This is a genomic window from Bradyrhizobium sp. 41S5 (assembly GCF_011516665.3).
Classification (GTDB): domain Bacteria; phylum Pseudomonadota; class Alphaproteobacteria; order Rhizobiales; family Xanthobacteraceae; genus Bradyrhizobium; species Bradyrhizobium quebecense.
Window position 1 is genome coordinate 1,487,481 of sequence record NZ_CP083721.1, and the last position, 224,712, is coordinate 1,712,192.

Here is a 224,712-nt window from a genome sequence, read left to right on the forward strand (position 1 = left end):
GCGTCGTCTTCGGACTTGTAGAATCCCTTGCCCCACCAGACGGTGATCGTCTTGCCCTGGGCCAGAGCGGGTGCAGTTGCGGCGAACAGGCCGACCGCAGCGACCGCAATTGATAGCGCACCGAAAACCTTGGATCTCACGTTCTTCTCCCCTCATGAGGCCGATTTTTTTAACCGGTTGGGGAAAACACTAGCGCATGCCCGTGACCCGATAAAGATGCCGCGTCGGCGACTTCTGTAGGGGGCTCGCGGGAGAGCGTGGATCAGTCCCGCTGCATTGATGCGGAAAGTGAATGGATCGATCAGTTCGACCTTGGTCAGTTCGATTTGGCATTCTCGGCCGCTGTCGCCGGTGCGTTGCCGGGTGCGCCGGCCGCGGCATCGGGCGCGGCCGCGGGCCGTGCGGCGCCGCCGGTGATGCGCTCGATCACCGAGCGCACCGCGTCGCGGGTCTTGCGATCCTTCACGGCGTCGAGCAGCGGGGCGGATGCGGGCGAGCGGCGGATCAGGCTTTCCGGATCGGGGAAGATCAACGGATCGTCCCACGGGCCTTGAATCACGAAGGGCAGATCGAACGCGGTGCCGCCGGCCGCCGCCGAGGTCAGGCTGGCGACGCCCTTGAGATCATACTCGCGCGACGGCACCGAGGCGGTGCCGGTCAGCGTGATCTTCGCCGCGGGGCTCTCGACATGGATGTCGTCGGCGGTCGCGACGCCGTCGGCGAATTTCACCGAGATGCTGAGATTGTCATAGGGCGTCGAGCCGGAGCGGAAATTGCCGCCGCCGGACAGCGGCCGCTTCTCCAGCCGCCGCAGCAATTGCTCGACATTGAAGCCGGCGATCGCGCCGTCATGCCCGATCAGCGTCGCGGTGCCGTCCAGCGACGACGCGAGCCCGAACGGGCTCGAGCCGGAGGCCGTCAGCGAGACGTTGAGGTTGCCGCGTCCCGACAGCTTGTTGATGCCGAACAGCTCGCTGGCACAGGCCTGCAAATCGACATCGGTGAACTGGAATTGCGCCCTGACGTCGGCAACCGCATCCGAGCGCGCGATCGCGAACGAGCCCTTGGCGATGCCGCCATACATTTGCGCCTCGCCGACACTGAGCGCGAGCGCGCCGCCGCGCAGATTGGCGCCGAACGCGGTGCGGCCGAGCTTGGACGGGCCGACCGTCACCTTGGCTGCCGACAGGCGCATGTCGAGATCGGTCGACGACAGCGAGGAGAGGTCGAACAGCTGCCTGTTCCAGTCGCGCTGGCCGCTGGCCAGCAGGCGGAACGTCGAGATGTAGGGCGTGAAATCGAGATTGCCGGCGGCAAGCGTCGCCTGCAGCGTCTGCCGGCCGTTATTGGCGTAGGTCATCACGCCCTCGGCGACATTGCCGTCGAGCTCGACATTGACATTGGTCAGCGCGACCGAGCCGCCGACCACATTGGCGCGAGCCTTCAGTGCGAAGCGGCCGAAGCCGCCACCGCCGCCGGGCGGCGCCTGGCCCATCCAGCGCAACGCGTTGCGCAGCGCCGGGCTGTCCATGGTGGCGGTGCCTTCCATCATCAGGCTGGTGCGGTTGGCGACGGTTCCGTCGAACGCAATCTTCAGCGGCGCGCTGGCAAGCCGCGCCTTGAGGCCGGAGCGGTCGCCCGACAGCAGCGCGACGAAATCGCTGGCGCTGATCGAGCCGTCGACGCGCTCGCCGCGCCAGTCGAACTGGCCGGTTGCGGCAAACGAACGCGAGATGGAGGGCCAGGCCAGCGAAAGGTCGATATCGCCGAGCTGTTCGGAGATGTGGTTGGTGCCGTCCTCGTAATTCAGCTCGCCGTCCTGGATCCGGATTTCCGAGAACGACACCTGGTTCTCGGCGCCGGGCGTCATCGTCTTGGCGATGGTCTCGACGAACGGGGTCCAGTTGCTCTCGCCGGCGCCGTCGCGAACCACATGGATATGCGGGCGGAGCATCATGACGTCGGCAATCTCGAACCGCCGCAGCAACAGCGGCAGCAGGCGCAGGTTCGCGGTCAGCACGTCGACCTGCAAGGCCGGATCGGTGGTATCGGCGCCCTTGAGCCCGACATTGTGAAAGGAGACATAGCTGCCGGGAAACACTGAAACGTCGATCGGCCCGTTGACGACGAGCTCGAGCCCGGTCACGGCGCGAATCTGCGCTTCCACCGCGCTCCGCAGCGCGTCCCGGTTCAGGAACCACGACGTTCCGACCAGCCCCACGAGCGCCAGGCCGAGGAGCGCCGCGATTGGCATCCCCAGGCGCTTAATTCCTTGGGCCATCGTCAATGACATATCCGGGTCGGGTTGAGTTTTGTCGGGTCGTCGTCGAACACTGCCGGCTGCGCAATGGAAGCCGGTGCCAACACACGCAACTTGAAGGGTTTTCTTGTCGCTTTCAAGGCCATGTTGACGTCGCAGGCCGCCGCCCGTCGCCGCACGGGGCCGTGATTGACGCATTGCGAAGATTTCGCCTAATAATCCGCTGGACAGAGCCGTTCCGCGCCCTCCATCAGGTATTCATTGCATGAACAAGGTTTATCCCGACGCCAAATCGGCCCTCGATGGTCTCCTCAAGGACGGCATGATGATCATGTCGGGCGGCTTCGGCCTCTGCGGCATCGCCGAGACCCTGTCGGATGCGATCCGCGATTCCGGCGTCAAGGGCCTGACGGTCGTCTCCAACAATGCCGGCGTCGACGGCATTGGCCTCAGCCGGCTGCTGGAGACGCGCCAGATCAAGAAGATGATCTCGTCCTATGTCGGTGAGAACAAGCTGTTTGCCCAGCAATATCTCGCCGGCGAGCTCGAGCTCGAGTTCAACCCCCAGGGCACGCTGGCCGAGCGCATCCGCGCCGGCGGCGCCGGGATCCCGGCCTTCTACACCAAGACCGGCGTCGGCACGCTGATCGCCGAAGGCAAGGAAGTGAAGGAATTCGACGGCGAGAAGTACATCATGGAACGCGGCCTGTTCGCCGACGTCGCCATCGTGCATGCCTGGAAGGGCGACACCGCCGGCAACCTCGTCTACCGCAAGACCGCGCGCAACTTTAACCCGATGATGGCTACCGCAGCGAAGGTCACCGTCGCCGAGGTCGAGCATCTGGTGCCGGCCGGCGAGATCGACCCGGACCACATCCACACCCCCGGCATCTTCGTCAAGCGCATCATCGAGGTCGGGGCGGCTAAGAAGCGGATTGAGTTCCGCAACACCCGCCCGCGGCCCGCCGCTTAACGCATGATCCGGAAAACCGGGCACCGGTTTTCCGGCAAGATGTTTTTCGACAAGATCCTGCGCAACTAAGACATAACTCTTCAGGAGAGCCTCATGGCCTGGACCCGCGAACAGATGGCCGCCCGCGCCGCCAAGGAGTTGCGCGACGGCTATTACGTCAATCTCGGCATCGGCATCCCGACGCTGGTCTCGAACTACATCCCCGAAGGCATCGACGTCAGCCTGCAGAGCGAGAACGGCATGCTCGGCATGGGCCCGTTTCCTTACGAGGACGAGGTCGACGCCGACCTCATCAATGCTGGCAAGCAGACCGTGAGCGAATTGCCGTCGACCAGCTATTTCTCGTCGGCCGATTCCTTCGGCATGGTGCGCGGCGGTCATATCGACCTGTCGATCCTCGGTGCCATGCAGGTGGCGCAGAATGGCGACCTCGCCAACTGGATGATCCCCGGCAAGATGGTGAAGGGCATGGGCGGCGCGATGGACCTCGTCGCCGGCGTCAAGCGCGTCGTGGTCGTGATGGAGCATTCCGCCAAGGACGGCGCGAAGCTGCTCAAGCAATGCAATCTGCCGCTGACCGGTGAGCGCGTGGTCGACATGGTCGTGACCGACCTTGCGGTGTTCACCATCGACAAGCACGGCAAGGACGGCATGGCGCTGATCGAGCTCGCCGATGGCGTCACGCTCGACGAGGTCAAGGCCAAGACCGAGGCGGAGTTCCGCGTCGCGCTGAAGAACACCTGAGATGGATCGTGCGGGACGATCCACGATCCGTCCCGCACGATCCGACGACGCCGGCTTTATCGCCCGCATCGTGCTGGCCGCGCAGCGCGGCCCGCAGCCACGCGGCTGGTTCGACATCGCGCTCGACCGGCCGGAGGCGGAATGCCTGGCGTTCATGGCGCGGCTCGCCGTGGCGCGAGTGCGCTCATGGTACCATGTCGCCCACTTCCTCATCGCTGAGGTCGACGGTGTGCCGGCTGCCGCGCTGTGCGCCATGCCGGCATCCGGAACGGTCGTCGCCGCACGCGCGGCGATCGAGGAGGTCGCTGCCGAGACCGGTGCGGATGCCGACGGCATCGTCGCGCGCGGCGGCTATGCCCGCAATTGCTGGGTCCAGGGCGGCGAGGGCGACTGGCTGATCGAGCACGTCGCAGCCGAAGCGTCGCATCGCGGCGGCGGCCTGGTGCAGGCCCTGATCGGCCGCGCGCTCGCCGACGGCAAGGCTGCCGGCTATTCGCGGGCATCGATCTCGTTCGTGATCGGCAACGACGCGGCCGAGCGCTGCTACACCATGGCCGGCTTTGCCTTCGCCGAAGAGAAGCGCGATGCGGCGTTCGAGGCGCTGACCGGCGCGCCGGGTTTTCGCAGGTTTGCGCGGGGGATGTGAGGCGGCGCCAGGAATGCCGCATCCACCGCCGTCGCGATCTGTGTGTCGCATCAGTCCGAACGCTTGTCGCAATAGTCCAAATGTTCGGACGCAGGTGACGTCAATCAAAGGCATTTTGGCGTCTCGTTGCGTACCCGCCGTCATTGTATCGCATCGGCAATCCGGCCAACAAAAAACAAAATCCGGATCGAAGGAGGGCGCGGCTGTGGCAAGGTGCGGATGATCTCACGATTTGCCGCGCCGTTGCAGCCGTCTTTGCCCTCCGATTGTCTCCATCATCGAGGATCGATCCTTGATTAAGGTTTTTCGCCGCTCGCCGCTGCGTCCCTAACGCACGCCTGCCGACAATTTGGGCAGACCGCCCGGCCAATCCTGTTCACCTTGGCCGCATCTCCGCCTAGTCTGACTGCAGACGGAGGCGAAACAGCATGCGAGCGATCCTTGATCACTGCACCGGCGGGAGCAGGCGCAGCCTGTCGGCCGGCACGGATTTCATCGAGGAGGGCGGCCAGACCGGTCATCTGTTCGTGCTGCTCGAGGGCAAGGTGGAAGTCGTGAAGGGCGACAGTCTGGTCGCGGTGATCGACGAGCCCGGCGCGGTGTTCGGCGAGATGAGTGTTCTGCTCGACAGGCCGCACAGCGCAAAGGTGCGCGCGGCGTCCGACTGCGTCCTGTACGAGTTCGACGATGCGGCGTCGTTCCTGCGGGAGCAGCCTGCGCTGGCGCTGCTGATCGCGCAGCTCCTGGCGCAACGGCTGCATGTCGCCACGAGCTACCTTGCCGATCTGATGCATCAATATGCCGATCACGGCACCCATCTGGCGATGGTCAGCGAGGTGCTGCAGAGCATGATCAACCTGCCGCCGATGCAGGTCGCGCCAGGCTCGGATCGGCAATCCGATCCAAGGATGTGAGCCAGTCGGGTGCCTCGCCGAGCGGCGTTGCCGGCCGATGCAAGGGGGCGTTGAGATCGACGATCTGCGCGTCGCCGGCGGCGAGCCAGAAAACCTTCTCCTGGGTGAGATCGAGCACGATGTAGACCGGCGGCCGGCCGGGCTGCAGGCCGGTATTGAACACCCAGGTCGTCCCGATCCGGTCGAACCACGAGCCGTTCGGGATGAACGGCGATTGATGCACATGGCCCGAGATCACCATCGCCGGGTGGCGGCGTTCGATCCAGCGCAGCAGCTCGACGTCGCCGAAGAAGCGCTTGCCGCCCCAGCTGATCGGGGAATCCGCCGGCGGGGCGTGATGCACCCAGACCCAGCGGCGGTGCGGCATGGCGACTGCCTCGCGCAGCTGGTCGTCGATCCGCGCCTTGACCATCGGGCCGTCCCACCACGGGCACACCGTGAACAGCGTGTCGCCGATGGTCAGATTGTCGCCGTCGCAGGCCACGCCGAATTCCCTGACGGCGGCGACCCATCGCGCGACCTTCTCGCCCTCTGCGTTGCGCTCGTCGAGGTCGTGATTGCCCGAGCAGAAGATCACGCGCGTGAGGCCGGCGAGGCGCGAGAGGTATTTCGTGACGACGACGATCTGGGCGCGGAAATCGACCGCCGAGCCGAGGTTGAGCGCATCGCCGGCGAAGATCACCAGATCGAATTGCGGCGCGGCCGCCAGCAGCCAGTCGAACTGCGGCAATGAATAATGCAGGTCGGCGACGACGAGACAGCGCATTGGTGAAAACCCGAATGCCCGGAAAACGGGCGGGACCGCACGGCAATGAATTCAAACAAGCTGAATTGCAGCAAGATTTATGCCGCGTCGCGCCGATCCGCCGCGACAGATTCCCGCACCGCGCCCGCTTACACCCTTGCTGCGGAGTGGGCGAATGTCACTTCGATCAGCGTGCCGGTGCGGCCGCCGGTGCGGATCTGGAATTTGGCGCGGTTGGCTTCGACCAGCGCTTTGGTTAGCGACAGACTGACGCCGCCGGAGCCGGCCTGATCGGATGGCGCAGGCGCCCGGAACGGTTCGAGCGCGGCGGCGACCTCGTTGTCGTTGAGGCTTTGGCCGGTGTCGCGCACGCGCAGCGTCACCTCGCCGAAATCCGACAGCGCGGTCGAGACGATCACCTGGCCGCCGGCATTGGCGAGATGGATCGAGTTGCCGATCAGGTTCAGCGTGATCTGGCGCAGCGCGCGGGCGTCGGCGACCACCGGCGGCAGCGTGTGCGCGAGCGAGGTGCGAATGATGATGCGCTCGCGATTGGCCTGCGGCTGCATCACGGCGACGCAGCTCTCCACCATCTCGTTGAGGTTCTGGCTGGTGAAGGCGAGGTCGAGCTTGCCGGTCTCGATCCGCGACAGATCGAGCAGATCGTTGACGATGGCGATCACCCGCTCGCCGGAGGCGCGGATGTCCTTCATGTATTCGACATAGCGCTCGTTGCCGAGCGCGCCGAAGCGTTCGCCGATCATCACCTCGGCGAAGCCGATGATGGCGTTGAGCGGCGTGCGCAGCTCGTGGCTAATCCGCGCCAGCATGTCGGATTTGCCGTTCGCCGCGCGTTCGGCGAGCCGCCGCGCCTCGCGCAGTTCGCCCTCGCTCTTTTTGGTCTGCGAGAGATCGCGGAACACGGCGAAGAAATTCGGCCCGTCGGCGCGGGTGCGGCCCATCGTCACCGACAGCGGGATGATGCCGCCCTGGCGCACGCGGCCGAGCGTCTCGCGGCCGTGGTCGAGCAGGCTGGCGACGCCGGCCGATTTCACGCTCGTGAGATAGTCGAAGATGCCGTGCTGGCTTTCCGGCGCGAACAGGTCGGCGAGATTATGCGTGACGAACTCGTCCCCGTCATAGCCGAACAGCGCCTCCGCGCTGCGGTTGCAGGAATGGATGTTGCCCTCGGCATCGAACATGATGATGCCTTCGGCCGCGGTATCGAGGATCGCGCCGAGCTCCTCGGCGTCGGCGTGGCCGGCCGGCGGCGGCAGTGGCGCAAGCACCGGCTCGGCGGCAGCCGCAGGCTCGGGCTCCGGATCGGACAGGGCGGCCGCGACCGCGGCATCTTCGTCCAGCGTGCGCGAGAAGATCAGCGCAAGCGCGGAATCGTCGTCCCAGGTGATGGTGTGCAGCCGTGCCTCCGCGGACACTGACTGCGCGCCGTCGTCCGCGTTCTGGTTTGCGGAGATCGTCACCGGCGTGCCGGTGCCGGAGGTGCTGCTCGCTTGCGAGACGCCGGGCTCGACATAGAGCGCATCGAGCCCGCCGGCGGCTTCCAGCGCGTGCAGGCTGTCATAGCCCATGCGGGTGAGGAAGGGGTGGTTGGCATAGAGCAGGCGGTCGAGCCGGTAGATCAGGATGCCCACCGGCAAGAGATCGAGCAGCGCGCGGTCGCGCCGGGACTCTCCGCGCGGTGCAGGTTCTGTCGCGGCGAGCCAACCGGCCTTTGCCGCGTCGGCCGGCGTCGCCGGTTGCGCGACCGTCTCTTGCGGCCGCGGCGTATCCGCCTCCTGCGGCGGTTCGCTGGCGGGCGGCTCTTCGGCAACCGCCTCCGTGGTGGCGCGCTCGTTCGTCGTCGCGGTGAGGCCGGCCTCGCTCTCGAGCCGCGCCGACAATTGGCGGGCGAGCTCGTTGAAGGCGTTGTTCTCGACCGGCGTCAGCGACGGCGGCCGCGTGTCGCCGGCAAGGCGGAACTGCACCACGTTCTGCGGCGGGTCGTGACGCACGTCGTGCGTTCCTCCGTTCGTTTCTCCGGTCGTTTCTTGGGGCGTTTCCACGGCGTGATCCGGATCGGCTTGGTGTGAAGTCTCTGCTGCTGTCGGCTCGGTCAATTCCTCAGGTGGTGCTGCGGTCGTGTCGGGCGGCGGCTCCGCGTGCGGCGGAGAAACATCATGCGGCGCGGCTGCCCCGGGCGGCGCGGCGGTGCGCGGCGCCGGCGCGGCATCGGCCGACAGCGATCGCGGCGCGATCGAGCGGCTGAAGAACTCATAGCGGCGCAATGCGGCGAGTCGCGCAAGCCCGTCGAGGTCGCGACACACACCAAAGCCGCGGTAGCCGGCGAAATTCCTGGAACGATCGAACACCGGCAGGCCGGACAGTTCGACCGGCAGCCGGCCGCCGCCGTCGACCGGCCAGTGCAGCGTGATGCCGCTCCAGGTGTCGCGGCTGGCGACCGCCTTGAGGACGCGGCCCTCGGGATCGAGGCCAAAGCTCTCGGCGATGTCGCTCCAGAGACGGCCGAAGCCTGCCGCGGTGTGCAGGCCGATCAGGCGGGTGAATTCGTCGGAGCCGAGCGAGAAGCGCGCCTCATGGTCCATCTGCCACATGAAGCGCAGCGGATGCCGCCGCACCGGCAACGGCTCGTCGAGCCAGGATGGCGGCGGCACCGGCGCCAGCGTCGCGGGCGCCGGCTCGGCGGCAGGCGGCGGAGGTGGCACATCCGCGATCGCATAAGGCGAGGGGACGGGCTCGGCCGGTGGCGCCGATGCTTCTGGAGTTAGCGCGTGTGCGGTCTCTTCGAGAGCGGGCGTAGGCTCAACTGCGGGCGCTTCGACCTGTGCCGCAGCGGGCACCTCGATCAGCGCTTCCGATAGCGGTTCCTCGACCGCGGCAGTTTCGTCAGGCGCGGTGTCGAGAGGCGTGGTCTCGACCGGTGCTTGCTCTGCATGCGTCGGCTCTGCCGATGCGAGCGGTGGAGCAGGGTGCGCGGGCCCTTCGATCTGCGCCACTGCGGGCACTTCGATGAGCGCTTCCGACAACGGCTCCTCGACGGCGGGAGTTTCGTCCGGTGTGGTGTCGAATGCCGTTGTCGCGACGGGCGCGGTCTCGACGTGCATCTCTTCCGACGCGGGAGATGGAGCCGCGCGCGCAGGCTCGGATTCAGTCACGCTGACGATCGGCTCGATTGCGACGCGCTCTTCCAACTGCGGATCCAGCGCATCGAACAGCGTGAAGCTGGCCGGCGCTTCGCCTGTGGGCGCGGGGGCTTCTTCATGCGCGGTTGGCTGTTCGACGGCGGCAGGCGCTGGTGGTGGCTCGACTGCTGCGGCCTCTTGCGGCGCTGCTGCGCGTCCCGGTGCTTCCGGCGCAGCCATCTCCGCCTGAACCGGCTCAGGCACGATCGGTGCCGCCGGTTTGGCGGCGAGATGCGCCGCCGGCTTGATCAGCGCGATCAGCGCGCGATCGGCGCCACGGCCGATCCGCTGCAGCACGACGCGGCCGATCGCAACGCTGGCCGCCGCGCGGCCCTGCGCCAGCGCTTCGTCGCGGGCGGCATCGAGGCCGGCTTCGGTGAGATCGTGCAGGCCGGTCAGCGAACGGGCCGCCTCGTTTGTTGCGACCAAAAGTCCGTCGCCGTTGAAGGCGGCCGCCGGACGCGCCAGCCCCTGCACCAGCCGCAGCAAACGCTCGGCGAGCGGCATGTTGCGGCCAGAGGCATCGAGCGCGCTCATCAGGATGCCGTGGCTACCGTCGGGCAGGTCGATCCGCCTGCAGCCGCAGGTCGCGAGCATGCCGGGCGCCGCGCCAAAGCCGCGCAGCCGCTCCAGCCGCACCGCGCCGCCTGCGTCGAGGCTGGGGCCGAGCCGCGCGATCTGGCGGCGATGCGGATCGGCCGGGCCGAAGGCGCGCTTCGCCAGCTCGGCGCCACTGGCGGCACCGAATACCTGCGCGCCGACCGGATTGGCCCACAGAATCCGTGCGCCGTCGGCCGACCACAGCCATGCCGGCAGGGCGCCCGACGCATGGTCCGCCAGCCTCACATCGCCGAGCGCCTGGATCTGGAATTCCGCGTCACTCATCACGCAAGATTTGACCGCATGGTTTGGCTTCTTCCTTAGCTTTGCCGGAGCGCCGGCGGCCGCAGGACGACAGCCTTAACAGAAGGTTAGTATCGCAACTGGGGGGCGGCAGGTCCATGTCCGCGGCCAGCGTGCCCCGGCTTAAGCCGGGATAACGTTAACTTGGCTGAACGATCCACAGCCGTTTGGCGTTGTCGGGCAGAGAGAGGCGGCTGCGACAGCGTGTTGCGGACCCAGGGCGGCAGCGCGTCACACCTGCGATCGCAATGCCACGATATGTTCTGCCGTCTATTCTACCTTGTATTCTGCCCTGGCCCGCACGGCCAACCGGCGGGCCGACCACCAAGCGAGGGAGAGCGACCATGAGCGACAACGGGCGTGACCAGTTCGAGATCCCCAAGCTCGAAATTCCCAAGGACATGCGGTCGATGGCGGAGGCGAGCTTCGATCAGGCGCGCAAGGCTTTCGAGCAGTTCGTGACCAACGCGCGGGACACCGCCGGCAAGATCGAGGAGCGCAACGTCACGATGCGCGCCGGCGCCAAGGAGCTTTCCGCCAAGGCGCTGTCCTACGCCGAGAAGAACGTGCAGTCGTCGCTGGATTATGCCCAGTCGCTGCTCAAGGCCAAGGACCTCACCGAGGTAATGCGGCTGCACAGCGAATATGTGCAGGGCCAGATGCGCTCGCTCGCCGAGCAGGCCAGCGAGATGGGCCAGGCGGTCAGCCGCGCCGCGATGGATGCGGTCAAGCCCAAGAGCCAAGGCTGATGAAGAGCTGACGGACTGTGGCAGGCCAAGCCTGGTCGGGCGCGGTAACCCTATATTCCACCGCACAAAAAATGTGGCGTTGCACGCGATCTCACGTTGCGTTGCACAAAATTGACATGATATGGGTGTTTATTAGGCGCGCCCGACGAAGGGCACTCCCGTGAATCAAGGCAGCGTGATCCATTTCAACGTTCCCGGCCTTTGTGTCTCCGGGACGTCCGCAATGGTCACATCTACTCACCCGTTGCGAAGGATTACACGTATGACCAACCCGTCCGATCCGTTTTCCGCCTCGATCATCCCGTTCGAGGTTCCCGAGCAGATGCGCGCGTTCGCCGAAAAGGGCGTGCTACAGGCGCGCGACAGCTACGCCAAGTTCAAGGACGCTGCCGAAACCCACAACTCGACGGTCGAGGCCGTCTTCACCTCGATGAACAAGGGCGCCACCGCGTATTCGGCCAAGCTGATCGAGTTCTTCAAGGCCAACACCACCACCTCGCTCGATTTCGCCCAGGAGCTGTTCAGCGTGAAGTCGCCGACCGAAGCGGTCGAGCTGTGGACCTCGCACGCCCGCAAGCAGTTCGAGACCTACACCGCACAGGCCAAGGAACTGGCCGAGCTCGGCCAGAAGGTCGCCAGCGAGACCGCCGAGCCGATCAAGGCCAGCGCCTCGAAGTTCTACCAGCAGCCGGCCGCCTGATCGCAGCCTGCATGAGATAGCGGAAGGCCCGGGCCGATGCGGTCCGGGCCTTTTTGCTGGACGGGGGCCGTGGATTGGCCCGAGATAAGGGCGGAAATCAGCGCGTTACGGCCTTGCCAAAGGCGGGCGTTGCACCTAGTTTCCGCCGAAATCGCCGCCCCCTTTTTGCGGGGCCGTGCGTCAGGATGCAGTTGTAGCTCAGTTGGTTAGAGCGCCTGTCTGTGGAACAGGAGGTCGGTGGTTCGAGCCCACCCAACTGTACCAACAGAATCAATAGCTTCTTTTAGTCTTGCTCGAAGCCATCGATCCGATAGCTACCAAATAGCTACCACGGCGACGCAGAAACCGTTCTTGTTCAAAACGCGGTCGTTCGCAATGACGGGTTCACAGGTTCGAGCAGTGTTTGCGAAACCACTGAACCTGACAAAGTGCGTCCCTGCGTGATTTGCGCCGGCATGATCCGACGGCCTAGTTTGTCTCGCTGATGAGCTTGATGCGGTGCAGGGCTGCGGCTTGTATCGATTCCGTTAGGTTTTTTGGGAAGCCTTTGGGCAAGGCTTTTGTCACTCTTTCAAAATTCGCCTCGAAAGTCGTGATCAACTCAGCAAAGATTGCTCGCACGACAGGGACGCCGACGCCCGACATTTCGGCTGTCTGGATGAAATGCCGCGGGAGGATCTCGTTCACAGTGTAGTGGCGGCTCTTGCCGACCGACATGGCGAGCTTGAATGCTTTGGGCTGAATTTGCTTTGCGTCCAGACTAGGTTGTGCGCTTAGCACATCGTACAGGGGCGTAAGACGGAAACGCCCCCCGGGGCTGAGGAAGACGCTGAAGTTCTTGGCATGGCCGTCCGTCGCACCAATCAGCCAAAACACGACACTTGCGCGCATGACGATCGAAGTATCTTGAGCGGGAGCATCGCTGCCCTTGAGCAACTCCAGAATTTCCTTGATGCCGGGACCGCCATCAGTCTGATACTTTCGCGTCGACGGGATCGATAGTGCTTGGCAGCAGTCCTCCTGGGGCAACCTTAGGAGACGCTTGTCGCGCGTCCAGCGCCGGTCAAATCGCTCAACGACAAGTGTCCGCCGTCCACCGAAGTCTGCGATCTCCGCATTGGCGGCAGGTACGCCAAGAGCCGCAATCAGCTTGAGGCAGAAATATTCGTTCTCGACACTGTTTGAGAGGTCGACCCCATTGGGCAGGCGTCCGATTTGTGGTTTCAGAATATGGGTCGTCGCCGTTGTGCCGGACGGCTTGTACCATTTGCCGTCTCGGCGTAGGAGAGCCGTCTTTTCCTGAGCGCCGGCAAGTGAGATACGAAAATCGTCGTCCTCTCCGAGGCCAAGTGGCGCAGCGGCGAGATTTTGGATGATGTCTGTAATCTGTTCGTCGCTGATCGGTTTCCCCTCGATCTTTCCTGCTGGTCCTGGATCGTCACCTTGCGGCAGGAATTGAAGTGCGCCGACGCAATCGTGGCCAACAGCTGAAAGCATGCTGTAGGCGTCTGTACCGTTGGCTCCCACGCGTTCGGCGACGCGCCTGCGTATCGGTTCACTGTCGGGCAGAAGGTTATCGAAGACATTGATTACCGGCGCGCCAATGTACCGCTCCTCCCGAAGTGGCAAGGAAAGCGAAATCGGGAACGTGGATTCCCAGGCAAGCCAGTCGGCATCGTAACGGAAATCGATCGCGCCGCTGGACTCGCGCTTAAGCACTCCCGCGTGACGGCCGTTTACGAACACATTCAGCGGCGCATTGGCTCGCGGGCGGCCCATCAGAAGATGTCCTCAATATCGGCCGCGTTTGCTTTGCTTCGTGGGCGAACAACGAGCTCGAGATCAAGCGCAGCCAAGGCCTCCATCACGGTGTGAAGCTGCATGGCCGGTGCGCCCCCCTCCAGCCGTGATACAGTTCCTTGCCGAAGGTGGATGTTCTTCCCGAGATCGGATTGCGTCAGGCCAGCTTTCTTGCGGGCCCGGCGCAGGATGGCGCCGAGCTGCTTTTCTGTTCGCGCGATTTGCTGGGTCATAGCCCACCTCCGAAACCAAGTATACGCGATCGCGTATAAAATATCAATAACCGCGATCGCGTATAAATTCTAAGTACACGCAATCGCGTATAAATCGATCGCATACGCGATCGCAGATAAACTCTTGGCCCGCTTAAAAACGCAAAAACAGCCCGACTGTTAAGGACCTCGAAAGGTCTCACCTCTCGTAGGCCAACTTCCGGTTGACTGCTAGCCGGGCAAAAGGAATGGTTGAAAGCGGCAGACCTGAACACAGGCGGCTGGGGAGTTGCGTTATGAGTATCAGTGACGGCGCTACCGCGCCGATAACGCCTGCTGCGTTCATAAGGAAATGGAAGAAGGCGTCTTTAACCGAACGACAAGCCGCCCACGAGCATTTCCTCGATCTTTGTGCGCTCTTCGGACATCCGACGCCAACCGAAGACGACCCTACCGGTGAGCGCTTCGCCTTCGAGAAAGGCGCTACAAAAGTTGGCGGAGGCCGCGGCTTTGCCGACGTGTGGAAGAGAGACCACTTCGCCTGGGAATACAAGCGCAAGAATGGAAACCTAGACGCGGCTCTTCTCCAACTCATTCGCTATGCACCCGCTCTTGAGAGCCCACCGCTACAGGTCGTGTGTGACGTCGACCGCTTTCGCATTCACACAGCTTGGACAAACACGGTCCCAACGACCTACGAAATCGAGCTCGAAGATCTGGCCGAGCCAGCCAAGCGCGAAATCCTCCGAAACGTCTTCCATGCGCCCGAGAAGTTGAAGCCGACAAAGACGCGCGCTGCTGTGACAGCGGAAGCGGCCGACAAATTCTCCACCATCGCCTCACGTTTGCGAGGCAAAGGCACAGCAGATGAGATCGCGCATTTCGTCAATCAACTCGTGTTTTGCTTTTTTGCCCAAAGCGTAAAACTTCTGCCCGATGGCCTATTTCCCAAGCTCCTACAGCGATCTACGCAAAATCCCGAGCGCGCGAAGAACTATCTCAACAAGCTCTTCGAGGCCATGGAGAGCGGCGGTGAGTTCGATCTCAATGACATTGCATGGTTCAACGGCGGTCTATTCGATGGCAGGCGCGCGCTACCGTTGGATGCCAGCGATATTGGACTTCTCGTAGCCGCGGGGAGTTTGGATTGGAGTCTGATTGATCCGACCATTTTCGGCACATTGTTCGAACGCTTTCTTGATCCTGATAAGAGAGCGCAGATCGGCGCTCACTACACAGATCAAGACAAGATCGCCAAGATCATTGATCCTGTCATTCTTCGCCCGCTACGCGCGGAGTGGGAGCTTGCCAAGCAAGAGATCACAGCGTTCCTGCGCGGCGAGCGCACTCCACCCATGCGCAAAAAGCCTCAGAGACGTATGACCAAGCAAGAGGCTGCCGAAGAGGCTCGGTCGCGATACCTCGAGCGCCTTCGAAACCTCCGCATCCTGGACCCGGCCTGCGGCTCTGGCAATTTTCTTTACCTTGCCCTCCAAGGCGTGAAAGACCTCGAGAACAAGGCCAACCTTGAGTGCGAGATACTAGGGCTCGAGCCGCGCTTGCCGGTTGTAGGGCCGGAGATCGTGCGCGGCATCGAAATCAACCCACTGGCCGCAGAGCTCGCCCGCACAACCATTTGGATCGGCGATATTCAGTGGCGTCTCAGAAACGGGATCCACGCCAAGCCTAAGCCGATCCTGCGAAAGCTTGACGCCATTGAAGGTCGAGACGCTCTGGTCGCGACGATTTCGACTCTCCTGAGTCACGGTAAGAGGGCAGGCGCCAAAGACCGGTCAGACGCGCAGTATGTGGAAGCGGATTGGCCTGAAGCTGAATTTATCGTCGGCAACCCGCCGTTCCTCGGCATACGGCTAATGCGACAGGCGCTCGGCGATGATACGGTGCAGCGCCTGTTTGAAGTTTATGATGGGCGCGTTTCGCGCGAGGCTGATCTCGTTTGCTATTGGTTTGAAAAAGCCCGCAAAGCTCTGATGTCCGGTCAAACTTCGCGGGTCGGTTTGGTCGCAACAAATTCGATACGCGGCGGAGCCAATCGTAAGGTTCTAGAGCAGATCGGGGCCGAGAGCCGCGTGTTCGAAGCATGGAGCGATGAACCATGGGTCGTTGATGGCGCTGCTGTCCGCGTGTCTCTTGTTTGCTTCGGGAAGGGCGACGACGCCTTGAAGCTTGACGGCGAACCAGTGGCCTCGATCAACCCGGACCTCAGCAGCACGATCGATCTCACCAAGGCGCGCCGTCTCGCCGACAACGTCGGCGTGGCGTTCATGGGAGATACTAAGGGAGGTGCTTTCGACATACCGGGAGAGCTTGCGCGCAAGTGGCTCAAGCTACCTCTTAATCCCAACGGCAGGCCAAATTCGGATGTGTTGCGACCATGGCGCAACGGAATGGACATGACGCGTCGCTCCCGCGACATGTGGATCATCGATTTCGGTTGGGAGATGTCGGAGCGCGAAGCCTCACTCTACGAAGCTCCATTTCAATATATCAAAGAGCATGTCCTTCCCGAAAGGTCCAAAAACAGACGCGACGCTTATCGCGAACGTTGGTGGCGTCATGTGGAGCCGCGCCCCGGTATGTGGAACGCGCTTAAGGGGAAAGATCGCGTCATCGTAACCCCCGAAGTTTCGCGGCATCGTGTTTTCACATGGTTATCGACCCAGGTCGTGCCTGATCACAAGCTGCAAGTTATCGCTCGTGATGATGATACAACTCTCGGCATTTTGCTTTCGAAATGGCATCTCATGTGGTCGCTTGGCGTTGGTTCGTGGCACGGCGTCGGCAATGATCCGCGATACACAATCAGCTCATCCTTTGAGACATTTCCGTTCCCTGGGGGGCTTACGCCGAACCTTCCTGCCGCGCGCCTCGGACGTGAAGCACGTGCAACAGCCATATCAAAGGCTGCGCGACGACTTGAGGAACTCCGCCAAGCCTGGCTAAACCCGGCCGGCCTGGTTCGAACTGAAGCCGAGGTGGTGCCGGGCTATCCGATGCGTGTTGTAGCTTCGGATGCGGCAGCAGAGAAATCGCTCCGCGAGAGGACATTGACCGAGCTTTACAATCAACGTCCGCATTGGTTGACCGAAGCCCACAGGGCTCTCGATAGCGCCGTCGCCTCGGCCTACGGTTGGCCATCGGACATATCAGACGACGACGCCTTGGCAAGCCTGCTGGCACTAAACCTTTCGCGGCGCGCGGTGGACCAGCTCTCGAAGAAGGGCCGAACTGTCAGCTCGGATGAAGATCGGCGCGCACCGCAATTCAAGCTGCCTATCTCCGGCGGCAAGCAGGTCAAGGCAGAAGCGACGAGAACCCAGACGCCTGCGAAAAATCGTTCGGCGACCACGAGCTTACGATCAAGGGGCCGCCGAAAATCCGCATAAACATGCGTAATACGGGCTCTAACCCTGCAATCGCCGTCTGATGATCAGGCCTCAACGACGTGAACATGGGAACGTTCAACCTTACCGAAAATCAGTGTGTCATTCGGCCTGCAATATTGACCCCCTAAGCCGGGGGATCGGCGTCCAAAATTGACCCCCTACAGATTGGTCTGTTGCGCTGCCTGCTTTGGAACGAAGCAGGTGGTGGGGGATGCTGATCGTGGAGACGATTGCCCGGATCCGCCGCGAGCACTTCATCAAGGGCAAGACGATCAAGGAGATCGCCCGTGACCTGAAGGTGTCGCGGAACACGGTTCGGAAGGTGCTGAGGTCGGGAGAGACCTCCTTCGAGTACGAACGGCAGGTGCAGCCGCGGCCAAAGCTGGGACGATGGGCAGTAGAGCTTGACGGATTGCTGGCGGCGAACGCGGCTAAATCGGCTCGTGAACAACTGACGTTGATCCGGATCTTCGAAGAGCTGCGCGGCCGCGGCTATGACGGCGGTTACGATTCGGTGCGGCGTTACGCCAGGCGGTGGAGCAAAGAACGCGGGCAATCGACCGCGGCCGCTTATGTCCCGCTGAGCTTTGCCCCAGGCGAAGCCTATCAGTTCGACTGGAGCCACGAGGTGGTCTTGCTGAGCGGCACCACGGTGATGGTGAAGGCTGCCCATGTCCGGCTCTGTCACAGCCGCATGCTGTTCGTGCGGGCCTATCCGCGGGAGACGCAGGAGATGGTGTTCGACGCCCACGACCGGGCGTTCGCCCTGTTCAAAGGTACCTGCACCCGCGGCATCTACGACAACATGAAGACCGCCGTAGAGACGATCTTCGTCGGTAAAGGGCGTCTCTACAATCGCCGCTTCCTGCAGATGTGCAGCCACTATCTCGTCGATCCGGTCGCCTGTACGCCAGCGTCGGGCTGGGAGAAGGGGCAGGTCGAGAACCAGGTCGGGCTGGTCCGGGAACGCTTCTTCACGCCGCGGCTGCGGTTCAAAAACCTCGACGAGTTAAACGCCTGGCTGCTCGACAAATGCATCGCCTACGCCAAGGCTCATCGCCATCCGGAGCTGGTCGATCAGACAATCTGGGCAGTGTTCGAAGCCGAACGCCCCAAACTCGTTCCCTATGCCGGCCGCTTCGACGGCTTCCATGCGGTGACGGCATCGGTCTCGAAGACCTGCCTGGTGCGCTTCGACAACAACAAGTACTCGGTCGCAGCCAGCGCAGTCGGACGACCGGTCGAGGTTCAAGCCTATGCCGATCGCATCGTGATCCGTCAGGATGGACGCATCGTTGCCGAGCACCCGCGATCCTTTGGCCGCGGCGATACCGTCTACGACCCCTGGCATTATGTGCCGGTGCTCGCCCGCAAACCCGGCGCCTTGCGCAACGGTGCTCCCTTCAAAGACTGGGTGCTGCCGGCCGCGATCGAGCGGATCCGGCGCAAGCTTGCCAGCACCGACGATGGCAATCGGCAGATGGTCGACATCCTCAACGCGGTGCTGACTGACGGTCTGCCCGCGGTGGAAGTGGCCTGTGCCGAAGCGCTCAGTCACAGCGTCCATTCCGCCGATGTCGTGCTCAATATCTTGGCCCGTCAACGTGAACCCGCCCCACCGGCCAACATCATGACGCCGGCCGCACTGACGCTCCGTCATGCACCGATCGCCGATTGTGCCCGCTACGACAACCTCCGGAGGACCATCTGATGGAACGAGCCCTAATCTTCGACCTCATGGGTGAACTCAAGCTCTACGGCATGAAGGCTGCCTTCGACGAGATCATGGCAACTGCCGTCAAGCGCCAGCACGAACCTCAGCGCATTGTCGGCGACCTGCTCAACGCCGAGATCAACGAGAAGCAAGCCAGGTCGATCAAATACCAGCTCACCATTGCCAAGCTGCCGCTTGCCAAGGACATCGCCGACTTCCAGTTCGACGGCACGCCGATCAATCAGACTCTCGTCAATGATCTCGCAGGCGGCGGCTTCATCGCCCAACAACGCAACGTCGTGCTGGTTGGCGGTACCGGCACAGGCAAAACCCACCTGGCCATTGCCATCGCCAGAAGCTGCATCCGATCCGGTGCCCGCGGCCGCTTCTTCAACGTAGTCGACCTCGTCAATCGCCTCGAGACCGAGACCCGCAACGGACGGCAAGGACGGCTCGCCGAGCATCTGACCCGGATGGACTTCATCGTGCTGGATGAACTCGGCTATTTGCCCTTCGCCCAGTCCGGTGGCCAGCTTCTCTTCCACCTCGTCAGCCGGCTCTATGAGCGCGCCTCCGTCATCGTGACCACCAATCTCGCCTTCGGCGAATGGCCAAGCGTGTTCGGCGACGCCAAAATGACCACGGCGCTGCTCGACCGATTGACCCATCACTGCGACATTGTCGAGACCGGCAACGATAGCTGGCGATTCAAGAGCAGAGACGACGATCACGCCACTCGCGCTCGTCTCGCCTCCGCTATCCCGGCCAGCTCCGACGAGACGAGCGCTACCAGCAAAGCTCGTCGCGCAAAGGGGTCAAAATTGGACGCCGATGAGGGGTCAAATTTGCAAGCCGATTGACACTACCGTGGGTGCAGCCTTGGGGCACCGCGGCGAAGGCCTCTTTGGCCATGCCGAAAAACGCCGCGACCGACCGCCAGTACAGCGGCATCAACGTTCTGATTCTCTGGGGGGCTGCCACCGAGCGCGCATTCACAGGTCAGAGCTGGCTTACGTTCCGTCAGGCGCTATCGCTCGGTGGTCACGTCCGCAAGGGCGAGCGCGGGACGACCGTCGTTTATGCCGATCGCTTTGTACCGGTCGATGAAAGGCGGCGCGCGAGCGAAACGGGCGACGAAGCGCAGGCCATCCCATTCCTCAAGCGCTTCACGGTCTTTAATACTGATCAATGCGACGACCTGCCTTCGGAGGTCACGACCACGGCGCCGCCTCCGCCGCTAGGCCTGATCGAGCCGCGGGTCGAAAAGCTCATCAAGGCGACCGGCATCAACTTCCGCATCGGCGGCAACCGCGCATTCTATGCGCTGGCAGATGACTATGTGCAGGTGCCTCCACCGCAAGCCTATTTTGAGCCGATCAACTGGCATCGAACCGCCTTGCATGAGCTGGCGCATGCCAGCGGACATCAGTCACGTCTCAACCGCGACTTGTCAGGCGGTTACGGTACCAAGAAGTATGCTTTTGAAGAGTTGATCGCGGAGATATCGGCTGCGTTCAGTTGCGCGTCGCTCGGTATCGTACCGACGGTGCGGCACGCCGACTATATCGGCTCCTGGCTCGAGGTACTGCGCGAGGACAATCGCGCGATCGTGCGAGCTGCCTCACAAGCCAGCAAGGTCGCAGATTATCTGCTTGGCTTTCTGCCGGACTCCGTTGTCGACGTGACGCCCGAGAGAGCGGAGCGGGAGGCAGCGTAAAGATCTCGCCGGTCGCTTCGGAAACGAGAGTGAGAGGTGAGATGCGGTTTTCGCGACGGGTTGGAGGCCGAGAGAGAGGCTCCCGGCCGCCCGTCGTGGAGATCAAACATGACGAAGGCTGTCCAAAAGATCACCCTGTCGCCCTCGCGGGACATCCCGTTCAACAAGCTGGCGCTCAGCCAATCCAACGTCCGGCGCGTGAAAGCGGGCGTCTCGATCGAGCAGCTCGCCGAAAGTATCGCCCAGCGTACGCTCCTGCAAAGTCTCAACGTGCGGGCGCTCGTGGACGCGGAAGGTAATGAGACCGGCATATTCGAGGTGCCGGCGGGCGGCCGGCGTTATCGCGCGCTGGAACTTCTCGTCAAGCAGAAGCGCATGGCGAAGACGCAGGCCGTTCCGTGCGTGGTGCGCGAGGGGGGCATCGCCGAAGACGATTCGCTTGCGGAGAATGACGAGCGGATGGGGCTTCATCCACTCGATCAGTTCCGGGCTTTCCAGAGCTTGAGTGGCGCCGGCATGTCCGAGGAGGATATCGCGGCTCGGCACTTCGTGGCACCGGCCGTCGTGAAGCAACGCCTCAGGCTGGCGTCCGTATCGCCAAAGCTGCACGATGTCTATGCCGAAGACGGCATGACGCTCGAGCAGCTCATGGCCTTCTCGGTCACCGCGGATCAGACTCGGCAGGAACAGGTCTGGGAGAATGTCAGCCGCTCGGGCTACGATGAGCCCTATCAGATCCGGCGGATGCTGACCGAAAATACCGTGCGGGCGTCAGATCGCCGCGTGCAGTTCATTGGGCTCGATGTTTACCAGCAGGAAGGTGGCGGCGTTCTCCGCGACCTGTTCGAGCACGATGATGGCGGCTGGCTTCAAGACGTCGCTCTGCTCGACCGTCTTGTCACGGAGAAGCTCAAAGCCGAGGCAGAAACAATTGGTGCGGAGGGATGGAAATGGATATCAGTCGCCATTGACTTCCCTTACGGTCACACGACTCGCCTGCGCGAGCTGGAAGGCCAACCTGTCGATCTCACCTCCGAGGAGCAGGCCACCATCGACGCTCTCAATGCCGAGCAGGGGAAGCTCGAAACCGAATATCAGGACGCGGATGAGCTGCCCGAAGTGGTCGACGAGCGTCTCGGCGAGATCGAAGCGGCGCTGCTGGCGCTCGAAGACCGGCCGAAAACTTACGATCCGGCCGAGATTGCCCGGGCCGGCGTCTTCGTCAGCATCGATTCCGAAGGACGGCTTTGCGTGGATCGAGGCTATGTCAGGCCGGAGGACGAGGCACCTGCGGCCGGCCTCGAGGTCGAGCGGGGCACAGATGCGTCGCCGACTGAAGGGCAGGAAGCTGGTGGCTCCGCACCGCGCCCAGCGATCTCGGTCGCCGGCGCAACGAACGAATCGGAGGAAGATGATGAAGACCCGGCAAGGCCCTTGCCGGATCGGCTCATCATCGAACTGACGGCGCACCGTACGCTGGCATTGCGGGATGCGTTGGCAGGAAATCCTGCGATCGCGTTCCAGTCGGTGCTGCACAACTTCGTGCTGACGGCCTTTTACCGGTTTGCTTCGTCCGGGAGCTGCCTCGAGATCGGGCTGCGCACGCCGACCTTTCCCGCTCAAGCTCCGGGGCTGAGGGAAAGCGTCTCGGCTAAGGCTGTCGAGGTGCGGCATGAGGCCTGGAAGGCACGGTTGCCGAAGAGCGAGCACGATCTCTGGGATGCGCTGACGGCTCTCGATGGTGATGCACAGGCATCGCTGTTCGCCCACTGTGCGTCCTTTGCGGTCAACGCCGTCTATGAGCCGGCCAATCGTTACAATCAGGGTCGCGGCTCAGCCCACGGCGTCCGCACGCGTCTTGACCAGGCCGACGTGCTTGCGCGCGCTGCCGGACTCGACATGGTGCAGGCTGGCTGGAGACCGACCGTCGACAACTATCTCGGCCGAGTCACCAAGCCTCGCATTCTCGATGCGGTGCGGGAAGCCAAGGGCGAGTCGTCGGCGCAACTGATCGACCATCTGAAGAAAGGTGACATGGCCAAGGAGGCCGAGCGACTCCTGGATGGCTCGGGCTGGTTGCCGGAGCCACTGCGTCTCGTCGACTCCAGCCCATCTTCGGTGGGGCCGGAAGGTGAAGCGGGCCCGTTGCCGGAATTCCTCGCCGGCGGGGAGGATCCGGACAACGCCGGCGACGATGATCCGCAACAGCTCGACGCTGCGGAGTAATATCGTCGGTGGGTGGCTTCGGCCGTCCCGCGGTTGTTTGGGGACCGGCGTGCGACGCCGGTCCCCATTTTTATTGAGAGCGAATGAGAGGGAGAGTCTGGCCGGGAAGGGTTTGAATCGCCGCGGTCTTGAGGAGAGCGCCGGGCGGTTCGACCCGTTCCTGCTCTCCGAAAGAAATCCCCATGACCGAATCTCTCGCCGGCGGCGCTGCCGCTGCGCCGCTCTCGATGCGTGCCGCTGCAACTATCACCTCCGCTACGGTCAGGGCTGCGCGACAGCTCTTGACCGATATCGAACGCGGCCGTCGCATCGATGCCGCGGTCCTGCGTGGCGCCATGGAGGCTGCCTTCGGCGCCTCGGACGCGGCCGGTGCCTGGAATTGGAAGACCGCCTATGACGCCTGCGAGGCGGCAACCGTTCTATTCCTTCGCAAGTTCGGTCCGGCCATGCGGACCAAGGTTGGTTCGTCGGCCGCGATGCTGCCGATGCTTGCGAAAATCGCGAGCTGTCTGCCGACCCATACGCGGCGTTCCGAGGACAGCCAGGCGCTTCAACAATTCTCGACGCCGATCCCGCTGGGACTGGCCGCATGTACCGCAGCCGCCGTTACACCGGCCGACCGCGTTTTGGAGCCGTCCGCCGGGACAGGCTTGCTCGCCATTTTCGCCGAGCTCGCCGGCGGCGCTCTGGTGCTGAACGAGTTAGCCGAGTCCCGCGCGGCCTTGCTCGATCAGCTATTCGCACACGTCAAGGTCACGCGGTTCGACGCCGCCCAGATCGATGATCATCTCGATGTAGGCGTCTTACCGAGCGTCGTCTTGATGAACCCGCCGTTCTCGGCGTTGGCGAACGTTGATCGACGGATGGCGGACGCGGCGCTCCGGCACATCGCTTCGGCCTTGGCGCGACTCTGCGACGGTGGGCGTCTGGTCGCCATCACCGGTGCAAGCTTTGGGCCGGACAATCCGGCATGGCGAGATGCCTTCGTTCGCCTTCAGGAACGCGGGCGAGTTGTTTTCTCTTCCGCGGTCGGTGGAGCTGTTTACGCGAAACACGGAACTCAAACCGACACAAGGCTGCTTGTGATCGACAAACAGCCCGCGGCGGACCCGAACGTCTTGCCGGCCTCGCTCGGCATCGCGGGCGATGTCGCGACCTTGCTTGACTGGGTAACTCAGCATGTGCCTCCGAGGTTGCCTGTTGTCGCCCCTGTCGTGATCGACGTCGGCAGACACCCCGTGAAGTCACGATCCCTCGGCGCTTCCGCGCCACGCCTATCCTTTACTTCGGGCGTCGCCGCGCCAGAAGGCGAAGAGCTCGCATACGAAATAGTCGAATGGTCGCCGCCGGAAGGTGCCCGGCTTACCGATGCGCTTTATGAGGAACACGGATTGCAGTCGATGCGCATTCCGGGCGCGCATGCGCATCCGACCAAGCTCGTGCAGTCGGCTGCAATGGCATCCGTCGCGCCGCCAAGACCTTCCTATCGGCCGCATCTGCCAGCCAGTCTCGTGGCAGATGGCATCCTGTCGGACGCCCAGCTCGAAAGCGTTATCTATGCCGGCGAAGCTCATTCTGAATTTCTCGCGGGCTCCTGGACAGTTGATGCGACCTTCGACGTCGTGGCGGCCGCTCGCGAGGACGCAGAGAACGCCATCCGGTTTCGCCGCGGCTGGTTCTTGGGCGATGGCACCGGTGCGGGTAAGGGGCGCCAGGTCGCCGGCATCCTGCTCGACAACTGGCTCAAGGGCCGCCGCCGTGCGGTCTGGATCAGCAAATCAGACAAGCTGATCGAGGATGCACAGCGCGACTGGTCGGCGCTCGGCATGGAACGGCTGCTTGTGACGCCGCTCTCGCGCTTCCGTCAGGGCACCCCGATCCGGCTTTCGGAGGGCGTCCTATTCGCCACCTACGCTACGCTACGGACCGATGAGCGCGCCGAAAAGCTTTCGCGCGTGCGGCAGATCGTCGATTGGTTGGGCTCCGACTTCGACGGAGTGATCGTCTTCGACGAGAGCCATGCCATGCAGAACGCGGTCGGGGCCAAGGGCGAGCGCGGCGACCAGGCGGCCTCTCAGCAGGGGCGTGCGGGCCTGAGACTCCAGCGCGCCCTACCAAATGCTCGCGTGGTTTACGTCTCCGCGACGGGTGCGACGACAGTGCACAATCTCGCCTATGCCCAACGCCTCGGTCTATGGGGCGGCGCCGACTTCCCGTTCGCTACCCGGGCCGAGTTTGTCGAGGCGATTGAGGAGGGTGGAGTCGCGGCCATGGAGGTGCTGGCGCGAGACCTCAAGGCGCTCGGTCTCTACGCCGCCCGCTCACTCTCCTACGAGGGCGTCGAGTATGAACTCATCGAACACCAACTCACGCCGGAGCAGGTTCGCATCTATGACGCCTATGCCGATGCGTTCAGCATCATCCATAACAACCTCGACGCCGCAATGCGGGCGGCCAACATCACCGGCGAAACCGGCACCCTAAACGGACAAGCAAAATCGGCGGCACGATCCGCGTTCGAAAGCGGCAAGCAGCGCTTCTTCGGGCACCTATTGAACTCGATGAAGACGCCGTCGCTGATCTGCTCGATCGAGCGCGATCTCGACGCTGGCCACGCCGCCGTCATCCAGATCGTTTCGACGGGCGAGGCGCTGATGGAACGCAGGCTCGCGGAGATCCCGACCGAGGAGTGGGGCGACGTCCGGGTCGACATCACTCCGCGCGAGTACGTGCTTGACTATCTCGCCCATTCCTTCCCGGTCCAGCTCTATGAACCCTTCACAGATTCAGAGGGCAACCTCTGCTCGCGGTCTGTTTATCGTGACGGCCAACCGGTCGAGAGCCGGGAGGCGGTTGCCCGCCGCGACCGTCTGATCGAGAAGCTTGCCTCGCTCACGCCAGTGCCTGGCGCGTTGGACCAGGTCGTGCAGCGCTTCGGCACCGACGTGGTCGCCGAAGTTACCGGCCGCTCGCGCCGCATCGTTCGCAAGGGCGACCGGCTGGTGGTCGAAAACCGAGCCGGTTCTGCCAACCTCGCCGAGACCTCTGCCTTCATGGACGACGTCAAGCGGATCCTCGTGTTCTCGGACGCGGGCGGCACCGGTAGGAGCTACCATGCCGAACTGTCGGCTCGGAATCGTCGTCTGCGGGTCCACTATCTGCTGGAGCCCGGCTGGAAGGCGGATGCCGCGATCCAGGGCCTCGGCCGCACCAACCGGACCAACCAGGCGCAACCGCCGCTGTTCCGTCCGATCGCGACCGACGTGAAGGCCGAGAAGCGCTTTCTCAGCACCATTGCCCGGCGGCTCGACACGTTAGGAGCCATCACGCGCGGCCAGCGCCAGACCGGAGGCCAGGGCCTGTTCCAGCCCGAGGACAATCTCGAGAGCCAGTATGGGCGTGACGCGTTGCGTCAACTCTACACGCTGCTTGCGCGCGGCAAGGTCAATGGCTGCTCGCTCGATAGGTTCGAGGATGCAACCGGCCTGAAGCTGACCGATACCAGCGGGCTCAGGGAGGACCTGCCGCCGATCACGACCTTCCTGAACCGGCTGCTGGCGCTCACGATCGAGCTTCAGAATATCCTGTTCACCGTCTTCGAGCAGCTATTGATTGCTCGGATCGAGGGCGCCGTCGCATCGGGCACCTACGACATTGGGCTGGAAACGCTTCGCGCCGAAAGCTTTATCGTCACGGACCGGAGGACGATTTATGCGCATCCGCGCACTGGCGCCGAGACCCGGCTTCTCACGATTGCCCAACGCCTGCGCAACCATCCTGTGGGGTTGGATGGCGCTCTAGCTCGTCTTTCCGATCGTCATGCCGTCCTGCTGATCAATGAGCGATCGGGACGATCCGCCATTCAGGTGCCGGCGGCGAGCTTTATGCTCGACGACGGCGAGATCGAACGACGCGTCCGCCTGATCCGGCCGATGGAGCAGCACAGCGTCTCGCTCAACATGATGGCGGAAAGCCATTGGATCGAAGCCGACCGCGAGCGTTTTGCCGCCGCCTGGCTGGCGGAACTCGCCGAGGTACCCGAGTTCACGGAGAGTACAATCCATGTTGTAGCGGGCCTGCTGTTGCCCATCTGGAAGCGGCTGCCGAACGAATCCACCCGTGTGTATCGGCTCCAGACAGACGCGGGCGAGCGGATCATCGGCCGCAAGGTCTCGGCTACCTGGGTCGCAAATGTCCTTGCGACGGACGCGCCGGGGCTGACCCCGGATGCCGCTTTTGTCGCGTTGATGGAGGGACGGACAGTCCTCGACCTTGCCGAGGATCTCCAGCTTCGCCGTGTTCGGGTGATGGGCGCATATCGCATCGAACTGTCTGGGTTCAACGACACGATGCGCGATCGACTCCGGGCTTATGGCCTCTTTGGGGAGATCATCTCTTATAGGCTGCGCATGTTCGTACCCACGGATGCGAGCGGCGTTGACATCCTGTCGAAGGTGCTCGACGGCTATCCGGTCGCGCGCATCAGTGAGCGGGAGGCCGCGTGATGTCTCACGATGCCTTCGAGCTGGCCCGCGGCCTCGCACGCGAGGCCGAGGCGGTGTGCCGGTACTATCTTTCTAATGGTAAAAGGGCGGGTCGATATTGGGTGGTCGGCGACGTCCACAACACGCCGGGCCGCTCGATGTTCGTGCGGCTCCAGGAATCGCGGAAGGGACCGGCCGGCAAGTGGACCGATGCCGCGACTGGAGAACATGGCGATCTCCTCGACATCATCCGCGAAAGCCTGGGTCTGCGCCACTTCCGTGAGGTGGCCAAGGAGGCGAGGCGCTTTCTCAAACTACCTCGTACCGAGCTGGAGTCCGCATCGAAACCCGAACGATTAGCAGTACCAACCGGATCGCAACAAGCTGCCCGTCGACTCCTTGCTGTATCTGGTCCGATCGAGGGGACCGTCGTTGAAGCGTATCTGCAGCGCCGGGGAATCGCCCGCATCCATCATGGTGGCAACCTACGATTCCACCCGCGCTGCTACTATCGGCCCGACGAGAGCCTGCCGACTGAATCCTGGCCGGCGATGATAGCCCCGGTCACCGACCTCGATGGACGGATCACCGGCGTGCACCGCACCTGGCTCGATCCGGACGGCTTTGATCGCGTACGGCTCGGCAAGGCTCCAATCGATACGCCACGACGGGCCATGGGCGACCTGCTCGGCAACGCCGTTCGGTTCGGCGTGGTGGACGACGTGCTCGCTGCCGGCGAGGGTATCGAAACCATGCTTTCGCTGCGCTGTGTGCTGCCGACAATGCCGATGGCGGCCGCACTTTCGGCCAATCATCTCTCGGCCATGTTGCTGCCGCCTGGCCTGCGCCGCCTCTACATCGCCCGCGATGCCGATGCTGCCGGGGATGCGGTTCAGGCCGTTCTGATTCAGCGTGCAACAGACGCTGGCATTGAAGCGATTCCGTTGTCGCCTCGGTTGGGCGACTTCAACGAGGATCTGCACATCTTCGGTTTCGACGCCCTCCGAGCAGCCTTGCGGCTTCAGCTCGTACCAGAGGACGTCGTTCGCTTTCTGCATTCGTCTATGGCGGTCGTAGAATAATTCCCGCTGTTCGATCGACGTTGATAGGTCGGTCATAGACGACCAATACCGGAAGAGGACGCGACCACGGCCTTCTAGGGGGCGATCGGACGGCAAGCGGCCCGGGCCTACAATGGCTGCGTCCGGCTATTTTCCGCCGCGCGCCAGCGATGAGAAGACACATCATACGTTCTGGCGAGCGCGCTTTGCATCGCGAAGCAAAATAGCCGCCCTTCGCCATCCTCCGCTGCCGCTTCGGCCCTTTCGGGTTCTGGCCCGTTCCGCCCGCCGTCTGAGTGATCGCCACGAAGGCCGCGATGGGCGCGGCCGATCCGGCAAAGGACCTCGTCCCATGACCGACCATGACGACATCGAACCGGCGCACGCCTCGTCTCCAACCGATCACGTCCTCAGCGAATTGCAGCTCTTCGGTTATCGTCCCTTCGACGACCAGCCCGATCCACGGCCGCTTCCTGAGGGCAAGATAATCACCGGCGCTGTCGCCGATATCTTCGACGCCCTCGTTGCGACTATGAGCGATACGCGGCTTGAGCCAGACCTCGACGAACTCCTTTGGTCAACCGTCAACCTGTTTCATCGCGCCGTCGACCGGATCGAACGCCAGCTCGACGACAACGAACAGGCACAACAGAAGAGCCAGCGTGAGCAGAACGGCTCCGAGGTGCGATCGGTGGAACTCGAGCGTCTGACGGCCGAGGGCATCACGCTCATCGAGCGCCGCAATTGCTTGGAACTCTTCCGCGACCAGGCGATCGAACGATTTGAGGTCCACACCGGCTTATCCTGGCGTCCTCGATCTGGATCACTGGTCAACCACCGCACGCTGATCGCAGCGATGATCGACTCCCGCGACTTTATCGCTGCCAAGCGTCGTTCCGAGACCGAAATCATGCTGCCGCCGGGACCGAAGATCGCACTCACCGGTGGGCTCGACTTCAATGACCACCACCTCATTTGGGATCGACTCGACAAGGTTCATGCCAAGCATTCCGACATGGTCCTGCTCCATGGCGGATCGCCCAAGGGCGCCGAATTGATCGCCTCCAAATGGGCGACCAGCCGCAAGGTGCCACAGATCGCGTTCAAGCCCGATTGGACAAAGCACGCCAAGGCGGCGCCCTTCAAGCGCAACGATGCGATGCTCGAACTCCTGCCGATTGGCGTCATGCACTTCCCGGGCACTGGAATTCAGGACAACCTTGCCGACAAGGCGAAGCGCCTCGGGATCCCCGTTTGGAAATTCGGCGGCGCGTGAGCGCCGTCTTGCTCAACTAAGACCGTCAAGATGGAGTTGCACGTCGCAACTCCGCCTCGTTTTGATAATACCTCCAAGGTTGCGCCGCGGTGGTGGTGGGAGGCGCGAGCGTTACATCTATGCGCACGGAGGAACCACCATGCTTGTCCTTGGGCTTCTCCTCAACACCGTCGGTATCAGTTTGTTCTGCTGGCTGATCTTTGCGCTGGCGGTCTATGCCCTGCCGTTTTTCGTCGCGGTGAATATGGGGATGATGGCGTTTCAGAGTGGTGCCGGCCTCTTTGGCGCGTTGCTTATCGTAACGGCCGGCGGTGCGCTGACGCTCGTCCTCGGCCAGGTCGCCTTTGCTGTTACTCGGTCCTCGGCCTTGCGCATTGCGATCGCGACAGCATTTGCTGTCCCCGCCGCCGTTGCCGGCTATCATGTCGTATTTGTCCTGTCCCATATCGGGGTGCCTTCGTTGGCTTGGCGTGAGATCTTCGCTTGTCTCGGCGCAGTTTGCATTGGCGTTACGTCATGGACGCGCTTGATGGTCTTGGCGAAGCCCCGCCCGTTCGAGCCGGGTGGGGTGGTGGAAAACCCGTCCTAACCGGTTCTTACGGCCGCATGGCCCGAGGAGATGACCGTTTTCCGCCTCATCGTCGAACGGGTGCGCGTAGATCGGCGCGTTGAACGAGGGGTCGTCGAGCTTGAGTGAAAGGTAATCGTGGCCCTCTTCGAAACTCCTCGATCAAGCTTGCTGGCATTCGGTCTGGCCCACGCGGCCGCGGCAGAGCGATGTTACCTTCGATCGGTTCTTGGGAGACGATGCCGCCCTTTGCAGGAGATTGTTTCTCTTTCCCCGCTGAATCGTTCCGACCTCTTGTTCATCAAAACCGAGATTGCCACGCTTCTCCAGAGATTGTGGTTCAGCACGCGGACCCACGTGGCCTCGTTGATGGCTTGATGTGGCCGAAGACCGGCTTCGCATCGATCGTCTGAGCCGCAACGCCGTTGATGCGACTTTCTTCCCCTGGGCTTCGCCCATTCCTCGCGAGACAAGAAAGTCGCCACAACGACGTCCTCCGCTGCGCTACGGCCCGCGAGCGGGTGCGTCGCCGATCGTCCTCGGCCCTAGATCGCCATCGAGGCCGCGGTGGTCGCGGGCTCGAAACACAACAGGAGAAGTGACATGGCTAACATCGGTTCTTTCAAGAAGGTCGGCAACGAATTCCAGGGCGAGATCGTGACCCTGAGCCTGAAGGCCAAGGGCGTCCGCATCGTCGCCGAGACCAATCGATCCAACGACAACGCTCCCAGCCACCGCATCTATGTGGGTCGTGCGGAGATCGGCGCGGCCTGGTCGAAGCGTTCCGAAGAGGGCCGCGACTACCTCTCGCTCAAGCTCGACGACCCCTCGTTCAACGCGCCGATCTACGCGAACCTGTTCGACGACGAAGGCGGTGAAGGCTACACCTTGCTCTGGTCGCGGCCGCGCAAGACCGGCGAGTAAGAGCGCCCCACCAAGCCCCGCCCGGTCCGCCGGGCGGGCGCTTCGCGGCCGGCCTGAAGGGGCTTACGATTTGCTAAGCCGCGCAGCCTTTTTGAGCAGGTCCCCAGGTTCGACCCCCAATGCTTCAGCAATTTGTCCGAGCACGGTGACGCTTGCTGATACATCGCCGCGCTCGATGGCGCCGACGTAACGGGCGCTCAAACCCGCGCGCTCGGCCAACTCCTCCTGCGTCATTTGTAGATCGTGGCGTTTCCGACGCAGGTTCACAGCCATGATCTCTTTGAGATCCATGGCGATATGGGAACTGAGCCAGAACGATCGTTCTAGGAACGATCGTTCCTATTCGTGTTCGAACATGCTATCGAGTATGGCGGCGCTACGCGCGCGACCGAACTCGGCCGCCGATCTACCGAACGAATATTCAGGATTCCAACGGGAAGCGGAGGTCTGGATTGCGACCAAACCATGGCGTAGCTTATAGGCGTTCTAAAAGCGGGTATGATGCAGAAGCCATCCCTAGATCCAGACGTAGCTGACAGTGCGCCGAACGAGCCGCTGCTGACGGCCTATGACGAACAGCATGTCGTCACGTACATGCGCCTCCTGCAGGCGGAGGGCGAGGGGGCGGACTGGCGCGAAGTGACTCGAGTAGTCTTGCATATGGACCCAGAGCGAGAGCCGGACCGTGCGCGGAGCGCATATCAGAGTCATCTTGCGCGCGCCAAATGGGTGACTGAGCAGGGCCGCCTATTGCGTGGCACCGCCTCCAAATAGAAGAAAAAAGCCGGCCGACGACTTGCAGGCAGAACAATTTTCTTTTGCTAATCAGTGGTCATTCCGGTGCACCACGTGGTGCCAAAGTAGGGGCTTCCTACAACCGCTTCGTTCATACCTATTGCGCCGCAATCGTTGTTAGCTGAGTGCAATGGGACGGAAGCAATGCCTGAATTCGACTGGCGGTCGCCGGATTCCTACAAGAGCCTACAAGACGCCGAAATCACCGACATCGCCTGGGAATGTCTCCGCCGCAACGCCGACTATCGGCGTGAGTACGAGGTGATGATTGCCAATAGCCAGAACGGCGAGGTGACTGAGGAATTCAGGAGGAAATGGGGCATCTGCTTTCGCCCATGACCCGCGGCGGTCCTTCGATGAGCAGACGATCTTTTGGGCGCCTGAGGTTTTAGCGGCGGTCGTTCCGGTCAAGGTGACCTGGGTCGCCGATCGCAGTTCAGCATCTCAACCGCTGCTCGACCTTGCGAGAGGTCAGGTCCGGCGCGCCGTCGACGGCTGGCATGCCGTGCTGCGCATCGGTGCGGTGGATCACCGTGTTTGGTTTAAAGAGCCGCCGGTGCTCGGTGCGTCCTACGCGGCTGAGCTGCCATTTGACCGCGATTTCGATGCGCGTGCGTATGCAGCCCGACGGCTTTGGCGCGCGATGAATGGACGCGTGCCAGGTCCTGCCTTTCATCAACTGTCCAAACAGCGGCGCGAACGTCTGAGCGCCGCGATCCGCGCGCTCGATGCGCATAGCGCCGGCGGCAGTTATCGCGTTATCGCCGAAGCGCTGTTCGGCAAGAAGCGCATTCCCGATCGCGCCTGGAAGACGCACGACCTGCGCAATCGAACGGTCCGCTTGGTGCAAGGCGGCCTCGCGTTGATGCGCGGTGGATACCGCAAACTTCTGCGGCCCGGGCGCAAGGACGAATAGCGTCAGTTGCCGAGGGGTGCCGAAAATCGCCCTTTCCATATTCGGCATCCCCCTCCGATATCGCGCTTCTCCATGATGACCGCACACACGCCGGCCTAGCCAAGCGTAGTGCGCTGTCCTCCTGGAGTTCTCAAATGCCCGATCCGATGGCCGGTCTTCCCCCGCGATTCCTGCGTACACCTGAGGCGGCGCGCTATCTTGGCCTGTCCGGCCGCACGCTGGAGAAGCACCGCACGTACGGTACTGGGCCCACGTATCGGAAGATCGGCGGACGTGTTGTCTACGCCGTCGATGACCTGAAAGCGTGGGCCGACCTCGGCGCCAAGACGTCGACGTCTGACCCCGGGAAGGGGACTGTGCTGCCCGCCAAGAAGCATCCGGCCCTGCGCCCGTATGCAGGCCAGGAACGTCGCTGATCACCACGGAAGGACTGTGATCATGCGGCGCAAACTCCATTCCGAGCGCGATCAGCTTGAGCTCTTCCGGGCGCTGCCCGGCGACCTTGCGCCCCGCGACGCGCAGGATCTGATGGCTTATCCATTCTTCTCGCTCGCAAAGAGCAAGCGGATCGTGCCGATCAACTTCCGCGCCGGTGCGATCGCAATTCGTGTCGAAACCGTGCCGGAACACGGCATGGCGACCATCTGGGATGCAGACGTTTTGATCTGGGCCGCGTCCCAGATTGTCGAAGCCCGGGACGCCGGCTTGAAGACGTCGCGCCTGATGGCTGCAACGCCTTACGAGATACTGACGTTTGTCGGCCGCGGCACCAGCGCGCGCGACTATGACCGGCTCAAGGCGGGTCTCGACAGGTTGCAGTCAACGACCGTGCTGACGTCGATCCGTCAGCCGGCAGAACGGCGGCGGCATCGCTTCTCCTGGATCAACGAGTGGAAAGAGACGGCCGATGCAAATGGACGTCCATTTGGGCTCGAACTGATTCTGCCGGATTGGTTCTATGCCGGCGTTATCGACGACGCCCTGGTGCTGACGATCGACCGCGCTTACTTCGACCTGACGGGTGGACTTGAGCGCTGGCTTTACCGCCTCGTGCGCAAGCACGGCGGACGCCAGGAAGGCGGCTGGAGCTTTGACCTTGTGCATCTCCATGCCAAGTCCGGCATTCTCTCGCCGCTCAAGCATTTTGCGTACGACGTGCGCCAGATCGTCCAGCGCCAGACATTGCCCGGCTATCAGCTCGTGCTCACGCGCGACCCGAACGGCATCGACCGCCTGAACTTCACGCCAACGCCTGTTGCTCCCTTAACGGCCCGCCTGGGTCGGCGCGGTCTCATTCCAAATTCGGAGGACAACCTGTGAATCAGCTCGTGCTATCGGGGACCGCAACCCTCGTGCTATCGGGGACCCGATCCTCGTGCTATCGGGGACCGGAATCGGACTTAAGCGCTTGTTTTTCCGCGCTTTCCGGCTGCTCTAACTTTACTAACGTACTGACACTAACTTCTTGTTGTGAATCAGCACGTTGTGAACAAGTCGGTCGCGCATGCAGCGAGGATGCTTCATGCATCTACTCTCTCACGCGCAAAGCTTCGCTGCAATGCGATTCTTGTCGCCACTGCACGCGCGCAAATGCGATCGCGCGCAAAATCACGCGATCACCAGCATCGTCGTCGCCGCATTGCGCTCGTTACTTTCCCTTGCGGCAGCTCGCTCGTCGAGGAGAACTCGCTAACGTCCGTGGTTGGCACCAAGACCACCACATGCCGGAATCTGGAGAATGGGCGGTCAGGCTAACCAGCGCCGTGCATGATGGCTTCAAAGGTGTGCATGAAGCCGCCGGCAAGAAAAGTTGCGATCTCGCCCAAATCCCCGTCTCCTCGGGAGACGCCGCTCCGCCGTGGCGGAAGGAAAAGGCGCGCGTGGAAGCGGCCGGGTCGCGGAGGCCCTTACATCGCCGCAGCGACCCGGCCGCGCTTGCCGCCGGCGCCAAACCGGAACGTCGTGCCATCGATCCAGATCTTGTGCAGCAGCACGGCGAGCGCGCGTGCGACCGCGGTCGCGGCGCGCTTCAGACCCTTCTTCCTGGCGAGCCGCAGGCCCCACAGCCGCAGCTTAAAATTCTTCGGAATGCGCGTCAGGATCGCGATCGCTGCCTCGTACAGCATCGCCCGCGTCAGCTCGTCGCCGCATTTGGAGATGCGGCCAACGCGGTCGGTTTGTCCGGATTGGTAGCGCCGCGGCGTCAAGCCAAAATGCGCACCAACATTGGTCGATCTCTTGAATCGCGTCGGATCATCGACCGTGGCGCGGAACGTCAGCGCCACGAGTGCGCCGACACCGGGGACCGTCATCATCCGCCGCACCGCGCTGTCGCTGCGCGCCGCCGCCAGGGCCAGGCGATGCAGTTTGGCCAGCTGCAGCCGCATCGCAGCTCGCGCGTCCAACAGCGGCGCGACGATCGCCTCCAGTTCCTTCTTCCCGGCCATGATCTCGCGCACCCGTGCGTCAAAGCGGCCGACCGAGATCTCGCCGACTTTCAGGCCGAACGGGCGCAACAGGCCGCGGATCATGTTCTCCATGTCCAGCACCTTGCCGAGCATCGCCTTGCGCCCGACCAGCAGCGCGCGCAGCGTTTGCGCACCCTCCGACTTGACGTGCACCGCACGGAACCAGCCGGTCCGCATCATCTGCGCGATGCCTTTCGCGTCATTCCGATCGGTCTTGTTCAGCATGGCGTTCAGCGCCGCCTTGGCATGCCGGGTCTCGATGCAGATCACCGGGAGGCCCTTTTCGGAAAGCGCCGTGAACAGCCAGGCGCTGTACGAGAACGCTTCCAGCCCGACGCGCTTGAGGTGGATTCCCCATTCCGCCAGGAACAGCTCGATCGCGTCCGGATTGGTCTCGAGTTTCACTTCCCGGACCACCTTGCCGTCGCCGTCCACCACGCAAATGTTGGTCGCCTCCAGCGACACGTCGAGCCCTGCATAGAAGTCCATCATGCGCCTCCACCGCTGATCGCCGGCACGCACCACGCGTTCCGTTTGCGAATCGCTGTGAAGCATTTTCGCAGCAGCACGGCCGGCGAGGGGGCACCGGTCAGTACCCCGGCTAACCAGAAATCCTTCGGATTTCTTCTAACGGACCAGGCGGAAAGCCGCGTTGGCGGCGCCCGGAAACGGCGGTCCCTCAGTCTAGCTCGCCCTTGCGGGCCACGCACACTCTCCGCCGAGCCTCAAGCTCACGGCTACCAGCTCCAGCGTCATGGAGCCGCGGCATGAGCGATCTCACGGAAGTGGAAGTGTTGTGGCTCGAGAAGCGTATCGAAAACCGCATTCGGTTCGGCCGCGTTGTCGAGGAACGCAAGATCGATCGCCACCGGCGTGTCCTGTCATTTGCGCCCGGCAGCATCTTTGCCTTCGTCCGTTGGACCTCCAACGACTTTGGGACAATCATTTCTCGGATCGACATCTTGCGCGCGGCCGCGCCGGGACAGCGCTGCTCGACTGTACCGTACGTGAAGCCCGGCGGACAGATCTTGCTGCGGCTGTCTGGTTGGCCGAAGGTCGAACGGGTGCTGCAGATGGTCGATGCCATCGAGGCCCTCGGTATCGATCCCGCTGATGTCGCGCCTGATCATTGGCATCACGTTCATAACCGTTTGTCCGTCAACGAGAACCCGCGTCCCTATACGAAAGCGCGCCACCAGGCCTGGCTTCACCGTCAGAGGGTAATGCGATGACGGGACGCCTGAAGACGCTGGCCACGAGTTTTGTGGCTGCTGCTGCGCTCGCCGCGACGATCGCCCTGGAGCCGCTTCCGCTCTACATCTGGAATGCATCCGCGAGCGTGCCGATCGGACTCTATCGCTTGCGACCGGCGGAACAATTCCATGTCACTGAGTTGGTCGCCGTGCAGCCGCCGGAGCCGCTCGCAACCTTCCTCGACCTTAACGGCTATCTGCCCATTGGCGTCCCCATGCTCAAGCGCGTGCTCGCCCTGCCGGGGCAGAGTGTTTGCAGAATCGGCCTCACGATTTCGGTCGATGAAATTGCAGTCGGCGAGGCCCGCGACCGCGACGGACGCGGTCGGCCGCTGCCGAAATGGCAAGGCTGCCGCGTGGTCGGAGACGGCGAGCTCTTTCTCATGAACTGGCAGTCGGACGACTCTCTTGATGGCCGATATTTTGGATTCTTGCCGGCGTCGGCAGTGATCGGCCGCGCGCTGCAGGTGTGGACGTGGGAGGAGTGATCGTGCGTGTTCCACGCTCTTACTCCGCCATTCCTCTTTTCGATCGATCGCGGGACCATTCCTCCGTCCCGACCAACGCTTGCAGGTCCGACGCGCGCCGCGGCAGTCAAGGGCGGCCGCATGGCCGGCGCGAAGCGGCTTTGCTCTGGACGGGCGGAAGCACGACGGCATGCTTGGCTCGGTCGGGCTTGCGTGTTTGGGCTGTCGTGTCGCTGCTGTTTGTTTTCGCTGCGTCGGACAGTGCTGCTCCAGCCGAGAGTGGATCAGTGTTAGCTCAAGCGGTTGCTCAGGCAAGCAACCCGTTTGCAGCTTTCGTCGACGAAGCCTCGAAGCGTTTTGCAATTCCGGTGAACTGGATCGGTTCGGTCATTAACCTCGAAAGCGCTAGAGACCTGCACGCCAAGTCGCCCAAGGGCGCAATGGGCCTAATGCAGATCATGCCGGCGACTTGGGCGGAACTTCGCGAGCGCTACAATCTCGGGAACGACCCCTACGACCCGCACGACAACATTCTGGCCGGTACGGCCTATTTGCGAGAACTGCTGGACCGGTACGGCTCGCCTGGCGTGTTTGCCGCGTACAACGTTGGACCATCTCGCTATGAAGAGCATCTCGCAGGCGGCTCTCTGCCAGAGGAGACGCGAGCCTACGTCGCGAAACTTGCAAGTCTACTTGGCATCGAATTGCCGCCGAGATGGCCGTCCAGCGGACAGTCAGCAGCAGCTGCAACGCTATTCGTCACGCGATCCGGTCTCATGAAAACACGCGTTCGGTTGCCGGCTCTCATGCCGTCGAGCGGCGTCACGACTGCAATCTCTGCGCCCGATGTTTCGCTCATGGTCCCCCGGCCTATTGGCGTGTTCGTCCCTCGATCGGAGGCGGGAGTATCGCAATGACCAAGTGCGCGGGTTCGCAAGCCTTCGTGTGCTTCACCAAGCAGGTGCCGCGTGTTGATGGCGTATGGGCGATGCCTTCGGCCTGCGCTCTACTCGTCGCTTCGCTCCTCACCGAGCCACCCTTCAGGTGTCTCGGCCCTTCGGGTAACGATCGCTATCGCAAGCGCGCGGAAGCGGTAGGGGCTTCGCGAGCACCGAGTTGGCTTGGAGGTTGGGCCGCGGGAATCAGCGGCCGGGAAACTACGACGGCAGGACGGCGAGATAAAAGGGGCTCGCCGGTCGAACCGCAAGCCATTGGCATGGCTTGGGTTCTGGCGTGCCGGTCGGTCGGGGCGCGTGCCGCGCCTTGCATTTTCACGAACGCAATCAAAGGCGTTTACGGCACCTTGCGCGCTTTTGATTGTTCGGAGGCCCTGCCGTGAGCGTGCGCGACAGCGACCTACGCATTCGGCCTGGGCGCATCCGCAGCACACGCGCGCCGAAGCAAAAGAGCTTCATCAACCAGGTACTGCGCGCGGCGAAGAAGGTCGGACACACCTCCGGCCAAGCGACGGCTGGCAGGCGTTCTGCTGCCTACGGGCGCTCGACATTTGGTCGCGGCCGGCTCGCCTTTAGTCGCAGTCGGTTGTTTAGCCCCTCACGCCGCGTCGTTGTGAAGGCGCGTATCGTCCGACACAAGGGGCGAGCCTTCCGCTCCGCGCCATTGACCGCTCATCTTTTATACCTGAAGCGTGATGGCGTGACCCGAAGCGGCGAGAGGGCCGAGATGTTCGATGCCGGCAGCGATCGTGCTGACGGCGCGGCTTTCGCAGAGCGCTGCAAGGACGACCGGCATCATTTCCGGTTCATCGTCTCGCCAGAGGACGCCGGCGACATGACGGACCTCAAGGCCTTCATCCGCGATCTCGCCAGGCAGATGGAGACCGATCTCGGCACGCGGCTCGATTGGGTGGCCGTCGATCACTGGAACACCGACAACCCTCACGTCCATCTGCTCGTTCGCGGAGTCGATGCGGAAGGAGCCGATCTGGTGATCTCGCGTGACTACATCAGCCAGGGCCTGCGCTCCCGCGCCGAGGAACTGGTCGCCATCGAATTGGGGCCGAGTCCGGAGCACGAGATCCGCAGTTCGCTGGAGAGGGAAGTCACGGCAGAGCGATGGACCCGGCTCGATCGGGAGATCCGGTTGGGGGCCGATGAGACCGGCTATATCGATCTTCGCCCAGAGCATCCCTTCAAGTCCGATCCCGAGATCAGGCGCCTGATGGTTGGTCGTCTTCAGCACCTGGAGAAGATGTGCCTTGCTGCATCCGCCGCGCCCGGGGAATGGATGATTGGGCTCGAGGCCGAGCGGAATCTCCGCGACCTCGGTGTGCGTGGCGATATCATCAAGACCATGCACCGCGCCTTTGCCGAGCGTGGCGAGGCACGCGGCGTTGCCGACTTCGTCATCGAAGGGGGACAGCCGACGTCCCAACTCATCGGACGGCTGGTCGATCGTGGATTGCATGACGAGTTAACGGGCGAGGCCTACGCTCTGATCGATGGAACTGACGGGCGCGTGCACCACGTGCGCTTCCGAGGGATCGAAGCCTTCGAACATGCACCGCCGAACGGCGGCATCGTCGAAGTCCGGCGCTTCGGTCAAGCCGGCGATCCGCGTCCCACTTTGGTGCTCGCAACCCGTTCCGACCTCGATCTTGGTGAACAGGTCACCGCAAAAGGGGCCACCTGGCTCGACCTCCGGCTGGTCGAACGCGACCCAATTCCGCTCGCCATGGGCGGATTCGGCCGCGAGACCCGCGATGCCATGGAAGCCCGTACCGAGCATCTGATCCAGGACGGCCTGGCGCGGCGGCAGGGCCAACGCATCGTCCTGCAGCGCGATCTCCTGAACACGTTGCGCCGGCGTGAACTGGACGAGGTGGCCGCAAAACTCTCGGCCGACACTCGCCTGCCTCACGTGAAGCCCGACTCTGGGGAGCATGTGGCGGGCACGTATCGCCAGCGGCTGACGCTCACCTCCGGGCGCTTTGCGATGATCGATAATGGGCTCGGCTTCCAGCTCGTGCCCTGGTCGCGCGAGCTCGAAAAGAAGCTCGGCCAACACGTCACCGGCGTCGTGAAGGACGGCGGCGGCATCGAATGGGGTTTTGGCCGCAAGCGCGACCTTGGCCTCTAGCTTGAGTTCGCCAGATTCAATTTCGCAAAGGATGGTCGGGATGTCCGGAACCAAAATCCTCTGGGGACAGGTGATCGTTGTCGGGCTAATCGTTTTGCTCGCCATCTGGGGAGCAACCGAGTGGACGGCTTGGCGGCTCGCCTATCAACCGGAGCTTGGGCGGCCCTGGTTCGAACTGTTGGGCTTCAAAATCTATTACCCGCCCGTCTTCTTTTGGTGGTGGTTCGTCTACGACGCCTATGCACCACAGGTCTTTGTCGAGGGAGCCTTCATCGCGGCGTCGGGGACCTTCGTTTCGATCGCGGCGGCGATCAGCATGTCGGTATGGCGGGCGCGCGAGGCCAAGAATATTGAGACCTATGGTTCGGCGCGCTGGGCCGGCGCAGAAGAGGCTCGCGCGGCTGGACTTCTCGGTCCGGATGGCGTGGTGCTCGGCAAGCTCGATCGCGACTACCTTCGCCATGACGGACCGGAGCACGTGCTGTGTTTTGCACCCACCCGGTCGGGCAAAGGTGTTGGCCTCGTCGTTCCCTCGTTGCTGGCCTGGCCAGGTTCGGCCATCGTTCACGACATCAAGGGTGAGAACTGGCAACTGACTGCCGGCTTCCGCTCGCGGCACGGCCGCGTCCTGTTGTTCGACCCGACCAATCCCAAGTCCTCGGCCTACAATCCGCTCCTCGAGGTCCGGCGCGGGGAATGGGAGGTGCGCGACGTCCAGAACGTCGCTGATGTCTTGGTCGATCCCGAAGGCTCCCTCGACAAGCGGAACCATTGGGAAAAGACCAGCCATTCCCTGCTGGTCGGTGCCATACTCCACGTCCTCTATGCTGAGGCGGACAAGACCCTGGCTGGCGTCGCGGCCTTCCTGTCCGACCCGAAGCGGCCGATCGAGGCGACGTTGAAGGCGATGATGACCACGCCGCACGTCGGCGAGCGGGGCGCCCATCCCGTGGTTGCCTCGACCGCACGCGAACTCCTCAACAAATCCGAGAATGAGCGTTCGGGCGTGCTGTCCACGGCGATGTCATTCCTCGGTCTTTACCGCGATCCCGTAGCGGCCAGGGTGACCTGCCGCTGCGACTGGCGCATCGCGGATCTGATCGCGGATAGCCGTCCGACGACGCTTTACCTGGTAGTGCCGCCCTCCGACATCTCGCGGACCAAGCCGCTGATCCGTCTGGTGCTGAATCAGATCGGCCGACGTTTGACCGAGGACTTGCATGCCCGCGACCGCCGGCATCGTGTTTTGATGATGCTCGATGAGTTCCCGGCGCTGGGCCGGCTTGATTTCTTCGAGTCCGCGCTCGCTTTCATGGCGGGCTACGGCATCAAGAGCTTTTTGATCGCGCAATCGCTCAATCAGATCGAGAAGGCCTATGGACCGAACAACGCGATCCTCGACAATTGCCACGTCCGGGTCAGCTTTGCGACCAACGACGAGCGCACCGCCAAGCGGGTATCCGACGCGCTGGGCACGGCGACCGAGATGCGGGCGATGAAGAACTATGCCGGCCACAGGTTGAACCCATGGCTGGGCCACCTCATGGTCTCGCGCCAGGAGACGGCGAGGCCGCTTTTGACCCCAGGCGAGGTCATGCAGCTTCCGCCGACGGACGAGATCGTCATGGTGGCGGGGACGCCGCCGATCCGGGCCAGGAAGGTCCGCTATTACGAGGACCGGCGGTTTACCGAGCGGGTCCTGCCGCCCCCCGATCCGGCGGTATCCGGTCGATCATCGCGGACGGACGGATGGTCAACCCTTGGACCGCTGAAGCCGGCGCCGCTTCCAATCGACGGGGGGCAAGGAGAGGAAGACACGGCAAACAGCGGGCTCCGTCGCGAACCCGAACTCCCTGATCACGTCGCGATCGTCAGGGAAACAACCGAGCCGTCGCCAGCCGAGGAATTTGCCGCCGTTCTTGACGACGATGAGGACGCGGTCCGCCAGTCCCGACTCATGCGTCAGCAGATGCGTGGCGTCGCGCGTCAGGTCGCCATGGACCCGAATGACGGTATGGAGCTCTGAGGCAACATGCGCGACCGGATGAACGTGTATTTCCCGCCAGAGCTGCTGAGACAGATCTCGGACCTCGCCGATCGCAAAAAGCTGTCCCGGTCTGCGATCGTGGAAGCTGCTGTTGCTTCGTTTCTGTCACCGGACGGAGCAGACAGGCGGGAGGCCGCGTTCACCCGTCGCCTGGATCGGCTCTCGCGCCAGATGCAGAGGCTGGAGCGCGACGTCGGTTTGACGGCCGAGACTTTGGCCCTCTTCATTCGTTTCTGGCTGACGATCACGCCACCGTTGCCCAACGATGCGCAGGCGGCCGCGCAAATAAAGGGCAGGGAACGCTTTGAAGGATTTGTCGAGGCGCTTGGCCGTCGTCTGCAAAAGGGGCAAAGCTTTCTGCGCGAGATTCCGGAAGATATCCGCGGTCAGGGATCGGCCGACGAATCCTGACCGAGCATCCTGGATAGGCGACCGCGCCGGCCCTTCCTTTTCCTACGCCAGCCTACGACCGCAGCGATTTAGCCAACTCACAAAAAGCTGGACGCGCTATCGGCTCGAATGAGCTGAGGAGCAAAGGGCGATCATGCAAATTTCAAGGGCATGGCGTGTCATCGCGCGCGTTTTTCTCCCGTTTGCTGCTGGATACTATCTTTCGTATCTGTTTCGAACGATCAATGCTCTGATCGCCGGTCATCTCAGCTCGGATACCGGGCTTGGGGCTGTCGACCTCGGACTGCTTACGTCAGTCTATTTTTTGGTTTTCGCGGCGGCTCAGATCCCCGTCGGCATATTGTTGGACCGATTTGGTCCGCGTCGTGTCCAGAGTGCTCTACTGTTGGTGGCCGCCGCGGGTGCTGGACTATTCGCGGTGTCCACTGGATTCCTGCCACTTTTGATCGCGCGCGCAATGATCGGGCTTGGCGTGGCAGCGGCGCTCACCTCTGGACTGAAGTCAATCGTTCTCTGGTATCCTGGCGAGCGAGTGGCCTTGCTCAATGGCTATATGATCATGCTGGGGTCACTAGGAGCAGTCACCGCCACGGCACCCGCTGAGTATCTCCTTACCTGGATCGGCTGGCGACAGCTCTTTGAAATCCTGGCGGCCGCGACCAGTGTTACCGCCGTTCTCGTCTATGTAGTGGTGCCGGAACGAGTCATCATACGACCACCGGCATCAGTTCCCGCGACCCTCAGCTCCGTTTTCCGCGACAGGCGTTTCTGGCGTATCGCCCCGTTGTCGGCGACTTGCGTTGGATCGGCTTGGTCTCTGCAGGGATTGTGGGTATCGCCGTGGCTAATGGATGTAGAGGGGTTCGATCACACAGCTGTGGTCGGACGGCTTTTCATAATGTCGATCGTCTTGAGCTGCGGTGCCTGGTTGTTCGGGATGACCGTCCACTACATCAAACGAAGAAGTATCGGGGCGGAGACGATACTAGCGATAATTGCAATGCTGTTTATCGCAGCAGAGTCAGTCTTGATCCTGCGAGCGCCTCTGCCGTCCATCTTGCCCTGGTCCATTGTCGCAATTGTCGGAACGGCAACCGTGGTCAGCTTCGCGGTGATAGCGGATTACTTTCCGCCGGAGCTTGCCGGTCGTGCCAACGCGGCTTTGAACGTCCTGCACTTTGGCTGGGCATTTCTGGCTCAATACGCGACAGGTCTGGTCCTGGAGCAATGGTCTGCGAATGATGGCCATAGGCCCGTACAAGCCTATCAAGTCGCGTTCGGCCTCAACGTAGCGCTGCAGATCGCGGCGTCGATTTGGTTCGCGCTGCCTTGGCGCCGATCCATCGCTTCGTGGATGAGTTCAATTCTCGACTTCAAGCAGGCTGATGTTTCCTACGCCGTCGAGTCAGTTGGGTCGTGTGAGGATTCGCTCATCTTCGTGCCCGCCGATGACGATGCGACGTGGTGAGCCGCAACTCGCGGCGAACCAAGACAATTGAGTAGCCTCAATTGCCGGTTCTCGGCCTTTCTTTTTCTACGCTGCTCTACGATCACCGAAAGCGCTTGTTGCGCCAAGTCCGTCGGTGCCTTTTCTAATCATCCCCATCTGAGGGCCCTCTCTGGATGCCCTCGTTGCTGGGGGTGACTGTGGCAATCCATTCCTTTCAATCGGAAGCGAATTCTCGCGGCGCGCGAATGCTACGCAGTGCGCTCGGAACGGCGATCGCTGGTTACCTCGAAGATGAAGCGATTATCGAGGTGATGCTCAACCCAGATGGGCGACTGTGGATTGACCGACTGTCGAGTGGCCTGATCGACACAGGCGAAACTCTGTCCGCGGCCGACGGCGAGCGCATTGTCCGCTTAGTAGCGCATCACGTGGGCGCCGAGGTGCATGCCGGTGCACCACGGGTTTCGGCAGAACTGCCTGGGACCGGCGAGCGCTTCGAGGGGCTTTTGCCTCCGGTCGTTGCCGCACCGGCGTTCGCGATCCGCAAACCCGCTGTCGCCGTGTTCACGCTCGACGACTACGTCGCCAAGGGGATCATGACTTCGGAGCAAGCCAAGATCCTGAAGTGCGCGGTCTCCGCACGGAAGAACATACTCGTCGCCGGTGGGACATCGACCGGCAAGACCACATTGACGAATGCGCTCCTGGCCGAGGTGGCAAAGACCTCCGATCGCGTCGTGCTGATCGAGGATACCCGCGAACTCCAGTGCAAAGCGCCAAATCTTGTGGCGTTGCGGACCAAGGATGGTGTGGCCACGCTATCGGACCTCGTTCGCTCCTCACTGCGACTGCGTCCCGATCGCATTCCGATCGGCGAGGTCCGCGGCGCTGAAGCACTCGATCTCCTCAAGGCTTGGGGCACTGGTCATCCCGGTGGCATCGGCACCATTCATGCGGGCACCGCGCTCGGTGCGCTGCGGCGGCTCGAGCAACTCATCCAGGAGGCCGTCATCACGGTTCCGCGCGCCCTGATCGCCGAGACCATCAATCTTGTCGCGGTCCTTAATGGGCGCGGCGCTGACCGTCGCCTCGCTGAACTCGCCCAAGTCGCGGGGCTCGGTGCCGCCGGCGACTACAGCCTTTCACCAGCAGGAGACTGACATGCGTTCGAACTCTGATTTTCTTCGGCAAGTCGCATCACTCATTGCTTCCGGTACGGTTCTTCTGACGACGGCGCCGGCATGGGCGGCGGGCTCGAACATGCCGTGGGAGCAGCCACTCAATCAGATTCTGCAATCGGTCGAGGGCCCGGTCGCCAAGATCATCGCCGTCATCATCATCGTCGTGACCGGGCTCACGCTGGCCTTCGGGGACTCGTCAGGTGGTTTCCGCAGGCTGATCCAGATCGTGTTCGGTCTGTCGATCGCGTTCGCGGCCTCGAGCTTCTTCCTGTCGTTCTTCTCTTTTGGCGGCGGCGTGGTGATCTAATGGATGATCAAGTCGCAGGCTTTGTCGTACCGGTTCACCGCGCGCTCACTGAGCCAATCCTGATGGGCGGCGCGCCGCGATCGGTCGCGATTATTAACGGCACGCTTGCGGCAACCCTTGGACTTGGACTGCGGCTCTGGATCGCGGGTCTCGTCCTCTGGTTCATCGGCCACATGGCCGCCGTCTGGGCCGCCAAGCGCGATCCCGCTTTCGTCGATGTCGTGCGCCGACACCTGCGCATTCCCGGCCATCTCAACGCCTGAGCTCTCGGTCATGATGAACCTCGCCGAATATCGTCATTCTAATGCCCGGCTTGCCGACTTCCTGCCTTGGGCAGCTCTGGTCGACGAGGGAATCATCCTGAACAAGGATGGTTCGTTTCAACGGACAGCAAAATTCCGGGGCCCGGATCTCGACAGCGCGGTGCCGGCTGAACTCGTCGCCGTCGCCGGTCGTCTAAATAACGCTTTGCGCCGCCTTGGATCCGGCTGGGCTGTGTTTGTCGAGGCGCAGCGCCATTTTGCCGGTAGCTACCCGCCGAGCACCTTTCCGGACGTCGCGTCCGCGCTGGTTGATGCGGAACGTAGGGCTCAGTTCGAAGAGGCTGGCGCCCATTATGAGTCCAGCTATTTCCTGACTTTCCTCTATCTGCCCCCGGAGGAGGGGGCCGCCAGGGCAGAGCGACTACTCTACGAGGGTCGCGATCGCACCGCTGGAGCCCATGCTGGCGAGGTGCTCCGTGGGTTCATCGATCAAACCAACCGCGTGCTGCAGCTCGTGGAAGGGTTCATGCCCGAATGCGCCTGGCTCGATGATCAGGACACGCTGACGTACCTGCACTCGACGATTTCGACCAAGCGTCATCGCGTTCGGGTTCCAGAAATTCCCATGTACATCGATGCGCTGCTGGCCGACCAGCCGTTGACCGGCGGGCTCGAGCCGATGCTGGGTTCAGCGAACCTCCGGGTTCTCACGATCGTCGGCTTTCCCGGCGCGACGACGCCGGGAATTCTGGACGACCTGAACCGCCTGGCATTTTCCTATCGCTGGTCGACGCGGGCAATCATGCTCGACAAGAACGATGCCACCAAGCTGCTGACCAAAATTCGTCGCCAGTGGTTCGCCAAGAGAAAGTCCATCGGCGCCATCCTTAAGGAGGTCATGACGAACGAGGCATCGACGCTGCTCGACACCGACGCCCACAACAAGGCCTTAGATGCCGACGCGGCGTTGCAGGACCTGGGTTCGGACCAGATCGGACAAGCCTTTGTTACGGCGACCATCACGGTGTGGGACCGCGATCCCAATGCTGCGGATGAAAAGCTGCGGCTGGTCGAGAAGGTCATTCAGGGCCGCGATTTCACCTGCATGATCGAGACGGTGAACGCCGTCGAAGCCTGGCTCGGTAGTCTGCCGGGACATGTGTATGCCAACGTCCGGCAGCCACCGGTTTCGACCCTCAACCTAGCCCATATGATTCCGATGTCGGCCGTGTGGGCCGGCGAGGCGAGGGATCTGCACTTCAAAGGTCCGCCGCTCCTGTTTGGCAAGACCGAGGGATCGACCCCATTCCGATTCTCCCTCCACGTCGGCGACGTCGGCCATACCCTCGTGGTGGGGCCAACAGGTGCTGGCAAGTCGGTCCTGCTCGCTCTGATGGCGCTCCAGTTCCGCCGTTACCCGAGCTCTCAGGTCTTTGCGTTCGATTTTGGCGGCTCGATACGCGCGGCCGCGCTCGCCATGGGCGGCGACTGGCATGATCTCGGCGGCGCATTGTCTGACGGAGACGACCAACCAGTTGCCCTGCAACCGCTGGCGTGGATCGAGGATTCCGCAGAGCGCGGTTGGGCCACGGAGTGGCTCGGTGCGATCCTGGCACGCGAAAAGATCGACATCACGCCGGAGGTTAAGGATCACCTGTGGTCGGCGCTGACGTCTCTTGCCTCGGCGCCGATGCAGGAGCGAACCCTGACGGGCCTGTCCGTTCTGCTGCAATCCAACGCCCTAAAACGTGCCTTGCAGCCCTATTGCCTGGGCGGTCCTTCCGGGCGCCTGCTCGACGCCGAATGCGAGCGCCTTGGGGAGGCGTCGGTTCAGGCGTTTGAGACCGAAGGGTTGATCGGAACGAGCGCGGCGCCGGCCGTGCTGGCCTACCTCTTTCATCGTATTGGCGATCGTCTCGACGGCCGTCCAACACTTCTGATCGTCGATGAAGGCTGGCTTGCCCTGGACGATGACGACTTTGCCGGCCAGCTCCGCGAATGGCTGAAGACGCTCCGAAAGAAAAACGCGTCCGTCATCTTCGCCACCCAGTCCCTGTCGGACATCGATGGCTCCGCCATTGCGCCGGCGATCATCGAAAGCTGCCCGACGCGGCTGTTGCTGCCGAACGAACGGTCGATCGAGCCGCAGATCACCGCCATCTACCGCCGCTTCGGTCTCAATGACCGACAGATCGAGCTTCTCAGCCGGGCAACGCCAAAACGCGACTATTATTGCCAGTCTCGTCGCGGCAACCGGATGTTCGAACTCGGCCTCGGCGAGGTCGCGCTCGCCCTTACAGCAGCCTCCTCCAAGACGGACCAGGTCGCCATCGCGCGGCTGCTCGCCGAACATGGGCCTGATGGCTTCGTGCCGGCATGGCTCCAGCACCGCGGCGTTGCCTGGGCCACTGACCTGATCCCCAACCTCGTCAATCTGGAGAAATCGGTATGAGGCGTCTTGGTCTGTTGCTGACGGCGGGTACCGTTGCTCTGGCGTTCGTCGTCACGGTGCCCTCACGCGCGCTCATTGTCTTCGATCCCAACAACTACGTTCAGAACGTCCTGACCGCTGCCCGGGAACTCCAGCAGATCAACAACCAGATCACCTCGTTGCAGAACGAGGCGCAGATGCTGATCAATCAGGCCAAGAATCTGGCAAACCTGCCGTACTCGTCGCTGCAGCAATTGCAATCATCGATTCAGCGGACCCAGCTGCTGTTGGCCCAGGCTCAGCGGATCGCCTACGACGTCCAGCAGATCGACCGCGCCTTCTCGACCAGTTATGCACCAGCTGCCAGCAGCCAGTCGAACCAAGCGTTGGTCTTAAACGCGCAGTCGAGATGGCAGAACTCGGTCGCCGCATTGCAGGACGCGCTCCGCGTCCAAGCTGGCGTTGTCGGAAATCTCGACACCAACCGCATCCAGACGTCCGCATTGGTGACATCAAGCCAAGGCGCCAGCGGCGCTCTTCAGGCGACGCAAGCCGGCAATCAGATTCTCGCGCTCCAGGCCCAGCAACTCGCCGATCTCACCGCTGCCGTGGCGGCACAGGGCAGGGCGCAAAGCCTTGAAGCGGCGCAGCGGGCCTCTGCCCAGGATCAGGGGCGGGAACAGCTCCGAAGGTTTTTGACACCGGGGCAGGGCTATCAATCATTTAACGTGCAGATGTTCCACTAATGACCGATGTAAACGCGTTCAAGGCATTGTCGCTGCTTGTTTCGATCGGCGTGTTTGTCGTCGCGGCCTGTACAATTCAGCTTCGTGGTGGGAACGACCCTGCGCCGCAGACGGCGGAGCAGACGACGGGTGCAACCAGCGCTGAACTCGCGCGCTGCCGCAGCATCACGTCGGAGGAAGCGGCAGGTTATCAGCATTGCAAGCAGCTTTGGGCCGAAAGCCGCCGCCGCTTCTTTGGCAAGAAAGATGGTATCGCAGGCCACCATGAAGCCGCCGCAGGCCTAGCGTCGGTCCCAAAGGATCAGAGCCGGGTCCCGCAAGGATATCCGCCTCTCGCCACACCTGAGGCGGGCAAGCCATGACCGGTACGGGGATCATCGACCAGTTCCTGGAAACGTTCACTCGCTATATCGACAACGGCTTTGGGCTGCTGGGGAGTGACGTCGGGTATCTCGCAACGACCCTTGCCGCGATCGACATTACGCTCGCCGCGTTGTTCTGGAGTTGGGGACCGGACGAGGACATCATCGCGCGCCTCGTCAAGAAGACACTCTTTGTCGGCGTCTTCACCTATCTCATCGGTAATTGGAACAGTCTGGCACGCATCGTCTTCGAGAGCTTTGCCGGTCTTGGGCTGAAAGCGTCCGGCGCAAGCCTGTCTGCATCAGATTTCCTGCGGCCGGGAAAGATCGCTCAAGTCGGACTCGACGCTGGCCGACCGCTGCTCGATTCGATCTCGAATTTGATGGGTTACATCAGTTTCTTCGAGAATTTCGTTCAGATCGTCGTTCTCCTGTTCGCCTGGGTCGTGGTGCTGCTCGCCTTCTTCATCCTTGCGATCCAGCTCTTCGTCACCCTGATCGAATTCAAGCTGACGACGTTGGCCGGCTTCGTCCTCATTCCCTTTGGCTTGTTTGGCAAGACCGCCTTCGCGGCAGAGCGGGTTCTGGGCAACGTCCTATCCTCCGGAATCAAGGTCCTGGTCCTGGCCGTGATCGTCGGTATCGGCTCGACCCTGTTCTCGCAGTTCACCTCCGGCTTTGCTGGCGGGCAGCCGATGATCGAAGACGCGATGACGTTGGTGCTTGCGGCGCTCTCTTTGCTGGGCCTCGGCATCTTCGGTCCCGGAATCGCAAACGGCCTGGTGTCCGGCGGTCCACAACTCGGCGCCGGTGCGGCTGTCGGTACCGGACTTGCCGCTGGCGGAGTCGTGGCTGCCGGCGCGGGACTTGCCGCCGGTGGCGCTGGTCTCGCCGGCGGCGCCATCGCAGGCGCCGCGCGCGGCGGCGGCGCGGTCTTCAGTGGAGTATCCGCCGCCTACCGAACCGCAGGCCTTGCTGGTGTCGCCGAGGCCGGTGGCTCGGCCGCCATGAGCCCTTTGCGCCGCGCAGCGGCTGCGCTCGGCGGAGGTGGGCACGCAGGCGAGCAGGCCGCAAGCACTTCGGCCGAAGGGCAACCCGACTGGGCGCGACGCATGAAACGTGCCGAGGCCATTCGGCACGGTGCATCGGCGGCCGGCCACGCGGTCCGCTCCGGCGATCACGGTGGCAGCGGTTCTGCCGTCGATTTGTCCGATGGAGAGCGCTGAGACGAACTGCTCTTACGCCACACAGCAGCGCCTCGAACCCGAACACCGCACGACTTGAAACCAATCACTTAATCTCAGGGGGAAATATCGATGTTCAAACGACCATCAGTTCACTACGGGCGCATGCCCGAGCCGATTACACCATATCAGAAAGCAGCGCAGGTTTGGGACGAGCGCATTGGATCGGCGCGCGTGCAAGCCAAGAACTGGCGCCGGATGGCGTTCGGCTGCCTCATGCTGTCAGCCGGTCTCGCAGGTAGCCTTGCCTGGCAATCGAGCCAGGGATCCATCACGCCCTGGGTGGTCGAAGTCGATCATCTCGGCCAGGCCCAACGGGTTGCGCCGGCCAACATCGACTATCAACCGACTGATGCGCAGATCGCCTACCATCTGGCGCGCTTTATCGAGGATGTCAGAGGTCTGCCGGCCGACGGCATCGTTCTGCGCCAAAACTGGCTCCGGGCCTATGATTTTACGACCGATCGCGGCGCCGCTGCGCTCAATGATTACGCGCGCAACAATGACCCCTTTGCCAAGCTGGGTAGGGCGCAAATCTCCGTCGACGTCTCGAGCGTCATTCGCGCGTCGTCGGAAAGCTTTCGGGTCGCATGGACTCAACGCAGTTACGACAACGGCTCGCTGAGTTCGACCGAACGTTGGACTGCAATCCTCACGATTGTGATCGAGACGCCGCGCGATGCCGAACGCCTGCGTAAGAATCCCCTAGGCGTCTATGTCCGCGCCATCAACTGGTCAAAGGAGTTGAGTCAGTGACCAAGACGCTGTCTGACGTTCATTCGAAGCATCGCGTCACCCAAGGCAGGCGCAATCCGGCCCAACCCAAGTTCGTCTGCTCGAAGGGCGCACTTCTGCACGCTCTGCTGCTTAGCTCGTCGATGCTTGGTGGATGCGCGGCCTACATTCCGCCGGAGATCAGTTATGACGCTGAAGTCCCTCCGTTGCCGGCGCCGCCAGTGGCTCTCGACAACAGGTCGCGACCGCTTCACGTTCCACCCCTCTGGAAGCCGGCTCTCGGCGGCAAATCGGGAGGAAAGGAAGAGCCTGAACCGGTGAACCGCGTTGAGACAGCAAACAGCGCAGCCCGTGTTGAGCCGCGCAAGCGAGGGTATTTTAACGCAGCGCAAATCTACGCTTACAGTCCCGGGGCGCTCTATCAGATTTACGCGGCACCGGGGCAGATCACGGATATTGCGCTCGAGGAGGGAGAGCAGTTGACGGGATCAGGGCCCATCGCAGCCGGAGATACCGTCCGCTGGGTCGTGGGCGATACCGAGAGTGGGAGCGGCGACATGCGTCGTGTCCATATCCTGGTCAAGCCGACCCGCGCATCGATCGAGACCAATCTTGTCGTCAATACCGACCGGCGCACCTACCTGATCGAGCTCCGCTCCCGCGAGCGGCCATACATGCCATCCGTTGCCTGGTACTATCCGGAAACAACGCGAGAACGATCCCGTTCAATCGCTCTGAAACCCCTTCTTCCGGATCCGGCGCAGCGTATCTCCCGCTACGCCATCGAAGGGGACAGTCCACCCTGGCGACCGCTCGCCGTATATGACGATGGCCGCAAGGTCTATGTCGAATTCCCGCAAGGCATCGTGCAAGGTGAGATGCCTCCACTCTTCGTCATCGGCCCAGACGGCAAGACCGAACTCGTCAACTATCGCGCCTACGGCAATGTGTTGATCGTCGATCGGCTGTTTGCAGCCGCCGAACTCCGGCTCGGCGGGGAGCACCAGCAGAAGGTCAGGATTGTCAGAACCGACGGGAGGCCGTCGTCATGAATAGCGGGAATGGAAACGATCACGAGCAATCTGTCCCGCCCGCGACACAAGAGGACAGGTCGGGGAGCTTCCGCCTGAGAGCAGAGCATCTGCGTGTGACACGATTGTCCCGGAAAGTCTTGGCCGGAGGGAGCGCCGTTGCATTGCTCGTCATCGGTGGAACTGTGTTGTGGTCGCTGCAGAACAATCGTCCCCGAAACCGGGCGGCCGATGAGCTTTACAGTACCGATCATCATAATGTTGCCGATGGCATTACGGCGCTGCCGAAGGACTATGCTGGCGTTCCGCGCCAGCCAATCCCGCAGCTTGGTCCGCCGCTCCCTGGGGACCTCGGTCGACCGATCCTTGCCGCTCAAGGCCAGTCGCCGACGATCGGCAGTGATCCGGAACAGCAACGCCGAGATCAAGAGACCGAGGCAGCCCGCATGAGCCGTTTGTTCGCTGCGACCGATGGACGAGAAGTGCGTCCGCCCACCGCTGCGGCGGTTGGAAGCGACCGCGTCGTGCCACCGAACGCAACGAGCACCGGCGACGATGGATCTGCGCAGAACGGCCAGGACCGCAAGCTTGCCTTCGTGAACGCCGCTGTGGACCGTCGCACGGTCAGTCCTGACCGCGTCACCGGGCTCGCTTCGCCGTATATCGTGCAGGCTGGGACGATCATTCCGGGCGCCCTGATTACGGGGATCAGATCAGACCTCCCAGGCCAGATCACGGCGCAGGTAACGGAGAACGTGTATGATACACCGACCGGCCGCCTTCTGCTTGTGCCTCAGGGAGCGCGCCTGATCGGCATCTATGATAGCCAGGTCACTTTTGGTCAGTCCCGCGTCCTGCTCGTCTGGACGCGGCTGATCATGCCCAATGGACGTTCTATCGTTCTCGAGCGGCAGCCTGGCGCTGACACCGCCGGGTATGCCGGCCTCGAAGACCAGGTCGACAATCACTGGGGTGAGCTATTCAGGGCTGCGGCACTTTCGACGTTTCTGGCTGTCGGGACCGAACTGGGAGCCGGCTCGGACACCAACAGCAGCGACAGCGCCATCATCCAAGCATTGCGGCACGGCGCCTCGGACTCACTGAACCAGACCGGACAGCAAGTGGTTCGGCGCAGTCTCAACATCCAGCCCACGCTGACCGTGCGACCTGGTTTCCCGGTTCGCGTTGTCGTCAATCGCGACCTCATACTTGCGCCGTATGGAGGAGGATAGGGGGATGTCCAAGCTCAGAATAGGAGCACTGCCTGACGACAAGCCGGTCAAGGTCACCACTGAGCTCCCAGCATCAGTGCATCGGGATCTCGTCGCCTATGCAGAGGCCTTGGCCCGCGAAAGTGGGCAGCGTGTCGATCCGGCGAAGCTGATCGCTCCGATGTTGGCGCGCTTTATGGCCACGGACCGCGGATTTGCAAAGGCGAGACGAACCAATCATTCCCCAAGAACCGGCGGAGGCGAGGGATAGCGTTCTGCTAACAGGGTAAGGAAGCGCTTCAGAGCGGGATTTTCATTGTCGTTGCGCCAATGCGCATAGCAGTCCAACCGGCTTGGTCCCGTTCCGTCCTGCAGCTCTCGGTACACCAAGCCGGCGAAGCTCGCTCCAGTATCCGATTCCAGCACCAGCCCGACACCTAGTCCCATGCTGACCAGGCTTCTAAGGGTGCCCCGACTGACGTCGTGTCGTTCGATCCTGGGTCTGTCTTCCGGAAGCGTGAGCTTCGATATCAGAAGATTCTCCAGTTCGTGGCTGTGGTCGTGTTGGCTCAGGAGAACAGTTTGGTCGCGAAGGTCCGTCCAGTAGACGACCTCCCGCGCAGCCAAGGCATGATCCTCAGGCAGTGAAATCAGAACGCGCTCGCTCCACAGCGGGAGCGCCCTGTTACCAGGAGATAGCCGGCCGCCAAGGCTGATAGCGGCGTCGATTGTTCCGTTGCCAAGGGCAGCCATCAAGCGAAGCGGCGATCGTTCGACCGTTGCCGGTCCAATCTGTGGAAAGCGCTTCTTGAAATCCACCAGAGTGGCGCGCAGATGTCCCGCGGACAGCGAGGTGCAAAAGCCGATCGAAATGCTGCCGACCTCTCCCCGGCCATCACGACGTCCTGTTTCCACCAACGCATCGACATGCTCCATGATCAGTCGTGCAATTTGCAATACGACTCGACCGGCTCGGGTCGGCGTTACGCCTCCCCTTGACCGCTCAAATATAGCGGTTCCAATCGAGCCTTCGAGCTGGCTGACTGCGCGGCTTAGTGCTGAATGTTTCACCGAAAGGATGCCTGCGGCGCGTCGAAAGCTCCCGCAGTCGCCGACGACCAACGCAAATCGCAGCTGCCGCAAGCCTATGACGGGGATTCGCATCATGCGGGGTTGATCGTCGGCGCTTGGAATGTCTGTCATTGGCAGCCCGCCAACAGACCGATCAGCGCGGCTCGTGGCAGGAGGCATGTGGATTGCACGCACGGGTTAGGTCGTGTGCATGCCTTACGCGGCAAGCAGGACCGGCTCCCACAGAACCGGACCACAAAGTCCGCCAGCTTCTCGGAGCCTTGCAAGGATCTCGGCCGAAGTCGCGAGGTAGCCTGCGACGGCTACGGTACTCCCAATCTTGGAGGGAGCGCCCACACGACGCAGGGGCCAGCCGGCGCGTCGCAAGATCCTTTCCATGCGGGCATCCGTGACAGTAACAATATCAGTCAGTTGACGCGAAAGTCCAAACTCGACCATGCCTGCAAATAGCTCATAAGTCGCGCGTGCCACACCATGCTCCCCTTTTGGCGCGTCAGGTGCGACGTCAATTGCAAACCGGCTACTTTCCCATATCTGGGAGCTTGATGGTGCCGGCTGACCTTCAAGAAGCGCGGGAAATGTCTCGCGAAGCATCGTCGGCCCGTGGGTAGGCAAGAGTCGAACGCAGCCCTGCACCTGACCGTTGCTGGATACCTGGGTCAAATATGCCGGATGTAGTGCGTCGAATTCGTCGGTCTCCATATCGCCGCTGATCTGAACGTCCCAGTCCATACGGACTTTGAACACGCGATGCCGCAGCTGGTACATTGCGATCAATGTGTGAGAAAAGTCACCGTACCACGGCTCTGTGATGAGTTGAATCATGACATCCTCCACGGTTGTCATGAATGCTTGAAGCAAAGTCGCACCTAAGACATCACCCCTCGTTGTGGGAGGGGCCTGTCCTATTTTTGCTGTTCTCGTTTGGCAGCCGCGACGCGCAGCACAGCCTGGATAATGGTCCGCACACCCAATTTTTCTCTCGCGTTGTTCAGGTAAGAGGCGGCGGTATGATGCGAAATTCCCAGAATACGTCCGATCTCCCAGGCGCTCTTACCGTGGGCAGCCCACTCTAAGCATTCGAGCTCGCGTGGGGACAAGGATATTCCGTCGACTCTGAGGTCATTTGCGAGTTTACGCCGAATGTGCGAGTGGAAAAACATTGCCATAAGCTGAAGAACTCGAGCGTTTGACTTGATACAGCTTTCGAAGGGCGCATCTCGTTGGTCCGCCGCAAAGGTCACGGCGGCAACTGGGCCGTGTCCGTCATGGATCGGTACAGTGAAACCTAGCCTGATGCCAAACTGAGCGGCTTCGTCGAAGAGCTGCCGTTGCGCCCGTGAACTGTACCTTTGTGGGCAGCCATTTCCCCAACGAAACGGCTCGGTGTCCTGGAGCGCTTGTACGATAACCGGGTCAATTTGCTCATAGCGGCTCCGGATATAGTGCGAAGTCCAACGTTCAGGGTACGTTGATATGAGGCGTGGCTTGCCGCCGGACCGCTGGGGTAGTGCCAAGTATGCAAAGCAAGACAAGTCAAGGGCAGAAGCCGTGACTGCCATCGCCTCTGAAAAATCTGCTTGAACTTTGGCGTCCGAAAGCTGGTCAATGAAGTGTTGAAAGATACGATACATAGGTAAGTTGATTCCATCCCCACAGCGTGTACTCGCACTTTTCAGGTTGATACCTTCGCTGCTGCTGGCGAAGGATTGCGCAGTCGTCTTCGTCTCCACCCGTCTGCTTGGCGGTTACGATCGCGACTCGTGAATCGCAGTTGAACGGATATTGTCGCGGCTCTCCAGCCAGCCAGCGGACTGATCATCTTTGGAGGCTGATTGGCAGGGGCTGATGGATAGTCAGCCCATGCTGCGCTGGCGCATGAATCTGATATCGATTGCAATTGCAAGTGGATTTACTGGGGCGAAAAAGTGCGGTCCGCCGCACTTTCCCTTTATTTGGTCGATAAAATCTGTCGATGCTGCCTAGGTCAACAGATATAACTTGCAAATGCAAGTTAAATTGGCTAGCCTCTTCATCAATTGATCGATGGAGTGAGGCGCGATGGCGACAAGCGAAACGACGTGCGATCTGGTCTTTCGCGAGGCGACGGTGATCGATGGCAGCGGTGCGCCGCGATTTGTCGCGGACGTCGCGGTGAAGAGCGATCGCATCGTCGCCATCGGCGATCTCGCCGGCGTAGCGGCGCGCGAGGTGGTTGAGGCGCGAGGCCGGGTGCTGGCGCCGGGCTTCATCGACACCCACAGTCATGATGATAATGCCGTGCTGGCGACGCCCGGCATGGAGATCAAGGTCTCCCAGGGGGTGACCAGTGTCGTGAACGGCAATTGCGGCGTCAGCCTCGCGCCGCTCGTCGTGGACAGTCTGCCGCCGCCGCCGGTCTCGACCCTCGGGGAAGCGAAGGACTTTGCTTTTCCAACCATGGCGGCCTATCTCGATCGCCTCATGGCGTGGCCACCCGCGGTCAATACCGCGAGCCTGGTCGGACATTCGACGCTGCGGGTCGGTGCGATGAGAGACCTCAATCGCGAGGCAAATGCTGACGAACTCGCCGTGATGCGCGAGCGCCTGCGCGAGGCGATGGCGGCGGGCGCGATCGGGTTCTCAAGTGGTGTGTTCTATCCGCCAAGCCAGGCCGCCACGATCGCGGAGACGACGGAGCTCGCGCGCGTCGCCGCTGAGGCCGGCGGCATCTACACGTCCCATGTCCGAGACGAGACCGATGGCGTCGTAACCTCGCTCCAGGAAGCCATCACGGTCGGTAGCGTCGCCGGCGCACCGGTGGTGATCTCCCATCACAAGGTTGCCGGCATGAAGAATTTCGGCCGTTCGCGCGAGACGCTGGCGCTGCTCGACAAGGCCAACGAAACCCACGAGGTCGGGTTCGACGCTTATCCGTACACCGCGGCGTCGAGTTGGCTGACGCCCGACTATCTGAGCCTGTGTAGTCGCGTTACGGTGACGTGGTCAAAGCCATTTCCGGAAATGAAGGGGCGTGACATCGCCGCGATCGCGCGGGAATGGGGCTGCGATGACAAGGAGGCGGCGAGCCGGCTGCAACCGGGCGGCGCGGTGTACTTCCTGATGGACGAGGCGGACGTGCGCCGTGTTGTCTCCCATCACCGCGCGATGATCGGCTCCGACGGCCTGCCTAATGACATGCATCCGCATCCGCGGCTGTGGGGTACCTTCCCGCGCGTGCTCGGCCACTACGTCCGCGACGAGAAGCTGTTCGATCTCGAGGAGGCGGTGCGGCGCATGACTGGCTTGCCCGCGGCAACGTTCGGCTTCGCCGACCGCGGCGCGGTGAAGTGCGGTGCCTTTGCCGATCTCGTGTTGTTCGATCCGGACACCGTGATCGACGCGGCGACCTTCGAGCAGCCGGTGCAGACGGCGCACGGAATCGAGCTCGTGCTGGTCAACGGGGTGCCGGTGTGGCGCGACGGCGCCTCGACCGGCGCGCGCCCCGGCCGTGTGTTGCGGCGTCAATCGATGCGCGCGGCCTAGAGTGCAGCGCGTCGCCGGATCGATATCAGAGGAGGACCACTTTGGGTCGCGAATTCACCAAGATCGACATGAGCTTCGATCGGATTCCCTACGACTGGGAAAGCCGCAAGGCTTGGCTCGATATTCCGTTTCCCAGCGAGGAATATGATGCACGGGTCGCCCGGGTTCGGCAGGCGATGGGGCAGGCAGGTCTCGATGTAATCCTGATCCACGGCGGACCTGGCTGGCTCAATGGCGATGTGCGCTGGATCTCGAACTTCCCGTCGCAAATCGGCAATACCGTCGTCGTGTTGCCAAGCGACGGGCCGCTGACGCTGACGACGGATTCGATCCTGCACTCGGCGCCGATGCATTCCTTCGTGCACCACACCTGGATCCGCGATGTTCGCCCCGGCCACCTGCCGGGGACGGTCAAGGACCCGCTCGGTATTGGCCGTCATGTCTGCGACGTCCTCGCTGAGCGCAAACTCACCGCCGCGCGCATCGGTCTCGTCGGCGAACGGTTCTTCCCCGGCGTGATCCTTCATGAGATTCGCGAGCGTTGTCCCGCCGCCACGTTTTCCTCGGCCCAGCTGCCATACTGGTCGGCAAAGCAGATCAAATCGCCGCGCGAAATCGCCCTCATCGAGCGGGCGGGACGAGCGACCGCCGCCGGTCTCGAAGCGGCGATGGATCTTGTCCGGCCCGGGGTGACCGAGCTCGAATTGTCGGCCGCGGCGCACCGCGCCATGGCCGGACTCGCCGACTGGGTGGGACACTGCATGGTCGCCACCGGGCCGCGCTCGGGGTTGAAGCACCTCTTTCCGACTGCGCGCAAGCTCGAGGACGGCGACATGGTGTTCCTCGACATGGGCGTCCATCTGCAGGGCTACTTCACCGACACTGCGCGTACGATGTGCGCGGGTGTAGTTGGTGCGCGGCAGCGCAAGGTGCTGCAATGCGGCCTCGACATGTTCGAAGCGGTGGTCGCCGCGGCCAAGCCGGGCGCCGTCATCGCCGAATTGCAGAATATCGCCCAGGGTATCGCCGAGGACGCCGGCCTTGGCGAACATTACTGGCCGAGTGGCTTCGGCCATGGCATCGGCACCAACATCGCCGAGCTGCCGAGCCTGCACTGGAGGAGCGATGCTGTATTGCAAGCGGGGCACGTGTTCGCGCTTGAGCCGATGATCGTGATCCACGACTTCGGCTGCGGCGTGGTCGAAGACCAGATCTTGATCACCGAGACTGGCGCCTGCTCACTCACGCCTGCGAAGAAGAAGGTGTGGTGATGACAAATTTCAGTTCGCCGCAGGAACCGCGGCAAAGTATCAATGCCGATCTGATCGGCGTGCCGGGCGGCGCGTTGCAGCTCGTGACTCCGGCGCTTGTCATCGATCTCGCTGCGATGCGCGAGAATCTCCATCGCATGACGCGGCAATGCCGGGATGCCGGCATGGCGCTGCGTCCGCACGGCAAGACCCACAAGTGCAGCGTCATTGCCCGCGAGCAGATCGCCGCCGGCGCGGTCGGCATCTGCGCGACCACGGGGCGAGAGGCGATTGCCTATTCGCGAGCCGGCTTGCCTGGCCTCCTGGTCACGACGCCGATCGTCCAACGTGCCCATATAGAAACGTTGGCGACGCTGCATCGCAGGGGGGCTGACATCACGCTGATATTCGACACTGCCGAAAACATCGTTGAATGGGAAGCCGCGCTTACGGGTGCCGAGCGCCTGCTGCCGGCGTTCGTCGACCTCGATCTCGGCATGGGGCGCACCGGCGCGGCGTCGATCAGCGCCGCTGTCGAGCTCGCACGGCGGCTGCACGGCTCGTCGGCGCTGACCTATGCGGGGCTGCAAGCCTATTCGGGCCGCGTGCAGCACATCCTCAGTTACACTGAACGCCGTGCCGTCTATCTCAAGCAGATCGAGCGGCTACGGCAAACGCTAGCGGCGCTGGAGGCCGCGGCGCTCCGCCCGCCGGTCGTCAGCGGTGGCGGCACCGGCACCTTCGCCATCGACGTCGAGCACGGGCTCTATACCGAGAGCCAGGCCGGCTCCTATGCGCTGATGGACGTCGACTATGATGTGGTCGAGCTGTTTCCCGACCGCGCCAACCCGTACCGCTTTGCATTGTACCTGCGCACCTCAGTGGTCAGCGCCAACCAGCCGCATCACGTCAGCATCAATGCGGGCTTCAAGAGTTTGTCGACCGACGGGCCCTTGCCCCGCGTGCGGTCTGGGCAGTGGCCCGGAGCGGCGTACGATTTCTTTGGCGACGAGTTCGGCCTGATCGCTCTCGCAGAGGGAGCCCCGCGGCCGACCGTGGGAGATTTGGTGGACATCGAGGTGTCGCACTGCGATCCGACCATCAACCTGCACGACTATTTCCATGTGCTCGATGGTGACACAGTCGTCGACATCTGGCCGGTTGACGCGCGGGGTGTGCTCTAGGCGCGAGAGGCTGGCGCCGCCCGGTCAGCACGGCGGATGCCCCCGCCGCGACCGTGGCGGCGCTGCTAGGGGGCAGCAAAAGACAACGCGCGTCCGGCAGAGAGGTCGCAGCATGATCGTCATCACGCGTCAGATTCGCGCGGCACGCGCGCTGTTGGGTTGGGAGCAGTACGAGCTCGCCGTCCAGTCCGGCGTCGCCATCTCGACAGTGCGTCGGCTTGAGGGCTCGAAGTGCGCGGTGAACGTGCAGTCCGACACGGTCGAGAAGATACGACTGGCATGCGAGCGCGCTGGCATTGACTTCATCGGCTATCCCAATCCCGGTGTGCAGTTCAAAACCGGCGACCGAGCCCTGCCCGCCGACCTGCAGCAGGTGGTGATCTCCAGCTTCGCAATGCAGGCACGCGTGCTCTAGCGGCGCGCACAACGGGCGCGCGATGGATGCGAGATACAATGCGTGAGATCCCTGTCGCCGCACTGAAACACTCGACCATCATTATCGATCCCCGAGATGTTTTATAATTGAAATAATGTCGTCGACCGCCTTTCATCGTCTTGCGTGTTCAGCAATGGGCGGTCGCTGACCGTGTCCATCGCACGATGGCAGCGCAGAAACAAACGAGGAGGGGGCTATGAGAACAGGGAAGATCGGAATCGCCGTCGCGGGAATCATGGCCGCGACCCCGGTGAGTGCCTACGAATTCGGCTACTCAGGATACGCTTCGCTACCAGGCGTCACGGTGGGCGGGGCAACTGCCGGCGCGCCGCCGCCGGGTGTCTACATGTTCAATCAGGTCGGCGTGACGGTAGGCAGCATCGTTGGTCCGGGCGCGCCGAACATCAACGGTAGCGCGACGCCAGTCCACGTCTCGGGCGCAGCCACCGGGCTGTTGTGGGTGCCGGGCTGGACGTTTCTTGGCGCGACCTATGATGCGGTCGTCGTACAGCCCTGGTTCGCGGTCGATGTCGGCAACCCCGTCGACGCGCACCCGGTCGGCTTTCACAATACCTATTTCGTACCGGCCGAACTGAGCTGGAAGCTCGGCGACAGCGGCTTCTTCGTCAAGACGGGCTTCGGCTTCTACGCCCCGAATGGCAACATCTCAGGCGCCAACGGTCTTGGCGGCATCGGCAATCCGTGGTGGACGTTTCAGCCAGAGTTCATCGTGTCCTACCTGAAGGATGGGTGGAACTTCACCGCCAACGTGTCGCGTGAGTTCAACACCAAGAATTCAATCACGGACTATCGCACCGGCGACATCATGCACGCCGAGTTCACTGCCACCAAGACGATCGAGCGTTGGACCGTTGGTGGTGTCGCCTTCTACGTCGGACAGGTGACCAACGACACGTCCAGCGCGTTCTACAAGGGCGCCATCAACTCGAACAAATATGACGTCTGGGCCGTTGGCGGCTTGGTTGGCTACGACTTCGGCCCTGCGAACTTCACGGTGTGGGCGCTCGACCGGGTGTCCGCTGTGACGTCAGGCGGAACAGCTGGTCCTCCGGGAGTGGATACCGCTGCGATCTCGAAAGGCTACACAGTGTATGCACAACTCAGCTTCCGCCTGTGGGCGCCTGAAGAGAGTGCAGTTCCGACGCACCTGCCGCTCATCCGCAAATAGACCTCGTCGCCTGGCGCAATGCCGCGAACTATCGCGGCTGCGCCGGTATCATCCCTTCATCGCCTTAGCACATCAACATGATCTCCGAGGCGACCAGCATAACGCCTGGCAATTCCGGCCTCGGCGCCATTTCCTGGAACATCCTCGGGCAGACATATGTCCCTAAGCAGTTCACGGACCGCTGCTTTGCGTGGCATGCGACGCTGCCGCCCGGAACCTTCGTGCCGCCGCACATTCATCCAACCCAGGACGAGTATCTCTATTTGCTCCAGGGCCCGCTCGACGTCCTGCTCGATGGTATCGAGGTAGGAACGGCAACCGGAGATCTCGTTCGTCTACTGATGGGACTTCCCCATGGCATCTTCAGCAAGTCTCCTGGCGTCGCCAAGGTCGTGGTCTGGGTGTCTCCGTCGCGCCGGCTGTTCGACCTGTTCAGAGGGCTCGACAATCTCACCGATCCCGACGCAATCGTCGCGCTCTCAGCACAGCATGAGGTCGATTTTCTTCCGCCCGTGGCGTGACGGCGAGGAGTCCTGAGGCAGGCATGTCACGAGAACAGGAGCCATCGTCAATGAAGACGTTTCTCGCGACCGACTGGGGGGGGCCTGGCGCTGCCGATGCCGGCTTCGTGCCTCAATTTCCTCGACCGGCAGATCTTTCGATCCTCATTCGGGCATGAGTGCCGAATTGCATCTGTCGGACGGTGCAGCACTTCGCTACGCTCGAGCAGCGGGCGATGGCTGCCGCTTTCATGCTGCTGGTGACCAATTTGTTCGAGCTCGGTCTCTCGGCTCGGACGCGCTGCGCCATGCGATCATCATCGCCGCCGCTGGGGAGGCCTCCTCTCTAGTGCCGCCCTCTTTAGGGCGGGTGCTGCTTGGCCGCAGCGAGGCGCATATCGCGGCGCTGCCACGCTCCTGAGCCGCGAAAGTGAATCACGTCGTGGCTGCGCGTCGCCGTCGCAACAGGTCAAACACCATCGACCTCGGGTAGGGGCCAACGTTGGGCCTATCGCCGAAGTGCATCACTGACATATCGTCGTCGGCGAACGCCGGCCAGTGCGGGGCGCCGCCGACGTTGGGGTCGCCGTTGCGGGCAAAGCTGATCCAGTAATCCTGCATGGCCCGTGACACGGCCGCGTCGACCGCGTCATAACCATCATCGTCCGGCGGCAGGCCGAACACGTAGGGGATCTCGTAGGTGTGATTGGCACGGCGGTGCGCAGCGCGGTTCTTGGGCGCCACCCGGCCGAAATGATAGACGTAGCACCGTCGCCCCAGCGCGCTCAACTGCGCAGCCATCTGATAAGCGCGCTCGACGAAGAAGAAGTCGGCAATCAAGTTGCGCATGCCTTCGCGCGCCCCTGTGCGGGACAGTGGTGAGTTTTCGCGAAACAGCTTGCGGGCGCTGAGGCCGAGGATCCCGAGCGACATGCCGAAATAGTTCAAACGCGCTGTGCCGAAAGCGTTCGCGAAGAAAATACCTTCGTTGGCATTCGTGCCCAGCAGCACCGGTACATCGGCGATGCCAGCCGAGATGTCGCTGGTATCGCTGCGCGGCAGCAGCGCGGTCGGCGTCGGCCACCAGCGCAGGCCGCGGTCGGTCTCGCGGAACTTGAATGCCATGGTGTCGATCAGCTTGCCAGCGGGTATATCCCGCATCTCGGCCAACGACCGCGCTCCAAGCGCCTTCTGATATGCAAGGCCGACGCGCAGCTTCGCTTCCAACGTCGGCTCGGCGGTCTCGCCGAGCGCCGACGACCCGAAACCGCCGCTCTGCAAGATGGCGCGGTGGAACAGCCCGCGTGCGGCCGGCATCTCCATCAGACAACGTACCGCTGCGGCGCCCGCGGACTCGCCAAAGATCGTGACGTTATTTGGATCGCCACCGAACAACGCGATATTGGTCTTGACCCACTGCAGCGCGCAGAGCTGGTCGAGCAGACCGTAGTTGTTGGTGGTCCGCGTCGGGTCGGTCGCCGCAAGTTCCGGATGGGCGAGAAAGCCGAACGGTCCAAGCCGATAGTTGAGCGTAACCAGTACGACACCGCGCTCGGCAAAATGCGCGCCGTCATACCCGCTTTCGCTTCCCGAGCCGGTGAAGAAGCCGCCGCCGTGGATCCAGACCATGACCGGCGCCGTAGCTTGCGGGGGCGCTGGCGCCCAGACGTTGAGATAGAGACAGTCCTCGCTGGTTGTGGTCGCACGCTCCGGTGAAATGGTGAGCTCCGGCGGCAGTGCCGGCTGCGGGCTCGCGGGGCCGAAGGCGTCAGCATTGCGCACGCCGTTCCACGCACCGATCGGTTCTGGTGCAAGCCACCGCCGCGCGCCGGTCGGTGCATGGGCGTAGGGAATTCCGAGGAACGATCGCACGACGCCGTGCTGTAGCCCGCGGAACTCGCCGGCCGGAGTTGTGACAACGCTTGCATCCATTATTCGATCGCCAGGGCCGTCGCGACTTCATCGCCCACCTCGCTGAGATCGGTTGCGCGCGCAAGGCCACGGTGGATTGTTCCGAGACCGAGGCACATCAACTGCGCCGCACCTTCGGGCAGATCCTGGCAAGCGATTCGGTTGATTCGGTCGGCGATCGGCCAGAGCTTGTCGAATAGTTCTTTGCCCTTGTTGGTCAGATTCAGGCGCAAGATGCGCATGTCCTGGTCGTCGGCCGTGCGTTCGATCCAGCCCGCGCGGATCATCTGCTCCATGGAGCGTGAAAGCGTGGTCGGATCGATGGTGGCGTATTCGGCGACCTCGGTCATGGTGATCCCCGGCCGCACATGCACCGCGAGCACGACGCGCCATTCTGGCACCCGCACGCCGAGGGCCCGGAATTCGCGGGCCAGCAGCCGGTCGCGCCGACCCATGATCTGAGTAACCCAGAAGAAGATGTGGCTGTGTGCGACCGGCGCCGGCGGCGATTGCGGCGGACTGTCGTCGAGCTCATCGAGTGGCGGCAGCGCTTTGATTGCGCTGGCAGCATCAACGGCGCGCACGCCGCGAACTGGTTTTTCCTTTGGCATCCCGTCGTCCGGTCTTGTTCGATTTCAAAGTCGCAACATACCGAATATACTTGTAAATGCAATTAAATGATGCTGAGAATGCCGAACTTTTCGAACCTTTGTCAATGCAAACGCAACTGTCTGGTGAGCTGATTTGAGGACCAAGCTGCTGCGTTGGACCGGGGCTCCGATCCGTGAGCAGGTCGCTCATAAGGTGACGCTCAACCGCATCTCGGTCCTGAAAACGGGGCGCGATTCAGGTCCAGATCGATATGGCACGATAGAGATCGAGCAGAACCGGGTTCTCATTGAGATACCCGCTCCAGAAAATGGTGCCGATCTCCGGCGTCCCGTCGAGGAGTGCGGGGCGGATGAAAAGCACGGCATCGCAGGCGGCGCGCTGTGCAGCGCAGCCGCCAAGCGTACCGCTGATGCGATCGACGGCTTGCGTTGGCAGTCGCAATCCGGGTGGAACATCTGACCGATAGCGCGCCGCTACCAGACCTGTTCCCTTAGTTCGGATTTGGACGCACAAAATTTGGAGACCGGGATGAAACTCGACGAATACGCACGTTATGACGGATTGGGCCTTGCCGCGTTGGTACGGAGCGGCGAGGTGAGCGCTGGCGAGGTGGTCGAGACCGCCCAGAAGGCCATCGACGCCGTCAATCCCACCCTGAATGCCGTGATCGGCAGGATAGAGCCGCGCGCGCAGGCCGGAGACCGCAACGCTCCGTTCTTCGGCGTTCCCTTCCTGATCAAGGATCTCGCGCTGCACGCCGAAGGCGTGGCTTGCGACATGGGCAGCCGGCTGGTCGCGGGCAGCTTCGTCTCGCCCCATGACACCGACCTGATGCAGCGCTTCAAGGCCGCGGGCGTCGTGACGCTCGGTCGCACCAACACGCCGGAATTCGGGTTCTGCAGCACCACCGAGCCGGTGCTTCATGGTCCCACGCGCAATCCCTGGGATACGGGCCGATCGCCGGGCGGCTCGAGCGGCGGTTCAGCCGCAGCCGTCGCCGCGGGCATCGTGCCGATCGCGCATGCCAACGACGGCGGTGGGTCAATCCGCATTCCGGCCGCCTGTTGCGGGCTGGTGGGGCTGAAGCCGACGCGCGGACGCACGCCGCCGGGCCCCGAGGTTGGTCAGGCGTTGCACGGGCTTGGGGCCGAGCATGTGGTCTCACGCACTGTCCGCGACTGCGCGTCCATGCTGGATGCGGTGCAGGGGCCGGGCGTCGGTGATCCATTCGTGATCGCGCCGCCCCTGCGGCGCTACGCGGAGGAGGTCGGCGCGCCGGTGGGGCGGCTGCGTGTGGCGGTCTCGCTGTCGGGCATGATGGACGCCACGATCGACGACGATATCTGCGGCGAGGTGATGCGGGTCGTTCGCCACCTCGAATCCCTGGGCCACTACGTCACCGAGACCTCTCCAGCCTTCGACGAGACCACGTTCCACACCGCGAACATGACCTATTGGTGCGGGTTTCTTGCGGCCGGCGTGCTCGGGATCGCCCAGTCGAACGGTCGCAAGCCGTCGCGCGAGACGCTCGAGGCCACGACGCTCGCGTGCTACGAATACGGCGCGTCGTTGAAGCTGACCGATGTCGAGCTGGCCGACATGCTCGCCAACACCGTCTGCCGTGCCGTCGCACCGTTCTTCAATGACTACGATGTGCTCTTGACGCCGACGGCCACCGGTGCCGCACTGCCGCTCGGCTTCACCAATGCCGACGATCCGAAGCTCGGCGCAAAGGGGTGGTACGAGCACCTGTTCCGGTATGCTCCATTCACGGCGCTCTACAACATGACTGGCCAGCCGGCGATCAGCCTGCCGCTCGCCATCGATGCAAAGGGCCTCCCGGTCGGCATGCAATTCGTTGCGCGTTTCGGTGCCGAAGACATCCTTCTGCGCCTCGCCGCACAGCTCGAGCAATCGTTGCCGTGGGCCGGCCGCCGCCCGGGCGTTCACGTTGCAGCGTAGGCAGGTTCCCGGCGGCGCGCACGTTCCGAAGTGCACCTCCCGAAATCTCCTTGCGAAGGAAAATCCTGTTGTCGAGAACCGTGTTTCACATTGAAAACGTGATCTGGAGCGCACTACTCTTCGACCAGTTTTGGTAGAAGAATATCCTGCAGCGAGGTCGGAGGCAGTGCATGTCGAACGTCGCGTCAACGTCCGTGCCTGTAAAGTCTCGCCGACGGGCGCGGGTGCGCAACGGCGCGGCCGACATGATTTCGTCACGCTCGCGCGACGGCAGCCTGGCCCGCCGCGCGAGCGCCTTCCTGCTCGATCTCTATGCGATGTCACGCACGCATTCGTTCGACCGTTTCCAACAGGCGACACTGTCGCGGCTGCGCGTCGAGTTGCCGTTCTGCTCGGCCTATTGGGGCATGTTGCGTGCACCGTCGGAAGGTCCCCTGACACTGCACAGCACCTTTGTTGATGAGTTGCCCGGCGAGTTTGTCCGTGAGTGGGAGACCGTCAAGCACAAGGACGAGCTGGCGGCACGTGTCATTGCGAGGCCAGGCGTAGCATCGAGCATCAGGACCGTGGACATGAATCACAATGAATTCATGGCCATGGGTGAGCGGTTTGGAATCGGCAGCGCCACTTCCATTGCTGTGGTCGCCCCCGTACCCAGGCTACTGACGTTTCTGTCGCTCTATCGACCGTTCGATGAGCTGCCATTCGATCACGACGATCGCTGCCTGCAAGAAATCATCATGCCCCATGTCGCCGCCGCGTGGCATGCGAACCGGATGCATCATTTCGAAGGTGTGCGTGCCGGCACGGATGGATCCCGCAAGGGCTTTGCCGTCGCCGACAGATACGGCGTGCTGCATGTCAGCGACGCCGCTTTCTCCGCCTTGATGCGCAGCGAATGGCCCAGTTGGAGCGGGCATGAACTGCCCGCTGCGCTGCGCTCGTCCATTGCAGGGGGCTGCGATTACGAAGGCGATCAGCTGACCGTCCTGTTACGCCGCCAAGGCGACCTAATCTTGCTCCAGGTTCGCCGGCGCAGTGCGCTCGACCGCCTCTCGCCGCGCGAGGCCGAAATCGTTGGCTGGTATCGCGAAGGTCTATCCTACAAGCAGATCGCCATGCGGCTCGGTTGCTCTCCGTACACGATCCGCCATCACCTCCGCGAGATCTACGGCAAGCTTGGCGTATGCAACAAGATTGCCCTCATCCGCCTCGCAGGTGACGCGCGCATGCAGTGACGACCACAAACAGCCTGCTCCGACAGGATTACTGTTCGGATCAAGGAATTTGCATCGCCGCATGATGCGGGCCGCCAGGGCGTCAGCCAATGCTCTGGCGGTCTGATGTTCGGCTAACCGATTTGTGATCCGGCCGAAAACACGGTTCGTCCGCCAACGATGGTCTGAAGGACCTGGATCTTGGGCAGATCGTCGACCGGCACGTCGAATGGATCGGCATCCATGATTGCAAAGTCGGCATATCCGCCGACCTCGATGGAGCCGATCCCCTTCCAGCCCAGAATATCGGCGGCGTCCTTGGTGAACATTCGGATCGCCTCCGAACGGGTGACCGGTTGGGAGCGATGTTGGTTCCTGCGGTTCGACCCGGCGAATTCACAGGTTTCGGCAAGCTTGATCTGCTCGAGCACGCTCTTGGGCCCCCAATCGGTCCCGCCGCCGACCTTGATTCCGTGATCGAGCAGCCGCCGCATCGGAATCAGGTCCGGCAGCGCGTGATCGCCGATCCGCTCGCAATACAAATCACCTTTGCCCCAGTGAAACCCCTTGCTGGTGGTACAGCACATGCCGTGCCTAGCCATGTTGCGCGCGCTGTTTTCGTTCACCAGAAGTGCATGCTGGACGATCCAGTGTTGGCGCGCGACGCTCTCCTGCACGCCGAGCTTGGCGATGGTGGCAAAGAAGTCGTCGAAATCGGGAGGGGTTGCGAGCAAGGCGCTCAGTCGCACGCCGGTCTCTGCACAGTGGCGCACCACCGTTTCCTCGACCCGGCGCGGCAAGAATTCCAGCCCGTAGGTCGTGCCGCCGTAGGGCGCCTTGATCGGCTCATACATCCGCAGAAAGCCGGGATTGCAGGGGCCGGTTCGGCAGAGCAGCACGCCTTCGGTGCGTAACCAGTCGTCGGTCAGGTCGGCTGCCTTGCTCATGAAGTCGATGACGTCACGAAGCTGGATGTCCGATGGCTGGTAGTGGATGTCGAATGCCGTGTCGGCGACATCCAGTCCAGCCAGCACGCGGCACGTCATCTTGCCTTCGCGGCGAAGTGTCTGATACGCAGCGAGCTGCGCCGCATTCATCGCGTGAATCTCGAAAATGCTCGTCACGCCGATGCTGTTCATCTCCGCCATCCCCGCTTGGCCGGCGATCGGCCAGATTGCAGGCGGCGGCGCTGGAAGTTTGCTCAGGATCTGAAGCCAGAACGGGTCACGCGTATAGTAGTTGGTCACCGCGCCACGCAGGATTCCACTGACGCGGTCCTCGGAGTCGCGATCGATCCAGACGTCGCAAACGCGCTCCGGCAGCACCTCGGAAATGCCGAGTTGGCTCAGCGCCAGGCTGTTGAGCGCGACGATGTTGGGTTGCTTTGGCGCATAGGCCTGAATGATCAACGGATGCTTGTCGGTCGCCTCATCGAGGCGCCAGCGATTGGGAAGTGTCCCCTCCGGCAGGTCGCGATAGGAGCGGCGAATAAAGTAGTGAGCTTCCCCGACCGGAGTGCAGAATATCCATTCGCCGGGCGGCGTCACCGCGGCTCGGGCACGGATGCGCGAGACGATGTCATCATGCGACTGTGCGTCGCTCAGATCGATCGCTGCCACCTTCAAGGCAGCGAAGTGCATGGCGTGCGGATGGGTGTCGACAAATCCGGGGAGGATCGTTGCCCCTTTAACGTCGACGCGTGGAGTGCTTGCCTTGACCATCCTTTCCAAATCGCCGAGCGCGCCGACGGCGGCAACTCTTCCGCCGCGGACCAGGATGGCTTCCTGAGGCGGCGATTGAAAATCGCAGGTCTGCACCCGGCCGCCGTGCAGCAGAAATTCCGTTGGTTGATCGTTCGACATGTCTCTCTCCACACTTGCAAGATCCCGACTGCGCGAGACCTTTGACAAGGCTGACGTCGTGCCTCATGGTTGCCAATCATCCTTCGGAGTGACGATCATGGAGCGCGGCGCTTGGCGATCGCATATCGCGGCGGCGGGCGGTCGGGCTGCTCACATAACCGGGCGTGGATCGTGTGAGCAGTTCGATGCGCCGAAGTGCGGCGCTGTTCTGCCGTCCCTGATCAACCTCGCGCGCGTGCTCGTTGAAGCGCTCAGCTTCTTCGAGCGGACGATGCCGATCTCGAGCAGCTGTTTCTATTGGGTCGATGCCGAAGCCAATGCGGACCACCAGCAACTGCGGTCGCTGGATTCGGCCTGGCTCAGGGCCTATCGTGAGGAATTTCATCGTTGCGATCCGCTTCATCCGCGCCGTTGGCGCGCGGAACGTGGGCGGGTCGCTGCTCTGGATGGCACCGCGAAGCTGCGGGATAGCGGCTGCCGAAGCTACGTCGATAACTTTCTGTTGCCGCAGAACACGCCGTATCAGGCGGAGATCTATTTCTGGCAACGAGATCGGATGGTCGCCGGGATGTCGTTGCTGCGGACCGGCGATCTGGGAGCGTTCACATGCCGCGACATCCGCTCGATCGAGTCCGGGCTGCCGCTGATCGACCTGTCACTTTCGCTTTTGCCGGACGCCGCGCCGCTGGACGGGGGACGCTTGAAGCTTACGCCGCGGGAGGCCGAGATCACGGCGATGGTGGCGGCGGGCGACAGCAACAAGCTCATTTGCCGCAAGCTCGGGATCGAATTGCCCACCGTGAAGACGCATTTGAAGCGAATCTTTCAGAAGACCGGTGTTGGATCGCGTACCGAACTGATCAACAAGCTCTATCTGGCCCGGCGGTGAAACCCTTCGCGCGACCCTGATCGTCATCCTTGCGGGTGATGGCCGCCCGGCGGAGGTCCTGCTAGCTCTCTCTCTCAAGACAGGGAGCTTCGGTGGAAATGACTGACCCAAACGGCGAGGAGGCCGTCACGATTGGGGGCGCCGTCGATCGTACGGTGGCGCCCTATCTGGCGATCGGCCTGTCGACCATCGTGACGGGTATTGCGGCGCGCCATCACATCCGGAGAAATCTCGCGAACATTGAAGAGGCCGTTCACGCCGCGATCTCAGTCTGCGGCATCAACATGCCAGTCAAGCTCGTCGCACTTGCGGAGGGCGCATTGACCGGCTTTACCGATGAAATCTTCGATATCCCGCACGCCATCGCCGCGCGTGAGCTGTTCATCGATGTTCCCGGCGAGGAAACGGAGCATCTGGCAGGTCTTGCCCGGCACTATGGCGTCTATATCGTTGCGCAATGCAAGGCGAGATGGCCCGAGGTCATGCGCGATCGCTTCTTCAATACGCTGTTCGTCATTTCGCCGACCGGCGATGTGGTGCACAAGGCTGCCAAGAACCACGTCTGGTGCCGGGAGCGAAGCTGTACGCCGCATGATGTGTACGACCGCTGGGTCGAATGCTTCGGCGATAGCGTTGAGGCATTCTTTCCGGTGCTTCGGACCACGGACATCGGCAATCTCGGGACCATCTGTTGCTCGGACGGCGAATATCCAGAGGCGGTGCGCGCGCTCGCTTTCAACGGCGCGGAGGTCGTCTACCGCCCGTCGGAGGCGATGCCGATGACCGGCAGCAGCTATCCGGGAGGAGGCTCCTGGATGATCCAGAACCGCGCGCATGCGGAGTTCAACTCCGTCTTTATGCTATGCCCCAACATCGGCCCGGTGTATTTGAGTCCCAATTCGCAGCACGCAATCGACATCGCCGGCGGCAACAGTCACATCGTGGACTACCGGGGCAACATAGTGTCGTATTCCGCGTCAGCAGCGAATACCATGACCTGCGCCGTGATCGACATCGAGGCGCTGCGCCAGTTTCGCGCGATGAACCTCAACAGCAACTGGCTAAAGGACCTCAGAACAGAGCTATTTCGTACCATGTATAACCGGTCGATCCATCCGAAAAATCTTTGGATCGCGGATGAGCCAGCGAGCCATGCCGCGGTCGACGCAATTTACCGAAGCAACATCGAGAAGCTGTACCGGTACCGTGTTTGGGAGCGTCCAGGGATCCATCGCCACGGCGCGGCCTATCAGCCCGCCGACGATGTGCCAGCGACGGAAGCCTGGGATCGGATGAAGGCCCTCTGGCGCGCATGGAACTGAGGGGTCCCCGCTGAGCCTACGATCCGAGTTCCTCGGCCCACGATGAGCAGGAGCTCGCCGTTCGGTCCGCACCGACACGATCAAGCCTCCGCCGAGCCGCCCTTATTTTTGATGGTTTTGCGTCAAGCCCTTCGAGGAAGACGCAGTCAGCTCGCGGCTGAAGAGCAAAGGTCTTTGATGGCCGACCATCGAGGCGCGCAAAGCGCGTCGTTGGAGATGGAAGCCGCGGCGATAATATGCCTTACCCGAGCCTTGGTAGTTTGTGGGGGATCTTGGATTTAGATTGTCAGCCAGACATTCGAGGCAGTGCATGGCGGTGATGCGCACCTGACACGATTCGAACGTGTGACCTTTGCCTTCGGAGCAAGATAACGTGCCCATCCGAAAAATGCGATAGGGCACGCTACGCTACGCTATCCGTCTGAAACGACTGGATATTCTCAGCAATACACGCGACGTTCCTATCCGATGCTACGCGCCGATTTTCTCCCGCGTGCTTACGCACTGCTTACGCGAGAGATTATGCCCGGAACGAAGGAACGTCATGGTTAAAATCACAAAAAGGATTGTTGAGGCGGCAGAAGCCCAAGAGAAGGACTACCTAGTCTGGGATGACGAGTTGCCGGGCTTCGGACTCCGAGTCTTTAGTTCCGGCAAGCGGAGCTACGTGATCCAGTATCGAACGAAAGGTCGCTCTCGTCGCTACACGATTGGGCTTCACGGAGCTTGGACGCCAGAGACTGCACGCCGAGAGGCAAAGGTGCAACTCGGTCGAGTCGCTCAGGGTGATGATCCCGTCGAAGACCGCCAGCTCGATCACAAGGCAATTACCGTGAAGGAGCTATGTGCCCGCTATTTTGCCGATCTCCAGGCAGGCCTCATTCTAGGGAAAGGCGGACGACCGAAGAAGCCATCGACGATCACCACCGACACAGGCCGCATTCAGCGGCACATTATTCCGCTCCTAGGCACCAGGCGGGTCAAGGATCTCACCAAGACGGATATCAACAAGGTACTTAAAGACATCATGGCTGGAAAGACTCGGGTCTCGGTCAAGACCAAGAAGCTCCGCGGAAAGGCCATCGTCCGAGGCGGCGCCGGAACGGCCACGCGTACCGTCGGTCTTCTTGGCGGCATCCTTACCTATGCAGTCGAAGGCGGGATCATTGCAAGCAATCCGGCTCATGGTGTCCGCAAGCCAAAGGACAATGTGCGAAAGCGCCGGCTCTCCGAGGCAGAGTATCGAATATTAGGTCGGATGCTCCGCGACGCCGCCAAGCAGGAGAAATACTCCACAATCGTGGACATCATCCGCCAGATTGCCCTGACCGGCAGCCGACGCAGCGAAATGATCGGCCTGAAATGGACGGAGGCGGACATCGAGGCGAGCTGCCTGCGGTTGGAAGACAGTAAGGAGGGCGAGTCCATCCGTCCGATTGGATTGCCCGTTGTCGAATATCTCGAGCGACGACTTGCCGATCGTATCGGCACATACGTCTTCGCCGGGCAGGGTGAGGACAACGCGTTCGGCAGCTTCCCGAATCATTGGAAGCACATCTTCGAGGATTCCTCGCTACCAGACATCACTCCCCACGTACTGCGCCACAGCTTCGCAAGCATCGCCAACGATCTCGGCTTTACCGAGGTGACCATCGCGGCGCTCGTTGGCCACGCCAAGGGTTCGGTGACAAGCAAGTACATTCATACGTTGGACACCGCACTCATCATGGCTGCGGACACGATCTCGGGCTACATTCAAGGGCTCCTTGACGGTATTGAATTCAAGCAGACTGCAAATGCCCTAGACCGCGACTCGCGAAAGGCCGCGCTGGCCCGCTTCCTCAAGAGTGCTTCAGGTGCGGACCAAGACACAGAGCGCCGCTTAGCTGCGTGAAAGCCGCGCAGCAAGGCGCTAATCGTAACATGGTTCGTCATTACAGCCTGCGCTGTTGGCGAATGAGCCTTCGTTCGAGCGTGGAACCGCCTTGGGCCGGCCCCGGCGCTCTCTGCGCAACTCCACGCTAGGCAGTTGTAGGTCGTCAGTTTGCGGCGGCCCGATGACAAGCAAGTCAAGCCTTCGCAGGTCCATAGTTTCGCCAGCTAAGTCATAGGTTCTAGGTAACTCTGAAACACGCCCACATGGACCAGCGCCGAATCCGCTGAGTTCGGCCATAAGTCCTCGGTACGGAACGCGACGTCGTAGGTTGGCTCGTCGGCAGCCTCCACGCCGTGGGCATGCGCATCGGGGAACGGGTATCGCGGAGATTCTCTCACCACGATGCCAGGCTTCCCCCGGATGTAGCCAGGCATCCGGACGTGCCCGGCGAAGAAGTCGTTTTTGACACGGACGCGGTCGCCCGGCTGGAAGGTCTCGCGGTCGGGTAGATTGGTGCGGCCGGGTGCGCTCGGCTCGGACAGAGGCACAGTCCCTTGAGCCAGATGCTCCAGTTCCTCGCGGCTCACGATACCTTTCTCGACGCAAAGAGTCAGAAGGCTAGTTAGGGACCGTTCATAGTAACTGGCCGAGAGATAATAGCGCGCCGGCATGCGCTCGATCGCGTGCCGATATTCGTCCATGTTGAAGATGCCGCGCCGGACCGCCATGCCGTATAGCGCATTAACCCGTTTTTCCCATGCGGCATGGAATGCCGGCGCGCCGGGCGCGTAGCGTATCGTTCCGAAACCCTGGCGGCCACCGAGATCGTGAATGCCGTCCATCGTTCACCTCATTCCGCAGGGGGTGTTACAGCCGCGCGACGCCAATCATCGATTCCTTGGTCACGATGTCGATCAGCTTGTCTTCCGGCCAACCGATCGTCTCTGGCGGTTGGACCGGAATGACCATATAGCGGGTATCGGCCGTCGTATCCCAGACGCGAATCTCGATTTCGGGCGGCAGATCGAGGCCCATTTCACGCAACACCGTGCGTGACTCGCGGACCGCGCGGGCGCGGTAGTCGAGATCTTTGTACCAGTCAGGCGGCAGACCAATGATGGTGAAGGCCGTGCAAGAACACAGCGTGCAGACGATGACGTTGTGGACGGTGTCCGTGTTCTCAAGCGCTACCAGATGTCGATGATGCGCCGGCATGCTCAGACCCAGTTCGGGACTGCATCCTTGCCGTTGGCAAACAGCCGCTGACGGAAGGCAGGATCAGTCCACGCCTTGGCGACGACCCGGCCGCCATTTCGCGGCACCCATTCTTCTTCGGCTGCATGGGTCATGGTCTCAATGAAAGGCTTGGGCTCCATGCCCCGCTGTTCGAAGACGGCTTCGATCGCGGCGACCCGGTTCTCGATGGGGGCGACTTGCGACGGGCGGGACAGGGTATTCATGGGGCTTGCCTCCGACTGACGTCCGAAACGACGACCAAGATTGACACAATGGACGAGCCCTTACCAGCTTCCGGGCAAGGAAGCCGGCGGGCAAACTAACGCGGGTTTCCACAATCGCGCAGAAGTGTTCGCAATTCCCGTATCGGTGGAAAGACCTCCTGATTCCAATCGGCACCTTGTTCGTCGAATGCGGCTTGCTCCATTTCGACGATCTCGCAATCCTCGGCGAAGACGCGATCGGTGAACCAGGCGAGAACCGGCCACGCCAGATCGAGAATGCCGGGAATCTTGGGTTTGCGGACCGACAGCACGATGAAGGTCCGATTGCGGCGCTGTTCGGCGTCGACGGGCGTGTACCCCAGCCACACGCTCAAAACTGGCTTGTCGTCGCGGGTCCACATGCGGAGCGTTTGATGGGGATAATCCGTCCGCACCGTCATGAGGTCACGTGCCGTGCGGGCGCTGCCGCGCAAGCTGCCGACAATCACGGTCTCACCGAGTGGCGGCTTCTGGTCCGGACGAGCGAAGCTGTAGTCGACTTCCATCCAGCCGTCGCCTTTGCGACTTGCGAGATAGCGAGGCGTCACGTTGCCCGTGGTGCGGCGGTGCAGAAACTGATGGTTCATATCCATCAGGTTCTCGTGCATGAAGGTGTAGTGGCAGCGGACGATCTTGCCGAACCGGCGGCTCTTGTATCCCGGCTCGGCAGCGTGCCCGATCTGCGCGAGCGGATCGGTCGCCGGCGCGGTGCCCGGCCAGACGAAAATTATGCCATTGCTCTCGAAGCAAGGATAGGACCTGACGCCATTTGGCAGCTTGCCTTTGCCGAGATAGGGCACATCGACGCATTGGCCCGAGCCGTCGTAGCGCCAGCCATGATAGCAACAACGCACGGTGCAGCCATCTACGGTGCCTTTCGAGAGCGGCACTTGCCGGTGTGCACATCGGTCTTCCAGCGCAAACACATCGCCTTCGACCGGGCGTACCAGCACGATGGGCTCGCCTGCAAAATGCCCCGCGAAAGTCTTGCGGGGCTTGAGTTCATGCGACCACGCGATCGGGTACCAATAATCCGGATTGGATCCGACCTTTCGGAGGTCGGAATGCGAGCGGGCTGTGGTTGCCTCAACGCTGAGATTTCCAACTGTCATTGCCAGATCAAGCGGCTCCTGTCGGTCCTAGATGCATGCTCATGATCTGCTCGGGTGTCTCGATGATTTCGACACGCTCTGCATCGCCGCCGACAAAGGCGAGGATGGTCCGCTCACCGTCACGCCACATGCTGCCGACCAGGGCGATGTTGATGTGGACGGGTTTGTTCGTTTCGTGCCGCGTACATTCGATCCAGAAGCGCATCGGTGACCTCAATGAAATGATGGAGCGCGCGGTAAGCCCGCGCGCTCCGGGGGCGTGCCTCAGGAGGCGTGCCGCATTTCACGCGCGGCCGCCACCATGTTGACGAGGGCAGGGCGCACCTCTTCCCATTTGCGGGTTTTGAGTCCGCAATCCGGATTGATCCAGAGTTGGGAGTCGGTCAGCCGCTTGCGCGCGAGCGAGAGCAGTTCGGCCATTTCGCTGACCTCCGGAACGCGCGGCGAGTGGATGTCGTAGACGCCGGGTCCTATCTCGTTCGGATATTTGTAGGTCTTGAAGGCGTCCAAAAGTTCCATCTTGGAGCGCGAAGTCTCGATCGAGATCACGTCTGCGTCCATGGCGCCAATCGCGTCAATGATGTCATTGAACTCCGAGTAGCACATGTGGGTGTGGATCTGGGTCTCGTCGGTCACACCGCTGGAGCAGATGCGGAAGCTTTCAACGGCCCACTCGAGATAGGTCTTCCATTCCGACTTCCGCAGCGGCAAACCCTCGCGCAGGGCAGCCTCGTCGATCTGGATCATCTTGGCGCCGGCCTTTTCAAGATCGGTCACTTCGTCCCGGATCGCGAGCGCGATCTGCCGACACGCCTCGCTGCGCGGAACGTCGTCGCGGACGAACGACCAGTTCAGGATGGTCACCGGCCCGGTGAGCATGGCCTTCATCGGCTTCTGTGTCAGTGACTGGGCGTAACGCCACCACTCCACCGTCATCGGCTTGGGGCGGAAAACGTCACCGAACAGGATTGGTGGACGGACATAACGTGATCCATACGACTGCACCCAGCCATGCTTGGTGAAGGAGAAGCCCGACAGTTGCTCGCCGAAGTACTGCACCATATCGTTGCGTTCGAATTCGCCGTGCACCAGCACGTCGAGGCCGATTTCCTCCTGCCAGCGAACCGCGCGGGCGGTTTCTTCCTTGAGGAACTGCTCATACTGCGCATCGCTCATCGCGCCCTTGCCATGGGCCGCCCGCGCGTTGCGGACCTCCGTTGTCTGCGGGAACGAGCCGATCGTCGTGGTCGGGAAGGCGGGCAGCCCGAACCGCGCGCGCTGCAATCCAGCTCGCTTCGTGAACACGTTCTGGCGCCGGCGCATGGCATCGTCGATCGCTGCCATTCGCTTCGCCACATCCGCATTGTGAATCTTATGCGACGTTTCGCGCGAACGCGCCGCGGCGTCCGATGCCGCCAGCGCGTCGGCGACTTTGTCCCGGCCGCCGGCGAGGGCCGTGCCCAAGGTGGCCAGTTCGGCGATCTTCTGCACCGAGAAGGCAAGCCAGCTCTTCACATCCGGATCGAGGCTGGTCTCCTGTTCGAGGTCGATCGGTACATGTAGCAACGAGCAGGAGGGCGCGATCTGCACCCGGTCCTGGCCGAGCTTGGCAACCGCCGGTTCCAACCGCTTGAGCAATGCGGAAAGATTGGAGCGCCAGATGTTGCGACCGTCGATCGCACCGAGCGAGAGGACCATTCCCCTCGGTGCGGCGCTGACGATCTTGTCGAGTTGTTCCGGCGCGCGAACGAGATCGATGTGAAGCCCGGCAACAGGCAGCGAGAGGGCGGTATTGGTGTTGTCGCCCAGTCCGCCGAAATAGCTGGCGAGCATGATCTTCAGGCCCGGCACCATTTCCGCCAGCAGTGCATACGTCATTTGAAGCGCGCCCTGCGTTTCGCGGTCCGCGTCCAGCACCAGGCATGGTTCGTCGATCTGGACCCATTCGCAGCCTTCGGCGGCGAGTTGCTGCAAAACCTTGACGTAAACCGGCAGCAAAACGGGCAGTAGGGACAGCGAGTTCAGCGCCGCATCCTTGCTTTTCCCAAGCTTCAGGAAGGTCACCGGCCCAAGCAGGACCGGCCGGGTCTTGTAACCCAGCGCCTTGGCTTCCCGGTACTCGTCGACCGCCTTGGAAGAGGACAGCTTGAAGATCTGGCCGGCGCTGAATTCGGGCACCATGTAGTGATAATTGGTGTCGAACCATTTCGTCATTTCCTGCGCTGGCACGCCATGCGGCGTATCGTGTGCGTGATGCGCATGATCGCAACTCGCATCGTGATCGGAGCCTTGGGCGCCGCGGGCCATGGCAAAATACGTCGCCAGCGACACATCGCCGCCTTTCCAGCCGTACACTTCCGGAATGGCACCGACCATCACGCTGGTGTCGAGTACCTGGTCGTAGAACGAAAAATCGTTGGATGGGATGACGCTGACGCCGAAGGACTTCTGGCGGGCCCAATTGGCGGCGCGCAAGCCGACGGCCGTTTCACGCAGTGCCTGCTCGCTGGACTTGCCGGACCAGAAGCTTTCCAACGCCATCTTGAGTTCGCGGCGAGGACCGATACGCGGTGTTCCGAGTGTTGCGACGGGAAGTGAGGAAATAGACATGGCTTACCCCGATGTTGGGGGCGCGGGCCACGTGACACGTCTGGACTCCGGGCGAAAGGTGGCGCGCGGGGTCGCAACCGCACCACCGAGACACCCCGCCCGAGTACGTTATCCTGTCGAGGCAGGTCTCCTGGCTCACGGGTCAGTGCTGTTGTCCGGTCTTCCCAAAGCCCTCGCGGGCCTCAGTGACATTGTTGGACAACGGCTCACCGCTTACAGTTGCGGGGGCAGCGCCGGCATTCAACCGGCTTCCCTCTTAGCTCCGGGCCAAACCGAGCCCGCAGAACCACGACAGCACAGGAGTTAAGGTCAAGTCCGACCGCAGTCAATGACTGTGATTGGAAACACCTTGGTATTGCTCAATCACCCGTTACCGGCGACATGCCCTTAAATCCGTAGAATTGAGTTCCGATTTCAATCCGTTCGCCGCCTTGGCGGCGCCGGTGCAGGTTGGTGTCCCGGAGCGAACAGCGTCGGAAACAAGGGCTACTTCGAGCCCACGGCCCGCTGCGGCATACCTTCGGGAATGATGGTTTGGACGATCGAAGCGTCCAGCGCCTCGTAGTCGTGCAATCCGATCGTCGCATACAGCTCGACGCGGGTCTGCATTTGGTCGACGATCTTGTGCGTGCCGCCGTCGCGTGCGATCGCGGCATAAAGCTGCTCTTGCGCCTTGTTGGCGACCCGCAGCGACGACACCGGCCAGATCACCATCGAATACCCCATCTCCTCGAATTCGGACGCGGTAAAAAAGGGCGTCTTGCCGAACTCGGTCATGTTGGCGAGCAGGGGAACGTCGGGCATCCGCTTGGCGAACGCGCGGAACATTTCGGCAGTGTTGAGCGCCTCCGGGAAAATCGCGTCCGCACCGGCCTCCATATAGAGCTTGGCACGGGCGACAGCGCCATCCAAGCCTTCGCTGGCGGCTGCATCGGTCCGCGCAAGAATGACGAGATCGCGCCGCGCCTTGGCGGCCGCGGCGACCTTAGCGGCCATGTCGTGCGCATTAGCCAGCTTTTTGTCGTTGAGATGACCGCACTTCTTGGGAAGGAGCTGATCCTCGATGTGAACCGCACCGGCGCCAGCTTCCTCAAAGACGCGCACCATGTGCATGACGTTGAGCGCCTCGCCGTAGCCGGTATCGCCATCTACCAGAAGCGGCAGGCCCGACGCGCGGGCGATCTGCCGGATGAAAAACGCGACTTCGTCAACGGTGATGATGCCGAGGTCCGGCAGTCCCATCGAGGCGGTCATTGCGGCGCCGGAGAGGTATAGACCCTCGAATCCTGCGTCCTTGGCCTGGATGGCCGACATGCCGTTATGGGTGCCGGGCAGGCGAAGGATACCTGGACGCTTCAGCAGCGCACGAAAGCGGTAGCCGGCGGTTTCACGCAGGAGTTCTGCTGCGACGAGATAGGACACTTGTTTCTCCTTACGCCGCACGCGCCGACGAAGGCGGCAGGTCGCGGGCCTCCAGCGGAACATAGCTGCGGTTTTCCGGGCCAACGTAGTTCGCGGCCGGCCGAATGATCTTGTTGTCGATCCGCTGCTCGATAACGTGGGCTGCCCAGCCCGAGGTGCGCGAAATCACGAACAGGGGCGTGAACATCGCGGTCGGCACGCCCATCGCGTGGTAAGAAACCGCGCTGAACCAGTCCAGATTGGCGAACATCCGCTTGGCATCGGCCATCACGGTCTCGATGCGATCGGCAATCTCGAACATGCGCATGCTGCCGCCTTCGACGCTGAGCTCGCGGGCTACCTGCTTGATCACCTTGTTGCGGGGATCTGAGATCGTATAGACGGGATGTCCGAACCCGATCACGACTTCCTTGGCCTCGATCCGTCGGCGGATGTCGGCTTCGGCTTCATCGGGTGTCGCGTATCGCTTCTGGACCTCGAAGGCGACTTCGTTGGCGCCGCCGTGCTTCGGTCCGCGCAGCGCACCAATCGCGCCGGTCACCGCCGAATACAGATCGGCGCCGGTGCCGGCGATCGATCGGGCGGTGAAGGTCGAGGCGTTGAACTCATGCTCGGCGTAGAGATTGAGCGAGGTATGCATCGCGCGTTCATGCGAAGCCGAGGGCGGCTTGCCGTGCAGCAAATGCAGGAAGTGGGCGCCGATCGAATCGTCGTCGGTCTCGACTTCGATCCGGCGGCCGTTGTGGGCATAGTGGTGCCAGTAGAGCAGCATCGATCCGAGCGAGGCCATCAGGCGGTCGGCAATGTCGCGGGCGCCGGGCGTGTTGTGGTCGTGGCTCTCCGGCAGCACACAACCGAGCGCCGAAACGCCGGAGCGCATGACATCCATCGGATGCGCCGCCGCCGGTAGTTGCTCCAGCATGTTGAGTACGGCGCGCGGCAGGCCGCGCAGCGCCTTCAGCTTAGTCTTGTAGTTGGCGAGTTCGACGCGGGTCGGCAGGCTGCCGTGCACGAGCAGATGTGCAATTTCCTCGAATTCGCAGACGCCGGCGACATCGAGAATGTCGTAGCCGCGATAGTGCAGGTCGTTGCCGCTGCGGCCGACGCTACAAAGCGCCGTGTTGCCGGCGATAACGCCGGAGAGGGCTACCGACTTCTTTGGCGCGGGTTTCAGATCGGTCATGTTGTCCTCCCTATGATCCTGCCGTGCGTCGCGCCGCGGTCTGTGTAGCCGGCTTCCAGTCGAAGATTCCGTAGCTGGCGGGCACCCCCACCCGTGAGGCGTCGACGGAAAACGTCAGCTCCGACAGCTCGCCGGCGCGTAGCGACGGCAACCGTTCGACGGCGGCGATGAAGCGATCCTGTTCGGCGGGAGCGATGACGCCTTCGGCCAGGGTGCGGAACTTGCGGACGTAGTCCGGCCGCTTGAACGGGCGCGCGCCCAGCGGATGCGCGTCGGCAACCGCGAGTTCATCGCTGATCGTCGAGCCGCCCTTCAGCTTGACGATGACGCGCCCGCCGAACGCCTTTTCCTTGGGATCGTGGCTGTGATAGCGCCGGGTCCACTCGGGATCCTCGACGGTGGAAATCTTATGCCAGAGTTCGACCGTCGACGGACGGGCTGCGCGCTCGCGCGCATAGGATTTTTCGTGGTGCCAGCCACCGTCTTCGAGCGCGACCGCAAAGATGTACATGATGGAATGGTCTAGGGTTTCGCGGCTCGCTTTTGGATCCATCTTCTGCGGATCGTTGGCGCCGGTGCCGATCACGTAATGGGTGTGATGGCTGGTGTGGATGACGATGCTTTCGATCCCGGCGAGATTGCCGATTTTCGGCCCCATCCGCCGCGCCAGATCGATCAGCGCCTGGCTCTGATACTCCGCCGAATGCTCCTTGGTGTAGGTATCGAGGATGGCGCGCTTGAGTTCGCCCTTTTGCGGCAACGGCACGGTGTACTCAGCCTTCGGGCCGGAGAGCATCCAGGCAATGAAGCCGTCTTCGCCTTCCCATGCCGGCGAAGGGGCACCTTCTCCGCGCATAACGCGGTCGACCGCCTCGATTGCCATCTTGCCCGCGAACGCCGGGGCATAGGCTTTCCAGCTCGAAATCTCGCCCTTGCGGGACTGACGGGTGGTGGTGGTGACGTGCAGTGCCTGCTGAACAGCTTGATAGATCGTCTCGGTCGAAAGGCCGAGCAGGGCGCCGATGCCGGCGGCTGCCGACGGGCCCAGATGAGCGATGTGGTCGATCTTGTGCTCGTGCAGGCAGATGCCCTTCACCAGATCGACTTGGATCTCATAGGCAGCCGCCAATCCGCGCAGCAGGTCCTCGCCGGAAGCGCCGCAGTGCTGCCCGACCGCGAGCACTGGCGGGATATTGTCGCCGGGGTGCGAGTAGTCGGCAGCCAAAAACGTGTCGTGGAAATCCAGTTCGCGGACAGCAACGCCGTTGGCCCACGCCGCCCATTCCGGTGAATAAGTCTGGTCGCTCGGCAGGCCGAAGATGGTCGCGCCGGGATGCCGTGGATGCGCCTCCGCCTGAGCGCGGGCGCTGACGACCGGGTGCCGCGCGATCGAAGCGGCCGCGACCGCGGCGTTGTCGATGATGCGGTTACCGATCATGTCGACGACAGGCTCTTCGATCCGGACCGGATCGGATGCGACGGACGCGATCTTCCACGCCAGTTGATCGGCTCGGTCGAGATGTTCGGCGGACTTGTAGGTACGGACCTTGTGATGCTTCACGAAACGGTTTTCTCTGACGTGTGGTGGCATATCGGTTCGATGGCGGCCGGCCGCCCGTCGGCGTCCACGGCGACCATCTCGAACGTTCCTCGAATGACGGATTGACGCTGCCCGCTCATCAGGTTCTCGCGCACCATCTCGACCGCGACCGTCATCGAACTTCTGCCGACGCGGTCGACGCGGGCAATCAGTTCGATCAATTCGCCGACCCGGATCGGCTCGTGGAATTCAATCTTGTCGGATGTAGCCATGACGACGTTCCGGCGCGCACGACGGGTGGCGGCGACGAAGGCGGCCTTGCCCATCAGGCTCAGCGCGTTGCCGCCGAACAGCGTGCCATAGTGATTGGCGAGGTCGGGAAACACGATTTCGACAAATCGAGTTTCACCGAAGGGGCTGGTCTTCGCAGCATGTGCCTGCATGGGACAATCCAAAGGGCTTGCTATTCGGTGGCGACTTCGCAATATCTGCAAAATCCATCGCTTGAAAATGGCTGAAAAAGCGTAGTTTTGCGTAGGTGTGCTCCTCAATTTGCAAAGTTTGCAAAGGCGCCGTGATGAAAAAGACCTTCATGGGTGTGCGGCTGAAGCGCCTCCGGGAGGAGCGCCGGCTTACCCAGGCTGCCCTCGCGGACAAGCTCGGCATCTCGCTGAGCTATCTGAACCAGATGGAGAATAATCAGCGGCCGTTGACGCTTCCGGTCTTGCTCGCGCTGAACTCGGCCTTCGGTCTCGATCTACAGATGTTTGCCGAAGGCGACGAGGCGCGGTTGATGTCCGACCTCAAGGAAGTGCTGTCCGATCCATCACTCGGTGAGACCATAGCCACCGCCGAGGTGCGAGAAATAGCGCTTAACATGCCGGCCGTGGGGCGCGTTCTGGTCGGGCTGCATCGCAGGTCACGACAGGGGGTCGAGCAGGCTGCTGCACTGGCGGCGCGCCTTGGACAAGACCGCCAAGGGGATGCAGCCATGTTGCCCTCGACGGCATTCGAGGAGGTCCGCGACTTCTTCTACGCCAATCACAACTACATCGCCGAACTGGACGAGGCCGCCGAGCAGATTGCTCTCAAGATCAACCTCAAGGCGGGGCAAGCGGCATTGGCGCTCGCTTCCTACCTCGGAAGCGACTTTGGCGTACGTATCGTGATCGACGGCGTGGATGATATCGCTGCGGGAACGCAGAGGTGGTTCGACGCCCAGACGAAGACGCTTCATCTGTCTCGCCGCCTGCGGCCGGGACAACAGGCGTTCCAGTTAGGCACGCAGATTGCCATGTTGTCGTTCGATCGCGAACTTCAGGCACTGGTCGACAAGGCCGGCCTGATCAGCAAGGAAGCGCGGGGTCTTGCCCGCATCGGCCTCGCCAACTATTTCGCCGGCGCCTTGGTGCTCCCTTATGCGCTATTCCTCGAACAGGCGGAGCAAAGGCGTTATGACGTTGAACTTCTGACGCAACAATTCGATGTCGGCTTTGAGACGATCTGCCACCGGTTGAGCACGTTGCAGCGTCCCAACGCGCGCGGCGTTCCGTTTTTCTTCATTCGGGTCGATCGCGCCGGCAATATCTCAAAACGTCAGTCTGCGACCGATTTCCACTTTTCCCGCGTGGGCGGAACGTGCCCGCTCTGGAACGTGTACGAGGCATTCGCCAATCCCGGAAGGATACTCACGCAGCTCGCGCGAATGCCGGACGAACGAACGTATCTCTGGATCGCGCGAACCGTGTCGCATGGCCGTGGCGGTTATCTGGCCCCCGCGAAAACATTTGCCGTCGCTCTGGGATGCGACATCCGTCATGCGGGAAGCGTCGTCTATTCGCAGGGGCTCGACTTGACCGATCCCTCGGTGCCGACGCCGATCGGGATGGGCTGCAAGGTTTGCGAACGTCCGGAATGCGCGCAGCGGGCTTTCCCGCCAATCGGCCGCGCGCTTCAGATCGACGAGACGCGCTCCCGCTTCGCCCCGTATGCGACGTCATGAACCGCGGTTTTATTTGGACGTGATACCGGGTGCGTCGCTGGCCGATGTCGTCTTGTCTCTTGAGAGAAGATTGCGAGGGCCGCTCGCAATGTTTGACCCCATTGCCTGTATGGGCTCATGTGAGTCTAACAACAAACCATCGATGGTGGTTGGGTCCGTATTGAGTCGCCCCGAGCTTGCACGCCTCAATGGGTTTGATGATATCTCTCACCATGTTCATCATCCTCGCGTGGCTCCGCACGATCGTGTGTTTGAAGCCATCTCGCTAACGACAATCCCTTATGTCCCTGGGATTTGAGTTGCCGCAGTGAGACGCGGATTGCTGTGCGGCCCTCGCGGCTCCGAGGCGTGGCAATCGATTGAGGCCCCAGATCTTCTTCGATGGCGGCCAAGACGCGCTTCTTCAGATTGTGAACCTCGGGAGATCCCCATTTCCTGTGCAGCTTCTGGAAAGCTTCGTGATGGGCGATCGCGAAAGGAATTGCCGTTCCGAAAGCATCCTTAGCAGGGTGCGCGGGATAAAGGTGCGCGCATGGTATCCAGCCTTCTGGCACGGGTTCAGTTGCAGGATGCGTGCGGCGGCTCTTCAGAAGCTTTGGTAGGACGTGGGTGTGCGGTCCGTCTGGGCTCTTTTCGGTCTCGGCCGGGATGGGCTGGTACACTTCGACCCGGCCGATGCGACTGATGAAGACGCGATGCGGGTTGATCGAAAATATCACGCTGATTGCCGGATTTCCGACCTCAAATAGGGGGCGGCCGGTATACTCGCGCAGTCGTTCAACAGCTTTCAGGTCGGCGACCCGTATGCAGAGATCAGCCTGAAGCGCCTTGAGGCCGAGATCAAATAGAACGCCTCGTCGGTCGTCTACTCGCAGAGCGTCCTTATCGGTGCCAAGCTCAGTCAAAGTGGTCCGGCGGTTCATCACGCAATCGGCCTCGCGAAGACACAGCGAAACCCGATGGCTCCAGGAATCTTTGGTTATGCTTTCCGAAGCGAACGGACGAATTCCGCCGCGAAGTTTGATTTCAATGCCGCCGCGAGCTGTGAAGACGCGAACAGCTTCGCCAGCTATCGTCAAGTTTCCCGTCTCATCAACATCCCGAGAGAATTCTGCAATGCCGCCGAAAGTCCCGACACTCCATTGTGTAGTGGGATTCTGGAGTTGCTCGATGATGAGTAGCTTCACCGGGTCGATCGCAGTCATGAGGTCTCGCTACGCGAGGAAGCGATGTCCGCTAGTGACAGGTTTGATATCAAATGAGCCAAGAGTTTGCTAATTCCGTAGATGGGACCAGATTAGACCGCGATCTTATACCCGGGGTTGACAATGGGATGTCGTTTGGATCAGCACGATGATTGTCTCACCAATTAAAAGTCGATTTCTGGAAGTGAAGCGAGAAGGTACTGTTGTGACATTCCGTTTCGAGCCGCAAGCTGACTTAACCATCGGCTCGCATCAAAGGTTCAAGCAATCTATCCGGCTTGTCAAAACACAGCTGAAATGCGTTGCCGATCAGGTTCAAACACAAGGCGGCTGCGTGACGGCCCGGTCCCTGAATGCGGACATAGTCGAGATTACCAATCTTGTCTCGGAAATCGATGCAAGGCTCGGCCAGCTTCGCGACGAGAAGGTCCCGATCAAGATGCTGGAGGAAGTTCTCGGAGTGACACCGCGGGAGCGCCAGCGGTGGACAAAGGATGGTCGGCTCCCCGCAAAGGGAAACGCTTTCATCCAGCGCGGACAAACTATTCGGCTATGGACATACTCGCCGGACGTGGTCGCGCGATTGCTGAAGCACCCTGAAATAATCGATGGCTGGCGTAAGGCTGATCTCGCTAAGGCCGCTGGCACGACCGCATCGTCTGAGCAGATCTGATTGATGGGAGTGTTGGGTCGGCTTTAGGTCGCAAACGTCTCTTTGAGTCGCTGACAGAATCGGTGCAGTCTCGTCATGTCTTCTCCCCTCACGTTCCGGAGGGACACGGGAGTTCAAATGCCCCCCGATGTGGATAACGGGGCCAATTTGTCTCGAGAGGGTCTTGCGAAGCGATTTTTTGAGTAAAGGCATTAACCGCCCATTGACACTTCGCGGCGAATATCACCACATATAGATGTCATGGTTCCATTGGATCGCAAGATTTGGTGGCTAAGAGGGAAGTCGGTGAATCGCACATGCTGCGAGATTCCGGCGCTGCCCCCGCAACTGTAAGCAGTGAGTCACGCCCGATTTAAGTCACTGATGCGCCGTGCGCATTGGGAAGACAGGGCGTGGCGACGACCTGCGAGCCAGGAGACCTGCCGTGACATCAGAACGTCCACGGGCGGGGTGTCCGGCGGTTGCTCGTTTGCCATGCCCGGCGTTCGCCGGCCATGCGATCTGGCGCCTGTCGCAAATCCAGCCCCCATAACAACTGCATTTCTTCCACGGGGCCTGCCGATGTCTTTGTCTCTCGATCGCGAACTGGCGAAAGCCACTCCTGTCATTCAGTTGCGTCCAGATTCACATGCCGCACCGGAAGCGCAACTTCCGATGCAGGTGATCCGCCGCAATGGGACGGTGTCGCGCTTCGACGCCAGCAAGATTTCGGTCGCGATGACCAAGGCGTTCCTCGCCGTCGAGGGCCACACGGCGGCGGCCTCGCGCCGCGTCCATGAAGTGGTCGAGCAGTTGACGGCGGAAGTCGTCGCCGCGTTGTCGCGCCGGATGAGCGAAGGCCGCACCTTCCATATCGAGGACGTGCAGGACCAGGTCGAATTGGCGCTGATGCGCAGCGAGCACCACAAGGTCGCGCGCGCCTATGTGCTCTACCGCGACGAGCGCACCCGGCAGCGCGCGGAGCAGGACGCCGTCAAGTCCGTCAAGCCACAGGCCGGTCCGCAGCTTCAGATGACGCTCGCCAACGGCGGCAAGGTGCCGCTCGACAATGCGCGCCTCGCTCTGATCGTGAACGAGGCCTGCGCCGGCTTGGAAGGCGTGGACGCCGCCGCCGTTCTCGCCGAAACCCACCGTAATCTCTACGACGGCATCAGCCAGGATGAACTGGCGCTGGCCTCCGTGATGGCCGCCCGGACGCTGGTGGAGCAGGAGCCGAACTACGCCTATGTCAGCGCGCGGCTTTTGCTCGACAAGCTGCGTACCGAAGTGCTGTCCCATGTCGAGGGTACCCCGGCCAACGCCTCGCAGACCGACATGGCGACGCGCTACGCCGAATACTTTCCGGCCTATATCAGGACTGGCATCAAGGCCGAACTGCTCGACGGCGATCTCGCGCGCTTCGACCTGCCGCGGTTGGCGGCGGCGCTGAAGCCGGAGCGGGACCTCGCGTTCCAGTTCCTCGGCCTCCAGACGCTGTACGACCGCTATTTCCTGCACGAGCGCGGCAACCGCATCGAGCTGCCGCAGGCGTTCTTCATGCGGGTCGCGATGGGCCTTGCTGTGCGCGAGATAGACCGCGAGGCGCGAGCCATCGAGTTCTACAATCTGCTGTCCTCGTTCGACTTCATGGCCTCGACGCCGACGCTGTTCAATTCGGGCACGCTGCGGCCGCAACTTTCGTCGTGTTTCCTGACCACGGTGGCCGACGACCTCGACGGCATCTTCAAGTCGGTCAAGGACAACGCGCTGCTGGCGAAGTATTCTGGCGGCCTAGGCAACGACTGGACCCGGGTGCGCGGCCTCGGCGCCCACATCAAGGGCACCAATGGCGAGAGCCAGGGCGTGGTGCCGTTCCTGAAGGTGGCCAACGACACCGCGATTGCGGTCAACCAGGGCGGCAAGCGCAAGGGCGCGGTCTGTGCCTATCTCGAGACCTGGCACATCGACATCGAGGAATTCCTCGACCTGCGCAAGAACACCGGCGACGACCGCCGCCGCACCCACGACATGAACACCGCCAACTGGGTGCCCGACCTGTTCATGCAGCGGGTCGCAGCCGACGGCGAATGGACGCTGTTTTCGCCGGACGAGACGCCCGACCTGCACGACCTCTACGGCAAGCCGTTCGCCGAACGCTATGCCTTCTACGAATCCAAGGCGGCGAGGGGCGAGATCCGAGTGTCCAAGCAGGTCCGCGCCACCGACCTCTGGCGCAAGATGCTGACCATGCTGTTCGAGACCGGCCATCCCTGGATCACGTTCAAGGACCCCTGCAACCTGCGTTCGCCGCAGCGCCATGCGGGTGTGATCCACTCGTCGAATCTCTGCACCGAGATCACGCTCAACACCTCTGATGACGAGACCGCGGTCTGCAACCTCGGTTCGATCAACCTCCTCAACCACATCAAGGATGGGTCGCTCGACGAAATCCGGCTGAAGAACACGACGATGACGGCGATGCGGATGCTCGACAATGTCATCGACATCAACTTCTACACCATCCCCGAGGCGCGCCGTTCCAACCTGCGTCACCGTCCGGTCGGCCTCGGCCTGATGGGTTTCCAGGATGCACTGCAAGCAATGCGGATCGCCATCGCGTCCGATGCGGCGGTGGCGTTCGCCGACACCAGCATGGAAGCGATCTCGTACTACGCGATTTCGGCTTCGGTGAACCTGGCTGCCGAGCGCGGCAAATATCCGTCGTTCGAGGGCTCGCTGTGGAGCCAGGGAATCCTGCCCATCGACTCGATCGAACTCTTGGCGGATGCCCGCAGCGGCCTCGATATGGATCGCTCCAGCACCCGTGACTGGGCCAGCCTGCGCGCCCGCGTCCGGACCATCGGTATGCGCAATTCCAACGTTATGGCAATCGCGCCGACGGCGACGATCTCCAACATCTGCGGCGTCGCGCAGTCGATCGAGCCCGGCTACCAGAACCTGTACGTCAAATCCAACATGTCGGGCGATTTCACCGTGGTGAACGAGTTCTTGGTCCGCGACCTCAAGGCCCGCGGCCTGTGGGACGAGGTGATGGTCAACGATCTCAAATATTTCGACGGCAGCGTCGGTTCGATCGACCGCATCCCTGATGACCTCAAGGCGCTCTATGCGACCGCGTTCGAGATCGACAGCGCCTGGCTGATCGAAGCGGCATCCCGCCGCCAGAAGTGGATCGATCAGGCGCAGTCGCTCAACCTCTACATCGCCAACCCCTCGGGCAAGAAGCTCGATGCGCTGTATCGGCTGGCGTGGACCCGCGGTCTGAAGACGACCTACTACCTGCGCTCGCGCTCGGCGACGCATGTCGAGAAGTCGACGCTGAAGGGCACCGACGGCAAGCTCAACGCCGTGACCTCGGTCTCGATGATGTCCGCCGGTTCGGCCGTCAACGTGTCCTCCGCCGTCACCGCGCCGGATCTAACTACGGTCATGGCGTGCTCGATCGATAACCCCGACTGCGAAGCCTGCCAGTAAGCAGAGAAAAGGAAACCACCATGCTTGACTGGTCAGACAACGCATCCTCCACCGCCCGCAAACCGGCCCCGGCGGTTCTGCTCACGGGGCCAATGCCGGAGCAGACGGGCCTTGGTGCCATCGACCGCACCGGCGGCCGGGTCTCCGTGGACGAAAAGCGAATGATCAACTGCCGCGCCGACGTCAATCAGCTTCTGCCGCTGAAGTACAAATGGGCGTGGGAGAAGTACCTCGCCGGCTGCAACAATCACTGGATGCCAACCGAAGTCTCGATGCAGGCCGACGTCGCGCTATGGAAGTCGCGCGACGGCCTGACCGAGGACGAGCGACGCGCCATCAAGCGCAACCTTGGCTTCTTCGCGGCCTCTGAAAGCCTGGTCGCCAACAACATCGTGCTGGCGATCTACCGACACCTCACCAATCCGGAATGCCGGCAGTATCTGCTGCGGCAGGCGTTCGAGGAGGCGGTGCACACGCACACTTTCCAGTACATCGTGGAAAGCCTCGGCCTCGACGAGGGCGAGCTGTTCAACATGTACCGCGAGGTGCCTTCGATCACCGACAAGGCGGCGTGGGCGATCAAGCACACCCAGCATCTCGACGATCCCGACTTCAAGACCGGGACGCTGGAAGCCGACCAGGCGTTTTTGCGCGACCTCGTCGCGTTCTACGTCATCTTCGAAGGCATGTGGTTCTACACGGGTTTTGCGCAGATCCTCTCGCTCGGCCGCCGCAACAAGATGGTCGGCATAGCCGAGCAGTATCAGTACATCTTGCGCGATGAATCGATCCACCTCAACTTCGGCATCGACGTCGTCAACCAGATCAAGATCGAGAACCCGCACCTCTGGACCAAGGCGTTCCAGGACGAAATCCGCGAAATGGTGCGGGCCGCTGCCGAGCTGGAAGCTGCCTACGGACGAGACACCATGCCGCGCGGCTTTCTCGGCCTCAACGCCGCGCTGTGCGAGCAGTACATGCACTTCATCGCCAACCGCCGCTGCGCCCAACTCGGACTGGCGCGCGTGTTCGATGAGGCCGAAAATCCGTTCCCATGGATGTCGGAAGCGATGGACTTGAAAAAAGAAAAGAATTTCTTCGAGACCCGCGTGATCGAATATCAGAACGGCGGCGCACTGAGTTGGGAATAAGAAGAATCGGCGCGCTCTGACGCTGTTAGAGCGTGGCCGTTTTCAGTTTAAGAGATGAGGGCGAGGCGAGGGTGACGTCCTGAAACTTCCATTCGACGAGCGCGGTTTGATTTGAAAGGTCTTCGAACAAGATGGCCTCGCTGGCGCCCACCGACGACTCTTTGCCGTTGATCCACAGCAGCCAATAGCAATTTGGCTTCGAACCATCAGTTACCCCGTCGATGCTATCAAGCTGGGCGCCATAAATGGATCGGTATTCGACCCGGAAGCTAAAGTTTGTGGAGTTCATCGCTTCGCCAATAATCATAGCCTGTAGGGCTGTTATCCCAGCGAACCACGGAACGTCAGGAAGTATATGGGTAGGATTCGGGTCGGACGGATCTGCATAAATCTTGATCTGGACTGCATTGCTGGTAGCCACCATCATCCGTCCCCCTTCATCCGTACAACTCTGTGGAGGGGTTCAATTGTAGCGGTACTCACTCTCAGCGTACAACCCCCAATGGCGTCCTGACCTTGGGAATGAGAGATCCCACGCGCACGGTATTTGCACCACGATGGTGGCCGTTTGGAGTGCGGCCTCATGCATATTCGCCGGACCAACGGCCGATTTAGAGGCGCGATCTTAGCGGCCCGCATCCCCTCCAAATTGAGGACAACCTTTTCGACGTCCGGGTGAAGTTCAGAGGCGCTGGTCGCATACCCCCTAGAACCATCTGGGTTGGCGGCATCGACCGTCAGATTAATCATCTTACTCGCAACCACGACGTCCCCGAGTGTAAACTCCCCTGCGGGACGCCCCCCCGCAATTCCCACGAGCACGACCAGCCTCGGGCGCACCTCCCTGATAAGTTCCATTGCAGTATACAGGGCATTGACGTCGCCCTGGCGGCTACGGACAATGGCGACCGTCAGTTCGTTGCCATCGTTGTCTGCGAACTTGCGGAAGTTGTATCGAAGGTTTTGTCCATCGATCGCACGATCGTCGGAAACAAACCTCTTGAGAACCGCACGAAATTCCTCGATCTTCATGGTGATGATACCGATATCCGCGCTCGGAACCCCTGTATCCGAGTCGTACCTGTAGGATGCAATCCCATCAGCCTGCTCTCGCGGTACGGGCTCATCCAAGGGCGCTTGTCGGCCCTCGCCGGATCTCTCCTCGAATCGGAAATAATATTCGTGAAGGCCCGGTCTGATGAGTTGCATCGACTGACGCTTGCCGCGCTCAATCGCCGCCCAGACCGACGCGCTTGGATTCTTCAATTGGTATTGGAATTTGTATATTCCGGCATTCTGTTCCGTATAGGTAGATTCGCCTAAGTCTGAGAGAACCGTCCCCCTTTCGGAGTGCTGCGAGCTTGTCTTGATCCGTAAGAAATCGAAGGGGACGGGCTGCCCGTCGAGGCCGACCACTCTTAAGGTCACGCTATGCCATGGGTTATTCATCAGCAGCACAGCCTAACGATTACATCATCATTCTCACATTCCACGCATTCGCCGGGTCCCTTCGGCACGCCATTCGGCAAGCATCTCACGGCGCAGGTTTGCGTCGCGGTGCGGGGGTGCAATACATCTCCCTCAATCGAGAATCTGCTGTCCTCAGGTCCTCCAGGTAAAACGTGGAAAGTAAGGCGCGCGCCGCCGAACGGCACAATCGCCTCCAACTTGATTGGACGGACCGAGTGTGTCGATGCCTCGATATTCACCGGTAACCTGCCAGGCTCGGGCAGCGTCACCTGCGGTGGCGGCAGCGGGAAAGTTAAGGTCATGAATGAGCCTGGTGTATCAATCGGAAGCTGGGCTGGACTCGTACGGACTCCGAATACGCCGACACCGATATACGATCCGAGTGGTAGCTTCGCTGATGGATCAACGGCTATAATCACGGAAATCGACATCGTGAGCCTCTCGAGAACGCCAGGATCATTCAGACATTTTTCTGCGGGTCTTTGCCCTCGCTCTCAAACCCGCTGCAGCGCGTTCGCAAGTACGTAGTCGGCTATTGCGTTGCCCTGCTTGATCCCGTTGTCGGCGTCGAACTGCCAGTGAATACCGAGCCAAATGCGGCTTCGACCGTTTTCCTTCTCGGCTTCCGTCAAGCTTTGGAAGGTTCGTTCGACTCGGGGACGTGTTTCGCCGGTCGGTCCACGGTTCAGCCCGTTGTACTCGTCCGATACGAAGCTGAATTTGAGATCTCCGTGGAATTTGCGAAGCGTCTGGAAGAGCCCTCCGCCGAACACGGCATGACCCGACGGGTAGGCTGGGAATGGAGGAGTCAAGTTCGCGCTCGTCGGACTTGCGTTATCCGCGGGGGCCCCGAGCGGCGTCCAGTTGTGGTTTAAGGTGCCGTCGACCGACTTGTCCGGATCGTGGAGACGTATCCAAGTGACCGGTCGTGCCAAGTGATATTCGTATTTTGCAGTCCAAGACCCGATACCGCAGTCCGCTAACACCAGATTTACGAGCGCAAGGTAGCGGGCCATCTCGGCGACGTCGCTGATCGGATGTTCATTGAGCGCGATTGAGGTCGCAATCATATTATACATTCGTGGCGGCGCACAAAGGAGTGCCGTTCCGTCGTAGGCCCAATAGTTGCCTTTGAAGGTCTCGTTCTTTTCGTCTAACGGATCGTGATCGCTGGTTCCAGTTCGCGACGTGTGAGTAGCATGACGAGCACCTAGAGTGACAGGACTTGGATCGCCGCCCAGGGCACGGACGTCGTCATAGGACTTTTGAAACTCCGGGGTACCAGATTTCGGCGGATCGCCAGGAAGGAAGAGTTGCTTCGGATCAATGACGAAAGGTTCGACGTACGACCAGTAACCCCCGATGGCTTTTGGAATTCCAGTAATGGGATCCACTCTCCAATCGTCGATCTGTGGATTCGGAAATAGCGCTGCGGCAGTGGGCTCCAAGTCAAGCGAGTTGTTGGGTCCCTTCTTCAACGGGACTTTTCCATCAGTTTCGGAGCCGTCACCGAACTGCTTGGTCGAAGGATCGTATTTTCTGAGCGCCAATATCTGGGTCGCCGCGGCCTCGCCGATCGCGCTCCCCAAGCCTTGCATTTCGGGATTATCTGGAATGGTTGGAACAAGCTGACGATAGTGGGCTTCAATGAGCGGCGTCTTGTTGGGATAAAGCACGACCATCGTATCGTGGGCTGCGACGGCGATTGCCGACCGAACAGAGGCTTTGGTCTCGTCCACGTCTTTCGGCGCGCGGCCAATTGCCGAGAATATTTTTGCCTGTACGCCCTTGTAGCTTTGCGCTCGGCGGTAGATCGTGTTGACGGCCTCAAACACGGCCAAGTGGATGATCGCCAGAGCTCGACTCGATCGATGTGGTCCGAACTGCTCAGCGTACAGCGGATCGACTCCGCTCGATGTCGCCAGCGTCGTGTGGTCCTGCGCCGTTAGATCCAAAGCGAAGGCGTTCCATTGGAGCAGATGATACAGATCTGGGCCGACACCCGTCGTTATCTTCTGCACAAGCGGAAGTCGTGTGAGATAGTTGAGGAACGCGCCTGGCTCCCGAGGGGCGGCGATGCGCTGTTCTTGCGCACCCTTTAGAAACTGAAGATTTGGCGATGGAGCCCTATAGTTGGGGATTGCGAAGATGTCCCGGAGCTCGTTGGCTCCGCCGGAGGTTTGAGCCTTTGCCATTCGGGGCAGCGCGAGAAAAGCGAGTCGATGCGGTGCTAAGCAAATAATTCCGACGATTGAGTAACATGACTTACTCCTCGCAATTCGACAACCAAAAGATCATATTTTGATAAAAAACAACGTATGAATGTTCACGCAGATGACGCCTTCTTGTCAATACTTTGCCGAAAAATCTCTGATGAGAGCATATGAGATTGCGGTCGCATTCTTGAGCTGACGCTCATCGGTTAGCACTGCATTTGTTGCTCCATGTGGCGGATTTAAGTGCAGTTCCGATCGATCCGACTCCCCAATTCAAGCCAGGGGAACCCATAAGAACTCGGGACGAATCCCTTGCGTGATGAGGCCTACGCCAAGCGTGCGAAGATTGAACATGGCGCCGATGTTCGGTTTCGCGCCGCTCTTCCAGCACGCCTGAAGTCCGATCAAGAGTTGCGACAAGGCTTGATTAAATGCAAACGACCGACTTGGTGTTGCAGTCGATTGTTGGAATTTGAACGTCGTCGGAAATTGGATTGCAGCGCCGCTGAAGCTCCAATGACCGGCCGCATCCTGCACCAAGGTCTTCCCGACAAAGATCTCCTTGAACACATAGTAATGGGCAAACGTCTTGTTGCCGGCCGGCGGCTGGTCGGGAGAACCCGCGGTACCCTCACCCTCACCCTTAATCAGCGAAATCGCCGCAAGTGCGTCGGCAATAGTCTTGATCGGCTTTGCTTCGCCGGAAGTGACCGAGAAGGCGTTGGGATTGATCGGAGGATTAACCGTCTTGAATCCATCGGCGATCGTGTCGTGGAACGCGCCTATCGTTGCAGGCGCTGCGGCAAGGGCAACTGGTGGAAATTCCGGATATTCGATCTGCATGAAGACCTGTGCTTGCTCGGGCGTGAGCGGCTGCAGATCAACGGCTAGTTTCTGAGGAATGCCTCCGGGCAGCACATTCGTAGGGTAGCTCGGAATGAAAGCCGCATTGGTGATGTTCGGTACGCCTCCGATCGCGGCCAGCATGTTGCCCGCTAAGGCGAAGTGATACATCTCCTGCACCACGATGCCTTCAATCATGTCGGCGACGTCGCTCGGGTCGGAATCGATCGACCATTGCGCGCACAGATAGGGCGGGATGGTGGAGAACTCCAGCTGCATCGCGATCTGCAGCGCGTCCTGCAGGTCTGCAGGCGTCGTAATGCGATCCTTGACGAACTGGGCGATGGTTTTCATCTGACGTTCCTCTCGTGATCTCAACTACGCTTACTCTCCAGACAGCTTGGGCCACCGCTAAACCATGGCCTGCGGGACAATCGCCCCTGCCGTGATCCAGTCCGACAGCAGCTGGACGTCGGACTGCGCCATCACGCCCTGCATTGGGCCTGTTCCGATGACCGCGACCAGAAACATGCTGCGATCGGGCTCGCCTGGAATAATCCAGCCGCCGCGGATCAGGGCGCGCATTAGATCCGGCGGCGTGTCGAACAGCGATTTCAGCGAAACGGGCTTGCCAAAGGCGTCGGGAAGCACGAGGTCGTCATGTGCGCGTTTGGCGCGGGCTGCGAAACGCTTGATCAACTCCTCGACCTGCTTTCCGAGAGTGTTAGGCGCCGCGCGCGCCGGGCGCACTGCCATGCCCGTCGTCGCCTGGCCGTCGATGACAATGCGATAAATAAAATGACCTGTGCCGGCATCCACGCCGTCGTCGGTCTTGAAGTTCCAGGCGAAGGTTCGCGCACCGGGCTGCGGCGTCGTTTCGTCGATCAAAACCTTCACGAGTGTCTGCCTGGGATCGAAGACCGTGATGGTCAGCTGCTTTGCGTTTTCAGGGACCTGGGCGGCGATATCGAGCGCGTCCCAGACCTTCGGGATTGGCGATTCCGCGGTCCGGGGGCAGCCGCCAAAGCCGCGCCCTTCGGCCGCGTTGCATTGATAGATTGTTCCACCCGAGGCGTAAGCGACGATCGGCTCCGTTTTGGTGAAGCGAAAGCGGTTGATGAAACGGCCAACGCCGTTGGCGTCAAACCAAGTCGCGCCACCGTCAGTCGTGCCGCTGGTCGTGCCGTTGGGACTGCCCGACATGAAGCCGTGACCCCAGCCGCCGACCCAGCCGACCTGTTCGCTGAGAAAGCCGATGCCCTCCAGTTCGACGTTCCGCTGCGGATCGGTAATCGGAATCCGCCTCCAAGTTTGGCCGCTATCGGTCGTCTTCAGGATCGCGGCTGCGGTGTCGTTTTCGAGAGACACGAACCCGATTTGTGGCGTGAGGAACTGGATCTTCCAGCCCCATTCGCCACTGGGGAAGTCGATCCCAGAATTTTGTAACCTGTCCTCCCAGCTCTTGCCGCCGTCGGCGGTGAACATGATCACCGGCTTCAGCTTGTCGTAGGTGGTCCCGCCCTTGCCGCCAACTACCCAGCCGTGCAGATCGTCAACGAAATAGGTGTCGATCAAGAGATTGGCATGCGCCGCCATGGAGATCGAACGCCAGGTCTTGCCGCCATCGCTCGTGTGCATGACCGCGGCTTCGCGATTCGGATATTGAGTGCCGGAGGCAAAGACGACGCCCTTGGACGGTGAGGATATCCCGCAGATCGCGCTGGGCAGCGCTGGCAGGCCGGCAGTCATATCGGTCCAGGTCTTGCCATCATCGGTCTTGAACAAGCGCTGTCGCCGCGTGATCGAGCCGACCCAGCCATCGGTTGGGCTCGTGAAGCTCATGCAACGCAACCACGTATTGGCGTCGGCGGTGTGCTGGATTGTAGAGGTCGCGAAGCCATCCTCGGAATGAACGATTTGACCCGCGCTATTCACGCCCCAGCCAACCTGCGGACTGATAAACCAGATGTCATCGTAACGCGTTTGGACTGGAGCGTTCGTCGGACGCCAACTGAAGGCCATGGGTTTCCCCCGGCAAAAAAGAACAAAAATCGGTCTTACCCGTGCGGCGGGATCTGCCGCGGAAAGGCAACATCACGTCAGCAAAACTATTGCAACTAGGCAATTCTAGTACAATTTAGAGGTGCAATCAATTAATTCCTTCGGTGCGCTGCCGCAGCCCACTCCAGCACACCGACCTGCAAGGGTGCCTATCGCGTTTTGGGCGCTTTTTCTGCAGTGAGGCGCTGCGCTTTGAGAAAATCAACTCGTGGCGAGTGCAGTGAGCGATTCGCGACCAATTCTAGCGCCACACGCTTTCGCGGATTTTTGCAGCGCGTTAGACAACTTCGCGAAGGCCAAATTGCGGTCCAGGCACTTTGATGGAAAAGGCGGCCCTGTCAAAAGTCGCTCATTTAAGGAGATCAGCGTGGCGTCGCTACGAGTCGAGGGCGACCGGACAGCATGATGTGGCGACCAGGCGTTGACCACGGACAGGACCATGAGTTCGGCGGGCGCGATGTTTACGGGAGACTTGACACCATCGGGCCCGTTACAGAAGGCCGTGTTCCCACAAACCCGTTGGCCTGACTAGTCAAAGGCTACATCCGCTTTGTGCCGTTAGCGATTAGGCTGGCATGGTGGCATAGTAATATTGACTGACACTCTATGCGCCGCAAAAAGACAGAGCGTCCAAAATAGTGGGTTTCGCGATGTAGCGGACCAGTGACTCAAACCCCCGACGCTTCGAATGCAGCGGTCTGGTTGACGCGCCTCTTAGTTCGATTTCTCGCTGCACGGGAGCGTTCGTTAGGAGTGGTCCATCCATACGAATTCCGGGCGGATACCCCTCTCTACCAATGCGCGACCCGCGAGCTTAACCTCAAACATTGCCGGAACGTCTACCGTTCTGCCGCTGGACCAGCAATGCTCCAAGTGCGTGAGTAACTGGGAGAGTACGATCCTAAAGTGAGCGCGATCTTTGCGATGTCCGATACATCTGCGAAAACTAAACACTTCTGGCATCGATATAGGTGCGCCTTCAAGCTTCCAATTCCCATCCACTCTGATCAGCCGGCGACCGACGTGAACTTCCTTAAATAAGTAATAGTGTGCGAGATTGTGGGCCGGACTCGGCTCCTCCGGAGAATCTTCTAAACCTTCACCTTCGCTCTTAATGCGATCTATGCTTGCGATAGCATCGGTCACGGTCAAAATCTGCTTAGCGAAGGGAACCTGCACCCACGATGCTGCTGGATCGAGCGGTGGGTTCAGGCGATGAAATGCTTCTTCAATCGTAGTGTAGAAGGCCCCGATCGTCGCCGGGCGATTTCTCGTCAAGACGGCGATAGGGGGAAACTCCGGGTATTCAATTTGCATCAACACGGCCAACTGCGATTTCGTTAGAGGACGCAGTCCGACCGGGAGCGCTTGCGGGACGTCGCCGGGTAAGCGTCTGAGCGGATACTTCGGCAGAAAGCTTTTGTTGGCAATCTTCGGCATTCCGCCCACGGCCGTAAGGAGGTTACCGACGAGCGCAAAGTGGATCATTTCTTGGCTTACGACCTTGTGCAGAATACCTTCGACCCGATCCGGATCTTCTCTGATGGACCATTGCGCACACAGGTAGGGCGGTATCGTGCTGAACTCGAGCTGCATGGCCAGTTGCAGAGCACGCTTCAGTTCGGAATGCGTGTGAATGCCACTCGAGACGAATTCAGCGATCGTGTTCATGCAATGTTCAAAGTCCTAGTTGCCGCAGTTCGTCGTCGATGATTCGCTGAATGTCTGCGGGCACTGGCGCAAATGATTGAAGCGGAACATTGCCTCTGTAGCCTATGGCCGGGAAGCCCATGTCCGAGGTGAAATATCCACCAACAAGGAGATAGCGAAATCGAGTAAAAAACTTGCGTGGGTCGCCGCCCATGGCAATCACTGCATCCAAGACCTTGGCTTTTCGTTTGCTACTCAGCCAAAGAAATCCCAGCCAGTAGCGGCGACGTGACTCCCGATCCAGCAAACCCATTCCTTGGAGGATAAGGTCTTTGTCAGATTGCTGGGTTTTGTAAGGCGCACTAAGCCATTCGTTGAAGAAGTTGGAAATGCCCATCTTGCTTGGTGCCGCAAACTCCGATGTGCCAGGCAAAATAATATCGCTGAGTGCAGCTACCATGTTCAGCTGGCGTCGCGACAGGAGCAGGTCCCATGTCACCTTCGGTGTTATGACGTTTGGATCGGTGCTATACTCCGCCGCTGTAATCGCGTCCCGCGTCTTCAGGGCCTTAAACGGGATCCGCTGCCCAGTTGCATTTGCTTCTTCTGGCAATCGATCCATGGCAACCTCAAAGCTCACCGCGTTTCGCCAACTCGGCTATGCGAGCTGACCCGCGCGAGGCTATGGCAAGGATCGTGAGAGTGGGGTTTTTGTCCGGACTAGAGACGAACGTAGCACCGTCCAGAACAAAGAGATTCGTTACTTCCCAGCACTGTCCAAACTGATCGACGACCGAATCTGCGTCAGAGAGACCCATACGTGCGCCACCCACTTCGTGGACCGCTGCCCCTCCTACCGGCATCTCGGCTGGGCCGCTCGTGACGGTCCCGCCGAGCGAGCTAATCACTTGCCCGAAAATGAGTTGCTGATGTTTCCATTGATTGACCTCATAGTCTCCCCATTTCCAATGAAAACGAAGAACAGGAGTTCCCCATTTATCTTTGGTGTCGGGGTCCAACTCACAAAACGTCTGTTCGTTGGGGATCATCTCGCCTTCGCCGCTGAGACTGACGTAGCTGCCATATTTCTGTAGAATTTGCTCGCGCAAGCCGTGGCCGTACGTCGCGTCTTGCTCGTCGACATAGCCGCCGACGCCCATCGTCGGCATCCTCCGCCCACCTCTCGGTTCTATGTGATATCCTCGTGGGAAACCGAGTTCTCCCCGCGCTTGCTCTTGGTACAACCACCAAGGCACATAGATGTGAGGCGTGAAGATTCCGTCGTCATTGCGCGCGGGCAATTTTTCCAAAATTGGGATGCGGCCCCTCACGGTAAATTCGACTGTATCCATGATGTACTTGCCGACCAGGCCTTGAGAATTGCCGATCCCATTGGGAAACGACGTACTTTTGGAATTCAGCAGTATGCGCGCCGATGAGAACGCTCCCGCGGCGAGGATCACGCATCGTGCCTTGACCTTGCCTTGATCTCCGGTATGCCGATCTACGAAGCTGACGCCGGTTGCTCTCCCGCTCTTATCGATTTCCACTTCGCGGACAACCGCATTGCAAATAATCGTCAGGTTTCCAGTCTCCTGTGCTTCCGGCAGAAGTACCGTCGTGCTCTGAAAGTTGGACCGACTGGAACATCCCTGGGTGCATGCGGTAGCGTAGAGGCAGGCTGCCCGACCATTCAGAGGTTTGGTCAATATGGCCGCCCGGATTGCTGCGACCCGCATCCCGAGCTTTTCAAACGCGCGCGCGAGAACGATTTCGTATGCGCGTGGGGGCGGAGGAGGGAGCATGACCCCGGGCGGCGGATCGGGTGTGTTCTCAATCCCCTCACGTCTGCCGGTGACGCCGATCAGCCTTTCAACTCGATCGTACCAAGGCGCTAGATCGTCGTACTCGATCGGCCAATCAAATCCCAAACCATCCCGGCTCTTTGGCTTGAAGTCATAAGGCCCGAAGCGAAGAGCAACTCTCCCCCAGTGATTGGTTCGTCCACCCAGCATCCGGGGACGCCACCAACTAAATTCCTCCGAGTCGGCCGCGGTAGTGTAAGGCTCTCCCGGTACGGCCGTTCCTCCGTCAACCGTCGCATCATAGTAGCCGTTGTTCTTGTCCGGAGTTACTGCCCCGCGCAGCGGAGCCTTCTGCTGAGAAACGAACATGGGCGTTTCAGTGCCCGGATCGTAGTCGCGACCTGCCTCAAGCACCGCTACCCGTAGACCTGCCTTGCACAGGTCATATGCTGCCATTCCCCCTGCGGCCCCTGAGCCGACGACGACAATATCGAATGGCTCTTGTACGTCCATCTGACCGCCCTGCTGCGCGCAGTTTGCGCAATTCAATGCCTGCGGCTCAGGCGAAAAGCTCGGTTGCTATGCGCTCCTCGAACACCACATAACGGCGCACGCAAAATCCGAGCCTCTGACGCACATCGCCGGTCACTGCCGCGACATATGTCGGGGCAAGCACCACGAGCGAGACCGCTTCAGATACTTTGCAAAAAAATTATCTACAATCTAAGAGCGAACGTAGCATACGAGGGAGAACCGTACAATGAGAACGTGTGCTTCCCTGCGGCAATCCTATGTTGCGGCCGCGGGCAGGCTTGCCCCCGTCCACTATCCACAAGTACACGAGAAAAGGCCGATGCGGCACGAAGGAGGCAGGGCCCCAACGATTTCAAACAATCTGGAATTCGGCCAACAGCGGCTGCAAGGTCTTTTCCAGCCCGATCAAATCATGTTTGAACGCTGCAGCTCGGATTGATTCCTACCGATATCCATCATCAACTTCCAGTTGGTCACGAAAGGAGCTGCTTTCGTCGCGCCTTGCTCAAAGACTCATCAATGCAACCGGGCATATCACAGGAGCTTGCCACCGATTGAATTGGGCAGAATTACCACGCCTGATGATAGGCGCCTCACGCCTGCGCGCTTCCCTTGATCGGCATCACCTTCTTGGGATTGAGCCAGTGGTCGATCCGATCAGCCCAGTGCTGCATCAGCTTCGTGCGTGAGCCGATGAGCGCGAGCGGTCCGTGCTTCTTGTAGAGACCTTCCACAGTAGAGCTATCGAGATGCGCGAGCTGCAGCTCGACGACATCGCCATCCCATGCCTTGGCGTCCTTGATCTCTTCGTGATGAGACAGGGTCGAGAAGGTGGTCCGGAATCCATGGGCACAATGATCAGTCTTCGTGTCAATGCCAAGCAGCCGCAGCCGCTTGTTGAGCGTGTTGTTTGATAGTGGCGCGTCCTTCGAGCAGGAAAACGCGTACCGGCGATGGCCGGTCAGCTTCTGAACGCTGCGCAGGATTGCGAGTGCCTGCCGTGACAAAGGCACGACATGGTCCCAGCCGGTCTTCATTTTGGCGGCTGGAATAGTCCAGCGTGTGGCATCCCAGTCGACCTCGCTCCACTCCATTTCATTGACCATGCCGGGGCGGGGAATTGTCAGCGCATCGAAACGCAGGGCAAGGCCAACAACATCACCAAACCTCGCTCTCGTCCAGGGTGCGCTGATGAGCTTGAAGACGCGCGTCACGTCGCGAGGCTCAGTGACGCCCGGACGCGGCGTCGAAATATTGGCGATCATCTGCCCCTTCAGGTTGCGGAATGGATTGTAGCCGTCGCCTTCGACATCGGCATAGTCGCAGATTTGCTCACCGATGCTGCGCACGCGGTCGCGCGTTTCCAGCTTTCCCTCGGTTTCGTATGAACGCATGAACGCGAGAACGTCCGGACGCTTGATGTCCTGCCTAGATAACTTGCCGAAGCGAGCTTTGACGTAGCCGACACGCAGCTCAAGCACCTCGATGGTCTTGGGGTCGCGCACCGCGACGATCCTGCCGCGTTTGACTTTTTCGATTTTCTTCTTCGCGAGCCACTCGTCTGCCCATTGCCCGAAAGGCCGGGCGGCCGCGTGCCTGTGCTTGTCGAGTTGCTTCTCGGTGCTCGGGTCTTTGCCTTCCTTGAGCAGGCCCTTGGCCTTGTCGCGCTCGCGGCGGGCGTCGGCGAGCGAGAACGTGCCGTCCTTGCCGTTGCCATAAGGGCCGATGGAGTAGGTTTTCTGACGGCTGTGAAAGCGGTAGCCCATCCGCCAGAGCTTGGAGGCAGCGTTGCCTGGCTTGCTCCTGTCCGGCGTGACGAAGAGATAAAGACCGCCGCCGGTCACTTCGGAAATCTTGGCGGGACTCCACTCGCCATTATCGAATCTCGGCCGCGCAGCGCGGCAGTCGACGTCGGTTCTGATCTGCTCGGGGTTGGCGCACGCGCCACCGTTCTTGCGGGCCATCTGCTCAATTCCGGGAATAGCGAAGGTCGCCGTGAACGTTTGTTCTCCCGATACCAACAAAAGTACCAACAAATCGGGCGGCTGGGAGCGGACGAGAACAAACGGTGATGAACACCGATGTACGCCGAAAAGCCCATTTTTCAAGGGTTTGCGAGCACTGCGCGGACGGTTGCGGACGCTTTAGAACGGGCCCGAACAGCCTAGTTGGTGCCCCTGGCCGGAATCGAACCAGCACTCCTTGCGGAACTCGATTTTGAGTCGAGCGCGTCTACCAGTTCCGCCACAGGGGCATTCGCGGTGGTCCAGGCCGATACGGGGCCGGGGTCGCGAAGCGCGGCGGACTATAGCGGGCGGCCCGTCACGGTCAACCCGCGCGGATGTGATTGTCCCGCGCCTCGACAGCGGTATTTTCGCGCGATACGACCCGGATTGAGCATGGAGCAGGGGCCATGACCGTGCCGAACGATGCTCGCAGGAGGACTGCCGTGACGCTCGCCACCGCCCATCCGTCGGATGCTTCCGCCACCGGCAATCCGGCGCTGACCTCGGCCCTGGCGATTGCCGTGATCGCGGCCGCGACGCTGGCCGGCGCCTGGTTCTTCCAGCTGGTGCTGGAGATCATGCCCTGTCCGCTCTGCCTCGAGCAGCGCTATGCCTATTACCTCGCGGTCCCGCTCGGCGTCGTAGTGGCGCTCGCAGCCGCCCGTGGCGCGGCGCGGCCGGTGCTGATCGCGGGCCTCGTGATCCTCGGCCTCGCCGCGCTGGCCAATGCGGGGCTCGGCGCCTATCACGCCGGGGTCGAATGGGGGTTTTGGCAGGGACCGACCGACTGCACCGGCCCGATGGTGGATTTCGGCAAGGCCGGCTCGCTGCTGGATCAGCTCGACAAGGTCAAGGTGGTCCGCTGCGACGAGGTGCAGTGGCGCTTCCTCGGCATCTCGCTTGCCGGCTACAACGTGCTGATCTCGCTGCTGATGGCCGCGGTCGCCGGCTGGGGCGTGGCGAAGGCCGCCAGGCCCTGACAAAGAGGCCTGACTTACAAGGCCTGACTCAGGCGATCTATTTCTTCTTCCCCGGCGCGAAGCTCGGCTGTGCGCCCTTCAGGCTGGGAGCCGCGGCGATCACCTTGATCTTCTCCTTCTTGGGCTTCTTGACCTCGCGGTTGCCGTGTCGCTCGCCTTTGGACATGTCGGTCTCCCTCTAGTTTATCGAGATCATCGACTCGGTCAGAGCCTGCCTCCGGAGCAGTCCCGAACGTCGACGTGGATTTGCTTTGCCGGAAGTGATGGTGATCGACCGTAGGCCGATCGCACCCGAATAGCGAGCGCCAAAGCGGTTTGCGGCGCGCTGCGGCAACAACACGCGGGATGGTATGAGGAGCGGTCTTTGCCCCTCGTTCGGCGAGAAAGCCAGGAACACCAGGAAAACCAACAAGAAAGCATTGGCTATTGCCGCCGAAGCGGCGCATGCTGCTGATGGGGCCGCGCACCGGCGCAAGGCGTTTTCGCAAAAGGCTGGCCCATGACCATGCGCTCCCGACGTGAAGTCGTCACCTTCCAGCATCCATTCCGGATCAGAGGCATCGATCGTGAATTGCCCGCAGGCGCCTATGAGGTCATTACCGACGAAGAGGCGATCGAAGGGCTCTCGTTCGCGGTGTTCCGCCGTGTCGCCACGATGATCATCGTCCCGGCACAAGGCTCGCGCGGATTGACGACGGAGATGGTGTCGATCGGCTCGGTCGATCTGGCGGACGCCCAGCGTATCGACGCGAGCGCATCCAACGCGAGCGCATCCAATGACTGACGAACCGCTCGAGCTCGATCGCCGCCGCGGCATGGCAGCCCAGAAAGCCACCGATATTCGCCGTGCGCTGGCGGAAATCGAGACCCATGCGAGGGATCTGCGCGAACGGCAGGCCTCGCTCGAAACCGGACTGCTGGCGGTACCTGCGACGTCGTGGCCGGAGGTGGCCGCCAAGGCGCGCTACGTTCTGAATCTGTACGCCGCGAGCCTGCCGCCGGAGGACACAAGGCATCGCGATCTGGTCACGGCAATTCTCGAGGATTTTGTGCGCCTCACCGAGCCGCGATGAACCAGAACCACTTCGCGGCTTTGAAGGAGCTGGTCACATGACGCTTACCCAGGGTCGCTTCATCAGCTACGAATACGACAGGATGGTCGTGCTGTTTTCGATGCATGACGACGAGAAGGAGATCCATTGCGCGATCTCGACCTCCGCCATGGATGAATTGGAAGGCGGGGCGCTCGGGCGCGCGGGCCACCGCGAGACCCAGTTCATGCGGCTGCGCGAGCGCATCGAGGCCTGCGCCGATGGCAAGTACCAGGCGAAGGAGTTCGAGGGGGCGCCGCCCCGGATCATCCTGCGCAGCATCGATTTCCGGAAGCCAAGGTAGAGAATTCCCCGTGCAAAGGCCCTGACGCGCGTGTCAGGTGTTTCATGGTGGAGGCTATCCCGCCGTCACCGTTCCCGATCATGCGCGACAGACGAGCCCATGCTGATCATCGTGCACCGCGTCCCCGTCGAGTTGTTGCTGTTGGCCAATGAGACGTTGTTGCGCCTCAAGAGCCGACGCAATCTCGTCGCCACGCTGATGAGCGAGCAGCGCCCGAGATATACGATCTCCGAAATACATGGTGCGAGCAGCCGGCTGACCGCGCTATGGCGCGCAGTCGCCAGAGAGCGGCTCGAGGAATGGAGCGAAGCACAGCCCGATTCGGTCTATGCCCGGATCACCGAACCCTTGTGGCACGCTGCGGCCGTCGCGAAACTGCAAATGGACCGGGACGAGGAGCTATGGTTCGATCCCGGCGAACTGACAGCGTTGGCGCGATCGTTTCGCGATCAGCCGGGCCAGTCAGCGTCCGAAGTGTGAGCCGGAGAGTTATCCGATCGCCTAATCGTCGACGTCGTCCTGCGGCCGTCCGAACAGATGGATGATGCCCGGCGTCGAGATGGTGACGAACAGGAAGCGCGACAGGTGATGCGCGCCGACGAAGATCGGGTCGATGTGCAGCGTCAGCGCCAGCGCCAGCATCGCGTCCATTGCGCCGGGCGCGAAGGCGACCACGACGTCGGCGAGCCGCACATTGGTGGTGAAGGCGATCACCGCGACGAACACGGCCGAGATTGCGATCGCGATCGCGAATGAGCCGAGCCCGGCATTGACGTGGCTCAGCAGGGTCGAGGGCTTCATCCGCGCAAACCGGGTGCCGATCAGTGCACCGATGCCGACCAGCGCGACGTTGCGCAACCAAGGCGGCAGGCCGCCATCGACCAGGCCCGAGCCGTGCAGCAGGCTGGAGGCGAGCATCGCGCCGAACATCCAGCTGGCGGGAAATTTGATCCAGCGCAGCAGCAGCGAGACGCCGGTCGACCCGGCGACCAGGGCGACAAGGCCGAACGGCGAGGCGACCGTCGTCGGCAATGGCGGCGGCGCCGCGTGCGTCACCCCGGTCAGGGCCAGCACCAGCGGCAGGGCCGCGGTCAGGATGATGACGCGCATGGTCTGCACCACGGCGATCGCCGCGACGTCGGCGCCTTTTTCCGCGGCGAGGATCGTGATCTGCGAGAGCGCGCCGGGGCTACCGGCGAGGAAGGCCGAGGTCTGGTCCCAGCCATGCATGCGCTGCAGATAGACGCTCGAGCCGAAGGTCGAGCAGAATGTCGCCAGCGCCAGCAGGGCGATGGTGAGCGGATAGGAGCTCATGTGCTGCAGCAATTGCTGCGACATCAGCGAGCCCAGCGAGATGCCGAGCAGCAGCAGCACCGATTGCGTCAGCACCGGCGGCACCGCGAGCGGCCGTCCGGCCAGTGCGGCGATCGCAACCGCGCACATCGCACCCGAGATCAGCCCGCCCGGCAATCCTGCCCATAAAAACAGCAAGCCGCCGGCGGCGCCGATGACGAGTGTCTCGAGCCCGTTCAGAACTTTGCTGCGGTCGGGAATGGCAGTCGCCATCGAAGCGCGGATCAGGGTCACGCCGCCTTATGGCAAATTCGTAACCACGCGACAATTGCATCTCGCGATTGCAGCATTGCGCCCCGGCTCGCCCGGCGCACAGGTTTTCACCCTCCCCGGCGGGGAGGGTGAAGGATGTCAGATACGTCTACGCGTTACTTCGCAGCCGGCGCTGCGGCTGCGCCGCCTGCCTTCTTGCATTCCGAGCGGAATTTCTTGCGCTCCTTGCCGTGCAGGCCCTTGGCATCGGCTTGCTTCGAGCACTCCAGCGACTCGGCGGTGCGCGGCTTGGCTTCCTTGGCCATCTTGGCGTCGGCCTTCGGAGCGGCCTCCTTGGCGGCGGGCGCGGCGGTTTGTGCGAAGGCTCCGCCCATCAGCAGCAGGGAGGCAAGGGCAGTTGCGGTCGCCAGCGTGGAAATCTTCTTCATGGGGCACCTCGTGAGGGAAGGAGCCGAAACGTTGCGCGGCGATGATGAACCGTGGATGAATATGCGATGGTCCCGCCGCCACAATATTTTAACAGCCAAGGGCGTCCGCACGTTGTCGCAAGTCGGGGTTGCGCTAGGATAATGGTCTTACGCCAATGCCCCAGGGGAAACCTCACGGGAAACCAGGGATGACGGGAGACCAGGGATGACCATTCAGACCAGATTGTTGTGTGTGATTGCGGTGTCGGGCTTTGCAGCCTTTGCGGTGAGCGCGCCGGCGCAGGCCCTGACCACGCAGGAATGCAGCGCCAAGTACCAGGCGGCCAAGACGGCCGGCACCCTCAACGGCCAGAAGTGGAATGATTTCCGCAAGGCGCAATGCGGCGCCGACGCGACCCCGGCCGCGGCGCCCGCCGCTCCGCCGCCCGCTGCCGCAGCGCCCGCTCCGGCCGCGCCGAAGGAGGCCAAGCGGGAAGCCGCGCCCGCCGCGGCACCCGCCGCACCGGCAGGGCCCGCCGTGTTTCCGAACGCGGTCGATCCCAAATACGCCAAGGAGTCCGAAGGCAAGCAGCGCATGCACACCTGCGTGGACCAGTACAATGCCAACAAGACCACCGGCGGCAATGGCGGCCTGAAGTGGATCCAGAAGGGCGGCGGCTATTACAGCGAGTGCAACAAGCGCCTGAAGGGCGCCTGAGTCAGCTGAAGCGAATTTGACGGGTGGCCGGCGCAAGCCGGCCGCTTTTCTTTCGGCTGAAGCGCTATCGGCTTTCCGCGAGCAGCTTGTCCGCCGATTGCGCCAGCAGTTGCGCGCGCTTGCGCGGGCCGCGTTCGAGAAACAAGAGGCTCTGGCCGAAGATGAAGCAGTAGAACAGGAACGCCTGCGCATCGGCTTCCTCGGCCGAGAGCCCGGTGGCGCGATAGAGCTGGCCGACATTCTTCAACCGCGCGGCATCGACGCTCGCGGCGGCGGTGGCCGCGGCTTCGTCGGTGCGCGCCCATTGCCGGATCGCGAGTTCCACCGCCATCGCCTCGGTGTTCATGCGCTCCGAATATAGCGTGATGATCGCCTTCAGCCGCTCACGCGCGCTGGCGCCGTCGAGCGCGGTCTGCTTCTCGATCGCGGCGATGCGGCCGTCGCGCCAGCGTGTCAGCATGGCCTCGAGCAGCGCGGCGCGATCCCTGAAGCGGCGGTAGAAGCCGCCTTTGGTGACGCCCAGATTCTTGGCCAGCACCTCGACACGCACGCCGTCGACGCCGCTATGCGCGAGTTCGGCAAAGCCGGCCGCGACCCAGACGTCGCCCTTGCTTTCAGTCATGTGATCTCCGCGGAGCCGTCCCGATACGGTACCGTATTGCTAGCCCGCTTCGCGCCTGATACGCTACCGTATCAAAAATCGAAGGAGGGGACGATGGAGGGCGAGGCGACCTATCGCGGCACGGTCTATCCCTGGCACTGCGACCATATCGGCCACATGAACGTCATGTGGTATGTCGGCAAGTTCGACGAGGCGAGCTGGAACATGTTCGCGCGGCTCGGGCTGACGCCGAGCTATCTGCGCGAGTCCGGCCGCGGCATGGCCGCCGTGCAGCAGAACATCTCCTACCAGCGCGAACTGCTCGCCGGCGACCTCGTCGAGGTCAAGAGCCGGCTGGTCGAGTTCCGCGACAAGTCGGTTCGCATCCTCCACGAGATGCGCAACGCGGAGACCGGCGAGATCGCCGCGATCTGCGAGATCGCGGCCGTGCACATCGATCGCGCCGCGCGCAAATCGGCGCAGTTCGCGCCGGCGATCCGCTACGCCGCGATGCCGCACCTCGTGCCGTCAGAACCCGTGACTGCGTGACCGCCATGCCCCGCTTTGAACCGAAGAATCCCGACTTCCGCGCGGTTGCCACCGCCACATTCGAGCGCCAGCGCGCAATGCAGACGCTTCGCATCTCGATCGCGCGCATGGAGCCGGGCGAGGTCGATCTCGCGATGCCCTACGCGCCGGAGTTCTGCCAGCAGAACGGCTTCGTGCATGCCGGAATCATCACCGCGGGGCTCGACAATGCCTGCGGGATCGCCGCCTTCACGCTGATGCCCGAAGGCTCCGACATCCTCACCGTGGAGTTCAAGACTAACCTGCTGGCGCCGGCACGCGGCGAGCGATTCGTGTTCCGCGGCGTCGTGGTCAAGCCCGGCCGCACGCTGACCGTCTGCGACGGCCGCGCCTACGCCGTGCAGGACGGCACTGAGACGCTGGTCGCGACCATGAGCGGGACGCTGATGGCGCTGGCACGGCGGGAAAGGTAGCCGCGCTAATCTATCCCCCGTCATGCTGAGGAGCGCGTAGCGGCGTCTCGAAGCATGCACGGCCCGGCCGGTGGCCGTCGATCCTTCGAGACGCGCTACGCGCTCCTCAGGATGACGGGTCGGAGAGTCGCGACGGGCTTGAGAGACCGGCGTGCCCAGCATTTGCGCATCTGACCGGGGCGAGCGCATTGACAACCTTTCACCGCACCGACCTGATACGCGCATGCTTCGCGTGAGTGCCTTGTCATGATTGCCAGCCTTAGTCTGATCCTGCTTTGCCAGCTGGTTGGCGAGGTTGCCGTGCGGGCGCTGGCGGTGCCGGTGCCAGGCCCTGTCGTCGGGCTGGTGCTGCTGCTGTTGCTGCTGTTGGCGCGCGACCGGTTTCCGGTGCTTGCGCGCGGGCCGCTCGGCAATGACGGGGTCGAGAGCGCAAGCCGCGGCATGCTCGCCAATCTCTCGCTGCTGTTCATTCCGGCCGGCGTCGGCGTGGTGCAGAAGCTCGATCTGCTCGCCGAGCACGGCATCGCGATCCTGGTGATCCTCGCGGTCTCGGTCATCGTCACGCTGCTGGCGACGGTCGCGACCTTCGTCGCGGCGAGCAGTATGTTTGCGCGCGAGGAGGACAACCCGTGAGCGACAATCCGTTCTCGCTCTGGGTCTATCTCTCGCAGTCGCCGCTGCTCTGGCTGACCGTGACGCTGCTGACCTATGCCGCGACCGATGCGGTGTCGCTGAAGACGAGGCGGCACCCGCTCGCCAATCCCGTGCTGCATTCGCTGTGGATCATCGGCGCGTTCCTGCTGCTGACCGGGACCTCCTACACCACCTATTTTGCCGGTGCGCAATTCGTGCATTTCCTGCTCGGGCCGGCGACGGTCGCACTCGCGGTGCCGCTCTACGAGAACCGCAGGCGGGTCGCGGCTGCGGTCCTGCCGATGCTGGTCGCGCTCGCGGTCGGCTCGCTCACCGCGATCGTCTCGGTGGTGCTGCTGGCGCGGGCCTTCGGCCTGCCGCGTGAGATCATCCTGTCGCTGGCGCCGAAATCGGTGACGGCCGGCGTTGCCATGGGCATCAGCGAATCCCTGCATGCCGATCCCTCGCTGACGGCGGTCTCAGTGATCCTCACCGGCATCATGGGGGCGATCATCGTCACGCCCTTGATGAACTTCACCGGCGTCACCGACTTTCGTGGCCGCGGCTTTGCCGCCGGCATCGCCGCCCACGGCATCGGCACCGCGCGCGCGTTCCAGGTCGACGAGGTCGCAGGCGTTTTTGCCGGGATCGCGATGAGCCTGAACGCGCTGGTCACCTCGCTGCTGGTGCCGCTGGCCGTGACGTATCTGCTGCGCTGACGCTGGCCACAGGGCGGTTTTGTGCTATTAGTGTGGCGTTGTGCAGCAAATCCTTCTAGGATTGCAGCCGCAAACGCGAGTCTGTTCCCCTTGGTCTTCTCCGCAACTCAGAGCGTGCTCGGGCTGGCATCGGGCATGCTGGTCGGCTTTTCGCTGGGCCTGGTCGGCGGCGGCGGGTCGATCCTTGCCGTGCCGCTGATGGTCTATGTGGTCGGGGTGCCCCAGCCGCACGTCGCGATCGGCACTTCGGCGATCGCGGTCGCCGCCAACGCCGCGATCAACCTCTCCAACCACGCCCGCGGCGGCACCGTCATCTGGTCCTGCGCACTGGTGTTCGCGCTGTCAGGCATGTTCGGCGCTTTCGGCGGCTCGATCCTCGGCAAGATGCTGGACGGGCAGAAGCTGCTGGCGCTGTTCTCGATCGTGATGCTGGTGATCGCGAGCCTGATGCTGAAGACCCGCGCGCGGGTCGGGCTGACCGACGTCAAGATCTCGATGGCCAACACGCCCGCGATCGTGGGTCTCGGGCTTGTGACGGGAACCATGTCCGGCTTCTTCGGCATCGGCGGCGGCTTCCTGATCGTGCCAGCCTTGATGCTGGCGACCGGGATGCCGATCATGAACGCGGTCAGTTCGTCGCTGGTGGCGGTTACCGCCTTCGGTGTGACCACGGCCTTGAGCTATGCGTGGTCCGGGCTGGTGTCGTGGGGCCTGGCGGGGCTATTCGTCGCCGGCGGCATCGCGGGCGGCCTGCTGGGCACACGGAGCGCCCGGCACCTGTCGGAACGCCGCGGCGCTCTCAATATCGTGTTTGCGACTGTGATTATCGTCGTGGCGATCTATATGCTGCTGCGTAACATCAATGTGTCCTGAACGTAGAAGGGCGAGGAGCCCTTCCGGAAGCGAGCTATGAACCATCTGACGAAATCACCCCTCGACAACGCCGGCGCCACCCGCCGCGGCGCGCTTGGCCTGATCGGTGCCGGCATTGCGCTGCTGGCCGCCAGAGGCGCGCGCGCCGAGGACGACAATGTCCTGACCGAGGAACAGGTGCTGCGCGATCCGGATATTCCGGTGATCGGCAATCCCAAGGGCGACATCACGATCGTCGAATGGTTCGACTACAATTGCCCGTATTGCCGCAAGCTCGCGCCGGAGCTCCGCCAGGTGGTGCAGGACGACGGCAAGGTTCGCCTGGTGCTGAAGGATTGGCCGATCCTCGGGCCGGTGTCGAAGGTCGCTGCGCGGATGGCGCTGGCGGCGAAGTACCAGGACAAGTTCGAAGCCGCACATGAAGCGATGATCTCGGTCAATTCGCGGATCACCGAGCCGCGCATTGCCGAGCTGCTCTCGGGCGCCGGCCTCGACATGGATCGCCTGAAGAAGGATCTCGACACCAACGCCAAGGCGATCGACGCGGTTTTGGCGCGCAACAACGAACAGGCGCAGGCATTCGGCTTCAACGGCACGCCGTCATTCATCGTCGGCAAGTATCGCGTGCCCGGCGTGCTCAGCATCGATCAGTTCGAGCAGGTCATCGCCGACGCGCGCAAGGCCAATATGGGGCGCAAGACCGAGCAGAACTAGCTCGCGACGTCGCTTCCCTCGCGACCGACATGGAGCGAGTTTACGTCGAGCCTTTCCGCTTGGCGTAGGCGCGCCGCGCGCGCTCGCGATTGCCGCACACTTCGCTCGAGCACCATCTGCGAGTCCGGTTCGGGCTCTCGTCGACGAAGAACCAGCCGCAGCCGTCAGCCTCGCAGCATCCGATGCGGCTGGCGTCATCGGACGCCAGCAGGGCCGTCAGCGACCACAGCACCGGCCACAATGGCTCCGTCACGTCGGTCCCCGCCAGCGCATGGCGATAGCCTCGATGCTGCCGCACCAGGTCGGGCTGCCTCGGAGCCGCCGATAGCATCTGATTGACGAGACGGAGGTCCACGCTGCGGCCACCGCGGAGCGCGTCGGAAATCGCCCAGATGTCGCGACGCAAATCATGCGCCTTCTGCATCGCGGCCACGGCAACGCTGCTCGCCGAATGCGCTTTCAGCTTCCTGATCGCTGCGAGCGGCAAGGTCCCGCGGCGTTCGCTCCAGGACAATAGCGCAGCGTAATCCGGGATCAGCTCCTGCGGATCGTCCGACGTCCGCCAGTCGAGCGTGTTCGCGAAGTCGAGGCAGACCCGTCCACCGAAGAACTGCGTCGCTGCCCGCGCGGCATCCCTTGACATCACGGCCTCTCACCAAGTTTAATCTAACGGTCATGACCATTACAAGTACCCAGCCGCCTCGACGCGCCCCAACGATGACAGCCGCCGGATTCAGGCGGGGCCTGGTCGCGGCCTTGCCGTTCCTGCTCAGCAATGGCGCCGCTGGCCTCGTGATGGGACTGACCTACAAGGGGCTTGGGCTGGGGGCGCCGCAAGCGATTCTGTTCAGCCTGCTCGTCTACTCCGCCACGGCCCAGGCGATCACGCTGAGCATGTGGGCGAGCCCGCTGCCGGTCGCCGCCATGGTCGTTGCCTGCATCGCCACCAATTCACGATACTTACTGATGGGCGCCCATCTGCGCCAGCTGTTTGGCGGACTAGCCCCCCGGAAGATCCTGCTCAGCCTGTTTCTGCTCGCGGATGCGTCGTGGCTGATGACGAGTTCGGATGCAGACCGCAACGGACCCGACGCCGGCTATCTGCTCGGATCGAGCATCCCGATGGCGATCGGCTGGGTCGGCGGCACCGCGCTTGCCTATGCCGCCCCGCTCGCAACGAATGGACCGCTGAGGCTCGCCGCCGCACTGCTGCCGACGATGTTCATTGCGACCCTGCTTCCGAGCCAGTGGAAGAACGCGACATCTCCGTGGCCGTGGCTGGTCTCGGCGGTTTTCGCGCTCCTGGTCAGCCGATTCGTGGACCCCAGCTGGTCCATGCTGATCGGGGGCGGATGCGGCACGCTCGTCAGCATGATGGAGCGGACCGATGCGTGACTTGATGAAGAACTTGGACGTTCTCGGCGTGATCTTCATCCTCGGGCTGACATGCTATGCCATGCGCGCCGGTGGATATGTCCTCGCCGCGTCGATGCGCGACGACGGCATCGCCGCCCGGTTTCTCCGGCTCGCGCCCGGCAATCTGTTCATCGCATTCATTGTTGGCGGTTGCCTGTCCGGCGGGCTGGCAGGTCTCGTCGGAACGATGGTCGCGCTCGTGACGATGGCTGTCACCGCGAGGGAGTGGGCCGCGCTGAGCGCGGGCTTCGGTGCGGCGATCGCGACATCCGCGATCGCGCCGTGACGTCGGCAGTTACTTCGCGGCGACCCTTGTCCATTCCTCGTGCGCCCGCGCCTTCAGCAGATTCCAGTCACGGGCGGCGACGTCCCAATTCACGATGGTGCGGGTGTCCTGCGCAACTTGCCCATTGGCCACGCTCGAGGTCTGCATCGAATCGTAGACATAGACGCCGCAAACCAGCAGCAGCGCGCCCAAAATCATGCCGAAAAACGTCCGCATCGCATAATCCTCCGGTGTCGGCGGGATAACGTCGTGGGGTTCGCTGTAGTTCCGGCGATCGATCAACTGCGCGCGAACACCCGCATCCCGCGAGCTAGGGGGCATCGAGACCTCGATCATCGCCCGGCGCCTTTATCGGCGGGACCAAACCATTTCGCGCATTCCGGCCGTCCCGCCGATCAGGCACGCGTGGCCGAATATGAAGCCCGTCCCCGAGCCGGCTTCGGCGAGCAGATCATGAAGGCGTTTTCGGCGATCGCGCCCGAAGATGCCGACGCGCCGTTCGTCGCGGACGCGATCGTCAAAGTCGTCGACACCCGTTCGGCAAGCGGCCGTTCCGCGTCCACATCGATCCGACCCAGGACGCGCCGAGGTCGCGTTCGACGTGATAGACCGCGTCCGCAACGAGATGCTGCACCAGGTCGGCTTCTCCGACCTGCTCAAGCCGCGGGTGAATGAGTAGGCACGCTCCATCCTCGTCACTGCGAGCGAAGCGAGGCAATCCATCGCAACACAAGTGGCGGCATGGATTGCTTCGCTCGCAATGACGGAGGACAGAGCTCTTCCTATTCACCATTCAGCCACTGCATGATCTCCGCATTGATTTCACGCGGATAGGTGTGGCTGAGGTCGTCGATCTCGCGATAGATCACCCTGGCGCCGGCGGCCGACAGCAAGCCCTGGGTTTGCCGCGCGGTCTGCACCGGGAACATCCAGTCGAGCCGGCCATGGGTGATGAAGATCGGCAAGCCGCGCAGCCGCTCGGCATCGGCCATTTCGGCCATCAGCGGATGGAAGGTGGCGGCGACCGGCGCCAGATGCGTGAAGCGCGAGGCGCCGTCTAGCCCGCTCACATAGCTGAACGTGCCGCCGTCGCTCATCCCAGTCAGCAGCATGCGCGTCTCGTCGATGCGCCAGCGCGCGCGCACCTGGTCGATGATGCGGTCGAGGTTCGGCGTGTCGGTGTCATCGCCCATCAGCGCCCAGGTCTGGCCGGTCGCGGTCGGCGCCACCAGGATGGCGCCGCGGCTGCGCGCATCGCGCAGCCAGCTCCACAGGAAACCGCGGCCGTTGCCGCTGCCGCCATGCAGCGCCATCACCAGCGGCCAGGCGCGATCAGGCGTGTAATATTCCGGCACATACATCGAGAAGCCGCCGCGGCTGCCCGGTTCGTTGCGCTCGTGGAAGATACCGGTGTCGGAGTTCGGCGTGGCCGCGAGCTTCGCCTGCAGGTCGGCGTCCTCGCGCAAGTCAGGCGCGATGAAGAAGCCGCTGACCGGCGGCAGCTCGGTCAGCGGATAGAGCGCCTCCTGTGCGCGCGGCAGATAGCGCAGCGCGCGAAATACGCCGACAAGATCGCCCTCGCCATTCTGCACCGCGCGCAGGCCGGCATAGCCGGCCAGTGCCGGTTCGATCGCAGCTTCCAGCGCGGTCTTGATGTGCGCGAATTTCTCCGGCCAATCGGCAAGCCGCGGCCGCACCGCCTGCAGGGCCTCCTCGGGCTCGCCCGCGATCTGCATCACGCGATCGAAGTCCGGCGGATTGAGGTTGCGCGCGACAAAGGACAGCGATTCCAGCGTCTGCAACAGCGGCGGCAGCACGGCCACGATGTCGTCAACCACGGCCTCGCTCATCGTTGCCGCCTCTTTTCTTTCTCTTAATGCAGCCGCGGCGCCTTCAACAGCTTCATGCGGTCGATCGAGGTCAGCGTCACGTCGAAGGTGACGCCCTCGTGGTAGACCGTCAGCGGCACGTCGACGCCGGCTGTGCCGAGCGACCAGAGCTTGCGGTAGAAGCCGGTCTGGCTCGTCACCTTGTCGCCGTCGACTGCGAGGATCACGTCGCCGGTCTTCAGCTCGGCGCGCGCCGCCGGTCCCTTGCTGGCGACGCCGACCACCACGAGGCGGTTGTCGATCTCGGTCGTGTACATGCCGAGCCATGGCCGCGCCGGCCTGTCGACGCGGCCGAACTTGCGCAGGTCGCTCAGCACCGGCTTGAGCAGATCGATCGGCACGATCATGTTGACATGCTCGGCGCGGCCCGAGCGTTCGCGCTCGAGCTGCAATGAGCCGATGCCGATCAGCTCACCGGCATTGTTGATCAGTCCGGTGCCGCCCCAGTTTGGATGCGCCGGATAAGTGAAGATCGCCTCGTCGAGCAGATATTCCCAATAGCCGGCGAATTCCTGCTTCGCCGCGATCTGGCTTGCGACCGAGCGCGTGCGGCCGCCGGCGCCACCGAGCACGACATTGTCGCCGACCTGCGTTGCCGCCGACGAGCCGATCCGCAGCGGATCGATGTCGAGCCTGCCCAGCGCCTGCACCAGGCCGAAGCCGGATTCGAAATCGAAGCCGAGCGCGTGCCCCTCGACCGCGCGGCCGTCGCCGAGATGCAGCCACACTGTGGCGGCTTCGGTGATCAGATAACCGATCGTCAGCACCAGCCCGTCGTCGATCAAGACGCCGTTGCCGGCGCGCTCGGTGCCGAGCGTCTCGGCGCTGAAGGCGTCAGGCGGAATGATCGAATGCAGCCCGATCACGCTCGTCAGCGCACGATCGAGGTCGTAGCGGTAATCTTCGGGGCGGGGCTGAAAGGCCGCCGGCACTTTCCATTCGGTGGTGGAGGGCATCAAGGATCTCCTGGCGTGCAGGGCGCTGGAACCTCATGGTAGTCCGAGGTTCTGCCGGCAGGGAAGCTGGAATGATATACCTTGCGCGGCGGCCTGCACAGCTCATCTGGCGTGCAGAGCTGCCCCTCGCAAGATGAACTGAACCTAATCGCTTTTTGCTGCCGCGCGCGCCGGCATGATGCGGAAAGCGCGGTCCTCCTTGATCCAGGCGGCGCGCTCGTCGCGCAGCATGGTGCGGCGAACCTTTCCGGAATCATCGCGCGGCGCCGTGCCGACGCGCTCGAAACTTTCCGGATGCTTGTAGCGGCTGAGCCGGTCCTTCAGGAAGTCGCCCATGCCGTCGGCGATCTTCTGCGCGTCGGCGCTGTCGGCGAGTTCGAGGATCGCATGCACACGCTGGCCGAACTCCGGATCGGGCAGTCCGACCACGACGCAGGAGCGCACCTCGGGATGCTCGCTCACCGCGGCCTCGACCTCGGCCGGGTAGATGTTGGCGCCGCCGCGCAGCACCATGTCGGCGAGCCGGTCGCCGAGATAGAGATAGCCTTCCTCGTCGAGGCGGCCGATATCGCCGAGCGATTCCCAACCGTCCGGCCGCCGCTTCGGCGATGCGCCGAGATAGTGATAGGTGGAGCCGGCGCCGTCATTGGGCAGGAAGTAGATCTCGCCGGTCTCGCCGGGCGCGACGTCGTTGCCGTCCTCGCCGATGATGCGCAAGCGTGCGGTCTCGCCGATCTTGCCGACCGAGCCCTTGTGCGCCATCCATTCGACGCCATTGATCACGCAGGCGCCCTGCCGCTCGGTGCCGCCATAGAGCTCCCAGACCCGCTCCGGCCCGAGCCATTCGATCCATTTCTCCTTCAGCCAGGGGGGCATCGGAGCAGCCATGTGAAACACGATACTTAGACTGGAGACATCGTAGCGGTTGCGCACCTCTTCGGGCAGCGCCCAGATCCGGTGCATCATGGTCGGCACGAAGTTGACCCATTGCACGCGCTCGCGCGCGATCAGCCGCAGCGTCTCCTCGGCGTCGAACTTCACCATGCCGGTCAGCCGTCCGCCGCCGAACAGCGCGGAGTGCGACAGGATGAAGGGCGCGTTGTGATAGAGCGGGCCCGGGTTGAGCACCGAGGCCTCATGTGGCATGCCGAGCAGCAGCGGTGCCGTGGTTTCGATCACGGCGGGGTTGTGATCGAGGATCACCTTCGGCCGCCCGGTCGAGCCGCCGCTCGTCATCGCCTTCCAGTAGCGCGCGACCGGTGCATCGAGCGACTCTTCGGAAAATCCTTCCGGCACGAAATCCACCGGCAGCGAATTCGGCGCATTCCAGTCGGCCTCGCCGCCGACCACCAGCGATGGTTTCAGGATCTCGAGCACCGCGGCGGCCTCGCCGCGCGGCAGCCGCCATGACAGCGAGGTCGGCGTCGCGCCGCATTTCCACACCGCGAAAGTGGTCTCGAAGAATGCATTGCTGTTGGGCAGCCCGATCGCGACGAAGTCGCCGGGCTTGACGCCCTTGGCGGCAAAGGCGCGCGCCCGTGCATTGGCGCGGCGTTCGAGCTCAAGCCAGGTCAGCGTATCCGCGCCGTGGCTGACGGCGATCGCGTCTGCGGGCTTGCGTTCGGCATACCAGCGCGGCACGTCGGCGAGGGGGATCAGCATGGGTCGTTTCCGGAAGACAGAGGCGCCTTGAAGCGCTCTTGTTGCAGGGATGTGGCCAGGGCCACGGCTGCACTTCACCAACTATGCGGTCCCCGTGTCAAGCCGACGGCTGCCGAGGCGACCGGTATCCCGCTGATGGAATTGCGGAATCCTCATTCGCTAAAAGCCGGGGCAAGATTCCGGTAAAGTTCAAGCGATCGCGCTAAGCCGGGCTTTACGGGGGGACGGCATTGTGGCCCCTGCGGTTGTGTGCCGGGCGCGTCGATCGACGCGCGCGGTCTCCAATGTCATTTCAAGGACCAATGTCTTCAAGGACGATGACGATGGCGAGCAATGGAGCACGGATCAAGGTCAGTCGCGAGCCGCGACGCCAGCTCAACAATCGTGCGGCGTGGATCACGGTCGACGACGGCGTGACCGAGAATGCCTGTGCCGTGGTCGATATCTCGCCCGGCGGCGCCAAGATCACGACCGAGGTCGAGTTCGATGTGAAGGATCGCCTTGCGCTGACGCTACTCGCCGATCATGCCAAGCGCTACCCTTGCGAAGTGGTCTGGCGTCGCGGCAAGACCTACGGGCTCAAATTCGTGACCGCCGACGCCGAGCCGGACGAGCCGGCCGCGGAGCCCGCCGGCGCCATCTAGCGCCGCGCCTCAGCGTCCCTGCGCGCTGTTGGCATTGCCGGTCGTGCTCACCGAACCGCCGGGAGCGGCCGGCGCCGCACTGAAATTGCCGCCGGAGGACGGTGCATAGCGCTGGCCGCTTTGGGTTGGAAGTGCAGTGCCGCCCACGCCGTTGGCAGGCGCGGCGCGGTCGCCGGGCCTCGGCGGCAGTGGAGAGCCCCCCGTGCTCTGCGCGAGAAGCTGGGCCGGGGCGAGCGTCAGGCCGGCGGCGACGATGATGGCGAATGTGTTTCTGAGCATGGGCTGGTCCGGATGGTGCGGTGCGGCTCGAGCGGTGGCGAGATCCGCCAAGCCCGCACGATTGCGTCTGCAATAACGTAAGCGGTGCTGGTCTCGTTCCCAGAGGCTACGGCCAAACCGCAAAGCAAATATCCGTGTGATGGACCCCGGCGGCGCCGCGTTCGCTCTGTTAGCCCCGATAGCGCAGTGCGTCGACCAGCAGCGCGAACGCCGGCGAGGATTGCCGGCGGCTCGGGTAATAGAGGTGATAGCCGGGAAACGGCACGCACCAGTCGTCGAGCACCTGGACCAGCTGGCCCCTGGCAAGTTGCGCCTGCACCTGGTCCTCGGCGACATAGGCAAGCCCGAGCCCGGCCAACGCCGCCTTGATCCGCAAGGCGGTACTGTTGAACACCAATTGTCCGTCGACGCGGACCTTGACCGCGCGTCCGCGCTTCTCGAATTCCCAGGCATAGATGCCGCCATGGGTCGGCAGGCGAATGTTGATGCAGGCGTGCTGCGTCAGGTCCTGCGGCCGCTTCGGACGGTCTCGCCGTTTGAAGTAGGACGGCGCTCCGACCACGACCATGCGGAAATCCGGCGCGATCCGCACCGCGATCATGTCCTTTGCCAGCTGCTCGCCGAGGCGAACGCCGGCGTCAAAACGCTCAGCGACGATGTTGGCGAGCCCGTTGTCGACAGCCAACTCCACCTTGATGTCGGGATAGCGCGGCAGGAAGTTTTCCAGCGCCGGCCACAGGATGGTCTCGGCTGCGTGCTCGCCGGCGTTGATGCGGATGGTGCCGGCCGGTTTCTCGCGCAGCGCGTTGAGGGCTGTGAGTTCGGCCTCGATCTCCTCGAAGCGCGGCCCGATGCCCTGCAGCAGCCGCTCGCCGGCCTCGGTCGGCGCGACGCTGCGTGTGGTGCGGGTCAGGAGCCGCACGCCCAGCCGTTCCTCCAGCGCGCGCATGGTGTGGCTGAGCGTCGATTGCGAAACACCGAGCCGCGCCGCCGCGCGGGTGAAGCTGCGCTCACGCGCGACGGCGAGGAAGGCGATCAGGTCATTGATGTCGTGCCGCGGCATTGATGAGCCCTGCTCATAAGTCCATCCCGATTTGTACGTCTAATGGCGCGGGCGTGCACGCCCTAAATCCCGCAGCGGCAGGTCCCAATCTTTGATGCGGAGAGACGTCATGCAGAAGCGTAAATTCGGTAACAGCAATCTGGAGGTATCGGCGATCGGCCTGGGCTGCATGGGCCTCAGCTTCGCCTATGGCCCAGCGGTCGAGAAAGCCGCAGGCATCGCGCTGCTGCGCGGCGCCGTGGAGCGCGGCGTCACCTTCTTCGACACCGCGGAAGTCTACGGTCCCTTCGTCAACGAGGAGCTGGTCGGCGAGGCGCTGGCGCCGGTTCGCAACGACGTCGTGATCGCCACCAAGTTCGGCTTCGATATCGGCACCATGGCCGAGCGGCACCGCTCGCTGAACAGCCGGCCCGAGCACATCAAAGCGGTCGCGGACGCCTCGCTGAAGCGGCTGAACATCGATGTGATCGATCTGTTCTATCAGCATCGGGTCGATCCCGCGGTGCCGATCGAGGATGTTGCCGGCGCCGTGAAGGACCTGATCGACGCCGGCAAGGTCCGCCATTTCGGCCTGTCGGAGGCCGGCGTGCAGACCATCCGCCGGGCCCATGCGGTGCAGAAGGTCACGGCATTGCAGAGCGAATATTCGCTTTGGGAGCGCGGGGTGGAAGCGGAGATCCTGCCGCTGCTGCAAGAGCTCGGCATCGGCTTCGTGGCGTACAGCCCGCTCGGCCGCGGTTTTCTCACGGGTGCGATCAGCGCGTCGACGACGTTCGCCAGCGACGACTTCCGCAACCTCGTGCCGCGTTTTTCGCCGGAAGCGCGCCGCATCAATCAGGCGCTGGTCGATCAGCTCGGCCGCATCGCTGCCGGCAAGGGCGCAACGCCGGCCCAGATCGCGCTGGCGTGGCTGCTGGCGCAAAAGCCGTGGATCGTGCCGATCCCGGGCACCACGAAGCTCAATCGGCTCGACGAAAACATCGGCGCCGCACGGATCGAATTGAGTTCCACCGATCTCGCCGACATCGGCAAGGCCGTCGCCGCAGTCGAGGTGCAGGGCGCGCGCTATCCGGAGCAATTGCTCGGGATGGTCGGCCGCTGAGGAAGTCGAGCCACAAACGCAGTGTCGTCCCGGGCTTGATCCGGGACCCATGACCACAAATGGCAATTGCTGCGCGACGCTGGGGCCACAGCCCTCTTCAACAACACAACCTGTGGTGATGGGTCGCTACTTTCGCAAGGACGACGATTGTGGAAGTAGGCGGTGCAACACATTCAGTGTCGTCCCGGGCTTGACCCGGGACCCATAACCACAAATGGCAATTGCTGCGCGACGCTGGGGCCACAGCCCTCTTCAACAACACAACCCTGTGGTGATGGGTCGCTGCATTCGCAGGGACGACGATTGTGGATGCAGGCCGTGCCACACATTCGATGTCGTCCTGGCGAAAGCGGTGCGCGAAGGCGTGTGCCAGCTAGCGTTCCGTCAGCTTCAGCTCGATGCGGCGGTTGCGCTTGTAGGCGTCTTCGGTCTGTGCGGTGTCGAGCGGCTGGAATTCGGCGAAGCCGGCGGCGACCAAGCGCTGCGCGGGCACGCCGATCGAGACCAGATACTGCACCACCGAGATCGCGCGCGCGGAGGACAGCTCCCAGTTCGATTTGAACAGCGGGCTGTTGATCGGCCGCACGTCGGTGTGGCCGTCGACCCGCAGCACCCAGGCGATTTCGGGGGGGATCTGCTTGTCGAGATCGATCAGCGCGTTTGCTACGGTGTCGAGCTCGGTCTTGCCTTCCGGCAGCAGCGTCGCCTGGCCGGTGTCGAAGAACACTTCGGACTGGAACACGAAGCGGTCGCCGACGATGCGGATATCGGGACGGTTGCCGAGGATGGCGCGCAGCCGGCCGAAGAATTCCGAGCGGTATTTCGACAATTCCTGCACCCTTTGCGCCAGCGCGACGTTCAGGCGCGAGCCGAGATCGGCGATCCGGCTCTGCGATTCCTTGTCGCGCTTCTCGGAGGCGTCGAGCGCTTCCTCGAGCGCCGCGAGCTGGCGGCGCAGCGCGCTGATCTGCTGGTTCAGCACCTCGATCTGCGCCAGCGCGCGCGACGACACGCTCTTCTCGGACTCCAGCGCCTTGTTGAGTTCGTTGGCGCGGCCCTGCGCGTCATTGCCGGAATTGGCGAGCCCCTCGTAGAGCCCCTTCATGCGGTCGCGCTCGCTCTCGGCCGAAGCGAGCCCGGCACGCAGCTGCGACACCTGGTCGTCGAGCGTCAGCTTGGAAAGCTTCTCCAGCGACAGCAGCTCGTTGAGCTGGGCGATCTTGGCGTTGAGCTGCTCCAGCGCCTTGTCCTTGCCGGTGACCTCCTGCGACAGGAAGAACTGCACGACGAGGAACACCGACAGCAGGAACACGATCGACAGCACCAGCGTCGACAGCGCGTCGACAAAGCCGGGCCAGTAGTTGAAGCCGGATTCGCTGCGGCGCGAGCGGGCGAGGGCCATCGAGCATTCTCCTCAACTCTCGTGTCCTGGACGCTGCGCATCACGTCGTGCTGCGCAGCGTCCGGGGCGCGCGTTTCTAGTTCTTCTCGGGCTGGCGGGCGAGGCGCTCGAGCAGCCGCTTGATCTCGCGGTTCTGCTCGCCCTGGCCGTCGGCCCATTCGCGGATCATCTGCTGCTCGGTGCGCATATGCGCGACCAGTCCCTGGATCGCCTCGGCAAGATTGGCCATTGCGGCCGTGGTGCTGCGGCCGCCGCCGCCGGCGCCACCTTCTTCGAAGGTCGCACGCAGCCGGTCGATGGCGCCCTGCAGGTCGGCACCGCCGGCGCCGACGCCCTCGCCGGAGATGCCGCGCACGGTGGTGGCGAGCCAATCCTCGAGGTCGGTGTAGAAGCGGTTCTGGGCCTGACTCGATTGCAGGTCGAGGAAGCCGAGGATCAGCGAGCCGGCGAGGCCGAACAGCGAAGACGAGAACGAAATGCCCATGCCGCCGAGCGGCGCGGCGAGGCCCTCCTTCAGCGTATCGAACAGCGCGCCGGCGTCGCCGCCGACCTTGAGCCCGTCGATCACCTTGCCGACCGAGCCGACCGTCTCGATCAGGCCCCAGAAGGTGCCGAGCAGGCCGAGGAACACCAGCAGGCCCGTCATGTAGCGCGAGATGTCGCGGGCTTCATCCAGGCGGGTTGCGATCGAATCGAGCAGATGCCGCATGGTCTGCTGCGAGATCGACATCCGCCCGGTGCGCTCGCCGCCGAGGATCGCGGCCATCGGGGCAAGCAGGGTCGGGCGGCGCTCGATCGCAAGGCCGGGATCGGCAATGCGGAAATTGTTGACCCAGGCGACCTCGGGATACAGCCGGATCACCTGGCGGAACGCCAGGATGATACCGATCAGCAGCACGGCGCCGATCAGGGCGTTCAGCCCGGGATTGGCGAAGAAGGCGGTGACGATCTGCTTGTACAGTACGACCCCGACCAGGCCGCAGAGCACCAGAAACACCAGCATTCGCACCAGGAAGATCCTGGGCGAGGACAGCTTGCTCAGTTCGATCTCCATCTCGGAGCGGGAAGGGGGCATTGCCGGGTCATCCGTTCGCGAAGGCCGCATCTGCCAGCAATATGGCACAGCGGCGGAGTGAGGAAAGCCGAATCCAAGGCGGATGGCAGAACCCTGGGTTGAGATTGGACGGATTGTTGCCGCTTTGCGCAGCTTCGTCGCCGGGCTCCGGATCAACGCTCGCGCGGGCCCGAGGTCCCGCGCGCAGATCCCAGACGTGGCCGGGTTGCACGCACCGTTGGGCGAGGTGCGCGCGATGCGCGGTGATTCGGCCGGATCGCCGCAGGATGGTGAGAGGTGCGGCATTCCTGCGCAGCAAATGGCCTGTTCCCGCTCACGCAGTCCTTAACGCATTCCCACAGCCTGCGATGGAACCCGCTCACAATTCAGTGACCCGGCAAAAGATGCCACGAAATCAGAACGATAGCGTTCTGTGACAATGAGCCGCCGAGAAACGCATTGCGTCGCAGCAAGTAGATTTTATTTTTACGGGGGCAACGCGAGCGCTGTCGTCGTGACACCGCCGTTCGTTTGTTCAAACCTCTCAGGGGCGATCATCTCAATGTCTGGACTTCGCGCGCAATCGGCATGCATTGCTCTGATGCTGGCCGTGACGGCGCCACTGCTTGCTGGCTGCGACGAGCCGAATTCCGCAACCGCCGCCGTGCAAGCACCCGAGCCGGACGTCAGTGTCGTCACCGTGAAGCAGCAGGCGCGCGCGATGGTGCGCGAGTTGCCGGGCCGCATCGCGCCGACCCGCGTTTCCGAGGTGCGTCCGCGCGTCTCCGGCATCGTCGTCAACCGCATGTTCCATCAGGGCAGCGAGGTGAAGGTCGGCGATCCCCTGTACCAGATCGATCCGCGTCCGTTCGAAGTCGAATTGCAGTCGACCGAGGCGGCGCTGGCGCGCGCCAAGGCCGTGCTCGAGCAAACCTCGCTGCAGGCCCGCCGTATCGCCACCCTCACCAACCAGCGCGCGACCTCGGAGGCCGAGAACGAGAAGGCGATCGCCAACCTGAAGCAGGCCGAAGCCGACGTGCAGGGCCGCGAGGCCGACGTCGCGCGCGCGAAACTCAATCTGGACTATGCGACGATCCGTGCACCGATCGACGGCATCATCGGTGCTGCTGTGATCAGCGAAGGCGCGCTGGTCGTGCAGAACGACGCGGCGAGCCTTGCGACCATCCAGCAGCTCGATCCGATCTATGCCGACTTTCAGCAGTCGGTCACCGAGATGAACCAGCTGCGCCGCGCCTTCGAGAACGGCGATCTCGACCGCATCGAGGCCGACGCGATGAAGGTGCGTCTCGTGCTCGACGACGGCTCGATCTATCCGCTGCCGGGCAAGCTGTTGTTCTCCGACGCCAAGGTCGACGCCCATACCGGGCAGGTCACCCTGCGCGGCGAGTTCCCGAATCCGAAGCGCGTCCTGCTGCCGGGCATGTATGTCCGCGTGCAGATCGAGCAGGGCATCGACAGCGATGCGATCGCCGTGCCGCAGCAGGCGATCCAGCGCAATGGCGGCGGCGGCAGCGAGGTGTTCGTCGTCAAGGACGACAATCACGTCGCGGTGCAGCCGGTGCGCACCGGCTCGCTGCAGGACGGTTCCTGGTTCGTGACCGAAGGCCTCAAGGCCGGCGACAAGGTCGTCGTCGAGGGTTTCCAGAAATTCGCCGCCGGCGACAAGGTACGGCCGCTGGCCTGGCGTGAGATCGACGCTGCTGCGGCATCGGATTCGCAGCAGACCGCCCACGCGGTGCGGTGATCCGACATGCCCAGCTTCTTCATCGACAGGCCGATCTTCGCCTGGGTCGTCGCGCTGTTCATCTGTCTGGTCGGCGCGATCTCGATTCCGCTGCTCGCGGTCGCGCAGTACCCGATCATCGCGCCGCCCTCGATCTCGATCTCGACGAGCTATCCCGGCGCGTCGCCTGAAAACCTCTACAACAGCGTCACGCGGCTGATCGAGGAGGAGCTCAACGGCGCCGCCAACATCCTGAACTTCGAATCGACCTCCGACTCGCTCGGCCAGGTCGAGATCATCGCCAACTTCAAGCCGGGCACCGACACCAGCCAGGCCTCGGTCGAGGTGCAGAACCGCCTCAAGCGCGTCGAGGCGCGGTTGCCGCGCGCCGTGATCCAGCAGGGCATCCTGGTCGAGGAAGCCTCGTCCGCCGTGCTGCAGATCATCACGCTGAACTCGACCGACGGCTCGCTGGATGAAGTCGGCCTCGGCGACTTCATGATCCGCAACGTGCTGGGCGAGGTGCGCCGGATCCCCGGCGTCGGCCGCGCCACGCTGTATTCGACCGAGCGTTCACTGCGCATCTGGATCGATCCGGCCAAGCTGGTCGGCTACGGCCTGTCCGCCGACGACGTCAACAAGGCGATCACGGCGCAGAACGCCCAGGTCGCCTCCGGCAGCATCGGCGCCGAGCCGAGCACCGATACGCAGAAGATTTCCGCCCAGGTGCTGGTGAAGGGCCAGCTCTCATCGCCCGACGAGTTCGGCGCGATCATCCTGCGCGCCAATGCCGACGGCTCGACGGTCCGCCTGCGCGACGTCGCGCGAATCGAGATCGGCGGCCTCAGCTACCAGTTCAACACCCGTCTCGACGGCAAGCCGACCGCCGGTCTCTCGGTGCTGCTGTCGCCGAAGGGCAATGCGCTGGCGACCGCGAGCGCGGTCGAAGCCAAGATGAAGGAGCTGTCGCGCTTCTTCCCGGCCAATATCTCCTACGAAATTCCCTACAACATCACGCCCGTCGTGAAGGCTTCGATCGAGAAGGTCCTGATGACGCTGGTCGAGGCGGTGGTGCTGGTGTTCATCGTGATGTTCCTGTTTCTGCAGAACATCCGCTACACCATCATTCCGACCATCGTGGTTCCGGTGGCGCTGCTGGGCGCCTGCGCCACGCTGATGATCGCCGGCTTCTCGATCAACATGCTGACCATGTTCGGCATGGTGCTGGCGGTCGGCATCCTCGTCGACGACGCCATCGTCGTGGTCGAGAACGTCGAGCGCATCATGGCCGAGGAGGGCCTGCCGCCGAAGGAAGCCACCAAGAAGGCGATGTCGCAGATATCAGGCGCCATCATCGGCATCACGCTGGTGCTGATGGCCGTGTTCGTGCCGATGGCGTTCTTCCCCGGCTCGGTCGGCATCATCTATCGCCAGTTTTCGGTCACCATGGTGGCGGCGATCGCGTTCTCGGCGCTGCTCGCGCTGTCGCTGACGCCGGCGCTGTGCGCGACGCTGCTCAAGCCGGTCGAGAAGGGTCATGGCCATGCGCGCAAGGGCGTGTTCGGCTGGTTCAATCGGGTGCTCGACTCCAGCCGTGCCGGCTATGTCACGACCGTGCAGGCCGGGCTGAAGCGTACCGGCCGGCTGATGCTGATTTATGCCGTGCTGTTCGCGGGCGTGGCCTACGGCTTCGTGCGGCTGCCCGGCGGCTTCCTGCCGGTCGACGACCAGGGCTTCATCACGACCGACGTGCAGACGCCGTCGGAGTCGTCCTATGCGCGCACCGAAGCTGCGGTCGAGCAGGTCGAGAAGTATCTGAAGGATCGCGCCGGCATCGAGAACGTCACGTTCCTCACCGGCTTCAGCTTCCTCGGCCAGGGCATGAACACCGCACAGGCCTTCATCACGCTGAAGGACTGGTCGGAGCGCGGCGCGAAGGATTCGGCTGCCGCCATCGTTGCCGATATCAACCGCGACCTGTCGTCGACGATCCGCGATGCCAGGATCTCGGCGCTGCAGCCGCCGCCGATCGACAACCTCGGCAACTCCTCGGGCTTCTCGTTCCGCCTGCAGGACCGCGGCCAGAAGGGCTATGCCGCGCTGATCGCGGCGTCCGATCGCCTGATCGCGGAGGCCAATGCCAGCCCTGTGTTGCAGAAGGTCTATGTCGAGGGTCTGCCGCCGGCGCCGCAGGTCAATCTGATGATCGACCGCGAGAAGGCGGGCGCGTTCGGTCTCACCTTCGAGGACATCAACAATACCATTTCGACCAATCTCGGCTCGAACTACATCAACGATTTCCCGAACCGCGGGCGGATGCAGCGCGTCATCGTGCAGGCCGACAAGACCAGCCGCATGAACGCGGACGACATCCTCAATTACAACGTCAAGAACAGCCGCGGCCAGCTGGTGCCGTTCTCGGCCTTCGCGACCATCGAATGGACGAAGGGGCCGACACAAATCGCGGGCTTCAATTACTATCCGGCGGTGCGCATCTCCGGTGAGGCGAAGCCGGGCTTCACCTCGGGCGACGCGATCGCGGAGATGGAGCGGCTTGCCGACAAGCTGCCGCGCGGCTTCGGCTACGAGTGGACCGGCCAGTCGCTGCAGGAGAAGCTGTCGGGCTCGCAGGCGCCGTTCCTGCTCGCGCTCTCGGTGCTGGTGGTGTTCCTGCTGCTCGCCGCACTCTATGAGAGCTGGACCATTCCGCTCGCGGTGCTGCTCACGATTCCGCTCGGCATTCTCGGCGCGGTGGTGGCCGCGACGCTGCGCGGGCTATCGAACGACGTCTATTTCACGGTCGGCCTGATCACCATCATCGGCCTGGCCGCCAAGGACGCGATCCTGATCATCGAGTTCGCCAAGGACCTGCGCGCGCAGGGCAAGCCGCTGGTCGAGGCGACCATCGAGGCGTGTAGCTTGCGCTTTCGCCCGATCCTGATGACGGGTCTCGCCTTCGTCTGCGGCGTGCTGCCGATGGCGATCGCGACCGGCGCCGGCGGCGCCAGCCAGCAGGCGCTCGGCACCTCGGTGATGGGCGGCATGATCGCCGTCGTGATCCTCGCGCTGCTCTTGGTGCCGGTGTTCTTCGTCAGCGTGCAGCGCGTGCTGGCGGGAGATCGCGAGCAGGTCGCGAAACCGGAAGTCTACGGTCCGCCTGCGCCGGTAACGGGCGGCCATTGATGTCCGAGATCGGTGACGATCAAGCCGACGGCTTGCTTTCCCAACATAGTCAATCCAGATTGCAGCCCTGGATTGAACGGGGAGCGTAGAGGCAACCCGGGGATTGAGGGCATGTGATGCGGCCGACCGACATTGCGATCTCGAATTATCGCTCCATTCGGCGGCTCCACATGCCCATTCAACCGCTGTCGGTCTTCGTCGGCGAGAACGGCGTCGGCAAATCCAATCTCTACAAGTCCCTGTCGCTATTGCGCGACGCAGCAACCGGCCGGATCGCGCGCACGATCGCCGACGAAGGTGGACTGAACTCGGTCTGCTGGTCCGGGCTTCGCAGGCGGGGCGAGGATTCGCGACTGCGGCTGGCGGCCAGTTTCGAGCGCGTCAACTACTCGATCGAGCTCGGACATCCTGGCCCGGTCGAGGCCGCGTTTCCCGGCGAGCCGATGATCAAGTCCGAACGCATCGAGGCGATCCACGGCAAGCGAAAAGTCCTGATGATGGAGCGAACCAATTCGCACGTCAGCGTCCGCGGCGAGAGCGGTGCCTGGAGCGAGCACGAGAATGCGGTGCTGGCGTCGGAAACCGCTCTCGCCGATTTCCTCGACGCCCAGACATGTCCCGAAGTCGGTCTGATCAGGAATGCGCTGCAGAGCTGGCGCTTCTATCACGACTTCCGCACCGATCCGGCGTCGCCGATCCGCAAGCCCTGTCTCGCGATCACGACGCCGTCGTTGAGCGCCGACGGCAGCGATCTCGCTGCCGCTTTGGCAACGCTCACCTCGATCAGGCAGGATGCGGCCGACCTGCAGGATGCGATCGAGGACGCATTCCCGGGTGCCGAACTCCGGGCGTGGGAAGACGACGGGCGCTGCGAATTCGAACTGCGGCAGGCTGACATGCCGCGTCCGTTCAAGGCGCACGAGCTATCCGACGGGACGCTGAAATATATCTGCCTGCTCGCCGTGTTCATGGGCTATCGGCTGCCGCCGTTCATCGCGCTGAACGAGCCCGAGACCAGCCTGCATCCATCGCTGCTGGCGCCATTGGCCAGGCTGATCGCCAAGGCGTCGCGCCGCGCCGATATCTGGATCGTCACCCATTCGGAACATCTGATGGAGGCGCTGCGAAGCGAGAGCTCGGTCCCACTTCGACGGGTCGTCAAGGCGAAGGGCGCCACCACCATCGAGGGTCTGACGCTCGGCGGCGAATTTCGCCGTGAAGACGACGAGGATGACGACGACGATTAGATCGCGCCGTCGCGCTATTGCCCGAGCGGCTTCAGGATCTTGATCAGCTCGCCGTGCACGAATTCGTTGCCGCAGACGACATGGCCGGTCTGCAGCGGGTCGTCACTGCCCTGGATGCCGGAGACGGTGCCGCCGGCTTCGCGGACCATCAGCAGGCCGGCTGCGACGTCCCAGGCCTGCAGATTGCGCTCCCAATAGCCGTCGAGGCGGCCGGCGGCGACGAAGGCGAGGTCGAGCGAGGCGGCGCCGAAGCGGCGGAAGCCCGCGACCTTGTTCTGCAGCGCGGCCATCTCCTGCAGCGCCAGCTGGTGATTGCCGCGGCCGATATGCGGCAGGCCGCAGGCGACCACGCATTCGTTGAGCTGGCGGCGGCCGGCGACGCGCAGCCGCTGGTCGTTGAGGAACGCGCCCTTGCCGCGCTCGGCGATGTAGAGCTCGTCATTGGCGGGATTGTAGATCACGCCCGCGATGATCGTGTCTTCGCGCTGAAGCCCGATCGAGATCGCGAATTGCGGGATGCCGTGCAGGAAGTTGGTGGTGCCGTCGAGCGGATCGACGATCCAGGTGTGGCTCTTGTCCGAGCCCTCGCGCTTGCCGCCTTCCTCGCCGAGGAACCCGTAACCGGGCCGGGCCTTTTCGAGATCGGTGTAGAGCATCTCCTCGGCGCGCTTGTCGGCGAGCGAGACGAAATTCGCCGGCCCCTTCAGCGACACCTGGAGGTGTTCGATCTCGCCGAGGTCGCGCTTGAGGCTGCGGCCGGCGCGGCGCGCGGCCTTGACCATGACATTGATGAGGGCGGAGTAGAGCATGATGAACGGTTTCTTTGCGATTGTGCTGGAGGACCGGCCCAAACGTGGTCCCGTCATCCTGAGGAGCGCGGAACGCGTGTCTCGAAGGACGAACGGCCACCAGCTGGGCCGTTCATCTTTCGAGGCTCGCTCCGCTCGCACCTCAGGATGACGGGGCGGGAGGGGCACTGCCTTGGATTGCCGGACTGGGTGCCCTCTGGAGGCGCCCCCGTCAAGGCGTCATTTGACGTTGTTTCCGATCCATTTTCGCGCGGCTGCCTCGCCCTTGGCGCGGTCTTCCGGGCTCATATCGGCGAGGATGTCGTCGAGATCGGGGTCACCCTTGCCGGCGGTCTTGGCGATCGTGTGCCATTTCAGCGCCTCGACCTTGTCCACCGGGGCGCCGGCGCCGGTCGCCAGCACATGGGCGAGGCGGTTTTGCGCGATCGCGCTGTTCTGCCGGGCCGCCTTGCGTAGCAGCGCCACCGCCGCAGGCACGTTCCGCGGCGTGCCGGCGCCGTTGTAGAGCGCGATGGCGTATTCGACCTCGGCATCGACATTGTCGGCCAGCGAGGCGGCCTGCAGCAGGCGGGCCGCCTTTTCGAGGTCCTTCGGCACGCCGGTGCCTTCCTTGTAGAAGGTCGCCAGCGCGTATTGCGCCTCGGGGCTGCCGGCGTCGGCGGCCATCCGCAACAGCTCGGCGGAGCGCTTGAGATCCTGCGGCAGGGTCTGGCCGTCGAGATAGAGCAGAGCGAGATTGTAGGCCGCCTTCGGTTCGCCGAGCTTGGCCGACGAGGCCAGCAGCTTGACCGCGGAATCCTTGTCCACCGCGCCGCCACGGCCCGCGATCCGCATCATGGCGAGGGCGAACATCGCCTCACGGTCGCCGGCATCGGATGCGCGCTTGTACCAGTCGTCCGCCTTGACGTAGTCGCGCTTGACGCCGAGCCCGTTGGCATAGAGTTCGCCCAGCATGGTCATTGCTTTGGTATCGTTGTTGTTCTGGGCGCGCACCATCGCGAGGTCGAAGGCGGTCTTGTACATGCCGCGCTGATAGGCGCCGTAGACGAGGTCGACATTGGGATCGTCCGGCGTCGGGGTCGGCGAGGGCGTCGGGGTGGCCGTTGGTGTGGCGGCGGGCTTCGGCGCGGGCTTCTTCGCGGCGGGCGCATGCACCTTCGGCTTCTCTTTCGGCGTCTCCTTCTTCGCGGGCGGCGGCGTCTGTGCCGGCGGCGTGATCGAGAGCTGCGCCATCGCACCGCTCGCCAGCATCATGCAGCCGAGCGCAACACCTATCGGACGCAGGCGGTTCATTCCGGCGTCATCCCTCGGCCTTGGCCTGGCCCAACGTGCCGGCATGCGCCTGTGCAATCGCTGCGCCGATCTCGGCGAGTGCGGTCTTGGCGCCGCGCGGATCGGACCAGATGAGGTCTCCGACCAGCACGAAATCCGCGCCGGCCGCGGCGAATGCCTCGGCCTCCTCGCGCGAGGTCGCAAAGCCGACGCAGGGCGGCTCGAACAATTCGTCCCACCATTGCAGCCGCTCGGCGATCGCCTCAAGCGAGGGGCGCTGTCCGTTGGCGTCGGGCTCGCCGAACAGCACATAATCAGCACCGGCTTCGCCCGCGGCCATGGAATCGTGGCGCGTCGCGAGCCCGCCGACGCCTGCGATGCGGTCGGGCTTCAGCGAGGGCATCGCCTCTTCCATCGCGGCGAGGCCGCTCAGATGCGCGCCGTCGGCGCCGGCGCGGGCCACGATGTCGGGATGGCCGTCGATCAGCAGCGCCGCACCCGCGTTCTGGATCGCAGGCGCCAGCGCCTTGACGGTGGAGATCATGCTGCGCGGATCGGCATCGCGCAGCCGCACCAAAACAGCCGCGACGTCGGCCGCGGCAAGCAGGTCGGCAAGCTCGGCCGCAAGCCGTGCGGGCTCGTCGACCGGCGGGGTTGCCAGATAGAGGCGCGGCGCCGGCCGCGGCGGAACGGGCTTGGTGGCCAACTATGCCGCCTGTTTCTCGAGGCCGGCTTCCCAATTGCCGGTGCTCGCGAGCCCGTTCATGCGGGCGCGATGCGAGAAGGCGCGCTGGCCCGCCGGGACGTTGTCGGGCTTGCCGGACCACGCCTTCTGCGGCGCCGCTTGCAGCGCACGGCCATAGGAGAAGGTCAGCCGCCAGGGTAAATGGCCGATCTTGTTCATGGCGTCGAGATGCGCGGTCGCCTCCTCGTCGCTCTGTCCGCCGGAGAGGAAGGCGATGCCCGGCACCGCGGCGGGTACGCAGCTCTTGAGCAGGCGGATGGTCTTCTCGGCGACTTCCTGCACCGACGCCTGCTTCGGGCATTTCTTGCCCGAGATAGCCATGTTGGGCTTCAGGATCATGCCCTCCAGCGCGACGCGCTGCACCCGCAATTCCTGGAAGGTGCGGTTCAGCACACGCTGCGTCACCTCATAGCAGCGGTCGATGTCGTGATCGCCGTCCATCAGCACCTCAGGCTCGACGATCGGGACGATCTGCGCGGCCTGGCACAGCGCCGCGTAGCGCGCCAGCGCATGGGCGTTGACGCGGATCGCGGTCATGGTCGGAATGCCCCGGCCGCCAGTGCCGTGGCTGCCAGCGCCCGAGCCGATGTCGATCACCGCGCGCCACTTCGCAAACCGCGCACCGCGCTCGTAATATTTCTTCAAGCGCTCGGCGAGCTTGTCGAGGCCGACGGTGACGAGTTCGCCCGGGCAGTTCGGCAGCGCCTGGGTGCCTTCGTCGACCTTGATGCCGGGGATAGCGCCCGCCTGCTCGATCAGCTTGACCAGCGGCGTGCCGTCCTTGGCATTCTGCCAGATCGTCTCGTCGTAGAGGATGACGCCCGAAATGTACTTGCTCATCGCCTCCTGCGAGCGGAACAGCATCTCGCGATAGTCGCGGCGACTGTCCTCGGTCGAATCGACCTTGATGGCGTCGAACCGCTTCTTGATGGTGCCGGAGGATTCGTCGGCGGCGAGGATGCCCTTGCCGGGGGTGACCATGGCAAGCGCAACTTTGTTGAGGTCAGCGAGGTTCATCGGGGGCGTCCTCCGGAGCCATTGCCTTTGCAAACCAAAATAGGCGGTTCTCGGGCAAATGCCTAGAAAACGTTCGTCGCGGCCGATGTTTGTCGCAGCCGGCGATCAAGCCCCGGGACACCGTTTCCAACTGCGTCAGAACCGGTGTCCCGCCTTAATGATTCAGGCGAGAAGTTGTCAGGCGATCTCTCAGCCTTGTCAGGCGACCTTGGGATCGAGCGCGCCCGCGGCGTAGCGCTTGGCCATTTCCGCCGTGGTCAGCACCTTCTTGATCTTGCTGGCCTGGCCCGCGGTGTTGAACTCCTGCAGGCGCTGCTTGCACAGCTTGGTCATCGCCTCCATCGCGGGCTTCAGGTACTTGCGCGGATCGAACTCTTCCGGATTGTCCTTCAGCACCTTGCGGATCTGGCCGGTCATCGCCATCCGGTTGTCGGTGTCGATGTTGATCTTGCGCACGCCGTTCTTGATGCCACGCTGAATCTCGGCGACCGGCACGCCCCAGGTCGGCTTCATCTTGCCGCCATTGGCGTTGATGATCTCCTGCAGCTCCTGCGGCACCGACGAGGAGCCGTGCATCACGAGATGCGTGTTCGGCAGCTTGCGATGGATTTCCTCGATCACGTTCATGGCGAGGATGTCGCCGTCGGGCTTGCGGGTGAACTTGTAGGCACCGTGCGAGGTGCCCATCGCGATCGCCAGCGCATCGACCTTGGTTTCCTTGACGAACTTCACCGCCTCGTCCGGATTGGTCAGCAGCTGGTCATGCGACAGCTTGCCCTCGGCACCGTGGCCGTCTTCCTTGTCGCCCATGCCGGTCTCGAGCGAGCCGAGCACGCCGAGTTCGCCTTCCACCGAAATGCCGCCGAGATGGGCCATGCCCGTCACGGTCCTGGTGACGCCGACATTGTAGTCCCAGTCGCCGGGGGTCTTGCCGTCGGCCTTGAGCGAGCCGTCCATCATCACCGAGGTGAAGCCGGCCTGGATCGCCGTCATGCAGGTGGCGGGCTCGTTGCCGTGGTCGAGATGCACGCAGACCGGGATCTGCGGGTAGATCTCGGTGACGGCGTCCATCATGTGCTTGAGCATGACGTCGTTGGCATAGGACCGCGCGCCGCGCGAGGCCTGGATGATGACGGGCGCGTCGACCTCGGAGGCCGCCGCCATGATCGCCAGCGCCTGCTCCATATTGTTGATGTTGAAGGCGGGGACGCCGTAATCATGCTCGGCCGCGTGGTCGAGCAGTTGCCGCAATGTTATGCGAGCCATTCCATTTCTCCCTGTAAAGCGCGTTCGCGGATTTGAACTAAATCAACGGTTTTTCAAAACTTCGACGCCCGGCAACGGCTTGCCTTCCATCCATTCAAGAAACGCGCCGCCCGCGGTCGAGACGTAGGAAAAATCACCCGCCACGCCCGCCTGGTTGAGCGCCGCGACGGTATCGCCGCCGCCAGCGACCGAGATCAGCTTCTTGGCCCTGGTGCGCTCGGCGGCATGCTTGGCGGACACCACGGTGCCGCGGTCGAACGGCGCTAATTCGAAGGCGCCGAGCGGTCCGTTCCAGACCAGCGTCGCGGCATCGTCGATCGCGGCATGGATCCGCGCGATCGATTGCGGGCCGACATCGAGGATCATGCCGTCGGCCGGGATCGCGTCGAGGCCATAGGCGTGCGATGGGGCATTGGCGGCAAACTGATTGGCGACGACGGCGTCAACGGGAAGGATGATCGCGCAATTCGCCGCATTGGCCTTCTCCATGATCCGCAGCGCGGTCGCGGCGAGGTCCTTTTCGGCGAGCGACTTGCCGACGGCGATGCCCTGCGCGTGCAGGAAGGTGTTGGCCATGCCGCCGCCGATCACCAGCGCGTCGACCTTGTTCACGAGGTTTTCCAGCAGATCGATCTTGGTCGAGACCTTGGCGCCGCCGATGATCGCGATCACGGGCTTGGTCGGTGCTTCCAGCGCCTTGCCGAGCGCGTCGAGCTCGGCCTGCATGGTGCGGCCGGCATAGGCCGGCAGCTTGTGGCCGAGGCCTTCGGTCGAGGCGTGGGCGCGGTGCGCGGCGGAGAAGGCGTCGTTGACCCAGATGTCGCCGAGTTTTGCCAGCTCTGCGACGAAGCCGGCGTCGTTCTTTTCCTCTTCCTTGTGGAAGCGGGTGTTCTCGAGGCAGAGGATGTCGCCATCCTTGAGTGCCGCGACCGCCTTGGCCGCGGGCTCGCCGATGCAGTCCTCGGCGAAGCCGACCGGGCGCTTGATCACCTTCGACAGCGCCTCGGCGACCGGCTTCAGCGAGTCCTTGGCATCGCGTCCCTTGGGCCGGCCGAAATGGGCGAGCAGGATCACCTTGCCGCCCTTGTCGGAAATTTCGGTGATGGTGGGGGCAACGCGCTCGAGCCGCGTGGCGTCGGTGACGCGGCCGCCTTCCATGGGGACGTTGAGGTCGACGCGCAGCAGCACGCGCTTGCCCTTCACGTTGACGTCGTCGAGGGTGCGGAACGATTTGGTCATGGGCGTTTCCTGTGCGGCCGGACACAGCCATCCAGCGGACGGCGTCGCTTTCGCTTGCCGATGTCGCGGCCGTCAAGGTCGCGAATGCGGGGGCAAACACGCAGATGCCCGGCGCTCGGCCGGGCATCACGAACAGTCGAATTTAGATCAGCTTGCCGATCGCGACGGCGGTGTCCGCCATGCGGTTCGAGAAGCCCCACTCATTGTCGTACCAGGCCATCACACGCACCAGCGTGCCGTTCTGCACCTTGGTCTGGTCCATGTGGAAGGTGGCCGAGTGCGGATCGTGGTTGAAGTCGATCGAGACGTTCGGCGCGGTGGTGAAGCCGAGGATGCCCTTGAGCTGCTGCTCGGAGGCGCGCTTCATCGCCTCGTTGATTTCCTTGGCGTCGGTGGCGCGCTTGGCGACGATCTTCAGATCGATCACCGAGACGTTCGGGGTCGGCACGCGGATCGAGACGCCGTCGAGCTTGCCCTTCAGTTCCGGCAGCACCAGGCCGATGGCTTTCGCGGCACCGGTCGAGGTCGGGATCATCGACATCGCCGCGGCGCGGCCGCGATAGAGATCCTTGTGCAGGGTGTCGAGCGTCGGCTGGTCGCCGGTATAGGCGTGGATCGTGGTCATGAAGCCGGTCTCGATGCCGACCGTCTCGTTCAACACCTTGGCAACCGGCGCGAGGCAGTTGGTGGTGCAGGAGCCGTTGGAGACGACGAGCTGATCCTTGTTCAGCGTGTCATGGTTGACGCCGTAGACGATCGTCGCATCGGCGCCGTCGGCGGGGGCCGAGACCAGCACGCGCTTGGCGCCGGCGGTGAGGTGCGCAGAGGCCTTGTCCTTGGCGGTGAAGATGCCGGTGCATTCCAGCGCGATGTCGACGCCGAGGGCCTTCCACGGCAGCTTGGAGGGATCGCGCTCGGCCGAGACCTTGATCTTGTTGTCGCCGACGCTGATCGAGTCGCCGTCGACGGTCACGGTGCCCGGAAAGCGGCCGTGCACGGAATCGAAGCGCAGCAGGTGCGCGTTGGTCTCGACCGGGCCGAGGTCGTTGATGCCGACCACCTCGATGTCCTTGCGGCCGGACTCGGCGATGGCGCGCAACACATTGCGGCCGATACGCCCAAACCCGTTGATCGCGACGCGGATTGCCATGCTGTGTCTCCTCTAAAAGCTACTGCCGGCCCCGCGGGAGTGGTCCCACGAGGGTTTTACGGCGGAACGCCCGGTTCAGCCGGACGCGAGCGGAAAAGATGGAGCTTTGGTAATCCTTTTTCGCGGCAAGCTCAACCTTCGACCGGCGGGTGTCAGGCCAGCGTCAGACGCGCTTCAGGGCAGCGTTAACGACGGCCTCCGCAGTAATGCCGAAATGCGGGAAAAGGTCCTTCGCCGGGGCACTGGCGCCGAAACCGTGCATGCCGACGAATTCACCGTCGCGGCCGATCACGGCATCCCAGCCCCAGCGCACCGCAGCCTCGATCGCGATCTTGACCGGAGCGTTGCCGATGACGGCGTTTTGCCGCTCGGCGGGCTGCGCCAGCAGCAATTCCAGCGACGGCACCGAGACGACCCGCGTCGCGATGCCGCGCCCGGCGAGCTGCTTCTGCGCCTCGACCGCGATCTGGACCTCGGAACCGGAGGCGAACAATGACACTTTTGCGTCACCCTGCGCCGCGACCAGCTCGTAGGCGCCGTGGCTGCACGGGTTGTCGTTCGGCACCGTGGTGCGGAGCTGCGGCAGGTTCTGGCGGGTCAGTGCCAGCACGGTCGGCCCGTCGATCCGGTTGAGCGCCAGTTCCCAGCACTCGGCGGTCTCGACCGCGTCGCAGGGGCGGAACACGCGCATGTTGGGCATCGCGCGCAGCGCGGAAAGGTGCTCGACCGGCTGGTGCGTCGGGCCGTCCTCGCCGAGGCCGATCGAATCATGGGTCATCACATAGACGACGCCGGTGCCCATCAGCGCCGACAGCCGCATCGCACCGCGCGCATAATCGGTGAACACCAGGAAGGTGGCGCCGTTCGGCGCGAAGCCGCCATGCAGGAAGATGCCGTTGAGGCACGCTGCCATGCCGTGCTCGCGGATGCCGTAATGGATGAAGCGGCCCTTCGGGGTCTTGGCGGCGAACGCCACTGCCGACTTCGCCTTGTTGTTGTTGGAGCCGGTGAGGTCGGCGGAGCCGGCCACGAATTCCATCGGCATTGCGGCGGCGATCACTTCGATCGCGGCTTCCGACGATTTGCGGGTGGCGATGTTGAGCGGATTCTCCAACAGGCCCTTCTTGAAGGCGCGCAGGCCCTTGGCGAGCGACTGCGGCCGCTCGTGACGCAGGCGGCGCTCGAACTCGGCACGCTTGCGGTTGCCGAGCTGCGCGAACTGCTCGTCCCAGGCCTTGTGCTCGGCGGCGCCGCGGGCACCCGCCTCACGCCAGGCCTTCAGCACGTCGTCGGGCACCGAGAACGGCTCGAGCGAAATGCCGAGCTTCTCCTTGGCACCCTTGAGCTCGGCGGCGCCGAGCGCCTCGCCATGCGCTTTTGCGGTGCCGGCCCTGGTCGGCGCGCCGAAGCCGATCGTGGTCTTGCATGCGATCATCGACGGCTTGCTGGATTTCTGAGCGCGGGTGATCGCAGCGGCAATCGCCTGCGGATCATGGCCATCGATCAATTCGGCGGCCCAGCCCGCGGACTTGAAGCGCTTGACCTGATCGACCGAGTCGGAGATCGAGGTCGGACCGTCGATCGAGATGCCGTTGTCGTCGTACAGCACGATCATCTTGTTGAGCCGCCAAACACCGGCGAGCGCGATTGCTTCCTGCGAGATGCCTTCCATCAGGTCGCCGTCGGAGGCGAGCACATAGGTATGATGGTTGACGATCTTCTTGCCGAACTCTGCGGCGAGCATCTTCTCGGCGAGCGCCATGCCGACCGCGGTCGCAATGCCCTGGCCGAGCGGGCCGGTGGTGGTCTCGATGCCCTTGGTGTGGAAATTCTCGGGGTGTCCCGGCGTCAGCGATCCGAGCTGGCGGAAATGCTTGAGCTGGTCGAGCGTCATGTCCTTGTTGCCGGTGAGATACAGCAACGCATAGAGCAGCATCGAGCCATGGCCGGCCGAGAGCACGAAGCGGTCGCGATCGGGCCATGCCGTGTCGGCCGCATCGAATTTCAGGAATTTGGTGAACAGGACGGTCGCGATGTCGGCGGCGCCCATCGGCAGGCCGGGATGGCCGGAATTCGCCTTCTCGACGGCGTCCATGGCAAGGCCACGGATCGCATTGGCCATACGGGTGTGATCGACCTGCGTCATGATGAAAAGTCCGCCTGGAATGAGGAGCTGATTGCTGGACGCATCGGGGCGGGCAGCCGCGATACGCGCGTGGATGGCCTTACGGGTTGCGGGTGGATTAGCACCTCAATTCCGCAAGTCCAAGGCGATGGAACGCCCCAAAACGGGGAAAAGTTGCTCGAAATGGCCCAATTTCATTGAACGGTGCATAGTTTGGCGCCGCCGTTGCGCTGGGCTCGCTTGCCACGTAAATTTCGTCCCGTAAACGCTTGCCGAACCGCCAGTTTTGCCGTGCGCAGGCCGGTTTTCAGCAAGCTTCTAACCGACTGGAAGGGTCCACACCGCGTGTCATGAGTGATCGTCTCGCCAACGGCTCTGGCAATACCGAGGCACCGCTCGCCGATATCGATGCTGCGACAAGGCGGCTGATGGCAGCGCTCGATGCGCTGGAGAGCTCGGTGGAGCGGCGCCGCGAGGCCGACCGCGACGAAAACGAATTGGCGAGCCGGATCCAGGCGCTCGGCGCCGATCGCTCCAGGCTTGCCGACGAACTCGACGGATCGCTGGTGAAGACCCGCAAGCTCGAGCGCGTCAATCGAGACATCGCGGAAAAGCTCGATGCGGCAATCGGCACAATTCGCGCCGTGCTCGCGGGCGGAGAAGGCAGATGAGCCACATCAACGTCACCATCAATGGCCGGCAATACCGGATGGCCTGCGAGGAGGGCCAGGAGGTGCGGCTGCTGAAGCTCGCGGAAAGTCTCCAGCAGCGCGTCGAATCGCTGCGCGGCAAGTTCGGCGAGATCGGCGATGCGCGGCTGACCGTGATGGCGGCACTCACTGCCTGCGACGAGCTGGTCGATGCAGGCGCGCGGATCCGCAGCCTCGAGGAAGAGGTCGAGCAGCTGCGCAATGCCGGCGTCGTCGCCACCGACCGCGCCCGCGCCACCCAGACCGCGGTCTCTAATGCGCTCAACGCCGCCGCGGAGCGGATCGAGCGCACCACCCAGGTGCTCAACCGCACCATCGGCGGCGGCATCGCGATCGGGTGATCTTGCTTCACCTCGGTCTTGTGGGCAGGCATCGCAGATGGCTGCGGCCACCTCCCATGGCGCGGGACGGAGCGCGGCTGCAGAATTTCTGAATATTAGAATAATGCCGCTGATTTGCCCGACATGTCAAGGTGCCGTGTCGAATGCCGGCAAGCCGCCGGCTCCTTTGCATGGGGTTGTTTTCGATGTTTTGGCAGCGTGCCCCTGCGGAGGGTGGGGAAGATCATACGAGAGCTTGGACTGCGTCAGCCTTACCGCTGGCGGATTGGGGCAACGATAGCTAGATTAGCCCCGCGAAGCTGCGTCGTGCGTCAGGAGCCATATATCCCCGGGGCCTTATCGATCCTTTAGGGAACTGTCCCTGGCCGGGTCCGTGGACCCGGACATATGGTGCCCACCTACTTTCGTAGGGAACTCCGGGATCGAGCGCTCCAACGGCCTCTGCGGCTTCGCACTGATTGCTGTTGCCTTGTCGTCGCGCTGCGGCGGTTTGATTGTGGTGCAGTTTCCCCGCAATGGGTCTCGTCATCGGCTCGCCCGCTGGCAGGGTCCCCGCGGGGTGTCCAGTGCGCCGCGGCCTGGTCAAACGAATGCTAAAGCATGATCCGGAAAAGTGCGAAGCGGTTTTCCGAAAAGATCATGCTCAAACAAAGAGCTAAAGCGCGATGACGATTCAACCTGATCTCATCGCGCTTTAGCGTTTCTGAGTGCCGGCTCGTTCGCGTTTTGCGGACGATGACAGCGGAAGATGGATCATGCACGCATCTCCATCGAAGGCCGAGCTTCGGGCACTTGCTCTCGCCAAGCGCGACGCGCTGAGCGACGAGCAGCGCGCGGCCGCTGCCGAGGCGCTCGCCAAGCGCGGCGCGCCGTTCGAGATCACGCAAGGCATGATCGTCTCGGGCTATGCGCCGATCCGCAGCGAGCTCGATCCGGCGCCGCTGATGAAGAAGCTTGCCGAAGGGGGGGCGCGGCTTGCGCTGCCCTGCATCAATGCGCGCGGCCAGTCGCTGACCTTCCGCAGCTGGTCGCCGCAGGACCGTCTGATGCTCGGCCCGCTCGGCATTCCCGAGCCGTCGCCGGCCGCCGCCGAGGTGCATCCCGACGTGATGCTGGTGCCGCTCGCGGCATTCGATAAGCTCGGCCACCGCATCGGCTACGGCGCCGGCTATTACGACTATACCTTTGCGCACCTGCGCAAGGCCAAGCATGTGATCGGGGTGGGGGTCGCCTTTGCTGCACAGGAAACCAAGGCAATTCCGGCGCTGTCGCACGACGTTCCGCTCGATTATGTGCTAACGGAGCGCAAGACGTTCGATTTCCGGAGTGGCTAGCCTTGCGTATTCTGTTCGTTGGTGACGTCGTCGGCAGGACCGGCCGCACCGCCATATCAGACCATCTTCCCGGCATGATCAGGGACTGGTCGCTCGATCTCGTCGTCGTCAACGGCGAGAACGCGGCCGGCGGCTTCGGCATCACCGAGGCGATTTACCAGGAGCTGCTGGATGCCGGCGCCGACGCGATCACGCTCGGCAACCATGCCTGGAATCAGAAGGAGGCGCTGGTCTTCATCGAGCGCGCGCCGCGCCTGATCCGGCCGCTGAATTTCCCGCGCCATTCGCCGGGCCGCGGCGCCACGCTGGTCGACACCAAGAGCGGCAAACGCGCGCTGATCATCAACGCGATCGGCCGCGTCTTCATGGAGCCGTCCTCGAACGATCCGTTCAGCGCGATCGAGCGCGAGCTCGAGGCCTGCCCGTTGCGCGCAGGCGCCGACGCCATCGTGCTCGATTTCCATGCCGAGGCCACCAGCGAGAAGCAGGGCGTCGGCTTCTTCTGCGACGGCCGCGTCAGCCTCGTGGTCGGGACCCACACCCATGTGCCGACCGCCGATCATCAGGTGCTGCCCGGCGGCACCGCCTATATGAGCGATGCCGGCATGACCGGCGACTATGATTCGGTGATCGGCATGCAGAAGGAGGAGCCGCTGCAGCGTTTCCTCACCGGCATTCCCTCCGGACGTTTCGAGCCGGCCGGAGGCGTTGCGACGCTGAGCGGCGTCGCGGTCGAGACCGACGATGCGACCGGGCTTGCGGTGAAGGTCGCGCCGGTGCGCGCCGGCGGGCGACTCGAGCCCGCGGTGCCGGGATTCTGGATCAGCTAGCTCGATCAGAACCCGAAGAACTTTTGGCGCAGGGCGTCTTCGTACTCGGACTTCGCCGCCTTGACCTTGCTGCGCATCGCGTCCTCGGTGAAGTGGGCGTTCTCCCACTGGTCGACCTCGGCCACGGTATGGTTCACGGAAGCAAGCGCTTCTTCGTTTCGAATCGCCGCAATCCAGGCTTCCACTGCCTTCTTGTATTCGGCCTGCAGTCGATCCAGCTCGGGATATTCATCACTCATCGTGAAGCTCCTCTGTTCGATGTCCGTTGCGCGGCGGCGAGATTCGGGGCCGGGCTCGACGCAGTATCGGTGCGGTACACTACTTCCGGCGGGATCCGGCTGCGATGGCAATCGAGGGTGTGATTGCGCGGTCGGCAGCACCACCAGAACATACGGAATCCAGCCTGACGTGTTGTTTTCAAATAGCTGTGTCAGCGGTGTGACACCCGCATATCGGTTGGGCGCGATATGCGGGGTTGCTCGAGCGTGAAGCGCTTGCGACGGGGGGTGCCGGGGGCCCATTCGGAACGTGCCGGCGGCGACGCAGTCGAGACCGACGATGCCCGGCCTTACCTGAAAATCGCATCGGTGCGCGCCGGCGGACGGCTCGAGCCCGCGGTGCCGGGGTTCTGGACCAGCTAGCCTTTCCGGAAGGGAAGTGCTCTATTCGCTACGGGGCGGAGGCATCCTTGAGCGACAAGCGCGTTGAACGGCGGTTGGCGGCGGTCGTGGCGGCAGATCTCGCTGGATACAGCCGCATGATGGAGCGTGGCGAAGAGCGCACGCTCGCCGATCTGAAGAGCACCCGAGGCACGCTGATCGACCCCGCTATCGCCAGCCATCGTGGCCGCATCGTCAAGACCACCGGCGACGGATTGCTGATCGAGTTCGCGAGCGCCGTCGACGCGACGCGCGCGGCGATCGAGGTTCAGCGCAGCATGGCGACGCAGAACGCTGACGTGCCGCACGAGTTCAGGCTCGAGTTCCGCGTCGGCATCCATATCGGCGACATCATCATCGACAGCGACGACATCTTCGGCGACGGCGTCAACATCGCCGTGCGCATGGAGCGTATCGCAGAGCCCGGCGGCATCTATTTGTCCGACGACGCGTATCGGCAGGTGCGGGGCAAGGTCGATGTCGCGTTCGACGACATGGGCCTGCAAACCCTGAAGAACATTGCCGAACCGATGCGCGCCTGGCGGGCGCGAATCGATGAAGAGAAGACTGCGGCGGCCGCGACCAAGCCGGTCAGGCCCGCACTGCCGCTGCCCGACAAGCCGTCGATCGCGGTCCTGCCGTTCCAGAACATGAGCGGCGATCCCGAGCAGGACTATTTCGCCGACGGCATGGTCGAGGAGATCATCACCGCGCTGTCGCGGTTCAAGTCGTTGTTCGTCATCGCGCGCAATTCGAGCTTCGCCTACAAGGACAAGGCTGTCGACATCAAGTGGGTGGGTCGCGAGCTCGGCGTGCGCTACGTGCTGGAAGGCAGCGTACGCAAGGCCGGCAACCGGGTCCGCATCACCGGCCAGTTGATCGAGGCGGAGACCGGCAACCACATCTGGGCCGACCGTTTCGACGGCGACCTCGAGGATGTCTTTGGCTTGCAGGACAAGGTCACCTCAAACGTGGTCGGCCTGATCGCGCCCAGGCTCGAACAGGCCGAGTTCGAGCGTGTCAGGCAGAAGCCGACGGACAAGCTGGACAGCTACGACCTCTACCTGCGCGGCATGGCGCTGATTCATCAGCGCGCCTCGCTCGCCGATGCCTACAAGCTGTTCAAGCACGCGATCGAGCTCGATCCGGAGTTCGCCGCGGCGCATGCGATGCTGGCGTGGACCTGGATGGCCCGGCAGGCCACCACCGGCTCGCCGCTCGACGGCCCGGAGCGGTTCGAGGCCGTGAAGCACGCACGGTTGGCGTCGCGACTCGGCGAGGAGGATGCGTTCGTGCAGTCGACGGCCGGCCACGTGCTGACCTATCTCGGGCATGACTACGACCTTGGCTCGTCGATGGTCGAGGAGGCGATCACACTGAATCCCAATCTTGGATTCGCTTGGTATTCGCGCGGCTGGGTCTCGCTGATGTGCGGCGAGACCGAACGTGCCATCGAGAGTTTCGACCACATGATCCGGCTTAGTCCGCTCGATCCCTTGCGCGTCAGCGCCTGGATCGGCATGGCGCACGCCTGCTTCTGGCTCGAACGTTATGAGGAGGGATGCAAGGTTGCCAGACGGTCGTTGCGCTTCAACTCCAATGCGCATTCATTGGGCGCCTTCATCATCAACGCGATCCGCGCAGGCGATGCGGAGGAGGCCAGAAAGGCGATCGCTCGTTTATTGCGGGTGCATCCGGGCTTCCGCACCTCGCATATCAGCGAGGCGTTTCCCGTGCGCGATGCCGCACTGCGTGACAAGATAGGCGCCGCACTGCGCGACGCAGGATTGCCGGAATAGCCAAGGCATTTCGAGCGAAGTGGATTCCGGTGCGCGTGAAGAAAACGCGTCCAAACAAGGAGCCCTAAAGCATGATCCGGAAAAGTGCGAAGCGGTTTTCCGAAAAGATCATGCTCAAACAAGGAGCTAAAGCGCGATGACGATTCAACCTGATCTCATCGCGCTTTAGCCCTGCCGGAAGCCCATCCGGAACGCGCCCCAGTGGCGGCCGTTCACGAAGATCGGCGACGACACGTCCTTCATCAGCACGAATTTGCTGCCGCCCATGTCGCGGCGATAGGTCTGCAGCAGGAACGGCTTGGTATTGGCCGCGACCTTGCTCACCGCGCGGTCGTTGAACAGCCGGCGGTTGCGGCAATTGGCGTTGTTCCAGACCGGGTCGGGACCCTGCGGCAGCCGGTAATTCGGATTGTGGGTCGGCAGATAGCCGCTGCGCGCCCAGGCGACGCAGAACACGATGCGCGGATCGGTCTTCTGGATCGGATCCTGGATCGCAGGCAGCACGCGGTCGGTGAAGCTGACATAGTCGCTCAGATATTGCTTCGGATTGGTGCCGGCGATCTCGCGATAATTCTCGTCCATCAATTGCGCGAGCGTGATCTCGCCGCGCGCGATCGCATGCTCGAACAACTCCGAGATCTGTTTAGCGGTGTCGATCACGACGCGGATCAGCGGCGCATCACTGGTCTCGACGCCGCTGTCGGCGATGGTCACGATCAGGCTCTCGGACAGCTCGAGCAGCTTTGCGACGCGGCCGTCGGCATGCTGGAGGTCGCGCGAGGAGAGGTCGACGCCCCTGGCGAGCTCATTCAGCTCCGCGATCACGGTGTCGCAATGGCCGAGATTGGAGGTCGCGGCGCGCGCCACGCTGCCGATCTCGGCGCCGACCGATGAGAAGCCCTCCTGCACGCGCATGATGATGCCTGATATCTGCCGGGCGCCTTCCCCGGCGCTCTTGGCGCGTAGCGAGGCGTCGCTGCTCTCGCCGATCAGGCTGCCGATCTGGCCGTCGAGATCGCGCACGGTGTCGGAAATCTGATGGGTCGCCTGACGGGTCGCCTCGGCAAGGTTCTTCACCTCGTTCGCGACCACGGCAAAGCCGCGGCCGGCATTGCCGGCGCGCGCGGCCTCGATCGTGGCGTTGAGCGCCAGCAGGTTGGTCTGCTTGGCGATCGCCTCGATCGAACCGGAGACCTTGGCGACCTGGCTCAGCGCCGAGCCGACCGCGGCGAGCCGCGCCTCGATCCGTCCGACCGCCGAGACGAGCTCTGCGATATGGCTGACCGCTGTCTCGACCGCGTTGCGCGATTCCGCGATCTGGCCGACCGCGGCGGCTGCGGTCGTTTGCACCGCCTGCGATGCGTTGGCGATGTCGTGATTGGCCGAGACCATGATCTCGGCGGTCTCCTGCAAATGATGGAACCGCTCCGACTGGTTGGCGACGCGGTTCGCGACCTCCTGGACGTTGCCGGCGATGTCGGCAAGCTCGACCCCGAGGCCGCCGATCCGGTCGGCGAGCTGGTCGACCAGCCGTTCGGCCAGTGTCCGGTTCCATGACGTATCCAGCACTGCAAGCTGCGCCGCCGACATGTCGCGTTTCCTCCGTTACAGCAGCCCGTCGCGCCGCCGCAGCATTCCCCATTCCAGTCTAAAGCGTGATTCGGACCGCCGGTCTTGCCTGAGCGTGCACTCGCGCATGCTCAGAGCTTGTAGGCGGTGCGGAAGGCGCCCCAGTGCCGGCCGCGGACGCGGATCGGCACGTCGATTTCGCGCATCATCACGGTGGTGCCGTTGCCCATGTCGCGCGCGTAGCTTTGAACCAGATAGGCGCGCTGATTTTGCGCGGCGGCGAGGCCCGCGGGATCGTTGAAGATGCGGCGATTGCGGCAATTGGCGGTGTTGTAGGCCACGTCGCCCGGCCGCTGCGGCTGCGAGTAGATCTTGTTATGGACCGGCAGGTAGCCGTTCCGGTCGACGGTCGCGCAGAACGCCAGGCGCTTGTCCTTGGCGAGGAACGCCTCGAGCAGAGCAGGCAGCGAGCGATCCGCCCAGTCCAGCATCCTGGTGCGGTACTGCACCGGGTTGGTGCCTGCGATCTCGACATAGTCGGTGTCGAACATGTCAGCGATCGTGATCGCGCCGCTTGCCAGTCCGTCCTCGAAGAGCCTGGTCAGCGCGCGGCCTGCTTCCATCGCGCGGGTGACGAGTTCGGCATTCTCCTCGTGGATCGCCCACATCCGGTCTTCGATCTTCTCGCGCAGCTCGGCGGTCGCCGCCTCGAAGCGTGCCTGGCTGCCTGCCTTGGAGCGGTCGCCGATCCTGATCCGGCAGGCGCCTACGTCCTGCAAGGTCGCGGTCAGAGTCTCATGGGCCGGCAGCCTCTCGGCATCGGGCCCGCCGATCAGGATGCCGTCCATCGCGATCTCGTAGACCGGTGCGGTGACCATGCCGCGCGCGGTCGTGACCTCGATCGTGAGGCTGCAGGGCAGGCGCTCGTTCTTGCGTGGATCGCCGCGCTCGTCCTGGCGCAGCAGCACCGCGCAGCGCGCCTTCAGCTTCTGGGCGAAGGCGGTCACCGCCTTGCCGGCCTTGGCGACATTGTCGCCGTGCGCGGCGGCTTCGCGGGTTGCCGAGTCGATCTCGCCGGCGCTGGTGCCGACCGAGACGATGAAGCGGGAGGCGGAGGCGGCGTTCTGGCCCATCTCGCCGGTGATCTGGTTCTGCTCGGCGACCGCGCCGTTGACGTTCTCGAACACCGGTCGGATCTTTTCGATCGCCTGCGAGATGCGGTGGACGGCGTCCGCCGATCCGGTGGCGTCCTTCTGCAACGCCTCGATCTTGCGCGTGATCTCTTCGGTCGCGCTCTGGGTCTGCACCGCCAGCGCCTTGACCTCGGTTGCGACCACCGCAAAGCCCTTGCCGGCCGCGCCGGCGCGCGCCGCCTCGATGGTCGAGTTGAGCGCCAGCAGCGTAGTCTGCCGCGCGATCTGCGCGATCAGATTGACGACATTGCCGATCGCCGCCGAGGATTCGCGCAGGCGATCGACATTGGCGGTGGCCTCGCGCGCCGCCGCCGCGGCGTCGTCGGCGAGCTGGCTCGCGCTGCGCACCTGCGCGCCGATGCCTTCGGCGGAATGGGTGAACCGGTCGGCGGCTTCGGAGAAGGTCGTCGCGGTGCTCTGCGCATCGCTGCTGCGGACGGTCAAGGCGTCGGTGCGGGCGCGGATGGTCGCGAGCTTGGCTGCCGTCGCCTCGGCGCCGTCGGCCACCGAGCCCGCAGCGCGCTCGAGCTGGCGGATCATCGCGCCGAGTTCGAGTTCCAGCAGCTCCAGGATTTCCCTGGACGAATCCTTGGCCGAATCAGTCTCGGTCGAGACATCAGCCGCGGTTGGAACCTGCGGCGCGGCGGCAGGCGCGGCCGGCTCCGGCACTTGCTTTCGAAACAAACCGAACGCCATGGGGGCTCTGTGGGGCTGTTGGAAGTGGCCTTGGAAAGTTGCGGCGGGACGGGGTGATCCTCGCATCCGGGCATGAAGTCATGGTTAACAAGTGCCTCATATTCCGGCATGCGGTAGTATTCCCCCGCCGGACGGCCTCTGCCGACCTTTGATTTTGACCGCCAGGGGCCTATAAGGCCGCGTTTTCCACTCCTGTTCAGACCCTAGGCTCGAAGAGACGTCGCATGGCCGGCCATTCCCAATTCAAGAACATCATGCATCGCAAGGGCCGGCAGGATGCCCAGAAGTCGAAGCTTTTCGGCAAGCTGGCCCGCGAAATCACCGTGGCGGCCAAGCTCGGTACCCCGGACCCGGCGATGAACCCGCGGCTGCGCGCCGCCGTGGTCGCCGCCCGCGCCGAGAACATGCCCAAGGACAATATCGACCGCGCCATCAAGAAGGCGATCGGCGGTGAGGGCGAGAACTATGACGAGATCCGCTACGAGGGCTATGGCCCCGGCGGCGTCGCCGTGATCGTCGAGGCGCTGACCGACAACCGCAACCGCGCCGCCTCCGACATCCGCTCCTTCTTCACCAAGTCGGGCGGCAATCTCGGCGAAACCGGCTCGGTCGCCTTCATGTTCGATCGCACCGGCATCATCGAATACGACGCCAAGGTCGCCTCCGACGACGCCATGCTGGACGCCGCGATCGAGGCCGGCGCCGACGATGTGGTTTCCAGCGAGGCCGGCCACGAGGTCTATGCCTCGCAGGAGACTTTCCGCGAGGTCGCAAAGGCGCTGGAAGCGAAGTTCGGCGAGCCACGCAAGGCGGCGCTGACCTGGAAGCCGCAGAACACCGTCGCGGTCGACGATGAGACCGGCGAAAAGCTGTTGAAGCTGATGGACCTGCTCAACGAGCACGACGACGTGCAGAACGTGTACGCCAATTTCGAGGTGTCCGACGCGCTGCTCGCGAAGATGGGCGGGTAAGCGCCCGTTCATCGCCCGAACTCCGCTGTCATCGCCCGGTTCGATTCGGGCGATCCAGTATTCCAGAGACGGTCGTTTGATCCGCGAGGCCGCAGCGTACTGGATACCCCCGCTTTTGCCGGGGATGACAAGCAAGGATGGGATGACAAGCGACGCCGAGCACAACGACCTCGGCAGGGGACGGACCTCCGTTTGTGTTTCGTTCTCCCCGCGCAGGCGGTATCACTAGCCCATGACATCGCAGCCGATTCGCTCTCCCGTCCGCATCATCGGTATCGATCCGGGTCTCCGCCGCACCGGCTGGGGCGTGATCGAGACCGAAGGCAACCGTCTGGTCTATATCGGCTGCGGTTCGGTCGAGCCGCCGGACGATCTGCCGCTGGCGAGCCGGCTGCTCGCGATCCATGAGGGGCTGGCCGCCGTGCTCGGCGATTACCGACCGGCGGAGGCCGCGGTCGAGCAGACCTTCGTCAACAAGGACGGTGTTGCCACGCTGAAGCTCGGTCAGGCGCGTGGCGTTGCCATGCTGGCGCCCGCAATGTTCGGTATCACGGTCGCCGAATACGCGCCGAACCAGGTCAAGAAGACCGTGGTCGGCGCCGGACATGCCGAGAAGAACCAGATCCAGGTGATGCTGAAGATCCTGTTGCCGAAAGCCGAGCCGCCGTCCGCCGACGCCGCCGACGCGCTCGCGGTCGCGATCACCCACGCTCATCACCGCCAGAGCACCGCGCTGCGGCTCAGGGTGGCGAACCTATGATCGGCAAGCTCAAGGGCCTGATCGATTCCTACGGCGAGGACTATGTGATCCTCGATGTCGGCGGCGTGGGCTATCAGGTGCATTGTGCGGGCCGCACGCTGCAGGCGCTGCCACAGCCGGGCGGCGCCGCGGTGCTTTCGATCGAGACCTACGTCCGCGAGGACCAGATCAAGCTGTTCGGCTTCCGCTCAGATCTCGAGCGTGAGTGGTTTCGACTGTTGCAGACCGTGCAGGGTGTCGGCGCCAAGGTCGCGCTTGCGGTGCTCGGCACGCTGCCGCCGACCGATCTCGCCAATGCTATCGCGTTGCGCGACAAGGCGGCGGTGGCGCGCACGCCGGGGGTCGGACCCAAAGTGGCCGAGCGCATCGTCAGCGAATTGAAGGACAAGGCGCCGGGCTTTGCCGATGTCGATCCCGCGGTGGTGCAACTCTCGGGCGCGATCGACAACAACCGTGCGCCGCGCCCGGTCACCGACGCGATCTCCGCGCTGGTCAATCTCGGCTACGGCCAGCCGCAGGCCGCCGCCGCCATCGCCGCCGCCTCGCGCAGCGCCGGCGAGAAGGCCGAGACCGCGCAGCTGATCCGGCTGGGCCTGAAGGAATTGTCGAAGTGAGAGCGGAGCAGCGCGTTGCCGCAAGCGAGATCAGCTCGATCAGCCGGTCAGGGACGCGGTGGGCATTCGCCCTGCTTGTCATCTTTGGGGGCAGCCTGATTACAGGGGTATTGGCCGTCTTCGCCTTGTCCGCCTCATGGTGCCTGCTTAGCCCCGTGTCGCGATGTTTCTCGGTTCAACACGATACAATTGCAGTTGCGCTGATGGGGCTCAAAATCTGGTCATTACCTGCCATCTTGGTGGCGACGTCGGTGACGGTGATCAGTCAGATTCGTGGCGTCGTTGTCTGGTGGAATGTTCTTATTGCTGCCGCGCTATCGATGGTAATGAGCAGTGTCGCGATATCCGGATTGGCTGAGTTGGGCACAATTCCTCTGGTGCTCATAACGAGCCTGGTGCTCTTCGTGGGAGTTCAATTGTCACGATTGATCAGCAACCGGTTCAGCGGCTATCCGATATGAACACGCCCTCGCGCATCGTCACGCCGGAACGCCGCTCCGACGATGTCGGCGACACCGCGCTGCGTCCGCAATCGCTGACGGAGTTCGTCGGCCAGGCGCAGGCGCGCAAGAATCTGTCGATCTTCATCGAGGCCGCGAAGAAGCGCGGCGAGGCGCTCGATCACGTGCTGTTCGTCGGTCCCCCCGGCCTCGGCAAGACCACGCTGGCGCAGATCGTCGCGCGCGAGCTCGGTGTCGGCTTCCGCGCCACCTCCGGTCCTGTGATCGCGAAGGCTGGCGACCTCGCGGCGTTGCTCACCAATCTGGAAGAGCGCGACGTGCTGTTCATCGACGAGATCCATCGCCTGAGCCCGGCGGTCGAGGAAGTACTCTATCCCGCGATGGAGGATTTCCAGCTCGACCTGATCATCGGCGAAGGTCCCGCGGCGCGCTCGGTGAAGATCGAGCTGTCGAAATTCACCCTGGTCGGCGCGACGACGCGCGCGGGCCTGCTCACCAACCCGCTGCGCGACCGCTTCGGCATTCCGGTCCGGCTCAATTTCTACACCGTGGAAGAGCTGGAGAAGATCGTCACCCGCGGCGCCCGCGTGCTGAACATCGGCATGAGCCCCGATGGCGCCAACGAGATCGCGCGCCGCGCCCGCGGCACGCCGCGCATCGCCGGCCGCCTGCTGCGCCGCGTGCGCGACTTTGCGTCCGCGGCGGATGCCGATTCCATCGATCGCGGCATCGCGGACCGGGCGCTGAGTGCGCTCGAGGTCGACAGCGCCGGCCTCGATGCGATGGACCGGCGCTATCTCACCACCATCGCCATGAACTATGGCGGCGGTCCGGTCGGCGTCGAGACCATGGCGGCGGCGCTGTCGGAGCCGCGCGATGCGATCGAGGACATCATCGAGCCCTATCTGATCCAGTGCGGCTATCTGCAGCGCACCCCGCGCGGAAGACTGCTGACCTCGCATGCCTTTCGCCATCTCGGCCTCGCCGAGCCGAACCGCGATCCCTCGCAGTTCGGCCTGTTCGGCGGCAATGGCGACGACGACTAAGCATGATCCGGAAAAGTGCGATGCGGTTTTCCGGTGAAGATCATGCTTAAACAAAACCGCCCGCTCTCGAAGACGTGAAAAGACGTGTTGACGCAGCGCACCGCGTTGCGCGGTAACCTTGCGCGCTAACCATTGCGACGCGTCTGCAGGCCGTCTGCACAAGCGCGGCCCAATTTCGCTTCAATCCAAGGGCCTATGATCGCCTGGAGCGTTTTCAGGAAGCGCCAGGCATCACCGATCACAGGCCCATGATTTCACGTCGTCACTTTCTTCGCGGGTTCGGCGGAATGACCGCCGCCACCGCCTCGACCGGGGCCTATGGCCTGAGCGAGCCGGTCGTCAGGCTCACGCTGACGCGCTACGATCTGTCGCCGCGGCATTGGCCTTCGGACTTTCCGCTCAAGATCGCCGCGATCGCCGACATTCACGCCTGCGATCCATGGATGTCGCTCGATCGCATCGCTGAGATCGTCGAGCGGACCAACGCGCTGAATCCGGACATCATCGTGCTGCTCGGCGACTATGTCGCGGGGCTGCGCCACGTCACCCGCTTCATTCCGGCCTCCGAATGGGCCGCGGTGCTGAAGGACCTGAAGGCGCCGCTCGGCGTCCATGCCGTGCTCGGCAATCACGACTACTGGGACGACAAGACGGTGCAGCGGCAAGGGCAGGGCACACCCGTGGCGCGCTGTGCGCTGGAGCGCTTCGGCATTCCCGTCTACGAGAACGATACGGTGCGGCTCGTCAAGGACGGCCGTCCGTTCTGGCTCGCCGGTCTCGGCGATCAGCTCGCTTATCTGCCGGCGCGGCGCTATCGCGAGGTCCGGCGTATCGGGGTCGACGATCTCAACGCGACGCTCGCAAAAGTCACCGACGATGCGCCGGTGATCCTGCTCGCGCATGAGCCCGACGTCGCGCTCCGCGTGCCCTCGCGCGTCGCGCTGCAGCTGTCCGGCCACACCCATGGCGGCCAGATCCGGCTGCTCGGCTGGTCGCCCGCGGTGCCGGTGAAGCACGGCATGCGGCTCGCCTATGGCCACATCAAGCTGAAATGCGACGTCGTCGTCTCCGGCGGCCTCGGCTGCAGCATCATGCCGTTCCGCCTCGGCGTTCCACCCGAGATCGTGCAGGTCACGCTCGGCGCAAAGGGGCCGGTGGTGTCCTGATCGCGCTTGCGTGATCGGGCAATTTGCGCAAAACGATTGTCTTTCCGAGAGCGATCGAGGGGCCGCAATTGACCTTACCCCATATCGACGGCGCGATCCGCGATGGCCGACACCATATGCAGGTCCGTGTCTATTACGAAGACACCGATTTTTCCGGCATCGTTTACCACGCCAATTACCTGCGCTTCATGGAGCGCGGCCGCACCAATCATCTCCGATTGATGGGCGCCGAACAGAATGCGCTGTTCGAGGAGGCGCAGGAGGAGACTGGCGGCTTCGCCTTTGTGGTGCGCTCGATGACGCTGGACTTCCTCAAGCCCGCGCGGATGGACGACATGCTCGACGTCGTGACCTGGCCGATCGCGGTGAAGGGCGCCTCCATCATGCTCGCGCAGGAGGTCAGGCGCGGCGATGACGTGCTCGTGAAGGCGCAGGTGCGCGTTGCCTTCGTCAGTCAGGGCAGGGCGCAGCCGATTCCGAAGTCCATCCGTGCGCTGATGAAGGCCGATCTGGCCTAGCTATGGGGCGATAGGAAACGGCCTATCGACTCTTCATCCGGCGACGATAGATTTGCGCGTGACAAACCAACCGCGAGGGATCACCGATGTCACGCCCGCCGCTGCCGCCTTTCACCCGCGAGACCGCCGCGCAGAAAGCGCGTATGGCGGAAGATGCCTGGAATTCGCGCGACCCCGTTCGGGTCGCCGGCGCCTATACCGAGGACAGCCGTTGGCGCAATCGCTCCGAGGTGTTTCAGGGCCGCGACGCGATCGTGGCCTTCCTGACCCGCAAATGGGAAAAGGAGCGGGAGTATCGCCTGATCAAGGATCTCTGGGCGTTCGACGGCAACCGCATTGCGGTGCGCTTCCAGTACGAATGGCACGACGCCGGCGGCAACTGGTTTCGCTCCTACGGCAACGAGCAGTGGGAGTTCGACGAGCACGGCCTGATGCGCCGCCGTGAGGCCTCGATCAACGACATCGCGATCTCGGAGAAGGACCGCCGCTTCCACTGGCCCGCGCCGGGCCCGCGTCCGGCCGACGTGCCTGGCCTGGGGGATAGTCCGTTCTAAGGCGGGATGAGTTTTGGTTGAATCGGCCTGCCGCGCTTTCGGTTCACCTCTCCCTGCCGGGGAGAGGTCGGATTGCGAAGCAATCCGGGTGAGAGCTCCTGCTCTCTCGATAGACCGTAACCCCTCACCCGATTTGCTGCGCAAATCGACCTCTCCCAAGGGAGAGGTGAACTTTCGACGCCGTTCCAGCTCAACCTAATCTCATCGCGCTTTAGTTGTCGTCCCGGCGAAGACCGGGACGACGCATGGTAAGAGACCGCCTTATGCCGCCGCCTTGTGCCGCGCGATCTCGGCCTTGTAGAGCTCGAACTCTTCCGCGACCGCCTTCGCGACCGACGGCCTCGCGCGAAGGCGCTCGTAATAGGCCTTCAGCGCTGGCCATTTCGCAAGTTCGATCGGCGGCGTTGCCATGGTCCAGTTGATGACCGTGACGAGATAGGCGTCGGCGACGCTGAAATGATCGAGCAAATACTCGCGGCCTTTGAGGTGATCCTCGACATAGTCGAGTCGCGAGACGTATTTCTCCAGCGCGTAGGCCTTGGCATCCGGCGGCGCCTTCTTGTCGAGCAGCGGCAGGAACAGGCCCTTGTGCAGCTCGGTGCCTATGAAGCACAGCCATTGATGCAGCTTTGAGCGCTCGGCGTTCGACGCGGTGCCGAGGCCGGCCCGCGGGAACTGGTCGGCGACATATTGCAGGATCGCCGCGTTCTCGGTCAGCACCACGCCATCGTCGGTGCGCAGCGTCGGCACCAGGCCGAGCGGGTTGACCTTGTTGAAGTCGGAGCCGTCGTTGCGCACCTGCTTGGTCTTCGGATCGACCTCGAGATAGTTGGCCGGCTGGCCGGCTTCATAGAGCGCGACGCGGGTCGCCATCGAGCAGGCGAGCGGCGAGAAATAAAGGTCCATTGGTGCCTCCTTGGGGCGGTCTGGCGCGGATGTCCCGGCCGTTGTTGATTTTTGTACTGTCTTGGATAATATTGAAGGCGTCAAGGAATTAGATGCGAAATGGTACAAAAAAGTAAGAAGCCGCCATCTGCTGCCAAAATCGAGGCGCCTGTCGCACCGAAGCGGCGCGGGCGGCCGCGCGCCTATGAGCCCGAGGTCGCGCTCGGCAAGGCGCTCGATCTGTTTCGCCGCGACGGCTTCGCCGCGACCTCGCTCGATGATCTGAGTGCGGCGACCGGCATGAACCGGCCGAGCCTCTATGGCGCGTTCGGCGACAAGCGCGAGCTCTACATCAAGAGCTACCAGCGTTACCGCGACGATGCGCGCGCGGCGATGGTCGACATCTTCCGCGCCGATGCGCCACTGCGCGAGCGGCTCGAGCGCATCTACCGGATCGCGCTCGACATCTATCTCTCCGGCGAGTCCGGCCCGCGCGGCTGCTTCACGGTGATGACGGCCGCGTCCGAGGCGGTGTCGGATCCGGGCATCCGCACCATGGTGGTGGAGGGCCTGACCGAGCTCGACAAGGCGTTCGGTGTCTGCTTCCGCCATGCCAAGGAGCGCGGCGAACTGCCTGAGGGGGCCGATCCGGCATCGCTGGCGCATCTCGCCTCCGCCACCATTCACACTATCGCGATCCGTGCCCGCGCCCGCGTGCCGCGCAAGGAGCTCGAGGCGATCGTGAAGGGCGCCGTCGACGTGCTGTGCGGGGCCAAATAGCCGCGGCGAAATTTCTTCGGCATGAAATGTCGGGCGCTGTCTTTCGCATCCGTCTTCCGTAAGGTCCCTCAACTCACGGAAGCGGAATATCATGGGAAAAGTCAGGACTTCAGCATTCTCGGTCTCGATCGACGGATTTGGCGCCGCGCCGCGTCAGAGCCTCGAAAATCCATTCGGCGAAGGCGGCATGGTGCTGCCTGCCTGGTTCCTCGGGACGCGGACGTTTCGCCACACATTCGGCCAGGATGGCGGCAGCACCGCTCTCGATGACGAGATCGCGCGCAAATCGATGGAGAATATCGGCGCCTGGATTTTGGGCCGTAACATGTTCGGCCCGATCCGCGGGCCGTGGCCGGATGACGCCTGGAAAGGCTGGTGGGGCGACAATCCGCCGTATCACACGCCGGTGTTCGTGCTGACCCATCACGCGCGGCCCGACATCGAGATGGAAGGCGGCACGACGTTTCACTTCGTGACATCAGGTATTGCCGAAGCGCTCGAGCGCGCGCGCGATGTTGCGCAGGGCAAGGACATCAGGGTCGGCGGCGGCGTTTCGCTGGTGCGCCAGTTCCTGCAAAAGCGTTTGCTCGACGAGCTGCAATTGGCGCTCTCTCCAGTGCTGCTCGGCTCCGGCGAGAATCTGTTCGCCGGCCTCGATCTGCCTGCGCTCGGGTATGGCGTCGTCGCGCATGTCGCGAGCCCGAACGCCACGCACGTCACCTTGGCGCGTAAATCGTAGTTCGCTCACGCCCACGTCAGCGGCCAAATAGGCCGTTGACGCGAGCGCCGTTTGGTCGTACTTAACCCAAAGGTTATTTAACCGATGAGCTAAGTATATGCCGCTCGACCCCCTCAGTTCGACCTTCGCGGCGCTGGCCGATCCGACCCGGCGCGCGATCCTGGCGCGGCTCGCGCTCGGTGAGACCTCGGTGATGGAGCTGGCAAAGCCGTTCGACATGAGCCTGCCGGCGATCTCCAAACACCTGAAGGTGCTGGAGCATGCCGGGTTGATCTCGCGCGGGCGCGAGGCGCAGTGGCGGCCGTGCCGCATCGCGCCCGCCTCGTTCAAGCAGGTCGACGGCTGGCTCGGGAATTTCCGCCGCTTCTGGGACGAGAGCTTCAACCGCCTCGACGGCCTGCTCGAGGAGATGAAGGCGGAGGAGGCCGCGAAGGCCCCGCCGCGCAGCAACCGTAAAGTCAGAGTAAAGGAGAAGCAACGTGGACGCACGCGTGGATAAGACGCTGAGGATCACCACCCCATCGGATTTCGAGTTCGCCATGACGCGCCAGTTCGACGCGCCGCGGCGCTTCGTGTTCGACGCCATGACGAAGCCGGAATATCTGGTGCGCTGGCTCGGCTGCGAGCAGCTCTCGATGCCGGTGTGCGAGGTCGACCTGCGCGTCGGCGGCGCCTATCGGTTCGTGTTCCGCTCGTCCGAGGGCGTCGAGCACGTTCTCACCGGGACCTATCGCGAGGTGGTGCGTCCGGAGCGGCTGGCGTTCGGCGAAACCTTTGCCATGCCGGGCTTCACCAGCGACGAATATCTGGTGATCTCGACCTTCGTCGAGGAAGCCGGCACCACCACCCTGACCACCACCATCCGCCATCCCACCAAGGAGGCGCGTGACGGCCATCTCAACTCCGGTATCGATAAGGGCGTCGCGCCCGCCTACGATCGGCTCGCGGACGTCGTGGCCGAGATGGGCTGAGCCAAGGCTCTGGGCGGTTCCTTTGAGGGACAGGCCCATCAATCTGGTCGTCCCGGCGAAGGCCGGGACCCATACCCCGCGACCTCTCTTTGGGACACGCGGGGAGACATTCTGCTCAACAAGAGTGTGTCGTGGTCATGGGTCCCGGGTCGCGCTTCGCTTGCCCGGGACGGCACTGCCCTAATACCCCCGCGTGCGATCGACGAGATTCTCCAGCGCGCCGCCGACCTCGAAGCGCGCGATCTGCTGCGCGACGTATTTCGAAATCTCGTCGGCGTCGGTATCGGCGGCGTTGTGCGGCGTCAGCACCACCTTCGGATGGCTCCAGAACGGGCTCGCCTCAGGCAGCGGCTCGGTCTCGTAGACGTCGAGCGAGGCGGCGCCCAGCGTGCCGTCGTCGAGCGCACGCAGGATGTCTTCCTCGTTCTGCAAGCCGCCACGGCCGGCATTGATGATGACGGGTGCGCCGAGCGGGCTGCTACGGTTCAGTTTCGCAAACACGTCGCGGTTCAGCACGTGCCGCGTGTCGGGCGTCAGCGGCAGCAGGCAGACCAGGATGTTGGTCTCTCGCAGGAACGCGTCCAGCCCCTCAGTGCCGTGGTTGCAGGCGATGCCGTCGATCCGCTTCTCGCTGCGGCTCCAGCCGACGACGCGGAAGCCGAGCGCGCGCAGCGCGTGCGCCGAGGCCGCGCCGAGCGTCCCGAGCCCCATGATGCCGACCGTGATCGCGCCCGCCGCCCACTGATATTTCGGCGCCCAGCGCCTCAATCGTTGCGACTCCCGTAGATAGAGCTCCTGGCGGTGATGCATCAGCACATGCAGCACGACATATTCGGTCATGCGATCGGTGAGGTCGCCGACCGCGACCCGCACCAGCGGCACGTCGGGCAGCGAGCGGTCGGCCATCAGTGCGTCGACCCCGGCGCCGAGGTTGAAGATGACGCGCAGGTTCTTGAAGGCCGCGAGCTCGCCCGGCTTCGGCTTCCACACCGCGGCATAGTGCACCTCGGCGGGATCGAGCGCGCCATCCGGCAGCAGCAGTACACGGCGGTCCGGGCAGACCGTGTCGAACCGCGCTTTCCAGCGCGCCGACGACCAGTTCTCCGAGCCGCCATTGATCAGCAGCGCCAGTGCGCCCTTACCCATCCCGATACCTCCAATATCATTGTGATATGAATCACAGAGCGGGTCCGGCCCGCTCTCTAGTCTCCTGCCATCAACCGGGGAGAACTTCCATGCGCAAGCTGATCCTGATCGCGGCTTTCATCGCAGCCACCGCCGCCACCGCGCACGCCGGCCAGAGCCGCGGCCTCGTGCTCGCAAATGCCGACACGCCCGCTCAGGCGCAACCGGCTGTTGCGCCGGCGCAGGCCGAGGCCCGGCCGTCCCCGTCGCAGGGGCAGCCGGCAGAGCCTTCGAGGCAGCAAGCCTCCCGGCCAACGAACAGGCGCCACTCAAGCCGCCGGGAGAGCGACGAAGCCAAGGCGCGCCGGATCGCCGCTCGCTACGGCGTCTATTGGTGATCGCAGCATCGTCGTCACGGTGATGACCGCACGCGCCATCGCCGTGGCCTCAGCCTTCGCTCTGTCGCGGCGCGCCATGAAGCGTCGGCTAAATCCATCGCTGGTATCCGGAACTTAAATTTCTTTCGCTCCGCCTGTCGGCAGCGGGCATAATCGTTCGTTCTTGCAATGAACGGAGATGCCTTTTCGATGCTGTACGCCATCCTCTGCTATCATGACGAAGACATGGTCGGTTCCTGGAGCAAGGAACACGACGCCTCGGTCATGCAGAAATTGTCCGTCGTGCAGGACAAGCTCGCCAAGCAGGGCCGGCTCGGCCCGGTGGCGCGGCTGTTGCCGACCACCGCGGCGACCACGCTGCGCAAGGAAAACCCGCCGCTGGTGCTCGACGGCCCGTTCGCCGAAACCAAGGAGCAGCTGCTCGGCTTCTATCTGGTCGAGGGCAAGAACCTCGACGAAGTGCTCGACATCGCGCGCGATCTCGGCGAGGCCAATCCCGGCGGCACCTATGAGATCCGCCCGGTCGGCTACTTCAATCCAGGGGGTACGAAGGCGTGAGCATGACCGACACCGCCTGGATCGATGCCGCGCTGACGTCGGCGCGTCCCCAGGCGGTTGGCGCACTGCTGCGCTACTTCCGCAATCTCGATACCGCCGAGGAAGCTTTCCAGAACGCCTGCCTGCGGGCGCTGAAGAGCTGGCCGCAGAACGGCCCGCCGCGCGATCCCGCGGCGTGGCTGATCATGGTCGGCCGCAATGTCGCGATCGACGACATCAGGCGCAGCAAGAAGCAGGAGGCGTTGCCCGACGACGACCAGGCGATCTCCGACCTCGGCGACGCCGAGGAGGAACTCGCCGAGCGGCTCGACGGCTCGCATTACCGCGACGATATCCTGCGGCTCTTGTTCATCTGCTGTCACAAGGATCTGCCGGCGACCCAGCAGATCGCGCTCGCGCTGCGCATCGTCTCCGGCCTGTCGGTGAAGCAGATCGCGCGCGCCTTCCTGGTCTCGGAAGCCGCGATGGAGCAGCGCATCACGCGGGCCAAGACGCGCGTCGCCGACGCCAATGTGCCGTTCGAGACGCCGGGCGCGGTCGAGCGCAGCGAGCGGCTCGTCTCGGTCGCCGCGATGATCTATTTGATCTTCAACGAGGGCTATTCGGCGAGCGGCGACACCGCTCAAATCCGCTCGCCGCTGTGCGAGGAGGCGATTCGCCTCGCCCGCCTGCTGCTGAGGCTGTTCCAGAGCGAGCCGGAGATCATGGGCCTGACGGCGCTACTCTTGTTGCAGCATGCCCGCGCCGCCGCGCGGTTCGACGCCGACGGCCAGGTGATCCTGCTCGACGACCAGGACCGCAGCCTGTGGAACCAGAAGCTGATCGCCGAGGGGCTGGCGCTGATCGACAAGGCGATGCGCCATCGCCGCAGCGGGCCCTATCAGGTGCAGGCCGCGATCGCCGCGCTCCATGCCCGTGCGGAAAAGCCCGAGGATACCGACTGGACCCAGATCGACCTGCTCTACGGCGCGCTCGAGATCATGCAGCCGTCGCCGGTGATCACGCTCAACCGCGCCGTTGCGGTCTCCAAGGTGAAGGGGCCGGAAGCCGCGCTCGAGATGATCGAGCCGCTGGCCCCGCGGCTCTCCAATTATTTCCATTACTTCGGCGTGCGCGGCGCCTTCCTGATGCAGCTCGGCCGCAACGAGGAGGCCCGCGTCACCTTCGACCGCGCCATCGCGCTTGCCAACACCACCGCCGAAGCCGCCCATATCCGCATGCATATCGACCGCCTGATGCGCGACAGTCAGCCGCGTAATGTGAAGGCGAAGTAGCGGTCGCTGGTCGTGCCTCGTTCGAGTGCACGTTGAGAAACTTCCCGTGTGGCACCCCTCTCCCTAACCCTCTCCCGCAAGGGGAGAGGGAACCCCTCCGCCGGTGGCTTCCTCACGTCGGATTAGCAAGCGCTGAAATTTTGTGAACGAGCGCAAGTGAGGTGAGCACGCTGGTCAGGCTCCCTCCCCCCTTGCGGGGGAGGGCGGGGAGAGGGGTAAGCCCAGGGCGAGATGATCAATGTGTGCGTCGCTCTCGTAACTCCCGTCGCGCTTCTCAAAAAATCTTCCCCGTCCTTGTCGGCCCGTCATCCTGTCGTTCGTCATGGAGGCAGAGCATCACCAAGCGTTACGGAGCCCGCCATGCCGACGATCGTCGACACCGAAGTCTCAAAGCCCGCCCGCATCACCGGCCGCGTCATGAGCGGCGTGGTTATCCTTTTCCTGCTGTTCGATGGCGCGATCAAGCTGGTGCCATTGCCTGTCGTCACCGAGACCATGGACAAGATGGGCTTTGGCGCCAGCGACACGCTGGCGCGCAGCCTCGGCATCATCACCATCGTCTGCACGCTGCTGTATTCGGTGCCGCCGACCTCGATCCTCGGCGCTATCCTTCTCACCGGCTATCTCGGCGGTGCGATCGCGTCCCATGTGCGGATCGGCAGCCCGCTGTTCAGCTACACGCTGTTCGGGCTCTATCTCGGCCTGATGGTGTGGGGCGGGCTCTATCTGCGCGACGGCAATCTGCGCGCGCTGCTTCCGTTCCGCCGCTGAGCTATCCTCTTCATTCATCTACCTGGAGACCATCATGTTCGAGACCATTGCCATCATCGCTGTCATCCTCGCGGTCGCGATTGCGGTCATCCTCGTCCTCGCGGCGACCAAGCCGAGCACACTCCGCGTCACGCGTGCGACCAGCATCAATGCGCCGGCGGAACGGATCTTTCCATTGATCGACGATTTCCGGCAGTGGACGGTCTGGTCGCCCTACGAGAACCGGGATCGGGCCATGAAGCGCACTTATGACGGCGCCGGGCGCGGGCAGGGGGCGGTCTATGCCTGGGACGGCAACAAGAATGTCGGCACCGGCCGCATGGAGATCCTGCAATCGTCCGCGCCGTCGAAGATCGTCATCAAGCTCGACTTCCTCAAGCCGTTCGAGGGCCACAACACCGCCGAGTTCACAATGCTGCCGCAGGGAGATGCGACCAGCGTCACATGGACCATGTATGGTCCGGCCGTCTTCATGTCGAAGGTGATGCAGGTGTTCATGAACCTGGATCACATGATCGGCAAGGATTTCGAGGTCGGTCTCGCCAATCTGAAGAAGCTGACTGAAAAATAGAGAGCGTTTTCGAGCGAAGTGGTTTCCGGTTCGCGTGAAGAAAATGCGTCAAAACGAGAATCTACCCAGGGAGCATGTGATGCAGGTCAACCCCTATCTTTCTTACGACGGCAATTGCGGCGCCGCGCTGAACTTCTACCAGAAGGTTCTCGGTGCGCGGATCGAGGAAACCTATCCCTACGGCGAGGGCAATCCGGAGATGCAGACGCCGCCCGGATGGAAGGACAAGATCATGCACGCCAGGATCTCGATCGACGGCGAGATCATCATGGCTTCCGACGCCCCGCCCGGCCACTTCCAGAAGCCGCAGGGGTTTCACGTCTCGCTGCAGGTCGAGGATCCCGCGGAGGCCGAGCGCCGCTTCAAGGCGCTGTCCGAAGGCGGCACGGTTACCATGCCGTTCGGCAAGACCTTCTTCTCCAACGGCTTCGGCATGTGCGTTGATCAGTTCGGCATCCCCTGGATGGTGAACTGCCCGCAGCAGATGTAGGCCGGCATCAACTTCGGAATCGTAGGGTGGGTTAGCCGAAGGCGTCACCCACCGCCGGTTTCGCTAGCGGCACCGCGGATAAATCGCGGCGAGTTCGCGACCGCGCAGCAGCAGCAGGCGTGAGGTCAGGCCGCCGCGGCGCACGATCCAGCCGCGCACCGGCGCCGGATAGGCCTCCAGCACCGCCTCGGATGCTTCCGGCTCCGCATAGGTTCGGCCGCGCCGGTCGATCGAGCGCGCGGCGTGGAAGCCGAGCACGGCGCGCCGAGTCACGCAGATGCGGTCGCCCGGCACCATCGAGAGCACCAGCGTGCAGGCCGACAGGCACGGCCCGTCGATCACCACGCGCTCGCCTGACTCGCGCACCTTGTCGAACAGTTCGATGAACGGGCCGACCTCCCCGCCGGGGCTGGCGAGGATGCGGACATCGGCCTGTGCGCCGGAGACACCGGCAAGCAGCGCTGCCATCCCCAAGAACGTCGAGATCGTCGACATCTTCCAGATCGCACCGATGCGCATGCGGCGGTTCCTTCCGTTAGCGTCGCTCCGGCTCGCGCCATGCTCCAGTTTGTCTAGCGCATGCGGCGACAGTTTGTCAGCCCGCGCCGGAGACGCCGGCCTCGGCAAAGGTCGCCATGCCGCCATGACAGGCCAGCGCTGCACGCAGCAGCAGGATCGCAACCCCTGCGCCGGAGGCTTCGCCGAGCCGCATCTCGAGGTCGAGCAGGGGAGCGAGCCCGAGTTCGCGCAGCAGCTGGCGATGGCCGAGCTCGGCCGAGACATGCCCGGCGCGGCAATGCGCGAGGCTATCAGGCGCAAGCCGTGCCAGCGGCAGCACCGCCGATGTCGCGACGAAGCCGTCGAGCAGCACCGGGATGGATCGTGCCCGCGCTGCCAGCACGGCGCCCGCTATAGCAGCGAACTCGCGGCCGCCGAGCGCGACTGCGACGGCGAGGGGATCGTCGAGCAGGCTACGATGCAGCTTCAGCGCGGTATCGATCACGGTGCGCTTGCGCAGCAGGCCGGCATCGTCGACGCCGGTGCCGCGGCCGGCCCAGCGCGCGCCGCGCCCGCCCATCAACGCCGCGCACAGCGTGGCGGCCACCGTGGTGTTGGCGATGCCCATCTCGCCGACCACGAGCAAATCGCATTGCACCGGCACCGTGCGCCAGCCGGTGTCAAAGGCGACGAGGAAATCGGCGCCATCCATCGCCGGCGCCATCGTGAAATCGCGGGTCGGACGTGCGAGCTCAAGCGGCTCGACGCGCAGCTCGGCCCCGGCAAGCTTGGCGATCTGGTTGATCGCGGCGCCCCCCGCGGCGAAATTCGCCACCATCTGCGCGGTGACTTCAGAGGGAAAGGCGGAGACACCGCGCTCCGCGATGCCGTGATTGCCGGCGAACACGGTGATTGTGACCTGGTCGAGCCGGGGGATCTCGCGCCGCTGCCAGCGTGCGAGCCAGATCGCGATCTCTTCCAGCCGGCCGAGGCTCCCCGGCGGCTTGGTCAGGTTCTGCTGGCGCAGCGTGGCGGCCGCGGCGCTCGCCGCGTCGCCTTCGGGCAGCTCGCGACAAAAGCTGCGGATGTCGTCTAGAGTACTGAACTGCATGCGATTCCCTCGTCGAGCGGGCCGCAAACTAAAGCATGTTCCGGAGCGCTGTGAAGCGGTTTTCCCGCGCGACAAACGCGTAGCGCTTGCACGGAGATCATGCCCTAACAGGAGGCTGAAGCGCGGTGACGATCCAGCCTGACCTCATCGCGTTTTAGAACAATTTGAAGGCCGGGACTTTGAATACCAAAACCATGCGTGAGTTGCTCGACGATCTCAGGACCGCCATCGCCTTTCTGACCCGGCTGCCGATGCCGCATCCGGACGGCGCGCGGCCGGAGGGCTTTGCCCGGGCGCAGCGGCTGTTCCCCCTGGTCGGCGCCGGCATCGGGGCCGCGATCGGCCTGCTCTGTCTGCTGCTACGGACGATCGGCGTGCCGGACCTCGCCGCGGCGGCGCTGGCGCTCGGCGGCGGGGCGCTGTTGACCGGCGCGCTACACGAGGACGGGCTCGCCGATGTTGCCGACGGGTTCGGCGGCGGCCGCGATGTAGCGGCCAAGCTCGAGATCATGCGCGACAGCCGGCTCGGAACCTATGGCGCGCTGGCGCTGCTGGTGAGCTTTGCCACCAGGTTCGCGGCGCTGGCCGCGCTTCCCAACGATATGGTGGTGCAGAGCCTGATATCAGCGCATGCGCTCGGCCGCGGCGTGCTGCCGTGGATCGCGATAAGCCTGCCTTACGCGCGCAAGGATGGGCTCGCGGCCAATGCCGGCCGGCCCGATGGCACGATTGCGGTGGTCGCAGCCGGCATCGCGCTGGTAATCGCCCTCCTCGCTCTGCCGTTCGGCAGCGCGCTGCTGGCGGCGATCGCGGCCGGCGCGAGCGCGTTGATGATGGCGCTGCTGGCAAAGCGGCAGATCGGCGGCCAGACCGGCGACGTGCTTGGCGGGGCAGAGCAGGTTGCGGAGACCGCGATCCTGGTGTTGCTCGCGGCGCGCCTCGGTTGAAGCGTTTTCGAGCGAAGTGGATACGCGTAAGGAAAACGCGTCAAAGGTAAAATGAGCGCCGATGGACAGTGAAACGCGTCTCTGGCTGATCCGGCATGCGCCGGTCGACGGTCCGCGCGGCGTGATCCACGCGCCGGATGCGCCGGCCGATCTCGGTGATGCCGCGGCGTTTGCGGCGCTGCAGGCGCGGCTGCCGGCCGGTGCTCGCGCGGTCTGTAGTCCCGCGCGGCGAACGTGCGAGACGGCGGCACGGCTCGGCCTTTCGGCGCTTTCGGACGATACCTTCCGCGAGCAGGATTTTGGCGACTGGACCGGCCGGCGCCACAGCGAGATCGAGGCCGAACTCGGGGCAGCCTATCGCGCGTTCTGGAATTCGCCGGCGACCAATCGGCCGCCCGGCGGCGAAAGCTTTGCCGATCAGATCGCACGGGCAAGGACAGGGCTGGCGCGCCTGCCGGCCGACGACGTCGTGCTGGTCGTGCATTCCGGCACCATCCGCGCGATCCTCGCAATCGCGCTCGAACTGGCGCCGGAGCTCGCGCTGCGCTTCGTCATCGATCCGCTGTCGCTGACGCGGATCGATCGGCTGGCTGGCGCCTGGCGCGTTGTCGCGGTGAATGGGCGGTAGGCCTTCTCGCTGCTTTCTACCCGTCACCCCCGCGCAAAGGCTTCGCCTTTGTCGCTGGAGGTGCGAGCAGAGCGAGGCTTGAAGGGAGCACGGCCACCAGCCGGGCCGTCGACCCTTCGAGACGCGCGCAGGAGCGCGCTCCTCAGGATGACGGGCAAGGAGTGCTGCTACAGAAAGGCACTACCCATTCCGCCGCTGGCCGCGCAGGGTCGGCAGGCCGATGCCGGCGGCGTCGAAGCCGCCGTCGACGGCGAGGATCTGGCCTGTGATGTAGCTGGCGCGATCCGAGCACAGGAAGAAGATGGCCTCCGCCAGCTCCTCTTCCAGCCCGTAGCGGTTGAGCGGGATGGAGTCGTGATAGTCGGCGCGGATCTCCGGCGTGTGCACGGCCTTGGCCATCGCGGTCTCGACCGGACCGGGCGCGACGCCGTTGACGCGGATGCCGAGCGAGGCGAGCTCGACCGCGAGCTGCTTGGTGAGGTGGGCGAGGCCGGCCTTGCTGGTGCCGTAGGCCGAGCGCAGCGTCGAGGCGCGGACCGCCGAGATCGAGGTGATGTTGACGATTGCGCCCCCGCCATGCTCGCGCATCACAGGCGCAGCCGCCTTGGTGCACAGGAACGGGCCGGTGAGGTTGACTGCCATGATCCGGTTCCAGTCGGCGTCCGAAGTCTCCAGCACCGGCGTGAACACGGCAATGCCGGCATTGTTGACCAGCGCGTCGAGCCGGCCGAAGCGGTCCGTGATCGCCGCGATCGCGGCTGCCACGCCAGCGGCATCCGATACGTCGCAGGTCAGCGCCAGCGTCGTGTCGGGCTGCTTCAATGCCGCGACCGCGGCGCGCAGCAATTCGCCCTCGATGTCGAGCAGCGCGACGCGCCAGCCGTCGGCGAGAAAGCGCCTCGCTGCGGCAAGCCCGATGCCGCGCGCGGCGCCGGTCACGAGTGCGACTTTGGGGGAAGCGGAATTCATCGGATGGTCCATCGGTTCGGGCAGCAAGTCCCGACCGTCTGCGACCTTTGTCCGGTGATGTCAACCTGAGAGGTGCTAAGCTTGCTCTGCCGTCATTGCCAGGAGCGATAGCGATGAAGCAATCCATTTTCCCCGCGCGGCGCGGTGGATTGCTTCGCTCGCAATACGTGGGTGCGGCGGCTGCGCTATACTCGTTTGACCCGAGAAGGCGCGTCTCGAAGGATGCACAGCCACCAGCCTGGGCCGTCCATCCTTCGAGGATCGCACCGCAACCTACGCCGCGAGCTCGGCGGAGGCGCGCTGCATATTGGTCGACATGTCCTGCGTCACGATGCTCTGCTCCTCGACCGCGGCGGCGGTGGAGGTGATGTATTCGTTGACGCCCGCGATCGCCGCCTTGATCTCGGACAGCGAGGTGACCACTTCGGCGGCGATCGAGTTCAGCGCATCGATCTCCGAGGAGATCGTGTCGGTCGCCTGCTTGGCCTGGTTGGCGAGGCTCTTCACCTCTGAGGCCACCACCGCGAAGCCGCGTCCGGCTTCGCCCGCCCGCGCCGATTCGATCGTGGCGTTGAGCGCGAGCAGGTTGATCTGCCCGGTGATGCTCGAGATCATCTCGACGATGCCGCTCATCGCCTGCGCTGCGGCATTGAGCTTCTGCGCCTGTCCGTCGGCAGCCTCGACGCGGCCGGTGGCGACCGCGGCGTTCTGCTTCGACTTGGTCATGGTCTCCGAGATCTCGCGGATCGAGGCGCTCATCTCCTCGCTGCCGGCGGCAACCGCCTCGATCAGGCCGCGCGCGCTGTCGGCCTTCTTGCGGCCGATCGCCTGCGCGGTGATGTCGGTGGCGTATTTCACCACCTTGTAGGGCTTGCCGTTGAGATCGAGGATCGGGTTGTAGGAAGCCTGGATCCAGATCTCGCGGCCGCCCTTGGCGATGCGCTTGTATTCGGCGGCCTGGAACTCGCCGCGGTTCAGCGCTCCCCAGAACTCGCGGTAGCCCGCCGAATTCGCCTCGACCGGCTCGACGAACATGCTGTGGTGCTTGCCCTGAATCTCGGCGAGCAGATAGCCCATCGCGGCGAGGAAGTTCGGGTTCGCGGTGCGGATCGTACCGTCCATATTGAACTCGATCACGGCTTGCGACTTGCCGATCGCGTCGATCTGGCCGTCATTGTCGGCGGCCTTCAGCTTCTGCTGCGTGACGTCGGTCGCAAACTTGACGACCTTGAACGGCTTGCCGCGGTCGTCAAGGATCGGGTTGTAGCTGGCGAGGATCCAGATCTCCTTGGCGCCCTTGGCAAGCCGCTTGAACTCGCCGGTCGCGAACTCGCCGCGGTTCAGCCGTGCCCAGAACTCCCGATAGGCCGGGCTGTCACGGTCTGCCGGAGGCATGAACATGCTGTGATGCTTGCCCTGGATCTCCGCAAGCGAGTAACCCATCGCACAGAGGAAGTTCTCGTTGGCATTGACGATGGTGCCGTCCATGTTGAATTCGATCACCGCCTGCGCGCGGCCGATCGCGGCGATCTTGCCGGCGTCTTCCATGCTGTGAATCTTCTGCGCGGTGATGTCGGTGGCGAACTTGATGACGCCGACCGGCTTGCCGTTCTTGTCCAGGATCGGGTTGTAGGAGGCCTGGATCCAGACCTCGCGGCCGCCCTTGGCGATGCGCTTGTACTGCGCGGCCTGGGATTCGCCGCGGTTCAGGCTCGCCCAGAACGCGCGATAGTCGTGGCTGTCGCGATACGCCGGCTCGACGAACATGCTGTGGTGCTTGCCCCTGATCTCCTCGAGCGAGTAGCCCATCGCGTTCAGGAAGTTCTCGTTGGCGGTGACGATGGTGCCGTCGAGCTTGAACTCGATCACCGCTTGCGACCTGCCGATCGCTGCGGCTTGCGCCAGCGTACTGTCGATGTTTGCCTTGTTGCTGAAACTGAACATCAGGGCTCCGTGAAGGTTCAAATGAAGCGGGATGGAAAAGCAGATCGTGGCAAGTCACGGAAAGGTTGCAGCGAGCCGTTTAGTATCCGTAAAGCCTGCGGCTTGGCACGGACTGCATAATGCAATGCGGCGCGGGTGCATCTATATCAATATGCGAAGTAATTTTCTGATGTGCACGTTATCATTCATAGTCGTGATGCCATGTTCACCGTAATCTTACGGACGAAAATCGATGACAACTTTGGTCTGATGCAGATGATTGTAACGCGTGCACTTCAGCAACGCTGATAGACCTATTACGAAGGCTGATATTGCTGAAGGCTTCACGGATCGATCCTGCACGTCGATTCGCGGTGCTCGACGAATGCGCGTCGCGTCGATGCCCGCCTCGGCACCCGGCGCCGGCCAAAATAATTGCCGCACGAGATGTCGGCAGGGCGGTCCCCGGTTCGTCCTCCGGGTACTGGTCCCATGATGGAGTTCTGATGTCACTGACCCTGCATTACCACCCGCTGTCCTCGTTCTGCTGGAAGGCGCTGGTCGCGCTTTACGAGAACGGCGCGCCGTTCACGCCGAACATGGTCAATCTCGGCGATCCCGCCGAGCGCGCGGCGCTCCTCGCGCTGTGGCCGATCGGCCGCTTTCCCGTGCTGCGCGACGAGGCACGTGGCGAGACGGTGCCTGAATCGAGCATCGTCATCGAATATCTCGACCGGCACTATCCCGGCACCGCCAGGTTGATTCCTGACGACCCGGAGCTTGCGTTGCAGACCCGGCTGCGCGATCGCTTCCTCGATCTCTATGTCCATCTGCCGTTGCAGAAGATCGTCGGCGACCGGCTGCGTCCGGCGGACAGCAAGGATCCGCGTGGTGTCGCCGAGGCGCGGGCGCAGCTCCGCACCTCCTATGCGATCCTCGACCAGCAACTCGCGCAGGGCGGCTGGATGATGGGTGAGCACGTCTCGCTGGCCGACTGCGCCGCCGCGCCGGCGCTGTTCTACGGCAACAAGGTCGAGCCGATCGGGGAGGGCCATCCGCATCTGGCTGTTTATCTCGAGCGGCTGAAGGCGCGTCCGTCCTTCGCGCGCGTCCTCAAGGAAGCCGAGCCCTATTTCGGCATGTTCCCCAAGGAGGACTGAAAAGGAAACCTGAAGAAAGGAACCTGAGGTCCGATCAGGACCCCGAAAATAAATGCGGCGCGATGTCGTTTTCGCGCCGCCCCGTTCGTCATCTCCCTGAAGCCCGGGTTCTGCAGCGCCGGCCGCGCCGAGGGGCCCGGGCGAGATTTGTGTGGAGATGACATGGCTGCAGCTGGCAACAGGGCGGAGATCATCCGCGGGATCTTCGCCGCCTATCTCGCCAATGACCGCGCGAGCGTCGAGGCCGCGTTCGCGGAGGATTTCCGCTTCTCGACGCCCTATGGCGAGAACATCGACAAGCCGCGCTATTTCGCCGAGTGCTGGCGCGACTCTGCCTGGATCGGCCGCCACGAGATCGAGCGCATCATGGTCGACGGCGTCGAGGCTTACGTCACCTATCGCTGCGTCGCCCGGGACGGCAAGAGCTTCCGCAACACCGAGTTCTTCGTGTTCGACGGCGACAAGGTGTCGCGCATTGACGTCTATTTCGGTCCGTCGCATGAGGACGGCGAACTCGTCAGGCAGGATAGATGAGGCAGCCTCGGTGACATCGCTCGCTCGATCGTCGCAGGCGAGCACGAATTCTCAAGGAAACCTCGAAAATGTCCATTGCGAGTGAAAGCAGCGGCCTGTCGCAGGCACGACTCGGACGCATGCGCAAGGTGCTGGCACGCCATGTCGAAGATGGCGCCGTCCCAGGCCTCGTGGCACTGGTCAGCCGTCGCGGCGAGATCCATGCCGATGTGCTTGGCCGCATGGCGGTGAACGGGCCGCCGATGCAGCGCGACACCATCTTCCGCATCGCTTCGATGACCAAGCCGGTGACGGCGGTCGCCGCGATGATCCTGGTCGAGGAATGCCGGCTCAAGCTCGACGATCCCATCGATCGCTGGCTGCCCGAGCTCGCCGATCGCGAGGTGTTGCGCAGCATCGAATCCGAGATCAATGACACAGTACCGGCCAAGCGCGCGATCACGCTGCGCGACCTTCTGACCTTCCGTCTCGGACTCGGCATGGTCCCGGTGTTTCCGGCGCGCTATCCGATCCAGATGGCAGTCGCGGATGCCGGCTTCGCGCCCGGGCCGGCGTTTCCGTCGTTTCCGCCGGACGAATTGCTGCGCCGCTACGGCACGCTGCCGCTGGCCTATCAGCCCGGCGAACGCTGGCTCTACGACGCGGGGAGTCAGATACTGGGCGTCCTGGTCGCGCGTGTTGCCGGAACCTCGTTCGCCGGCTTCCTGCAGGAGCGGATCTTCGGGCCGCTCGGCATGAACGATACGGCTTTCCATGTGCCGCAGGACAAGTTGTCGCGGTTTGCGACCTGCTATGCGCGGGATCATGCGACCGGCACGTTGAAAGTGTTCGACGCACCCGCGACCGGCAAATACGCGGCGCCGCCGGTGTTCGAGAACGGCAGTGCCGGGCTGGTGTCGACCGCGGATGATTTCAACGCCTTTGCGCAGATGATGCTCAATGGCGGGCGGCTCGGCACCGAGCGCATTCTGTCGCGTCCCTCGGTGGAGCTGATGACCTCGAACCAGCTCACGCCGGAACAACAGCTTGGCTCCGAGCTGTTGCTCGGTGCGTCGCGCGGCTGGGGTTTCGGGCTGTCGGTCGTCACCGCGCGCGACGATCTCTGCGATGTGCCGGGCCGCTACGGTTGGGACGGCGGCTATGGCACCTCCTGGTATTCCGACCCGCGCGAAACGATGACCGGAATCCTGCTGACCCAGCGCATGATGGATTCGCCGCAGCCGCCAGCGGTGTTCTCCGATTTCTGGACGCTCGCCTATCAGGCGATCGATGACTAGCGCGGAGCGTGCGTCAATGACCTCGAGAATAATTTCAAACGCCGTGTCGGAATCGCAAACTCTGCATCGTCGTTCAATCGAGCGCCGGTGCTGTGATCGGCTCAGAGACAACGGAGCAGGACGATGAAGTTCATGGTGATCGTGAAGGCGAACAAGGATACCGAGGCCGGCGTGATGCCGAGCACCGAGCTGCTTGCCGCGATGGGCAAGTTCAACGAGGAGATGGTCAAGGCCGGCGTGATGCAGGCCGGCGAGGGCCTGCATCCGACCAACAAGGGCGCGCGCGTCAAATATGCCGGCGGGCAGAGCACCGTGAGCCACGGACCGTTCAACCCGACCGGCGATCTGGTCTGCGGCTTCTGGCTGATCGAGACCAGCTCGCTCGATGAAGCGATCGACTGGATGAAGCGCGCGCCGTTCGACGGCGGCTCCGAGATCGAGATCCGCCAGGTGTTTGCCGCGGAGGATTTCGGCGAGGCGCTGACGCCCGAGCTGCGCGAGCAGGGAGAGCGCCTGCGTGCGCAGGCCGGAAACAGGTGACGACTTCGTCATTGCGGGCTAGCGCGTCCAAGTCGGCTGTTGCCGACTTGGACAAATACTAAGTGCCGAATTCGAGTAAACTCGAATTCGGACGGCGCATTCCCGAAATGACGGGGATGAGAACTCCACGTGATTCAACTAGCAAGAAAGTCCGACCAATGCGTTTCATGATGCTGATGATCCCGCTCGGCTACGAGTCCGCGCCGGCCAAGCTCGAGCTCGACCCCGAACGGGTCGCCGCGATGATGCGATACAATCAGGCGCTGAAGGATGCCGGCGTGCTGATCACGCTGGAAGGCCTGCATCCGCCGGCCTCAGGCGCGCGCGTCAAGTTCGACACAGGCCTGCCGGTGGTGATCGACGGTCCGTTCACCGAAGCCAAGGAAGTGATCGGCGGCTTCTGGATGATCGAGGTCGACTCGCGCGCGGAAGCGATCGAATGGGCGAAGCAGTGCCCGGCCTCCGCCAACGAGATGATCGAGATCCGCCAGGTGCAGGAGATGGCGGATTTCTCCGAGGAGGTGCAGCAGGCGGCCGCGACCTTCGAGCATCCGCAGGGCGGCTGGGGCAAGGCGCTGCGCTAGATCTCAAACGAGAAGCGATGCCGCTCCAAAGCGGCATCGCGACCGACCGATCGTCAAACCACCACAACGGAGAAGCACGATGAGCAGCAACACCTTCCTTGCCGTCTATCTCGGCGGCGGCAAATCCGGTTCGCGCATGGCAGCCTGGAACGCGCTGCCGGAGGCCGAACGGCGTGCCAAGGAGCAGCAGGGCATGGCCGCTTGGGGCGCCTGGGTCGAGAAGCATCACGACGTGATCGTCGAGATGGGCGGACCGCTCGGCAAGACCAAGCAGGTCGGGGCCGGCGGCACCGCCGACATCGCCAATCTGATGACCGGTTTCACCGTGGTGCGCGCGCCCTCGCATGAGGCGGCGGCAAAGCTGTTCGAAAACCATCCGCATTTTTCGATCTTCCCGGGCGAGGCCGTGGAGATCATGCCGGTGCTGCCGATCCCGGGCCGCTAGTGCCCCGGGGGCGGCGGGAGAGGGTCCGTTTCTTGATTAACCACCCGCCGGGCCGCTAGTGACCTTTACCGCCGGCTCATGTAAAAGCCGTTCACATGAGCTGGCGCAAGGACCAAGGCCGCGCCGAGCGCGGCTATCATCACGGCAATCTCAAAGAGGCGTTGCTGCAGGCAGCCCTCGACCTGATCTCGAAGAAGGGGCCGGCCGGCTTCACCTTCGCCGACGCCGCGCGAATGGCCGGCGTCAGCCCCGCCGCGCCCTACCGCCACTTCCGCGACCGTGACGAACTGATCGCCAGCATCGCACAGCGCGGCTTCGAGCAGTTCGAGCAGCTCTTGACGCAGGCCTGGGACGACGGCCGCCCCGACACCGTCTCGGCGTTCGAGCGGGTCGGCAAGGCCTATCTCGCCTTTGCGCGTGAGGAGCCCGCGTTCTACTCCGCGATGTTCGAATCCGGCCTGCCGGTCGATTCCAATCCGACCTTGATGGCGGCAAGCGAACGCGCATTTGCGATCATCCGCGCCGCCGCCGAGCGGCTCGCGGCGCTGGCGCCGCCCGGCACACCGCGCCCGCCGGCGATGATGATGGCGCTGCATATCTGGTCGATGTCGCACGGCGTCGCCTCGCTGTTCGGCCGCGGCGATGCCGCGCGGCGCAAGCTGCCGATGTCGCCGGAGGATCTGCTCGAGGCCGAAGTGCTGATCTATCTGCGCGGCCTTGGCTTCCTCACCGATCGCAGGCCGGGAACCGCGGCAGCCGACGAAGAGCCGGCCGGCGACAGATCCGGCCCGTGGGGCAAGCCGAAATAAGGTTCAACGGCCAAGCCAAAAATAATCCGAGGGGTGCGTCACCTGCTCTGCTTGACTTTCCCAAGGGCTCGGCTATCTATGTAAATGTTATTTACATTCACAACGGCGTGATTGCCGTGATGGAGAAGGAAATGGCCTACACCGCAGATGTCAATCGCTGGCGCGGCCCCGTCGAAGAGCCCTACCGTCCGCACTTCTACGCGACGCCGTGGCATCCCCTGAAAATCGCCGGGATCATCCTCGGCTTCATGATCTGGTGGCCGATCGGCCTCGCCCTTCTCTTTTTCACACTCGGGAGCAGAAAAATGGGCTGTTGGAGTCACTACGATCAGGATCGCTGGGCGAACAAGATGGAGCGCATGCAGGACAAGATGGAGCGGATGAAGAGCCGCATGGAGCGCCGCGGCTTCCCGTTCGGCGGCTTCGGTCCGCCCTCGAGCGGCAACCGCGCCTTCGACGAGTACCGCCAGGACACGCTGCGCCGGCTCGAGGAAGAGCAGGTGGAGTTCAAGAACTTCCTCGATCGCCTGCGCCACGCCAAGGACAAGGAAGAGTTCGACGCCTTCATGGCGCAGCATAAGACCCGTCCGACCCCGCCGAACGATCAGCCGCCGCAGAGCTGATCCTGCGAGGCAAGCACTGAGCCTTCAGGCGATGTGCCCCCATAGAATCTGATGGCCTGAGCCGCCCGTTTGCGATGAGCAAGCGGGCGGTTTGCATTGTGGAGCGGTCATGCCCACTCTATCGTCGAAATCCGGGCGATGAGGTGATCATGGCGGCATCTGCGACGGCAAGTCCTGACGATCTCTGGCTTGCGATCCGGCGCGAGGCGGAAGCTGCCGTTGTCGCCGATCGTTTTCTCGAGGCTTCGGCTGCCTTCATCCTCGATCAGGGCGATCTCGGCGGCGCGCTCGCCTTCTTGATCGGCCGGCGCATCGGCCGCGCCGAGGCCGATCGCGCGCAGCCCATGCGGACGGCCCGAGAGGCCTATGCGGCCGAGCCCGCGCTGGTCGACGCCGCAGCCACGGATCTTGTGGCCATCGTGCGCCGCGACCCGGCGATCGCGGGCTTGCTGCCGCCGCTCCTCAACTTCAAGGGCTACGTCGCGCTGCAAGCCTGGCGCGTGTCGAACTGGCTGTGGCGTCACGATCGCCCCGATCTCGCGCTCTTGATGCACAGTGCGGCGGCGGACCAGTTGCAGGTCAGCATTCACCCGTTGGCCCAAATCGGAACCGGTGTTTTCCTCGATCACGGCACCGGCATCATCGTCGGCGCGCTGGCGTCGGTCGGCGACGAGGTCACGATCATGCAGAACGTCACCATTGCGCGGCATCAGGATGACCCGCGCCATGCCCCGAGGATCGGCCGCGGCGTGCTGCTCAGCGCCGGCGCAACGCTGATCGGAAACCTCTCTGTCGGCGATTTCGCCAAGGTCGGCGCCGGCGCGCTGGTGACGTCGGATGTGCCGGCGGGCTGCACCGCAGTCGGCGTCCCGGCGCGGCTGACCAATTGCGCCGAGGCCGGTGCGCCTGGAGCATGATCCGGAAAAGTGTGTAGCGGTTCTCCGATAAGATCATGCTCAAAACAAAGAGACAGAGCGGAATGATGTTTCGAAGAAACGTCATCCCTCTCTAGTGTGAGCGCATCGATCGGGGCCCTTCGCGTCGTCACGCCGGCACGAGCATGTCGGCGAGTTGCGTAAAGCTGTTCGCGTGCAGGTCGATCCAGGATTCCGGCGCGACGTCGACCTTCGCCGCCGGCCCGAACTCGAGCGGACGGGCGACGAATGCGGTGCGCATGCCGAAGGCGCGGGCCGCCTTCAGGTCGTATTTGTGGCAGGCGACCATCAGGATCTTGTCGGCAGGATAGCCGAGGTAGTCGACGGCGAGTTGATACACCGCAGGTGACGGCTTGTAGTTGTGTGCAAGCTCCGCGGTCAGCACGGCGTCGAACGGCAGCTTGGCGTGCTTGACCACAGCCACCACGGCGGCCATGCCGGCATTCGACAAGGTCGAGGTCACGAACCGGTTGCGCAGGCGCGCAAGCCCTTCAACGCTGTCGGGCCATGCGTCGAGCTTGCTCCATACCGTGTTCAGGTCGTCGCGCTCGTCGCTCGAGAAGGCCTCCGAGAGGCCGTGGCGATCGAGCAGCACATCCAGCGCCTCGCGATAGATGCGGTCGACCCGAATCCATGGGCGCTTGCCCCCGATCACGTCGTCGAGCGCGGCACGATAAAGATCGCGCCACTCACTCGAGAGTCTCGCCCAATCGAGCGCGAGCCCCTTCGCGGCGTTGACGGCTTGCCCCGCGCGCAGGATCGGCTGATAGAAATCGACGCACGTCCCCTGGACGTCGAACGCGATGGCGCGGATCTCGTCGCGCCATGGCGCGGCGCCTGCCGGCTGTATCCCCGTCATCGCGGTCATGATCGATAGTCCTCCGGCGGTCATGAAGTGTCGTCTGGTCAGATCGGGTAGCACGGTTCGTCCCCGGTTGCTTGTATCGGAAGCAGGCGCACCTTCGTAAGGTGGGCACCCCGGTCAGGCTCCCTCTCCCCTTGCGGAGAGGGCGGGGTGAGGGATGGCCCCGGGAGTGATGCAAGACGTCGGTTCGACTACATCAACACACACCTCGAACACCTGAGAGGGCCTGTCCTTCTCAATCAGCGGGCGGAGCAAGCGGTGCCCCTCTCCCCAACCCTCCCCCGCAAGGAGAGAGGGAGCCCTTCCGGCGTGCTCACCTCACTGAATTTCTCACCGGCGCATCACACATTCGATCCATGAATCGCGTCGATCACGGCGTCGGTCACTTCCCTGGTCGTCGCCTTGCCGCCGACGTCTGGCGTCAGCACGCCGGCCGCGCACACCTTCTCGACCGCGGCCATCAGGCGTGCTGCGGCGTCCTTTTCGCCGAGATGCTCCAACATCTGCGCGCCGGTCCAGAAGGTCGCGACCGGGTTGGCGATGCCCTTGCCGGTAATGTCGAAGGCCGAGCCGTGGATCGGCTCGAACATCGAGGGGAAGCGGCGCTGCGGATCGATGTTGCCGGTCGGCGCGACGCCGAGGCTGCCGGCCAGGGCACCTGCGAGATCCGACAGGATGTCGGCATGCAGATTGGTTGCCACGATGGTGTCGAGGCTCTTCGGATGGAGCGTCATCCGCACCGTCATGGCGTCGACCAGCATCTTGTCCCAGGTGACATCGTGGAATTCCTTTGCCACTTCGGCGGCGATCTCGTCCCACATCACCATGCCGTGGCGCTGCGCGTTCGACTTGGTCACCACGGTGAGGAATTTGCGCGGCCGCGACTGCGCGAGCTGGAACGCGTAGCGCATGATCCGCGTCACGCCGACCCGGGTGAAGACCGCGACCTCGGTGCCGACCTCTTCCGGCAGGCCCTTATGCGCGCGGCCGCCCATCCCGGCATATTCGCCCTCGGAATTCTCGCGCACGATCACCCAGTCGAGGTCGCCGACGCCGACATTGCGCAGCGGCGAGGCGACGCCGGGCAGGATCTTGGTCGGCCGCACATTGGCGTATTGGTCGAAACCCTGACAGATCGGTAAGCGAAGGCCCCACAGCGTGATGTGGTCAGGCACGTCGGGCGAGCCGACCGCGCCGAAATAGATCGCGTCGAAGTTCTTCAGGTCAGCCAGCCCGTCGGCCGGCATCATCACGCCGTGCTTCTTGTAATAGTCCGAGCCCCAGTCGAAGGTCTTGACGTTGAAGCTGAGGTCGCCGCTGCGCTTGGCCAGCGCCTCCAGCACGCGGACACCCGCGGAGATCACTTCGGGGCCGATGCCGTCGGCGGGGATGGCGGCGATGGAATGGGTACGCATGGGTTCTCTCCGATATGTGGTTAGCGGGTTCGCACGGGATTGGGTTGAGGTTCGGTTTGCGCGGGCGCGCTCTGCGCGCGCGACAGCAGCAGCGTGAGCACGGCTGACAGCACCAGCAGGCCGGCGACGAAATAGAGACCGCCTTCGAAACTGCCGGTGCGTTCCTTGATCCAGCCGATCATCGCGGGGCCGACGAAGCCGCCGAGATTGCCGATCGAGTTGATGGTGGCGATGCCTGCCGCGGCGGCCGAACCCGACAGGAACATGGTCGGCATGCTCCACAGCGGCGGCTTCGACGAGGAGATGCCGATATTGACCAAGGTCAGCGCCGCGATCACGGCGGCAAGGCCGGTCCATAGCCCGGCAAGCGCAAGTCCCGCCGCTGCGATCAGGCAGGCGATCACGACGTGCCAGGTGCGTTCGCCGGTGCGGTCGGAATGCCGCGCCCACAGGATCATCGCGATCACGGCGATGGTTGCCGGCACCGCGTTGAGGAAGCCGACCTGCAGAGACGACAGGCCGAACGCCTTGATGATCTGCGGCGCCCACACGCCCAGTGTATAAAGCCCGGCCGAGGTGCCGAAATAAACCAGCGCCAGCGCCAGCACGCGGGGGTCGGCCAGGCCGCGCCAGATGCTGTGGCTCGCGGTCGCGGCCTTGCCGTCGGTCTCCGCCTTCATGGTCTTGACCAGCCAAGCGCGCTCGTCATCCGCAAGCCATCGGGCCTGCTCCGGCCGGTCGGTCAGGAAGCCGAGCACGACAAAGCCGAGCAGCACGGCGGGCACGGCCTCCAGCACGAACAGCCATTGCCAGCCCTTGAAGCCGAACAGGCCGTCCATCTCCAAGAGTGCGCCCGACACCGGCGAGCCGAGCACGGTCGAGAGCGGCGCCGCGGCCATGAACAGCGCGGTGACGGCGGCGCGCTGCCGCGCCGGGAACCAGTAGGACAAATACAGGATGATGCCGGGGAAGAAGCCGGCTTCCGCGGCGCCGAGCAGGAAGCGCAGCACGTAGAAGCTGGTCGCGCCCTGCACCAGCGCCATCGCCGCCGAGACCAGGCCCCAGGTGATCATCACCCGCGCGATCCAGATCCGCGCGCCGATCTTGTGCAGGATGATGTTGGAGGGCACCTCGAACAGGAAGTAGCCCCAGAAGAAAATACCGGCGCCGAAGCCATAGACCGTCGGCGACAGGCCGATGTCCTTGTTCATGGTCAGCGAAGCGAAGCCGATATTGACGCGGTCGATGAAGGCCACGAAGTACAGCAGCATGATGAACGGCACGATGCGCAGTGAGATCTTGCGCAACACGCGCGTGCGAAGCTCGCTTTCCATGGGCTTCCCCGGGTTCGTCTTGTTTGTTGGGACGGCGCATTTCGCCGCGCCAACGGGAAGCCTAGAAGCTCGCGCCCTTCCGGTTCAATCCGCGCCGGTTTATACAAAAAAATGATATAATCACCGCAGCCGGCAACGGCGGATCGAAACGCACAGGAACCCGCTTTGGAACTGCACCAGCTTCGCTGTTTCGTGGCCGCCGCCGAGGAACTGCATTTCGGCCGCGCTGCGCAGCGCCTGCAGATGATGCCCTCGGCGCTCGGCCGCCACATCAAGCTGCTGGAGGAGGATCTCGGGGTGCGGCTGTTCGCGCGCACCACGCGCGCGGTGTCGTTGACCGAGGACGGCTCTGTGCTGCTGCGCGAGGGACGCGCGCTGCTCGGCCGCGCCGAGGCGATCGAGGATGGCTTTCGCCGGCGGCTGCGCAAGCCGCAGGCGCGGCGCTTCCGGATCGGCGCGATCGACAGCGCCGCGGCCGGCCTCTTGCCGCCGCTGTTGCGCGACCTTCGCGCCGCTCATCCGGACGTCGCCGTGCAGTTGCTCGAGGAGAAGACCATCCGGCTACTGCCGAAGCTGCTGTCGGGTGCGCTCGATCTCGCTTTCGTGCGCCCGCCGGAGCGGCCCGACCGGCGCATCGAGTTTTTTCCGCTGCTGCAGGAGACCGCCGTGGTGGCGCTGTCGCACAAGCACGCGCTGGCGCGGCGCAAGCAGATCGTGCTGCCCGATATCGCCGATCAGCCCTTGATCGTGCCGGAGCGCCGCTCGCGGCCGCACAGCCACGATCTCACGACAAAACTCTTCGACGAGGCCGGGCTGACGCCGCGCATCCAGGAGATCGCCGACGAGAAGCAGACCATCGTCAACATGGTCGCGGCAAGGCTTGGCGTCGCCATCGTGCCGCGCTGGACCGCGCGGATGGCGATCCCGGGCGTGCGTTTCGTTTCTCTCAAGCTCAAGCGCGGCAGCGGGACCGGCCGCCTGCCGCTCGCCGCCGCCTGGTTGAAAGGCTCTCGCGATCCGGTCCGCGACCAGGTGATCGCCGTGCTGGAGGCGAGATTGAAGAGCTACGCGCGCGAGGCGTGAGGCGGCGACGAACCTGTTTGCGGTGAAATCGTACCAAGGGTAATGGGCGCGTGGCGGTGCAGCTCGTGCACGGTGAGGTCGTCGTCGATGGATCTCTGGACCAGATGTCTTCTTGGTGCGACCGCCGTCGCCGTTCTCGGCTATTTCGCCCTGATCTACGGCGGCTGCGCGCTGGATGAACGATGTCACCTGCGCTCCTGCTACGCTCACAGGGTCTGCGGTGTGGTCTACGACACGGAAGATCCAACGAAGGCGCAGTAACGCCGGATCGGCGTCAGGGTGCCGCTGTTCCTGATACGAGGACGGCCGCGATCATGGTCGGTGCGCGATGACATCGACAGGTTCACGGCCGAATTGCTCCTGCGCCAAAAGCGCAAATTCGCGAGGCGAATCGCCTTCCGGCGGGTGGTCGCGCCGGGGAGGCCTTGATCCTCATCCTGGCGCTGACAGCCGACGGTTCCACCGGGGCGGGCTTCCCGGACAAAGCTGTAGATGAGGGCTTCACTCTATCGGCGCAGCTCGTATCTCTCCCGCTTTTGCGGAGCGGCCATGAGTTCCTCGTTTGTAGACTCGCGTTATGTTATAATATAACAATTTCCACCATGGCGCATACGCACACCCACGACCACCATCACGGCCACGGCCATCCCCACGGGCACAGCCATGGCCCCTTGGCGCATCCGGCCCAGGCCGCGCCTTGGTCGATCCTCCGCATGCCCGTGCCGGCCCGGCTGGCCGCGGCGCTCGCGGTCTCTGCCTGCCTGTGGGCCGTCGTCTGGCTGGCGATGAGGTAACCATGAGCGCGCTTGTGACCTTCCGCGACGTCACGCTCGGCTATGACCGCCACCCGGCCGTGCATCATCTCAACGGCGCGGTCGAGGCGGGCGCGCTGCTCGCCGTGATCGGCCCGAACGGCGCCGGCAAGTCGACGCTGCTGCGCGGCATCGCCGGCGTGCTGAAGCCGCTGTCGGGCGCGATCGATCTCGACGGGCTCGACCACCGTGACATCGCCTATCTGCCGCAATCCGCAGACATCGACCGTACCTTTCCGATCTCGGTGTTCGATTTCGTCGGCACCGGGCTGTGGCGCTCGACCGGCTTCTTCGGCGGCATCGGCAAGGCCGCACGCGACAAGATCCGGGCGGCGCTCGCCGCGGTCGGCCTCAACGGCTTCGAGAATCGCCCGATCGGCTCGCTGTCCGGCGGCCAGATGCAGCGCATGCTGTTCGCGCGCGTGCTGCTGCAGGATGCTCGCCTGATCGTGCTGGACGAGCCGTTCAACGCCATCGATGCCAAGACCACCGTCGATCTCTTGGCGCTGGTGAAGCGCTGGAACGGCGAGGGGCGTACGGTGCTGGCGGCGCTGCACGACCTCGACATGGTGCGCAACAATTTCCCGGAAACGCTGCTCTTGGCGCGCGGCCCGGTGGAATGGGGCCCGACCGCACAGACATTGACGCCGGACAATCTGACGGTCGCGATGCGGATGTGCGAAGCGTTCGACGACAGTGCCGCGGCCTGCGCCGCCGATCCGCGCTCACGGGCCGCCTGACGCCGATGCTGACTGACGCGCTGATCACGCCCTTCACCGAATTCGAGTTCATGCGCCGCGCGCTCGCGGCCGTGATCGCGCTGTCGCTCGGCGGTGCGCCGATCGGCGTGTTCCTGATGCTGCGGCGGATGAGCCTGGTCGGCGACGCCATGGCGCATGCGATCCTGCCGGGCGCTGCGATCGGCTTCCTGCTGTCCGGGCTCAATCTGTTCGCGATGACGACCGGCGGCCTGATCGCGGGCTTTGCCGTGGCGCTGCTCGCAGGCCTCGTCGCCCGCACCACGGAGCTGAAGGAGGACGCGTCGCTCGCGACCTTCTATCTGGTCTCGCTCGCGCTCGGCGTCACCATCGTGTCCATCAAGGGTACCAATATCGACCTGCTGCACGTGCTGTTCGGCAACATCCTCGCGATGGACGATCAGACCCTGCTGGTGATCGCGTTCAACGCCACGCTCACGCTCTTGGTCCTTGCGCTGATTTATCGCCCGCTGGTGATCGAATGCGTCGATCCGGTGTTCCTGCGCACCGTGAGCCGGGCCGGCGCGCCGGCGCATCTCGCCTTCCTCGCGCTGGTCGTGGTCAACCTCGTCAACGGCTTCCATGCGCTCGGCACGCTGCTCGGCGTCGGGCTGATGATCCTGCCCGCCGGCATCGCGCGGTTCTGGTCGCGCGACATCACCACCATGATCTGCATCGCGGTCGCGAGCGCGATCGTGTCGGGCTATGCCGGGCTGGTGCTGTCGTACCAGACCCGGATTCCCTCCGGCCCTGCGATCATCCTGGTTGCGGCGGGGCTCTATATTGTGTCGCTGCTGTTCGGCAATGTCAGCGGCCTGGTGCGGCAGCTGTTTCCCGGCCGCCATCTCGAGGCGTGAGGACGATGCGGCGGTTGTTCGGGTTGATCGGTCTGGTGCTGCTGCTGGCGAGCGGCAGCACAGCGCGCGCCGAGGAGCGCATCAAGGTCGTCGCGAGCTTCTCGATCCTCGCCGACATGGTGCGCAATGTCGGCGGCAACAGCGTCGACGTGGTGGCGCTGGTCGGGCCCGACGGCGACGCGCATGTCTATGCGCCGACGCCGGCGGACGCCAAGAAGGTCGCCGACGCCAAGCTGCTGGTCATCAACGGCCTCGGCTTCGAGGGCTGGCTGCCGCGGCTGCTGCAGGCCTCCGGCAGCAAGGCGCCGGTCGCGGTGGCAGCCAATGGGATCATGCCGCGCAAGATGGGCGGCCATGACGATCCGCATGCCTGGCAATCGGTGGCCAACGCGAAGATCTACGTCGTCAATATTCGCGACGGGCTGATCGCCGCGGCCCCCGACCATGCCGGCGTCTTCAAGGCCAATGCCGACGCCTATCTGGCCAGGCTGGAAGCGCTCGACCGCGAGGTGCACGAGGCGGTGGCGAAGATACCGGATGCGCGGCGCAAGGTGATCTCGACCCACGACGCCTTCGGCTATTTCGCCGACGCCTACGGAATTACGTTTTTCTCGCCGCTCAGCGTCTCCACCGATTCCGAGCCCAGCGCACGCGATATCGCCGCCATCATCGCCCAGATCAAGGTTGCGAAAATTCCGGCAGTTTTTCTCGAAAACATCAGCGATCCGCGCCTGATCGAGCGGATCGCGGCCGAGACCGGCGCCAGGGTCGGCGGGACCCTGTATTCGGACAGTTTGACGGCCGAAAAGGGCCAAGCACCCACTTACATTGATATGGTCAGGCACAATATAAAGGCCCTGACCAGCGCGCTCGCCGACTAGGGGCAGGGGCCTCCCTGCCGGGATTGAGCGCGGCCCCAATTCGGAGTTGTTATGGCTGAAGCTTCGCAAAAAATTCCAGTGACCGTGCTGACGGGCTATCTCGGCGCCGGCAAGACCACGCTGTTGAACCGCATCCTGTCGGAGAACCACGGCAAGAAGTACGCCGTCATCGTCAACGAATTCGGCGAGATCGGCATCGACAACGACCTCATCATCGGCGCCGATGAGGAAGTGTTCGAGATGAACAATGGCTGCGTCTGCTGCACGGTGCGCGGCGACCTCGTCCGTATCATGGACGGGTTGATGAAGCGCAAGGGCAAGTTCGACGCCATCATCGTCGAGACCACCGGCCTTGCCGATCCGGCACCGGTCGCGCAGACCTTCTTCGTCGACGAGGACGTGCAGAAGAACGCCCGGCTCGACGCCGTCGTCACCGTCGCCGACGCCAAGTGGCTGAGCGACCGCCTCAAGGATGCGCCGGAAGCCAAGAACCAGATCGCGTTCGCCGACGTCATCGTGCTGAACAAGACCGACCTGGTCTCGAAGGCTGAGCTCGCCGAGGTCGAAGCCCGCATTCGCGGCATCAATCCGTACGCAAAACTGCACCGCACCGAGCGTTGCCAGGTCGGACTGTCAGATGTGCTCGAGCGCGGCGCGTTCGATCTCGACCGCATCCTGGAGATCGAGCCGGATTTCCTCGAGGCCGGCGACGGTCACGACCACGATCATCACGACCACGGTCATGACCATGATCACCATCACCACGATCACGGCCATGGCGGGCTGAAGCACTATCACGACGAGGACATGCAGTCGCTGTCGCTCCGCTCGGAGAAGCCGCTCGACCCGACCAAGTTCATGCCTTGGCTGCAGAACCTCGTCGCCACCGAGGGCCAGAAGATCCTGCGCTCGAAGGGCATCCTCGCCTTCACCGGCGATGACGACCGCTACGTCTTTCAGGGCGTCCACATGATGCTGGAGGGCGACCATCAGCGGAAATGGAAGGACGGCGAGAAGCGCGAGAGCCGCGTCGTGTTCATCGGTCGCGAATTGCCGGAACAGGCGATCCGCGACGGCTTCGAGCAGTGCATCACCACGTGATGAAAGAGTTCGACCCGGGCGAGGCCCCATCTTCCATCGTGTCGATCACCGACCGCGTCAAGCCGCTTCCGCTCGGCGCGGCAGTCGGTTCGGTTCATTTCCTCGGCGACCGCGCGTTCTTCGTCGGCGCCGAGGAGAGTGTCGCGATCGCGACCGCCGACGGCGAGATCACGCGGACGGAGACGCATTTCGGCGCCATCCTGTGCGCGGCCTCCGACGGCAAGCGGCTCGTCACCGGCGGTGACGACGGCAAGCTGATCGCGATCGACGCCAAGGGCGAGACCTCGACGATTGCGACCGACGCCAAGCGGCGCTGGATCGACAATGTCGCCCTGCACAGCGACGGCACCGTAGCGTGGTCGGCGGGCAAGACCGCGTTCGTGCGCAATCCCAAGGGCGAAGAGAAAACCTTCGAGGTACCGTCGACCGTCGGCGGGCTGGCGTTCGCGCCGAAGGGCCTGCGGCTTGCGATCGCGCATTACAACGGCGTGACCTTGTGGTTTCCCAACATGGCCGCCAACCCGGAATTCCTGGAATGGGCCGGCTCGCATCTCGCGGTCTCGTTCAGCCCGGACAACAAGTTTCTTGTCACGGCGATGCACGAGGCCGCGATGCATGGCTGGCGGCTCGCCGACAACCGGCACATGCGGATGAGCGGCTATCCCGGCCGCGTGCGCTCGATGTCATGGAGCGCCGGCGGCAAGGGGCTCGCGACCTCGGGCGCCGATGCCGTGATCGTCTGGCCGTTCACCAGCAAGGACGGCCCGATGGGCAAGGAGCCGGCGATGCTGGCGCCGATGCCGGCGCGGGTCGCGGTGGTCGCCTGCCATCCGAAGAACGACATCATGGCGGTCGGCTATGCCGACGGCACTGTGCTGATGGTCCGGCTCGAGGACGGCGCCGAGATCCTGGTGCGCCGGAATACCGGCGCGGCGGTGTCCGCGCTGGGGTGGAATGCCAGGGGCACGCTGCTCGCCTTCGGTACGGAAGATGGTGACGCGGGCATCCTGGAAATGTAAGAGATCGCTGCATCGTTCTCGGGCGAGGAAGAATCGGCAGCGTCATGCGATTTCTCACCACATTCCAGCTCGCCGACTTCATCGACACGCTGGTCAGCCTGACGTCAGCTTTTGTGCTCGGCACCCTGATCGGGGCCGAGCGGCAGTACCGGCAGCGCACCGCGGGGCTGCGCACCAATGTGCTGGTCGCGGTAGGCGCGGCCGCCTTCGTCGACCTCGCGATGCATCTGGCAGGTGCCGACGGCGCGGTGCGGGTGATCGCCTATGTGGTGTCGGGGATCGGCTTCCTCGGCGCCGGCGTCATCATGAAGCAGGGCATGGACGTGCGCGGCCTCAACACCGCGGCGACGCTGTGGGCCTCGGCCGCGGTCGGCTCCTGCGCCGGCGCCGATCTGGTGGCGCAGGCGGCGGTGTTGACCGTGTTCGTGATCGCCGGCAACACGTTGCTGCGCCCGCTGGTCAACGCCATCAACCGCATCCCGCTGAACGAGAAGGCCTCGGAGGCGACCTACTACTTCAAGCTCGTGGTGACCCCCGAGGCGCTGCCCGACATGCGCGACCGCCTGGTGGAGAAGCTCGAGGCCGCGAACTATCCGGTCGCCGATGTCAACGTGGTCGAAGCCGGCGACGACTTCCTCGAGATCGTGGCGGAGCTGGTCTCGACCGCGGTCGACCCCAACGAGCTGAATGCCGTGGTGGTCGACCTGCAGCATCAGCCCGGCGTGCGGCACGTGACCTGGGAAATCAGCACCACGGATTGAGCGTTGTTCCCGTGGCCTGAAGCCGCGGAACCATGGCGGAGCAGGATCGTTGACCTCGCGAACACGACGCGGGTGAACGAGATGGCTGCGGATCGGACCAAGCTACGAACGGACGTGCTGATCGCCTCCGCCATGGTGTTGGCGGGTGTCGGGATATCGGTCCTCTCGCTGCGCGAGATCAACGCCGCCCCGCCGCAGCAGACCGCACAAGCCACCCAGCCGCTGCAGCCTGCGCCGGAATCGCAGAAGACCGCGCCGCCGGCCGAGTCGAAGCCCGGCGGCCAGCGGCCGACGACGCCGGCGCCGGAGCCGGCGCGCCCGGACGAGGAGGCGCAGAAGGCTGGCGCCAAGCCGGTGCTGCCGCCCGCCCCGGCCGAGAAGACCGCGCCGCCGATCGACAAGAAATAGGCGCGTTCGGCCGACGCATTGTGACGCGCATTTGACTGATGCTGCCGATTATACGGTCTCGCCTCCGCCGCCCGCGCCCGCCATAATCTGTCGTCTTGCCAACGACAGATGGGGCCTTTCATGAAGATCGAGGACATCCGGCGCACCGCCTATTCGATGCCGCTCACCAACCCGTCGTTTCCGCCGGGGCCGTACCGGTTCTTCGACCGCGAATATTTCATCATCACCTACAAGACCGACCCCGAAGCGCTGGCGGCCGTGGTGCCGGAGCCGCTCGAGGTCGCCGAGCCCGTCGTGAAGTATGAATTCATCCGCATGCCCGACTCGACCGGCTTCGGCGACTACACCGAGACCGGGCAGGTGATCCCGGTCCGCTTCAAGGGCGAGCTCGGGGCCTATACCCACGCGATGTATCTCGACGACGAGGCCCCGATCGCCGGCGGCCGCGAGCTGTGGGGATTTCCGAAGAAACTGGCGCGGCCCAAGATCGCGGTCGAGAGCGACGTGCTGGTCGGCTCGTTGCATTACGGCTCGGTGCTCTGCGCCTCCGCCACGATGGGCTACAAGTACCACAAGGTCGATCACGACACGGTCTTGAACGCGATGAAAGCGCCGAACTTTATTCTGAAGATCATCCCGCATGTCGACGGCAGCCCGCGGATCTGCGAGCTGGTGCGCTTTCATCTCGACGACATCGTGCTGAAGGAGGCCTGGACCGGCCCCGCCGCGCTCGGCCTGTTTCCGCACGCGCTGTGCGACGTCGCCCGGCTGCCGGTGCGCGAGGTGGTCTCGGCGTTGCACTACAAGGCGGACCTGACACTCGGCCTCGGCTCGGTCGCGTTCGACTACATGGCGAGGTGAGCGGCGCCAGACAGCAAAATGCCCGGCGTGAGGCGGGGCATTTTGGTTCTCAACGTACGCTGTGTGGTCAGCGCACCAGGATGTTCTTGAACTGCCAGGGATCGCTCGTGTCGATATCCTCCGGGAACAGTCCCGGACGATCCGTCAGCGGTGTCCAGTCGGTGTAGAAACCCTTCACCGGGCCGAGATACGGCAGCTGGATTTCCAGCAGACGATCGAAGTCCATCTCGTCGGCTTCGACGATACCCTCGTTCGGATTCTCCAGCGCCCACACCATGCCGCCCAGCACGGCGGAGGTCACCTGCAGGCCGGTCGCGTTCTGATAGGGCGCGAGCCTGCGGGTCTCCTCAATGGAGAGCTGTGAGCCGTACCAATAGGCATTGTTGTCATGGCCGAACAGCAGCACGCCGAGTTCGTCGATGCCGTCGACGATTTCGTTCTCATCGAGGATGTGGTGCTTCTCCTGCATCTTCGCTGCGCGGCCGAACATCTCATGCAGCGACAGCACGGCATCGTCGGCCGGATGATAGGCATAGTGGCAGGTCGGCCGATAGATCGCCTTCCCCGACGCGTCACGCACCGTGAAGTAATCGGAGATCGAGATCGACTCGTTGTGGGTGACGAGGAAGCCATATTGCGCGCCGCGGGTCGGGCACCAGGTCCGCACCCGCGTGTTGGCGCCGGGCTGCATCAGATAGATGGCCGCGCCGCAGCCGGCTTCGTGGGTGCGCGCATTCTCGGGCATCCATTTTTCATGGGTGCCCCAACCGAGTTCCGACGGCTGCACGCCTTCCGACAGGAAACCTTCCACCGACCAGGTGTTGACGAACACATCAGGCTCCTTCGGCGACTTGGCGCGCTGGGTGTCGCGTTCGGCAATGTGGATGCCCTTGATGCCGGCCTGCCGCATCAAGTCCGCCCATTCGGCCTTGGTCTTCGGCCTCGGCGCATTGAGCTTCAGATCTGCGGCGACATTGAGCAGCGCCTGCTTGACGAAAAACGAGACCATGCCGGGATTGGCGCCGCAGCAGGAGACGGCCGTCGTAGAGCCGGCGGGACGCGCCTTCTTGGCGGCCAGTGTCACTTCGCGCAGGGCGTAGTTGGAGCGCGCTTCCGGGCCCTTCGACGAATCGAAGTAGAAGCCGAGCCAGGGCTCGTTGACGGTGTCGATATAAAGCGCGCCAAGCTCGTTGCAGAGCTCCATGATGTCGGTCGAGCCGGTATCGACCGAGAGATTGACGCAAAAGCCCTGGCCGCCGCCTTCAGTGAGCAGAGGGGTCAGCAAGTCGCGATAATTTTCCTTGGTCACGGCCTGCTGGATGAATTTGACATTCTGCTTCTCGCAATGTGCCTTGCGGCCCTCATCCTTGGGATCGATCACGGTGATACGTGACTTGTCGTAATCGAGATGCCGCTCGATCATCGGCAACGTGCCTTTGCCGATCGAGCCGAAGCCGATCATGACAATGGGGCCGGTGATTTTCGCGTAGATCTGCGAGGAGGGGCTCATCATTTTCTCCAGGAGAGTGCCTAGCGGCGGGTAGAGTGGATCAGGGGTTGCGTCGCTTTGCTGTGACTTCGATCTCGACCTTCATCTCGGGCTTGTAGAGCCCCGCGACGATCAGCATCGTTGCGGCCGGGCGGATGTCGCCGAGAACCTCGCCGCAGACCGCGAAATGGGCATCCACGTCACTGATGTCAGTGAGGTAGTAGGTTGCGCGGACGATGTCGGCCATCGCGAAGCCGCCCTCCTTGAGGGCGGCCTCGATGGTCTTGAAGCAGTTCCGTGACTGGCTCGTGACATCATCAGGCATGGTCATGGTGGTGTAGTCGTAGCCGGTGGTTCCGGCGACGAAGGCGAAGTCACCGTCGATCACGGCGCGGCTGTAGCCCGCGGTCTTCTCGAACGGCGAGCCGGTGGAAATCAGGCGGCGGGGCATGCTGGACCTCGACGGAAAAAGCTTCTGTGCGGGGGTTTACGGGCATTTTTAGCGCCCGCGCAACCCCTTGGATTCTAGCCTGAGAGCCGGCGCTAGTGGGACTGCTGCGTGGTGTCCGGCGGCGACGGCGGCGTGCCGGTCCAGCGCCGGATCAGGATGTCCCGGACGATCATGACCGAGATCAGGACCAGCATGACCGTGGTGACAAGGCCGCGCCAACGCGGGCGCGCGCCATCGATTGCGGGAACGTTCTCTGCCATGGCGCCCGCCTTACGCCGCGTGCGGCACGGCGAGCGGTGCCTTCCGGTTGCGGGTTGCCTTGCTCTCGGGCAGCGGTGCGCCGGTCGGCGTGATCATACCCCAGGCGCCGTCCAGCGCGCCCTCGACCAACTCGAGGCCGAGCAGCCGCTCGCGCTCGAATGCGCCGGGCAGCGACAATTCGCCGGTCCTGGCGGCGGTGAAGCCGTAGCGTGCGTAATAGGGCGCATCGCCAAGCAGGATCACCGCGCCGTGGCCACGGGCCTTCGCCACGGCCAGCGCGCGCTGCATCAGCGCGGCGCCGACGCCGAGGCCGCGGCAGTCGTCGTCGACTGCCAGCGGCCCCAGCATCAGCGCGCTGCGGCCCCCCGTGCTGACGTGCCACAGCCGCACGGTTCCAACCAGCCGGCCGTCCTGGCGCACGGCCGCAAGGCTCAGGCCTTGGGCGGGCGCGCGTCCGTCGCGCAGGCGCTGGCAAGTGCGGGCATGGCGGTTTTCGCCAAAGCATGCATCCAGCAGCGCTTCGCGCGCGACGACGTCCGAGGCCGCGCTCCGCGCGGATCGCGAACGGGGCGGCTTTTCGGATGAGGGCAACGGGGGTGTTCCGTTTCGCAGTCATGGCACGTCAGTCCCCGCTTGCAACGGCATGTCGCACGCCGCGCAAGCGTCGTTCGGAGAAATCAAAAATGATCAGGAAGGAGCCGGCGGGGCCGGCTCCCGGTTTATCAAGCCTCGAAAAGGAGGCGGCTTAGATGTGGTAGGTCTTCAGCGGCGGAATGCCGTTGAACGCCACCGACGAGTAGGTCGACGTATAGGCGCCGGTGCCTTCGATCAGCAGCTTGTCGCCGATCTCGAGCGTCACCGGGAGCGGATACGGCAGCTTCTCGTACAGCACGTCGGCGCTATCGCAGGTCGGGCCCGCGAGCACGCACGGCGTCATGTCCGCGCCGTCATGCGGCGTGCGGATGGCGTAGCGGATCGACTCGTCCATCGTCTCGGCGAGACCGCCGAACTTGCCGATGTCGAGATAGACCCAGCGCACCTCGTCCTCGTCGCTCTTCTTCGAGATCAGAACGACTTCGGTCTCGATGATGCCCGCATTGCCGACCATGCCGCGGCCCGGCTCGATGATCGTCTCCGGGATCTGGTTGCCGAAATGCTTGCGCAGCGCACGGAAGATCGACCGGCCATACTGCAGGACCGGCGGCACGTCCTTGAGATACTTGGTCGGGAAACCACCGCCCATGTTGACCATGGTGAGGTTGATCCCGCGCTCGGCGCAGTCACGGAACACGGTCGAGGCCATCGCGAGCGCGCGGTCCCACGCCTTCACCTTGCGCTGCTGCGAGCCGACATGGAACGAGATGCCGCACGGCTCCAGACCAAGGCGCTTGGCGAGGTCGAGTACGTCGACCGCCATTTCCGGATCGCAGCCGAACTTGCGCGACAGCGGCCACTCGGCCCCGGCGCAATCATAGAGGATGCGGCAGAACACCTTCGCGCCGGGTGCGGCGCGGGAGACCTTCTCGACCTCGGCGGCGCAGTCGACCGCGAACAGGCGAATGCCGAGCGCGAAGGCACGCGCGATGTCGCGCTCCTTCTTGATCGTGTTGCCATAGGAGATGCGGTCCGGCGCCGCACCGGCGGCCAGCGCCATCTCGATTTCAGCAACGGTCGCAGTGTCGAAGCAGGAGCCGAGCGAGGCGAGCAGCGCCAGCACTTCGGGCGCCGGGTTGGCCTTCACCGCGTAGAACACGCGGCTGTCCGGCAGCACCTTCGCGAAGGTCTGGTAATTGTCGCGCACGACCTCGAGGTCGACGACGAGGCACGGCTCGGTGTCGAGACCATCCTGGCGGCGGTTGCGCAGGAATTCCTGGATACGTTCAGTCATGGCACTCTCCATGCGGCCCCAGCGACGGGATCCGCATCAACATGACGTCGGGTCAGAGCGCTCCAGCCACATCGCGCGATGGAGGCGCAACGAAGCCAAAAGACTCAAACCAGACTGTGCTGCCGTGGATTGGTTGGGAGAGTTCCCCGCCCGCTCACCTGGCAATGAAGGACAAGCCTTTTCAGTAGCCCGCGCCGGCGTTGGACTGCCGGTAGAGACCAAAAAAGCCCGATCCGTCGTTGCTTTAAGTCGCGTCCCCCGTGGAGAGCGGGGTGCGCCGGTTCGCCTCCGGCTGCCAGTCACGGTTGCAAAGAGTGGCGAGACCTTCAACGGCATCCCTGGAGAGAGATGCTGGCCGCCTCGTGTCCTGACGGACGTAAGCGACCCTCGGTTCTTCCACCCCTTGGCGGCTGTCCGGCCTCTTGTCCGGATACCTACCGACTGACACACGACCACAGGCACGTGCGAAATTGGGCAAAGCAGGAAATAAGTCTTTTGAATCCGCTTCGCAAGAATTTTTTTGCGATAGCGACAAATTTCCCTAACGCGTGCTTGCGATGGCGCGCGCAGCAGGCGTTGAAGATGAACGGCTGTTAAGAATAACTAACGAAGCGTGTGCGTTTAAGCCCTGTGCCGCAGCGCTTTCTTGAATCGCTTCAGCTCACGCGCGACGCGTGAACGGCTCGATGCGCTGCGCGGCGCGGATGAAGGCGATCATGATCAGGACGCCGATGCCGAACATCACGGCCTGCAGGATGTGCGCGCCGAGATCACCGAGCCCGAGCGCGATCGCGAGCGCCCAGCCGCCGGCGAAGGCCGCGCCGAACACTTCCGCGCCGATCAGGATCGCCGCCGAAATCACGGTGATGACGCTCGGCCAGAGGATCCGGCTGGTGCCTGCGGTGGAGGGCTGCATGGTCATGGAATAGGTCCTGTTCAGGGGGCGCAATCTCTCCGAAAAGTGCCCATCTATCAAGCGCAAAAGGCCCAAAAATGCCGTATCGCGTGATATAGATTGGGCCGCATTTTCAAGGCGGAAAACGGATATTCGATGTCAGAAACCAGCGCAGACGCTCACGCCAGCCCCCTCCTCAAGGCATGGCAGACGCCGCTCGAGACGCCGCCCTTCGCCGAGATCAAGCCGGAGCATTTCCTCCCCGCCTTCGAGCAGGCCTTTGCCGACCATTCGGCCGAAGTGGCTGCGATTACCCATGATCCGGCGCTACCCGACTTCGACAACACCATCACGGCGCTGGAGCGCTCCGGCAAGCTGCTGTCGAAGGTCTCGGCGGTGTTCTACGACCTGGTCTCGGCCCATTCGAGCCCTGCGATCCTGGAGATCGACAAGGAGGTCTCGCCCCGGATGGCGCGGCACTGGAATCCGATCATGATGAACGCTGTGCTGTTTGGCCGCATCGCCATGCTGTACGAGAAGCGCGCCTCGCTCGGCCTGACCGGCGAGCAGATGCGGCTCCTGGAGCGCACCTATATCCGCTTCCGCCGCTCCGGCGCCGGGCTCGACGACGCGGCCAAGGCCCGCATGGCCGCGATCAACGAGCGCCTCGCCCAGCTCGGCACCTCGTTCAGCCACCATCTGCTCGGCGACGAGCAGGAGTGGTCCATGGAGCTCGGCGAGGGCGACCGCGCCGGCCTCTCCGACACATTTGTGGCGGCCGCCAAGGCTGCGGCGGAAGAGCGCGGCAAGCCCGGCAAGGCGATCGTGACGCTGTCGCGCTCCTCGGTCGAGCCGTTCCTGCAGAGCTCGTCCCGGCGCGACCTGCGCGAGAAGGTCTACAAGGCCTTCACGGCCCGCGGCGACAACGGCAACGCCAACGACAACAACGCGACCATCGTGGAGATTCTCTCGCTCCGCGAGGAGACGGCGAAGATTCTGGGCTTCCCGACCTACGCCGCCTACCGCCTCGAGGATTCCATGGCCAAGACGCCGGAGGCGGTGCGCGGCCTCCTGGAGCGGGTCTGGAAGCCGGCGCGGGCGCGGGCACTCGCCGACCGCGACGCGCTGCAGGCGCTGATCGCCGAAGAGGGGGGCAATTTCACCCTGGCGGCCTGGGACTGGCGCTATTATGCCGAGAAGCTGCGCCAGCGCCGCGCCAATTTCGACGATTCCGCGATCAAGCCCTATCTGGTGCTCGACCATATGATCGAGGCCGCCTTCGACTGCGCCACCCGCCTGTTCGGCGTCACCTTCGCCGAGCGCAAGGACGTGCCGGTCTGGCACCCGGACGTGCGGGTGTGGGAGGTCAAGGGCCGCGACGGCCAGCACAAGGCGCTGTTCTATGGCGACTACTTCGCGCGGCCCTCCAAGCGCTCCGGCGCCTGGATGACCTCGCTGCGCGACCAGCAGAAGCTCGACGGCGACGTCGCGCCGCTGGTCATCAACGTCTGCAACTTCGCCAAGGGCGCCGACGGCGCGCCGTCGCTGCTGTCGCCCGACGACGCGCGGACCCTGTTCCACGAGTTCGGCCATGGCCTGCACGGCATGCTCTCGGACGTGACCTATCCGTCGCTGTCGGGGACATCTGTTTTCACCGACTTCGTCGAGCTGCCCTCGCAGCTCTACGAGCACTGGCAGGAGCGACCCGAGGTGCTGCAGCGCTTCGCCCGCCACTACCAGACCGGGGAGGCGCTGCCGGACGACCTGCTCAAGCGCTTCCTCGCCGCGCGCAAGTTCAACCAGGGCTTTGCCACCGTGGAGTTCGTCTCCTCGGCGCTGGTCGACCTCGAATTCCACACCCAGCCGGCGGCGGCGAGCCGCGACGTCCGCGCCTTCGAGCAGAAGGAGCTGGAGAAGATCGGCATGCCCGCGGAAATCTCGCTGCGGCACCGGCCGACCCAGTTCGGCCACATCTTCTCCGGCGACCACTATGCGTCCGGCTATTACAGCTACATGTGGTCGGAGGTGATGGACGCCGACGCCTTCGGCGCCTTCGAGGAGGCCGGCGATATCTTCGATCCGGCGACCGCCAAGCGGCTGCACGACGACATCTACTCGTCGGGCGGCTCGCGCGATCCGGAGGAGGCCTATGTCGCCTTCCGCGGCCGCGAGCCCGAGCCGGACGCGCTCCTGCGCCGTCGCGGCCTCCTCGAGACGCCTGAGGCGGCCTGAAGGTGCCGTCTCTGAACCGCCTGATCGCCGGGCTCGTGCTCGCGGTGTCCGTCGTGCTCGGCACGGCCGCCGCCGAGGCCCATCCGCATGTCTGGATCGTGGCCAAAAGCGAGCTGATCTACGCGCCTGACGGCACCATCACCGCCGTCCGCCACGCCTGGACCTTCGACGACATGTTCTCGACCTATGCGCTGCAGGGCATCGAGACCAAGGTGAAGGGCGCCTACAGCCGCGAGGAACTGGCGCCGCTGGCGCAGACCAATGTCGAGTCGCTGAAGGAATACGCCTACTTCACCTTCGCCAAGGGCGACGGCAAGAAGCAGAAGTTCGCCGAACCGGTCGACTACTTCCTCGAATACAAGGATTCGGCGCTGACGTTGCACTTCACCCTGCCGGTGAAGACGCCGTTCAAGGCCAGGCAGCTCTCGCTGGAAGTGTTCGACCCGACCTACTTCATCGACTTCCAGTTCGCGGAGAAGGAGCCGGTCAAGCTGGTCGGCGCCGCTGTAGACTGCAAGATGCAGTTCGAGCGGCCGAACGACGGCACCGCCGCCGCGCAGAAGCTCGGCGAGCAGAACTTCCTCGACGGCGGCAACGGCAATTTCGGCATGATGTTCGCCAACAAGATCACGGTGGATTGCCCATGAAGCCGATCGCCTCCCGCGCGATGCGTAGCCTCGCCGTGTCCGCCGTTGTGCTGGCGGCATTCGCGGTGCTCGATGGCGCGGTTCATGCGCTGCTGGCGCAAAATCCGTTCGGCGCACCGCGCGCGGCGGAGCCGCAGGGCGGGATCGTCGGCTGGCTCTTGGCCAAACAGTCGGAGTTTTACCGCGAGATCTCGGCGACCATCCGCGCCGCGAAATCCGACGGCTCGGCGGTCTGGACGCTGCTCGCGATCTCCTTTGCCTACGGGATTTTCCATGCCGCCGGCCCCGGCCACGGCAAGGCGGTGATCTCGTCCTACATGGTCGCCAATCGCGAGACCGCGCGGCGCGGCATCGTCCTGTCGTTCGCCTCGGCGCTGATGCAGTCGCTGGTCGCGGTTCTGATCGTCGGCGTCTGCGCCTGGCTGCTCAACGCGACGGCGAAGACCATGTGCGGCGCGGAGAAGGCGATCGAGATCGCGAGCTACGCGCTGATCGCGGCGTTCGGCGCCCGGCTGGTCTGGGTCAAGGGTGGCGGCTTCCTCCGCGCGCTCCAGCTGCCGCGGCCGGCGCTGGCGATGGCCGGCGCGCATCAGCACGATCACGACCACCATGATCACGATCACCACGACCATGGCCATGATCACCATCATCGTCACGCGCATGACGATCATGGCCATCATCATGATCACGGCCACGATCACGGGCATGACGCGCAGCACGTCCATGACGAGCATTGCGGCCATTCGCACGGCCCGACGCCGGCTGAGCTCGCCGGTCCCGGCGGCTGGCGGCGTGGCTTCGGTGCGATCCTCACGGTCGGGATCCGGCCGTGTTCGGGTGCGATCCTGGTGCTGGTGTTTGCGCTGGCGCAGGGCCTGTTCTGGGCCGGCGTTGCCGCGACCTTCGTGATGGGGCTCGGCACCGCCATCACGGTGGCGGCGATCGCGCTCGTCGCGGTGTCGGCACGCGGCGTGGCCGAGCGATTGAGCGCGGCGCGCGACGGGGGCGGCATGGTGATCATGCGCGGCCTGGAGTTTGCTGCCGCGGGTCTGGTGCTGCTGTTCGGGCTCGGGCTGCTGTTCGGCTATGTCGCGGCCGAGCGGGCGACGTGCCTTTGAAGTCCTAACTTCGAGTGATCCGTCACCCCCGCGCAAAGGCTTCGTGTTTGCGCGGGGATGACGGATAACGGGACTGCGGCTTCAACTCGTCAGATACCCCCTTATCGCCGGCAGGAAGAATATCGCGATGTTGATCGCAAAGCCGATGCTCCAGAGGATCGAGCGCAGCGTCGGGCGGTTGCCGATATAGGTGAAGACGTAGGCGATCCGCACGATCAGGAACAGCACCGCCAGCTCGTCGATCAGCCGCAGCGGCCCGACGCGGAATTCGGCGAGCAGCACGGCGAAGGCGAAGAACGGGAAGGCCTCGATGCCGTTCTGGTGGGCGCCGAGCGCCCGCGAGCGGATCGGGTCGTGGTAGAAATCCGGATCGCGCGGTTTTGAATTGTCGAAACCGCTTATGCCGGCCCATTTCACCGATACGATCGTCAGCAGCGAGAGCAGCAGCGTCCCGAAGACGCACCATTCGGCGATCGTCATGGTTCCTCCCCATTCACGGACCGGAACGTAGCCAACCGGCACTCGGCTTGACAAGGTTGGAGCAACGCGCGAAGCCCAATGCCCCCAAGTGAAGGACTTTAGGCGCAACGCCATCATGAGCACGGTGATCCCCTTCGAGAGCGCGAAGCCGGCCGCGGCGCCGAAGCCGGAACGCGTCGGCGTGCTGCTGGTCAATCTCGGCACGCCGGATACGGCGGATGCCGCCGGCGTTCGGGTCTATCTGAGGGAATTCCTGTCCGACCCGCGGGTGATCGAGGACCAGGGGCTGCTCTGGAAGCTGATCCTCAACGGCATCATCCTACGCGTTCGCCCGGCCCGCAAGGCGCGCGACTATCTGAAGATCTGGAACACCGAGAAGAACGAGTCGCCGCTGAAGACCATCACGCGCTCGCAGGCCGACAAGCTGGCGGAGGCGATCGCCGATCACGATCACGTCGTGGTCGACTGGGCGATGCGCTACGGCAACCCGTCGATCAAGCAACGCATCGAGGCTCTGACGGCGCAAGGCTGCAGCCGGCTGCTACTGGTGCCGCTCTATCCGCAATATTCCGCGGCGACGTCGGCGACGGTCTGCGATGAGGCGTTTCGCGTGCTGGCCGGGATGCGCGCGCAGCCGATCCTGCGGGTGACGCCGCCTTACTATGACGATCCCGACTACATCGAGGCGCTCGCGGTCTCGATCGACGACCGTCTCGCGACGCTGCCGTTCCAGCCCGAGGTCATCCTCGCGTCGTTTCACGGCATGCCGAAGGAATATGTGGACAAGGGCGATCCCTATCAGGCGCAATGCATTGCCACGACCAACGCGCTGCGCAAGCGGCTCGGGCTCGATGCCGACAGGCTGATGCTCACCTTCCAGTCGCGCTTCGGCAATGCCGAGTGGCTGCAGCCCTATACCGACAAGACGGTTGAGAAGCTCGCCAGGGACGGCGTGCGGCGAATTGCCGTTGTCACGCCCGGCTTCTCCGCCGACTGCCTGGAGACGCTGGAGGAGATCGCGCAGGAGAATGCCGAGATCTTCCGGCACAATGGCGGCGAGCAGTTCGCGGCCATCCCCTGCCTCAACGACAGCGAGGCCGGCATGGACGTGATCCGCCAGCTCGTGCTGCGCGAGCTTCAGGGCTGGATCTAGCGAGGCTTGATCCAGGCAGGCTGGATCTGATTGTTAGCGATCCGTGACAGCGGACACAGTGGTTCGTTCAGCCTTGCTGCATCTCGTGTTCAGCTTGCGTGCATCTGGCAGTCCGACAACCGCTTCCTATGTGCTAGAGAGAATAACAGCCGGCTGAACCGGCGGAGCGGTCCTGCCGACCAATGCACGACCGTGCCTGGCGACGGTCTCGCGGGTCTCGCGGTGCCTTGGAGGACTTTATGACTAGCTTCGACATTTTCGCGATCGCGCTTGTTCTTCTCGTCATCGTCACGCTGTTCGCCGGGATCAAGACCGTTCCGCAGGGCTATGACTGGACCATCGAGCGGTTCGGCAAATACACCCGCACGCTGTCGCCCGGCCTCAATCTGATCGTGCCGTATTTCGATCGCATCGGGCGCAAGATGAATATGATGGAGCAGGTGATCAACATCCCCGAGCAGGAGGTAATCACCAAGGACAACGCCACCGTGACGGTGGACGGCGTCGCGTTCTTCCAGGTGTTCGATGCCGCGAAGGCGAGCTACGAGGTCGCCAATCTCAACCAGGCGATCATCGTGTTGACCATGACCAATATCCGCTCGGTGATGGGCTCGATGGATCTCGACCAGGTGCTGTCGCATCGCGACGAGATCAACGAGCGGCTGCTGCGCGTGGTCGACGCCGCGGTGTCGCCCTGGGGCCTCAAGGTCAATCGAATCGAGATCAAGGACATCGTGCCGCCGGCCGACCTCGTCGAGGCGATGGGCCGGCAGATGAAGGCGGAGCGCGTCAAGCGCGCCGACATCCTGCAGGCGGAAGGCCAGCGGCAGTCCGAGATCCTGCGCGCCGAGGGCGCCAAGCAGGGCCAGATCCTGCAGGCCGAAGGCCGCAAGGAGGCTGCGTTCCGCGACGCCGAGGCGCGCGAGCGCTCCGCCGAAGCCGAGGCGAGAGCCACCCAGATGGTCAGCGATGCCATCGCCAAGGGCGACGTCGCAGCGCTGAACTATTTCATCGCCGACAAGTACATCAAGGCGTTCGGCCAATTGGCTGATTCGCCGAACCAGAAAGTGCTGATGCTGCCGATCGAGGCGACCAGCATCCTCGGCTCGCTCGCCGGCATCGGCGAGATCGCCAAGGCCACCTTCGGGGAGAGTGCCGCATCCGCCGCGGCCGCCGCACGGCGCGGCTCGGTGCCGCCGGCAGGTTCAATGCCACCACCGCCGGTGCCGCCGCAGCGGTAAGATTGCTGACGGCATCGCGCCTGCAATGTGAGAGGTCGTGTCATGGCCGAGATGTTTTCGACATTGGGTACCTGGAACTGGCTGATCTTCGGCTTCATCCTGATGGCGCTCGAACTCGCAGCGCCCGGGGTGTTCCTGTTCTGGCTCGGGCTCGCGGCGCTGCTGGTCGGCCTGCTGTCGTTCGTCTTTACGCCGTCCTGGCAGACGCAGCTCCTGATGTTCGCGGTGTTCGCCGCGCTGGCGGTGCCGGTGTGGCGGCATTTTGCCAGGGGCGCGACCGAGGCGAGCAAGACCAATCCGTTCCTCAACCGCCGCAACGAAGCCTTGGTCGGCCGCGAATTCACACTGGAGAAGCCGATCGTCGACGGGGCAGGCACGATGCGGATCGACGACACGGTGTGGCGCGTGGCCGGCCCCGATGCGCCGGCCGGCAGCCGGGTCAAGGTGGTCCGCGCCGACGGCGCGAGCCTGACGGTGGCCGCGGTCTAGCTGCCGCCCTGTCTGCTCCAGCGCTCGGCGAAGCGATTGAGCGGCGTGAAGGTTTGGAGCAGCTCCCGGCCGAGCGCGGTGAGGCTGTAACCATCATCCGTCAGCTCGACGAGCCCGGACTCGCGCAGTTCGGTCAACCGCGTCTGCAGGATCGCCGGTGACGCTTCGTCGCAGGCGGCGCGCAGCGCGCGCGAGGTCAGAGCGCCCTCCCGCAGCTCCCAGACGATGCGCAAGGTCCAGCGCCGTCCCAATAGATCGAGCAGCGCCATGATCGGGCGGCCAGTCCATGAGCCGCGGACGCCGGGTTTGGCGGTGGGAACCTGCTTCGCCATGTCGCGAACCCCTCTCGAATCTCGCTTGCGTCGATCGCTACAGATATTGTAGCGTGGCGCTACAGTAAATGTAGCGACGAGATCAGCCCATGTCACGCATCGCACCGCTCGATCCGCCCTATGCGGCAGACGTTCAACAGCATTTCGACCGCATCATGCGCGGCAAGCCGCCGCTAGTGCTGTTCCGCATGATGGCAGGGCACCCGCGCGCCTGGGAAAAGTTTCGCGGCGGCAGCCTGCTCGACCGCGGGCCGCTGCCCCTGCGGGAACGCGAGATCGTGATCGACCGCACCTGCGCGCTCAATGCATGCGAATATGAATGGGGCGTGCATGTCACCGCGTTCGGCGCCGCCGCCGGGCTGTCGGAGCAGCAGGTCCACGCCACCGTGCGCGGCAAGGCCGATGCGGATTGCTGGTCGCCGGCCGAGCAGGCGCTGATCGCCGCGGTCGACGCGCTGCATGCGCTCGCGACGCTGGATGACGCTGAATTCGCGGCGCTGTCGGCGCATTATGACGACGATCAGGTGCTGGAGATCATCCTGCTGTGCGGCTTCTACCGCACCGTCTCCTACCTCGCTAACGCGCTGGCGCTGCCGCTGGAGACGACCGCGGCGCGGTTTCCGAAGTAACCGATCTCATTCCGGGGCGCGCCACCTGTTGGCGCGATTCCAGGTTCGTCGCTGCGCGCCGCCCCGGAATGACAGGGTTGAGAAGAACGTAGGGTGCGCAAGGCGCAGCACGCCCGCCAATTCCCGTGCGGGGCGGTGGGCACGCTTTACCTTCCAATCTGCAGCATCGCCAGCATGATCCAGACGACCATAAGGACAATTGCGCAGACAAGCATGCCCCAAGCCTTCCGACGTCGGGCTTGGCATCTCTCGGAGAGATTGGGAGACAGAATTGCGTAGGACGACATCCACGACCGCGTGACCCAATCCACGTGGGACGCATGATCTTCGCCCCACTCCTGGGTGAACAACGTATGCTGGTAGAAGCCGATGACGAAGCACGCCAGAGCTCCAAGCCAGACGGTGAAAGATAAGAACAAACCAATCGCAGCCAATTCAAACACCGCTCGTGATGTGACGACCACACTCGGATTCGCGAAATCTCGGCCCTCTGGGACGGCCAACTGGCCGGCGAAGAGCGGAGCGTAGGTGGGTTGGCGAACCGTACTCCGCCGCGTCTGCTCGGAAGATTGGTGGGTTACGCGTTCGGCCAAACTACCCCAGAAATCCGAAGGCTACGCCACGCCGGCGCGCAGCAGATCGTGCAGGTGGATGATGCCGACCGGCTTCTTTCCTTCGGTCACGATCAGCGTGATGATCTTCAGCTTGTTGAGCAGTTCCAGCGCCTCGCCGGCGAGGGTGTCGCGCCCGATCGTCTTCGGCGGTCTGGTCATGATCTCATCGACCGACTGCGCCAGGAGGTTCGGATGCATATGCCGGCGAACGTCGCCATCGGTGACGATGCCGACGAGGTCGCCGTTGTGGTCGGTGATCCCGACACAGGCAAATCCCTTGGAGGTCATCTCGATCAGCGCGTCCGACATCTTGGTGCCGAGCGGCTTCAGCGGCAGCGCCTCGCCGCTGTGCATCAGGTCGCGGGCATGTTTCAGGAGCGCGCCGAGCTTGCCGCCCGGATGCAGCACGCTGAAGTCGGTCGAGGTGAAGCCGCGGCCTTCGAGCAGCGCGATCGCCAGCGCATCGCCGAGCGCCAGCATCATCAGCGAGGACGTGGTCGGCGCCAGATTATGCGGGCAGGCCTCGCGCGCTTTCGGCAGCGTCAGCTGCACGTCGGCGGCCTTACTCAGCGTCGAGTCCTTGTCGGCGGTCATCGCGATCAGCGGGATGCCGAAGCGCGCGGCATAGGCGATCAGGTTGCGCATCTCCGGCTGCTCGCCGGACCATGACAGCGCCAGGATTGCGTCGTCGGCGGTGATCATGCCGAGGTCGCCGTGGCTGGCTTCGGCGGTGTGCACGAAGAACGCCGGCGTGCCGGTGGAGGCGAAGGTCGCGGCGATCTTGCGGCCGATATGGCCCGACTTGCCGAGCCCGGTGACGATCAGCCGCCCCTTGGCCTTGCGGATCAGTTCGGCCGCCGCCGTGAACGCCGCGCCGAGGTCGGACTTGAGTGCCGCAGAGAGCGCAGCGACGCCGCTTGCTTCGGCATCGAGGGTGCGGAGCGCCGACTGAACGGCGCCGTCATCGGGGCCGGATGATTTGGTCATCAGCGGTTTCGGTTTGGCCATTTCGGATTCCAGGGGAGGGTTTTTGCACCCGGGCGTCTCCCTTAGCACGTTCGATTCCGCGATGCGACGCGGCGGCGGATCCTCAACGGCTCATTAACCATAATTGTTTTAACTCCATTAACGACGTTTTTCGCCGCCCGGCGGGATGCGTACGTCAAGTGCATGGATTCGTTGGGGTATTTCCATCGTGTGGCGGCGGCCAGCAAGCGGCCCAAATCGGCGCGGATGCTTCATTCGCGTGGCTTTGCCGTGCCTTCTGCTGACCGCGACCAGCGGGCTCGCCGACGCCCAGACCGTGACGCCGGATCTGTTCAGCCCGAACCGGCAGAGCCAGGTCATCACCCAGGACTCGCCGCTGCGCCGGACCACCGCCGATGCCATGGATCCGCTCAACGGCTTGAGGCTGCCCGACGCCGATCCTGGCCGGCGTGCCTCGTCGTCGTCGGCATCAACGCCGGAGCGCGTCGGACAGATCCCGACCTACGGTCTCCCCGCCGCCAACGGCGCCGCGACGTCAGGCTATGACTCGCTCAACCGCAAGCGCCTGAAGCCGAAATATTATCCGGGCCAGGCCAAGCCGAAGCCGCCGCCGGGACCCGGCTCGCCGGTGCCCACGCCACAGCCGTTGACGGCGGCCGGGCAGTTGCGGCTGTCGATCCCGCCGTCGGAGACCGCCAATAAGCCGCCGCTGCCGCCGGCGATGGCCGGCACCATCGTCGGCCAGCCGCCGCGCAGGCGGCTCAAGATCGACGACGATCCGTTCAGCGCGGTCGGCGACTACGCCGGCTCGTTCATGGTCAAGACCGCGGTCGAGGTAATGGCCGGCTACGATACCAACCCCGGCCGGCTCTACTCGCCGCAGGGCAAGGCATTCTACATGGTCGCGCCGGAATTCCTCGCGGTGTCGGACTGGGAGCGCCACGCCGTCGTCGCCGATCTGCGCGGCTCGTTCACCGGCTACGGCTCCCAACTCACGCCGATCGACGGCACGCCGCTGTCGGCGCCGCTCGATATCGACCGTCCGAATTTCACCGGCCATATCGACGGCCGTCTCGACGTCTCCAGAGACACGCATCTCTTGGCGCAGGCCCGCATGCTGGTCTCGACCGACAATCCCGGCAGCCCGAACGTGCAGGCCGGCCTCGCCAAATATCCGATCTACTCTACGGTCGGCGGCACCTTCGGCATCGACCAGAATTTCAACCGCATGCAGGTCTCGCTTGGCGCCACCGTCGACCGTACCGATTATCAGTGGTCGAAGCTGACCGACGGCACCTCGTCGTCGAACGACGACCGCAACTTCACGCAATATGGCGGCATCGGCCGCCTCAGCTATGAGCTCAACCCGGCCATAAAGCCCTTCATCGAGGTGCAGGGCGACAGCCGCGTCCACGATCTCTATCTCGACCGCGCCGGTTACGCGCGCGATTCATCGGGCGGCTACGCCAAGGCCGGCACCTCGTTCGAGTTCACGCGGCTGCTGTTCGGCGAAATCTCGATCGGCTACGCGATGCGCGATTATGCCGACACGCGGCTCAACCGGCTCGAGGGGCTGCTCACGACGGCGTCGCTGACCTGGACCGCGACGCCGCTGACCACGGCCAAGTTCTATTCCGACACCCAGCTCGGCGAGACCACGCTGCCCGGCACCTCCGGCGTGCTGTCGCGCACCTACACCGTAGAGGTCGATCACGACTTCCGCCGCTGGCTCACTGCGATCGGCAAGTTCACCTACGGCACGCTCGAGTACCAGGGCGATAACCGCAACGACACCATCTACTCGGTGTCCGCCGACCTGATCTACAAGATGACCCGCAGCCTCTGGATCAAGGGCACGGTCCGCCGCGACTGGCTGGATTCGAACCTGGCGGGACAGAGCTCGGCGTCGACGGTCGTGATGCTGGGCGTGCGGGTGCAGAACTAAGCTGCTGAAACACTCACGTGCCACCGCCACAGCTCGTCATGCCCGCGCATGCGGGGCATCCAGTACGCCGCGGCCTATCGGTTCAAGCGCTGACATCTCTGGAATACTGGATCGCCCGCTTTCGCGGGCGATGACAGTTCAGTGTGTGGCTGTGGTCCGGCGTGCTTACCCCGGCAGGTCCGTCTTCCCCATCAGGATGCTGTCGATCGAGCGCGCGCACTGGCGGCCTTCGCGGATTGCCCAGACCACGAGCGACTGGCCGCGGCGCATGTCGCCGGCGGAGAAGATCTTCGCTCGCGAGGTCTGGTAGTCCTGCAGGGAGGCGCGGACGTTGCCGCGCTGGTCGAGCTCGACGCCCAGCGTCTTGAGCAGGCCCTCGTGCACCGGATGCACGAAGCCCATCGCCAGCAGCACCAGCTCGGCGTCGAGCGTGAACTCGGTGCCGGGCAGCGGCTTGAACTTGTCGTCGACCTTGACGCAATGCAGTTTTGTCACTTTGCCGTCGACGCCTTCGAACTTCGTCGTTAGCACCGCGAATTCGCGCACCGCGCCTTCAGCCTGGCTCGACGAGGTCCGCATCTTCAGCGGCCAGTTCGGCCAGGTCACGCCCTTGTTCTCGTGCTCGGGCGGTGCCGGCATGATCTCGAGCTGGGTCACGGACTTGGCGCCCTGCCGGAACGAGGTGCCGATGCAGTCCGAGCCGGTGTCGCCGCCGCCGATCACGACGACATGCTTGCCGCCGGCCAGGATGTCGGCGGCGCCGTTCAGCGGCTCGCCGGAGACGCGGCGGTTCTGCTGCGGCAGGAAGTCCATCGCGAAGTGGATGCCGGCGAGCTCGCGGCCCGGGATCGGCAGGTCGCGCGGGGCTTCCGCGCCGCCGGTCAGCGCCACCGCGTCATACTGCTTGGCGAGCTCCTGCGGGTCGATCGCACCGGGCGTCGAGCCGCCCACCGCCTTGCCGTAGTGGAAGGTGACGCCTTCGGCTTCCATCTGCGCCACGCGGCGGTCGATGATGTTCTTCTCCATCTTGAAGTCGGGAATGCCATAGCGCAGCAGGCCGCCGGCCTTGGCGAACTTCTCGTAGACATGCACCTCGTGGCCGGCGCGCGCGAGCTGCTGCGCGGCGGCGAGGCCAGCGGGGCCCGAGCCGATCACGGCGACCTTCTTGCCGGTCTTGGCGGCCGCGATCTCCGGCTTCACCCAGCCATTGTCCCAGGCGCGGTCGACGATCGCGCATTCGATGGTCTTGATGGTGACGGGGTTGTCGTCGATGTTGAGCGTGCAGGACGCCTCGCACGGCGCCGGGCAGATCCGGCCGGTGAACTCGGGGAAATTGTTGGTCGAGTGCAGGTTGCGCGAGGCCTCTTCCCAGTTGCCCTGATAGACGAGGTCGTTGAAATCGGGGATCTGGTTGTTGACCGGGCAGCCCGGCGTGCCCGGCGCGGTCGAGCCGGTGCCGTGGCAATAGGGGATGCCGCAGTTCATGCAGCGCGCCGCCTGGTCCCGCGTGTCCTTCTCGCTCAGCGGAATGACGAACTCGTTGAAGTTCTTGAGCCGCTCGGCGACCGGCTCGTACTTGCGGTCATGCCGCTCGATCTCGAGAAAACCTGTGATCTTACCCATTGAAACCCGATGCCCCTGCATCTCAGTTGTCCGTCATTCCGGGCTGCGCCGCGAGGCGCAGACCCGGAGGTCTCGAAGTGGTTTGGCGAGATTCCGGGCTCGCGCCGATGGCGCGCCCCGGAATGACGCCCGGTGATATTACGCGCCGATCGCGATTTTCGGCTCGGCGTCGGCGTTGGCCTTCATTTCCTTCAGCGCGCGGCGGTACTCCACCGGCATCACCTTGCGGAATTTCGGCAGCCAGCTCTTCCAGTCGGCGAGGATCTCGGCCGCCTTCTTCGAGCCGGTCAGCTTGGCGTGACGGGTGATCAGGACATGCAACCGCTCCACGTCGGAATCGAGCAGGTTCTGGAACACGTCGACCCGGCCATGCGCCTCGAGATCGCCGGAGTGATGATAGGTGCCTTCGTTGATCATCTCCTCCGACAGCACCGGCTCCAGCTCGACCATCGAAAGGTTGCAGAGCTTGCTGAAGTCGCCGCTCTCGTCCAGCACATAGGCGATGCCGCCGGACATGCCGGCCGCGAAGTTGCGTCCCGTCTTGCCGAGCACCACCACGATGCCGCCGGTCATGTACTCGCAGCAATGATCGCCGGCGCCTTCGACGACCGCGACCGCGCCGGAGTTGCGCACCGCGAAGCGCTCGCCGGCGATGCCGCGGAAGTAGCACTCGCCCGCGATCGCGCCGTACATCACGGTGTTGCCGACGATGATCGATTCCTCCGGCACGATGCCGGAGTTCCTCGGCGGCTTGACGATGATGCAGCCGCCCGAGAGGCCCTTGCCGACATAGTCGTTGCCTTCACCCTCGAGCTCGAAGGTGACGCCCTTGGCGAGCCAGGCGCCGAACGCCTGTCCCGCCGTGCCCTTCAGGCCGACATGGATGGTGTCGAGCGGAAGGCCGGCATGACCGTAGATCTTGGCCACCGCGCCCGACAGCATCGCGCCGGCGGAACGGTCGGTGTTGTTGATCTCTTCCTCGATCTTGACCGGCGCACCGCGATCGAGCGCGGCCTGCGCCTTCTCGATCAGCCGGCGATCGAGCACGGCTTCCAGATGGTGATTCTGGCCTTCCGAGTGATAGATCGTCTGGCCCTTCTCCTCCTTCTGCCGCACGAACAGCTTGGAGAAATCGAGGCCCTTGGCCTTCCAGTGCGAGACCAGCGCGGTCTGGTCCAGCATCTGGACCTGGCCGACCATCTCGTCGAACGTCTTGAAGCCGAGCTGCGCCATGATCTCGCGCACTTCCTCGGCGACGAAGAAGAAGTAGTTGATGACGTGCTCGGGCTGGCCGGTGAAGCGCTTGCGCAGCACCGGATCCTGGGTCGCGACGCCGACCGGGCAGGTGTTGAGGTGGCACTTGCGCATCATGATGCAGCCCGCCGCGATCAACGGCGCGGTGGCGAAGCCGAATTCGTCGGCCCCGAGCAGCGCGCCGATCACGACGTCACGGCCGGTGCGGAAACCGCCGTCGACCTGGACCGCGATACGGCTGCGCAGGCGCTGGCGCACCAGCGTCTGATGGGTTTCGGCAAGGCCGATCTCCCACGGCGAGCCGGCATGCTTGATCGAGGTCAGGGGCGAGGCACCGGTGCCGCCCTCGAAGCCCGCGATGGTCACATGGTCGGCGCGCGCCTTGGCGACGCCGGCCGCAACCGTGCCGACGCCGACTTCGGACACCAGCTTGACCGAGACCTGGCCGTCCGGATTGACGTTCTTGAGGTCGTAGATCAGCTGGGCGAGGTCTTCGATCGAGTAGATGTCGTGATGCGGCGGCGGCGAGATCAGGCCGACACCCGGCGTCGAATGCCGGACGCGCGCGATCGTCGCGTCGACCTTGTGGCCGGGCAACTGGCCGCCTTCGCCGGGCTTGGCACCCTGCGCCATCTTGATCTGCATCATGTCGGAATTGACGAGATATTCCGTCGTCACGCCGAACCGGCCCGAGGCGACCTGCTTGATCGCCGAGCGCATCGAATCGCCGTTGGGAAGCGGCTTGAAGCGGTCGGACTCCTCGCCGCCTTCGCCGGTGTTCGACTTGCCGCCGATCCGGTTCATCGCGATCGCGAGCGTGGTGTGCGCCTCGCGCGAGATCGAGCCGAACGACATCGCGCCGGTCGAGAACCGCTTGACGATGTCCTTGGCCGGCTCGACGTCCTCGAGCTTGACCGGCTTGCGCTTGTCGTCCTCGGCGCTCTTGATCCGGAACAGGCCGCGCAGCGTCAGCAGACGCTCGGACTGCTCGTTGAGGATCTTGGCGAACGCCCGGTAGCGCTCCAGCGAGTTGCCGCGCACGGCATGCTGCAGCGTCGAGACCGATTCCGCGGTCCAGGCATGGTCTTCGCCGCGGGTGCGGTAGGCATATTCGCCGCCGACATCGAGCGCGCTCTTGTAGATCTGGCCGTCGCCGAACGCATCGGTGTGGCGCCGCACGGTCTCCTCGGCGATCTCGCCGAGGCCGACGCCCTCGATCCGCGTGTGGGTGCCGGCGAAATACTTGGCGACGAAGTCCGCCTTGAGGCCGACCGCATCGAAGATCTGCGCGCCGCAATAGGACTGATAGGTCGAGATGCCCATCTTGGACATCACCTTGAGCAGGCCCTTGCCGATCGACTTGATGTAGCGCTTGACGATCTCGTAGTCGTCGAGCGCGCCGGGCAGCCGGTCCTTCATCGCGAGGATGGTTTCGAACGCGAGATAGGGGTTGATCGCTTCGGCGCCGTAGCCGGCGAGGCAGGCGAAGTGATGCACTTCGCGCGGCTCACCCGACTCCACGACGAGGCCGACCGAAGTGCGCAGGCCGGTGCGGATCAGATGATGATGCACGGCGGCGCAGGCGAGCAGCGACGGGATCGGAATCCGGTCGGTGCCGGTCATGCGATCGGACAGGATGATGATGTTGATGCCCTCGCGCACCGCGCCCTCGGCGCGGGCGCAAAGCTCGTCGAGCACCTGCTCCATGCCCGCCGCGCCGAAGCCGGCGTGGAAGGTGGTGTCGAGCGTGCGCGACTTGAAGTGGGTCTCGGGAACGTCGGAGATCGAGCGGATCTTCTCGAGATCGGCATCGGTCAGGATCGGCTGCCGTACTTCGAGGCGCTGGGTCGAGGCGACGCCCTGCAGGTCGAACAGGTTCGGCCGCGGCCCGATGATCGAGACGAGGCTCATCACGATCTCTTCGCGGATCGGGTCGATCGGCGGGTTGGTCACCTGCGCGAAGTTCTGCTTGAAGTAGGTGAACAGCTGCTTCGGCTTGTCCGACAGCGCCGAGATCGGCGTGTCGTTGCCCATCGAGCCGGCTGCCTCCTCACCCGTGGCCGCCATCGGCGTCATCAGGATGGTGATGTCTTCCTGGCTGTAGCCGAACGCCTGCTGGCGATCGAGCAGCGGCAGGTTGGAGCGCACGCCCTTGGCCGGCGCATCCGGCAACTCCTCGAGCTGGATCTGGGTGCGATGCAGCCAGTCACTATAGGGATGGCTCTTGGCGAGGTCGGCCTTGATCTCGTCGTCGGGAATCAGGCGGCCCTGCTCGAGGTCGACGAGCAGCATCTTGCCGGGCTGCAGCCGCCACTTGGTGACGATCTGGTCCTCCGGAATCTTCAGCACGCCCATTTCGGACGCCATCACGATGCGGTCGTCCTTGGTGACGAGATAGCGGGCGGGGCGCAGGCCGTTGCGGTCGAGCGTCGCGCCGATCTTGCGGCCGTCGGTGAAGGCGATCGCGGCCGGGCCGTCCCACGGCTCCATCAGCGCGGCGTGATATTCGTAGAAGGCGCGGCGCTGCTCATCCATCAGGGGATTGCCGGCCCACGCTTCCGGAATCATCATCATCACGGCGTGCGGCAGCGAGTAGCCGCCCTGCACCAGGAATTCGAGCGCGTTGTCGAAGCAGGCGGTGTCGCTCTGTCCTTCATAGGAGATCGGCCACAGGCGGCTGATGTCCTTGCCGTAGAGCTCCGAATGTACGGAAGCCTGCCGCGCCGCCATCCAGTTGACGTTGCCGCGCAGCGTGTTGATTTCGCCGTTATGGGCGATCATCCGGTAGGGATGCGCCAGCGACCAGGTCGGGAAGGTGTTGGTCGAGAAACGCTGATGCACCAGCGCCAGCGCGCTGTCGAAATCCGCTTCATGCAGGTCGGGATAGTACTTGCCGAGCTGGTCGGCGAGGAACATGCCCTTGTAGATCACGGTCCGACACGACAGCGAGCACGGGTAATAGCCCGCCATGCCGCGGTCGCGGCGCTGATAGATCGCCTGCGAGATCGACTTGCGCAGGATATAGAGCCGGCGCTCGAAATCGTCCTCGGTCTTGACTGCGTTGTTGCGGCCGATGAAGACCTGCATGTGATAGGGCTCGGTCGGCTTCACGGTGACGCCGAGCGACGAGTTGTCCGACGGCACGTCGCGCCAGCCGAGCAGCTTGAAGCCCTCGTTCTTGATCTCGTCGGCGATGATGCTCTTGATCACGTTCCGCCACGCGGCATCGCGCGGCATGAACAGCGCGCCGATGGCGTATTCGCCGGGCTTCGGCAGCTTGAAGCCGAGCTCGGAGGTCTTGCGCGCGAAGAAGGCGTGCGGGATCTGCACCAGGATGCCGGCGCCGTCACCGGCGCGCGGGTCGGCGCCGACGGCGCCACGATGCTCGAGGTTGCACAGGATGCTCAGCGCGTCGGAGACGATCTGATGCGACTTCTGGCCCTTGATGTTGGCGATGAAGCCGACGCCGCAGGAATCCTTTTCCAGGCTCAGGTCGTACAGGCCTTCGGCCTGCGGACGCCAGGTGTGAAGCTCGGGGGTGTGCGGTCCAAAGGACGCATCATGCGCTGCATCGGCGGCTTTCGAGTCCGCGGTCGCCGACAGCATGCCTGTCACGATGGTTTCGCGCTCGAATTCCGACCCGCTCATGTGTCCTCTCCCTTTCGTAAGGGGCCTCACCGTATTTGGCGCACCTTGGACGTTGCGGCACCCACCGGGCCACCGCTCGTCCGCCGCGAGCCGCATTTTCCTAAATTCAGGCGACGGGCGTTTCAACGTCCCCTAAGGGACGGCCCTGCCTGCAGCATTCTCGGAGCCCGGGGCGCCGAGGTTTCGTTGCAATCCCTATGCCGGAATGGCCTCGAAATTGAGACAGCTTTACTGTCCTAACCTCGACCTTGCCAAATTTTTGTCTATCACACAAGCGCGAGGAAGTCCTCGCCCGCATGCTTGGATTGGACAGCTCGGCGGGCCCGCCGCGCCCCTGATTCGAAGCAAACACGCCGTGATCTGGCCCAAGGAGGGACCAAGGACCGCCGGAATTCAAACCGAAATTTTGCCCGGCGCGCCGGCAAGAGAGCGGGAAGCTCCGAGAGGCGGGCCAGACAGGAGTTACGGCGATGAAGTTGTTCACAGGTTCGGTTGCAGCCGCCGCCCTCGCGCTCAGCGCAGCCTCGGCCCAGGCGCAGCTGGTAACGTCCGTCCGGATTGGCAGCCCGTCTTTCGTCAGGGTATCCGACATGGGCGGACCCTACGCCGCCATGCCGGAGGTTCCGCCGCCGCCGCGCTTCGGCCGCGTCCCGAGCCTGTTGCCGCCGGTCGAGGTCTACACCGTGCTGCGCGAAAACGGCTATCTGCCACTCGGCGCGCCCCTGCAGCGCGGCTTCGTCTACACGATCTCGGTGATCGACCAGGGCGGCGACGACGGCCGGCTGGTGATTGATGCCCGCGACGGGCACATCATCCGCTTCACCCCGGCCTACCGGCTCGGCGACAATTACGAGGAGGAGATGAGCGCGACCTACGGCCCGGTCGGTCCGATGCCGCGGGCGATCCAGGCGAGGGTGCCGCGGCCGCCGCTCCCGATCCCGCATGTCGCGAGCCGCGTGCCGGTGCCGAAGCGGAGCCCGCTCGCGTCCAGGTCAGCGCCCGGTCCCGCGCCGGCTTCTGCCCCGGCGGCGGCCCAGGCTCCCGCGCCGGCGGCCCAGGCCGCCGTCGCCCCGACCGCTGCGCCGAGCCCGGCAACTGCACCCGCGCCGGCCGAGCAGGCAGCGGCGGCGCCCAAGCCGACCGAAACCCAGGCGGCGGCACCGCAGGCCGTCCAGCAAGCCGAAGCTCCGACCGTCGGTCAGGCCGCTCCGCCGCCGCCGGCACCTGCGATCCTGCCGACCCAGGAAATGCCGAAGGTGCAGGGACTGGAATGATCTACGCTCTTCAAACCTCCCCTTGAAAAGGGGAGGTCGCTTTGCTCGCGAGAGCAAAGCGGGTGGGAATCTGCTCTCTCCGCGAACACTGTCATCCGTGGCCGGACCCCCATCCCGACCTTCCCCCTTTCAGGAGGAAGGGGAAGATTGCCGGATGGAGCCAACGGCTCGCGCGAAAGCCAGCAACAAAAAACGCCCCGGTTTCCCGGGGCGTTTTCGCGTTCAGCCAATATCTGCCGACGCGGGATGTGTCGCTTAGGCCGCGACCTTGCTGGCCGAGCCGTCAACCACCTGCGGGGCCTTCTCGCCGCCGCCGATCGGAATGCTGCGGGGCTTCTTGGCCTCGGGAATCTCGCGGACGAGATCGACGTGAAGCAGGCCGTTCTCGAGCGAAGCGTTCTTCACCTGCACGAAGTCGGCAAGCTGAAAGACGCGCTCGAAGGCGCGCGAGGCGATGCCGCGATAGAGCACTTCGGCGCTGTTGCCGGAGTTCTCGTTGGCGGATTTCTCGCCCTTGATCGTCAGCGTGTTTTCCTTCGCGACGATCGAAAGCTCGGCCTGCGAGAAGCCGGAGACCGCAACGCTGATCCGGTAAGCATTCTCGCCGGTGCGCTCGATGTTGTAGGGGGGATAGCCGGGGCTGCCGTCCGAGGTGACCTGATCGAGCAGGCTGAAGAGGCGGTCGAAGCCGACGGTGGAACGATAAAACGGAGTGAGGTCGTAGGTACGCATAGGGGTAGTCCTCCATTGAGCGACTGTTTCAATTACCCGCCCGCCATCGGGCCGGGCTTAGATGTGTGCAGCCTGATGTTCCGGTTCCGAAACACTGGTAGCGGCCTGCACTGAGATGATATGGGAGGGGTCACGTCGCGTTCAAGAGGCGGAAACCGCGTCGCTTTTTTTCGGCGCCGGCGTCCTTGATCTCCACCCTGTCCCTCCACTCCGGTCTCCTGCATGACGCTCGTCTCGATCCCCGCCAACCCGGTTCCGGACGACGTTGTCAGTGGCACCATCAAGACACCCGACGGGGCCGAGCTGCGCTTCGCGCGCTGGGCGCCGCCGCCCGGCCGCAAGGGCACGGTCTGCGTGTTCGGCGGACGCGGCGAGATGATCGAGAAATATTTCGAGACCGTGCGCGACCTGCGCGACCGCGGTTTTGCGGTGGCGATGATCGACTGGCGCGGGCAGGGGCATTCGTCGCGGCGGCTGCGCGATCCACGCAAGGGTTACGTGCGCGACTTCGCCGATTACGAGGTCGACGTCGAGACCTTCGTGCAGCAGGTGGTGCTGCCGGATTGCCCGCCGCCCTATTTCGCGCTGGCGCATTCGATGGGTGGCGCGGTGATGTTGCGGATCGCGCATGCCGGCAAGCGCTGGTTCGATCGCATGGTACTGTCGGCGCCGATGATCGACCTGCCGCGCGGGCGCGTGTCGTTCTTTCCAAGCGCGCTGCTCCGGATCATGCGACTGGCCGGGCAGGGCGGCCGCTACGTTCCGGGCAGCAGCGACGAACTGGTCGGCCTCGCGCCCTTCATTGGTAATCCCGTGACCAGCGACCCCGTGCGCCACGCGCGCAACGCGGCGATCCTGGAAGAAGATCCGACGCTCGGCATCGCTGCGCCGACGATCGCCTGGGCCGACACCGCATTCACCGCGATGCGCACTTTTCGCGGCATGTCGTATCCGTCCGAAATCCGCCAGCCGATCCTGATGCTGGCGGCGAGCAATGACGAGGTGGTGTCGACGGCGGCGATCGAGGAGTTCGCCTACCATTTGCGCGCCGGTTCGCATCTCGTGATCGCCGGCTCCAAGCACGAGATCCTGCAGGAGCAGGATCGCTACCGCGGGCAATTCTGGGCGGCGTTCGACGCCTTCGTGCCGGGCACGCCGCTGTTCAAGTGAACGATAGCGTTTTCGAGCGAAGTGGATACCGGTTCGCGTGAAGAAAACGCGTCAAAGAGAAATCTAAAGCGCGATGAGATCAGGTTGAATCGTCATCGCGCTTCAGCTTATTGTTTGAGCATGATCTTTTCGGAAAACCGCTTCACACTTTTCCGGATCATGCTCTAGCCCTGCAGCAGCGCGACGATCCGGTCGGGAAAGCGCTTTTCCACGAACAAGGTCCTGACCTCGGCGACGCTGAGGTAGCGGTCCTTGCCTTCGCCTTTGCCCATGATGTCGAGCAGCACCGGCCACTCGCCGAGCATCAGCAGCGGATAGTAGCAGTGCAGGATCGCGTAGGACGGCGGATGTTCGTCCTTGGCGCGCTGGAAGTTCGCCGCCATGAACGTCTTGATCTCGGAGGCCGACAGCCCGCGCTCGACGCTGCCGTCGGGGGCCTTGTGGTCCGTGCCGAAGGTGGCGAGCCGCGCGATCTCGTCCTCATGCACGACGGCATGCTGATCGAGGATGCGCGAGCCGGCGCCGTGCTTGTCGAGCGGGCCGTTGCGCAACTCGTCGAGGATCGCGCCCTGCAACAGGCTGCGAATCTGGCTGAACGGACCGATGCCGTTGGCCATCTGCGCGACCATGAAGATCTTGGCGCCGGCGCTGAGCGCCGGAAAGCCGGTCTTGCCGGTGGCGCGGTCGATGGTTTCGGTCAGCTTCGGCAGCGGCACGATATGGCCGCCGACATAGTCGCCGGCGACCAGCGCACGCAGGAACGGGCAGGGATTGTCAGGGGAAACCTGCGGGGCGGGTGCCGCGCTTGCAGCCGTATCGGACATCAATCCACATCCTGAAAAGCTTCTGCCTAAAAAGCATCCATTACCGGTGGATGAATTCGCTCAGGAATCAGCGGCGAATTTCGAGTTGTATGCAACCAGAGCGAGTTTGCCGAAGGGGAGGCCGGCTTTCAAGAGGCCTTCGCGATAGAGCGCAATGTCGGCCGGGTTCTTCCAGTGGAAATTGCGCAAATGACGTTCGACCGTGAGGTCGGGATGATTGGCGAGCAGCGCCTCGGCCGCCTGCGCGGCTTCGTCGGCGCGGCCGAGCTGGGCGAGCGCGGCGCTACGCACCGCCAGGCACTGCAGATGGTTCGGGTTGAGATACAGCCCCTCGCGCGACCATGACAGCGATGCGTCATATTGCCCGAGCAGATAATGGCTGAACGCGTTCAGCGCGGCCCATTGGTAGCGCGGGTCGCTGTTGCCGCGCTGAACCGCCGTCGAGAACAGATCGACCGCCTTGCGATGATCGCCGATCACCATATGGCAGATGCCAAGCACGCCGCGGGCGCCCATGTCGTAGGGGTTGAGCTCGATCGCCCGCTTGATGGCGTCCATCGCGGCTTCGTAATGGCCCTGCATCGCATGCAGATAGGCCAGCAGCGAAAATGCGAACGAGGAGCGCGGGTCGAGCCGGACGCTGCTCTCGGCCAGGCTGACCGACGAGGCCCACAATTCGCGCGTGCTTCGAATCCAGCCGAACTGGACACTCTGGATCTGGATCAGCGCGAGATAGGCGCGCGCGATCGACAACGCCGGGTCGAGCTCGATCGCCTCCTTGAACAGCGCGATCGCGGTTTCGCAATCGTCCTTGGTCTGGTGATAGTAGTGCGAAAGACCTTTCAGGAAGCGATCCCACGCGGTCAGTTCGGCGTTCGGCGAGCGCGCCGGTGCCGAGGCCTCGGCACGGTAGATCTCCTGGGCCACCGCGGCGGAGAGGTTGGCGGTGATCTCGTCCTGCATCGCGAACAGGTCGCCCATGTCGCGGTCGTAGCGGCCGGTCCACAGCTGCTCGCCCTTCTCGGGCGCGATCAGCTCGGCGGAGACGCGGATCTTGTTGCCGGCGCGGCGCACCGAGCCCTGGATCAGATAGCTCGCGTCGATTTCGCGCGCGATCAGGCGGGTCGAGACGTTCTTGCCCTTGTAGGCGAAGGTCGAGTTGCGGCTCAGCACGCGGTAGAAGGATTGCAGCGACAGCGCGTGGATCAGATCCTCGGTCAGGCCGTCGGAGAAATATTCGTCGGCGCCGCCGCTCAGGTTATCGAACGGCAGCACGCCGACGATCGCGGTCCGGTATTGCCCCGGCAGATGCGGGCCGTCATCCGGCGTCTTCTCCTGAAGATCGGATCCAGCCGGCGCCCAGGTCCAGACATGGACCGGTTCAGCGATGTTCTTGAAGCGGTGCGGGCCGGCATCGACCAGGGTGACGGCAAGCCGCCGCCCTGACTCGGTGCGGGCCTTGTCCGACACCGCGATGCCGCCGGGCACGGCGACGGTCTCGAGGCGCACCGCGATGTTGACGTCGTCGCCGAACACCTCGTCCTCGTCGGCCATGACGTCGCCCATGTGGACGCCCATCCGGAAGTGCATGGCGCGTTCGGCCGGCAGATGTTCGTTGCGCTCGGCCATCAGGGTCTGCATCGCGACAGCTGCCTCGATCGCGCCGATGATGCTCGGAAATTCCAGCAGGAAGCCGTCGCCGGTGTTTTTGACGATTCGGCCGCCATGGTTGAGGATGATCGGGTAGATCGCGCTGCGGTGCGCCTTGAACGAGGCATGCGTCCCCGCCTCGTCGACACCCATCATGCGGGAATAGCCGGCGATATCAGCGCAAAGAATGGCAGCGAGCCGTCTTTCCATATCTCCTGTGCCCTGGAATGGCCACTTAGCCTGGGTGACCGAATCCGATACTTACAAGACAGGCCGGGTCCGGCGGAAGCTCGGTTTACGGGCACCTATAATGCATAGTAGCAGGAATTGGCATGCGACCAACGGATCGTACAGTCCGTTTCTCTACTGAATTCGTGTGTCGCTGGGATGGCGCAGGTGGGCTGATCGTCCTTTCGGGTTCGTTACTTACATAGGTTAATGTGGGCGAGATGCTGGGAATTCACGAGCTTTGGCTGTTTGTCCTGTCCGGGCTGCTGCTCAATGTCACGCCGGGGCCGGATACCGCTTATATCATAGGGCGCACGATTCAGCACGGATGGCGCGGCGGCGCCGCTGCGGCGATCGGTATCAGCTGCGGCTGCCTAGTCCACGTGCTGGGCGCGGCGATCGGGCTGTCGGCGCTGCTGATGGCGTCATCGACCGCGTTCCTGGCCGTCAAGCTGATCGGCGCGGCCTATCTGGTGCTGACCGGGCTGCAGATGCTGCTGTCGCGCGCCAAGCCGATCGCTGACATCGCCGGGCAGGGCGACGAGACCTCGATCTCGCGTGTGTTCTGGCAGGGGGCGCTGACCAACATTCTGAATCCCAAGGTGGCGCTGTTCTTCCTGGCATTCCTGCCGCAATTCGTGGCGGCGGACTCAGCCCACAAGACGCTGGCCTTCCTGGTGCTCGGGCTGATCTTCATCACCGGCGGCACGCTGTGGTGTCTTGGCCTCGCGGCCTTTGCAGCGCGGGCTGCCGGCCGCATCCGGCAATCGACCGGCGTGATCGCCTGGATCAACCGTTCGCTCGGCGCGCTCTTCGTCTATCTCGGCGTCCGCGTCGCCATGCTGGAGGCGCGCTAGGTTCTCAGCCGTGGATCTTGAGCAGCGCGCTGCCGGCGAGATAGATGCCGAGCAGGATCATCGAGATCAGGAACCAGCGGCGGAAGACGTCGGGCTGCATCCGCGTGCGGACCGCCTGGCCGATGAACATGCCGGTGAACGACGTCACCATCGCCACCGCACCCGGCAGCGCGGTGGCCGCGGTCAGCAGGCCCGAGGCCGTGAGATTGAAGGCGAGTGCGATGGTCGCGGTGGTGAAGAAGACGCCGAGCGCCTGCACCAGTTCGTCCCGCTCCATGCCGATCGCCTGCATGAACGGCATCGAGGGAACGACCTGGACGCCGGTTGCCGCCGAGATCAGCCCGGTGATGACGCCGACGATGCCGCCGATCCATCTCTCGTGGCGCCGCGCGACCTTGAAGTTGAATCTGCTCAGGCCGACGATCGCGTAGATCACCAGCAGCGCGCCGAGCACGACGGTGCCGTAGGCCGCGTAAGGCCCAGTCAATAGTCCGGCATTGATCCAGATTCCAACGACGGTGCCGAGCATCAGCGGCCACAGCCGCTTGAGGATGTCGCGCAGATACGGGCCGACGAAGGTCTGCCAGATATTGGTGACGATCGCCGGCACGATCACGATCGCAATTGCCTGGCCCGGCGCCATCGTGGTTGCCAGCAGTCCCATCGCGACCGTCGGCAGACCGAGGCCGAGTGTCCCCTTGACGAAACCGGCGAGCAGAAAGGCGAAGGCGATGAAGATCAGGAGATGGTCGACCATGGCTGCACATTGACCGATCGAGCCGATCGGCACAATCTGGAGGTTACGGAGTTAGCCTTCGGATCACCCGAAGGGCGGAACGGGAAACGTTATGCGGTTCGACCTGATCGACTTGCAATTGTTCATCGCGGTGGCGGATGCACGCAGCATCACCCAGGGCGCGGCGCGCGCAAACCTTGCGCTAGCCTCGGCAAGCGAGCGAATCAAGGGCCTCGAGGAGGCGCTCGGCGTCGCGCTGCTCAAGCGCGGCCGTCGCGGCGTCGAACTGACGGCGGCGGGCGAGAGCCTGCTCGGTCACGCGCGGATCGTGATGCATAATGTCGAGGCCCTGCAGAGTGATCTCGCCGCCTATGCCAGCGGCGTCCGCGCCAATGTGCTGCTGCTCGCCAACACCTCGGGCCTGTCGGAGCATCTGCCGCGGGCGCTGGCGGCGTTCCTGCACGAACATCCCGATATCAGCGTCGACGTCGAGGAGCGCGAGAGCACCGATATCGCGACCGCGATCGCGAGCGGCGCCGCCGATCTCGGTTTCGCCGCCGAACACGCGCTGCCCGACAGCGTCGAGCGTTTCCTGTTCAGCGAGGACCGCCTGATGCTGGTGGCGTCGCGCCGCAGTAATCTCGGCGGCCGCCGCCAGATCGACTTCCAGGAGGTGGTCGGCCGCGATTTCGTCGGCCTCACGGCGACGTCGGCGCTGCAGGTCCATATTTCGCGACACGCGGCAAAGCTCGGGGCGCGGTTGCGCTTCCGCGCCCGCCTGCGCGGCTTCGACGCCATCTGCCAGATGGTCGCCGCCGATGTTGGCATCGCGGTGATCCCGGAAACCGCGGCGCGACGCTGCGCGGCGGCGATGCCGATCACGACGATCAGGATCCGCGACGCCTGGGCCAACCGCCGGTTGACGATCTGCGCGCGCAGCTTCAAGGCATTGCCGCGCGCGGCGAAGCAGCTGGTGGAATATCTGCGGGCCGAAGCGCAGCGCTGACGAAGCCGAGGAGACTGCAATGCTCAGGGTCTGGGGACGGCGCAGTTCGTTCAACATGCAGAAGGTGATGTGGCTGATCGGCGAGCTCGATCTGGCGCATGAGCACATCGATGCCGGCGGCGCGTTCGGCGGGCTCGACTGGTCTTGCTTCGCCGTCGCCGCGCCGGCGTCCTGAATCACCTTTGCCCGTTTCTTGATGTCGGCGGCGATGAAGTCGCGAAAGTGCTCCGGTGTCGCCGACCAGCGTCACCGGTGCGAGATCCTTCAGCGTGTCGTAGGCGACCTTTTCATGCTCGGGCTGATCGCCAGCGCGCCGGCGCTCGCGATCGCAACCGTGTAGCCGTCGGGTGCGGCCTTGGCGACCGCATCGGTGCCGAGCACGCCGCCCTGGCCGGCGCGGTTGTCGACGATGATCGGTTGCTTCACCAGTTCCGAGATCTTCTGCCCGATCACCCGCGCGATGATGTCGTTCGGCCCGCAGGGCGGGAACGGCACGATCACCCGGATCGGCTTGGTCGGGAACTGCTGGGCGCTGGCGGTGACGGGCGCGAGAAGCAGGAGAATGGCTGCCAGCAGCCTGCCGCACATCGTCATGTCGCCCGTCCCTGACTTTTCTCGTTGCCATCAGGATGGGCGCAGATCAATCGCCCGGCAACTCAAGAAATCAGGCGGAGCAAGGATCAGGCGTTGAGCAGCTTCATCGCGGCTTCGTGCACGCGCGGGTCACCGGCTGCGATGATGCGGCCGCCGCCTTGCGCCGGCTTGCCGTCCCAGGTGGTGACGACGCCGCCGGCGCCGGTGACGATCGGGATCAGGCCGGCAATGTCGTAGGGTTTCAGCTCGGTCTCGACCACGAGGTCGAGATGGCCGGCCGCGAGCATGCAATAGGAGTAGCAGTCGCCGCCGTAGCGCGACAGGCGCGCCGCTTGCTCGACGCGGCCGAAGCGGGCGCGGTCATCCGGATTCATCAGCAGCGGGCTGGTGGTGAAGACGGTCGCCTCCTTCAGCGAGGCGCAGCGCCGCACCGAGAGCCGCCGCTCGCCCGACGGCCCGGAGTAATGTGCCGAGCCGTTGTCGCCGGAGAAGCGCTCGCCGATATAGGGCTGGTGCATCATGCCAAATACCGGCGTACCTTTGTGCAGCAGCGCGATCAGCGTGCCCCAGATCGGAAAGCCGGCGATGAACGACTTCGTGCCGTCGATCGGATCGAGCACCCAGACATAGTCGGCGTCCTGGCGCTCATTGCCGAATTCTTCGCCGACAATGCCGTGCTGGGGGAAGTTCGCCTTGATCAGCCGCCGCATCACGGCTTCGGCGGCCCGGTCCGCCTCGGTGACCGGATCGAAATCGCTCGAGCTCTTGTTGTCGACCGAGAGCGAGGTGCGGAAGAAAGGCAGGATGGTTTCGCCGGATGCGGTCGCGAGGCGGCCGATGAAGGCGGTAAAGTCGATGACCGTCACGGCATGTCCCTGAAATGCGCAAACGACGCGATGGATACCGGATGTGCTCTTGCCTAGCTTAATCCCATGCGGCGCGCACGATTAACGGAGTGTTATCCCAGCCTGATGATGCGGTTCCGGACTTTCGATTTGGCTTCGATTCGAAAGTCTCCCTGGCTTCGGGGCGGATCACGAAGTTGCGAGTTCTGGTATACAAGCTATGCGCTGAACGCTGCCCGATCTCGATTTCTCGTGTAAGACATTGATATTAAACACCTTAATTTGGCCCGCGGGCCGTGTTGCAGTTTCGCCAGACTTACCAACATTACAGAAGAAATGTTTCGAAAGTTCTTGCGTTTTGTGCGGCGCGGTCGCATATTGTTGCGGTGCGGTAGCGCCTCGCGCTATCGCTGCCCTCC

At 63.6% G+C, this 224,712-nt stretch carries 213 protein-coding genes, 2 tRNA genes, 1 other RNA gene, 4 pseudogenes and 2 riboswitches (1 of these 222 cut by a window edge); of the genes and pseudogenes, 134 read left to right on the forward strand and 86 right to left on the reverse strand.

Going from position 1 to position 224,712, the window contains the following annotated elements; all coding sequences use genetic code 11:
- Together HAP47_RS06945 and HAP47_RS06950 are read right to left on the reverse strand one after the other, a co-directional pair.
- Nucleotides 1-140 carry the start of an ABC transporter substrate-binding protein gene (locus HAP47_RS06945; RefSeq protein ID WP_173638887.1) on the reverse strand. It extends 1,246 nt beyond the left edge of the window, so only the first 140 of its 1,386 coding nucleotides appear in the window; it begins with the start codon at nt 138-140; its stop codon lies off the left edge, out of view.
- Nucleotides 141-316: 176 nt separating this feature from the next.
- Nucleotides 317-2,281 carry an AsmA family protein gene (locus tag HAP47_RS06950; RefSeq protein WP_231168798.1) on the reverse strand — a complete coding sequence of 655 codons (1,965 nt, stop codon included), beginning with the start codon at nt 2,279-2,281 and terminating at the stop codon, nt 317-319.
- Nucleotides 2,282-2,525: 244 nt separating this feature from the next.
- On the opposite strand from HAP47_RS06950, the gene HAP47_RS06955 reads away from it, so the two are divergent.
- From HAP47_RS06955 to HAP47_RS06970, 4 genes are all read left to right on the forward strand, one after another.
- Nucleotides 2,526-3,233, forward strand: coding sequence for a CoA transferase subunit A (locus HAP47_RS06955; RefSeq protein WP_173638886.1), 708 nt, complete (start codon nt 2,526-2,528; stop codon nt 3,231-3,233).
- 93 nt (nt 3,234-3,326) lie between these two features.
- A complete protein-coding gene (locus HAP47_RS06960) occupies nt 3,327-3,977 on the forward strand; it encodes a 3-oxoacid CoA-transferase subunit B (RefSeq protein WP_173638885.1) in 651 nt (216 codons plus the stop codon).
- 1 nt (nt 3,978) lies between these two features.
- Nucleotides 3,979-4,623, forward strand: a complete 645-nt coding sequence (locus HAP47_RS06965) for a GNAT family N-acetyltransferase (protein WP_173638884.1) — start codon at nt 3,979-3,981, stop codon at nt 4,621-4,623.
- Between the two features lie 428 nt (nt 4,624-5,051).
- Nucleotides 5,052-5,537 (forward strand): cyclic nucleotide-binding domain-containing protein, encoded by a 486-nt coding sequence (locus HAP47_RS06970; RefSeq protein WP_173638883.1) that lies wholly within the window; start codon nt 5,052-5,054, stop codon nt 5,535-5,537.
- Here HAP47_RS06970 and HAP47_RS06975 read toward each other — a convergent pair.
- Both HAP47_RS06975 and HAP47_RS06980 read right to left on the reverse strand, forming a co-directional pair.
- Nucleotides 5,476-6,303 carry a metallophosphoesterase family protein gene (locus HAP47_RS06975; protein ID WP_173638882.1) on the reverse strand — a complete coding sequence of 276 codons (828 nt, stop codon included), beginning with the start codon at nt 6,301-6,303 and terminating at the stop codon, nt 5,476-5,478. The genes HAP47_RS06970 and HAP47_RS06975 overlap by 62 nt on opposite strands.
- 128 nt (nt 6,304-6,431) lie before the next feature.
- Nucleotides 6,432-10,367, reverse strand: coding sequence for a sensor histidine kinase (locus tag HAP47_RS06980; protein ID WP_173638881.1), 3,936 nt, complete (start codon nt 10,365-10,367; stop codon nt 6,432-6,434).
- A gap of 362 nt (nt 10,368-10,729) precedes the next feature.
- On the opposite strand from HAP47_RS06980, the gene HAP47_RS06985 reads away from it, so the two are divergent.
- The 3 genes from HAP47_RS06985 (at nt 10,730) to HAP47_RS06995 (ending at nt 12,098) form a co-directional block, all read left to right on the forward strand.
- Nucleotides 10,730-11,134 carry a phasin family protein gene (locus HAP47_RS06985; RefSeq protein ID WP_173638880.1) on the forward strand — a complete coding sequence of 135 codons (405 nt, stop codon included), beginning with the start codon at nt 10,730-10,732 and terminating at the stop codon, nt 11,132-11,134.
- A gap of 262 nt (nt 11,135-11,396) precedes the next feature.
- On the forward strand, nt 11,397-11,834 hold the full coding sequence (locus HAP47_RS06990; RefSeq protein WP_173638879.1) for a phasin: 438 nt from the start codon (nt 11,397-11,399) through the stop codon (nt 11,832-11,834).
- Between the two features lie 187 nt (nt 11,835-12,021).
- Nucleotides 12,022-12,098, forward strand: a tRNA-His gene (locus HAP47_RS06995).
- A 204-nt stretch (nt 12,099-12,302) separates the two neighbouring features.
- Here HAP47_RS06995 and HAP47_RS07000 read toward each other — a convergent pair.
- Complete coding sequence (locus HAP47_RS07000; RefSeq protein ID WP_173638878.1) at nt 12,303-13,613, reverse strand: type II toxin-antitoxin system HipA family toxin; 1,311 nt, start codon at nt 13,611-13,613, stop codon at nt 12,303-12,305.
- Nucleotides 13,613-13,867 carry a helix-turn-helix domain-containing protein gene (locus HAP47_RS07005; protein ID WP_173638877.1) on the reverse strand — a complete coding sequence of 85 codons (255 nt, stop codon included), beginning with the start codon at nt 13,865-13,867 and terminating at the stop codon, nt 13,613-13,615. The genes HAP47_RS07000 and HAP47_RS07005 overlap by 1 nt, the downstream gene beginning before the upstream one ends.
- Nucleotides 13,868-14,142: 275 nt before the next feature.
- On the opposite strand from HAP47_RS07005, the gene HAP47_RS07010 reads away from it, so the two are divergent.
- The 9 genes and pseudogenes from HAP47_RS07010 (at nt 14,143) to HAP47_RS07050 (ending at nt 30,320) form a co-directional block, all read left to right on the forward strand.
- Nucleotides 14,143-17,253: a class I SAM-dependent DNA methyltransferase gene (locus HAP47_RS07010; RefSeq protein ID WP_207833205.1), complete on the forward strand. Its 3,111-nt coding sequence runs from the start codon at nt 14,143-14,145 to the stop codon at nt 17,251-17,253.
- Nucleotides 17,254-17,464: 211 nt separating this feature from the next.
- Complete coding sequence (istA, locus tag HAP47_RS07015) at nt 17,465-18,964, forward strand: IS21 family transposase (protein WP_173638876.1); 1,500 nt, start codon at nt 17,465-17,467, stop codon at nt 18,962-18,964.
- Nucleotides 18,964-19,827, forward strand: coding sequence for an IS21-like element helper ATPase IstB (gene istB, locus HAP47_RS07020; RefSeq protein ID WP_173638875.1), 864 nt, complete (start codon nt 18,964-18,966; stop codon nt 19,825-19,827). Before istA ends, istB begins: the two co-directional genes overlap by 1 nt.
- Before the next feature lie 2 nt (nt 19,828-19,829).
- Nucleotides 19,830-20,684, forward strand: a pseudogene (locus HAP47_RS07025) (ArdC family protein); the annotation flags it as partial.
- 108 nt (nt 20,685-20,792) lie between these two features.
- Entirely contained in the window at nt 20,793-22,910 is a 2,118-nt protein-coding gene (locus HAP47_RS07030) for a ParB/RepB/Spo0J family partition protein (protein ID WP_173638873.1), read from the forward strand.
- 182 nt (nt 22,911-23,092) lie between these two features.
- Complete coding sequence (locus tag HAP47_RS07035) at nt 23,093-27,415, forward strand: strawberry notch-like NTP hydrolase domain-containing protein (RefSeq protein WP_173638872.1); 4,323 nt, start codon at nt 23,093-23,095, stop codon at nt 27,413-27,415.
- A complete protein-coding gene (locus HAP47_RS07040) occupies nt 27,415-28,476 on the forward strand; it encodes a DUF7146 domain-containing protein (protein ID WP_173638871.1) in 1,062 nt (353 codons plus the stop codon). Before HAP47_RS07035 ends, HAP47_RS07040 begins: the two co-directional genes overlap by 1 nt.
- Nucleotides 28,477-28,807: 331 nt before the next feature.
- Nucleotides 28,808-29,731: a DUF2493 domain-containing protein gene (locus tag HAP47_RS07045; protein ID WP_173638870.1), complete on the forward strand. Its 924-nt coding sequence runs from the start codon at nt 28,808-28,810 to the stop codon at nt 29,729-29,731.
- Between the two features lie 139 nt (nt 29,732-29,870).
- Nucleotides 29,871-30,320 (forward strand): hypothetical protein, encoded by a 450-nt coding sequence (locus HAP47_RS07050; RefSeq protein WP_173638869.1) that lies wholly within the window; start codon nt 29,871-29,873, stop codon nt 30,318-30,320.
- Between the two features lie 24 nt (nt 30,321-30,344).
- Here the strand turns inward: HAP47_RS07050 and HAP47_RS07055 are convergent.
- Nucleotides 30,345-30,461 (reverse strand): annotated as a pseudogene (locus HAP47_RS07055) (DUF736 family protein); the annotation flags it as partial.
- Between the two features lie 441 nt (nt 30,462-30,902).
- Here HAP47_RS07055 and HAP47_RS07060 point away from each other — a divergent pair.
- On the forward strand, nt 30,903-31,223 hold the full coding sequence (locus HAP47_RS07060; RefSeq protein WP_006018714.1) for a DUF736 domain-containing protein: 321 nt from the start codon (nt 30,903-30,905) through the stop codon (nt 31,221-31,223).
- 63 nt (nt 31,224-31,286) lie between these two features.
- Here the strand turns inward: HAP47_RS07060 and HAP47_RS07065 are convergent, their stop codons facing one another.
- A complete protein-coding gene (locus tag HAP47_RS07065; RefSeq protein WP_050385492.1) occupies nt 31,287-31,514 on the reverse strand; it encodes a helix-turn-helix domain-containing protein in 228 nt (75 codons plus the stop codon).
- A gap of 210 nt (nt 31,515-31,724) precedes the next feature.
- Here HAP47_RS07065 and HAP47_RS07070 point away from each other — a divergent pair, with 210 nt between their 5' ends.
- The 5 genes from HAP47_RS07070 to HAP47_RS07090 all read left to right on the forward strand — a co-directional run bounded on the left by HAP47_RS07070 (nt 31,725) and on the right by HAP47_RS07090 (nt 34,254).
- Entirely contained in the window at nt 31,725-31,997 is a 273-nt protein-coding gene (locus HAP47_RS07070) for a hypothetical protein (RefSeq protein WP_050385509.1), read from the forward strand.
- A gap of 165 nt (nt 31,998-32,162) precedes the next feature.
- On the forward strand, nt 32,163-32,357 hold the full coding sequence (locus HAP47_RS07075) for a transcriptional regulator domain-containing protein (RefSeq protein ID WP_173638868.1): 195 nt from the start codon (nt 32,163-32,165) through the stop codon (nt 32,355-32,357).
- Between the two features lie 304 nt (nt 32,358-32,661).
- Nucleotides 32,662-32,934, forward strand: coding sequence for a DUF2285 domain-containing protein (locus HAP47_RS07080; RefSeq protein WP_231168953.1), 273 nt, complete (start codon nt 32,662-32,664; stop codon nt 32,932-32,934).
- 134 nt (nt 32,935-33,068) lie between these two features.
- Nucleotides 33,069-33,350 carry a helix-turn-helix transcriptional regulator gene (locus HAP47_RS07085; protein WP_036006809.1) on the forward strand — a complete coding sequence of 94 codons (282 nt, stop codon included), beginning with the start codon at nt 33,069-33,071 and terminating at the stop codon, nt 33,348-33,350.
- 22 nt (nt 33,351-33,372) lie between these two features.
- On the forward strand, nt 33,373-34,254 hold the full coding sequence (locus HAP47_RS07090; protein WP_173638867.1) for a replication initiator protein A: 882 nt from the start codon (nt 33,373-33,375) through the stop codon (nt 34,252-34,254).
- Between the two features lie 587 nt (nt 34,255-34,841).
- On the opposite strand, the gene HAP47_RS07095 is transcribed toward HAP47_RS07090, so the two are convergent.
- Complete coding sequence (locus HAP47_RS07095) at nt 34,842-35,891, reverse strand: IS110 family transposase (RefSeq protein ID WP_173638866.1); 1,050 nt, start codon at nt 35,889-35,891, stop codon at nt 34,842-34,844.
- A 278-nt stretch (nt 35,892-36,169) separates the two neighbouring features.
- Here HAP47_RS07095 and HAP47_RS07100 point away from each other — a divergent pair, with 278 nt between their 5' ends.
- From HAP47_RS07100 to HAP47_RS07185, 18 genes are all read left to right on the forward strand, one after another.
- Nucleotides 36,170-36,634, forward strand: a complete 465-nt coding sequence (locus HAP47_RS07100; RefSeq protein WP_173638865.1) for a DUF2840 domain-containing protein — start codon at nt 36,170-36,172, stop codon at nt 36,632-36,634.
- Complete coding sequence (locus HAP47_RS07105; RefSeq protein ID WP_173638864.1) at nt 36,631-37,143, forward strand: S26 family signal peptidase; 513 nt, start codon at nt 36,631-36,633, stop codon at nt 37,141-37,143. The genes HAP47_RS07100 and HAP47_RS07105 overlap by 4 nt, the downstream gene beginning before the upstream one ends.
- 206 nt (nt 37,144-37,349) lie before the next feature.
- A complete protein-coding gene (locus tag HAP47_RS07110; protein WP_224924634.1) occupies nt 37,350-38,039 on the forward strand; it encodes a lytic transglycosylase domain-containing protein in 690 nt (229 codons plus the stop codon).
- 418 nt (nt 38,040-38,457) lie between these two features.
- Complete coding sequence (locus HAP47_RS07115) at nt 38,458-40,221, forward strand: relaxase/mobilization nuclease domain-containing protein (protein WP_173638863.1); 1,764 nt, start codon at nt 38,458-38,460, stop codon at nt 40,219-40,221.
- Nucleotides 40,222-40,261: 40 nt separating this feature from the next.
- A complete protein-coding gene (locus HAP47_RS07120) occupies nt 40,262-42,247 on the forward strand; it encodes a conjugal transfer protein TraG (RefSeq protein WP_173638862.1) in 1,986 nt (661 codons plus the stop codon).
- A 6-nt stretch (nt 42,248-42,253) separates the two neighbouring features.
- On the forward strand, nt 42,254-42,679 hold the full coding sequence (locus HAP47_RS07125) for a CopG family transcriptional regulator (RefSeq protein ID WP_173638861.1): 426 nt from the start codon (nt 42,254-42,256) through the stop codon (nt 42,677-42,679).
- A 133-nt stretch (nt 42,680-42,812) separates the two neighbouring features.
- Entirely contained in the window at nt 42,813-44,147 is a 1,335-nt protein-coding gene (locus HAP47_RS07130) for an MFS transporter (RefSeq protein WP_173638860.1), read from the forward strand.
- Nucleotides 44,148-44,374: 227 nt separating this feature from the next.
- A complete protein-coding gene (trbB, locus tag HAP47_RS07135) occupies nt 44,375-45,289 on the forward strand; it encodes a P-type conjugative transfer ATPase TrbB (protein ID WP_173640613.1) in 915 nt (304 codons plus the stop codon).
- Nucleotide 45,290: 1 nt separating this feature from the next.
- Nucleotides 45,291-45,617 carry a TrbC/VirB2 family protein gene (locus tag HAP47_RS07140; RefSeq protein WP_173638859.1) on the forward strand — a complete coding sequence of 109 codons (327 nt, stop codon included), beginning with the start codon at nt 45,291-45,293 and terminating at the stop codon, nt 45,615-45,617.
- A complete protein-coding gene (locus tag HAP47_RS07145) occupies nt 45,617-45,880 on the forward strand; it encodes a VirB3 family type IV secretion system protein (RefSeq protein WP_173638858.1) in 264 nt (87 codons plus the stop codon). The genes HAP47_RS07140 and HAP47_RS07145 overlap by 1 nt, the downstream gene beginning before the upstream one ends.
- Before the next feature lie 10 nt (nt 45,881-45,890).
- A complete protein-coding gene (gene trbE, locus HAP47_RS07150) occupies nt 45,891-48,332 on the forward strand; it encodes a conjugal transfer protein TrbE (protein ID WP_173638857.1) in 2,442 nt (813 codons plus the stop codon).
- Nucleotides 48,329-49,057 carry a P-type conjugative transfer protein TrbJ gene (gene trbJ, locus HAP47_RS07155; RefSeq protein WP_173638856.1) on the forward strand — a complete coding sequence of 243 codons (729 nt, stop codon included), beginning with the start codon at nt 48,329-48,331 and terminating at the stop codon, nt 49,055-49,057. The genes trbE and trbJ overlap by 4 nt, the downstream gene beginning before the upstream one ends.
- Nucleotides 49,057-49,419 carry a putative entry exclusion protein TrbK-alt gene (trbK-alt, locus tag HAP47_RS07160; protein ID WP_173638855.1) on the forward strand — a complete coding sequence of 121 codons (363 nt, stop codon included), beginning with the start codon at nt 49,057-49,059 and terminating at the stop codon, nt 49,417-49,419. The genes trbJ and trbK-alt overlap by 1 nt, the downstream gene beginning before the upstream one ends.
- On the forward strand, nt 49,416-50,645 hold the full coding sequence (gene trbL, locus HAP47_RS07165) for a P-type conjugative transfer protein TrbL (RefSeq protein ID WP_173638854.1): 1,230 nt from the start codon (nt 49,416-49,418) through the stop codon (nt 50,643-50,645). The genes trbK-alt and trbL overlap by 4 nt, the downstream gene beginning before the upstream one ends.
- 90 nt (nt 50,646-50,735) lie before the next feature.
- Nucleotides 50,736-51,419 carry a conjugal transfer protein TrbF gene (gene trbF / locus HAP47_RS07170; RefSeq protein WP_176396230.1) on the forward strand — a complete coding sequence of 228 codons (684 nt, stop codon included), beginning with the start codon at nt 50,736-50,738 and terminating at the stop codon, nt 51,417-51,419.
- A complete protein-coding gene (gene trbG, locus HAP47_RS07175; RefSeq protein WP_173638853.1) occupies nt 51,416-52,450 on the forward strand; it encodes a P-type conjugative transfer protein TrbG in 1,035 nt (344 codons plus the stop codon). The genes trbF and trbG overlap by 4 nt, the downstream gene beginning before the upstream one ends.
- Nucleotides 52,447-53,661 carry a TrbI/VirB10 family protein gene (locus HAP47_RS07180; protein WP_173638852.1) on the forward strand — a complete coding sequence of 405 codons (1,215 nt, stop codon included), beginning with the start codon at nt 52,447-52,449 and terminating at the stop codon, nt 53,659-53,661. The genes trbG and HAP47_RS07180 overlap by 4 nt, the downstream gene beginning before the upstream one ends.
- Before the next feature lie 4 nt (nt 53,662-53,665).
- Nucleotides 53,666-53,911 (forward strand): DUF2274 domain-containing protein, encoded by a 246-nt coding sequence (locus HAP47_RS07185; RefSeq protein WP_173638851.1) that lies wholly within the window; start codon nt 53,666-53,668, stop codon nt 53,909-53,911.
- Here HAP47_RS07185 and HAP47_RS07190 read toward each other — a convergent pair.
- From HAP47_RS07190 to HAP47_RS07200, 3 genes are all read right to left on the reverse strand, one after another.
- Nucleotides 53,878-54,843, reverse strand: coding sequence for a LysR family transcriptional regulator (locus HAP47_RS07190; protein WP_173638850.1), 966 nt, complete (start codon nt 54,841-54,843; stop codon nt 53,878-53,880). The genes HAP47_RS07185 and HAP47_RS07190 overlap by 34 nt on opposite strands.
- 84 nt (nt 54,844-54,927) lie before the next feature.
- Nucleotides 54,928-55,557, reverse strand: a complete 630-nt coding sequence (locus tag HAP47_RS07195; RefSeq protein ID WP_173638849.1) for an acyl-homoserine-lactone synthase — start codon at nt 55,555-55,557, stop codon at nt 54,928-54,930.
- An 80-nt stretch (nt 55,558-55,637) separates the two neighbouring features.
- Nucleotides 55,638-56,366: a LuxR family transcriptional regulator gene (locus HAP47_RS07200; protein WP_173640612.1), complete on the reverse strand. Its 729-nt coding sequence runs from the start codon at nt 56,364-56,366 to the stop codon at nt 55,638-55,640.
- A 427-nt stretch (nt 56,367-56,793) separates the two neighbouring features.
- Here HAP47_RS07200 and HAP47_RS07205 point away from each other — a divergent pair, with 427 nt between their 5' ends.
- The 6 genes from HAP47_RS07205 (at nt 56,794) to HAP47_RS07230 (ending at nt 62,837) form a co-directional block, all read left to right on the forward strand.
- Nucleotides 56,794-58,257: an N-acyl-D-amino-acid deacylase family protein gene (locus HAP47_RS07205; protein ID WP_173638848.1), complete on the forward strand. Its 1,464-nt coding sequence runs from the start codon at nt 56,794-56,796 to the stop codon at nt 58,255-58,257.
- A 41-nt stretch (nt 58,258-58,298) separates the two neighbouring features.
- Nucleotides 58,299-59,528 (forward strand): M24 family metallopeptidase, encoded by a 1,230-nt coding sequence (locus HAP47_RS07210; RefSeq protein ID WP_173638847.1) that lies wholly within the window; start codon nt 58,299-58,301, stop codon nt 59,526-59,528.
- Complete coding sequence (locus HAP47_RS07215; RefSeq protein ID WP_173638846.1) at nt 59,528-60,691, forward strand: DSD1 family PLP-dependent enzyme; 1,164 nt, start codon at nt 59,528-59,530, stop codon at nt 60,689-60,691. Before HAP47_RS07210 ends, HAP47_RS07215 begins: the two co-directional genes overlap by 1 nt.
- Before the next feature lie 112 nt (nt 60,692-60,803).
- On the forward strand, nt 60,804-61,106 hold the full coding sequence (locus HAP47_RS07220) for a helix-turn-helix domain-containing protein (protein WP_173638845.1): 303 nt from the start codon (nt 60,804-60,806) through the stop codon (nt 61,104-61,106).
- Between the two features lie 217 nt (nt 61,107-61,323).
- Nucleotides 61,324-62,316: a SphA family protein gene (locus HAP47_RS07225; protein ID WP_173638844.1), complete on the forward strand. Its 993-nt coding sequence runs from the start codon at nt 61,324-61,326 to the stop codon at nt 62,314-62,316.
- A gap of 77 nt (nt 62,317-62,393) precedes the next feature.
- On the forward strand, nt 62,394-62,837 hold the full coding sequence (locus tag HAP47_RS07230) for a cupin domain-containing protein (protein ID WP_173638843.1): 444 nt from the start codon (nt 62,394-62,396) through the stop codon (nt 62,835-62,837).
- A gap of 414 nt (nt 62,838-63,251) precedes the next feature.
- Here HAP47_RS07230 and HAP47_RS07235 read toward each other — a convergent pair whose 3' ends face one another.
- Nucleotides 63,252-64,748 carry a carboxylesterase/lipase family protein gene (locus tag HAP47_RS07235; protein ID WP_173638842.1) on the reverse strand — a complete coding sequence of 499 codons (1,497 nt, stop codon included), beginning with the start codon at nt 64,746-64,748 and terminating at the stop codon, nt 63,252-63,254.
- Nucleotides 64,748-65,338, reverse strand: coding sequence for a MarR family winged helix-turn-helix transcriptional regulator (locus HAP47_RS07240; RefSeq protein ID WP_173638841.1), 591 nt, complete (start codon nt 65,336-65,338; stop codon nt 64,748-64,750). The genes HAP47_RS07235 and HAP47_RS07240 overlap by 1 nt, the downstream gene beginning before the upstream one ends.
- Before the next feature lie 133 nt (nt 65,339-65,471).
- On the opposite strand from HAP47_RS07240, the gene HAP47_RS07245 reads away from it, so the two are divergent.
- From HAP47_RS07245 to HAP47_RS07255, 3 genes are all read left to right on the forward strand, one after another.
- A complete protein-coding gene (locus tag HAP47_RS07245; protein ID WP_173638840.1) occupies nt 65,472-65,798 on the forward strand; it encodes a hypothetical protein in 327 nt (108 codons plus the stop codon).
- Between the two features lie 69 nt (nt 65,799-65,867).
- The gene (locus tag HAP47_RS07250) at nt 65,868-67,301 is read left to right on the forward strand and encodes an amidase (protein WP_173638839.1); all 1,434 of its coding nucleotides are present in this window, start codon (nt 65,868-65,870) and stop codon (nt 67,299-67,301) included.
- 170 nt (nt 67,302-67,471) lie between these two features.
- Nucleotides 67,472-68,539: a helix-turn-helix transcriptional regulator gene (locus HAP47_RS07255; RefSeq protein WP_173638838.1), complete on the forward strand. Its 1,068-nt coding sequence runs from the start codon at nt 67,472-67,474 to the stop codon at nt 68,537-68,539.
- Between the two features lie 113 nt (nt 68,540-68,652).
- On the opposite strand, the gene HAP47_RS07260 is transcribed toward HAP47_RS07255, so the two are convergent.
- On the reverse strand, nt 68,653-70,428 hold the full coding sequence (locus HAP47_RS07260; RefSeq protein WP_173638837.1) for an amidohydrolase: 1,776 nt from the start codon (nt 70,426-70,428) through the stop codon (nt 68,653-68,655).
- A 49-nt stretch (nt 70,429-70,477) separates the two neighbouring features.
- Between HAP47_RS07260 and HAP47_RS07265 the strand changes: the two genes are divergently transcribed.
- The 3 genes from HAP47_RS07265 (at nt 70,478) to HAP47_RS07275 (ending at nt 74,485) form a co-directional block, all read left to right on the forward strand.
- Entirely contained in the window at nt 70,478-71,269 is a 792-nt protein-coding gene (locus HAP47_RS07265; protein ID WP_173638836.1) for a helix-turn-helix transcriptional regulator, read from the forward strand.
- Nucleotides 71,270-71,367: 98 nt separating this feature from the next.
- Nucleotides 71,368-72,591: a nitrilase-related carbon-nitrogen hydrolase gene (locus HAP47_RS07270; RefSeq protein ID WP_173638835.1), complete on the forward strand. Its 1,224-nt coding sequence runs from the start codon at nt 71,368-71,370 to the stop codon at nt 72,589-72,591.
- A 544-nt stretch (nt 72,592-73,135) separates the two neighbouring features.
- Complete coding sequence (locus HAP47_RS07275; protein WP_173638834.1) at nt 73,136-74,485, forward strand: tyrosine-type recombinase/integrase; 1,350 nt, start codon at nt 73,136-73,138, stop codon at nt 74,483-74,485.
- 206 nt (nt 74,486-74,691) lie between these two features.
- Here HAP47_RS07275 and nthB read toward each other — a convergent pair whose 3' ends face one another.
- The 10 genes from nthB to HAP47_RS07320 all read right to left on the reverse strand — a co-directional run bounded on the left by nthB (nt 74,692) and on the right by HAP47_RS07320 (nt 84,276).
- Nucleotides 74,692-75,309: a nitrile hydratase subunit beta gene (gene nthB / locus HAP47_RS07280; RefSeq protein WP_173638833.1), complete on the reverse strand. Its 618-nt coding sequence runs from the start codon at nt 75,307-75,309 to the stop codon at nt 74,692-74,694.
- Nucleotides 75,310-75,334: 25 nt separating this feature from the next.
- Entirely contained in the window at nt 75,335-75,682 is a 348-nt protein-coding gene (locus tag HAP47_RS07285) for a nitrile hydratase subunit alpha (protein WP_210285254.1), read from the reverse strand.
- 2 nt (nt 75,683-75,684) lie between these two features.
- Entirely contained in the window at nt 75,685-75,927 is a 243-nt protein-coding gene (locus tag HAP47_RS41530) for a nitrile hydratase subunit alpha (RefSeq protein WP_210285253.1), read from the reverse strand.
- A gap of 95 nt (nt 75,928-76,022) precedes the next feature.
- On the reverse strand, nt 76,023-77,078 hold the full coding sequence (locus HAP47_RS07290) for an aromatic ring-hydroxylating oxygenase subunit alpha (RefSeq protein ID WP_173638832.1): 1,056 nt from the start codon (nt 77,076-77,078) through the stop codon (nt 76,023-76,025).
- Nucleotides 77,079-77,085: 7 nt separating this feature from the next.
- On the reverse strand, nt 77,086-77,283 hold the full coding sequence (locus HAP47_RS07295; RefSeq protein WP_173638831.1) for a hypothetical protein: 198 nt from the start codon (nt 77,281-77,283) through the stop codon (nt 77,086-77,088).
- A 59-nt stretch (nt 77,284-77,342) separates the two neighbouring features.
- Complete coding sequence (gene metE, locus HAP47_RS07300) at nt 77,343-79,688, reverse strand: 5-methyltetrahydropteroyltriglutamate--homocysteine S-methyltransferase (RefSeq protein WP_173638830.1); 2,346 nt, start codon at nt 79,686-79,688, stop codon at nt 77,343-77,345.
- Between the two features lie 103 nt (nt 79,689-79,791).
- Nucleotides 79,792-79,994: riboswitch (cobalamin riboswitch) on the reverse strand.
- Between the two features lie 180 nt (nt 79,995-80,174).
- Nucleotides 80,175-81,110 (reverse strand): methylisocitrate lyase, encoded by a 936-nt coding sequence (gene prpB / locus HAP47_RS07305; protein ID WP_173638829.1) that lies wholly within the window; start codon nt 81,108-81,110, stop codon nt 80,175-80,177.
- A 10-nt stretch (nt 81,111-81,120) separates the two neighbouring features.
- Nucleotides 81,121-82,293, reverse strand: coding sequence for a bifunctional 2-methylcitrate synthase/citrate synthase (gene prpC / locus HAP47_RS07310; protein ID WP_173638828.1), 1,173 nt, complete (start codon nt 82,291-82,293; stop codon nt 81,121-81,123).
- 10 nt (nt 82,294-82,303) lie between these two features.
- The gene (locus HAP47_RS07315; RefSeq protein WP_173638827.1) at nt 82,304-83,854 is read right to left on the reverse strand and encodes an MmgE/PrpD family protein; all 1,551 of its coding nucleotides are present in this window, start codon (nt 83,852-83,854) and stop codon (nt 82,304-82,306) included.
- Complete coding sequence (locus tag HAP47_RS07320) at nt 83,851-84,276, reverse strand: acyl-CoA thioesterase (protein ID WP_173640611.1); 426 nt, start codon at nt 84,274-84,276, stop codon at nt 83,851-83,853. The genes HAP47_RS07315 and HAP47_RS07320 overlap by 4 nt, the downstream gene beginning before the upstream one ends.
- 134 nt (nt 84,277-84,410) lie before the next feature.
- Between HAP47_RS07320 and HAP47_RS07325 the strand changes: the two genes are divergently transcribed.
- On the forward strand, nt 84,411-85,835 hold the full coding sequence (locus HAP47_RS07325; protein WP_173638826.1) for a short-chain fatty acyl-CoA regulator family protein: 1,425 nt from the start codon (nt 84,411-84,413) through the stop codon (nt 85,833-85,835).
- 185 nt (nt 85,836-86,020) lie between these two features.
- Here HAP47_RS07325 and HAP47_RS07330 read toward each other — a convergent pair whose 3' ends face one another.
- On the reverse strand, nt 86,021-87,040 hold the full coding sequence (locus tag HAP47_RS07330) for a DUF6925 family protein (RefSeq protein WP_173638825.1): 1,020 nt from the start codon (nt 87,038-87,040) through the stop codon (nt 86,021-86,023).
- Between the two features lie 148 nt (nt 87,041-87,188).
- On the opposite strand from HAP47_RS07330, the gene HAP47_RS07335 reads away from it, so the two are divergent.
- From HAP47_RS07335 to HAP47_RS07345, 3 genes are all read left to right on the forward strand, one after another.
- Nucleotides 87,189-87,713, forward strand: coding sequence for a hypothetical protein (locus HAP47_RS07335; RefSeq protein WP_173638824.1), 525 nt, complete (start codon nt 87,189-87,191; stop codon nt 87,711-87,713).
- 224 nt (nt 87,714-87,937) lie between these two features.
- Nucleotides 87,938-88,154, forward strand: a riboswitch (cobalamin riboswitch).
- 120 nt (nt 88,155-88,274) lie between these two features.
- A complete protein-coding gene (locus tag HAP47_RS07340; protein WP_173638823.1) occupies nt 88,275-91,187 on the forward strand; it encodes a ribonucleoside-diphosphate reductase subunit alpha in 2,913 nt (970 codons plus the stop codon).
- Between the two features lie 20 nt (nt 91,188-91,207).
- On the forward strand, nt 91,208-92,338 hold the full coding sequence (locus HAP47_RS07345) for a ribonucleotide-diphosphate reductase subunit beta (RefSeq protein ID WP_173638822.1): 1,131 nt from the start codon (nt 91,208-91,210) through the stop codon (nt 92,336-92,338).
- Between the two features lie 25 nt (nt 92,339-92,363).
- Here HAP47_RS07345 and HAP47_RS07350 read toward each other — a convergent pair whose 3' ends face one another.
- From HAP47_RS07350 to HAP47_RS07395, 10 genes are all read right to left on the reverse strand, one after another.
- The gene (locus HAP47_RS07350) at nt 92,364-92,765 is read right to left on the reverse strand and encodes a hypothetical protein (protein ID WP_173638821.1); all 402 of its coding nucleotides are present in this window, start codon (nt 92,763-92,765) and stop codon (nt 92,364-92,366) included.
- The gene (locus tag HAP47_RS07355) at nt 92,762-93,754 is read right to left on the reverse strand and encodes a phosphorylase family protein (RefSeq protein ID WP_173638820.1); all 993 of its coding nucleotides are present in this window, start codon (nt 93,752-93,754) and stop codon (nt 92,762-92,764) included. The genes HAP47_RS07350 and HAP47_RS07355 overlap by 4 nt, the downstream gene beginning before the upstream one ends.
- Before the next feature lie 548 nt (nt 93,755-94,302).
- The gene (locus HAP47_RS07360) at nt 94,303-96,003 is read right to left on the reverse strand and encodes a vanadium-dependent haloperoxidase (protein ID WP_173638819.1); all 1,701 of its coding nucleotides are present in this window, start codon (nt 96,001-96,003) and stop codon (nt 94,303-94,305) included.
- Between the two features lie 294 nt (nt 96,004-96,297).
- The gene (locus HAP47_RS07365; RefSeq protein ID WP_173638818.1) at nt 96,298-97,221 is read right to left on the reverse strand and encodes a ferritin-like domain-containing protein; all 924 of its coding nucleotides are present in this window, start codon (nt 97,219-97,221) and stop codon (nt 96,298-96,300) included.
- Nucleotides 97,222-97,278: 57 nt separating this feature from the next.
- Nucleotides 97,279-98,889 (reverse strand): YCF48-related protein, encoded by a 1,611-nt coding sequence (locus tag HAP47_RS07370; protein WP_173638817.1) that lies wholly within the window; start codon nt 98,887-98,889, stop codon nt 97,279-97,281.
- Between the two features lie 786 nt (nt 98,890-99,675).
- Complete coding sequence (locus HAP47_RS07375; RefSeq protein WP_173638816.1) at nt 99,676-100,599, reverse strand: ferritin-like domain-containing protein; 924 nt, start codon at nt 100,597-100,599, stop codon at nt 99,676-99,678.
- A gap of 7 nt (nt 100,600-100,606) precedes the next feature.
- A complete protein-coding gene (locus HAP47_RS07380) occupies nt 100,607-101,218 on the reverse strand; it encodes a gluconate 2-dehydrogenase subunit 3 family protein (RefSeq protein WP_173638815.1) in 612 nt (203 codons plus the stop codon).
- The gene (locus HAP47_RS07385; protein WP_173638814.1) at nt 101,208-102,896 is read right to left on the reverse strand and encodes a GMC oxidoreductase; all 1,689 of its coding nucleotides are present in this window, start codon (nt 102,894-102,896) and stop codon (nt 101,208-101,210) included. Before HAP47_RS07385 ends, HAP47_RS07380 begins: the two co-directional genes overlap by 11 nt.
- 614 nt (nt 102,897-103,510) lie before the next feature.
- Nucleotides 103,511-104,881: a tyrosine-type recombinase/integrase gene (locus HAP47_RS07390; RefSeq protein WP_173638813.1), complete on the reverse strand. Its 1,371-nt coding sequence runs from the start codon at nt 104,879-104,881 to the stop codon at nt 103,511-103,513.
- A 205-nt stretch (nt 104,882-105,086) separates the two neighbouring features.
- Nucleotides 105,087-105,171, reverse strand: a tRNA-Leu gene (locus HAP47_RS07395).
- A gap of 159 nt (nt 105,172-105,330) precedes the next feature.
- Here HAP47_RS07395 and HAP47_RS07400 point away from each other — a divergent pair.
- On the forward strand, nt 105,331-105,903 hold the full coding sequence (locus tag HAP47_RS07400) for a disulfide bond formation protein B (RefSeq protein ID WP_231168799.1): 573 nt from the start codon (nt 105,331-105,333) through the stop codon (nt 105,901-105,903).
- A 37-nt stretch (nt 105,904-105,940) separates the two neighbouring features.
- On the opposite strand, the gene HAP47_RS41290 is transcribed toward HAP47_RS07400, so the two are convergent.
- A complete protein-coding gene (locus tag HAP47_RS41290) occupies nt 105,941-106,069 on the reverse strand; it encodes a hypothetical protein (protein ID WP_256460011.1) in 129 nt (42 codons plus the stop codon).
- Between the two features lie 333 nt (nt 106,070-106,402).
- On the opposite strand from HAP47_RS41290, the gene HAP47_RS07405 reads away from it, so the two are divergent.
- The 4 genes from HAP47_RS07405 (at nt 106,403) to HAP47_RS07420 (ending at nt 107,778) form a co-directional block, all read left to right on the forward strand.
- Nucleotides 106,403-106,687 (forward strand): hypothetical protein, encoded by a 285-nt coding sequence (locus tag HAP47_RS07405; protein WP_092126667.1) that lies wholly within the window; start codon nt 106,403-106,405, stop codon nt 106,685-106,687.
- Nucleotides 106,680-106,976: a hypothetical protein gene (locus tag HAP47_RS07410; RefSeq protein ID WP_092123562.1), complete on the forward strand. Its 297-nt coding sequence runs from the start codon at nt 106,680-106,682 to the stop codon at nt 106,974-106,976. Before HAP47_RS07405 ends, HAP47_RS07410 begins: the two co-directional genes overlap by 8 nt.
- Before the next feature lie 37 nt (nt 106,977-107,013).
- Nucleotides 107,014-107,298, forward strand: a complete 285-nt coding sequence (locus HAP47_RS07415; RefSeq protein WP_092123564.1) for a DUF1488 family protein — start codon at nt 107,014-107,016, stop codon at nt 107,296-107,298.
- A 99-nt stretch (nt 107,299-107,397) separates the two neighbouring features.
- Complete coding sequence (locus HAP47_RS07420) at nt 107,398-107,778, forward strand: hypothetical protein (protein WP_173638812.1); 381 nt, start codon at nt 107,398-107,400, stop codon at nt 107,776-107,778.
- Between the two features lie 21 nt (nt 107,779-107,799).
- Here the strand turns inward: HAP47_RS07420 and HAP47_RS07425 are convergent, their stop codons facing one another.
- Nucleotides 107,800-108,885: an AbrB family transcriptional regulator gene (locus tag HAP47_RS07425; protein ID WP_371821745.1), complete on the reverse strand. Its 1,086-nt coding sequence runs from the start codon at nt 108,883-108,885 to the stop codon at nt 107,800-107,802.
- A gap of 134 nt (nt 108,886-109,019) precedes the next feature.
- Entirely contained in the window at nt 109,020-109,292 is a 273-nt protein-coding gene (locus HAP47_RS07430) for a PsiF family protein (protein ID WP_173638811.1), read from the reverse strand.
- 205 nt (nt 109,293-109,497) lie between these two features.
- Between HAP47_RS07430 and HAP47_RS07435 the strand changes: the two genes are divergently transcribed.
- Nucleotides 109,498-109,989 carry a hypothetical protein gene (locus HAP47_RS07435; RefSeq protein ID WP_173638810.1) on the forward strand — a complete coding sequence of 164 codons (492 nt, stop codon included), beginning with the start codon at nt 109,498-109,500 and terminating at the stop codon, nt 109,987-109,989.
- A gap of 64 nt (nt 109,990-110,053) precedes the next feature.
- Here HAP47_RS07435 and HAP47_RS07440 read toward each other — a convergent pair whose 3' ends face one another.
- On the reverse strand, nt 110,054-110,611 hold the full coding sequence (locus HAP47_RS07440; protein ID WP_173638809.1) for a TetR/AcrR family transcriptional regulator: 558 nt from the start codon (nt 110,609-110,611) through the stop codon (nt 110,054-110,056).
- 93 nt (nt 110,612-110,704) lie between these two features.
- Here HAP47_RS07440 and HAP47_RS07445 point away from each other — a divergent pair, with 93 nt between their 5' ends.
- The 6 genes from HAP47_RS07445 (at nt 110,705) to HAP47_RS07470 (ending at nt 114,530) form a co-directional block, all read left to right on the forward strand.
- On the forward strand, nt 110,705-111,139 hold the full coding sequence (locus tag HAP47_RS07445) for an acyl-CoA thioesterase (RefSeq protein WP_173638808.1): 435 nt from the start codon (nt 110,705-110,707) through the stop codon (nt 111,137-111,139).
- A gap of 5 nt (nt 111,140-111,144) precedes the next feature.
- A complete protein-coding gene (locus HAP47_RS07450) occupies nt 111,145-111,591 on the forward strand; it encodes a PaaI family thioesterase (RefSeq protein ID WP_173638807.1) in 447 nt (148 codons plus the stop codon).
- Nucleotides 111,592-111,837: 246 nt separating this feature from the next.
- Entirely contained in the window at nt 111,838-112,224 is a 387-nt protein-coding gene (locus HAP47_RS07455; protein WP_173638806.1) for a CidA/LrgA family protein, read from the forward strand.
- Nucleotides 112,221-112,943, forward strand: a complete 723-nt coding sequence (locus tag HAP47_RS07460) for an LrgB family protein (RefSeq protein ID WP_173638805.1) — start codon at nt 112,221-112,223, stop codon at nt 112,941-112,943. Before HAP47_RS07455 ends, HAP47_RS07460 begins: the two co-directional genes overlap by 4 nt.
- A 135-nt stretch (nt 112,944-113,078) precedes the next feature.
- Nucleotides 113,079-113,816 (forward strand): sulfite exporter TauE/SafE family protein, encoded by a 738-nt coding sequence (locus tag HAP47_RS07465; RefSeq protein WP_173640608.1) that lies wholly within the window; start codon nt 113,079-113,081, stop codon nt 113,814-113,816.
- 36 nt (nt 113,817-113,852) lie between these two features.
- Nucleotides 113,853-114,530, forward strand: a complete 678-nt coding sequence (locus tag HAP47_RS07470) for a DsbA family protein (protein ID WP_173638804.1) — start codon at nt 113,853-113,855, stop codon at nt 114,528-114,530.
- 40 nt (nt 114,531-114,570) lie between these two features.
- Here HAP47_RS07470 and HAP47_RS07475 read toward each other — a convergent pair whose 3' ends face one another.
- A complete protein-coding gene (locus HAP47_RS07475; protein ID WP_173638803.1) occupies nt 114,571-115,173 on the reverse strand; it encodes a CGNR zinc finger domain-containing protein in 603 nt (200 codons plus the stop codon).
- Between the two features lie 74 nt (nt 115,174-115,247).
- Here HAP47_RS07475 and HAP47_RS07480 point away from each other — a divergent pair, with 74 nt between their 5' ends.
- Nucleotides 115,248-115,925 carry an AzlC family ABC transporter permease gene (locus HAP47_RS07480; RefSeq protein WP_173638802.1) on the forward strand — a complete coding sequence of 226 codons (678 nt, stop codon included), beginning with the start codon at nt 115,248-115,250 and terminating at the stop codon, nt 115,923-115,925.
- Entirely contained in the window at nt 115,918-116,232 is a 315-nt protein-coding gene (locus HAP47_RS07485) for an AzlD domain-containing protein (protein WP_173638801.1), read from the forward strand. The genes HAP47_RS07480 and HAP47_RS07485 overlap by 8 nt, the downstream gene beginning before the upstream one ends.
- A gap of 9 nt (nt 116,233-116,241) precedes the next feature.
- Here the strand turns inward: HAP47_RS07485 and HAP47_RS07490 are convergent, their stop codons facing one another.
- The 4 genes from HAP47_RS07490 to HAP47_RS07505 form a co-directional block, all read right to left on the reverse strand.
- A complete protein-coding gene (locus HAP47_RS07490) occupies nt 116,242-116,448 on the reverse strand; it encodes a hypothetical protein (RefSeq protein ID WP_173638800.1) in 207 nt (68 codons plus the stop codon).
- Nucleotides 116,449-117,014: 566 nt separating this feature from the next.
- The gene (locus HAP47_RS07495; RefSeq protein ID WP_173638799.1) at nt 117,015-118,082 is read right to left on the reverse strand and encodes a phospholipase; all 1,068 of its coding nucleotides are present in this window, start codon (nt 118,080-118,082) and stop codon (nt 117,015-117,017) included.
- Between the two features lie 23 nt (nt 118,083-118,105).
- Complete coding sequence (locus tag HAP47_RS07500; protein WP_173638798.1) at nt 118,106-119,077, reverse strand: S1C family serine protease; 972 nt, start codon at nt 119,075-119,077, stop codon at nt 118,106-118,108.
- A 144-nt stretch (nt 119,078-119,221) separates the two neighbouring features.
- Nucleotides 119,222-120,739 carry an AMP-binding protein gene (locus HAP47_RS07505; RefSeq protein ID WP_173638797.1) on the reverse strand — a complete coding sequence of 506 codons (1,518 nt, stop codon included), beginning with the start codon at nt 120,737-120,739 and terminating at the stop codon, nt 119,222-119,224.
- 323 nt (nt 120,740-121,062) lie between these two features.
- On the opposite strand from HAP47_RS07505, the gene HAP47_RS07510 reads away from it, so the two are divergent.
- Nucleotides 121,063-121,383, forward strand: a complete 321-nt coding sequence (locus HAP47_RS07510; RefSeq protein WP_092123608.1) for a PilZ domain-containing protein — start codon at nt 121,063-121,065, stop codon at nt 121,381-121,383.
- Nucleotides 121,384-121,392: 9 nt separating this feature from the next.
- On the opposite strand, the gene HAP47_RS07515 is transcribed toward HAP47_RS07510, so the two are convergent.
- Both HAP47_RS07515 and HAP47_RS07520 read right to left on the reverse strand, forming a co-directional pair.
- On the reverse strand, nt 121,393-121,662 hold the full coding sequence (locus HAP47_RS07515; protein WP_173638796.1) for a hypothetical protein: 270 nt from the start codon (nt 121,660-121,662) through the stop codon (nt 121,393-121,395).
- A 169-nt stretch (nt 121,663-121,831) separates the two neighbouring features.
- A complete protein-coding gene (locus HAP47_RS07520; protein WP_173638795.1) occupies nt 121,832-122,725 on the reverse strand; it encodes a LysR family transcriptional regulator in 894 nt (297 codons plus the stop codon).
- A 109-nt stretch (nt 122,726-122,834) separates the two neighbouring features.
- Here HAP47_RS07520 and HAP47_RS07525 point away from each other — a divergent pair, with 109 nt between their 5' ends.
- Complete coding sequence (locus HAP47_RS07525; RefSeq protein WP_173638794.1) at nt 122,835-123,827, forward strand: aldo/keto reductase; 993 nt, start codon at nt 122,835-122,837, stop codon at nt 123,825-123,827.
- A 373-nt stretch (nt 123,828-124,200) separates the two neighbouring features.
- Here the strand turns inward: HAP47_RS07525 and HAP47_RS07530 are convergent, their stop codons facing one another.
- On the reverse strand, nt 124,201-125,229 hold the full coding sequence (locus HAP47_RS07530) for a peptidoglycan -binding protein (protein ID WP_176396229.1): 1,029 nt from the start codon (nt 125,227-125,229) through the stop codon (nt 124,201-124,203).
- Nucleotides 125,230-125,305: 76 nt separating this feature from the next.
- The gene (locus HAP47_RS07535; protein WP_173638793.1) at nt 125,306-126,304 is read right to left on the reverse strand and encodes a flagellar motor protein MotA; all 999 of its coding nucleotides are present in this window, start codon (nt 126,302-126,304) and stop codon (nt 125,306-125,308) included.
- A gap of 541 nt (nt 126,305-126,845) precedes the next feature.
- Here HAP47_RS07535 and HAP47_RS07540 point away from each other — a divergent pair.
- The 3 genes from HAP47_RS07540 (at nt 126,846) to HAP47_RS07550 (ending at nt 132,457) form a co-directional block, all read left to right on the forward strand.
- Nucleotides 126,846-128,048 carry an efflux RND transporter periplasmic adaptor subunit gene (locus tag HAP47_RS07540; RefSeq protein WP_173638792.1) on the forward strand — a complete coding sequence of 401 codons (1,203 nt, stop codon included), beginning with the start codon at nt 126,846-126,848 and terminating at the stop codon, nt 128,046-128,048.
- A 6-nt stretch (nt 128,049-128,054) separates the two neighbouring features.
- A complete protein-coding gene (locus HAP47_RS07545; protein ID WP_173638791.1) occupies nt 128,055-131,210 on the forward strand; it encodes a multidrug efflux RND transporter permease subunit in 3,156 nt (1,051 codons plus the stop codon).
- Between the two features lie 116 nt (nt 131,211-131,326).
- Nucleotides 131,327-132,457 (forward strand): AAA family ATPase, encoded by a 1,131-nt coding sequence (locus HAP47_RS07550; protein WP_173638790.1) that lies wholly within the window; start codon nt 131,327-131,329, stop codon nt 132,455-132,457.
- Nucleotides 132,458-132,471: 14 nt separating this feature from the next.
- Here the strand turns inward: HAP47_RS07550 and HAP47_RS07555 are convergent, their stop codons facing one another.
- The 8 genes from HAP47_RS07555 to tkt form a co-directional block, all read right to left on the reverse strand.
- Nucleotides 132,472-133,266 (reverse strand): inositol monophosphatase family protein, encoded by a 795-nt coding sequence (locus tag HAP47_RS07555; RefSeq protein WP_173638789.1) that lies wholly within the window; start codon nt 133,264-133,266, stop codon nt 132,472-132,474.
- A gap of 219 nt (nt 133,267-133,485) precedes the next feature.
- Nucleotides 133,486-134,559, reverse strand: coding sequence for a tetratricopeptide repeat protein (locus HAP47_RS07560; protein ID WP_173638788.1), 1,074 nt, complete (start codon nt 134,557-134,559; stop codon nt 133,486-133,488).
- Nucleotides 134,560-134,566: 7 nt separating this feature from the next.
- On the reverse strand, nt 134,567-135,244 hold the full coding sequence (locus HAP47_RS07565; protein ID WP_173638787.1) for a thiamine phosphate synthase: 678 nt from the start codon (nt 135,242-135,244) through the stop codon (nt 134,567-134,569).
- Nucleotides 135,245-136,300, reverse strand: a complete 1,056-nt coding sequence (locus tag HAP47_RS07570; RefSeq protein ID WP_173638786.1) for a class I fructose-bisphosphate aldolase — start codon at nt 136,298-136,300, stop codon at nt 135,245-135,247.
- Between the two features lie 198 nt (nt 136,301-136,498).
- A complete protein-coding gene (gene fba, locus HAP47_RS07575; RefSeq protein WP_097673655.1) occupies nt 136,499-137,566 on the reverse strand; it encodes a class II fructose-bisphosphate aldolase in 1,068 nt (355 codons plus the stop codon).
- A 42-nt stretch (nt 137,567-137,608) separates the two neighbouring features.
- Nucleotides 137,609-138,805 carry a phosphoglycerate kinase gene (locus HAP47_RS07580; protein ID WP_173638785.1) on the reverse strand — a complete coding sequence of 399 codons (1,197 nt, stop codon included), beginning with the start codon at nt 138,803-138,805 and terminating at the stop codon, nt 137,609-137,611.
- Between the two features lie 142 nt (nt 138,806-138,947).
- Nucleotides 138,948-139,955, reverse strand: a complete 1,008-nt coding sequence (gene gap / locus HAP47_RS07585; protein ID WP_173638784.1) for a type I glyceraldehyde-3-phosphate dehydrogenase — start codon at nt 139,953-139,955, stop codon at nt 138,948-138,950.
- A 163-nt stretch (nt 139,956-140,118) separates the two neighbouring features.
- Nucleotides 140,119-142,101, reverse strand: coding sequence for a transketolase (tkt, locus tag HAP47_RS07590; RefSeq protein ID WP_173638783.1), 1,983 nt, complete (start codon nt 142,099-142,101; stop codon nt 140,119-140,121).
- A 329-nt stretch (nt 142,102-142,430) separates the two neighbouring features.
- On the opposite strand from tkt, the gene HAP47_RS07595 reads away from it, so the two are divergent.
- The 5 genes from HAP47_RS07595 (at nt 142,431) to HAP47_RS07615 (ending at nt 145,295) form a co-directional block, all read left to right on the forward strand.
- Nucleotides 142,431-142,751, forward strand: a complete 321-nt coding sequence (locus tag HAP47_RS07595) for a DUF4164 domain-containing protein (RefSeq protein WP_173640607.1) — start codon at nt 142,431-142,433, stop codon at nt 142,749-142,751.
- On the forward strand, nt 142,748-143,131 hold the full coding sequence (locus tag HAP47_RS07600; protein ID WP_173638782.1) for a cell division protein ZapA: 384 nt from the start codon (nt 142,748-142,750) through the stop codon (nt 143,129-143,131). Before HAP47_RS07595 ends, HAP47_RS07600 begins: the two co-directional genes overlap by 4 nt.
- Before the next feature lie 293 nt (nt 143,132-143,424).
- Nucleotides 143,425-143,585, forward strand: a non-coding RNA gene (gene ssrS / locus HAP47_RS07605) — 6S RNA.
- A gap of 301 nt (nt 143,586-143,886) precedes the next feature.
- Nucleotides 143,887-144,465, forward strand: a complete 579-nt coding sequence (locus tag HAP47_RS07610; RefSeq protein ID WP_173638781.1) for a 5-formyltetrahydrofolate cyclo-ligase — start codon at nt 143,887-143,889, stop codon at nt 144,463-144,465.
- 2 nt (nt 144,466-144,467) lie between these two features.
- Nucleotides 144,468-145,295, forward strand: a complete 828-nt coding sequence (locus HAP47_RS07615) for a TIGR00282 family metallophosphoesterase (protein WP_173638780.1) — start codon at nt 144,468-144,470, stop codon at nt 145,293-145,295.
- Between the two features lie 5 nt (nt 145,296-145,300).
- Here the strand turns inward: HAP47_RS07615 and HAP47_RS07620 are convergent, their stop codons facing one another.
- Nucleotides 145,301-145,534, reverse strand: a complete 234-nt coding sequence (locus HAP47_RS07620) for a hypothetical protein (protein WP_173638779.1) — start codon at nt 145,532-145,534, stop codon at nt 145,301-145,303.
- A 449-nt stretch (nt 145,535-145,983) separates the two neighbouring features.
- Here HAP47_RS07620 and HAP47_RS07630 point away from each other — a divergent pair, with 449 nt between their 5' ends.
- A complete protein-coding gene (locus tag HAP47_RS07630) occupies nt 145,984-147,753 on the forward strand; it encodes an adenylate/guanylate cyclase domain-containing protein (RefSeq protein ID WP_231168800.1) in 1,770 nt (589 codons plus the stop codon).
- 165 nt (nt 147,754-147,918) lie between these two features.
- Here the strand turns inward: HAP47_RS07630 and HAP47_RS07635 are convergent, their stop codons facing one another.
- A complete protein-coding gene (locus HAP47_RS07635; RefSeq protein ID WP_173638778.1) occupies nt 147,919-149,343 on the reverse strand; it encodes a methyl-accepting chemotaxis protein in 1,425 nt (474 codons plus the stop codon).
- Nucleotides 149,344-149,453: 110 nt separating this feature from the next.
- The gene (locus tag HAP47_RS07640; RefSeq protein WP_173638777.1) at nt 149,454-151,211 is read right to left on the reverse strand and encodes a methyl-accepting chemotaxis protein; all 1,758 of its coding nucleotides are present in this window, start codon (nt 151,209-151,211) and stop codon (nt 149,454-149,456) included.
- Nucleotides 151,212-151,435: 224 nt separating this feature from the next.
- Between HAP47_RS07640 and HAP47_RS07645 the strand changes: the two genes are divergently transcribed.
- The 8 genes from HAP47_RS07645 to HAP47_RS07680 all read left to right on the forward strand — a co-directional run bounded on the left by HAP47_RS07645 (nt 151,436) and on the right by HAP47_RS07680 (nt 157,301).
- Nucleotides 151,436-152,182: a YebC/PmpR family DNA-binding transcriptional regulator gene (locus HAP47_RS07645; RefSeq protein WP_173638776.1), complete on the forward strand. Its 747-nt coding sequence runs from the start codon at nt 151,436-151,438 to the stop codon at nt 152,180-152,182.
- Nucleotides 152,183-152,414: 232 nt separating this feature from the next.
- The gene (ruvC, locus tag HAP47_RS07650) at nt 152,415-152,942 is read left to right on the forward strand and encodes a crossover junction endodeoxyribonuclease RuvC (RefSeq protein ID WP_173638775.1); all 528 of its coding nucleotides are present in this window, start codon (nt 152,415-152,417) and stop codon (nt 152,940-152,942) included.
- Entirely contained in the window at nt 152,939-153,556 is a 618-nt protein-coding gene (gene ruvA / locus HAP47_RS07655; RefSeq protein ID WP_173638774.1) for a Holliday junction branch migration protein RuvA, read from the forward strand. Before ruvC ends, ruvA begins: the two co-directional genes overlap by 4 nt.
- Nucleotides 153,553-154,017 carry a hypothetical protein gene (locus tag HAP47_RS07660; protein WP_173638773.1) on the forward strand — a complete coding sequence of 155 codons (465 nt, stop codon included), beginning with the start codon at nt 153,553-153,555 and terminating at the stop codon, nt 154,015-154,017. Before ruvA ends, HAP47_RS07660 begins: the two co-directional genes overlap by 4 nt.
- Entirely contained in the window at nt 154,014-155,063 is a 1,050-nt protein-coding gene (gene ruvB, locus HAP47_RS07665) for a Holliday junction branch migration DNA helicase RuvB (RefSeq protein WP_173638772.1), read from the forward strand. The genes HAP47_RS07660 and ruvB overlap by 4 nt, the downstream gene beginning before the upstream one ends.
- 248 nt (nt 155,064-155,311) lie before the next feature.
- Nucleotides 155,312-156,229 carry a metallophosphoesterase gene (locus tag HAP47_RS07670; protein ID WP_173638771.1) on the forward strand — a complete coding sequence of 306 codons (918 nt, stop codon included), beginning with the start codon at nt 155,312-155,314 and terminating at the stop codon, nt 156,227-156,229.
- Between the two features lie 68 nt (nt 156,230-156,297).
- Entirely contained in the window at nt 156,298-156,747 is a 450-nt protein-coding gene (gene ybgC, locus HAP47_RS07675) for a tol-pal system-associated acyl-CoA thioesterase (protein WP_021076499.1), read from the forward strand.
- 86 nt (nt 156,748-156,833) lie between these two features.
- Complete coding sequence (locus HAP47_RS07680) at nt 156,834-157,301, forward strand: nuclear transport factor 2 family protein (RefSeq protein WP_173638770.1); 468 nt, start codon at nt 156,834-156,836, stop codon at nt 157,299-157,301.
- A 261-nt stretch (nt 157,302-157,562) separates the two neighbouring features.
- Here HAP47_RS07680 and HAP47_RS07685 read toward each other — a convergent pair whose 3' ends face one another.
- Nucleotides 157,563-158,207 (reverse strand): glutathione binding-like protein, encoded by a 645-nt coding sequence (locus HAP47_RS07685; protein WP_173638769.1) that lies wholly within the window; start codon nt 158,205-158,207, stop codon nt 157,563-157,565.
- 99 nt (nt 158,208-158,306) lie between these two features.
- Between HAP47_RS07685 and HAP47_RS07690 the strand changes: the two genes are divergently transcribed.
- The 4 genes from HAP47_RS07690 to HAP47_RS07705 all read left to right on the forward strand — a co-directional run bounded on the left by HAP47_RS07690 (nt 158,307) and on the right by HAP47_RS07705 (nt 160,676).
- Nucleotides 158,307-158,966: a TetR/AcrR family transcriptional regulator gene (locus HAP47_RS07690; RefSeq protein ID WP_173638768.1), complete on the forward strand. Its 660-nt coding sequence runs from the start codon at nt 158,307-158,309 to the stop codon at nt 158,964-158,966.
- A gap of 91 nt (nt 158,967-159,057) precedes the next feature.
- Nucleotides 159,058-159,705 (forward strand): dihydrofolate reductase family protein, encoded by a 648-nt coding sequence (locus HAP47_RS07695; RefSeq protein ID WP_173638767.1) that lies wholly within the window; start codon nt 159,058-159,060, stop codon nt 159,703-159,705.
- A 97-nt stretch (nt 159,706-159,802) separates the two neighbouring features.
- A complete protein-coding gene (locus HAP47_RS07700) occupies nt 159,803-160,204 on the forward strand; it encodes an ArsR/SmtB family transcription factor (protein WP_173638766.1) in 402 nt (133 codons plus the stop codon).
- On the forward strand, nt 160,197-160,676 hold the full coding sequence (locus tag HAP47_RS07705) for an SRPBCC domain-containing protein (RefSeq protein WP_173638765.1): 480 nt from the start codon (nt 160,197-160,199) through the stop codon (nt 160,674-160,676). The genes HAP47_RS07700 and HAP47_RS07705 overlap by 8 nt, the downstream gene beginning before the upstream one ends.
- Nucleotides 160,677-160,856: 180 nt before the next feature.
- Here the strand turns inward: HAP47_RS07705 and HAP47_RS07710 are convergent, their stop codons facing one another.
- Nucleotides 160,857-161,822, reverse strand: a complete 966-nt coding sequence (locus tag HAP47_RS07710; protein ID WP_173638764.1) for a 2-hydroxyacid dehydrogenase — start codon at nt 161,820-161,822, stop codon at nt 160,857-160,859.
- Between the two features lie 89 nt (nt 161,823-161,911).
- On the opposite strand from HAP47_RS07710, the gene HAP47_RS07715 reads away from it, so the two are divergent.
- The 6 genes from HAP47_RS07715 (at nt 161,912) to HAP47_RS07740 (ending at nt 165,863) form a co-directional block, all read left to right on the forward strand.
- Entirely contained in the window at nt 161,912-162,199 is a 288-nt protein-coding gene (locus HAP47_RS07715) for a hypothetical protein (protein WP_173638763.1), read from the forward strand.
- 189 nt (nt 162,200-162,388) lie between these two features.
- Nucleotides 162,389-162,757: a YciI family protein gene (locus HAP47_RS07720; protein WP_173638762.1), complete on the forward strand. Its 369-nt coding sequence runs from the start codon at nt 162,389-162,391 to the stop codon at nt 162,755-162,757.
- Nucleotides 162,754-164,031 carry an RNA polymerase sigma factor gene (locus HAP47_RS07725; protein ID WP_173638761.1) on the forward strand — a complete coding sequence of 426 codons (1,278 nt, stop codon included), beginning with the start codon at nt 162,754-162,756 and terminating at the stop codon, nt 164,029-164,031. Before HAP47_RS07720 ends, HAP47_RS07725 begins: the two co-directional genes overlap by 4 nt.
- A 360-nt stretch (nt 164,032-164,391) precedes the next feature.
- Nucleotides 164,392-164,802: a DoxX family protein gene (locus HAP47_RS07730; RefSeq protein WP_173638760.1), complete on the forward strand. Its 411-nt coding sequence runs from the start codon at nt 164,392-164,394 to the stop codon at nt 164,800-164,802.
- Nucleotides 164,803-164,836: 34 nt separating this feature from the next.
- Nucleotides 164,837-165,373, forward strand: coding sequence for an SRPBCC family protein (locus tag HAP47_RS07735; protein WP_173638759.1), 537 nt, complete (start codon nt 164,837-164,839; stop codon nt 165,371-165,373).
- Nucleotides 165,374-165,452: 79 nt separating this feature from the next.
- Nucleotides 165,453-165,863 (forward strand): VOC family protein, encoded by a 411-nt coding sequence (locus tag HAP47_RS07740; protein ID WP_173638758.1) that lies wholly within the window; start codon nt 165,453-165,455, stop codon nt 165,861-165,863.
- Nucleotides 165,864-165,926: 63 nt separating this feature from the next.
- Here the strand turns inward: HAP47_RS07740 and HAP47_RS07745 are convergent, their stop codons facing one another.
- Nucleotides 165,927-166,331, reverse strand: coding sequence for a hypothetical protein (locus tag HAP47_RS07745; protein ID WP_231168954.1), 405 nt, complete (start codon nt 166,329-166,331; stop codon nt 165,927-165,929).
- A 127-nt stretch (nt 166,332-166,458) separates the two neighbouring features.
- Nucleotides 166,459-167,472: a nicotinate-nucleotide--dimethylbenzimidazole phosphoribosyltransferase gene (cobT, locus tag HAP47_RS07750; protein ID WP_173638757.1), complete on the reverse strand. Its 1,014-nt coding sequence runs from the start codon at nt 167,470-167,472 to the stop codon at nt 166,459-166,461.
- Nucleotides 167,473-167,666: 194 nt separating this feature from the next.
- On the opposite strand from cobT, the gene cobS reads away from it, so the two are divergent.
- Nucleotides 167,667-168,419 carry an adenosylcobinamide-GDP ribazoletransferase gene (gene cobS / locus HAP47_RS07755; protein WP_173638756.1) on the forward strand — a complete coding sequence of 251 codons (753 nt, stop codon included), beginning with the start codon at nt 167,667-167,669 and terminating at the stop codon, nt 168,417-168,419.
- A gap of 61 nt (nt 168,420-168,480) precedes the next feature.
- Complete coding sequence (locus HAP47_RS07760; protein ID WP_173638755.1) at nt 168,481-169,047, forward strand: histidine phosphatase family protein; 567 nt, start codon at nt 168,481-168,483, stop codon at nt 169,045-169,047.
- Nucleotides 169,048-169,227: 180 nt separating this feature from the next.
- Here HAP47_RS07760 and HAP47_RS07765 read toward each other — a convergent pair whose 3' ends face one another.
- Together HAP47_RS07765 and HAP47_RS07770 are read right to left on the reverse strand one after the other, a co-directional pair.
- Entirely contained in the window at nt 169,228-170,016 is a 789-nt protein-coding gene (locus HAP47_RS07765; protein ID WP_173638754.1) for an SDR family NAD(P)-dependent oxidoreductase, read from the reverse strand.
- Between the two features lie 273 nt (nt 170,017-170,289).
- Entirely contained in the window at nt 170,290-171,960 is a 1,671-nt protein-coding gene (locus tag HAP47_RS07770; protein WP_173638753.1) for a methyl-accepting chemotaxis protein, read from the reverse strand.
- A 485-nt stretch (nt 171,961-172,445) separates the two neighbouring features.
- On the opposite strand from HAP47_RS07770, the gene HAP47_RS07775 reads away from it, so the two are divergent.
- From HAP47_RS07775 to HAP47_RS07815, 9 genes are all read left to right on the forward strand, one after another.
- On the forward strand, nt 172,446-173,099 hold the full coding sequence (locus HAP47_RS07775) for a glutathione S-transferase family protein (protein WP_173638752.1): 654 nt from the start codon (nt 172,446-172,448) through the stop codon (nt 173,097-173,099).
- Nucleotides 173,100-173,261: 162 nt separating this feature from the next.
- Nucleotides 173,262-173,633: a nuclear transport factor 2 family protein gene (locus tag HAP47_RS07780; protein WP_173638751.1), complete on the forward strand. Its 372-nt coding sequence runs from the start codon at nt 173,262-173,264 to the stop codon at nt 173,631-173,633.
- A 68-nt stretch (nt 173,634-173,701) separates the two neighbouring features.
- Entirely contained in the window at nt 173,702-174,910 is a 1,209-nt protein-coding gene (locus HAP47_RS07785) for a serine hydrolase domain-containing protein (RefSeq protein WP_173638750.1), read from the forward strand.
- 123 nt (nt 174,911-175,033) lie between these two features.
- Entirely contained in the window at nt 175,034-175,450 is a 417-nt protein-coding gene (locus HAP47_RS07790) for a YciI family protein (protein ID WP_173638749.1), read from the forward strand.
- A 158-nt stretch (nt 175,451-175,608) separates the two neighbouring features.
- Nucleotides 175,609-176,034, forward strand: coding sequence for a YciI family protein (locus tag HAP47_RS07795; protein ID WP_173638748.1), 426 nt, complete (start codon nt 175,609-175,611; stop codon nt 176,032-176,034).
- 79 nt (nt 176,035-176,113) lie between these two features.
- Nucleotides 176,114-176,479 (forward strand): YciI family protein, encoded by a 366-nt coding sequence (locus HAP47_RS07800; RefSeq protein ID WP_173638747.1) that lies wholly within the window; start codon nt 176,114-176,116, stop codon nt 176,477-176,479.
- A gap of 95 nt (nt 176,480-176,574) precedes the next feature.
- Nucleotides 176,575-177,288 carry a TetR/AcrR family transcriptional regulator gene (locus HAP47_RS07805; RefSeq protein WP_173638746.1) on the forward strand — a complete coding sequence of 238 codons (714 nt, stop codon included), beginning with the start codon at nt 176,575-176,577 and terminating at the stop codon, nt 177,286-177,288.
- Between the two features lie 131 nt (nt 177,289-177,419).
- On the forward strand, nt 177,420-177,911 hold the full coding sequence (locus HAP47_RS07810) for a DUF2852 domain-containing protein (protein WP_173638745.1): 492 nt from the start codon (nt 177,420-177,422) through the stop codon (nt 177,909-177,911).
- A 149-nt stretch (nt 177,912-178,060) separates the two neighbouring features.
- Entirely contained in the window at nt 178,061-178,828 is a 768-nt protein-coding gene (locus tag HAP47_RS07815) for a serine O-acetyltransferase (protein WP_173638744.1), read from the forward strand.
- A gap of 127 nt (nt 178,829-178,955) precedes the next feature.
- Here the strand turns inward: HAP47_RS07815 and HAP47_RS07820 are convergent, their stop codons facing one another.
- The 3 genes from HAP47_RS07820 to HAP47_RS07830 form a co-directional block, all read right to left on the reverse strand.
- Nucleotides 178,956-179,714 (reverse strand): haloacid dehalogenase type II, encoded by a 759-nt coding sequence (locus HAP47_RS07820; protein WP_231168801.1) that lies wholly within the window; start codon nt 179,712-179,714, stop codon nt 178,956-178,958.
- Between the two features lie 338 nt (nt 179,715-180,052).
- Complete coding sequence (locus HAP47_RS07825; RefSeq protein WP_173638743.1) at nt 180,053-181,126, reverse strand: tartrate dehydrogenase; 1,074 nt, start codon at nt 181,124-181,126, stop codon at nt 180,053-180,055.
- A gap of 20 nt (nt 181,127-181,146) precedes the next feature.
- Complete coding sequence (locus tag HAP47_RS07830) at nt 181,147-182,460, reverse strand: MFS transporter (RefSeq protein WP_173638742.1); 1,314 nt, start codon at nt 182,458-182,460, stop codon at nt 181,147-181,149.
- Between the two features lie 165 nt (nt 182,461-182,625).
- Between HAP47_RS07830 and HAP47_RS07835 the strand changes: the two genes are divergently transcribed.
- The 11 genes from HAP47_RS07835 to HAP47_RS07885 all read left to right on the forward strand — a co-directional run bounded on the left by HAP47_RS07835 (nt 182,626) and on the right by HAP47_RS07885 (nt 191,001).
- Nucleotides 182,626-183,543 carry a LysR family transcriptional regulator gene (locus HAP47_RS07835; RefSeq protein WP_173638741.1) on the forward strand — a complete coding sequence of 306 codons (918 nt, stop codon included), beginning with the start codon at nt 182,626-182,628 and terminating at the stop codon, nt 183,541-183,543.
- A gap of 87 nt (nt 183,544-183,630) precedes the next feature.
- Complete coding sequence (locus HAP47_RS07840; protein ID WP_173638740.1) at nt 183,631-183,804, forward strand: hypothetical protein; 174 nt, start codon at nt 183,631-183,633, stop codon at nt 183,802-183,804.
- 341 nt (nt 183,805-184,145) lie between these two features.
- The gene (locus HAP47_RS07845; RefSeq protein ID WP_173640603.1) at nt 184,146-184,337 is read left to right on the forward strand and encodes a hypothetical protein; all 192 of its coding nucleotides are present in this window, start codon (nt 184,146-184,148) and stop codon (nt 184,335-184,337) included.
- 2 nt (nt 184,338-184,339) lie between these two features.
- Nucleotides 184,340-185,095, forward strand: coding sequence for a metal ABC transporter ATP-binding protein (locus HAP47_RS07850; protein ID WP_173638739.1), 756 nt, complete (start codon nt 184,340-184,342; stop codon nt 185,093-185,095).
- 5 nt (nt 185,096-185,100) lie between these two features.
- Nucleotides 185,101-185,970, forward strand: coding sequence for a metal ABC transporter permease (locus tag HAP47_RS07855; RefSeq protein WP_173638738.1), 870 nt, complete (start codon nt 185,101-185,103; stop codon nt 185,968-185,970).
- A 5-nt stretch (nt 185,971-185,975) separates the two neighbouring features.
- Nucleotides 185,976-186,851, forward strand: a complete 876-nt coding sequence (locus tag HAP47_RS07860) for a metal ABC transporter substrate-binding protein (RefSeq protein WP_173638737.1) — start codon at nt 185,976-185,978, stop codon at nt 186,849-186,851.
- Between the two features lie 51 nt (nt 186,852-186,902).
- The gene (locus HAP47_RS07865) at nt 186,903-187,952 is read left to right on the forward strand and encodes a CobW family GTP-binding protein (protein WP_173638736.1); all 1,050 of its coding nucleotides are present in this window, start codon (nt 186,903-186,905) and stop codon (nt 187,950-187,952) included.
- Nucleotides 187,952-188,971: a WD40 repeat domain-containing protein gene (locus HAP47_RS07870; RefSeq protein WP_173638735.1), complete on the forward strand. Its 1,020-nt coding sequence runs from the start codon at nt 187,952-187,954 to the stop codon at nt 188,969-188,971. The genes HAP47_RS07865 and HAP47_RS07870 overlap by 1 nt, the downstream gene beginning before the upstream one ends.
- Nucleotides 188,972-189,015: 44 nt before the next feature.
- Nucleotides 189,016-189,732, forward strand: coding sequence for an MgtC/SapB family protein (locus tag HAP47_RS07875; protein WP_173638734.1), 717 nt, complete (start codon nt 189,016-189,018; stop codon nt 189,730-189,732).
- An 81-nt stretch (nt 189,733-189,813) separates the two neighbouring features.
- Complete coding sequence (locus HAP47_RS07880; protein ID WP_173638733.1) at nt 189,814-190,140, forward strand: hypothetical protein; 327 nt, start codon at nt 189,814-189,816, stop codon at nt 190,138-190,140.
- A gap of 120 nt (nt 190,141-190,260) precedes the next feature.
- On the forward strand, nt 190,261-191,001 hold the full coding sequence (locus tag HAP47_RS07885) for an acetoacetate decarboxylase (protein ID WP_173638732.1): 741 nt from the start codon (nt 190,261-190,263) through the stop codon (nt 190,999-191,001).
- A 67-nt stretch (nt 191,002-191,068) separates the two neighbouring features.
- Here the strand turns inward: HAP47_RS07885 and HAP47_RS07890 are convergent, their stop codons facing one another.
- From HAP47_RS07890 to HAP47_RS07915, 6 genes and pseudogenes are all read right to left on the reverse strand, one after another.
- Nucleotides 191,069-192,511 carry a homospermidine synthase gene (locus HAP47_RS07890; protein WP_173638731.1) on the reverse strand — a complete coding sequence of 481 codons (1,443 nt, stop codon included), beginning with the start codon at nt 192,509-192,511 and terminating at the stop codon, nt 191,069-191,071.
- Between the two features lie 40 nt (nt 192,512-192,551).
- A complete protein-coding gene (locus tag HAP47_RS07895) occupies nt 192,552-192,941 on the reverse strand; it encodes a RidA family protein (RefSeq protein ID WP_173638730.1) in 390 nt (129 codons plus the stop codon).
- A gap of 92 nt (nt 192,942-193,033) precedes the next feature.
- Complete coding sequence (locus HAP47_RS07900; RefSeq protein WP_173638729.1) at nt 193,034-193,201, reverse strand: hypothetical protein; 168 nt, start codon at nt 193,199-193,201, stop codon at nt 193,034-193,036.
- A gap of 10 nt (nt 193,202-193,211) precedes the next feature.
- Nucleotides 193,212-193,818 (reverse strand): annotated as a pseudogene (locus tag HAP47_RS07905) (GNAT family N-acetyltransferase).
- Nucleotides 193,819-193,947: 129 nt separating this feature from the next.
- Nucleotides 193,948-195,090, reverse strand: coding sequence for a type III PLP-dependent enzyme (locus tag HAP47_RS07910; RefSeq protein ID WP_173638728.1), 1,143 nt, complete (start codon nt 195,088-195,090; stop codon nt 193,948-193,950).
- A 661-nt stretch (nt 195,091-195,751) separates the two neighbouring features.
- A complete protein-coding gene (locus HAP47_RS07915; RefSeq protein ID WP_371821746.1) occupies nt 195,752-196,012 on the reverse strand; it encodes a hypothetical protein in 261 nt (86 codons plus the stop codon).
- A 129-nt stretch (nt 196,013-196,141) separates the two neighbouring features.
- On the opposite strand from HAP47_RS07915, the gene HAP47_RS07920 reads away from it, so the two are divergent.
- Genes HAP47_RS07920 through HAP47_RS07930 form a run of 3 tightly spaced genes read left to right on the forward strand, consistent with a single transcriptional unit; the run spans nt 196,142 to nt 199,982 of the window.
- On the forward strand, nt 196,142-198,217 hold the full coding sequence (locus HAP47_RS07920; RefSeq protein WP_173638727.1) for a M3 family metallopeptidase: 2,076 nt from the start codon (nt 196,142-196,144) through the stop codon (nt 198,215-198,217).
- 11 nt (nt 198,218-198,228) lie between these two features.
- Complete coding sequence (locus HAP47_RS07925; RefSeq protein WP_173640601.1) at nt 198,229-198,864, forward strand: DUF1007 family protein; 636 nt, start codon at nt 198,229-198,231, stop codon at nt 198,862-198,864.
- Nucleotides 198,861-199,982 carry a nickel/cobalt transporter gene (locus HAP47_RS07930; RefSeq protein WP_371821747.1) on the forward strand — a complete coding sequence of 374 codons (1,122 nt, stop codon included), beginning with the start codon at nt 198,861-198,863 and terminating at the stop codon, nt 199,980-199,982. The genes HAP47_RS07925 and HAP47_RS07930 overlap by 4 nt, the downstream gene beginning before the upstream one ends.
- Nucleotides 199,983-200,063: 81 nt before the next feature.
- Here the strand turns inward: HAP47_RS07930 and HAP47_RS07935 are convergent, their stop codons facing one another.
- Nucleotides 200,064-200,462, reverse strand: coding sequence for an MAPEG family protein (locus tag HAP47_RS07935; RefSeq protein ID WP_173638725.1), 399 nt, complete (start codon nt 200,460-200,462; stop codon nt 200,064-200,066).
- Between the two features lie 115 nt (nt 200,463-200,577).
- On the opposite strand from HAP47_RS07935, the gene hemH reads away from it, so the two are divergent.
- The 3 genes from hemH (at nt 200,578) to HAP47_RS07950 (ending at nt 203,345) form a co-directional block, all read left to right on the forward strand.
- Nucleotides 200,578-201,615, forward strand: a complete 1,038-nt coding sequence (hemH, locus tag HAP47_RS07940; protein ID WP_173638724.1) for a ferrochelatase — start codon at nt 200,578-200,580, stop codon at nt 201,613-201,615.
- Between the two features lie 239 nt (nt 201,616-201,854).
- Nucleotides 201,855-202,856: an SPFH domain-containing protein gene (locus HAP47_RS07945; RefSeq protein WP_173638723.1), complete on the forward strand. Its 1,002-nt coding sequence runs from the start codon at nt 201,855-201,857 to the stop codon at nt 202,854-202,856.
- A gap of 42 nt (nt 202,857-202,898) precedes the next feature.
- Nucleotides 202,899-203,345 carry an NfeD family protein gene (locus HAP47_RS07950; RefSeq protein WP_173638722.1) on the forward strand — a complete coding sequence of 149 codons (447 nt, stop codon included), beginning with the start codon at nt 202,899-202,901 and terminating at the stop codon, nt 203,343-203,345.
- On the opposite strand, the gene HAP47_RS07955 is transcribed toward HAP47_RS07950, so the two are convergent.
- Nucleotides 203,342-203,677 (reverse strand): winged helix-turn-helix transcriptional regulator, encoded by a 336-nt coding sequence (locus HAP47_RS07955; protein WP_173638721.1) that lies wholly within the window; start codon nt 203,675-203,677, stop codon nt 203,342-203,344. The genes HAP47_RS07950 and HAP47_RS07955 overlap by 4 nt on opposite strands.
- An 89-nt stretch (nt 203,678-203,766) precedes the next feature.
- On the opposite strand from HAP47_RS07955, the gene HAP47_RS07960 reads away from it, so the two are divergent.
- Entirely contained in the window at nt 203,767-204,306 is a 540-nt protein-coding gene (locus HAP47_RS07960; protein ID WP_173638720.1) for a carboxymuconolactone decarboxylase family protein, read from the forward strand.
- A gap of 614 nt (nt 204,307-204,920) precedes the next feature.
- On the opposite strand, the gene HAP47_RS07965 is transcribed toward HAP47_RS07960, so the two are convergent.
- Nucleotides 204,921-205,928, reverse strand: a complete 1,008-nt coding sequence (locus HAP47_RS07965; protein ID WP_173638719.1) for a KpsF/GutQ family sugar-phosphate isomerase — start codon at nt 205,926-205,928, stop codon at nt 204,921-204,923.
- A 145-nt stretch (nt 205,929-206,073) separates the two neighbouring features.
- Between HAP47_RS07965 and HAP47_RS07970 the strand changes: the two genes are divergently transcribed.
- Nucleotides 206,074-207,852, forward strand: a complete 1,779-nt coding sequence (locus HAP47_RS07970; RefSeq protein WP_173638718.1) for an outer membrane beta-barrel protein — start codon at nt 206,074-206,076, stop codon at nt 207,850-207,852.
- Nucleotides 207,853-208,017: 165 nt separating this feature from the next.
- On the opposite strand, the gene HAP47_RS07975 is transcribed toward HAP47_RS07970, so the two are convergent.
- Both HAP47_RS07975 and gltB read right to left on the reverse strand, forming a co-directional pair.
- Nucleotides 208,018-209,475, reverse strand: a complete 1,458-nt coding sequence (locus HAP47_RS07975) for a glutamate synthase subunit beta (protein ID WP_173638717.1) — start codon at nt 209,473-209,475, stop codon at nt 208,018-208,020.
- A 138-nt stretch (nt 209,476-209,613) separates the two neighbouring features.
- On the reverse strand, nt 209,614-214,377 hold the full coding sequence (gene gltB / locus HAP47_RS07980; protein WP_173638716.1) for a glutamate synthase large subunit: 4,764 nt from the start codon (nt 214,375-214,377) through the stop codon (nt 209,614-209,616).
- A 470-nt stretch (nt 214,378-214,847) separates the two neighbouring features.
- Here gltB and HAP47_RS07985 point away from each other — a divergent pair, with 470 nt between their 5' ends.
- Nucleotides 214,848-215,651, forward strand: coding sequence for a hypothetical protein (locus HAP47_RS07985; protein WP_173638715.1), 804 nt, complete (start codon nt 214,848-214,850; stop codon nt 215,649-215,651).
- Nucleotides 215,652-215,906: 255 nt separating this feature from the next.
- Here HAP47_RS07985 and HAP47_RS07990 read toward each other — a convergent pair whose 3' ends face one another.
- Complete coding sequence (locus tag HAP47_RS07990) at nt 215,907-216,383, reverse strand: Hsp20 family protein (protein ID WP_176396228.1); 477 nt, start codon at nt 216,381-216,383, stop codon at nt 215,907-215,909.
- A gap of 222 nt (nt 216,384-216,605) precedes the next feature.
- Between HAP47_RS07990 and HAP47_RS07995 the strand changes: the two genes are divergently transcribed.
- Nucleotides 216,606-217,553 carry an alpha/beta fold hydrolase gene (locus HAP47_RS07995; protein ID WP_173638714.1) on the forward strand — a complete coding sequence of 316 codons (948 nt, stop codon included), beginning with the start codon at nt 216,606-216,608 and terminating at the stop codon, nt 217,551-217,553.
- A gap of 164 nt (nt 217,554-217,717) precedes the next feature.
- Here the strand turns inward: HAP47_RS07995 and HAP47_RS08000 are convergent, their stop codons facing one another.
- Both HAP47_RS08000 and HAP47_RS08005 read right to left on the reverse strand, forming a co-directional pair.
- Nucleotides 217,718-218,377, reverse strand: coding sequence for a hypothetical protein (locus HAP47_RS08000; protein ID WP_173638713.1), 660 nt, complete (start codon nt 218,375-218,377; stop codon nt 217,718-217,720).
- A gap of 60 nt (nt 218,378-218,437) precedes the next feature.
- Nucleotides 218,438-220,237, reverse strand: coding sequence for an adenylate/guanylate cyclase domain-containing protein (locus HAP47_RS08005; RefSeq protein WP_173638712.1), 1,800 nt, complete (start codon nt 220,235-220,237; stop codon nt 218,438-218,440).
- Nucleotides 220,238-220,476: 239 nt separating this feature from the next.
- Between HAP47_RS08005 and HAP47_RS08010 the strand changes: the two genes are divergently transcribed.
- The gene (locus HAP47_RS08010) at nt 220,477-221,112 is read left to right on the forward strand and encodes a LysE family translocator (RefSeq protein ID WP_173638711.1); all 636 of its coding nucleotides are present in this window, start codon (nt 220,477-220,479) and stop codon (nt 221,110-221,112) included.
- A gap of 4 nt (nt 221,113-221,116) precedes the next feature.
- Here HAP47_RS08010 and HAP47_RS08015 read toward each other — a convergent pair whose 3' ends face one another.
- Nucleotides 221,117-221,869, reverse strand: a complete 753-nt coding sequence (locus HAP47_RS08015) for a sulfite exporter TauE/SafE family protein (protein ID WP_173638710.1) — start codon at nt 221,867-221,869, stop codon at nt 221,117-221,119.
- Nucleotides 221,870-221,960: 91 nt separating this feature from the next.
- Here HAP47_RS08015 and HAP47_RS08020 point away from each other — a divergent pair, with 91 nt between their 5' ends.
- On the forward strand, nt 221,961-222,854 hold the full coding sequence (locus HAP47_RS08020) for a LysR family transcriptional regulator (RefSeq protein WP_173638709.1): 894 nt from the start codon (nt 221,961-221,963) through the stop codon (nt 222,852-222,854).
- A 19-nt stretch (nt 222,855-222,873) separates the two neighbouring features.
- Complete coding sequence (locus HAP47_RS08025; RefSeq protein WP_210285734.1) at nt 222,874-223,029, forward strand: hypothetical protein; 156 nt, start codon at nt 222,874-222,876, stop codon at nt 223,027-223,029.
- 63 nt (nt 223,030-223,092) lie between these two features.
- Here HAP47_RS08025 and HAP47_RS08030 read toward each other — a convergent pair.
- Nucleotides 223,093-223,448: pseudogene (locus HAP47_RS08030) on the reverse strand (Bug family tripartite tricarboxylate transporter substrate binding protein); the annotation flags it as partial.
- An 86-nt stretch (nt 223,449-223,534) separates the two neighbouring features.
- Nucleotides 223,535-224,314 (reverse strand): histidinol-phosphatase, encoded by a 780-nt coding sequence (hisN, locus tag HAP47_RS08035; RefSeq protein WP_173638708.1) that lies wholly within the window; start codon nt 224,312-224,314, stop codon nt 223,535-223,537.
- Nucleotides 224,315-224,712 lie beyond the last annotated feature (398 nt).

What these genes read in the sequence shown, in the direction of transcription:
- HAP47_RS06950 (WP_231168798.1), bottom strand. Translation starts at nt 2,281, where the DNA reads ATGGCCCAAGGAATTAAGCGCCTGGGGATGCCAATCGCGGCGCTCCTC.
- HAP47_RS06955 (WP_173638886.1), top strand. Translation starts at nt 2,526, where the DNA reads ATGAACAAGGTTTATCCCGACGCCAAATCGGCCCTCGATGGTCTCCTC.
- HAP47_RS06960 (WP_173638885.1), top strand. Translation starts at nt 3,327, where the DNA reads ATGGCCTGGACCCGCGAACAGATGGCCGCCCGCGCCGCCAAGGAGTTG.
- HAP47_RS06965 (WP_173638884.1), top strand. Translation starts at nt 3,979, where the DNA reads ATGGATCGTGCGGGACGATCCACGATCCGTCCCGCACGATCCGACGAC.
- HAP47_RS06970 (WP_173638883.1), top strand. Translation starts at nt 5,052, where the DNA reads ATGCGAGCGATCCTTGATCACTGCACCGGCGGGAGCAGGCGCAGCCTG.
- HAP47_RS06975 (WP_173638882.1), bottom strand. Translation starts at nt 6,303, where the DNA reads ATGCGCTGTCTCGTCGTCGCCGACCTGCATTATTCATTGCCGCAGTTC.
- HAP47_RS06980 (WP_173638881.1), bottom strand. Translation starts at nt 10,367, where the DNA reads ATGAGTGACGCGGAATTCCAGATCCAGGCGCTCGGCGATGTGAGGCTG.
- HAP47_RS06985 (WP_173638880.1), top strand. Translation starts at nt 10,730, where the DNA reads ATGAGCGACAACGGGCGTGACCAGTTCGAGATCCCCAAGCTCGAAATT.
- HAP47_RS06990 (WP_173638879.1), top strand. Translation starts at nt 11,397, where the DNA reads ATGACCAACCCGTCCGATCCGTTTTCCGCCTCGATCATCCCGTTCGAG.
- HAP47_RS07000 (WP_173638878.1), bottom strand. Translation starts at nt 13,613, where the DNA reads ATGGGCCGCCCGCGAGCCAATGCGCCGCTGAATGTGTTCGTAAACGGC.
- HAP47_RS07005 (WP_173638877.1), bottom strand. Translation starts at nt 13,867, where the DNA reads ATGACCCAGCAAATCGCGCGAACAGAAAAGCAGCTCGGCGCCATCCTG.
- HAP47_RS07010 (WP_207833205.1), top strand. Translation starts at nt 14,143, where the DNA reads ATGAGTATCAGTGACGGCGCTACCGCGCCGATAACGCCTGCTGCGTTC.
- istA (WP_173638876.1), top strand. Translation starts at nt 17,465, where the DNA reads ATGCTGATCGTGGAGACGATTGCCCGGATCCGCCGCGAGCACTTCATC.
- istB (WP_173638875.1), top strand. Translation starts at nt 18,964, where the DNA reads ATGGAACGAGCCCTAATCTTCGACCTCATGGGTGAACTCAAGCTCTAC.
- HAP47_RS07030 (WP_173638873.1), top strand. Translation starts at nt 20,793, where the DNA reads ATGACGAAGGCTGTCCAAAAGATCACCCTGTCGCCCTCGCGGGACATC.
- HAP47_RS07035 (WP_173638872.1), top strand. Translation starts at nt 23,093, where the DNA reads ATGACCGAATCTCTCGCCGGCGGCGCTGCCGCTGCGCCGCTCTCGATG.
- HAP47_RS07040 (WP_173638871.1), top strand. Translation starts at nt 27,415, where the DNA reads ATGTCTCACGATGCCTTCGAGCTGGCCCGCGGCCTCGCACGCGAGGCC.
- HAP47_RS07045 (WP_173638870.1), top strand. Translation starts at nt 28,808, where the DNA reads ATGACCGACCATGACGACATCGAACCGGCGCACGCCTCGTCTCCAACC.
- HAP47_RS07050 (WP_173638869.1), top strand. Translation starts at nt 29,871, where the DNA reads ATGCTTGTCCTTGGGCTTCTCCTCAACACCGTCGGTATCAGTTTGTTC.
- HAP47_RS07060 (WP_006018714.1), top strand. Translation starts at nt 30,903, where the DNA reads ATGGCTAACATCGGTTCTTTCAAGAAGGTCGGCAACGAATTCCAGGGC.
- HAP47_RS07065 (WP_050385492.1), bottom strand. Translation starts at nt 31,514, where the DNA reads ATGGATCTCAAAGAGATCATGGCTGTGAACCTGCGTCGGAAACGCCAC.
- HAP47_RS07070 (WP_050385509.1), top strand. Translation starts at nt 31,725, where the DNA reads ATGCAGAAGCCATCCCTAGATCCAGACGTAGCTGACAGTGCGCCGAAC.
- HAP47_RS07075 (WP_173638868.1), top strand. Translation starts at nt 32,163, where the DNA reads ATGCCTGAATTCGACTGGCGGTCGCCGGATTCCTACAAGAGCCTACAA.
- HAP47_RS07080 (WP_231168953.1), top strand. Translation starts at nt 32,662, where the DNA reads ATGAATGGACGCGTGCCAGGTCCTGCCTTTCATCAACTGTCCAAACAG.
- HAP47_RS07085 (WP_036006809.1), top strand. Translation starts at nt 33,069, where the DNA reads ATGCCCGATCCGATGGCCGGTCTTCCCCCGCGATTCCTGCGTACACCT.
- HAP47_RS07090 (WP_173638867.1), top strand. Translation starts at nt 33,373, where the DNA reads ATGCGGCGCAAACTCCATTCCGAGCGCGATCAGCTTGAGCTCTTCCGG.
- HAP47_RS07095 (WP_173638866.1), bottom strand. Translation starts at nt 35,891, where the DNA reads ATGGACTTCTATGCAGGGCTCGACGTGTCGCTGGAGGCGACCAACATT.
- HAP47_RS07100 (WP_173638865.1), top strand. Translation starts at nt 36,170, where the DNA reads ATGAGCGATCTCACGGAAGTGGAAGTGTTGTGGCTCGAGAAGCGTATC.
- HAP47_RS07105 (WP_173638864.1), top strand. Translation starts at nt 36,631, where the DNA reads ATGACGGGACGCCTGAAGACGCTGGCCACGAGTTTTGTGGCTGCTGCT.
- HAP47_RS07120 (WP_173638862.1), top strand. Translation starts at nt 40,262, where the DNA reads ATGTCCGGAACCAAAATCCTCTGGGGACAGGTGATCGTTGTCGGGCTA.
- HAP47_RS07125 (WP_173638861.1), top strand. Translation starts at nt 42,254, where the DNA reads ATGCGCGACCGGATGAACGTGTATTTCCCGCCAGAGCTGCTGAGACAG.
- HAP47_RS07130 (WP_173638860.1), top strand. Translation starts at nt 42,813, where the DNA reads ATGCAAATTTCAAGGGCATGGCGTGTCATCGCGCGCGTTTTTCTCCCG.
- trbB (WP_173640613.1), top strand. Translation starts at nt 44,375, where the DNA reads ATGCTACGCAGTGCGCTCGGAACGGCGATCGCTGGTTACCTCGAAGAT.
- HAP47_RS07140 (WP_173638859.1), top strand. Translation starts at nt 45,291, where the DNA reads ATGCGTTCGAACTCTGATTTTCTTCGGCAAGTCGCATCACTCATTGCT.
- HAP47_RS07145 (WP_173638858.1), top strand. Translation starts at nt 45,617, where the DNA reads ATGGATGATCAAGTCGCAGGCTTTGTCGTACCGGTTCACCGCGCGCTC.
- trbE (WP_173638857.1), top strand. Translation starts at nt 45,891, where the DNA reads ATGATGAACCTCGCCGAATATCGTCATTCTAATGCCCGGCTTGCCGAC.
- trbJ (WP_173638856.1), top strand. Translation starts at nt 48,329, where the DNA reads ATGAGGCGTCTTGGTCTGTTGCTGACGGCGGGTACCGTTGCTCTGGCG.
- trbK-alt (WP_173638855.1), top strand. Translation starts at nt 49,057, where the DNA reads ATGACCGATGTAAACGCGTTCAAGGCATTGTCGCTGCTTGTTTCGATC.
- trbL (WP_173638854.1), top strand. Translation starts at nt 49,416, where the DNA reads ATGACCGGTACGGGGATCATCGACCAGTTCCTGGAAACGTTCACTCGC.
- trbF (WP_176396230.1), top strand. Translation starts at nt 50,736, where the DNA reads ATGTTCAAACGACCATCAGTTCACTACGGGCGCATGCCCGAGCCGATT.
- HAP47_RS07180 (WP_173638852.1), top strand. Translation starts at nt 52,447, where the DNA reads ATGAATAGCGGGAATGGAAACGATCACGAGCAATCTGTCCCGCCCGCG.
- HAP47_RS07185 (WP_173638851.1), top strand. Translation starts at nt 53,666, where the DNA reads ATGTCCAAGCTCAGAATAGGAGCACTGCCTGACGACAAGCCGGTCAAG.
- HAP47_RS07190 (WP_173638850.1), bottom strand. Translation starts at nt 54,843, where the DNA reads ATGACAGACATTCCAAGCGCCGACGATCAACCCCGCATGATGCGAATC.
- HAP47_RS07195 (WP_173638849.1), bottom strand. Translation starts at nt 55,557, where the DNA reads ATGATTCAACTCATCACAGAGCCGTGGTACGGTGACTTTTCTCACACA.
- HAP47_RS07200 (WP_173640612.1), bottom strand. Translation starts at nt 56,366, where the DNA reads ATGTATCGTATCTTTCAACACTTCATTGACCAGCTTTCGGACGCCAAA.
- HAP47_RS07205 (WP_173638848.1), top strand. Translation starts at nt 56,794, where the DNA reads ATGGCGACAAGCGAAACGACGTGCGATCTGGTCTTTCGCGAGGCGACG.
- HAP47_RS07215 (WP_173638846.1), top strand. Translation starts at nt 59,528, where the DNA reads ATGACAAATTTCAGTTCGCCGCAGGAACCGCGGCAAAGTATCAATGCC.
- HAP47_RS07220 (WP_173638845.1), top strand. Translation starts at nt 60,804, where the DNA reads ATGATCGTCATCACGCGTCAGATTCGCGCGGCACGCGCGCTGTTGGGT.
- HAP47_RS07225 (WP_173638844.1), top strand. Translation starts at nt 61,324, where the DNA reads ATGAGAACAGGGAAGATCGGAATCGCCGTCGCGGGAATCATGGCCGCG.
- HAP47_RS07230 (WP_173638843.1), top strand. Translation starts at nt 62,394, where the DNA reads ATGATCTCCGAGGCGACCAGCATAACGCCTGGCAATTCCGGCCTCGGC.
- HAP47_RS07235 (WP_173638842.1), bottom strand. Translation starts at nt 64,748, where the DNA reads ATGGATGCAAGCGTTGTCACAACTCCGGCCGGCGAGTTCCGCGGGCTA.
- HAP47_RS07240 (WP_173638841.1), bottom strand. Translation starts at nt 65,338, where the DNA reads ATGCCAAAGGAAAAACCAGTTCGCGGCGTGCGCGCCGTTGATGCTGCC.
- HAP47_RS07250 (WP_173638839.1), top strand. Translation starts at nt 65,868, where the DNA reads ATGAAACTCGACGAATACGCACGTTATGACGGATTGGGCCTTGCCGCG.
- HAP47_RS07255 (WP_173638838.1), top strand. Translation starts at nt 67,472, where the DNA reads ATGTCGAACGTCGCGTCAACGTCCGTGCCTGTAAAGTCTCGCCGACGG.
- HAP47_RS07265 (WP_173638836.1), top strand. Translation starts at nt 70,478, where the DNA reads ATGGAGCGCGGCGCTTGGCGATCGCATATCGCGGCGGCGGGCGGTCGG.
- HAP47_RS07270 (WP_173638835.1), top strand. Translation starts at nt 71,368, where the DNA reads ATGACTGACCCAAACGGCGAGGAGGCCGTCACGATTGGGGGCGCCGTC.
- HAP47_RS07275 (WP_173638834.1), top strand. Translation starts at nt 73,136, where the DNA reads ATGGTTAAAATCACAAAAAGGATTGTTGAGGCGGCAGAAGCCCAAGAG.
- nthB (WP_173638833.1), bottom strand. Translation starts at nt 75,309, where the DNA reads ATGGACGGCATTCACGATCTCGGTGGCCGCCAGGGTTTCGGAACGATA.
- HAP47_RS07285 (WP_210285254.1), bottom strand. Translation starts at nt 75,682, where the DNA reads ATGCCGGCGCATCATCGACATCTGGTAGCGCTTGAGAACACGGACACC.
- HAP47_RS41530 (WP_210285253.1), bottom strand. Translation starts at nt 75,927, where the DNA reads ATGAATACCCTGTCCCGCCCGTCGCAAGTCGCCCCCATCGAGAACCGG.
- HAP47_RS07290 (WP_173638832.1), bottom strand. Translation starts at nt 77,078, where the DNA reads ATGACAGTTGGAAATCTCAGCGTTGAGGCAACCACAGCCCGCTCGCAT.
- HAP47_RS07295 (WP_173638831.1), bottom strand. Translation starts at nt 77,283, where the DNA reads ATGCGCTTCTGGATCGAATGTACGCGGCACGAAACGAACAAACCCGTC.
- metE (WP_173638830.1), bottom strand. Translation starts at nt 79,688, where the DNA reads ATGTCTATTTCCTCACTTCCCGTCGCAACACTCGGAACACCGCGTATC.
- prpC (WP_173638828.1), bottom strand. Translation starts at nt 82,293, where the DNA reads ATGACCGATCTGAAACCCGCGCCAAAGAAGTCGGTAGCCCTCTCCGGC.
- HAP47_RS07320 (WP_173640611.1), bottom strand. Translation starts at nt 84,276, where the DNA reads ATGCAGGCACATGCTGCGAAGACCAGCCCCTTCGGTGAAACTCGATTT.
- HAP47_RS07325 (WP_173638826.1), top strand. Translation starts at nt 84,411, where the DNA reads ATGAAAAAGACCTTCATGGGTGTGCGGCTGAAGCGCCTCCGGGAGGAG.
- HAP47_RS07330 (WP_173638825.1), bottom strand. Translation starts at nt 87,040, where the DNA reads ATGACTGCGATCGACCCGGTGAAGCTACTCATCATCGAGCAACTCCAG.
- HAP47_RS07335 (WP_173638824.1), top strand. Translation starts at nt 87,189, where the DNA reads ATGATTGTCTCACCAATTAAAAGTCGATTTCTGGAAGTGAAGCGAGAA.
- HAP47_RS07340 (WP_173638823.1), top strand. Translation starts at nt 88,275, where the DNA reads ATGTCTTTGTCTCTCGATCGCGAACTGGCGAAAGCCACTCCTGTCATT.
- HAP47_RS07345 (WP_173638822.1), top strand. Translation starts at nt 91,208, where the DNA reads ATGCTTGACTGGTCAGACAACGCATCCTCCACCGCCCGCAAACCGGCC.
- HAP47_RS07350 (WP_173638821.1), bottom strand. Translation starts at nt 92,765, where the DNA reads ATGATGGTGGCTACCAGCAATGCAGTCCAGATCAAGATTTATGCAGAT.
- HAP47_RS07360 (WP_173638819.1), bottom strand. Translation starts at nt 96,003, where the DNA reads ATGGCAAAGGCTCAAACCTCCGGCGGAGCCAACGAGCTCCGGGACATC.
- HAP47_RS07365 (WP_173638818.1), bottom strand. Translation starts at nt 97,221, where the DNA reads ATGAAAACCATCGCCCAGTTCGTCAAGGATCGCATTACGACGCCTGCA.
- HAP47_RS07370 (WP_173638817.1), bottom strand. Translation starts at nt 98,889, where the DNA reads ATGGCCTTCAGTTGGCGTCCGACGAACGCTCCAGTCCAAACGCGTTAC.
- HAP47_RS07375 (WP_173638816.1), bottom strand. Translation starts at nt 100,599, where the DNA reads ATGAACACGATCGCTGAATTCGTCTCGAGTGGCATTCACACGCATTCC.
- HAP47_RS07385 (WP_173638814.1), bottom strand. Translation starts at nt 102,896, where the DNA reads ATGGACGTACAAGAGCCATTCGATATTGTCGTCGTCGGCTCAGGGGCC.
- HAP47_RS07390 (WP_173638813.1), bottom strand. Translation starts at nt 104,881, where the DNA reads ATGGCCCGCAAGAACGGTGGCGCGTGCGCCAACCCCGAGCAGATCAGA.
- HAP47_RS07400 (WP_231168799.1), top strand. Translation starts at nt 105,331, where the DNA reads ATGACCGTGCCGAACGATGCTCGCAGGAGGACTGCCGTGACGCTCGCC.
- HAP47_RS41290 (WP_256460011.1), bottom strand. Translation starts at nt 106,069, where the DNA reads ATGTCCAAAGGCGAGCGACACGGCAACCGCGAGGTCAAGAAGCCCAAG.
- HAP47_RS07405 (WP_092126667.1), top strand. Translation starts at nt 106,403, where the DNA reads ATGACCATGCGCTCCCGACGTGAAGTCGTCACCTTCCAGCATCCATTC.
- HAP47_RS07410 (WP_092123562.1), top strand. Translation starts at nt 106,680, where the DNA reads ATGACTGACGAACCGCTCGAGCTCGATCGCCGCCGCGGCATGGCAGCC.
- HAP47_RS07415 (WP_092123564.1), top strand. Translation starts at nt 107,014, where the DNA reads ATGACGCTTACCCAGGGTCGCTTCATCAGCTACGAATACGACAGGATG.
- HAP47_RS07420 (WP_173638812.1), top strand. Translation starts at nt 107,398, where the DNA reads ATGCTGATCATCGTGCACCGCGTCCCCGTCGAGTTGTTGCTGTTGGCC.
- HAP47_RS07430 (WP_173638811.1), bottom strand. Translation starts at nt 109,292, where the DNA reads ATGAAGAAGATTTCCACGCTGGCGACCGCAACTGCCCTTGCCTCCCTG.
- HAP47_RS07435 (WP_173638810.1), top strand. Translation starts at nt 109,498, where the DNA reads ATGACCATTCAGACCAGATTGTTGTGTGTGATTGCGGTGTCGGGCTTT.
- HAP47_RS07440 (WP_173638809.1), bottom strand. Translation starts at nt 110,611, where the DNA reads ATGACTGAAAGCAAGGGCGACGTCTGGGTCGCGGCCGGCTTTGCCGAA.
- HAP47_RS07445 (WP_173638808.1), top strand. Translation starts at nt 110,705, where the DNA reads ATGGAGGGCGAGGCGACCTATCGCGGCACGGTCTATCCCTGGCACTGC.
- HAP47_RS07450 (WP_173638807.1), top strand. Translation starts at nt 111,145, where the DNA reads ATGCCCCGCTTTGAACCGAAGAATCCCGACTTCCGCGCGGTTGCCACC.
- HAP47_RS07455 (WP_173638806.1), top strand. Translation starts at nt 111,838, where the DNA reads ATGATTGCCAGCCTTAGTCTGATCCTGCTTTGCCAGCTGGTTGGCGAG.
- HAP47_RS07465 (WP_173640608.1), top strand. Translation starts at nt 113,079, where the DNA reads ATGCTGGTCGGCTTTTCGCTGGGCCTGGTCGGCGGCGGCGGGTCGATC.
- HAP47_RS07470 (WP_173638804.1), top strand. Translation starts at nt 113,853, where the DNA reads ATGAACCATCTGACGAAATCACCCCTCGACAACGCCGGCGCCACCCGC.
- HAP47_RS07475 (WP_173638803.1), bottom strand. Translation starts at nt 115,173, where the DNA reads ATGTCAAGGGATGCCGCGCGGGCAGCGACGCAGTTCTTCGGTGGACGG.
- HAP47_RS07480 (WP_173638802.1), top strand. Translation starts at nt 115,248, where the DNA reads ATGACAGCCGCCGGATTCAGGCGGGGCCTGGTCGCGGCCTTGCCGTTC.
- HAP47_RS07485 (WP_173638801.1), top strand. Translation starts at nt 115,918, where the DNA reads ATGCGTGACTTGATGAAGAACTTGGACGTTCTCGGCGTGATCTTCATC.
- HAP47_RS07490 (WP_173638800.1), bottom strand. Translation starts at nt 116,448, where the DNA reads ATGCGGACGTTTTTCGGCATGATTTTGGGCGCGCTGCTGCTGGTTTGC.
- HAP47_RS07495 (WP_173638799.1), bottom strand. Translation starts at nt 118,082, where the DNA reads ATGAGCGAGGCCGTGGTTGACGACATCGTGGCCGTGCTGCCGCCGCTG.
- HAP47_RS07500 (WP_173638798.1), bottom strand. Translation starts at nt 119,077, where the DNA reads ATGCCCTCCACCACCGAATGGAAAGTGCCGGCGGCCTTTCAGCCCCGC.
- HAP47_RS07505 (WP_173638797.1), bottom strand. Translation starts at nt 120,739, where the DNA reads ATGCTGATCCCCCTCGCCGACGTGCCGCGCTGGTATGCCGAACGCAAG.
- HAP47_RS07510 (WP_092123608.1), top strand. Translation starts at nt 121,063, where the DNA reads ATGGCGAGCAATGGAGCACGGATCAAGGTCAGTCGCGAGCCGCGACGC.
- HAP47_RS07515 (WP_173638796.1), bottom strand. Translation starts at nt 121,662, where the DNA reads ATGCTCAGAAACACATTCGCCATCATCGTCGCCGCCGGCCTGACGCTC.
- HAP47_RS07520 (WP_173638795.1), bottom strand. Translation starts at nt 122,725, where the DNA reads ATGCCGCGGCACGACATCAATGACCTGATCGCCTTCCTCGCCGTCGCG.
- HAP47_RS07525 (WP_173638794.1), top strand. Translation starts at nt 122,835, where the DNA reads ATGCAGAAGCGTAAATTCGGTAACAGCAATCTGGAGGTATCGGCGATC.
- HAP47_RS07530 (WP_176396229.1), bottom strand. Translation starts at nt 125,229, where the DNA reads ATGGCCCTCGCCCGCTCGCGCCGCAGCGAATCCGGCTTCAACTACTGG.
- HAP47_RS07535 (WP_173638793.1), bottom strand. Translation starts at nt 126,304, where the DNA reads ATGCCCCCTTCCCGCTCCGAGATGGAGATCGAACTGAGCAAGCTGTCC.
- HAP47_RS07540 (WP_173638792.1), top strand. Translation starts at nt 126,846, where the DNA reads ATGTCTGGACTTCGCGCGCAATCGGCATGCATTGCTCTGATGCTGGCC.
- HAP47_RS07545 (WP_173638791.1), top strand. Translation starts at nt 128,055, where the DNA reads ATGCCCAGCTTCTTCATCGACAGGCCGATCTTCGCCTGGGTCGTCGCG.
- HAP47_RS07550 (WP_173638790.1), top strand. Translation starts at nt 131,327, where the DNA reads ATGCGGCCGACCGACATTGCGATCTCGAATTATCGCTCCATTCGGCGG.
- HAP47_RS07555 (WP_173638789.1), bottom strand. Translation starts at nt 133,266, where the DNA reads ATGCTCTACTCCGCCCTCATCAATGTCATGGTCAAGGCCGCGCGCCGC.
- HAP47_RS07560 (WP_173638788.1), bottom strand. Translation starts at nt 134,559, where the DNA reads ATGAACCGCCTGCGTCCGATAGGTGTTGCGCTCGGCTGCATGATGCTG.
- HAP47_RS07570 (WP_173638786.1), bottom strand. Translation starts at nt 136,300, where the DNA reads ATGAACCTCGCTGACCTCAACAAAGTTGCGCTTGCCATGGTCACCCCC.
- fba (WP_097673655.1), bottom strand. Translation starts at nt 137,566, where the DNA reads ATGGCTCGCATAACATTGCGGCAACTGCTCGACCACGCGGCCGAGCAT.
- HAP47_RS07580 (WP_173638785.1), bottom strand. Translation starts at nt 138,805, where the DNA reads ATGACCAAATCGTTCCGCACCCTCGACGACGTCAACGTGAAGGGCAAG.
- gap (WP_173638784.1), bottom strand. Translation starts at nt 139,955, where the DNA reads ATGGCAATCCGCGTCGCGATCAACGGGTTTGGGCGTATCGGCCGCAAT.
- tkt (WP_173638783.1), bottom strand. Translation starts at nt 142,101, where the DNA reads ATGACGCAGGTCGATCACACCCGTATGGCCAATGCGATCCGTGGCCTT.
- HAP47_RS07595 (WP_173640607.1), top strand. Translation starts at nt 142,431, where the DNA reads ATGAGTGATCGTCTCGCCAACGGCTCTGGCAATACCGAGGCACCGCTC.
- HAP47_RS07600 (WP_173638782.1), top strand. Translation starts at nt 142,748, where the DNA reads ATGAGCCACATCAACGTCACCATCAATGGCCGGCAATACCGGATGGCC.
- HAP47_RS07610 (WP_173638781.1), top strand. Translation starts at nt 143,887, where the DNA reads ATGCACGCATCTCCATCGAAGGCCGAGCTTCGGGCACTTGCTCTCGCC.
- HAP47_RS07620 (WP_173638779.1), bottom strand. Translation starts at nt 145,534, where the DNA reads ATGAGTGATGAATATCCCGAGCTGGATCGACTGCAGGCCGAATACAAG.
- HAP47_RS07635 (WP_173638778.1), bottom strand. Translation starts at nt 149,343, where the DNA reads ATGTCGGCGGCGCAGCTTGCAGTGCTGGATACGTCATGGAACCGGACA.
- HAP47_RS07640 (WP_173638777.1), bottom strand. Translation starts at nt 151,211, where the DNA reads ATGGCGTTCGGTTTGTTTCGAAAGCAAGTGCCGGAGCCGGCCGCGCCT.
- HAP47_RS07645 (WP_173638776.1), top strand. Translation starts at nt 151,436, where the DNA reads ATGGCCGGCCATTCCCAATTCAAGAACATCATGCATCGCAAGGGCCGG.
- ruvC (WP_173638775.1), top strand. Translation starts at nt 152,415, where the DNA reads ATGACATCGCAGCCGATTCGCTCTCCCGTCCGCATCATCGGTATCGAT.
- ruvA (WP_173638774.1), top strand. Translation starts at nt 152,939, where the DNA reads ATGATCGGCAAGCTCAAGGGCCTGATCGATTCCTACGGCGAGGACTAT.
- ruvB (WP_173638772.1), top strand. Translation starts at nt 154,014, where the DNA reads ATGAACACGCCCTCGCGCATCGTCACGCCGGAACGCCGCTCCGACGAT.
- HAP47_RS07670 (WP_173638771.1), top strand. Translation starts at nt 155,312, where the DNA reads ATGATTTCACGTCGTCACTTTCTTCGCGGGTTCGGCGGAATGACCGCC.
- HAP47_RS07680 (WP_173638770.1), top strand. Translation starts at nt 156,834, where the DNA reads ATGTCACGCCCGCCGCTGCCGCCTTTCACCCGCGAGACCGCCGCGCAG.
- HAP47_RS07685 (WP_173638769.1), bottom strand. Translation starts at nt 158,207, where the DNA reads ATGGACCTTTATTTCTCGCCGCTCGCCTGCTCGATGGCGACCCGCGTC.
- HAP47_RS07690 (WP_173638768.1), top strand. Translation starts at nt 158,307, where the DNA reads ATGGTACAAAAAAGTAAGAAGCCGCCATCTGCTGCCAAAATCGAGGCG.
- HAP47_RS07695 (WP_173638767.1), top strand. Translation starts at nt 159,058, where the DNA reads ATGGGAAAAGTCAGGACTTCAGCATTCTCGGTCTCGATCGACGGATTT.
- HAP47_RS07700 (WP_173638766.1), top strand. Translation starts at nt 159,803, where the DNA reads ATGCCGCTCGACCCCCTCAGTTCGACCTTCGCGGCGCTGGCCGATCCG.
- HAP47_RS07710 (WP_173638764.1), bottom strand. Translation starts at nt 161,822, where the DNA reads ATGGGTAAGGGCGCACTGGCGCTGCTGATCAATGGCGGCTCGGAGAAC.
- HAP47_RS07715 (WP_173638763.1), top strand. Translation starts at nt 161,912, where the DNA reads ATGCGCAAGCTGATCCTGATCGCGGCTTTCATCGCAGCCACCGCCGCC.
- HAP47_RS07720 (WP_173638762.1), top strand. Translation starts at nt 162,389, where the DNA reads ATGCTGTACGCCATCCTCTGCTATCATGACGAAGACATGGTCGGTTCC.
- HAP47_RS07730 (WP_173638760.1), top strand. Translation starts at nt 164,392, where the DNA reads ATGCCGACGATCGTCGACACCGAAGTCTCAAAGCCCGCCCGCATCACC.
- HAP47_RS07735 (WP_173638759.1), top strand. Translation starts at nt 164,837, where the DNA reads ATGTTCGAGACCATTGCCATCATCGCTGTCATCCTCGCGGTCGCGATT.
- HAP47_RS07740 (WP_173638758.1), top strand. Translation starts at nt 165,453, where the DNA reads ATGCAGGTCAACCCCTATCTTTCTTACGACGGCAATTGCGGCGCCGCG.
- HAP47_RS07745 (WP_231168954.1), bottom strand. Translation starts at nt 166,331, where the DNA reads ATGGCAGCGCTGCTTGCCGGTGTCTCCGGCGCACAGGCCGATGTCCGC.
- cobT (WP_173638757.1), bottom strand. Translation starts at nt 167,472, where the DNA reads ATGCAGTTCAGTACTCTAGACGACATCCGCAGCTTTTGTCGCGAGCTG.
- cobS (WP_173638756.1), top strand. Translation starts at nt 167,667, where the DNA reads ATGCGTGAGTTGCTCGACGATCTCAGGACCGCCATCGCCTTTCTGACC.
- HAP47_RS07760 (WP_173638755.1), top strand. Translation starts at nt 168,481, where the DNA reads ATGGACAGTGAAACGCGTCTCTGGCTGATCCGGCATGCGCCGGTCGAC.
- HAP47_RS07765 (WP_173638754.1), bottom strand. Translation starts at nt 170,016, where the DNA reads ATGAATTCCGCTTCCCCCAAAGTCGCACTCGTGACCGGCGCCGCGCGC.
- HAP47_RS07770 (WP_173638753.1), bottom strand. Translation starts at nt 171,960, where the DNA reads ATGTTCAGTTTCAGCAACAAGGCAAACATCGACAGTACGCTGGCGCAA.
- HAP47_RS07775 (WP_173638752.1), top strand. Translation starts at nt 172,446, where the DNA reads ATGTCACTGACCCTGCATTACCACCCGCTGTCCTCGTTCTGCTGGAAG.
- HAP47_RS07780 (WP_173638751.1), top strand. Translation starts at nt 173,262, where the DNA reads ATGGCTGCAGCTGGCAACAGGGCGGAGATCATCCGCGGGATCTTCGCC.
- HAP47_RS07785 (WP_173638750.1), top strand. Translation starts at nt 173,702, where the DNA reads ATGTCCATTGCGAGTGAAAGCAGCGGCCTGTCGCAGGCACGACTCGGA.
- HAP47_RS07790 (WP_173638749.1), top strand. Translation starts at nt 175,034, where the DNA reads ATGAAGTTCATGGTGATCGTGAAGGCGAACAAGGATACCGAGGCCGGC.
- HAP47_RS07795 (WP_173638748.1), top strand. Translation starts at nt 175,609, where the DNA reads ATGCGTTTCATGATGCTGATGATCCCGCTCGGCTACGAGTCCGCGCCG.
- HAP47_RS07800 (WP_173638747.1), top strand. Translation starts at nt 176,114, where the DNA reads ATGAGCAGCAACACCTTCCTTGCCGTCTATCTCGGCGGCGGCAAATCC.
- HAP47_RS07805 (WP_173638746.1), top strand. Translation starts at nt 176,575, where the DNA reads ATGAGCTGGCGCAAGGACCAAGGCCGCGCCGAGCGCGGCTATCATCAC.
- HAP47_RS07810 (WP_173638745.1), top strand. Translation starts at nt 177,420, where the DNA reads ATGGCCTACACCGCAGATGTCAATCGCTGGCGCGGCCCCGTCGAAGAG.
- HAP47_RS07815 (WP_173638744.1), top strand. Translation starts at nt 178,061, where the DNA reads ATGGCGGCATCTGCGACGGCAAGTCCTGACGATCTCTGGCTTGCGATC.
- HAP47_RS07820 (WP_231168801.1), bottom strand. Translation starts at nt 179,714, where the DNA reads ATGACCGCGATGACGGGGATACAGCCGGCAGGCGCCGCGCCATGGCGC.
- HAP47_RS07825 (WP_173638743.1), bottom strand. Translation starts at nt 181,126, where the DNA reads ATGCGTACCCATTCCATCGCCGCCATCCCCGCCGACGGCATCGGCCCC.
- HAP47_RS07830 (WP_173638742.1), bottom strand. Translation starts at nt 182,460, where the DNA reads ATGGAAAGCGAGCTTCGCACGCGCGTGTTGCGCAAGATCTCACTGCGC.
- HAP47_RS07840 (WP_173638740.1), top strand. Translation starts at nt 183,631, where the DNA reads ATGGATCTCTGGACCAGATGTCTTCTTGGTGCGACCGCCGTCGCCGTT.
- HAP47_RS07845 (WP_173640603.1), top strand. Translation starts at nt 184,146, where the DNA reads ATGGCGCATACGCACACCCACGACCACCATCACGGCCACGGCCATCCC.
- HAP47_RS07850 (WP_173638739.1), top strand. Translation starts at nt 184,340, where the DNA reads ATGAGCGCGCTTGTGACCTTCCGCGACGTCACGCTCGGCTATGACCGC.
- HAP47_RS07855 (WP_173638738.1), top strand. Translation starts at nt 185,101, where the DNA reads ATGCTGACTGACGCGCTGATCACGCCCTTCACCGAATTCGAGTTCATG.
- HAP47_RS07860 (WP_173638737.1), top strand. Translation starts at nt 185,976, where the DNA reads ATGCGGCGGTTGTTCGGGTTGATCGGTCTGGTGCTGCTGCTGGCGAGC.
- HAP47_RS07865 (WP_173638736.1), top strand. Translation starts at nt 186,903, where the DNA reads ATGGCTGAAGCTTCGCAAAAAATTCCAGTGACCGTGCTGACGGGCTAT.
- HAP47_RS07870 (WP_173638735.1), top strand. Translation starts at nt 187,952, where the DNA reads ATGAAAGAGTTCGACCCGGGCGAGGCCCCATCTTCCATCGTGTCGATC.
- HAP47_RS07875 (WP_173638734.1), top strand. Translation starts at nt 189,016, where the DNA reads ATGCGATTTCTCACCACATTCCAGCTCGCCGACTTCATCGACACGCTG.
- HAP47_RS07880 (WP_173638733.1), top strand. Translation starts at nt 189,814, where the DNA reads ATGGCTGCGGATCGGACCAAGCTACGAACGGACGTGCTGATCGCCTCC.
- HAP47_RS07885 (WP_173638732.1), top strand. Translation starts at nt 190,261, where the DNA reads ATGAAGATCGAGGACATCCGGCGCACCGCCTATTCGATGCCGCTCACC.
- HAP47_RS07890 (WP_173638731.1), bottom strand. Translation starts at nt 192,511, where the DNA reads ATGAGCCCCTCCTCGCAGATCTACGCGAAAATCACCGGCCCCATTGTC.
- HAP47_RS07895 (WP_173638730.1), bottom strand. Translation starts at nt 192,941, where the DNA reads ATGCCCCGCCGCCTGATTTCCACCGGCTCGCCGTTCGAGAAGACCGCG.
- HAP47_RS07900 (WP_173638729.1), bottom strand. Translation starts at nt 193,201, where the DNA reads ATGGCAGAGAACGTTCCCGCAATCGATGGCGCGCGCCCGCGTTGGCGC.
- HAP47_RS07910 (WP_173638728.1), bottom strand. Translation starts at nt 195,090, where the DNA reads ATGACTGAACGTATCCAGGAATTCCTGCGCAACCGCCGCCAGGATGGT.
- HAP47_RS07915 (WP_371821746.1), bottom strand. Translation starts at nt 196,012, where the DNA reads ATGACCATGCAGCCCTCCACCGCAGGCACCAGCCGGATCCTCTGGCCG.
- HAP47_RS07920 (WP_173638727.1), top strand. Translation starts at nt 196,142, where the DNA reads ATGTCAGAAACCAGCGCAGACGCTCACGCCAGCCCCCTCCTCAAGGCA.
- HAP47_RS07930 (WP_371821747.1), top strand. Translation starts at nt 198,861, where the DNA reads ATGAAGCCGATCGCCTCCCGCGCGATGCGTAGCCTCGCCGTGTCCGCC.
- HAP47_RS07935 (WP_173638725.1), bottom strand. Translation starts at nt 200,462, where the DNA reads ATGACGATCGCCGAATGGTGCGTCTTCGGGACGCTGCTGCTCTCGCTG.
- hemH (WP_173638724.1), top strand. Translation starts at nt 200,578, where the DNA reads ATGAGCACGGTGATCCCCTTCGAGAGCGCGAAGCCGGCCGCGGCGCCG.
- HAP47_RS07945 (WP_173638723.1), top strand. Translation starts at nt 201,855, where the DNA reads ATGACTAGCTTCGACATTTTCGCGATCGCGCTTGTTCTTCTCGTCATC.
- HAP47_RS07950 (WP_173638722.1), top strand. Translation starts at nt 202,899, where the DNA reads ATGGCCGAGATGTTTTCGACATTGGGTACCTGGAACTGGCTGATCTTC.
- HAP47_RS07955 (WP_173638721.1), bottom strand. Translation starts at nt 203,677, where the DNA reads ATGGCGAAGCAGGTTCCCACCGCCAAACCCGGCGTCCGCGGCTCATGG.
- HAP47_RS07960 (WP_173638720.1), top strand. Translation starts at nt 203,767, where the DNA reads ATGTCACGCATCGCACCGCTCGATCCGCCCTATGCGGCAGACGTTCAA.
- HAP47_RS07965 (WP_173638719.1), bottom strand. Translation starts at nt 205,928, where the DNA reads ATGGCCAAACCGAAACCGCTGATGACCAAATCATCCGGCCCCGATGAC.
- HAP47_RS07970 (WP_173638718.1), top strand. Translation starts at nt 206,074, where the DNA reads ATGCGTACGTCAAGTGCATGGATTCGTTGGGGTATTTCCATCGTGTGG.
- HAP47_RS07975 (WP_173638717.1), bottom strand. Translation starts at nt 209,475, where the DNA reads ATGGGTAAGATCACAGGTTTTCTCGAGATCGAGCGGCATGACCGCAAG.
- gltB (WP_173638716.1), bottom strand. Translation starts at nt 214,377, where the DNA reads ATGAGCGGGTCGGAATTCGAGCGCGAAACCATCGTGACAGGCATGCTG.
- HAP47_RS07985 (WP_173638715.1), top strand. Translation starts at nt 214,848, where the DNA reads ATGAAGTTGTTCACAGGTTCGGTTGCAGCCGCCGCCCTCGCGCTCAGC.
- HAP47_RS07990 (WP_176396228.1), bottom strand. Translation starts at nt 216,383, where the DNA reads ATGCGTACCTACGACCTCACTCCGTTTTATCGTTCCACCGTCGGCTTC.
- HAP47_RS07995 (WP_173638714.1), top strand. Translation starts at nt 216,606, where the DNA reads ATGACGCTCGTCTCGATCCCCGCCAACCCGGTTCCGGACGACGTTGTC.
- HAP47_RS08000 (WP_173638713.1), bottom strand. Translation starts at nt 218,377, where the DNA reads ATGTCCGATACGGCTGCAAGCGCGGCACCCGCCCCGCAGGTTTCCCCT.
- HAP47_RS08005 (WP_173638712.1), bottom strand. Translation starts at nt 220,237, where the DNA reads ATGGAAAGACGGCTCGCTGCCATTCTTTGCGCTGATATCGCCGGCTAT.
- HAP47_RS08010 (WP_173638711.1), top strand. Translation starts at nt 220,477, where the DNA reads ATGCTGGGAATTCACGAGCTTTGGCTGTTTGTCCTGTCCGGGCTGCTG.
- HAP47_RS08015 (WP_173638710.1), bottom strand. Translation starts at nt 221,869, where the DNA reads ATGGTCGACCATCTCCTGATCTTCATCGCCTTCGCCTTTCTGCTCGCC.
- HAP47_RS08020 (WP_173638709.1), top strand. Translation starts at nt 221,961, where the DNA reads ATGCGGTTCGACCTGATCGACTTGCAATTGTTCATCGCGGTGGCGGAT.
- HAP47_RS08025 (WP_210285734.1), top strand. Translation starts at nt 222,874, where the DNA reads ATGCTCAGGGTCTGGGGACGGCGCAGTTCGTTCAACATGCAGAAGGTG.